Origin of the sequence: Algibacillus agarilyticus, from assembly GCF_003286125.1 — a bacterium.
GTDB classification, from domain to species: Bacteria; Pseudomonadota; Gammaproteobacteria; order Enterobacterales; family Alteromonadaceae; genus Algibacillus; species Algibacillus agarilyticus.
The window spans coordinates 1-230,686 of the sequence record NZ_QMED01000003.1 but is presented as its reverse complement, the minus strand read 5'-3'; the positions used below and the strand labels follow the sequence as shown (position 1 = coordinate 230,686).

Sequence of the window (230,686 nt, the reverse complement as noted above, 5' to 3'; positions counted from 1 at the left end):
ATTAGCTACAATGCGTTGTGATACCTATGACCAATACAATAAAAAGAATGGTAGTTATTATGTAGGTGCAGACTCTGGGCGAATCTCAGATCAAAAAGAGTCATCGTTTACTTTGGATGATCTTAATGATTGGCTTACAGATATTGATAGTGTCATATCTGCAAATATTAATATACAGAACGCCCTAGTACATTCATATGCAAAGCCAATAATGGTTGATGAAAATTTTGAGGCTCACAGTTTGATTTTTGATCTAACAGAGTTTGAGTCTCCGATTAGTATTTTTATAGCAGGGGAACAATATACACTCGATAATTCGTTTTTGTATTTAATTTACAATAACGGTGCTTTGCTTGTTGATGGTGTTGAGGAAAGTAAAATCTTAGTCAACTTTAATCAAGAAGAACCTTTTTTAGAAATTACACCAGAAGCGGAAATACTACATTCACTTGCAGGTGAGGAACAGCAAGACATAACTGACTTTCTCAACGAGCACTTACATAAAGCGCTTTTAGCGAATGGGATTAGTTATGCAAATGATAAATTCTATCAATTAACGCTTCCTCTGGCTGATAGCTTTGAATTAGGTGCTTCTAACCTTGCCAATGTTGTTATCGGGCTAGAGTCTCTTGTTGGCGCAAACTTAGATGAGAAAGGATATCAGAATGGTGCTCATCAGGTTGTTGATGGAGGCTTTAGCCGTGATTCGATTTTCTACTTAGTGGATCAATTAAAAGCTAATGGTTTAGCCAACCCAACAAAAAACGAACTAGGTCCATTTGCTCCCTACATACCGGATGCAGACTTGCTAATTAATACTGATATGGGAACAGAACCTGCTGACTTTATAGTATCGTCAAAAAACAAATTAGCATTCGTTCATGTTAAATGTGGTAGTGCAATCAACCCGCGTTCATCGGCAGGAGCACTTGCTGAAGTAGGGTCTCAAGCCATAAAAAATATCGAAATGCTAATCAGTGGCGATGCTGAACTGAAACCTTCAAATTGGAATAGGCTTTATACGGCTTGGCCTTCTCCAGAAGCAGCACCAAATATCGCTGAAAGAATTAGAATTTTCCAAGGTGTTGCTTTTACGGCTCAAAACGAGCAGGTAAGATTAGAAAAATTAAATGAGCTATGGGCTACAGTTGCAACAAGAAGACGTTCTACGGCTGTAAAAAAAGAAATTTGGATTGTTGCTGCTAATAGCTTTTCTGCCGAACATTTTGAGCTGCAATTAAAGTTAGGTTCAGAGGCAAATGGCGAAACTTTACAGGCTTTTCAATTATTAAATGGTTGGCTAGCTACGGCGCACGATAATGATATTGAGTTGAAAGTTTTTGTTTCACCATAAATGTAGGCGAGAGCTAAGGAATAGATGATGAGAGGTGGTCGAAGATGGAACAGGACATGCGTTGGCCGTATTACAAAACTTAAGATCTATTAGTTTACATCCAAGACTTGATGAGATTTATAAAGCCCCGCCTAATAATGCTAAACTTAAACTACAAGAATCTGAAAAACTATTAATGCTATTAGAAGTATTGGAGGATATTAAAAATAAGCATGAAAAGGTTATTATTTTTGCAACGACTAAAAATGTTCTGGTCAAGTCTAACCGGACACTTTTCTAAAGGAATGTTCATATTCAATTGGCGACTGATCATCATTAGCTGAATGCAATCGCTCAACATTATAATATTTCATGTACTTTGCTACATCTTCTCTCATATGCAAACGGGTTGGTTGGGGTATTTTAAATAGCCAATCATGTTTTAAGCTACCAAAGAACCTCTCTACAACTGCATTATCCCAGCATGCCCCCACATCGCCCATGCTATTCTGCTTATCTAAAATTCTACTTATCTTAAATTTCACTTGTCTTAAATACAGTTGTGCTGTTGATTGAAATTGGCTGTTAACGCCCTCCATTTATACGGGTATAGAGTGGAGGTTATTGTTACTTTAGTTTTTATTGGTATTTAAATATAAAATAAATAATTTAAATGTGTCGTATTGTTGTTTGCTGACATTATATTAAAAGGTAAGCGGGCTTTTTATATATAGTCTTCTCGCTCAGGTTTTATGGTTCATTGTCAGCGCTTACTCGCCCCAATCACATAGTAGAGCATATGCTCATGGGGTCTCGAAGCTTGACGGCTTCCCCTAAAACCCGATCGCTTTGACTATATGTGTAACGAAAGTTGAAATTTGCGTTAAGTCATTTAAGTCATTAATGCCGATTTATTGAGTTTATCGAAAAATAATGCGAGTTTGTCAATAAAGTCCACCTTTCTTTGTTGCAAGGTTGCAAGATTTTTACCAATTAAAATGTAAATAACAATATCAGCGAAGTATAAAGATGATTAATGTCATGAAAACAAAACCGTTATTAGTGATTGGGGCGTTGGCGAGCGTTATCACGTTAACAGCTTGCTCGTTATTACCAGATGGCGGTGATGCCAGCCAACCCAAAGCGGTTATGAATACCAAAGCGCTTATAAATAAAGGTAACGATGTGGTTAGTCCTGAACGGCTAGCAAAAAATGTGGTTAAACCATTACCGGCGCAAGCTAATAAAATGAAGCCGCATATTCTGTGGATATTAACTGATGATCAACGAGCTGATTCTATCGGGGCGGTTAATATGGCATTACGCGGCACTAAAGAAAGCGAGCTTGGCTATGTAGAGTCGCCTAATTTAGATGCACTAGCTGAAGAAGGTGTATTGTTCCCGTTAGCTTACAATCAATCACCTGGTTGCTCTCCGTCACGCTATTCAATGGCAACAGGCCAGTATCCGCATCATAGCGGCCGTTATGGTTTTGAATATTCGCATCGTCAAAGCGAACATGCAAAACCCACCATACCTGAAATATTACGTGAACAAGGTTATCAAACAATGTTGGCGGGTAAATTAGGGTTACGCTTGAAAAATGGTTTAAATATAGCGGGGGTTCCACTCACCTATGACTATGAAGTTGAACGATATGCGTTAGAACGTGCAGGTCTAGGCGATTGGACTAAAAAGACAGAAATGAATTGGCAAACGGGTGAACAAGTCAAAGTGACTGAGTTTTTCCATTACCCAGATGGCAGTAAAGATGCTTTTGTTTATTCTCGTGGGGGGCAGTTTGTAAGCGAGGTTAATCCAGCTGACAAAAAGTTAGATATTATCCGGTCTTATACGCGTTCTTTACCTGTATTGATTTTAGGTGGAGAAAGCCCAATGCCTGAAGATCAAACAACCGACGGTAAAATTTTACAAGCCTTCCAAAATTATTTGGGCAACGCTAACAAAAGCTATACCTCAATGTTGGGTAAGAAAATTCAAGGCCCGGTAGATGATAAACCTGTGATGGTGAGCTTGAGTTTTCATTTTCCCCATACACCCGTGTTACCACCGAAGTCATTTCAAGACCGATTTGAAAAAATACCATACAAACTGCCGGCGTTTAGTCAAGATGAAGTGACTAAATTACCTCAGCAACTTAAAAACCTTTATCACAACACGAAAGCCGATGGCCTTACTGAAGCCGAAAAATTGCGTACTATACAAGACTACTATGCGTTTACCGCTTACGGTGATTCTTTAATTGGTAAAGCGATTAAAGATTTTAAAGCGTACAGCAAGAAAACTAATCGGCCTTACCTTATTGTGGCTACCGTGGGTGATCATGGTTGGCACTTAGGTGAGCAAGGTATTCAGGCTAAGTTTGCGCCATGGAATAAATCGGGTCATGGTGCCATGATCGTTGTGGATTCGTCGGGTGAATACTTCCCTAAAAACACGGTACATACCGACTATGTTGAATACGTTGATATAGCGCCAACTCTTTATGCCGCGGCGGGTGTTGATATTAACAAGGCTAATCAGCATTTAGATGGCTTTAATTTGGCTAATATTATTCGCCAACCTGAATTAAAGCGTGATTACGTGCTAGGTGAAATGAATCAAATTATTGGCGACCGTGTTTATTTGCGCTCAAAGCGTTTTGGCTTTTCAATAAAAATTCGACCAAAACACGGCAAGCCAGGCGAAACCCATAAAGCCGGTGAAAACATTATGTGGGCCGTTAATGCGTCACCTAAGCAAGTTGAAATGGCCTTGTATGATATGACATGCGACCCAAACGAACGCAACAATGTAGCTTATGATCCGGCCTATCAAGATATTGTGAAGGCGCTTCGTACTAAAACACAAAATATCTTTTTGGGTGACAACCGCTTAGAAGTCAATTGGAAAAAACAAAACGTTTTTCATATGAGTGATTTTGCAGCAGGAGCCCATGACCGTAAATTAACAGAACTCGATTTATTGCCAATGCCTACATGCTTAGCGGGTATTTAGCGATCTGAATTGAACGTTTTAATTTATTATTTTATTTAGTGAGGCAGGATTTTTGATTGTGAGTAAATGCTTTTTATTTGTTAGTTTTTACTCATTATTGTAAATAAATTTGTGTGTTTATTGATAAAACTATAGTTTGGTTTATGTTTAATGTTTACAATGGTTGTTAATAACCAACTCTTCTATAAATAAAGCAGCTATAAAAAAGGCGCTTAGTTACACTCCGCTTTGTATAGCTAATGATACTAATTATTAATTTTGTTGAGCCTTCAAATGACCAAAACAGCGATTAAGTCTTTACTATTTTTGGCTGCGAGCTTGCAATTGGGATGCCAAATGCAAGAAAGCAGCACCCCGCATCAGCAAGTCAGCCCGTTAAGTAACAGCGATAAAACCCAAACGTCGACCCAAGATAATAAGGTAACCAATGGGCACAGTGCTGCTTACCATAAAGATGATCACAAGCATGAACAAAACCCCAATCATATTAAAGGTTTGTCGCCACAAGATTCGCTTGCCACAATGGTATTACAAGACGGCTACACAATGGAGCTAGTGGCACACGAGCCTATGGTTGAAGAACCTGTTGTGGCAACTTTTGACGGCAATGGCCGTATGTATGTTGCTGAAATGCTGACCTACATGCAGAACGTAGATGGCAAAGGGCAGATGAAGCCGGTTAGCCGTATTAAACGCCTTGAAGATACTAATAATGATGGGGTAATGGATAAGTACACCATCTTTGCCGATAATTTATTATTACCTCGCATGATATTGCCATTAGAAGATGGCAAAATTCTCGCGCGAGAAACCAACACTTTTGATTTATTGCTACTGGAAGATACTGATGGCGATGGCGTATCAGATAAGCGCACTACCGTATTTAAAGGCGGTAAACGTGGCGGTAATTTAGAGCATCAACCTAGCGGTCTCATCTGGGGACTCGACAACTGGTTATATGTAACTTACACCAATGCCCGTTATCGATTTAAAAATGGCAAAGTGATCCGTCAGAGTATCAATTTTGGCGGTGGACAGTGGGGCCTTGGGCAAGATGAAGCAGGACGATTCTATTACTCAGCCGCGGGGGCGGAAGACCCCGTATTTAGTTTTCAGTACCCCAGTGTATATGGCATGTTCCCGATTGAAGGTGAAACGGCTAATGGTTTTAATGAAGTGTTCCCCATTGAGCAAATACCTGATGTGCAAGGGGGTAAACCCCGTTTGCGTGCCGACAACACACTTACCGTATTTACGGGTATTGCAGGCCAGAGTGTTTATTTAGGTGACAAATTACCCGAACTATATGGGAATTACATTGCGCCTGAACCGGTTGGTAATTTAGTGCGCAGCGCAGAGATAACTCGCGAAGATGGCTATTCGATTATTAGCCATCCTTATCAAGAACAACAAAAAGAATTTATTGCGTCAACTGATACGGCTTTTCGTCCAGTATGGAGCGAAACCGGACCAGACGGCACGCTATATTTGGTTGATATGTACCGGGGTATTATTCAAGAAGGCAATTGGACAAAAGAAGGCTCGTTTTTACGAACCATCATCAAGCAATTTGGTTTAGATAAAATTATTGGCGGTGGCCGTATTTATCGTATTACTAAACCTGGTATAGATTTAGGTGACAAGCCAAATCTATACAATGAAACCCCTGCCCAGTGGGTTAATTATTTATCGCATGCTAACCAATGGTGGCGTATTAATGCGCAAAAATTGATTGTGTTAAGCCAAGATAAATCAGTCATACCAGCCTTGAAAAAAATGGCGATGAGTCATCAAAACCCGCTTGCCCGTTTACATGCACTATGGACATTAGAAGGCCTTGGCATTATTGATATTAAGCTATTACGTGCCAAATTTAACGATCAAGACAGTAACGTTCGTGTGGCGGCTGTACGCATTTCAGAGCAGTTAGTCACTAAAAAAGATAACAGTATTGTTAAGGTTTGGCTGTCATTGTTAGAAAGCGCAGATATTGAGCTAGCGCAACAACTCTATTTATCGGCTACCTATGTCAAGTTACCTAAAGCGGTTAGCGCTAAAATTACGCAGGCGATATTGGAAAAATACCCCACTAAGAAAGGCTTGATAGCGATTGATAAAGAGATTAAGTACCAAGTGAAAGAGCGTGAAGCGCAAGCCGCGCTTGCTAAGGGTAATAAAGCGCTAGCTGAATCAATGACACGCGGTAAACAACATTTTAAATCTTTGTGTTCAACCTGTCATGGTGCTGACGGTCAAGGTGCTCCAGCCGGTAACGGTTTATTAGCACCATCGTTTGTTAAAAACCCACGCGTTAATGGGGATGTCGCAACACTAGGCAGTATAGTCTTGCACGGATTAACGGGCCCGATTAACGGTCAATCCTACTTGGGTGGATTAATGGCGTCTGTTGCTTCAAATGATGACGAGTACCTTGCTGATGTATTGACTTACATTCGTAATGATTTTGGCAATAAAGCGCCTATGGTAAAACCAGAGCAAATTGCCAAACTTCGCTTGTTAAATACCCGTTCTTCGCCTTGGACTATGCCTGAACTGAAAGCGGCTTACGGTGAAAAGCTAACCAATAAAAAGCAATGGAAATTCAGTGCCAGTCACGGTAACGACAAATTTGATGTACTGATCGATGGTAAAACGGATTGGGCTAAATGGAGCAGCGTTGATCTTCAAGAAATTGGCATGTGGCTGCAAGTTGAGCTGCCACAAATCTATCAAGTAAGTTTGGTTGATATGGATTGTAATAAATGGGGATGGCATTGTGCTCGGGCTTTCGATTTACAGTTTTCGCTAGATGGTAAAAACTGGCATACAGTGGATACCAATATTGAAAATAGCGGTAAACGTGTTAGCCAAACATTAGGTGAAAAAGCCAAATATATTAGGTTTGTGTTGAAAAATGGTAGTTCAAAAGTGGCTTGGGCGGTAACTGAAATTGATATTTTCGGTAGCCCAGCTGATTAACCTGAGCTATAGATGACCACTTTTCTCGGGGTATTTTAGCTACATTTTTATCAGAGCTCAGGTTAACTAACCTGAGCTCTATAGTCAAAGCGATCGGGTTTTAGGGGCAGGTTTCTCGTTCCAGACGAAACCGAAGTACTTACATCCATGTAAGCAAAGCCGTCAAAGCTACCGCGTCCTGCTCTCGCCCCTTACCTGCATCCATGCAGGCAAGCTTCGAGACGCCATGAGCATATGCTCTATTATGTGATTGGGGCCGCCTAAATGGATTTAGGTGTTAGAACGACGCAGGAGCCAAAGTCGAGAGTAAGCGCTGACAATGAACCATAAAACCTGAGCGAGAAGACTATATTTAAGGCACGACGAAATCATTGCCCGCATATTTTTTTAATTTTTCTTATATGTAGGATACCATACCCTTATTATCCGAATTTAGGGTTTAAAAAGTGAACGGCAGAAAATTGCATAAAATTGTTGGGTTAATTTTAGTGTTGCCCATGTTAGGTTGGATAATTACTGGGATTATTTTTTTCTTAAAACCTGGTTATCAGGGCGCTTATGAGCAAGTGAGTGTTAAAACCTATCCACTAACCGACGCTTTTTTATTACCTGCATCTGAGCAGTGGCAAGCGGCTAAATTAATTAAAACAATCTTAGGTTATCACTTAATTGTGAATGTCGAAGGTGAATCCATTCATTTAGATCCTACAACATTTGACAAAATGCCCGCACCTAACAAAGTGCAATTTAAAGCGTTATTAATAGATGCGCTAGCTCAGAATAAAACGCGATATGGCAATATCACACAAATTAATTTGGCTTCGTTAGAAGCGGTGACGGATAACAACATTAATGTAACTTTGGATTGGTCAAATTTAAAATTAAGGCAACAAGGAGACGACACTAAGCGCATTAATTTATTTTATAAGATCCACTATTTACAATGGACTCCAAATAAAACCCTGAACCAAATAATGGGGATCACAGGGCTATTATTGTTAATGCTACTCACGTTTTTGGGTATTAAGCTTTACTTAGGTAAAAAGTGTAATAACGCTTAGAAGGGTTAATAAAATTCGCGTAAGCAATTAGCTAATTTAGTCATATCTAATGGCTTCGCTAAATGCGTATTACAACCGGCACTCAATGCACGTGCTTTATCTTCTGGCATAACATCGGCTGTTAATGCAATGATAGGTAAGTTATTTAAACCGGGTATTTTTCTTATTAATGCCGTGGCTTCATAACCATCCATTACTGGCATTTGATAATCCATCAACACTAAATCAAATGTTTGCGCTTGCACGGCTGCTAAGGCTAATTTACCGTTTTCAACTACGACTGCTTTTACCCCCAGATTTTTTAACATTTCTTGAATAACAATTTGATTTATTTCGTTGTCTTCGGCCACCAGTACCTTCATTTCTTCTAAAGAACTGGCATTAATTGAGGGCTTTTCTTCAGGGGCTTCCTTGGTAATATCAAGCTGCAAGTGCACGGTAAACTCTGAACCTTGGCCTAAAATACTGGTTATTTCAATGTCGCCCTTCATTAATACACTCAGTTCTTTTGAAATAGCTAATCCTAACCCCGTGCCACCAAATTTACGCGAAGTAGAAGAATCGGCTTGTGTAAAAGAACTAAATAAAGAATTAATCACGTCTTCAGCAATGCCAATCCCGCTATCTTTAATCACAAATTTTACGATTGCTTGCTGGTGATTAATTGCTGTGTAATCGGCTGTTAGTTGAACTTGTCCTTCACGAGTAAACTTGATCGCATTACCGCACAAATTAATTAATATTTGTTCAATTCGAACGGGATCACCATAAAACCAAACATCTTTGGGAGTATTATCAACCATTGACCAGTTTATTTTTTTTGCTTCGGCGCTATTTTCAAACATCACGTGTATTCGTTTTAGTAAGGCATGTAAGTCAAAGTTAATTTGTTCTAAAACTAATTTCTCGGCTTCAATTTTAGAGATATCTAAAATATCGTTAACAATACCGAGTAAAGTGGCCGAAGATTGTTCTATTTTATGAATATAATCAGCAACTTTATTTATTTCATCTGTTTGTTTAGCTAATTGCGAAAACCCGATCACGGCATTGAGTGGTGTTCTTATTTCATGACTCATGTTAGCTAAGAATCGACTTTTAGCTTTATTGGCCATATTAGATTGTTCAGTGGCTTTACTTAAAGCCGCCGTGCGTTCTTCAACCTTTTGTTTTAACAAGTATTGGCGGCTGTTCATAATGAGTATCAGCAGCATAATAAAGGCGACAATAACTAATTGCGCAATAATTAAGATCTGTGATGATTCGGTTTGATGACGATGTAAAAACTCATTTTTAACTCTTAAATACATAAACCATTGTTGACCAGATAAATTGTACACTTGCAACGAGGTTAAAGGGTCTTTATGAATTGATAGTTCGCTTTGCCCTGTATTACTTGAAAAAACATTTTTGCTATTGGCTTCAGCTATTTCATAATCAAATATCAGTAGTTGCTCTGCGGTGAGCGTCTCTTCAATGAGTTGTTTTGCCAAAAATACACCGACTGAATATCCAATTAAGTGACGATCGATAAACACATTAACTGATTGCAGATCGTTCAAAGCATAGACAGGAGAAAACAATAAATAACCGGCTTCTGGTTGTTCTGACTGTACTAACTGAATAATGGGCGTGGCGAGTGATTTAGCTTGCTCAGCTGCTTTTATTAAAATGTTTTTACGATCTTGCCTTGAATAAACATTAAGGCCAATCGCATTTTCATTACCGACGATAGGGTATATATATTTTACAACAATTAGCGGGTCATTCTCTTTTAAAGGTGTGCCTTTTATTTTTAAAGGTGTTTGGTATATAGCGGATAAATCTTCTTCAAAATCATGAACCTGGCTTTGCTTAATGATTGGATTCCATGAAAATGCTTTAATGGTCGAATTTTGATCTAATATTTGTTGAGTGTAATCAGAAAATATTTTTTTATCTAAATTAGGTGTTGCCTGAATAAAGCTAGCTAAGGCATTGATGTGCGATAAATTGTTAGTGATTTCTCGATATAAACTGTTCTCAATAACCTTCAATTCTCTAGAGGCTAAATTTTTAGCGCTCTGATAATTACTTTGTGAAAAAAATTGGGTAATAAAAACAACAGTCAAAAATAATGTTAAACAACTTGCAATGATAACGATCCGTGTGTGTTTCTCTATTTGTTCCATTTTGATTAAGCAAAGTAAAAAAGGGGTCGCAATTAATATGCCAAGCGAATCGCCAATCCACCACGTTAAAACGTTATTCCAATGGTTTTCAATGCTGTAATTAGGGTTAAATAAACTTAACGCGTAAACACCAATATTAGCTGATATAAGGCTAACAAATATGGCCACAACTAAAACAAAAATACCAGCTTGTGAATCTGAGTTTAATTTTAAAATATTACCTAAATATCGACGTAAAATAATACCGCCAATTAGGGCTTGTAAGCTTGCTCCTAACCCAATCATACCTAATTGTAAGGTCAAATCCGTTGTTAATATGTTTATCGACGTTGAAGGTTGAGAAAAATAATTAAATAAAATTGAGCTTAAAAATATGGCAGGTAAAAAGCGCCAAGTCCAAATGTAGCAGCCGACTAATGCAAACCCTGCAGGTAACCAAATGGGTACGACTTGAGTTTGCCCAGACAATTCAGATAATAATTCACCACTAACAAAGTAACCAATGGCTAAAACACAATAAATAACCCAATTCATTTTGGTGTTTAATGATGTCACAAGAGGAGATTCCATTCTGTTGAGTCAACTTGATAATTTGTTGTTTAGTATAGGTTAATTTTAAGTGGTTACCATGACGCCTTGATTAAAAATATGGCCAATTTAAGAGTAATGGTCATTAAACGTAGAGGTGAGTAGACAAAATAACGAAAAATTACAAATCATTACAACCCACAGAATCCAAATTTGTTAATTTAATCGTAGCGGTTATTCATTGGCTCGCTTCTTTCAGTAGGCCGATGCAGGCTTATTTTTCATTACATAAGGATTTGCTCATGTTTTACCTCTTGAATTTAGATCTAAGGCCCTCATTTTACTCGGTCTTTGTATCTTTAATTATCCGCATCGCGGTATTAGCGAGTGTGTTAACGGCTTGTGGAAGCGGAGGCGAGACTGATCTAAATATACCGCCAAAACAAGATGATACAACAGTCAATTACGTTCCCATAAATACGTTAACGCAACTCAATTTTCGAGATCAACATGCTGAACAAGCGATGCTTAGTGGCACTATGTTATTCAAACGTTCGCCAGCAGTATTAGATCAAAATCAAGCGACTGCTATTTGGTTATATTGGACTGATGAGCAAGGTGATGTATTGGCTGAAGCATGGCAAAAAATACCGGTGCAATTAATTGAAGATATGTATGTGCACTCTGTCGAGATTGCTGAGGTGGTTATCCCTTCTGTAGCCCATGGGCTAAAAGTCTATTTAGCGAATGATAAAGGACGTGCTACAGATGGAATACCTATTCGAATCGATGATTTTGTCGGAAATGTCGCGATGTCAGGCCCTGGTGGAAATGAGCTTGAGTCGTGGTATTACGGTGTTGATAGACCGTCTATTTTTATTAATCGCAGTAATACCGGTCTTTGTTCATTCGATAATGGTTTAGTGCGTGTTATTGATATGGCAAACAATCGAGATGATGATTGGCACACACGAACGAATAACAATTCGCCCAATATCATTAATGACGATTTATATTTACCGTATACATTCACTTGTTCTGCAACGCCAGTTAACACTTTTCAAGAGATTAGTGATGAAGTCGGTATTTGGACTTATTCAACACTCAATGATGCGATGTTTTATGGCACGCAAGTCTATGATATGTTTGTCAAATACCTTGGCGAGCCGCCTTTAAAGACTAAAATTAATTTACGTGTTCATTATGGATCACAATGGCGAGATTATGCATATTGGGATGGTGCTTATGCTAACTTCAGTGATGCGTATCCTTTTCAATATTCGATGCTTTCCCTTGATTCTGTTGCACATGAAGTTGGGCATGGTGTGTTATCGCGTATTTCAAATTTAAACCCACATGTCAACCCATTAAGCCTAGATGCACAAACCTTACATGAAGCTTTTAGCGATATTTCAGGGGTGATGGCTAAGTATGAGTTTACTGGGCATCTAGATTGGGAGCATGGCGGTGAATCACATGGCCAAATAAGGCAGCTCGATAGTATTACAACCGAAACAGGCGCGATCGCAAGTTGGTTAGATTATGCCGATGCGGGTACTAATTATTATCAACGGATCGGCATGATCACTTATCCCTTTTATTTACTCACTCAACAGTGGGGTATCGAAACGGCATATCAAGCTTATATTTTAGCTGCCGAGCAGTGTTGGGAAGCTGACACCACGCTTATTCAAGCCGCAAAATGTATTGAATTGCAGGCTGAAGCGGTTGGCGGTAGTAAAACAGATGTCATTAACGCCTTTAAAGCGGTCAAAATTAAGTTGTTTGATCAAGGCGTGTTAAGTCACTTTTTAGCGCAAAGCTCAGATATCGATTTAACCGTCGTGTTTAGTGATGACAGCCGCGCAACCGATGAAGTGGTTGATTGGCTTTGGGATTTTGGTGATGGGCAAAGTTCAACTCACACTAATCCAACACATCAATACAGCCAATCGGGTGTCTATCGCGTTAAATTGAGCGTAAAAGATACCGTTGGCGATGAAGATTATTTTGAACGTGAGATCATAGTTAACCCATAAATAACGTTTTGCAAAAAACGTCATTGGTTAGAGTGTTCATTGATGATAATATATTGTTAACAATAATAATGTATAAGTATTAAATATGAAGCCTCAATGTAAAATAATATCGATTCCCTTATTTCTTATTAGCGTGTTAGGTTGCCAGCCTAACGCTAATTCAAACGATCCGCAAAACAGTAAGCCAAATAATGCGAATGCAACGGCACCGTTACAAATAGATCGGACAATGATTAATGTTAATCAAGCTGATCCTAATTTGCCTAGTTTTGTGTCATTTAATGATACAACGCCAGCGGGGGCTTATTGGGAAAAAGTGGATGCATTATCCGATGAATTTGATGATTGGAATAGTGCTAAATGGGTTAAAACCAATTGGAATTACGGTAATACGCCCGTTAACATGCTAAATAAGAATTCAGGTGTTGATGACGGTAACTTATGGATTAAAGCCACGTTAAACGCCAAAAGTGAAAAGCAATGGTTTGAAACGTCTCGTGTGCGGTCTAAAGCTAAAATTAAGTTTCCGATGTATACCGAAAGCCGTATTAAAACAGCGCATATTTCAGCTTATAACACTTTTTGGTTAAACAACGGTGATATCAATGATCGAGATGAAATCGACATCATTGAAAACAACTCGAACCCTTCTACTGATTATGCAAACCCAGATTATCCTTGGCAAATGAGCTCACAATACTTTGTGGTTAAAGACGGTGTAACTGAACGTGCTAAAGGTAATTTTGATAACCGACACTTATCTGAAAAGAATACCCTAAAAGGGGTTACGTGGAATGAGGCTTACCACGTTGTTGGCGCATGGTGGCAAGATGAGCATACTGTGCAATTTTATTTAAATGGTGAACCAGCGGGCAAAGTGACAACCACAAACCCCTTTACATTAGCGCAGCATTTAATTTGGGATTTATGGACGCAAGATTCATCTTGGGTAGGCGGCTTGCCTAATAAAACGGATTTGCTTGATGATGCCAGAAACACCATGCGAGTGGATTGGGTAAGAACCTGGCAATTAAAAACCAAATAGGTGTTTTTAATACCTGTGTTTCATCAAGGATACGTAGCTAACACGTGTTCTTGGTGAATTATGATTTAAAGGCTCATTTTTTAATGCATTAGGTTAATTCTTAAACTTGCTTCCGAAATAACAGCCCTTCATTCATATTCGCTATGAGATCATTTAATGCATTGCGTTTAAAATAAGCATCTTGCTAACTGACTCCAATAAGAATCTAAAAAAGTTAACTATTCATTGTTCATTTTAAGTATAATCGCGCGATATTTATCTTGAGATTTATTCTAATGAGTGTTGATTCGATTGGACTATCTGCTGAGCTACTGCAAGCAGTTAAAGCGTGTGGGTATCAAAATTTAACGCCTATACAGCAAAAAGCAATTCCTTTGATCAGAAAAGGGCATGATCTATTAGCAAGTGCGCAAACCGGTACCGGTAAAACAGCCGCGTATTCCTTGCCTTTAATTGATTTAATCAATCAAAACCGCGGCGCTGAAAATACCGTTAAAGCATTGATCTTAACGCCTACTCGTGAATTAGCGCAACAAGTCAAAGCAAATATAGAAAGCTACATTCAGTTTTTACCGTTAACTTGTGGGGTCGTTTTTGGTGGCGGTGCAATGCCATCTCAAACTAAAATGCTACAGCGTGGTGTGGATATACTTGTTGCGACGCCTGGCCGTTTACTCGAACACACCAATTTGCGCAATGTACAGCTTAAAACGGTTAAATATCTGGTATTAGATGAAGCTGACCGTATGTTAGATATGGGTTTTTTATCCGATATTGAACGCTTGTTGCCTATGCTCAACCCGACGTTACAAACCATGATGTTTTCAGCAACGTTTTCAAATAATGTGAAAACGTTGGCTAACCAAATACTTAAAAATCCGATTAGTGCTGATGTGGCGAAGCAAAACACCACATCGGGCAAAGTGAAGCAATCGGTTTATTTGGTTTCTGAAGATCGAAAGCGTGAATTATTGTCAGAGATTATTGGGGTTAATAATTGGCAGCAAGTCTTAGTTTTTGCGGGTACTAAAGAAAGCGCCAATATACTCGCTAAAGAGTTAAAACTAGATGGAATTAAAGCGGCAATTTGCCATGGTGATAAAAGCCAAGGGGCTAGAAACAAAGCATTAAGTGATTTTGTAGAAGGCAAAGTCCGTGTAATGGTGGCCACCGATGTTGCCGCACGGGGTATTGATATTCCTGATTTACCTTATGTTGTTAATTTTCACTTACCCTTTTTAGCCGAAGATTATGTGCATCGGGTAGGGCGCACCGGTCGAGCGGGTAAAAATGGCACGGCGATTTCACTTGTTAGCCCTAAAGATGAAAAATTTTTAAGCAATATTGAAGCGTTAATTGAGCGCAAATTTGAACGCATTGTATTACCGGGTTACGAAATACGTGAATCAAACAGTGATCACAAAAAAGCTGAAATTGTGAATAAAGTGGCTAAAAATCGCTATGAAGCCAATAAATTAAAAAATCGAGCTGTTGAGAAAAAAACGAAGGGAAAAAAGAAACCACAAAACAGTACGGCAAAATATAACAAAGCGATTAAAAAGAAACGCTAGCCCTGTTTATTGAATCAACCAGTTAAAACCCTCACTTATCATTTTAGCCAGCGTGAGCCAGCTAACGATAAGTGAAGGTGAACCACTAAAATGACTTAAATTTAATCTTAATCTTTTGTGGTTTTTTCTTTATTACTCATGACAGATTCGTATCGTTTTTGTTCACGATTAGGTCTGAACGTAAACTTGGTAATATAGTTATACCCTTCGTACCACTGTTTGCCTTTTGGGATCACATACTCATGTGATAAGCCCCATGTGAGTGCAGCCCCCGGATATTGATCACCATCTAAAGAGGTCACGGTGGCAATCGCATCTGGTACATTGGTAATGTATGACATAATTTCAAAATTAATCCCATCTTTCGCAAATTGCATTGTGCCTTGTTCAGGACCGTCTTTACACGAAATCATGGCAATGCCGTCTTGATAATGCCAAATAGCGAGTTCATGTCCACTTTGCGTTATAGGGTTGTATTCCGATTTTATGTAAGGGCCTTCAGGTTGATCGGCAATCGCGACTCCCCAACGGATTTCTCTACCGCCCGCGGTTGTTTTTTCACCAAATCGCTCGCCTTTGTAATAAAGGTAAAATTTGTTGTTATAGTGCAGTAGCGTTGGATCGTGCACTTTGTGGCTATCAAAATCGCCTTGTTGTTTAACCAAAAATCGATTGTCTTCTTCGCCAAGCCAAACACCATTATTAGCCGGTGACAAAATAGGTTTAGCTAGTTTTTTCCATGGGCCATCTGGTGAATCTGCCACAGCCATGCCCACATGGTTTTTGGTCCGGTTTAGATAGGGCGCTTTGATAGTTTGATAAACCAAGTAATACTTATTGTTGTAGGCCAGTACTTCGGGCGTAAAAACAGAGCGATCGTCATATGCACCAGTTTCACCTCGACCTACAGCCATACCTTGTTCTTTCCAATTGTTGCCATCGGGTGATGTTGCATACCAAATTTCAGTTTTATCCCACGGAAACACCTTTTTATCGGGGTCGCCAGTACCAAAACCAAAACTGGGGCCAACCGCTTTTGAATACCAAGTATAATAAAGGCCATCAATAAATAAGACTTTAGAGGGGTCACGTCGAGTAACGCCTGGTTCATAGTTAAAATCACCTGATAGGCTTTGTTTAGAAAACCAACCAAACCAGTCTGCGTTTTTGTGATAGTTACGCTCAAGCGCTCTTTTTGAGGCTGCACTTAATTTTGATGGGTCTTTGATGGCTAAGTAGTCAAAATCAGCTTGGGAGTATTGAGGTACATCCAAATCGTTATTCGATTTATGCGCTTTTTCTCGACTAACAGGGGCTTGTTGATCTGAAATGTTAATTTGGCCATGTTGGCAGCCGGCAATAATACCAAGCAAAACTAAAGGCAAAATAGGGGCAATTAAATTTTGTATTTTCATTTGTTTGTATATAATTTGTTTAAATTACCTGTGAGTCTATCATTTGTTTCCGTCCAACACATTATTATTTAACGATTCTTGTAAATAATACAATTAACATTGAAGGAATGAGTAAAGTCCGTTAGTGTCTGGCTAAATTTAAAGATGATAAGCCAACTCGGTTATGTAACCGCGCATTGCGTGTATACCCATCGCCGATAATCAGCGATGGGTTTTGCTTATTGTCACGATATAGAGATTAAAATGATTAACACTAAAATATATAAGTCTGTTTATAGCTTATCTGAGCAGTTAATGGCGGCAGCAAATAAAGAGGATAGAGTCGCTTTTGATGCATTGTATGCTGAACTAAACGCGGTTTGTGTGGATAATGAAAATTCGGATAAAGATCACCCTGAGCAATGGGAAACGCTAGCTGATTTTACTGAAGAATTAGCTGATGCGATCGTTATTTATAACAAAGCGTTAGTTAAAGCAACCGCTATCAATTCAAAAGATCACATGTCTTCAATTGGTTATTCGATGGCAACGTTGCAAATTGAGTTAGGCCAAACAGAGGCTGCAATACAAAGTTTAGAAGCGGCTAAAATAAGTTCGAACAAAATAGCGGATAAAGAACTAAAAGCAGAAATTCACGATTTATTAACTTCACTGTTAGCTGAATAATTTGCGCTAATACGTGTTTTAATTAAATGTAAAGAGTGATAATTGAGTAGCAAGAAACACCTTAAACCGGTGTTTCTTTTCAACATCAATCTTGCAAAACCCTTTAAGAAAACTTGTTTAACTAACAACTTTAAACTGATTTACATATTGCGAAAGTGTTTCGCTGGTTTGGCTTAATTGCTGACAGGCATCAACGGTTGAGGTGGTATGTTGTTTCATTTCTTCAGTATCATCTTTTATCACATGCACTCGTTCATTTATTTCACCCGCAACAACAGATTGCTCCTCGGCCGCGGTGGCAATTTGAGATGACATGCCATGAATATTGTTTAGCTCTTTGCGTAATGATTCAAAGGCTGCAACACTGCTCACAACCACTTCGACTGCTTTAGACCCTTGCTGTTGTAAATTTTGCATACTGGCTGTTGTCGAGCGAGAGCCCGTTTGTAGCGCTTCGATTTGTTGATGTATTTGGCCGGTTGATTCTTGAGTGCGACTGGCTAAGCTGCGTACTTCGTCGGCGACTACCGCAAATCCACGACCTTGCTCACCGGCTCGTGCAGCTTCAATGGCGGCATTTAATGCGAGCAAGTTAGTCTGTTCTGCAATACTTTGGATCACCGTGAGTATATTGCCAATCACTTCGGTTTCGGTATTGAGCTGGTTTACTTGCTTTTGTGTTGAAGCGAGTTCTGCGACTAGTGCTTCCATAATATCTTTAGTGGCATTAGCATTATTAGCACTCTCTACTGAGCTGTCATGGGCGGTTGATACCGCCGATGCAGCACTTTGTGAAATATTAGCCACCTCTTGGATCGTTGCCGACATTTCATTAACCGCCACCGAGACAGAATCAGTCGATTCAGTTTGACTATTAGCTCTGTTTTGGTTTTCGTTCATTGAATTATTTACGGATAAGGTGAGTGTGTTCATGCTTTTAACTTCAGCTAAAATGCCACGTAAAGCTTCGTTAAAGCTATCTTGTAAAGAATTAAATGCGATCGTTGCCTCTGCTAGTTCATCTTGACCATCAACTGGAATGGGCGCACGTAGATCTTTGTTGTTGGCCACATAGCTCATTTTAACAACCAGTTCTTTTAATGGTGTGATGATTGATCTAATAATTAAATATGAAATGAGTGAAATCGTCAGCACAACAAACACGATTAATAAATAACTCTGATTCACACTTTGTTTTGAATTATCGAGAGCGGCTTCTGTGGTTTGAGTTATTTGTGCTTCGGTAAATTTTATAACTTTACTGAGCGATGCCATATTATCGGTTGCATCATCAAACCATTCGTTGGCGGTGGTGCCGGTGTAAACTTTGCCGCCCATGCTTAACAGTTTTTGACGCATTTTAAACATTTTTTCCTGCAACGGTGTGTCACCATGTTCTTGACTGTAATAACGGCTTATATTGGCTGGGGCAATGGCGCGTAAATGGGTTGTAGCATCTTGCAACTGGCGCCAAGCTGCTTTGTTATTACTGTGCGAGGTATAATCCAAAGCACCTAAACTAAAGGTTCTTAATTTGTTGCTGCGCTCAAATGAATACACAAAATTTATTTGCATAAGTGAGGCATAAGCATTGACCAAGAGGTTTAATTCTTCATTGCTCGTGGATAGTTTTATCACACCATTGATAGCATCAATAGCCCTTGAATTTAAGGTATGGTAACGATTGACAACCCATTCTTTTTTATCATTTTGAAGTTGATAACGATCAACATATGGGCGTGTGTATTCAACATTTCCCAGCGAGTCAACTAAGCGTTTTGCTAAATTAGGTATGTTATCAAGCGATTCGATTTCTGCTTTAGCTAACGTTAAGTAAGTTTGGTAGTCCATAATCGCTTGGTCTACTTTATCACGCTGTTCAGCTAAGGGCTTTTTGTAGCGAGCCCCACCCGAACCGATCTCACCCGTCGAATTTGATAAAAAACCATACGTGTAATCACGCTCGTTTTGAACGGCTTGCAATAGTGAACCCGTACGTTTAACAAATTCCATGGCAACGGATAGCTTTTCTAACTTAGTTGCTTGCGTTTTTGCTTGGTTGAGTTTATCGATGGCGAAGCCACACACGATCAAGGTTGGAAACACCGCAAGTATCAAAATACGGGTACGAATTTTTAGTTTATTTAAAACATTCACGGCTTTTCTCTCTTATTAACGTACTTGTCAGTGCATACCAATTTAGTTGAGCTCAAAGGTTGAGTTGCTTTTTAGCGCAATTGATACCCGGTGAGTTAATTTGATCGTCCGTAGTCGTGTTGCTTCCTGATGACCTACATTTAAATTATTCAATCAACACTAAAATCTATTTATGTAAAGATCATATGTTTGTAATTAAATCATATGACGTTTATATAATCAAACATGTTAAGCAAATTTATAAATATTGTTGATCAAATTGCATCGTCGAGATTAGCGATCACTTTTATCGTATTGGGTTTATTGAATGCTGTACTGGTATTAATAAATGAACGATTGCTACTGATTTGAGTTTGATTATTCATTAAACCGACAGATGAAGAGAGAATGTAAATTTAATTAACAAATTATTTTCATAAAAAGTTTGATTATATAAACATCATATGTTTATATAATTACCATGAGTGAGTTAATATATTATGATTTAAAGCATTCGACAACGATGACCACGAGTTTGTCGATTCAGCTAGTACGGGAATTAGGCCGTCGTATAGTCGCGGGAAGTTATCTTTCAGGTGAACTGTTAGATGACGAAGTTGCTTTAGCTGAGCGATATCACGTGAGCCGAGTCGTTGTTAGAGATGCAGTAAAAATACTGGTCGCTAAAGGGCTATTAGATGTTCGCCGTGGTGTGGGGACGCGTGTTCGCGATCGCCGTGAATGGAAGTTGTTGGATGATGACGTACTTGCATGGCATGTATCGGCTCCGCCTAATACTGCGTTTTTATTACAGGTTATGGAAATTAGGTTGTCATTTGAACCTAAAGTCGCCGCTTGGGCCGCTAAAAGAGCCACAGCAGAAAATATTAAAGAAATTGAAAAATGCTGTGCCGATATGGAAAAAGCACGACTTTGTAGTGCTGAGAATTTTATTGTAGCCGACGCTCTTTTCCATAAAGCGGTGTTGAAAGCGGCACATAATGAATTTTTAACCGCGTTAGAAGGCGTTATTTATTCAGCGTTACTCGTGGGCCACAAAGTGACCCATGATGATCCCTGTTTACGTGAAACAACCGTGCCTTATCATCGTGATATCGCAAAGTCAATTAAACAGGGTGATGCTGACCTAGCAGAAAAAATGACTTTAAGGTTGCTTGAAAATTCAAGTCAACGATTAAAGAAGTTTTGTGAAAGCCAGAATTTAATTGCAACGTAACTACTTAATAAATTTAAATAAATTTGAAAACGGTTAAAGACTGAACTTTACTAAGAATAGCGTAATAAGACCTAGACAATCTAATGTAAAGTAAAGGTTTTTTATCGTTATTTTAAACAGTTAAATTGCGTTGGTTGCAGTACTTGAGACATGTCAGGTGCTGCAGCCCTTTTTACGCAAAGTATGATTAATTGAATAAACAGCGCCAAATAATGTGGCCACTTTTTTACATCTTTAGTTTAATTTAAGGTTTTATAATGGCGAAAATAGATTCAAACGTTACCAAGTTTTCACTAGTAGCCGCTTTTGGTGGTTTAGTTTTTGGTTTGGACCTTTTAAACATATCGGGAGCAATGCGCTTTATTAGTTCTTTATTTGAGCTAGATGATGTGCAACAAGGCAGAATAATTGGTAGTACTTTCTATGGCGTCATTGTGGTTTTATTTTTCGCTGGCACATTATGTGAAAATTTTGGCCGTAAAAAAGTATTAGTCGGTATTGCGTTTGCTTATACGTTGTCTTCGTTGTTATCGGCTTTTGCGGTGAGTTACGAAATGCTATTGGTTGGGCGCTTTATCGGTGGTGCCGCCTTTGCATCCATCATGGTCTCAGCAATGTATATAGGAGAGGTTGCCCCCGCAGAACAACGAGGTAAGTTTGTCTCTGTTAATCAATTAATGATTGCGATTGGTATTTTCTTAACCTCAGTCATCAATTATTTTTTACTAAAATACTTGGCCGACATCAGCTTTTTAGACAATGAAAATGTTTGGCGTTACATGTTAGGTTCTGAATTAATCGCTAACTTTATTTGGATTGCTTTGCTTCTTAACATTCCAGAATCACCACGCTGGTTGTTAAAGAAAGGGCGTGAAGACGAAGCGCGTGAAGTCTTTAAGCAAATTGCGCCTGCCGATCAAGTTGAAACGTTAATGGCTGACGTTAAAGAAAGTTTTCATCAAGAAACAAAGACCGACACTTTCACCCAGTTAAAGAATCTATTTAATAAACGCATGACCCTTGTTCTTTCTATCGCCATTGTATATGCCATTGTACAGGGCGGTACTGGTATGAACGCCATTATGTCTTTTGCCCCTATGGTTTTTGAACAAATTGGTATGAGCACTGAAGATACGTTTATGCAAACGGTATTAGTGGCTGTTGTTAATTTAATCGCCGTTATGATTGCTATATTCACCGTGGAAAGACTGGGTCGACGTTATTTAACGCTTGGCGGTTTAGCCCTTGTTGTTGTTGCTCATGGCTCGGTATGGTTTGGTTTTAAAGACACGACTTATCAACTCGACCGTGCTGCATATGAACGAATTGAAGTTCAGTTAAAAAGTGAAAGCATTAACTTAGCCCCTTTACAAACCTTAGTGGGTAAAACGTTTGCAAATGATGTTGAATTGAAAAAGGCGCTAGCTGAAACCATAAACAAAAAAGATTTACCACTGGTGAGTGGCGCCATTATCAACCAAACGATCCAAGGTATTAAACCGATAGCCGTTTTGTTTGGCATCTTAGCTTTTATTGCGGCATTTAACTTATCTATTGGACCCATTATGTGGGTTATCTTTTCGGAAATATTCCCTAATAACGTAAGAAGTATCGCGTTGCCGTTTGCTGCGTTAGTTCAAACTTTATCATCATGGGGAGTGAGTGAATTATTCCCATGGAGCTTAAGTAATTTTGGTGCTGCAAATGTCTTCTTAATGTACTCAATGATTGGTTTAGGTGGCTTAATTATTATGTTCTTTATTTTACCTGAAACAAAAGGCAAGACGATTGAAGCTATCGAGAAAGATTTAGTTAAAGGTTAGACCAAATTGAATACGGTTCTAAATTTATTATTACATGCGTTTTTTGAAAGAATGAGTTACCAACATGACGACTAAAAATATAGCGACTGATTTATTGATAATTGACTGGGGCACGACAAATTTTAGAGCCTTTGCGATGGATGAGTCGGGTACGGTTATCGATAAAAAAGAACAACCAATGGGGTTGTTGCAAGTAGAAGATGGCAATTTTGCTGCCGCACTTGAATCTGTTTTAACCGGTTGGATACACAATTACCAAACAACGCCTGTTTATATGGCTGGCATGGTTGGTTCACAAATGGGGTGGGTCAATGTTGATTACACCTCAACGCCTGTTGGTGAAGATTCACTAGCGAATAATGTGCATAGTTTTGAACTGCCATGGGGTGCGAAAGCGACCATTATTCCGGGTGTGAGCCACCAGATTGATACTGGTGCTTTTGATGTGATGCGTGGTGAAGAAGTTCAATTATTCGGTTTATCTAAGGTTGTTAAGCAAGACACGTTAGCGGTGATTTTACCGGGCACTCACAGTAAACATGCCACATTTAGTCATGGAAAAATGACGGCTTTTTCTTCATTTATGACCGGTGAGTTATTTTCGGTTATTTCCAAACACACTATCTTAGGTAAAGGTTTACCTGAGCAGCTAGATAGCCCATATGCCTTTTTAAAAGGGGTTAAAGAAGGAAAAATAACAAACAAATTAACGAGCACGCTTTTTGCGACTCGTACACATCGATTATTTAACAATATAGCTGAAACGGCTGTTCTCGATTATTTATCCGGTTTATTAATCGGCAATGAACTGAAAAGTTTAACCCAAGACCATGTTTATTTGGTTGGTGGGACAAGTTTATGTGAGCGCTATAAAGCCGCTTGTGAAGCATTGAATATTTCTTCTACATACTTAAATGGTGATGAATGTTTCCTTGCGGGTATGACTGATTTAATTAAGGTAATTAACAATGACTAAAGAGTTCAATTTAAACGAGCAACTTCCATTAATTGCGATTATTCGAGGTGTATTACCTGACGATGTGATCCGAATTGCTCAACTGTTAATTGACGAAGGCTTTACGATGATTGAAGTACCACTTAATAGCCCTGATGCTTTAGTGAGTATTCGTCGTTTAGTTGAGCATTTTGGCGACAAATTTTATATCGGTGCGGGTACGATTACTACGCCAGAACAAGCAAAAGACGTTATTGCCACCGGTGCTAATTTAGTGGTAACACCTAACATGAATGTTGACGTTATTAAGCTTTCGGTTGAAGCCGGTTGTGCAACCTTTCCAGGGGTGGTTACCCCAACTGAAGCTTTTGCTGCATTAGCCGCCGGCGCAACGGGTTTAAAAATATTCCCCGTTACTGCACTTGGTGTTGACGGGTTCAAAGCATTGATGTCTGTTTTACCTAAAGGCACCAACTGTTTCCCTGTAGGTGGAATTAACGCCAGTGTTGAAAGTATGAAAACGTATACAAAGATAGGCGCTCAAGGTTTTGGATTAGGTTCAGCCCTTTATACGCCCGCTATGTCAGACGCCGATATTTCAGCGGTTGCTAAGCAATTTGTTGAATCATTTAATCTATGTTTACAACAGTCATAACGATTGTTTCTATAAATTAGACATTATCAGAAAGGTAAAAACATGAATAAACCTAACTCACACTCAAAAGCTATTTTAGCTAACTCAGAAAGCCCTCATGTTAAATTGAAAAGCGTAAACTTTGGTGATTGTCAGTGGACTGATGGTTTTTGGGCTGATAAAACTCAGAAAGCAGTCGACACCATGATCCCCTACATGGGTGACGTTTTATGCGGTGATGTAGGTCACGCATTAAATAACTTCAAAATTGCGGCTGGCATGAAAGAAGGTAAGCACCAAGGTATGTACTGGCATGACGGTGACTTCTATAAGTTTATGGAAGCAAAAATCTATGCTTACGGTTTAACTAAAGATGAAAATCTATTAAAAGAGTTAGACGAGTACATCGATATTATCGCTAAAGCGCAAGAGCCAGACGGTTATTTACAAACACAAATTCAATTAAAAGTTGATCCGGCAGCTGAACGTTATGCCAACCGTAAATACCATGAAATGTATAATACGGGTCACTACTTAATTACAGCTTGTGCGCACTACCGTATTACAGGTCAGCGTAACTTATTAGACTTAGCAATCAAGCACGCTGATTTACTTTACACATACTTTTTCCCTGATACTAAGCATTACCAACGTTTTGGTTTTAACCAAACACAAATTATGGGCTTAGTTGAGTTGTACCGTACAATCGGTGATAAAAAGTACCTTGTATTAGCGCAAAAGTTCATTGATCGTCGCGGTACTTACGAAATTGAACACGATTCAACAACTATTGGTTACCCAATTGGTGACATGGTTCAAGAGCGTACGCCATTACGCGAAGAAAAAGATCCAAATGGTCACGCGGTATTAGCATTATATTACTATTCGGGTGCGGCAGATGTTTATGCTGAAACAGGTGAAGAAGCATTAATTAATGCACTTGACGGTTTATGGGAAAGCGTCACTCAGAAGAAAATGTATGTAACAGGTGCCGTTGGTCAAACTCACTATGGTGCATCTAAAAACCGTGACATGATCGAAGAAGGTTTCATCGATGACTACATGATGCCTAACCTAACAGCCTACAACGAAACCTGTGCCAACTTATGTAATGCGATGTTTAGTTTCCGTATGTTAGGGATTCACGGCCAAGCTAAATATGCTGATATTATTGAGCTGGTACTTCATAACTCAGGTTTATCAGGTATTGGTTTAGGGGGTAAAGATTACTTCTATGCTAATCCATTAAGAATGCTTCATGGCACTCGTGACTATGACGCACACGCTGACGTGACTGAAACGCCAGATCGTGAAGGTTATTTAGCTTGTTTCTGTTGTCCTCCAAACTTAGTGCGTACGATCACTAACTTATCGGGTTGGGCATATAGCTTAGCCGAGACAGGTGTATACGTTAACTTATACGGTAGCAACAACTTAAATACTAAACAGTTAGACGGTTCAGCTATTAAGCTTACTCAAGATACAGAGTACCCGTGGAAAGGGTTAGTTAAACTAACCGTAGAAGAAGCGAAATCAAGCGCATTTGATATTGCTTTACGTGTACCTGGTTGGGCTACGGGTGCAACTATTACAATTAACGGTGAAGATGCAGGCGTTGAAGCCACTCCAGCTACTTATGCTATTTTAAATCGTGAATGGAAAGCGGGCGATGTCATCATTATTGATATTCCAATGGAAGCGACTTTAGTTGAAGGCCATCCTCGTATTGAAGAAGCACGTAACCAAGTTGCGGTTAAACGTGGCCCGGTTGTTTACTGTGTTGAATCGCCAGACTTACCAGAAGCGACAAGCGTATTAGACGTTTACATTGAAGGTGAAGGCGAGTTAAAACTAGAACAAGATGACGCTATATTAGGTGGCATTCCAACGATCAATGTTGATGCACGTATTCGTGAATCAAATAAAGATGCAATGTATAGTGCGATCACTAAGCCTGTATGGACAGACTTCTCTGCTAAGTTTGTTCCTTACTTTGCTTGGAGTAACCGTGGGACAGCTGAAATGTCGGTATTTGTACCGGTTGTTTGGAAGTAGTTAACCTGATTTTGCGTTAAAACCACCGGTAATAGGTTGGTCATTTAACGCATTATTCTCTTGGTCTAAGCCCCAAATGGGGTAGGTAAAAGCAGTGCCGTTGTGCTGCTTTTTCATTTAGACGTTAATGGTGCTATTCATTCTGTTTATGAATGAGCCCTGTTTGTGAACAGGTCCTGTGTGTGACAACTGGCATGGACGCTTTTGAATATGTATGTTTTTTACCGACTTTATATGTGTGTCGTTAAACCTATAACTTGTATTCAACGTGCCTTGGCTATTTAATTTAAACAAGGCACCTTTTTAAGCTGATGATTCTGCAAGGTAATTCAGCCGTTAACTTAGCTGTGTACTGAGCTCTGTGGCTAAAAAATCAAACACCCGACGAATTCTTAAGCTTGTGCGTAATTCTTGATGACAAACCAACCAAACGGGTAATTGCATAATCGGCCCCATATGCGAAAATGCTTTGACTAGAAGTGGTTCTTTATGGGCTATTTCTTGTGGAAAAAAGATCAAGCCTTGGCCTTCTTTACACAATGCTAATTGCAATAATTGAAAAGACGTGGTCAGCGCAAAATTCTTTTTCGACAGTTGCCAACCTTGTTTATTCAGTATGTCGGTAACGGCATTACTTTGATCAAAACCTATGATTTGAATCTGGTCGAGTTGAGATAAATCTGTGATAGCCGGTTGTTTGGCTAAATAGTCTTGAGTGCCATAGAGCCAAATCGTTTCTTCACCTATTTTTTTTGCGATTAAATCATTTTGTTTTGGATGAAAATTACGGATCGCAATATCCGCTTCACGGCGTTTTAAATCGCTAGGCTCATTGGTAACCACAACTTCGATGTTAATACCGGGTTCTGTTTGGCGTAATTTAGCGACAATTGGCGGCAGCATATAGGCGGCGGTGAGTTCACTGGCCGATATAACAACGGTGCCTTCAATTTGTTGTGCTTTACCGGTTGCCGCTAACGAAAAATCTAAGGCTGCATCGCCCATTTTTCGTGCGTGTGCTAACAGGGCTAAACCACTGTTTGTTAAGACGAGGCGCTGACCAACTCGTTCAAACAAGGTAAGTTTAAGTTCTTGTTCGAGTGCGTAAACCTGACGACTTAAGGTTGGCTGTGTTAACCCCAGCGCTTTAGCTGCCGCAGATAAGGTACCTTCTTCTGCTGTCACCAAAAAAGCACGAATGTGGTTCCAATCAAAAATAACCGACTTCCAAGTCATACGTATTTGTATACCAATAATGCAAAAAGGCCAGTATATATTTCAATACTGTATAGGTAAAGTAGCAAATAGAGAGACTAAACAAAGGTTAATTCAGTAATGTTAGTAACGACAAGTCGGCACAAAATTTTGGTCGTCGGTGCCAGTGGAGCAACCGGTTTACGGGTGGTTAAGCAATTACTTGAGCTTGACTTACACGTGACTATTATTGTGCGCTGTGTTAATTCATTCCCTAAGTCAATCCTCAATCATCATCGGCTTCGGGCGACTCAATCGACCTTACTTGAGATGAGTGATGCTGAATTACAAAAAATGGTGCAAGGATGTACAGCCGTCATTTCATGTTTAGGGCACAATTTAACGTTTAAAGGCCTATACGGTCACCCTCGTAGGTTAGTTACCCAAGCCGTGTGTCGTTTATGCCAAGCAATTAAAACAGTTAATACTGGCGATCCTGTCAAATTTATTTTAATGAATACAACAGGTAATCAAAATAAACAAGCCGGTGAGCATGTGTCTTTTGCTCAACGATTAGTTGTGGGTGTCATTCGTTATTTAATACCACCTCATGCCGATAATGAAGCCGCTGCCGCTTATTTACAAACTTATCAAGGTACAAAAGATCAAGTACATAACAACATCATTGAATGGGTCGTTGTGCGGCCTGATAGTTTAATTAATGACGAAACAGTATCGGCTTATACACTTTATCCATCGCCGATACGCAGTGCGATTTTTGATGCAGGTAAAACGAGTCGGATCAACGTGGCACACTTTATGACTCAATTAGTGGTATGCGGATCCACTTGGCAATCATGGCGTTTTAAAATGCCGGTTATTTACAATTCGTAAATTAGAGTTTGATTTTTATGCCAGCTGAAGCTGACAAAAAAACATTAATATAGTCTTCTCGCTCAGGTTTTATGGTTCATTGTCAGCGCTTACTCTCGACTTTGGCTCCTGCGTCGTTCTAACACCTAAATCCATTTAGGCGGCCCCAATCACATAGTAGAGCATATGCTCATGGGGTCTCGAAGCTTGACGGCTTCCCCTAAAACCCGATCGCTTTGACTATAGAAGTTAAAAACAAATAAAAGGAAAAGATAATGAAAATGAATTACGTTGTTTTGGGAACTAATGATATGCAAGCGGGGGTCGCCTTTTATGACGCGTTATTTCGCGACACCGAGATCAAAAAATTGCACGGTGAAGGGCGTATGACATTGTGGGGCGACGCTGATTTTATGTTTGCGTTAGCTGAGCCTTTTGATGGTAATTCAGCCTGTGTCGAGAATGGTTCGATGATAGGATTCAATCTGGGTTCAGCCGAAAAAGTAGAACTTATATACCCAAGTCACTTCAAGATGCGAGTTCAGAGCTCCTGAGCGCTTTTAATTCTAGGCGTATTAATGCTGGTATGGCATTCCCTTTCAAGTTAATACAACAACGAAGTAAAAGCGCTCAGGGACTCCGTCCCGGTGGGTTTTAAATTGATTTATGCTGTGTTAAACAGACTTAATTTAACCCGTTAAACTTTCACCTGTTTGCCTTGCCTAAATCAATTTAAATTCCCACTGAATCCAGCATATTGAAGTCACTTGGGTATATGCCTCCATGCATTACGTATTGGTGGTATTGATGAAGGTAAACCGGGCATTCGTTCAGGGCGATTTTCAGCTTATGTTAGAGATTTAGATAAGAACAAGTTATGCTTTTTTGAATAAATTGGCTGCCTTAATAATCTATTAATTAAGATCAGCGTTTGTAACAACGCTGACATCTTTAGCAGGCTACAATGGCGTATCGATTGCCCGACAATATTGCATATGCCATTACCTCGTCATTTAAAAGGTCTCATTACCCGCATTGGGCATTCATTGCCATTTTTTCCGCGTTTTAATCGTGCTAAAACAGCGGTTGTTACGTTAGATGCCACACAACCTATTTTTACCGTATCACCGTATTATTTATCATATTCAATCGATATTTCGGTTTTAGTGGGTGGATTTTGGTGGGAAGGCAGCATGGGCGTGCGTAAAGGGTTAGGCACTTTGCGTGTTCCTCCGCTCGACTTAAATAATAAAAAATTAGACCGATTGGTTGATGCATTAGGGCCTGCTTATATCAGAGTTGGTGGATCTGAAGCGGATAAAATTGTCTATTTTGAACAGCTCGAAGCCGGTAAAAATGAATTAGTATTAACAAAACCGATGTGGGATCAGCTACACGGGTTTATTCAACGCAACAATTTAGCGTTAGTGTTTACATTTAAGTACGGTTTATTTAACCGACAAGCCCATGGCGAATGGGATGGCATCGAAATACAAAAGCTGCTCGAATATTCTAATCAAAAAGGTTACAAAATAGCGGTGTGTGAGTTGGGCAACGAACTTAATGCCTATTGGGCATTTCATGGCGTTACAGCGCAACCCAGCGCAAAAAATTTAGCTATCGATTATTCAACCTTTGCTAAGTTAATTAAAACGTCCCTGCCAGAGGCTAAAATTATGGGGCCGGGTAGTGCATTTTGGCCTAAATTAGGTGAAACCTTAAAACCGCTTTCAAATTTAAGTAAAAAGTTTTTAGCTAACCTCGATTTTGAAATTGATATTGTGAGTTGGCATTATTATCCTTTTCAAAGCCGGCGCTCGCCGATACGAACACGCACGGCGACTTTGCGTAGTTTACTATCACCTAAATCGTATGGTTATTTTACCAAATATGCTGAGCAGTTGCGCAATTGGCGTGATCGTTTTCAGCCACAAGCTGATTTATGGGCTGGCGAAACAGGCTCGGCACAATGTGGTGGCCAACCGCAATTATCCGATCGCTTTGCGTCGTGTTTTTGGTGGGCAGATCAACTTGGACAAGGCGCGGCATTAGGCCAAAAAGTCATGATCCGCCAGAGTTTAATTGGTGGTGATTATGGCATGATTAATCGTTTAACGATTAAACCACGTCCGGATTATTGGGTCAGTTGGTTGTGGGCTCGTTTAATGGGTACTGAGGTTTATGCAGTTTCCTGCTCACATAAACGACTTCGAGTATATTGTCATCAGCATCCAAATAGAAAGCATAAAACGGTGTTATTTATTAATTCATCGCGGTTTAATGTTGATACTCAATTAAACCAATTAGGCGAAATTGGCACAACGGCAAAAATTGTCGATCGCTATGTATTAACCGCGAGCTCGATCACAGCCAATAAAATTTTTATCAATAATAAAAAAGCGAAGTTTAGAAAGGGTAAAGTAAACTTAAGTGATTTTAATCAATTCCATCAAGGCAACTCGCCCTTAGAACCCCACGATAAGATAAAGAACAACATAGACCGTAAAAAATCAGAACAAGCCCAAGGTGTAAACCTATCTATTCTACCTCACAGTATTAGTTTTTATGTCATTAACCATCAATAGATAAAAACCAAGATCAATCAATTGCAGCTAGTATTGCTCGTTATTGAGTCGTTATTTGCAATGTGTGGCGCTTTATCGTAAATAAAGCTTTGCAAAATTGTAAATATTTGCAAAGTTAGTCGCCTAAAATAAAAAAAACGCTATTTTGTATTTGTTTACTTTTATTAAGAGCACTTATATGACAATTCAAGCTGTTATTGCGACCAATCGATTTGGTTATGGCGCTAAGCCAGATGAAATTAATTTGGCGTCGTCCGATCCTAAAACATGGTTATTAAATCAATTGCACAATATTAATTTTAATGATGGTTTAACGCATTCTAATGAAGTTGCTGTTTATTTAGCTAAATATAATCAACAGCAAAAGCAAATGAAAAAAAGTAAATCTGACGATGAAAGAGCGCAGATGATGCAAAGCCCCGACATGGTAGATAAAAAATTAGCTAAACAAGTTTATAGCCATTTGTCCGCTAATATGGTGCTACAAGCTGTTGATAGTAATACCAGTTTTAGTTGGCGATTACTTGATTTCTTCTCTAACCATTTTAGTGTTACCGGCCAAAATCGGGTTATGCAGGCATATGCTGCCACGCTAGAGCGTGAAGCCATCGCGCCTAATTTAGTTAATAAGTTCGAAGATATGTTGCTGACAGTAACCCAGCATCCGGCGATGCTCATTTACTTAAATAATGAAAGATCATTTGGTGCAAATTCTAAAAGAGGCAAGCAAGGTAAAGGGTTAAATGAAAACCTCGCGCGTGAAATTTTAGAACTACACACCCTAGGTGTTAATGGCGGCTATACACAAAAAGATGTCATTGCACTAGCAAATGGTATTACAGGTTGGAGCGTGGCCAACCCATTAAAAGATAAAACCGCTGGCTTTAAATTTGTGAGTAAAGGGCATGAACCCAGAACTCAAACCTTGTTAAATACCGCTTATCCACAACAAGGTTTTAATCAAGGTAAGCAAATGCTGATAGATTTAGCGCGCCACCCTAGCACGGCAAATTTTGTGTGCACAAAATTAGTTAAACACTTTGTCAGTGACAAACCTAAAACAGATTTAGTGAATAAAATGGTTGCGACTTGGATGCGCACTCAAGGCAATTTAAAGCAAGTATTAACCAGCATGTTAACTCATTCTGATGCATGGCATACCGAGTTTGAAAAATTTAAAACCCCACGAGAATTTTTAATCTCTACTTTACGTGCATTGCCTAATCTCAACATGAATGAGAAACAAATCATTAACGCATTAACCGAGTTGGGACAAAAACCACTAAATGCGGGATCTCCTGCCGGCTTTAGTGACGACGAAGCCGATTGGTTAGGGGCGAGTGCAATAATGGCTCGCATTGACATGAGCGCGATGCTCGCCAATCGAGTAAAAAAAACGAACATTAAACACGTTTTAACCATGAGTTTAGGTTCACGTATTAGTGAGCATACACGTTTGATGATCACTCGAGCTGAAAGTGCTAAATCAGCTTTAACTTTATTATTAATGAGCCCTGAGTTCCAACGGAGATAATTATGCAACGTCGTGACTTTATTAAAACACTATCGGCCGGTTTAACCTTATTTTCGGTACCTGCAATGTCAGCTGGCTTAGCTAATTCTTCAACATTAAAAAATAAAAAAGTGATCTGGCTTGTATTGCGTGGAGCCGTTGATACTTTGCATACGCTTGTCCCTAGTTTTGATGAAAATTTAAAAATACTGCGACCTAAATTGGTTGAAGGTTTGCAAGGTAAACTTAACCCACTCGAGAAGGGTTTTAGTCTGCATGGTCGTTTAAGTTTTTGCCATGAGTTGTATTTAAAAAAGCAATTTTTACCGATTGTTGCGGTCGGCTCGGGTTATGGTGCACGTTCACATTTTGATGGGCAAGACTATCTAGAATCCGGTTTAAATCAAATTGATCACGATTCGGGTTGGCTTGGCCGTGCCATTAAATTAAAGCAGCAGCAAGGCGTGGCGATTGCGCGTTCATTACCCATTAGTATGCGTGGCTCAACCGGCGAAACCTGGTATCCCAGCCGATTAAAAGATGCTGATGACGATATATATAGCTCACTAATGAAATTGTATAAAGATGATGCGTTATTGCACAGTCGTTTAAGTGAAGGGTTGGCAACCGAAGAGAAAGTCGGTGGCATGATGGCCGAGCATAAAAAAGGCAAATTTATTGAGTTGGCTCAATCGTGTGCAACGTTAATGAAAGGCAACGAAGGTACACCATGTGCCATGCTGGAAATGGGCGGTTGGGACACTCACAATAATCAATTAAGTCGACTCGATCGTCAGTTTAAAGAGCTTGATAAAGGCTTACAAACCTTACATGACGGTTTAGGTGATGATTGGCAAAATACCTTATTGATTATCGCTTCTGAATTTGGGCGCACTGCGCGTGAAAACGGCACCGGTGGTACTGATCATGGCACGGGCAGCGCGTTAATGTTAGCAGGAGGAGCGGTAGCCGGTGGCAAAGTTTTAGGCCAATGGCCAGGTTTAAAAGACGAAGAATTGTTTGAAAACCGTGATCTAAAACCAACAACTAACACGTTCTCGTGGATCAGCGCCGCGTTAAACCAACACTGGTCAATGCCCGTGAGTGAACTTGCCCAAATCTTTCCTGATCATAAGCCTTATAAAACGCAGCTTATAGTATGACGTAAAGATTAATTGCATATCTTTGTTGATATCAAAGATATGCATATTGTATCCGTTTGTGATGGGCGAGCATTTGTATTTATACCCAAGTCACTTCAAGATGCGAGTTCAGAGCCCCTGAGCGATTTTAATTCTAGGCGTATTAATGCAGGAATGTAGTCCCCTTTCAAGTTAATACAACAACGAAGTAAAAGCGCTTAGGGGCTCCGTCCCGGTGGGTTTTAAATTGATTTATGCTGTGTTAAACAGGCTTAATTTAACCCGTTAAACTTGCACCTTTTTGCCGTGCCTAAATCAATTTAAATTCCCACTGAACCCTGCATCTTGAAGTGACTTGGGTATATAAACCGGCGAAGGTTTTGAAAAGTTTTGATTCAAGCCATTAAACCCCTAGATTTACTACGTGTTAATTGGGTTTAAAAACTGTCATATTGATGAGAATATTAATAGGAGCAATATCATGGCAAAAACAGCATTAAAGGGTAACCCTGTCGATACAAACGCAGACTTACCCGCAGTTGGTACATCTGCACCGGCATTTACGTTAGTGAACGTGGATTTATCTGAAGCGAATTTATCTGAATTTTCAGGTAAGCGAGTGGTATTAAATATTTTCCCGAGTATTGATACGCCAACGTGTGCACAATCTGTACGTACGTTTAATTCTCAAGCAAGCGACATGAACAATACGGTTGTTGCGTGTATTTCTCAAGACTTACCTTTTGCTTTATCTCGTTTTTGTGGCGCTGAAGGATTAGACAATGTGGTATCGTTATCAGCATTTCGTTCAACGTTTGCCAACGATTATGGCGTTGCCATTGTAAACGGCCCATTAACCGGTTTAACCGCACGTGCTGTTATCGTTTTAAATGAGCAAGGTGAGGTCATTCACACTGAGTTAGTGGCTGAAATTGCTGACGAACCTGATTATGCAAGTGCATTAGCGGCATTAAAATAAATTTTTATACGCTAGATATACCCAAGTGACTTGGGTATATTGCATTTATACAAGGCCACTTTTTAGTGGCCTTTTTGTTTTTTAAGCATGATGTTACGGTAAGTGTCGACCCAATATTTATCCTGGTTCGCATGAAGATGATCTAACAACGCTTCATGTGTTTGTTGCGTAACGCTAAGGTGTTCACCTCCAATACCATGAAACAACACGTTCACTAACTTGATGGATGCAGGTTGTTGCTCGATAAATTCAATAATATCGGTGGCCTTTATCCCGTTTGGTACAATCAATGCGGCAAATTTTTTATCTTCTAAGCTTTTAATTGCGATAAACTCATCTTTAATCACATTAATATAATTGCCATCTTGTGCTTGCTGATCAAAACAGGGTGGGGTGAACGTGCGTTGCGTTTGGCCATCGATTGCTTGTAATAATGTATTAGCGACTTTAATTTCATTTAACATGGCTTGCATAGGCTTTTTCTCTAAGGCGTTATGTGCTTTTACCCAATTGCGATTGGGTTTGTCGCTTCTGCATGCATGAAACAATGAATGATTGCCAAGTTCATGACCTTGCGCAGCAATTGTGCGCCATTCGGTTAGTCTTGCTTGAAAAGCGTTAGATAAAGGCACCACGTAAAAAGAGGCTTTAAAATTTCGCTTGTTTAATGCGGGTATGGCATGGTCAAGCTGACTATTTAAAGCATCATCGTACGATAAACTTATCGCAACTTTATGGTTGTGTGGCCAACCTTGTGCTGTTCTTTTTGATTCTGCGCTATTGTCGGCGGCTTTAATGGTAACGCTGTTCAGCAATAAAGCTAAAACGATGGCCAAGATAGAAATTGTTTTTATTGGATTTATGGCTTGGAAAAGTGAGTGGCGAACGACTAATAAATAGGGCATAGGTGTTAATCATCTATTTGCATTAAGCGAGTATAGCGAAGGCGCTACGATAAATTAAGTGACTCGATGTTGAGTGCTCATTTTTATTTCATTTTTTACTGATGTTATCTATTTTTATTCTCTATTTTGATTGTGTATTACGGCGTAGTTCGGGGTTATTCATAGTGGTAGTTAAACGTTAGGCCTATTTTACGCTCGACAGCAAAAGACGTGGCAAAGGCGCGTTTGACAAAAAAGGTGGCCGCATCGGCAAAACGAGCGGCTGATTCTGGCGTTTTATCATTATTTAAATTTTTAACCCACAGCGAGACCGACCAAGTCGGCTGAGCATATTTAATGCTGGTATTAACTTTTGAAATACTGTCGAGTATCGCTAAATTATGCTCTGCGACATAACGTTTACTTTCGTGCTCGAGTGTTAGATTTGCGGATAGTTCACCGGTATCTCCTACCGTATTTTTATAATATAAACCGCTGAAAAAAGTCACATTAGGCACATTAGGAAATGCTTTACCGTGCACACTGCCATTGCCCGTTAAAGCGAGTTGCGCCGAAGTTGATGTTTCTTTAAGCTCTGCTTTGACATAACCTAAAGCGGTTCGCCATTTTAGATATGAGGTGAGGGTCGATTCAAGCTCTATTTCACCGCCATAGTTTTCAGATTTACCTAAATTGTTAATAGCCGTTAATCTTACTTGGCGGTCTTGATTATTCACGTATTGCAAGGTTTCATTAAACTGTAAATCACGCCATTGGTAATAAAATAAACTGGTCGATAAATAGGTCGAAGGTGAAAAAATATTGCCCTTATAACCGACTTCGACGCTATTCAGTTGCTCTTCTTCAAAACGAAAATACTTTGCTAATCTCTTTTTTTCTGTTTCGTCTTTAAACGCGGAACTTTTCACATTAGGATTATATCCGCCGGGTTTTATACCTTTTCCGTAGGTTATGAATAACATTTCATGTTGGGTTAATTGATGGGTAAAACTTAATCTTGGGGTGATATTTTGCCACGTTTGCGATTCTTCCGTGGTGTCGGTTGACGATTGCTCGTTAAAATCGATGGTATCTTGAGCCAATCTGACATCAAAAATAAGGGCATTATCGGCATTAATCGACCAATCAAGACTGCCAAACACCGCGAGGTTTTTGATGCTACTGTCTTCTATTTCACCAATATTAGTGGAGAGTGCATCATTAAATACAAATGATTGACTGTCGTTGCCTTGTTTTTCGAAGCCGTAATAAGCAAAGCCAAATAACGTTCTTACATTGTCATGATAAATATTGGTGTATATTTCCATGCTTTGCTCATGAGAATTATCTATTTGAGTTGTAAAAGCACTATTCAATTCATAAAAATCACTGTCGAACGTAACGGTATTATTCATATCAGTGCGGCTAAATAACGCTTTTATATCGAAATTTTGTTGTGAATAATTTGCCTCTATATGATGGCGAGATAGATTTTTTTCGATACCAAAATCGAAAGCCGGATTGTTGTTAAATCCAACTTGATCGGGTGTGTTAAGTTCACCACAAAAATAACCGCTGCGGGTTGATAAAAAACAATTGTTATATTGACTTGATTGAATATAAGTATCGATAAGTCCATCGTTTATATAGTGCACATCAGCACGATAGTGAATTGATAAATCGTTGTCATGCCATAAAGCTGAGAAACTCGCGGCTTGGGTTTTTTCGGCACCAAACCCACCTCCATTTGTGCCTATTTCATTCGGCGATGAATAGCCTTTTTTATAATAATTAACCGATGTAGCGACGGCTAAATGTTGGTTAATCGGCACGTTTAATCTTGAATAAATATCGTTTAAATCTTCGGAAGCCATTGATTGAGTAAAATCAATAGTTGTGGCGGCTGAATTGGGTTTTTTGGTAACTAGGTTAATGGCGCCTGCAAAGGTAGAACGGCCATATAAAGCCGCTTCTGGACCCCTTAATATTTCAATTTGTTCGATGTCGTGTAGCGGCATGCTCGAAAAAAGTTCCGTCGCCGTTAAACCATTGATTAGAGTGCCTGCTGTTTTTTCATCGACAATGGTTGTTAAGCCTCTGACGACAGGCCGCTCTAGCATACGACCAAAGCTGCGGCGCATCGATACATTAGCAACTTGTGCCGATAGATCATAGATCGAATGAATATTGTTTTGTTTGAGATAATTTTGCGTATACACACTTAAAGAACGAGGTACTTCGATTACATTTTCTTTTATTCTGCGAGTATCGACGGTTATATCGAGCAACTCTGCTAGGCTGAGATTAAATAGGCTGTTTTCTTCATGAGCTAAGACCTGTATTGGCAAACTCAGTAAGGTGAGTGTTGATAATGCATAAAACGCTTTTATTTTTAAACGATAAAAGTGATTTTTCATTAAGTGCATAATTGTCATTAACCCAGAGATTGCGAAATACAGAATAATAATGATGTCATAATAAGTTTAGCAGTTGAACAAAAAATAATGATAGCAATTAGGTATTTAGTTTAGATTAACTAATTAGTACAAACTCATTTTTGAGTATACTTACCTGTTTTCAAGTTGCTTGGGTATACGCGAGTAGCTTGATACAATAGCGCTTGTTTTTTTAAATTCGTTGTTTATAAATATGCTGGATGTTTGTTCTTTTTTACTTAAATCGAGTTCTTATATCGATGGTCAATGGTTTGATAACACAGATAAGCTTGCGGTTGTTAACCCGGCAACCGGTCAACCCTTTCATTATGTGAGTAACATGACCACAGGCGATGCCATAAAAGCGGTTGAATCTGCTCATCGCACTTTTCGAGATTGGTCTCATCAAACGGCGGCCTATCGCGCGAAGGTATTGAAAACGTGGCTTGATTTAATTATTAAGCATAAAGATGCGCTTGCTTATATTATAACGCTTGAACAAGGTAAACCCTTGGCTGAAGCGCGCGCTGAAATTGAATATGGCGCTGCATTTATCGAATGGTTTGCTGAAGAGGCCAAACGAGTATATGGCGATACGATTCCGGCTGCTAGTCAGAGCCAAAAAATTATCGTGACTAAACAGCCCGTTGGGGTTGTGACTGCGATTACGCCTTGGAATTTTCCGCATGCGATGATCACACGAAAAGCAGCCGCCGCGCTAGCCGCGGGTTGCACTTTTGTGGTGAAGCCCGCACACCAAACACCGTTATCGGCACTCGCTTTAGCTGAGTTAGCGGATCAAGCTAATATTCCCGCAGGTGTGTTTAATGTTATTGTTAGTGATAAAAGTATTGAGATCGGCCAAGTATTAACTCAGCATTCTGGTGTCAATAAATTTACGTTTACGGGCTCAACATCGGTGGGCAAACAACTCATTGCGCAATGTGCACAAGGCGTAAAAAAAGTCTCGATGGAGTTAGGTGGAAATGCCCCTTTTATTGTTTTCGCTGATGCTGATATCGATCTGGCCATAAAAGGCTATCTGTTGGCTAAATTTCGTAATGCCGGGCAAACGTGTATTTGTGCTAATCGGTTGTTGTTAGCGGATAGTATTCATGATGAATTTATTGATAAATTACACACAGAAATGGCAAAAATACAATTAGGTGATGGCACTCAAACTACGACTAATATGGGGCCGCTTATTTCGGTGTCGGCGGTTGAAAGGGTCAATGAATTAGTCAATACGTCGATTAAGCTAGGGGCAAAACAGGTGAAATTGAATATTGCTAAGCCAAACCCAACCCCAAACTCTCGATATTACCCACCTACGTTATTAACTCAGGTGAATGAAGATATGCCAGTCGTGCAACAAGAAATATTTGGCCCCGTGGTCGCGGCTTTACGTTTTAAATCAGAAGATGAAGCGATAAAAATGGCGAATAATACAGAATATGGTTTGGCCGCTTATTTTTATACACGAGATATCTCTCGAGTTTGGCGAGTTTCATCAGCGCTTAATTTTGGCATGGTGGGCATTAATGACGCGGCGATTTCTAACCCCGCTGCGCCTTTTGGTGGTATTAATGCCTCAGGTAATGGTCGCGAAGGGTCTAAATACGGTTTAGATGATTACCTTGAAATAAAATATTTAAGTATGGGCGGTTTGATTTAATTTTGGCTTCAAATCTCAAACTTGCTTAAGTCGATAATTCACTCACTAATTCAGCCAAGCTTTCTTCAGCGGTGGTTAAATCAAAGTTCATAAATGCCTCTTGTAATGGTCCTTTGTATTTTGTTTGTAATGTTTGGGGTAAGCAATTAACGAGCGCGTCGACTTCTTCATCTTGAATGAATTCATTGGCTTTGACTTGTTCAATTAAGGTATTGGCTTTATCTAGCAGCTCTTGTGTGCTGGATTCAATAGATTCACTTTGTGTGTTCACCGGTGATATATATTGATCTAATGCAATAAATGTTTCAGTTAGAGCATCTGAAAAATCACTAATAACACGGGGTAGGTTATCATAATGTTTTAGTTTTACGGTGTCTTCATAAGTTTTGGTGGCTAAGTGTAAACGTTGTAAACCTAAATTACCTGATACACCTTTCACGGAATGAAGTAGTTGTTCTAATTCGGTATAGCGCTCTTCTCTTAACAAGCGTTGTTGTTTTGATTCAATATCTTGATAATCATTACTGAATTTTTGCAACATACGCTCTAATAGCGCTTGGTTATTGCCTAACTGTTTTAGGGCAAAATTATAATTTAAGGCCAGACTCATTGGTTGAGATTCTATTTCATCTGGCTGTTCTTCAGTTATCTCGACTTCGGCCTGATGAACTGTCGGTTTTTGCTCATGGACTATTTTATTGTTTGAACCATCAAAAGTAACCGTCCATTTTGCGATTGTATCGAGCATCATATTTTCATCAATAGGCTTACCTATATGTGCATTCATACCGGCAGCAAAACATTGCTCTTTATCTTCGGTTAACACATTTGCGGTCATCGCAATAATGGGGAGATCTTTATATTGCTCTTTTTCGCGTAAATATCGAGTTGTTTCGTAGCCATCCATTTCAGGCATTTGAATATCCATTAAAATAAGGTCGAATGTTTCGTTTTCTATTTTATGAATGGCTTCTTTGCCATTATTCGCGACCGACACCTCAATATGAGCTTGTGTTAACAGCTCTGTTGCGACTTCTTGGTTTATTTCATTGTCTTCGACTAACAGGACTTTAAGCCCGGTTAAATTGTATTCTATTTCAGTTTGATCGTTTTCATGCACAGGTGAGCTGTTATAGTTTTTCCCCATAATTATTTGCGAAACGGATTTAAATAATTGTGTCGGAGATACAGGCTTACTTAACGATTGAACGGCTGCGGGAAGCTTTGCTTCAGGTTCATTTTGGCGTGATTGGGTATTGTTTAATATTAATAACTGGGTTTCTTGAATATTAATTTGTTTACGCAAGCTATCAAGCGTCTCTGGGCCTGATAGTCCATCTGGCATGCTCCAATCGAGTAAAACTACATCCATTTTTTCTTGGCTCACAGCGAGCCAGTTGAGTGCCTCCATACCATCAACAAAGGCGGCAACCTCCATTCCATATGTTTTTAGATGATCTTTTAATGACTGATTGGTTAAATAATTATCATCAATAATGAGTGCTTTTTTACCCACCAAAGAACCATCATTAATGGGGAAATTAGCCTCTTGAGTGGTATTAATATAAAGCGGTAATTCAAATTGAAATGTTGAGCCTTTGCTCTCCACACTTTCAACGGTGATCGCCCCATTCATTAAAGTAACCAGTTGTTTTGAAATGGTTAACCCTAAACCGGTTCCGCCATATTTTCGTGTGGTTGACGCATCACCTTGATTAAATGCTTTAAATAACTTTTGCTGCTGATCGATGGTTAAACCAATACCTGAATCGATCACTGAAAATTTTAATAATACGCGGTCTTCGTTGGTGCCAATAAGTGAAACATGCACCATGACTTGGCCTTTGTGTGTAAATTTTATCGCGTTACCACATAGATTGGTTAGTATTTGCGTGATGCGTAAAGGGTCACCTATTAAATCAGCAGGTACTTTGCTTTGAGTATGTATTATAAATTCTAGCCCTTTTTCATGAGCTTTATGCGCGTATAAGTCTGAAAGGTTTGATAGTAAATTATTTAAGTTAAATTTTTCAGATTCAATTGATAGCTTGCCAGCTTCAATTTTAGAGAAATCTAAAATATCATTGATAATGACTAATAAATTTTCAGATGATTTTTTGACATTGTTAATATAATTATATTGCTTAGTATTTAATGTTGTCTTTAAGCATAATTTGGTTAAACCAATAATCGCATTCATCGGTGTGCGTATTTCATGGCTCATATTCGCTAAAAATGTACTTTTGGCTGTGTTGGCATTTTCAGCTATTTCTTTCGCGGTTTGTAAGCTGTTATTGGCTTCTTCAAATTGTAAGGTTCGCTCAGAAACCCGTTGCTCTAAACCATCGTTTAATTCACGCAATTGGTTTTCTATTTCTTTTCGTGATGAAATATCGGTGTTGGTACCCACAAATCGGATTGGCGTTTTATGTCGATTATATTCTACGACAGAGCCTCGTGAATGAACCCATAAAATGTCGCCATTTTTTTTCACCATTCTAAATTCAACATCAATATTGTCTATGATGCCATTTTTAATCTTTGCCACCTGGCCAAAAACAGAGCGATGATCATCTGGGTGTAACACTCTAGCAAAGGTTGCGGTACTTGATGTTAAATCATTAGGTGAATAATCTAACATGGTGAACCAACGAGGGCTTAAAAACACTTCATCAGAAATTAGATTCCAATCCCAAAGTGCATCATGCGTTGATTGTAAAATTAAACTCAATCGTTCTTCACTGGCTTTTAGTGCTATTTCAGTTCGACGAATATTACTGACATCATTGACGGTACCGATAATGAAATATTCTTCGTTATCGTTCATTTGTTTTTCAAGCATGATCATGACTTGGCGCTTTTTGCCATAAGCCGTTGTTATTGTGAATTCAATTGAAGGAACGGTTAGTTCATCGTTTTTTAATAAGCGTTCTATGTTAGCTTGGAATTTGCCTTGATCAGATTCGGGCATTAAGCAAAATATATTATTTAGGGTTGTATCTTTGTTTTGTGAATAACCTAAAATATTAAATAATTCTTCAGACCACTTCATGGTGAGGGTTTCAATATTCAGTTCAAAGCTGCCTAAATGGGCGAGTTCTTGGGCTCTTGCGAGTAATTTTTGATTATCGATGATTTCTTGTTCACGTAGTTGTAAATTTGATTTCATTTGATTGAAGGCATTCGCTAAACTTCGTAATTCATCTGCACCTGTTTCTTCTACATGACCTTCAAAATGTCCATCGGCCACTTCTTTTATTTGGTGGGTGAAATGCCTGATAGGGCGAGAAATTAATCTACTCAGTACAAATGCAATGCCAAGTGAAAACAAACATACGATCAAAACAATAATAATATTGGTTTTAGTGAGATCAATTAAGGCACTGTTAAAGTCATCATATTCTTGTAAATACATTATTTGCCAATAGGTTTCATCAACAGAAGAAGAAACAGCTGCGTATTTTTTATTGGGCTTATTTAAATTATATAATTCAAGCGAACCTGACAGCATGCCGCTTTCACTCAGTGAATCTGATTTAGTGTTATAGGCGGTATTTACAATTTGGGTTAACCCTGGTTGAAATTCCTTATGGCCGGATGCGATTATTTGATTTTCTTGGGTGACCATGAGCGGAAATGTATTCAAACCGCCAGTACCTGCACTCACTTGCAGTAACCGGGTGAGGGTATTATCAAAAAACTTAAAATGTAATGCGCCAATAATTTTACCGTTATCATTATGTAGCGTTTTAGAAAAAGCCAACTCACCCGAAGACGTGGATAAGTCGGTCATTCTGGGGTCGCTTGAACCCATCAGTTTGATTATATCTCGGCGCTCTATTTGTTTACCTAATTCTTCGGGGGTGCTACTGGCGACAATTAGGCCTTGTTCGTTGATCAAACAGGCCGATTTTAAAAAGTGTGGATTTTGTTTTACATATCTTGCTAGAGCAGTGTTAGCATCAAGTTGAATTAAGGGATAAACGGTTTTACTTAATAATAAGTCGCGTAAAGAAGGATCACTTGCTTGCAATTTAATAATCGACTTTTGATTCTCAAGAAATATATCGATGCGAAGCGCGGTCTCTATAGCTGCCGTTTGCAGGATATTATATTTGGCTTCTGTTAGGGTTTGATTGGTAAACGTAAAATCACGATAAGTCAGTAACATGACTGGCAGTAGAATAACAATTAAGAAACTCACCATAAGGTGAGTGAAAACACTTGATGATTTGAACGAAAGCGCCATATTAAACTACTAATAAATCCATATTTTTTTATATTAGTGCATGTTTTACTTAAAATAAATGTAAAATGCTTAGACATTTGTCGATCTATTCTTTTACCTGAAAGAAATAACGTGAAATCAAGCGTTTTTCAGCATAAGTTGCAGTGACTTCGTTGTTAACTTTAATGTTTGTTATTTCTTCTGCTGTTTAAGCTTGAAATTATCATTATGCACCTCATATTTAAGTGCAAATAAATACAAGGGTAATGTGTTTTGCGTATATATAATCAAAAACTTAAAGCTGATTTATTTAGTCAAGCTCCCGCTTTTTTTGCTCAGTTTGGCCGAGGTATCGAGCGAGAAACCTTAAGGATCACTCATGAGGCAAAATTAAGCCCATTAGCACATCCCACTCTGTTAGGTTCAGCACTCACTAATCCGCATATCACGACCGACTATGCCGAAACGTTGCTTGAATTTATAACCCCCGTTGAAAGTGATGTTGAAAAGAGCATTCAGCAGTTAACCGATATACAAAAATTCACTTACCAACATATTAATAATGAATTGCTATGGCCTATGAGTATGCCTTGTTTTGTGGGGCAAGAATCCGATATAAAAATAGCGCAATACGGTTCATCTAATATTGGAAAAATGAAAAGCGTTTATCGAGAAGGTTTGCGTCATCGATATGGCTCAATGATGCAAGTTATTTCAGGTGTACACTTTAATTTTTCGTTTCCAGATTCATTTTGGCCATTATGGGCCAAACACCAAGATAATATTGCCATTAAAGATCCGGCTTCCGTTGGTTATTTAAGTGTTATTCGTAACCTTAAACGGCATCTTTGGTTATTACCTTATTTGTTTGGTGCTTCACCGGCATTATGCTCTTCATTTTTAAAAGGCCAAGAGCATAAATTACCCTTTGAAAAAATTGGTAAAGGTACACTTTATTTACCCTATGCGACGTCATTAAGGTTAAGTGATTTAGGTTACACCAACAAAGCACAGAGTAATTTAGATATTCGCTATAATTGCTTATTTAACTATATCGAAGGTTTACGCCACGCGATCCATTTGCCATCAAACGATTTTGCGCATATAGGTGTGAAAGAAAATGGCGTTTATAAACAACTTAATACTAATGTTTTACAAATCGAAAACGAATTTTATTCCTCTATTCGACCTAAACGAGTCACTGAATCTGGTGAATCACCAACAGATGCACTTGAGCGAAAAGGTATTCAATATATTGAGGTAAGAGCGCTCGATGTAGACCCTTATTCCTCTGTAGGGATTAACGCAGACCAAATTCGTTTTATCGATTTACTCTTAATATATTGTGCTTTAGGGACAACCGATTATATACAGCCGGCAGAGCAAGCCGTTTATGACGATAATTTTAAGCATGTCATTCTCAGAGGGCGTGAACCAGGTTTAACGCTTATTCGAGATGGTGCCCCGTGTGAGTTAAAAACGTGGGCGACGGATGTGTTAACTGAATTAGCGGAAATTGCGTGTGTAATTGATGCTAAAAATGATAATACAGCGTATCAAGATGCATTAGCAACACAGCAACTGAAAGTTGATGATGCAGCACAAACTCCTTCAGGTAAAATTATTGATTATTTACTTAAAAATAAAATGGATAATGGGGCTTTAGGGATGCAATTAGCTCGAGAATATCAAGTTGAAGCCCAACAAGTGCCTTATCGTCTGTACAGTGATGCTTTTTTTACGCATAATGCAATTGAATCTTGGGATGCGCAAAAAGCAATAGAAGCAGCGGATACCTTGTCTTTTGATGACTTTTTAGCGGATTATTTTTCTCATAATGAATCGGTCGAACCCGCATAACCCCATGCGCCATATTTACTTAATATTAATTTTACTGATGACGGGCTGCGCAACTGCACCGCCTAAAACGCCCGATAATTTATGTGAAATATTTTATGAGCATCGAGATTGGTACGATGATGCGAGCGATGCAAAGGATAAATGGGGCGTACCCATTCATATTCCAATGGCCATGATGTATCAAGAAAGTTCTTTTAGGTCAGATGCCCAACCGCCGATGGAATACTTTTTAGGCTTTATTCCAATTGGGCGTGCTAGTTCAGCTTATGGTTATTCACAAGCTAAAACGCCCACCTGGTCAGATTATATACGTGAATCTGGCAATAGTGGGGCTGATCGTGATGACTTTGATGATGCAATTGACTTTATGGGGTGGTTTATTAATAAAACCCATAAAATAAATGGGGTTTCTAAATGGGACGCTTACAACCAATATTTAAATTATCATGAAGGTTGGGGCGGTTACAAAAAGAAATCGTATAATAAAAAACCGTGGTTAAAAAAAGTTGCGCTCAAAGTTAAAAAGCGTTCAGAAATGTATGGTGTGCAGTTAAAAAAATGCCAAGAAGATTTAGACAGTAGTTGGTTATGGCGCTTATTTTTCGGTTAATTAAAACGCGCCTGTTGTGGCTTAAACTCGCTATAGGTACATTGTTAATTATTGTTTTGCAGGCATGTCAATTAACGGCCCAACAATCTGTTGTTTTGAGCTTAGAAGAGCGAAATTACTTGGCTAGCGTTGCAAAATTAAAAAAACAAAAAGCGGATTTTTCTATTGCTGAGATGAGTCATTTGCGGGTTTTATATAATGAAACCGGACGAGAAATGCAAAATTTCCAACTGCTTTATCAACAAACGCCTTTAGTTTTTCAGGCCTTAAATGCCAAAGACTATACAGGCTGTATTCGTTATGCTGAATCTATTCTCGACATTAACTATACCCATTTAACTGCCCATTTTGGCGCAATGAATTGCTATAATTCGATCCAAAATCAAGATAAAAGCCAATATCATGCCGCGATTTTATCCAATTTAATGGATTCCATAACCGACAAATTAAACGGCCGCACCGTCGATTTAGCTTTTAATGCTTATTCGTTTGATGATATTCAATCGCTTATTCATTTATTAGGCTTAAACATTCGAGGTCGAGACTTAATTAATATTGATGATCAGCACTTTGATAAAATTGCCGTGACGGAAGTAGATACTCAAGAAAATTTTGATTTATATTTTAATGTAACGCCCATTCTAAAATGGGCTGAAATTTACCGTTAATTTTAAATATATGGATTATAGTGCGGCATAACCATTAACTTCTTCATAAATGCGGCACCATCTAATGCCTTCATTATAAAAACGCGCTACCTTTTGATGGGACACTTCTAAACTACTAGCTAACAAATCAAGCTGTTGCCAATTAGCTTTTTCGTATTGCTTAACTAATGCAAGTAATACGGCGTAAGGACCGGTTGACTCTATTAAAGCATCTTTTACATCTTGAGTGACGGGCACATCTTTTAAAATAACATCCATTGGTTTATCTAAAATGGCATCTAAACAACTGAATAACCCGCAAATAAATCCAGTATCTTGCGAATAGCGTAATTCGATACTCATTAATTGACAAAAGCGCGCGCGTAAAATACTAAATTTAGTCAGCTCTCCCGGTTTATCACTACCCATGTGGGCAGTTGCGACTAAACAAATAAAACGACGTAAACTGTCTTCACCTAAATAGGTGATAGCTTGTTTAACCGAGGTGATTTCAACGTTTTTTTGAATTAAGTTTGAATTGACATAACGAAATAATTTATAACAAAGTGAAACATCTCGTTCAAAAAATACTTGTACTTGTTGATACGAAAATTCGTCTTTTAATACCTCTTGATAAATAGATAATATAAATGCGTTGTGGGTCGCGATATCTTCAATATTGAGCGTTTTAGGTTTACAAAAATAATCGCCTTGGAAAAAATCAAAACCGGATAATTGACATTGCCCCCACGAGGCATAATCGTTGATTGGGCAAACCAGTAGTTTCAATTTTTCTTTTTTTAAATTGGGTAATAACGGAATTAATGAATCAAGCGGAGCTAAATTAAGATCAAATTTGATTATCTTAACTAAAGGGTAAATCGCTTCCCACTCATACATAAACACATAATCTTGCACCATCAGCGTGTAGCCTTTATGAAACAAATCTTTACACGTTTCAATCACGTGCGCGTCTGGCACAATGGTTTCACTTAATTCAATAACGATGTCTTCTTTGGGTAGCATTTCAGCATAATGTGACAACAGTTCTTGTTGGTTTAGTAATAAAACACAGGGGCGGTTATCCGTTAAACGTTTGAGCCAGTTATTTAAATAAATACCGGTGGAGGTTACATCGCCAGATGTTTGACCCAAAATACTATCAAAAGCGTTGATTAACCCCTCTTTAAATGAAATTTGATAAGCTTTAACAATATGTTTTTTATTAAATATAGGAATTCTTGAAGCATAAACTTGAGCCATTAATCACTCATCAATTGATTTAAAAAAGCGAGACATAATTATAGTATGAGCCGAAATTAACGTTTTAGGTAAAAAATTATGCGAATTAAAGGGATTCGTGACTTTAAGCGCGAGAAATTGTTGATAACTTGTTGTAGAATTGCCGCCCAAGATTTCCATCATAATTTATAAACCGTCTAGGATAGTATTCGAATGAATTTAGAAGCTATAGTAGCTAGTGCCAAAGAGGCCGTTGAGTCGACTAATGACTTAGCCATATTGGACGAGATTCGAGTTCAGTATTTAGGTAAAAAAGGTGAGTTAACTTTACAAATGCGTGAGCTAGGTAAGTTACCACCGGCAGAAAAACCTAAAGCTGGTCAAGCCATTAATGAAGCCAAACAAGCAGTTCAAGCTTTGCTTAATGACAAAAAACAAGCAATGCAACAAGCTGAATTAAATGCAAAGTTAGCTGAAGAGACAATCGATGTTTCTTTACCTGGCCGTGGTTATGAGTTCGGTGGTATTCACCCTGTGACTCGTACGATCGAACGTATTGAATCATTTTTCTCAGCTTTAGGTTTTCAAGTTAGAACCGGTCCCGAAATTGAAGATGATTGGCATAATTTTGATGCCTTAAATATTCCTGATAATCACCCTGCACGGGCCGATCATGACACGTTTTATTTTAATCCCAAATTGGTGTTGCGTACGCAAACGTCAGGTGTGCAAATTCGCACGATGGAAAACGAAAAACCTCCTTTACGTATTATCTCTCCGGGTCGAGTTTATCGTAATGATTATGATCAAACCCATACACCGATGTTTCATCAGGTTGAAGGTTTAATGGTTGATAAAAATGTCAGCTTTACTGAATTAAAAGGAATTTTGCATGATTTCTTACATAACTTTTTTGAAGAAGACTTACAAATCCGTTTCCGCCCCTCTTTTTTCCCCTTTACAGAGCCTTCAGCTGAAGTCGACGTGATGGGCAAAAACGGTAAGTGGCTAGAAGTGCTCGGTTGTGGCATGGTTCACCCAAATGTACTGCGTGGCGTCGGGATTGATCCTGAAGAATACACCGGCTTTGCTTTTGGTATGGGTGTAGAACGCTTAACGATGTTGCGTTATGGCGTAACTGATTTACGTTCATTCTTCGAGAATGATTTACGTTTCAACAAGCAATTCAAATAAGCAGAGTATTACATAATGAAATTTAGTGAAGCGTGGTTACGCGAATGGGTAAACCCTGCCATATCAAGTGAAGAGTTAGCTGAACAGATCACCATGTCAGGTTTAGAAGTTGATGACGTAGTACCGGTTGCAAAGCCTTTTTCAGGTGTTGTAGTGGGTGAAGTAGTTGAATGTGGTCCGCATCCAGACGCCGATAAATTACAAGTAACTAAAATTAATGTTGGCGATGCTGAATTGTTAGACATTGTTTGTGGTGCTAAAAATTGTCGTTTAGGCCTTAAAGTGGCGGTTGCAAAAGTGGGCGCGGTATTACCTGGCGACTTTAAAATTAAAAAAGCTAAATTACGTGGCGTTCCTTCATTTGGCATGTTGTGTTCAGAAGCTGAATTAGGCATGGCCGATGAAGCACCAGGCATCATGGAATTACCGACTGACGTAGCGGTTGGTACTGACGTAAGAGCTTATTTAAAGCTTGACGATGTTGCGATTGAAGTTGATTTAACGCCTAACCGTTCAGATTGCTTGGGTATTCGTGGTTTAGCGCGTGAAGTCGGCGTATTAAACCGTCTTGATGTTTGTGAACCAACCGTTAACCCGGTAGCCCCCCAATCAGATGAAACCGTTAAGGTTGAATTACAAGATGCCGCTGCATGTCCTCGTTATTTAAGTCGTGTGATCAAAGGTGTTAATATTGCGGCTGCAACCCCATTATGGATGGTTGAAAAGTTACGCCGTAGTGGTATTCGTTCAATTGACCCTGTTGTTGATGTGACTAACTATATTTTGCTGGAGCTAGGTCAGCCAATGCATGCGTTCGATTTAGCTAAAATCGAAGGCGGCATTGTCGTACGAAAAGCTCAAGCCGATGAAAAATTAGTTTTACTTGATGGTAACGAAGCGACATTACAAAACAATACGTTAGTGATTGCCGATCAACAAAAAGCATTAGCGATTGCCGGTATTTTTGGTGGCGCAGAATCAGGCGTGACGAGTGAAACCGTTGATATCGTACTTGAAAGTGCTTTTTTTGCCCCTGACGCCATTAAAGGACGCGCGAGACAATACGGTTTGCATACTGATTCATCGCACCGTTTTGAGCGGGGGGTCGATTATAATTTACAAAACCAAGCCATTGAGCGTGCTACTGCACTTTTGCTTGATATTGTGGGTGGTGAAGTTGGGCCAGTTGTTGAGGCTGTCTCTAAAGATGATATGCCTGTGGCGAATGACGTTATTTTACGTCAAGCACGTTTATCGCGTTTATTAGGTATTGAGTTACCTTTTGCTGACGTCACTGAGATTCTACAACGTTTAGGCCTAACGGTTATCGAAAACGACGACAATTGGCAAGTTACCGTACCCAGTTACCGTTTTGATATAGCCGTTGAAGTTGATTTAATTGAAGAAGTGGCTCGTGTTTATGGTTATAACAATATACCCAATGTGGCCCCAGACGCTAAATTAGTCATGGCTAAACATAACGAATCGGCTATTTCGTTAAGTAAAGTGCGTCAAGTATTAGTCACGCGTGGTTATCAAGAAGCCATCACTTATACGTTTGTCGACCCTAAAATTCAAACGGCCTTATATCCAGAACAAGAATTTTTAACGTTACCTAATCCTATATCCGCTGACATGTCAGCCATGCGATTAGGCACATGGCCTGGTTTATTAAGCTCTGTTGTATATAACCAAAACAGACAACAACCTCGAGTGCGTTTGTTTGAGTCAGGTTTGAAATTTGTACCCAATGCATCGGCTGAAAATGGGGTTGAGCAAATTCCAGTTATCGGTGGTGTTATTACGGGTACGGTAGTGGGTGAACATTGGGCTACAGAAACGCGTGCGGCTGATTTTTACGATATCAAAGCAGATGTTGAAGCAATACTCGCATTAACGTCAGATAACGCGAGTTTTGAGTTTAAAGCTGAAGCGCATAGTGCATTACACCCTGGTCAGTCTGCGGCTATTTATCGTGATGGTAAGCGCATTGGTTTTGTTGGTGCAATACACCCACAATGTAATAAACCATTGGCGTTAAAAGGCAATGCATTCTTATTTGAAATTGAATTGTCACCGTTATTGAATGCTAAAATTCCGGCTATTCAGCCTGTTTCTAAGTTCCCTGCTAACCGACGTGATCTCGCATTTATCGTTAAAAATGATATTCAATCAGGCGAAGTACTTGAATTGATTAAAAAAGTTGGCGGAAATGATTTGGTTGACCTAAACTTGTTTGATATATACCAAGGCCAAGGCGTTGACGATGGGTATAAGAGTATTGCTATCTCTTTAACCATTCAAAATGTTGATAAAACTTTGGAAGAAAACGATATCGCGGTACTTGTTTCAGGTGTAGTTGAGCAAGTCCAAACTAATTTTGATGCTAAGTTGAGAGAGTAACTATGGCTTTGACCAAGGCTGAAATTGCTGAACATTTATTTCTGAAAGTAGGTTTAAATAAAAAAGATTCAAAAGATCTTGTAGAGTCTTTTTTTGAAGAAATACGACAGTCATTGGAAGACGGGGAGCAGGTTAAGCTTTCGGGCTTTGGTAACTTTGATTTACGTGAAAAAGCGCAAAGGCCTGGTCGTAACCCTAAAACGGGTGAAGACATTCCAATTAGCGCTCGTCGGGTTGTGACTTTCAGACCCGGACAAAAATTAAAGATCCGCGTTGAAAACGCAGGCGAAGAATCTTAATTCATCGACTTTAGTTTATGATTAGCTAAGCTCACACAACTTGTGTGAGCTTTTTCACGTCTGCAGTTTAAGCTTTTAGTCTCATTTTTTAGTTTGTAAAACCCAACCAAAACTTAATAAATACCGCGTGCCCGCCGTAATTTTTAGTACTTGATGTGTCGAGATGTCAGGTCTAAATAACTTTATTCTGTTAGTTTGGAATAGGGGATTGTGGCAGATAAATTCACCGCCTATTTTTGCTTTTTTTAATACAATATTTAAGCGGTAGTGTTTACCTTGCGTGACGTTATCGGTGTGTGGCTTGATTTCACTGCCCGTTGGAAAGCGTAATAAATAACAATCAAATTTGATAGGCCAGTAGCCAAAGGCTAGTAATAACTTATCGTAGCCGGATTGTTGCCGACCCGATTGCCATCGAAATAATTGGTTAAGCATGTGTTGTGCTTAATTAAGATTGAGGTTATTTGTTTTTCTTATCAAGCGCTTCTTGATGTTTTCGATTTTCTTCTCGAATCTTTTCCCAATTTTCAGGAAACTTAAATTTTGAGTTATTCTGTAACATTAATATGCCGCCCGCGACAAAACCAAAAGCAACAACGAGCGCAAGAATAAGCATAGTGACGGGTTCCATAACGATACCTTAGATAACTGATTTGATGTTTACCAATAATAATAAACATCGGGTAGGGAGCTGAATAGAGCTTAGCTTAGCACAGGCTTGCTTTTTGCCGAATAAAAAACCGAACTTAATCGGTTTTATCTTGCAATGGTTTTATGTAACTTTGAGGTGTTAGTAATCTGCGCTTGAGCCTCTTACAACACAAGAGGCGCTGTTTTCCCAACCCCAGCCGTCATTATCAGGATCAGCAGATGAGCTACTACAATAAGCGAAGCCGTTGGGCGCATGTGTGCTGGTTGTTGCTACAACGATGCAACTTTGGTTGTTTTCCCAGCCCCAACCATCACCATCAGGGTCTGCACTTGCTGAGCTACAATTTGGGTGGCTATTGCCGTTATTATTGTCGTTATTGTTACCGCCATTTGAACTGCCTGCGGTATATATTGTTGATAGCTGTGATGTAGCGGTAATGCCATTGCTACTATTAAGTAAAATCTCACCCCAAGTCGTTAATGATCCGGCATCCCAATTATTAACAACATCAATTTCGCCATAGCTTGTATCATTGCCATCCCACGACCAACCTAAATAGCCTACTTGATTGTTAACTGCTAACGACATAATCGAGCCTTCATCAACATCAAAGTCTTTGTGGGTTGCTGCAAACTCTCCAATGATTAAGGGTAAACCGTTATTAGAAAATGAACTCATGTAGTTGTTAATTTTGCTGTAGGTATTAAACACTTCATACATATGTACGCTGAATACGACATTTTTATCAGGGTCATGGTTAAACACTTGTTGCGCATTATCACGCATTACAAATTGCCAATCTTGGCCCCAGTTTGGTGCATCAATGATAAACGTATGATCTAAACCCGCATGACGTAATTGGGTGATCGCTGTTTTATGATCGTTGATCCAATCACTCGCGTTAAAGCCATTACCGAAAGGTTCGTTACCGATATTGATAATCACATAATCTTCTTGGCCAATTAATTTATCTTTTATTTCAAGCCAGTAATTGGTTGCAGAGGCTAAAGATGCAGCGCCCGTATCTTCGCTATAGCCTGTTGTGTCGTGAACTTCTAATACCACGACCATTTTATTATCTTTGGCTTTTTGAATAATATTGGCGACATCATTGGCTGATGTTTTACTCCATTTATGACCATTTGAAAGCACGACTCTGACCGTATTCGCACCGGTGCTAGCAATATCAGTTAAAGATTGTGTCAGTTTATCAGGAAACCATGTGTGTGCATGATTAACGCCGCGCATAACAAATTTGTTACCATTTCCGTCGTATATATCTCCGCTAGATACGTAAAAACCTGCAGATGCAGTAGCAGATAAACCAAGTGCTAGTGCGGTTGTAATTGCTTTTGCTAATTTGTTCATCATTATACCCTTTAATTTGTGTTGTTTAGTTTTTTGGCTATCCATTGCCTTATTTTTTATTAATGCTGATTACATTAGGTTAATTTTCATTATACCTAAGTAACCGGTTACATTTTGTTGTGAGTTGGTTGTGATGTCAAAATGTAAATGGCTTGTAACAAAATATAGCAAGCTTATTTTGTTACATTTATCGAGCTAATTCAGGTTAAACCTTTATTTGGCATGGTTAATTTGATGTAACAATTTTTTTGTTATATCAGTATGTATTTATTAAATAATTAGTAATAAGGAAGATGCTAAAAGAGCTTTTGTTGATGGCTTACAGACTTATAAATAAATGGAGTTAAAATGAAAAGTAAGGTTGTATTATTAAGTTCTGTATTAATCTTATTTGGCTGCGGAAGCGACTTTAATCACACATCTCATTTTGGCAACGCTCATGGGGATATTGCGAAAATGGGCAGGGCAGTGAAGGGCTTGAATTAGTCACAGATGGTTGTGAAACCGTTATTAGAGGTTTTGTGCAATTTCACCTCGATAATACTGTTGTTTTGCTTTATACATCTTACTCTATCCCACCTAAGAATGTTTTAGAGGCCCAAATAGAAGCTAAAAAAGCAAAGTTTTATAGGTTTAGTAATGAATCTATTATTTCTGACGAAAACGAAGTTGGGACTTATGAAGTTATTTCTGACAATATGGTCGTTATAACAGGCTCTCTTGTTGAGTGCCCTTTAGAAATATAAATTATGGAAACTGCTGACAATGACCTGTTTCAACGCAAGGGCGTGTTTATCTTTGTGGTATAGATTTTGTTCAATTCCAAAGCGTTTTGATCGCGGCATTGGCTTGAGGGCATAGTGGTTCTACGTCAAAAGCCAATAACAAAGAGCAAAACGTTTTGGATTGAACCCAAAGGGCAGCGCATTTGCACAATTTCTACTACGTTATCGCTCTTTTATGTAGAATTGCTACACTGCAATCGCTCTGCCTTGTATAAATCGTGCAAATACGGCTGCAAAAGCATACACAAAAGATAAACACGCCCTAGAGTATAGAGAAATTGATTGCCATTTAAACAGTGATTTTAGTCATTGGATGAGGGCATATTAGGGGTGTATTAGTAATAAAATTTAACCGAATGGGCATAACTTACTCAGGATACTAGCTCCGAGCATGCTCAGGCGCGCATATCTGCTCGTATATTGAGTGGGTTGTCGATTGAGCTAAATCTTAATCATCTCAACGTTAGTGTGAAAAATAAAAAAAGTTAAACAGACATTTGCTTAACCTTTTTGGGTTTTATTGCCAATGGGTAGGGCAATTAAAATGCCGGTAATTCGTCTAATGTGATGACACCTGGGTGTTGGTAGACATGAATTTTGTGTGCATTAGTATTGTAATGCTCACCAGTCCAAAAATTATTATTATTGGTAATGCCTTCTACGCTATTGCCGTCATTCCAAGTAGTAAAATATAACCAAGGTGCATTGGCGTCAAATAATTTATCTGGATCAGGAATATCACTGTTTTCTGTCATCGCGACCATTTTATCTTCAGTTGCATATCCAGCCGCTTGATAAAAACGGTTTGCTTTTGCACTGTAATCTTTAGCGTTGCCGTAAACATCTTCGCCGATAATATCAACTACATCATCACCAGGATACCAGCTCGAAGCTTGACCGTTCCACACCCAAATAAGGTTATTTAGTTGGTAATCTTTAGTTAGCGTTGTATATAGGTATTTCCATAACGCGATTTGAGCTTCTGCAGCCGAGTGGTTATCACTTCGGTTTCCACCCCACCAGAACCAACCGCCTGAACTTTCATGTAAAGGACGCCAGAGTACGGGCACGCCAGCTGTTTGTAATTTTTGTAATTCACTTGCGATGAGTGCGATATCATCTTTTATAAACTGAAAGTCAGCACTATTAACATCAAGCTGGTTGTTTAACATGGGTATCCTAAAGTCAGTGTCTTTGGTATAAAAAGCATTTGTTTTGTTTGATGGATCACGCCAATGCCAACAAAATGTCACTAATCCTCCTCGTTCCCAATGCGCGATGGCTTCTTCAGTTTGTTGTTTACCCGAACCTGCATCACCGCTATAGTCATAGTTCATATAATCGTATCCCATTAACGCTGGCGCTTTACCTGTATCGTTAATAACACGTTGGTACATGTCAGTATCATCTTTCCAAGTTAAATCTTGCTGGCCCGCTAATGTTTTTTCTTCGTATATTGACGTCAAATATTGAAAAACGTTATTAGTAACGGTGTTCGCATTTTCATTAATGACTTTAGATGCCAAGCTTAAATTACTTAAGTCCACAGGTTGCGGGACTGCTGAGCCATCACTCAAATGATCCACTGCTGAATTTCGAACGACACAGCTTGCAGAACCCGTCCATCCCCAGCCATCATCGTCTGGATCTTGTTCTGCTGATTCACAGAAATCGTAGGTTGAATCGCCAATTGTGATTGCAGATATTTCTTCAATCGAAGTCTCAGGTTCTAGCTCAGGTTCAGGCTCTAGCTCTAGTTCCGACTCAGGGTTTATATCCTGTTCATCAGTAGTGGTAGTATCTTGTTCTACTGTTGCTGTTTTTTCTCCCCCTTCACAAGATATCAATGCAAAAAGCATAAATGATGATAATAGTTTATTTCTCATATTAATTTCCTAAGGTTTATATTTTCATGAAAAACATGTGTTCACTTTTATCGCTATATTCACTCTTGTTGAGCCGTTATTTTTTAATGCAGCCAGTTGCGATTTTTATAAATGAATAAACAAGTGTTTTTTGAGATCAAAAAAGACCGAAGAATAAATTCTTCGGTCTTTGATTTTTATATTGTTTGTTGTTTTGGTTTATTCAAACAATGCTCGGTATTCAGCAGAGTATTGTTTCAAGATGTCACAGACAGGTTCGTGTAAATCAAGGTTGATAGTATCGCCCTCAACATTCAAACCTGGTGCGCCTAAGCTAGTAATTTGATACTCGCTTTCATCAAGCACGCAGTAGAATTGGAAGCCATCATTGTTAGCAGACCAACCACCAGAGTACACCCCATAAGGGCCAGAACCCCATTGACCGCCAGTTAAACCGTTACCCCATTCAAGTCCGGTTAATTGCCAACCTAACATACCGCCAATAGCATCTTTGTTAATCCAAGCCGCTTGGAACCAATCAGAGAATACTTGAGTACGCTTGGCTAAGCCTTCGGCAATGGTTGCATCAACATAGGCGGCACCGTCTGGATTACTATCAGGGCGCTTAACATTGGCAGGCCAGCTAAACTCACCAATGTAAGTGGGTTTACCTAGTTCTCGTCCTAATTGTGCTAATAGTTCAAAGCTGTTTAATGTTTCAGCATCGGTCATATTCCACCAAGTAGGATATAAATGCGCACTCACTGCATCAATATTAACATTTGAATTTAGCGCTTTGAGCGTTTCAAAATCGTCACCGCTGCCATTAAAATCAAATGATGATTCCATACCAATTGACACTAAGTGGTTTGGCGCAATTGATTTAATATGTGCAGATAACTCTTTAACCCAATGAGTAAAGTTTGCTAAGTTGCCACCAATTCGTGGCTCATTAGCTAATTCCCACATCATGATCGTAGGGTCATCTTTATACTTAACCCCGGTAATTTGGTTGGTATGGTTAAATAACTGAGTGATAAAGGCTTTCATATTAGCGATGCCTTCAGCAGTGTATCCGCCATAGTCACCAATCGTACCGAAGTAAGGCCATTCATCCGCTAAGCTCAATATTAAACGCATATCTTTTTCAGCCGCGAGTGCAACATAGTTGTCGAATAGCTCAAAGCTGCGGTCGATAATGGCTTGCTCGCCACTTGTCCGCTCGCTTACATCTTTGTTTAAGATGAAGCTGTTGCCAGACCTCATGTTAATACACACACCATCATGGGTTTTTGTATCGTTGCAGAACATCCAAGTACGAATTGCATTCATACCGAGTTTTTCTGCACGTTTAAACACATCTTCAGCCATTGCTTCTGGCTTATACATGAGGTAGTACTGGTTGGTGCCATTAAAGTACCAAGGACTGCCGTCTAACATAAACTGAGAACCACTGGTTTCAATAAACGATGCTAAGGCTAATTCACCCACGCGCACACCAATGCTTTGCGTTGTGCTCGTTCCTTCTAAGCCTAAACTAATGCGATAGAAGCCATCTTGAGCCACTGAGATCATTAATGGGCTAGCACCTGCATAGGTTTGGGTTGTACTACTGTTGACACTGTAAGTGATAGCGCCATTACCTTGCTTATCAAAATAAACGGCAATATCTTGACCACTTGGTAATTGCTCGCCAGATGTTGGCGATGTAATATTTAAACTACCGAGGTGTTCAACACTCGCAGACAACAAACGTACAAATCCCCAATGTGTATTGGTGTTAGCAACGCGAATACCTGTGGTATGTGTGCCTGCAGGTAACTGAGCGTCAAACGTTACCGTAGTTGGGCCACTGGCCGTAAAATCTTTAACCGTGCCGTCTAAGAATGCTTGGTTAACTCGGCTATCACCATTAACGTTATCTACGTTCAATACAATACGGTACTGACCGGCCGTTTCGACGGTGAAATCCCAACCCGCAGATGAACCCGCTTGGCGGTTTTCAATTTGAATGTAGTCAACATCAATTGTTACAGGTTGTGACGTGACACTTGAATCTACTGCATCATCAATGGTTAACGTTGTGGTTGATAACGGTGGGATCACTGGATCGGTTGGATCAACAGGGTCGGTCGGATCCGTTGGTTCTGTCGGGTCAGTTGGGGCTGTCGGATCAGTAGGGTCCGTTGGATCGATTGGGGTTGAATCTGTTAACCAGTAGTTGTCATCAATCGCGATCACGGTTGCCTTAATACCATCGGCACTGTCAACAATATCGACACCGTGTTGGCTTAAGTCATAGGCTGTGTATGAATTAGACATATCAAGCATGGTTTCGCTTTCACCATTACCACGCCATGACCAAGCAACCCAACCTAGGTTGTTATCATTCGCTTGCTCCATTAAGTAAAAATGATCGTTAGTTTTTCCGCCAGCATAGTGATTTGAACGACCAAACTCACCAATAATCATGGGTAAATCTAACCCTTTAATGTAGTCAATTCGTGTGTCAATTTCTTGTTCAGTTGACCACTCGTAGTAACCATGTACCGAGAAAATGGTATTGCTTTGTGGATCTGCATCAAATATTGCTTGAGCACCAGCGAAATAATAAGGGTTATGACCCCAATCACCTGCGTCGATCACTAATGGTACGTTAATACCGCCTTCACGAAGTTTTTCAACCGCTGTGATATAAGTGTCACGCCAAACCGTCGTATCTTGGCCCCACTCATTCGCAATATTGATCATAATATATTTTTGATACTTAGGATCAGTAACAACATCCCCCCAGGCTTCTAACCATTTAGATACCGCATCTTGCGAGCTAATGTCACCATCATAGATTGCATTGCTGTCACTACCACCCGTGATTTGGTATATACCGCGAGCGTATTCGCCGTGACCTTCCCAATACATTGGCATAGCAATCATTTCGTACTTAATGATTTCATCAAGTGCGTCACGTAATTGCTGTGCAGTTGTGTCTTGACGCAGTTGTAAACGCACTACGTTAGCATCAGTTTGCGCAATATATTGAATAGATGGGAACTTACCAGCAGGGTCGTCACCGTATTGCAGGTTAACACCGCGCATGACAAACTCACTGCCATCGGCTAAGAAGATCTTATCGCCGTCTACATAGATGCTGTCTTGAGCGGTTGCTTGTGGAATGCTATTCGCATCATTTGGATCGCTACCAGCCGCTGTTTCGGCATTATCGCCGTAACCATCGCCGTCACTGTCTAACCAATCGGTTGGGTCAATTGGGAACGCATCAAGTGAATCGGCTACGCCATCACCATCGGTATCAATATCGAATACTGAGCCATCCGAGATATTTTTTGCTTTTACCTTGTTGGTGTAATCTTGCAAAATGTCACAAGTGGCATCCCAACGTAAGTCGTTACAGTAAACAGTAAAGCGATCCCAGTCATTGTATAAACCATCACAGGTTACACTTTGTTGGTTGCTTGCTGCACCATCTGGGTTAAAGCAATAAGCTTGATCATTACCAAAGTCCATTAAGCCGGGTTTAGTATAAAGTGGAGCAGGGTCGCGGGCATCTTCCCAATAGTCCATACCCGACATAACCCATATCATTGCGCCATCTAAGTCTAAATCGTCGGCGATGGTTAACCATTCACTATAAATGCGATCGCGATCAGCCATGCTCACACCGTCACGACCATCCCAATGTTGATACGCAAACATGTTGTCTTCATCAAACTCGATCATGCGGCCGTATTCACCTAAGTAAACCGGTTTGCCACCTAAACGTGCTTTTTCAATACGAGATTGTAAATAGTCTTTTGCATCTTCTTCATTGAGTCCCCACCAATCTGGGTACATGTGTAAAGAATAAGCATCGATTGCCGGATAATCATGATCCATGCTGAAATCGGTACCTTCTTTGTATTCCAGAGGTATCGCCGTTTCTGCTTCGGCTTGTGTTGCGCCTTCAGCAATCATGGCTTGACGTTGTGCTTCTTCCCAAGGGTTAACTTGGTCAAAACCTTCCATACCGGTAGAGACTAATTGCTTTGGTGCAATCGATTTGATGAATTGTGACGTGGTGTCTATCCAATTATGGAAATCTTCACGTTGTTCATCGTTACAGCTTACACAGCGAGGTTCGTTGGCAAGTTCCCACATCATGATCGCAGGATCATCTTTGTATTTAACACCGGTTAAATGGTTAGTTCGATTAAGTAACATGGAGATGTATTCTTGGAAACGCTGTTGCGACCAATCATCGCCATAAAATTGCGCTGCGGCTTCAACTAAATATTCATAGTCTTGTTTGTCGTCGGCACCAATAGGGGCGTTAACAATGTAGTTTTGATAATCTTGCTGATAAAGCGCATCGTTAGTATTGGTTGGTGCTTTGCCTATTTCATCATACCGTTGCTTAATTTCAGCTCGATAACATTGCATATATTCATCGGCATCGTTAGCTACACCATCGCCGTCAACATCAATTGTTGGTGACCAAGCCGCATATTGGCACATGCCACCAAAACCGCCCCAATAGTTGGTTAACGGCAATATTACTTTAATGCCGCGTTCAGCAGCCTGTTGAATAACGAAATCAAGCTGTTTTAAACCCACTTCGTTATAGCGATCCGCTTCTGATACCGTATCAGGGTTATTGGGTTGGAAACAATGACTTTGTGCTTCAGTACCATTGCCAAATTCCGGATCCCAGTAACCGGTATAATCTTCGCGGCTATAGTATTCCCCGTCGCAGAAACCCCAAGTACGGAAAGAACTCATGCCTAAATTTTCCATATCATCAAAAACATCAACCGGCATTGTTGGATGTTTATAAAATGAGAAATAATGATTTGCACCGTTAGTATAAAAATACTGACCGTTTAAGCCAAAATGTCCATCATCGGTAACATAAACAAAATCTTGATGGCGTGGATTTATTGAAGGTGAAGATACAATAATATTGGCGCTTAATTGACTATTATCATTAAGCGTTACTGTTAGGGGATAATCTGCGTTGGCTAAGTTAACTAAATCATTTTGACTCACCGTTAAGGTGTTACCGTTTATGGCAGGACTGATCGAGTTACCATTTAACGTGACATCGTTAATGGTTTTACCTAATAAACTTAAATCAAAATTTACATCTGCAGGCGCTGAGGTATTAAATGATTTTGCATTAGGCGAAATCGACGGCATCTCTACGTCTGGGGTATAAACGTTTACGTTAGCGACAATGCTGCTTGCATTGGTAAAGTTAAGGCTAAACGCTTGTGTACCCGTAGATAAACGACTTAAATAATCACGGCTAAATGTGAGTGCACTTTGCGTTGCCGTGTATTCGCTTGCGGCTAAAGCGCTACCCGATAAACTAACGGATGATAAAACAGCGTCGTCTAAATTCAAGCTATACGCGATATCAGCGGGTTCATCGGTATTAAAGCTTTGAGTGTTAGGTGAAACAGCTGGAGCGGGAATGGCTTCAAGTTGTTCAATATTAACACCACGCGGCCAGATATAACCCCATTGACCACGGGCATCAATGCCAACTAAATTAGCACCCGCTGCCAATTCAAGCGTAAAGCTATGAATGGTATCCGTGGTTGTTTGTGTGCTGGTCACGCTTTCAACGGTATCGTTAACAAAAAAGTTGTTAACCTTGCTACCATGCGGTGATTGATAAACGATATCAATTTTATATTCACCTGCGCTTGGCGCATTAAATGTCCACTGCGCTAAACCTTGTGCAATATCAATATAATTGGATTCTAAAACAGCACCACCAGACAGCACGGCTTGATCAGCGCTTAAATCAAATTCGCCCGTACCCGTATCTGGATTTTCAGTAGTATCAAGAACCGTCACACTCACATTTAACGATTCTGAATTAGCCATATCGAGTTCAAACGTATGGTCACCTTCACCCAAATTTTGTAGGTAAATGGCGTCTAACGTCAGTGTTGAACCGGTAAAGTCATACACAGCCGTTTGGCTATTGAATAATACGTCGCTTAAGGTATCGCCATCTAGATCAACATTAAAGCTAGGCTCTTGCATGTTTGCAATATCAAAGCTGGCATGTGCCGGGCTAACTGATGGATTATAAATTACCGGGCTATCGGTACTAATATCGACACCGGTTAACCAGATATAACCCCATTGACTCCGTGCATCAACACCCACATGATGGGTGCCCGCTGTTAGTGGTAATTCGAAACGATGCGAGCGTGTTTCGTTATGGTTATCGGATGTCACCGATACCACATTGTCATCCACATAAAAATTATTAACTTTGCTACCATTAGGTGATTGATAGTTGATATCGATAATATAATCACCGTCAACTTCAGCTGTAAAAGTCCAGTCGGCTAAACCGTGCGCGAGATTTATATAATCATTTTCGAACATGGCGCCGTTTGATAATACGGCTTGGCTAATTGTTAAACTATTCGATGACGATGGATTTGTTATTGGATTATCAACAGGATCTTCTTCTACAATCTCATCATTTTCAGAGTCAGTCACAACAATAACTAAATCATCTTTACTACCGTCGCTAAAATAGACTTCAAATGTGTGCGTACCGTTTGCGAGCGTTTGCAAAAACTCGTTGTTTATTGTTAGTACGCCATTACTATTTGAATAATTATCGACATCTTTTAAATACCAAAATCCCGTGCCAGGATCAGGTTCCACATTAACCGATATATTTTCTGCTGTGTTTGAATTGTACTCAACTGTGTTAGGTGAAACTTCACCTGCTAGTGATTGACTACAATTTAGCAAACTCAGGGCCATTACCGCAGTGGTAATTTTGCTGGTTTTTGTTTTAAACATGTTTACCTCGAATTAGAATTATTTTGTAAAGTTGGAGGCGATCAAAGTTAATTTTTCGATCTGGAAAGAAAGTAACCGGTTACATTAATGTTGTCAAAATGTAAATTTAGTGAAACACGGCACTAAATAAGGGCAAATGTTACATTCTTCTCACGTTTTCTGTTTATTCTTGCGGTATTAGGGTTGTATTAAAGGGGATTAAGCGGTGTTACAGACTTGATACAATTAAAGTAACACGGTTATAAATGACATAATAAAATATAAAAAATTTATAAACCGGTTACATATATTTAAAATATGCTAACAATAAAAGTTAAAAATCGTAATACCAGTCTGTTTGATTTTTAGGACATGAATATCTTTTTTATAAAAACGTTTTTGACATCAAACGATAAATTTTGAACGTAGGTAGAAAGAAAGTAAGTAAAAAAGCCAAGCGACTATTAAATAAGCGTTACTATTTTAACGTAACTATTTTAGAGTAACTTGGCCTATATCGTATACATCTGCACGTATTGAGTTGATATATTTTTTAGCTTATTTTAACTCGGCCAATATTTTGTCTAACCCGATTTTTGATTGCGCGACTGATTCTAATGGGGTCAACCCTTCAGGGTAGGTTTCTTGTTCAATAACAAACCATTTAGTGCCACCGACCGCTATGTTGACCTTGCTTAAATCTAACCAGTTGATCATGTCTTGACCAATAATAGCTGAGTAATTTTTCGGGTTTTCTTTAGGTAACACCACTTTATAATGTGTGGTAACGGTTCGTCCTGGGTAACGTTTAACAAAATCAATGGGGTCTTTACCGGCGAAGGTCGTCCAACCCACATCTTGTTGCAAAATAACGTTTTCTTTGGTGTTTTTTGCTAGGTGGTCCCAATAGGTCGCGCCGTTAAAATCATTAAATTCTTTATCATGATTATGATAACCAATTTGCATACCGTGTGGTGCCAGTTTGTCGGCTAAGCGGTTTAATTCATTAATCACTTCATCTATTTTAGTTGGGTGCCATGCACGTTCTTCCCAGGGGTCGATTAAAATACTAACGCCCAACGTTTGATAAAATTTGATCGTGTTAGCAAAGTTTTCATCGTTTAATTGGTTAAAATCAATATGCGCACTGCTTGCGACTAGCCCTAATGAATCTAAAAATTGTTTTAATCCTTCGGCATCGTTTTTAAAAGGGCCAAATTCGCCTGCAAATTCAACCGCATCAAAACCCATGGCTGAAATTTGCGTTAATGTGCCTGTAAAATCGGCTTTAACGGCATCTTTAACCGACCAAAGTTGTACACTTATTTTAGGCATGTTTTGTTCCTTACTTTGCTGATTGGCACGACTGGTGTTTGCATTTTTTGTTAGTGAGCACCCTGCGATCATGATGCACAAAGACAAAATGACAATGTAGGGTTGATAGTTAAATTTCATGAGTGTGTCCTCTATATGTTCTATATTTTGTGTGTATTAAATACGTTTTTGTTTTAATTCATTAACCGCATAATCAACGGCTCTTACCGTGAGCGCCATAAATGTAAGTGAAGGGTTAACCACGGCAGACGAACAAAAACTTGCGCCATCAGTGACAAATAAATTGGGTATATCGTGACTTTGATTAAAACCATTTAAAACCGAATCTTTTGGATCACGTCCCATTCTTGCGGTACCGACTTCATGTATCGCAATACCAGGGTGGCGGTGATCATAACTGGTATAAGAATGAACATTTTTTAACCCAGCTTTTTCTAGCATTTGATGCGCTGTTTTAGCGGCATCATCCATCATGAATTTTTCGTTATCCGACCAAGTACAATTAATGTGTAATTGCGGAATGCCCCATTTGTCTTTCTTAGTACTGTGCAAAGCGACTTCATTTTCAAAACGCGGTAACATTTCCCCTTGCGCAGATAAACCAAAATACCATCTTCCTGCTTGAGTCATTTTTTGTTTAAAGTCTGCCCCTATACCATCTTGTGAACTCATGCCTTGCCAGTTTTCTCGGTGCGCCCAAGCCGATAATGCATAACCTCGTTTGTACTCTTTTTTATAACGGCTAGGTTCGTATTGAAAGTTTGGAATGTAAGGCGAGGTAGGACGACGCCCCGAATAATATTCATTTTCAAAACCTTCAACAAAACCTTTCGCACCCGCATTATAATTATGGTCCATCAAATAATGACCTAATGTGCCGGAACTATTAGCTAAACCATTAGGGAATTTTTTTGATTTTGAATTGAGTAAAATTTGAGTTGAACCTAAAGTCGAAGCACATAAAAAAACGACTTTAGCAAAATATTCACGTGTCGTTAAATCATCATTATCAATAACCCTTACACCTTTTACACGATTGGTTTTTTCATCATAAATTAAGCTCTCAACAACGCTATTAGGTGCGATATGCAAATTTCCGGTTTTAGCCGCGGCGGGTAATGTAGAGCTTTGTGTTGAAAAATAAGCGCCAAATGAACAACCTTTTTGACATTCATTTCGGGCTTGGCATTGCACCCGACCTTGCGATATATGCAGCTCACTTGGTTTTGTAAGATGAGCCGCTCTACCCATGATCATCGGACGATCAGGGTGTAATTGGGCAAATCGTTCTTGCATTAATTTTTCTGGGCCGGTCCATTCAAAAGGGGGTAAAAAGTCGCTATTGGGTAGTTGAGATAAATTATCTGCATGGCCACTAATACCCGCATGTTTTTCAACATGGCTATACCATGGCGCAAGGTCGTTATAACGAATAGGCCAATCATTACCCACGCCATCGGCTTTATTCGCGTTAAAATCAAATTCACTAAAGCGATAAGATTGTCGGTGCCAAAGTAATGATTTACCGCCCAGTTGATTGGCTCTGATCCAACTAAACCCCGTGTTTTTGTGAGTCGAGTAGGGAAGATCGCGGTCATTGCCAAAAAAGTGTTTAGTGGCATCGTTAAATGCATAACACAACTTTTGTGTTTTAAACTGTTCTTCAATTAACAAGTTATCCACTTTAGTGCGGTTAGCAAATTGCCAAGGGCCTTTGCCTTCTCCAATATAATCTTTACGGTGCTCAACAATGCGCCCACGCTCAATCATGAGTGTTTTAAAGCCACGTTCACAAAACTCTTTGGCCGCCCAGCCACCACTAATACCCGAGCCGACAACAATGGCATCAAACTGTTCATTCGTTTGTTTTATATATAAATCATCTTTCATGTTGTTAACCTAATAATAAGAGTGAGAGCCCCAAGCTTTATCGGTAGGGGAGTGCTTAATTGAGCCTTTAAAGCCCCCAGGTACAGCCTGATAATTAAGCGCTTGGGTCGCGCCTACTTGTGTTGTGAAATAACCAAAAACCATTAACTGTTTAAGTGATTTGAATGTGTCTCTATCCGTTTGCTTAAAAGGTAATTTCGCTTGTTCAAGATTATTCAATATTTTGATTTGTTGTTCAGGTGTTAGCAAAACAAACGGTTTTTGGGTTGATTGTTTTGTTTGTAGATCAATCAAAGACAATAAATCGTCGAGGTTTTTTCTTTGCTCTGTTGTATAACACGCTTGCATTTGATGAACGATAAAACCATGCACATCGAGCTCGGCCGCACTTGGTGTATCGGTTTTAGGTAATACAACATCGCAAATCGTCCGCAACAATAATTTTTGATCTTGGTTTAAATAAGCACCGGCTATTTTTTCACTATGCTCAACGGCTTGATAAGCCATGGCATGGTTAAAGCCGCTGCCATCTAATAATTGGCAAGCGACTCCTGTGCCTAATACTGCACTTAATTGATACATGAATTGTCGCCGGCTGACTTTTAATTCAGCCGTTGCACTCTCATTTTTTAAACTCATGAATATGCTTCCCATATTTAAGAAAAATGACTTAGTTATAAAAATAGTTGAAAATACTGAAAGCGCTTACAAGTAACCGGTTTCTTTTGTTTTTATTAATTATAAAATTAATTTTCATAAAGCCAGAATAACCTCGACATGTTTTTTATTTGTTAATAAATTAACACTTTAGTTAATAAAAAGGCTAATTGAAATTCGGTTTATGCTGCAATAAATTCGGCGTTGCTATTTTATTTGATTGTTAAATAGAAACAGAATAGCCGCATATAATGCCATAATTTAAATGGTAGACGCGTTCAATTTTAACTACGTTTGGCTGTTTTATTTAAATATGGCTTTAGTTAAAATAGGCCCTAAGCAAAAAAATTAATTGAAACACAAAATGAGCTTGAATTGGGCCTAAATTTAGGTAACCGTGAGCTTTATAAAACATAACGCGTTTATATACTGCTTAACAACTTTAGGAGCACACTAAAAGCCAATGGATATTTATTCAAAAATTAAAGATTGTGATGAAAGCGAACTTTTTGACCTTGTTATGTCAGATGACAATCTTCATGTTGATGGTTCGTTTGGACTCATTGAATACTTAAAACCGAATTACCCAGAACTTGAAAATCTGTATCAACTTGATGATGAAGGTGAGAAGTTACTGAGAATAGCGGAGGTGATCGTTGGTCATAAACTACTTTTTGTGACTCAGTCGAATGGTTCTGACACGCTTGCCTTCAAAGTGGTAAGCGATACAAGTTATGATCAGTGCATTAAACAATTTGGTATGCCCTTTGCCGAAAATTATGTACCTGTTTATATACCCAAGTCACTTTAAGATACAGGGTTCAGTGGGAATTTAAATTGATTTAGGCACGGCAAACAGGTGCAAGTTTAACGGGTTAAATTAAGCCTGTTTAACACAGCATAAATCAATTTAAAACCCACCGGGACGGAGCCCCTGAGCGCTTTTACTTCGTTGTTGTATTAACTTGAAAGGGGACTACATTCCTGCATTAATACGCCTAGAATTAAAATCGCTCAGGGACTCTGAACTCGTATCTTAAAGTGACTTGGGTATACCTTCCTAATTTGTGGAACTCGGCAGGTGACAAAATTGAAAGCGCGAGCCAGAAATATGCGACTCAGCTGCTATCGGAAAAACCAAGCAAAAAATGGTGGCCGTTTTGGCAAAGGTAATAGGGTAATAGGGTAATAAGGTCATTACGCTGAGTTCAGTTTAATTGATGTGTAAAAGCACAAAGCAGCACAAAAAACGCCATATCATTTGAACGATATGGCGCAGTATCCATTCATAATTTTAAATTAATTACCGCAAACTAATGCTTTTCAATTAAAAGCCTTGGGCGGTAGGCCGGTTCAGCCTCTAATGAATGCATATAGTTTTTGCTACTACTTTCACTGGTTTTAATAAAAGCATTTAAATTTTCCGCATTTTGCAACGTCTCTTTTAATAACTCGGTGACGTCTAGATAGACTTTTTTCAAAGTATCAGTATCTTCTACAAACGTGTCTGAATAATAATTATCTCCACTCAGCACGCCAGACGCGTCAACCCAGTCACCAATTAGATTTGTCCAAGGTGTGCGAGTGACATAATCGCGGTAATTACGTGTTGCGCCATCATGCGTATGGTCTCCTTGGATCCAATCGCCTACCGTTTTGTAAACCCGTAAATTAATATCGCCATATTGCTCAGCACTGTGCAAAACAATATGTGCTGATTTAATGTCTTCGCTGTTCATGTCATCTATGGGGTCAAATGCTAATAACACGTTTGAAGTTTGAGTAAACTTGAGTGTTGATAATTGTCCACGAGATTGATAAGTCCAGGTAGGCAGATAAGTATCTTGTGTTGCTTCAACAGACGAGAAATTTTCGGATAAACTGCCGACTAACCAAGTATTTATGGCGACGCCGCCATCAGCATCGCGTAACTTTGATTCAATTGTTAATGTATCTAAATTATCAAATGAACGAAGTAAATTATATTCGTTTTGATTTTCAGCGACTAATTGTCCATTGATATACCAATCAACTTCGATATATGAATTTTCAGGGTCGATCCCTTCAGCTAAAAACGTGATACTTTCACCCAATGGAAGATCGATATCCTGCTTACTGGGCGAAAAATAGGTGATTTCAGGTGGTCTATTCGCTTCAGAACCTGAAGCTGGCTTACCGAGTTGAAAGTTCACCGGCCCGATATACGTTTTTGCAATAACAACATTATCGATGTAAGCGGTAATATCTTGATTAGCTGTTTTTTTACCACCGTGATAAATATTCATCCAGACTCTTTCTATTTTGATGTTTTCAAAGCCTTCGTTTCGAAAACGAAATGTTTTATCTTGATAGACTAAGGCACCATCAACCCATGTTTCGATTACGCCATCGTTCTCTCCCGGGGTGTTCATTTTTATGTGTTGTTCAATCGCATACCATTGATTTTTTTCGAGGGGTTCACTTTGCAATATAATGCTTTCGCCATAACTACCGGGCTGATCAGCGTGATAAACATAATTTCCAATTGGGTATTGTCCTTCATACGGGTTATTGCCTTGAATTTGCAAACCAAAATGGCCACGTGCCGACCAGCCATTTGTGCCATCAGAACGCCGGCCTCCCCAACCGCCTTCATAGGGCGTATTACCATAAGTACCGCCTATACCGGGTAATTTACCTGTGTCATTAGGTAACCAATTATCGCCAAATCGCACATAATAACGCAGGTAAAGTTCTTCTAGTTCAGGGCCAAAATCCGAAAGTTTATAATTAAGATTTAATCCGTAAAATTCGCCTTGTTTAACGGTTGCAACTAAAGCTGAGCCAATTAAAGGTTCAAAATTATTGGCTTCGGAGCTCGTTGTTACTTGAGCGTTACCCGAGTAATTCCATTTATTATGCCAATTAGCTGATTCAAACGATTCAACCAATAAAACAGAATCATCATACTTCATTTCAAAATCGTTGGGGTATTGGCCCGATAAACTTGCATCAGGCACTGATTGAGTTTCAATATTCACGGCAAATAGTTCTAGATTAGAATGACCGTATTGATTTTCGGTGGTGGTTAAAACCAAAGACGCATTTAATACACTCGTACCCGTTGGAATAGCCGATAAATCAAACTGCATAAGCACTCGACTTATCGATCCATACACCCGCATTGATTCAATCACACCACCACATTGATACGTATTGGTGCGAATAACGGTATCGGCAACCGGAACTAATTGATATTGACCCAAACTTGTATCCACTATTAATAAGGGATGGCTATTGGCATCACTGGCTTCTTTACTCACAAAATCGGTTTTACTTGAAGGTGAAGAGGGCGCTCTAAGCATTAAACCTTGATTTGGTAGCTTGCCCGATACCCATTCATCAACTAATTGGGTACTATCAAGCACGATCTGTTGAACTGAGTCGGTGTCTTCTACATAAGTTGATGAATAAGGCACATCACCTTGTGCATTCCCCTTTGCATCTCGCCAATCGCCCGCATAGTTAACCCAACGTAAACCGGCTCCCGCATTATAAAAATCACGGTTAGCGCCATGATTAACATAAGGTGATTGGGTAAATTGGCAAGCGCCTTCGGCCCATGTTGTGTAGGTTGATGTTGCTTGGGCATAGGTGTTGGAAAATAAGCAACTCAACCCTAAAGCGAGAGTGCTTAAGGTTGATCTGGATAGGTTTACTTTGTTAATTGTTGGGTTATGGTTAGCCAAAAAAGACGGCTTATTTTGGTGATACAACATTAGATGCCTCCAAGCAAATAAAATAAGGGGAGGACTTGAGTGGCCAGCAAGACAAATCATTCATCTAACTTGGAAGCTAAGCAATCGTAGGGCATTACCCGTTAGACCTTAAGCTTTGCGTCATTAGCTTTCGCTAATTTTGCCCTTTTCAAGTCATTCAAACTAAAATGAGGTTAGTAAAGAAATCACATCAGCGCAAAAATATATAAATTAAAATCGAAGCCAAGTCTCACTTTTTAACGCTTATTAGTGCATATGACTGCATATTAACGGTAATTAAGGCTATTACTTCGTTTTTTTCGCTTGTTCGATAAAATCGTGTAAATAGTTTATATCGTGCTCATTTTTCCGAATACCAACAAATATTTGTTTTTGGATACCTTGCTCACCAAACCTAAGGCTTTTAATCGGCATTGACTGTGCGTATTGATCAACCAGCCAGCCGGGCAGAGCACACACACCGCGGCCTGCAGCCACCATTTGTAACATAATTTCAGTTGTTTCAATATTTTTATGTTGTTTAACCGAGCATTTAGCCGGATTTAAAAATTGACTAAAAATATCGAGCCGCATGGGTTCAACCGGGTAGCTATATAATACTTCTGAGCTTAATTGTTGCGGCAATACAAAATCTTGCTTGGCCAATTTATGGTTAGCCGACACCACTAATCGGTGTTCGTAATCAAATACCGGAATATAGTCTATTTTGGGTTTAAACAACGGGTCTGGCGTGATCAGTACATCAATTTCATAACTAAGCAACGCGCCAAGTGCGCCAAATTGAAACTCTTGTCTTACGTCTATATCAATATCTGACCATTGCTCTAAATAGGGTTGTATTACCCTGAGCAACCATTGATAACAAGGATGACACTCCATACCAATTCGTAATGATCCTACTTCGCCTTTGGCAATTTGTTGCAGTAGTAGCTCGGTGTGATGAAATTGCGGTAAAATTCTATTCGCGAGTGTTTGGATCCGGTCTCCGGCTGCGGTGAGGCGTAAATTGCGGCCATCTTTTTTCCAAATGGGCGTTGCGAGCTGGCCTTCTAATTTTTTGATACTATGGCTTAAAGCCGACTGAGACAAATGCAATGAATCAGCTGCTTTGGTTAGTGTTCCCTGTTCTTTTATTGCCGTTAAAATTTCGAGATGGATCCTTTCCAACATGAGTTAACTCCAGTCTTTTTCTTAATGATGAATATTATTCATTAATCAATGAATTTATATCACTTTTACTCATCAAACAAATGTATTTACAATCTATGGTTTTGTCGCTAATTAAAATAGAAACCTTTAATGAATCTTATTGAATTTATCACTCAAAATATAACGACCTTTTTTGCGTTGGTTACCACAGGCATATTTGCTGGCCTGTTGGCTGGCTTATTAGGTGTGGGCGGCGGTATTGTTGTCGTGCCCGTGCTCTTTTTCTTGTTTCAGGGCTTTGGTGTATCAGCCGAATCGGCCATGTTAGTGGCAACGGCAACGTCACTTGCCACTATCGTTCCTACCTCCCTGAGTTCTATTCGTTCACATCATCAAAAAGGAAATGTGGATTTTGACCTGCTCAAACGCTGGACTCTATTTATTTTACTGGGGGTCTTGGCCGGTAGTTGGCTGGTTACCCGTGTAAATGGTTCTTTTCTTTCGCTTTTATTTGGTTTAATTGCCTGTCTGTCGGCACTCAATATGTTATTCCGAACCGGAAAGTCGGCTTTGTATTCACAATTACCTAATACCACTGGGCAAACGGTTATGGGCTGTAGCATTGGTTTTTTTAGTTCTATGGTTGGCATTGGCGGTGGTACGCTTTCTGTGCCATTGCTCACCTTATATAATTACCCTGCACATAAAGCAGTGGGTACAGCGGCAGCCATCGGCTTGGTTATTTCATTACCGGGTGCATTAACCATGTTGGTTTTAGGCACTGCACCTGTCGATGCCCCCGTAGGGACAATCGGCTTGGTTAATGTAATGGCTTTAGCTTGTATTGTACCTTTAACCGTTTTATTTGCGCCTGTTGGTGCATCACTGGCGGCTAAATTAGATGCAGCAAAACTCAAAAAAATATTTGCTTTTGTTTTGCTGTTTACTGGACTTCGCATGTTGGGGCAATTTTTTCTTTAGCCAGTTCTTTTCTAACGATATCGGCACCTGCACTTAAGGCATTGAGCTTTCCTTTTGCTACGTCTCTTGGTAAAGGTGCCATACCACAGTTAGTACAAGGATAGAGTTTGTCTGCATCAACGTATTTAAGCGCCGCTCTTAAGGTATTAGCCACTTCTTCTGCTGATTCAATGTTATTGCGGGTTACATCGATCGCCCCGACCATGACTTTTTTGCCGCGGATCAGCTCAAGTAATTCAATCGGTACATGTGAGTTGTGACATTCGAGCGAAATAATATCGATGCTCGATTGCTGCAATTTCGGAAATATATCCTCGTATTGTCGCCATTCTGAGCCTAATGTTTTTTTCCAATCTGTGTTGGCTTTAATGCCATAACCGTAACAAATATGCACTGCTGTTTCACATTTAAGTCCTTCAACTGCACGTTCTAAACACGCTATGCCCCAAGCATTAACGTCATCAAAAAATACGTTAAATGCGGGTTCGTCAAATTGGATAATATCAACACCTGCGGCTTCTAATGCTTTCGCTTCTTGATTAAGAATGTTAGCAAATTCCCAAGCGAGTTTTTCACGGCTATTGTAGTGTGCATCAAAAAGCGTATCGACCATCGTCATCGGGCCGGGCAATGCCCATTTTATTGGCTGATTAGTTTGTTGGCGTAAACGCTTAGCATCTTCAGCAAAAACAGATTTAGCCAGCGAAACATCAGCCACAACAGTCGGTACGCTAGCATCATAACGATCACGAATTTTAACTGTTTGTTTATGTTCAAAATCAACACCCGACAGATGTTCAATAAATGTAGTGACGAAATGCTGACGGGTTTGTTCGCCATCACTCACAATATCGATACCGGCGAGTTGTTGGTCTTGCAACGACAAACTTAAGGCATCTTGTTTTCCATCAACTAATTCATCACCTTGTAATTTCCAGGGTGACCAGAGGGTTTCAGATTGGGCTAACCACGAAGGCTTAGGCAAGCTGCCGGCTGTTGAGGTGGGCAGTAATCTTTTTTGAGTAGCTTTTTTCATCGTAAATGTTGTCCCTGTTATTTGAGTTAAAGCGCGTAATTAGTCGACCAATGTTCAAGCAAGCTTTGATAAGGTTTTATAAAATGCGCTTCAGCAAATTTACCTTGTTTAACGGATAATCGACTGCGCTCTTCTCGGTCGTAAACTATTTGTGTTAACGAATGATCTTGATTGTGTAAATTGGGTTGATAGATGTTTCCGGCTACCGCATTGGCATTGTAAATTTCGGGTCGATAAATTTTTTGAAATGTCTCCATTGTGCTAATCGTACTAATTAACTCAAGGTTACTGTAATCGTTAAGTAAATCGCCAAAAAAATAAAAAGCCAAAGGCGCGACACTTTTGGGTGGCATAAAATAACGCACATTTAAGCCCATTTTTTTAAAATATTGCTCAGTTAACGATGATTCATTGGCTTGATATTCAAACCCTAACAGAGGGTGTTGATTGTCTGTGCGACGATAAATTTTGTTGTCTGAAACACTTAAACAAATCACGGGACGTTTTTTGAAGTGCTTTTGGTAAGTTGTTGAATTGATGAAATGTTTAAAAAGTTTGCCATGTAACTCGCCAAAATTTTCAGGCGTACTAAATTGCTTTTTCCCTCGGTTATGATCGCCCAATAACACACTAAAATCATAATCGCGTACATACGATGAAAAATTATTGCCAACAATGCCTTCAATACGCTCATTAATTTTGTGATCAAAAATATTGGTTTTTAAAACCTCAATAGACGGAAACGCTTGACCACTACCTTCGATATCAATATCAACTGAAACAATCTCAAGTTCAACGGTATAACGATCACATTTAGGGTTATCCCAATAAGCCAATGCGTTAAAGCTATTATTAATCATGGTTAATGCATTACGTAAATTTTGTTGGCGGCGATCGCCGCGTGCTAAATTGGCAAAGTTGGTGGTAATACGTGTATTGTCAGAAGGATGATAATTTTCATCGAGACAAACGCTTTTAATGGTAAAGCTAAAATTTTTATTCATGATGCCTGCACTCTGTTTTGTTATTGTTGCTAAGTAACCTGTCGTGTTGGGTAATTTATACGTGGTTAATTACATGAATAAAAATGGTTATATTTCATTGATTCATGAAATTAATTCATGTTTTTTGTGATTAAAGCCCAAACTATCTACTTCGTCTGTCATTGAATGTGTCAAGTTGTAGATACTGATTACTGATTACTGATTACTGATTACTGATGAAGGATTGTTAAGTTGGTGCGATTATGTTTTGTCTGGAATTTTAGTAGAAGTCACGAAGGTGAATAAACTTTTAGATTTTAAATTTTTATATAAAAATGTATTGGTTCCAACTATAAATTTGGGAGTTGATAGAGGTTATCTTAACAAAGATGAGGCTAAAGTTTTAAACATGGGTATTTCAAAACAAAAGTTTAAAGCTAATGAGTTAGATGATGCATTTGATGGGTTAACAAGTAGGCAAAAAACGCATTTAATACCAAAAATGAAGGATTCGGGTTTTAGAAAAAGAACAATTCATCCCATCTATAGTCAAAGCGATCGGGTTTTAGGGGCAGCCGTCAAGCTTCGAGACCCCATGAGCATATGCTCTACTATGTGATTGGGGCGAGTAAGCGCTGACAATAAACCATAAAACCTGAGCGAGAAGACTATATTAATACGTAGTGTATAAGTTGTTTAAGCGGATTACTTAATGAGCTCTGTGATTAAGGGCTCATTTTTATGCTATAAATGTTCATTAAAATTATACTTGTGACGATATTTTGGACATAGAATGAATAAACGGGAACAGGATAAAAATCAATATCGTAAATATTTGTTATTTATCATCTTGGTTATTTTGACCGTGAGTTTACTTCGTTTTTTACTTAATCCGAATCCCCCCTCGCAAAAATCGATAAATGAAAACAACGATACGGTTACTCTTCAGCATCAACAAACTCGACACACGCGTGACCAGCTGCTAACAGGTCAAAAACAAAAAGAGGATAAAGAAAACGATTCTGATTCGATTGAGCTGTTTAAAGGTATATACATTAAAAAAACGCACGATTGTGATCGACCTATAGAACCCAAATCAGTCGAACATTTACGTGATGCCGTTATTGCGCTTAATAGCGGTCACATTCCCGAAGTTTATATATTTGAAATTACTAACAAGTTGACGCTAAATATAATTTCTCCCCAACTATCAAGAGATAAATGGCAGCCCTTAGTCGAGCGATTAGAACTCGGCATCGCGATATACCGAAATAGGTTTGATTTAACCCTCAATAGGCATTATGACTTCAATATGGTCGTGGTTTCAAAAGTTGATGAGTACAAAGCGTTTTTGGATAGCTTAAATATCCATTTACCCAATTCTAGCGGGGTATACATACACGATACCAATACCTACGTTGTTTCGTATACCGAAAATGAGGTTGATGAATTAATCAATGTTGCTGTTCATGAGTCAACGCATAGGCTTAATCATGTGTTAATTGGAAAGATGACCCGGTACCTAAATGAAGGTTTAGCTAAAGCATTTCAACATATTAAAAGGGTTAAAATAACGCTTGATGAGCAAGGAGGAAAGACTTTACATTGGGAATGGGATGGTTATTCTAAAGATACACAAATAATGTCTATTGGATCCTTATTTAACTCAGAAAGTGGTTGGGATCTTGAAAGTCCTACTATCCACCAACTGTATTATTCTGCCTTCAAATTCGTACAATATTTTTTTTCGCCTGCATTGTCGCCGACCCTAAAAAAACAATTACAATCAGAGGCTCATAACAAATGTGACATTATAGATAACCATGAAGAAATATTTCAAACTGCATCTGATGAGCACGATCCTATTTTTGAAAACTGGGCTCAGTTGTAGTTGTTTATACGTTATTTAAACGCTATTTAAACATAAGATCCCCACTGTGTTTATTAAACGACAGTGGGTAATGTGTTAAAGTTTTAACTTACGTTTTTGTCATCTAAACCGTTAAATATTGGTTTAACGGTAAATCTCGATAGCGTTGCCCTGTAGCCGCAAAAATGGCATTACAAATACTCGGCGCAACAGGCGGCACACCGGGTTCACCCACACCGCTAGGAACATTCTCGGTAGGGTTTAATAAATGCACGGTAATGTTGGGGGCTTGTGGCATGCGAGTTACCGGGTAATCATGAAAATTTGATTGCACAACTTGGCCTGCTTTAATATCAATTTTGCCCATGAGCGCAATAGATAAGCCAAATATCATCGCGCCTTCCATTTGTGCTTTAATGCGATCAGGGTTAATGGCTAAGCCACAATCGACTACACAATGGATCTCATCAACCGAAAGCTTATTATTAACCACCGATACTTTACTGGCTACCGCAATATAACTGACAAAACTACGATGCACCGCAATTCCCCAGCCTTGATTATTTGGCAGTGTTTGATCAATGGGTGTTTGCTTAATTAAGTGTTGCAACACTTCACGATAACGTTTAGTCGAGTAGGGGTGACGTTCTAGTTTTTCTGAATAATTAGTAAAACTAAAGCCAAATTCCTCTTTATGATTAACATTACGATCAGCCCCTAACGCTTTTAGCATGACTTCGGCAGTGGGTTTATTTATTTTGTGCGCAATTTCATCTAAAAAGCAGTTCAAGGCAAAGGCATGCTGAATATTACAAACCGAGCGCATCCAACCGATCCTAACGGGCGCTTTTGCTTCTGCTTTTTCCATTAATACATGGTCAAAATCATAAGCTAAATCGCCAAAGCCTAGGCTAAGCTCAAAATCTTGGGGTGTGTGTTTGTCGTTATTAAACGTAGAGGCGATAGTTGGATACACGGTTTGTTGATGCCACGTTGTGATATTGCCTTTATCATCAATACCGGCTTTGATATTTTCTAATGCGCCTGCATGATAATAACCTTGTTGAATATCATCTTCTCGGCTCCAAACAACTTTAACCGGCTGTTGTGTCTTGTGCGCTAAAAATACGGCTTCGTTACTAAAATCGGGTTTTGATTTTCGGCCAAACGCGCCACCCAGTAACGTGGGTTCAACCACAAACATATCCGCAGGTAAATTCATCATAGCGGCGGCGCTGTTCATGGTTGATTGCGGATCTTGAACACAAGCCCATATTTCGCATATACCATCGTGAAACCACGCTGTTGCCATAGGCGGTTCCATAGGCGCATGGACTAAATACGGGGTTTTATAACGGGCCTCTACCAGCGTTTTAGCTGATAAAAATCCGTTTTTCACGTCGCCTTTTTTCGCCACAAATATCGGTTTTTGGTTTAAATTATTTTTATAAGTTTCGAATTCTTGATCTGAATTTATATGCTGTTTTTCACCGAGGTCCCACTGTATTTCTAGCAATTTTCGGCCTTGCATCGCTGCCCACGTATTGGTGGCTAATACGGCTACACCGGCTAACGGAAAAAACGAGACAACATCGCGTGTGGCGGGCATTTCGATAACCTTAACCACTCCGGGCACGGCTAACGCTTTTTCGGCATTAAACGAACTGACTTTGCCATGTAAAACCGGGCACCGTTCAATCGATGCAATCAACATATTCGGCAGCGTTTTATCAACGCCATAATTGGCTTTGCCCATCGTCATTTCTTTGAGATCAACAATGGGAACGGGCTTGCCAATTAATCGATATTGCTCTGGGGCTTTAAATTTTAGTGACTTTATGTCGGGTACAACTTGCTTGCTGGCGAGTTCAGCGAGGTCGCCGTAAGCTAATTTTGCTTGTGTATTTTTGTTGATAATGTAGTTTTCTTTAGCGTATACCGCTTCAATAGGCACTTGCCAATATTGGGCGGCGGCTTGCTCGAGCATCATGCGGGCAGACGCCCCCATTTCTCTTAATTTTTCAAAAAATAGCCGAATACTGGTAGAGCCATCGGTATTTTGGTTGCCATAGGCTTTGTTACCTAAGCCTTGTATCACTTTCACTTTTTGCCAATCGGCTTCGAGTTCTTCAGCGACAATTTGCGGTATACCGGTTTTTGAACCTTGACCCATTTCAACCCGGTGACTGACAATTTCAACCGTACCATCGGCTTGGATCGCCACAAATAAATTTAAGCGGTCAGATTTTGCTAACCCACTATTAATGGCATTTTGCGCTATTTTTGATTGCGCTTGTTCGGTTGTGTTACACCCTAATATTAAGCCACTGCCCATAATACCCGAGTAAGTTAAAAATTCGCGACGTGATAATTTAACCATATCCATGCTGTTATGCTCCTTTTATCAACGCAACCGTTGCATCTTTTATTGCTTGTTTAATGCGAGGGTAAGTGCCACAACGACAAATATTTCCAGCCATGTGATTATCTATTTCTTCATCGGTTGGTGTGGTGTTTTTTTCTGCTGAACGTTCGATTAGTGGTAAGGCATTCATTATTTGACCTGATTGACAGTAGCCACATTGCGGTACGTTATTTTCTTGCCAAGCGATTTGAATAACATGATCACCTTTGTCACTAACGCCTTCGATGGTTTTTATTTTGCTATTTTTAGCTAAGGCAACCGGTGTTATGCACGATCGTATCGGTTGACCATTTATATGAACCGTACAAGCACCGCACAAACCTTTACCACAACCAAATTTGGTGCCGGTATACTGCATTAAGTCACGTATTGCCCATAACAAGGGCATTTCGTCTGGTGCATCGATTTGGTGGTCTTGGTTATTTACATTGAGTGTAATCATTGTTTGAACTCTATTTTTTATTAGTTTGGCTATTTTTTATAATGCCAGTTGCTTTTAAAGTGTACAACATGTTTAAATGTTAACAATATATTAAATGTGTTTGTATAAAAAATGATTTTATTTTCTACTTACTTTTCAAAATGTTACAAATTAGCATTACTCAGCGTTCAAAGGTATCGCTGTTTTTTGTTAATCATTTTCTTTAATTTTGTGCTTAGTTCGGTGGGTTTTTCAGCCACACAAGATGTAAAAAGGCTAACTTGGGCGCATGTATACGAAACAAGTGAGCCTTTGCACATTTGGGCTGAATGGGCCGCTAAAGAAATAAATACACGCACTAACGGACGATATTACATTGATGTTTTTCCAACATCGATCATGGGTAAAGAAGCCGAGCTTAATCAAAGTTTAAGCCTTGGCACGGTCGATATTATTTATACCGGAACGAGCTTTGCTGGCCAAACTTACCCGCCTATGGCGTTATCAGAATTACCCTATGTGTTTCGAGATTATGAACATTGGCAAAAATTTACGGCTAGCCAATTGTTTGTTGAAATGATCGCAGGGTATAAAAAAGCGACTTTAGGTAATCAAATCGTCGGCAATAATTATTATGGTCAGCGTCATGTTACGTCTAGCAAGCCGATACAGACGCCGGCCGATATGCAAAATTTAAAATTGCGTGTACCCAATGCCTCTATCTATAAAATGTTTCCATTAGCGGTGGGCGCAAACCCAAGCCCAATTGCATTTTCAGAGGTGTATCTGGCTTTACAGCAAGGTGTAGTTGATGCACAAGAAAACCCATTACCCACGATCAAAGCAAAGAAATTTTATGAAGTTCAACCCTACATCAGTTTAACTGGGCATTTGCAAGGTTCAATTTTAAGTGTCCTGAGTGATCGCCTTTGGCATTCACTATCTGCACAAGATAAAAAACTATTTGCTGATGTTTTTAAAGAAGCTGCAATGGGCGTCTCTGCCGATACACGCAAATCAGAGCAAGCGCTCGCAAAGTGGTTTGAAGCACAAGGCGTAACCGTTTTAAAAGTAGACCGCCAATTGTTTAGACAACAAGTATTACCCAGCCATGAATCAATGAAACACACATTAGGAGTTGAGTTTTATGAACGATTACAAAACATTAAATGATCCTGAATCTCAGCAAGTTAGTGACTTTCATCACGAAGATGATGAGGTATTTAGTTACGCTAATTACCGAATTGAAGATTGGATCGCGCTTATTTTATTTTGGGCATTGGCCTTAACCGTATTTTCACAATTTGTCAGCCGCTATGTTTTTTCAGCACCGCTCGGCTGGACAGAAGAGGTGGCTCGTTATCAGTTAGTTTGTTTAGGCTTTATTGGTGGTTGCATGGGTATTAGAAACAACAGCCATATTTTTGTGTCGTTGTTTCATCAATGGATGCCTGAGCGTTTATCCGTCGTTATTTATAAAGTAATAGGGTGTTTTAATGTTGTGTTTATTGCCATGTTAGCTTATTCCGCATGGCAAATAATACCGCTGTTACACATTCATAAAATGGCCTCTATCTCGTTGCCAATCAGCGTTTTATACGGTGTTGTTTTTGCTAGTTTATTAATTATGTTGCTCAGAAGTAGTCAATTTTTAATTCAGCTTTTCAACCCATCTCATACAACAAATAATACACAAGCCCCCACAAGCTGTGACTAAGGTTAATTAGGTACAAAATATGGTTATTGCGACACTTTTTATTTCACTCATTATTATGATTATATTGGGCTTTCCGGTTGCTTTTGCATTAGCGGGGGCTTCTTTATTAGCTATTTTAGTTGATGGCCAAGTGCCAGAATTAGTTATTTTGCACCGAATGGTAGGCGGAATTGATAGTTTTCCGTTGCTGTCGATCCCCTTCTTTGTATTAGCCGGTGCCTTAATGAACTCGTCGGGTATAACAAGCAGAATATTCGATTTTGCCAATGCGATGGTTGGATGGATGCGGGGTGGCTTAGGTCATGTTAATGTGAGTGCTTCTATTATGTTTGCGGGTATGTCTGGGGCTGCGGTAGCCGATGCAGGCGGGCTAGGGGCTATCGAAGTTAAAGCAATGCGTAATAAGGGTTACGATGCGGGCTTTTCGGTTGGCTTGACTGCTGCGTCTTCTACTATTGGTCCTATTATTCCACCGAGTTTACCCATGATTATTTATGGTGTCATGGCTGGCGCCTCTATCGGACAATTATTTGCCGCAGGTTTTATACCGGGGTTGTTGATGGCAATTGCCTTAATGGTGATGGTGGCTTATTACGCAAAAAAACGTAATTACCCTAAAGATGCAGGCTTTTGCATGACGCGGTTAAATACAACATTTCAATCAGCCTTTTTATCACTAATGACACCTGTGATCATTATTGGTGGGATTTTATTTGGCATTTTTACGGCCACTGAAGCCGCTATTGCTGCAACCGCTTATGCTTTGTTTTTGGGTGCTGTGGTTTATCGCACATTGAATTGGCAAAAATTGGTAAAAGTCAGCATGGATACAATTGAAACCACAAGCATCATATTGCTTATTATTGCCGGTGCTTCAATATTTTCATGGGTTTTAACAAGCCAGCGCGTCACCGAAGATTTTACCACGTGGATGCTAACCATCACCGAGAGCAAAACGGCCATACTTTTGTTAATGACATTAATCTTATTTGTTGTTGGCTGCTTTATGGAAACAATTGCCGCAATTACCATATTAACACCGGTGTTATTACCGATCGCGGTTAGCCTTAACATCGACCCCGTGCATTTTGGGGTGGTTATGATCCTTAATTTAATGATTGGCTTATTAACACCGCCGGTCGGTATGGTGCTTTATGTGTTATCTAGGGTATCGAAAGTGCCATTTGAAGAATGTGCTAAGGCAACCATTCCCTTCTTGATCCCCTTGGTGGTTGTGTTATTGCTTGTCACGTTTATACCAGAACTATCAATGTGGTTACCAACGCTATTGTATCGATAGTATCGGTAACTACTTTAAGCAACCTTACATGCACAGCGATAAAAACTGACTTAATCTATCATTAAGTCAGTTTTTATTATTCAAGGCTAATTTTAACCGTATACTATTTTGGTGTTGCATTCCAAACACGACCCGATGCAGTACCATCGGCAGGTGGATTAAACACTTCTACCGCCATGACCTGATAAGTGGGATCATCACTTGCATCAAAATTGTTCATATTAGGTAAAACCCAACCTGAATCTGCCCAGGCTTTAACGTGATCTGCAAACACAATTTCAAGCTCAACCCCTAGCGGTTGCTGTTGGCTAGGTTTACTCCAATATTGGTAAAAAGTAGACGTGTTGTTGATTGACGGTTTTTCTTCTCTGATGGTTCGGTAGGTTGAATATTCAACGCCATTACTGACAAACTTTTTGCCAAACACCCCATTTTGGCTAGGCTCGTAAGCATCTGACCATCGTTGTAAAATATAATACTCGACCAGATGAGAAGGATCTGTTTTGGCCATGTTTTTATCGTAACCCCAACCGTATACCGTAATAAAATTAGCGCCACTGTCACTATCAAACCGATAGCCAATCACTCTATTTTCATCACCATAATGCCAGCCTGGGCCGCCCACATAATTATAACCGCCGCCTTGCCAATCAACATTAAAGGTGCCATTTGTTTGCATGTTTAAAGAGGCTGAACCTCCATCTTTCCAATGTGTGAAAAAATACTCACCAATGTGCCCCGTGGCATGGTTCTGTGTCAGGGTGGTTGTATTGGTAAATTTTTGTGTGTATGCCTTAAATTTTTTAATCGTCAAAGCTGGTGTTTGCTCAACCTTTACCGTGGTTGGTTGTGTCGTTTTTTCTGCGGTAGAACAACCAACAACACTCAAAAAAGTTAGTAAGCCGATGGTGTTTTTTAAAAAATGAGTCTGGCACATATAATTTTTCAAAACGTTTACCTCTCTGGTTATATAAAGATGGCGATATAAAGCTTCGGGTATACATCTTCCAATATTGTTAGTGAGAGATGTAATGTTATTGTCAATAAGACTATTATATTGCCACGTGAGTTTGTTTTGGTCAATTGCTGTTGTTAATTATTGGGTAGTTTGAATAACCCGAAACGGTTTTACGTTACTTAGGCCGTTACACCCGTAAAGATGTATTTCAAGAAAAACGACTGCAAAGTATAATCGATGAAGAGGTGAGCTTTCGTTATCGAGCCGATAAAATAGGGGTTATGCTGCCGATTGGGTTAATGAAGTCTGACGGTTTGCAGGTTGCTTTAGTGCCACTGGTACTCACTCACTGACGAAAATGCATGAGTTTGATATTGGTAATCTGAGAACTGCGGATTTGAATCAAGACGTAGCTAAACCGACTCGGCTTGATAACCGTAATAGGGTCTATAAAGATGAAAACGTGATGTACACAGCACAGAAAAAAGACGAAAATAACATAATAAATACGAATGACTCGCTATTAATTACGGGTTTAATATTGAAGCCAGCTTCCTTTAAAAAGCAATTTCCTATAGCATTAAGCATACCAATTTAAAGTTGGGCGAAGGCATCAGCTTCGTTCAACAAGGCATTATGCGATCACACACTACGTGACGCATGAATGCTAAACGTTAGGTGTATTTTGTTAAAGGGTTTGGTTTTATTGTTTGATTCTCGTTTTGTGCTTCAATCACGCATTCTTCAACGTAAATCACTTTAGTATTTATCGCACGTATATTTTTGTTTCGCGGTGTTGCGTGAAATTGAACAGTGCATTTAATTTGTCGTTTAGCACAATAATTTCTCAGTTTTCAAACAAAAAGTTGTGCAAGGCTTTGCCAATTGCTTTATGTTGGTTTGGTGAGTTTAGGTGGCATAGATTCTAATCAGTTCATCCACCTAACAAAAAATTAAACTAGGACAAAATACAGTTGGCTGTTTTTCGTACCTCAAACATTTTAGCCAACTGTTTTTTGCCTGTTAATATGGGCGTTAGCATTAATTTATAATCTTTATAGTAAGGATACAAAAAATGAAATATTTACTTATAGCTCTTTTGTCAGTATTTACTTTTCCTACCCTAGCAGAAGGTGTTGCTGAGTGGGAATTAAGTTTTGGTTTAGGTGTTGAGCAATATCGAGAAACTTATATTGATTCAGCAAGCCTTCGTGGTGATGAACGAATAGTTGTTACCGAAAAAACATTTGATACACGTCCGAGTGCATGGTTAACCATGAATTGGAACCTTTGGGGGATTGGAACTAATACTAAGACTGATTCAGATGGTAATGATATATCTGATACTAAGTTTGGTTTTTTTGCAGGTGTAAAATTAATAGATGGAAATTCGTCTGCCTTTTCTTCTTTTGCATTGGGTCCGCAAGTTTCATTCTTAACTCAAAGTAAAAAAACAATCAGCGTTGGTCTCGGGTGGGTAACTCATGGTACGAGAACTTATGCGAATGGAATTAATCCAGGGGTACCTTTACCTGAGCAATATGATGATATTGTTTACGAAGAAGGCACTGAAAATAGTTACATGCTTATGATGTCTGTAGGCTTTTAATGCTAACAAGCCATTCAAGCGGGAAAATTTACAATTGGCTTTTCTCGCTTCGCTCGTAATTTTAGCCAACTATAAATTCCCCCTTAATGGGGCGTTGAGGCTGTATAAATACTATAAGATCATCGAGGACAGCCTTTCTAAGGAAAGATAAATTTAACTGATTTTGGCTAAATTGTGTTTGATAAATGAGTGAGTTGATCGCGTTATTTATTAGGATTTATCGATGGCTGTCCTGCATGAGATGTGAGATGTGAGATGTGTTGAGGCGTTATATTTTTTTAATGATCGTCGTAATGTCCACCAATGGCGAAAATATAAATATATTCATCATCAAATTTATATACCAATCGATCTTTCTGGGAAATTCGCTTAGACCAAAGCCCAGATAGGTTGTGTTTCAAAGGCTCTGGCTTTCCTAGACCTGTACTAGGATCAGCACGTAGCATTTCCTTTAGTATTTTGCACAAAGCTTTATGTAGTTTTTTATCTTTTTCTCTTAATTGCTCATAGATGAGCCAAGTTTTACCTTCAAAGATTAGTGATCTCATCTAATTGCTCTTGTGTTGGTTTATAACCTTTGTTTGTCGTGTGCGTTTTCATAGAGTCTGCAATTTGTTGCATCAAGCTATTACTTTGTAATATATGTAATGTTTCTTGCTCTCGCTCCCAATCATCAGCACTCATCACAACAAAGTCGTCACCAGCACGCCTTGTAACCTTTAATGGTTCATGCTCGCTAACAGTTTGTTCAATATACGATTTTAAGTTATCTCTAAACTGGTTTACGCTAATGCTATTCATAGTTAATTCGCTTTTGTGTACGGTAATGTCGTACATTGTAGTATAAAAAATATAACAAGCCAATTCAAAGGTCAAAAACAGCTGGCTTTTGCTCCTCCGTCCTCCATCGCTAATTTTAGCCAACCATTTTATGGCCGCTTAGCAAAGCGTTGAGGGTGTAGAATTACTCAAAATGATAATTTTTGTGGTTATTTGTATGTGCCACACCCCAACAACTCATCGGGAAAGCTCATCGAGGACAGTCTTTCTAAGGATCGGTCTTTCTAAGGATCGTTCTAAGGATCGTTAATCATGTTTGAACCCCTCTATTTATTTCCCGATACTTTAAGGTGTTGGGGAGGTGGAGTCCAAACATTGCTCTCGCGCCTTATCTGCATCCATGCAGGCAAGCTTCGAGACCCCATGAGCATATGCTCTACTATGTGATTGGGGCCGCCTAAATGGATTTAGGTGTTAGAACGACGCAGGAGCCAAAGTCGAGAGTAAGCGCTGACAATGAACCATAAAACCTGAGCGAGAAGACTATAGACCCGCGTTCGGTAAACGATTAAAAATAATTGTATCAACTTGAGCTATCGTGAATTGATTATTTTCTTAAATAATCAATCGGCTTTAATGTTGTCACCACAAACTGAAATTGTCGATTTTGTTTAAAGTAGCGTCAATTTCAGTTTGTGTCTTTTTATTTTTGACCTTTTATTTATGTCTTTTTAGGTGTCTATTTCATTTTTATAATGTTTTTAAATACTCAATTAACGCCCATGCATTTTGCTTATCTTGACTCCAATCTAATTTAAACGTTTTGCCGTTAAGTGTGATGTCTTTGTCGTGGCCCTGATTACTAATCGAGGGGGATGACGCGGTATCAAACAGGTAACCTTCGGTTTTATCCCAATCGGTTTGTTGCCACTTAAAGCCTATGTATTTTTGATCGTATTCTAATCGACTTTTTACAAACACCGTTGGGCGCGCTTCAGGTACTAATAAATGGTACAAGGTGGGTACAGAACCATTGTGTAAATACGGCGCTTGAGCCCAAATGCCAGGCAAGGGCAGTGCGTTGTAACCTTGATGCTGCCAAGGTGGAAGCATCGCTTGTATGCTTTGTCCTTTTAACGATACACCGCGGTAAGTGGCACAAGGCTGAACTTGTTGACCAGAAAGCGTTACGGTGGTGGTGGGTGAGCAATCGTTATCGCTAGTAAAACCTGATTGAGCCGCAACGGTTATCAGTGTGCCTGCTACATTGGCTCGGCCCATATCGGTGCCTAACTCTTGGTATACACGGCCATTATTGGGTTGGTGACAATCAGCACAATTTTCTGCAAATAGGGCTTGGCCTTTTTTTGCTAATTTAATATCAACATCGAATGGGTAAATCGGTGGCGGTAAAAAACGCAATAATTTTTCAGCGTGTGCAGAAACGCTCACATCAATATTATCAAAGCCTAATGTGACTTGGGCGGCAATATTTTTATAAATGGGTAAAGGGATATGACCTGTCCATTGTCCGCCACCGTCGATCAAGCGAGTACCGTCTTCATTCCAACGTGGATCATGCGAATCTTGATCCCACACAACCATAATATCGGTTATGCCATGCGCACCGGGTAACGCCAAGGGTGCAAACAACGATGTTAAGGGTTTATCTTTAAAGCTTTGATAAGCACTGGCGGCATTAAAACCTATTGCATCTTCCATTCCGGCAAAACCGGCCGCAATGCGCTCGCTAATATTAGGGTAAAATTTATTCGCAATGGTCAACCAACCATCGTAAACCCGCTCTTGGTGATTTATAAAATCGATGATGGTTTGTTCCGCGTTTTGTTTAAATAACGCGATTTGTTTGGCTTCGTATGTTGCCGTGAATTGACGATTTTTATATTGGTAGTTGTTATAAAAATAAGTTGGGTTTGTTTTTTCTACTTCATTTAGTGCGTTTAAAAAAGCCTTAATCACGCGCTCATTTTTTTTATTTCGGTCGGTTTCGTTGGCATAGATTTTATTAAGGGTTTGGACAATACGTTGACGATAACCCACTACGTTAAATTCTTGATTAACCCCGCCATCTAAATATTGATATTCGCCATTTTCTAAACGTAAACGCCCGATGTGGCAGCCACCGCAGGTAAAAGAGGCAAAATCAATACTCGCATTTAAATCTTGACGCACTAACCCCGTAAAACCAATACCACGAGGGAAAGGGTAGCCGACTAAACGTTCATCATTGAATAGCCCCATAACGGATAAAAAATTGTCTTCGTTGCCCCAAAATTCGGGAGCCACTTTGGGTAATAGTTTCAATACAATTAACGGTATACCGTGTGTTTGACTCACTGGAAAATTGGCAAAGTGATCAAAATTTTCTTGGTGTTGTAATAAATGCGCTGCAATGTCTGATTCTCTTTTTGCTGTTGCTTTAGCCCAATCATCTGGAACCGCTTTTACAAAAGCGGGCCCCTCGGGCGCTTTAAGTTGACTTGCAAACAAACCACTGACTTTGGCATAAACGATAAATAATATAATGGGGATTGCGATAGCAACGCCTTTTAAAATGTGTTTTAACATGATGGATCCTAGAACGAGTCATGTTGCCGCCCTTTATTTATATTTTAGGGGGGTGACAACGTTATGTTGATGAGTTTATACCTGTCGATAACGGCATTTTGGAGGCCGCTATCGACTTTTTCTATTCGACATTTTCATTCGAATTTTTATTAGTCGCGTTATTGATTGGCAGAATAAGCGAGTTCATATGATTCAGGGAATGGCCCTTTTTTGTAGTCCATCGGGGCTGTGGCTTCTAAGTTATCTAACTTAAGCACTTGGCGTACCATTTCAGGGATCATCACCATGCCAATGTATTTTCCTAAACAATCATGCGAAGCAAAACCATAATTAAAGTGGTGGTACCAATTGCGTTCAGCATTAAAGTTATCGGGGTCGTCATAGGCGTAAGGGTCAAACATGGCAGACTGCGTTAGCGTTAATACATTAGTGCCTGCTTTTATCGTCGTTTCGTGTGCGGTGCCTTTAGCAACCGTATAATCTTGTGATGCTTGCCGAAACATATACGGACTGATCGGCACAAATCGCAACGCTTCCCAAACCATGCCATCAATTTTAGCAGTGTCAGTGTCGCGAGATGCCGCTTTAGCTTGCGTTAATAATTCGGGGCGTTGAATCAAATATTCGATAACTTGCGATACCGCTTGCGAGGTGGTTTCAACGGCACCAATAAGCAAGCCACCGGCATTTACGCCGATACGGGTTAGCGGAAAATCAACATGATCAGAAAATGAACTGCGCAACATTCGCTTTACGATGTCATCTTTTAGCATGAATGGTTCTTTTTTAAACAAGGTGCGTAAAAGGTTAATGCCGGTAATGGCTTGACCCAATATACGATCTTTGATTTTAACGGTGAGTAATTTACGTACCATTAATACTTTCATGTAATCAACAAGCTCTGTTGAGCATTCTGCATGGTTTTTAATGATATCGTCGTAAAGTGCTTTCGAGTTTAAATCAAAAGGCTGATTATGAAAGGTATTATATTGATTCCAATAAGACCACTTAAGCAGCTTTTTGCGGTCGATACCGTCTAAACCAAAGTAGTCTTGCACTAAAATAGCGGGCACCATTCGTGTGTAGTTATTCACAATTTCGATATGCCCGCCAGCATCGGCTAAAATTTTTGCGCTGGCCTTTGCGATTAACTCACGCACACCGGGCAAATCATCGCGGTTGAGCATGCCTTGCATCAATGATTTTTCACGGTAATGCAGCGCGTCATCGTCGTGTGCCATTAAATAACCCGGATCCGTATGGGTTACGCCCATTTTAGGCTTATACAAATCAACCGTAAAAATTTTAGGCATTTGTAAGGTGTCGCGTATATCGGTAAATAATGCAATTAATGTGCATTCGGGCGTAACTAAAATAGGCCGTTCTTCTCTAAGCTGTTTGAAAAAAGGTAATGGTTCGGTTTTCATCCACTTTTGCACTAAAGGGTATTTTTCTTCTGTGGGAGCTGCATCATAAAGTGCTAAATACTGAGTTGTCATGGTTAAGCTCCTAAAGTGTTTTAATAAATTCGATGAGATCTAAACGTTCGTCACGGGTGAGGGCGCGTGGTTTAGAGCCGTCGTTTTGTGGTGTGATACCGGCTGCATATTCATGTCCCGCATTCGTATCGCCTAAGCGAGATGTTAAAAACGGCGTGCCGTTATAACCTTGAGCTTTAAAACCGACTTTAATTGGATCAAATTCTCGACTTCCTACAACAAATGAATCTGGGCGGTATTCGCCTGTTTCAGGATCACCCGGTCGCTTTTGGGGTAAAAGTAAATCATATAAGCTTGGCACTGAACCATTATGTAAATATGGGGCTGTTGCCCAAATACCGTTTAACGCCCGGCCTTTATAAGCTAATAATGAGTTGTAGGGGGCAGAGGTGGTATCTGCGCGGTAGTTACCATTTTTGATGGTACTTGGCATGTCGTTTTGGAAAAAAGATGCGCCAATAACATATAACCGATCTAACCAACGACGAATAAAGGGTTTATCGGCATCGGGTGTGGCGATCACGCCTTTAGTTGCCGAGGTTAAAATTTGCACAACAGGGGCATCTTCTTTTATAAACACATCACCCACGCCTGAAATATTTTGAGTTGTATGTGTAAAGTTGCCTGATTTTCCGGTGGCGTTAACGCCATTGAGTGCAGCTGCGGGGTCTGTTTTTATAATATTGATGTCGGTCATATTAGCGATGATAACGCGATCAAAATTACTCGGGTCTACGATCTCATGACAAGATTGACAATATTGCGCATAAATAAGCTCGCCACGTTCGGCTTTGTCTCTATCAATTTTACCGAGTATCGCTTCAGGCCATTTAGGTGATTGTAACTTTTTAAGGTGAGACTCTAAACGATGTAAGTTAGTTAAATCGATTGATGAGGTAAAATCGACTATTTCGTTTTTCTTTTCTTGATCGGTTAATTTGGCCGCTAAATCAAAACCGCTTGGTTTGTGCGATGTCCAATCTAAAATACCAAATACACCGATGACTTCACCAGTATTCCGACCGAGTGGGCCCACGCCCGCATTGTTTGCTAAGCCATTCCACTGCACATAATCTGATTGACCAACATCCCATAAAAACGGGTAACTAACCGGGGCGTTTGGCTCATTAAATATAGAATCACGTACACGCAGCAAATCGCGTTGATTTAAACCGGGCATGCCTGGGGCTTTAGAGGCTAATCGCTCTAATATGGTGGCAAATTGTTTATCAACAATAATATTCTCGTTAACCCCCGCGAGTACATTCGAAATTTGAGCATGCGTTAATACTCGGCGTCCACCCGGTGCAGTGACCAGCGCCATGGCAGTGGCGAGTTGTTTTTTATTGATCATGTGTTGCAATACACGGTTATAAATACGGCCAAACGCATCTAATCGAGCATAACCATACTTTACGTGACTGTGGTTTACCGTGTTATATAAACTCACGGTTTTAGCGGCGGCGAGTAAACTTTCAATGACTTGGTCTTCGGTATCGTAATTGTTGTTGAGTTTGATTACGTTATCGATAAAACGCTGTTTTTTAGCATTATTGTTTAATGTCGCTTGTAAAGATTTTTCGAGTTCTGTTAAAAAACCAACCATATCAGCCATCGCTGGGCCGCCGTCTATCCGGATGGCCTTACCTTGATAATTAACTTGGCTAGTATGGCAAGCCGCGCAGGTATAACCCACATAATCATGTCCTTTATAAGTGTCTTTTACAAAGCCAACCGGTAAAGCATCAGGGTTAAAAAAGGTTTTCTTTTGCGGTAAATAGCGAAATTTGTCCATGTTGGTATTAGAGCGCAATAATTCAGTTGAATTTGCATCTTCTAAAACAATGAACAAGTCGTAGGGTAATAAAGCCGAGCCTTGCGTGGTGTTATAAAACCATAAGCTTTCAGCCGGAGACCAACCTTGGTCTAGGTATACAGGGGTTGCGTAATTTTCACCAAATGCCCCATTTTTTATGGCGATAGCACCACGATCTTTATCGTCATCCCAATTTTGGTAAACCTTGCCGATAATCAGCGCAATAATCATTGAGCCTATAATTAAACCGAGAACGAGCCATTTGTATTTAAAAAGGTTGAACAAAGCACCCAGTAACTTTTGAAATAAAGTCGCCATCATGATTTCCTTTTGTATATTATTATTTGTATAAGTTATTGTTTATGCGCTTTAAAAACACCGTTTGTTGTGTTTTAAATTGCGAACGCGTTGCTAAATTTGCGTGTTGAATTTTTAACGTTTATTAATTGGGGATTAAAATACGCTGTTTAACGCAAAAAAACCACTGCATAAATGTGTTAATTTTTTGACGGGTTAATTATTAATAACAAAAACGCAGACATCGGATGACTAGAACAGAAAGTGGATTAAATTTGTACACTCGTTGACGCAGAGATTATTGTCTGGCCAGGTAACGTTTTGGTATCAAATTAAATAATTCGGTGCGTTAGATAGGCTTATATATAATAAAAAAACCCCAGCTAGCGAGCTGAGGTTTTGGTTAGGTTGCGTGTTTTAAACGGTGATAATATAAAAACTACAGTTTAACTTGTACACCTAATGTAACACGGCGTTCATTGTAAAAACGTTTTTCAATCATGTCTTCCCATTGGTAATACTGATCTTGGCTTTCTTCTGTCAAGTTAGTACCTTGCAATGAAAGGGTTACATTTTCGGTTACATCATAATTAACTGAAGCATCAATGTAGTTTGTCGGTGCTTGATATTTAGCTAAATCATATGCGCCAATTGTGCGAATGCCTCGGAATTTTTCACTACGATAATTATGAGCAATACGCGCTTGAATACCGTCTTTTTCGTACCATAATGCAAAGTTTGATTGAAACTCTGAATTATCACTAAGTGGTGTATCTTCGCCATAATAATCAACTTGACCACTGGTGCTTGGTGAGTAAGTCATATTAGTTGCAATACCAAAACCATCTAACCCGATAACGTCGAGCTCCGTTTGCAAGCCTAATTCAAAGCCTTTAATCGAGCCGCCTTCACCATTGCCAATAGATTTTATTGGCGTTAAGCCAGAGGCTCTAAAATCACTAATTGATGCATCATAGCCCCTTACCACACCATCACTATCGGCAATTGATTCCATCGTTGTTGATGAAGTGGTGAAGCTTTCAATATCCATGTAGAACAACCCTACATTAAGCAAACCTGTATCACTGAAATACCATTCGTACGACACATCAATATTAGTTGAGCGCCATGGTTTTAATTCAGGGTTACCTTTTTTAGTGCCTTCTACGGCACAAAATACATCTGCATTATTTGCATCTTTTACATCACATGCCAAGATGCGGGTAACCGATAAACCGCCTGCTAAGTTGTCTGAATCATGCGTAGTTAGGGTTTTATTCGCCGCAAAGCGTAATTTTTGCTCATCACTGAGTTCAAATGCAATGTTTAACGCCGGTAATAAATCATTGTAGCTATTATTAACAAGTTGTGTGCTTTCTGCTGGTGGTTGCAAGCCTAAATTGCCGGGTATTTGATAATCAACCCCATTAAATTCAACCGTTGTGCCAATTTCTTCTGGGGTGCTAGGTACAACTGAAAGCACATTACTTTGCAAAATATCAAAATCGGTTTTGATATAACGTAAGCCAACGTTACCGGTAAAAGGCAAGCCTATTTCACCTTCAAAGTTTGCTTGGAAGTATAGAGTCGAGGTTTTTTCTTCTAACTCATATGAGTTAGCACCGTCTTGCAGTAATACATGTGGGCCATATACATCATTATGCCAAGCAATCGGATCTTGCATTGCTTTGGGATTAACAAAATACAAACTACCTAAACCACTTGAACCTTGAAAATCATCAATTTGTGTAATGTTGTTACTGTTTTGCTCAGCTAATTCAACAAATGATAATGGTTTGACATACGACTCACCCGTTAATGGGGCTGTTGTATTCGGATCTTGCCAGCGTGCTAAAAATGCATCGCCGTATTGATTTGTACGAGCTAGGCCGCCCATCCAGCTATTCTGTGTGACTTTGCGGTTACCTAAACGTGCACCAAAATCAACCGATGTGATCATGTCGTGATCAAGGGCATAATTCATGTCTAATCGCAGCACATCTAATTCACCATGTTGTGATTTACCAGATAGATTAGTTGAAGTTGCTGCATAACGATTAATATTAGAACCGAAAACTTCAGTGGTTCCATCAACCGTCATGGTGGGTAAAGACCAAGCTAAATTATCACTGGTATATTTTATACCGAGTGGAATTTGTGTGTGCCCATCTTCGGTAATGGTTGTGCCATCAGGGGTGAATGGGTCTTGACCGGCATAACCCCAAGGGTTCGACCAACTAATAAATTCGCCTCCCACACCTTTATAACTGGCGCCAGCTTGCGAGCCATCATTAATATATGAATCGGCAACACTAATATCTTGCGTGTTATTGGCTTCGCCATGAACCCAACGAATTTTAGCGGTAAAATTGTCGCCATTATCATAAGCAAGTTCTAAATTAGTATTAAGCGCTTCTTTTTCAATTGCATGTGTTTCACTGTGAACCATGTTACGGCGAGATTGCAACGTACCTTCGCTAAATGAATAATAACCGCCCGCGACCGGTTGGTATTCAGTTCGTTCAACGCCGTCTTCACCGACAACAGGCACCTTTTGAATGTGCTCATGTTCTGTTATTCCGCCTTCAGCAGGGGTAAACCAACCCGCGTTTTTCCATGAGTTACTGGCAATAAAGCTGGCAACATACTTATATTCATCTAAGTTAGTGTAAAACACATCAGCTGTTAATTGTAATTGCTCGCTTATTTGGAACTGTAATGAGCCATTAATACCCGTACGTTCACGTTCAATAAATTGATTAGCAGATTGATGCCCTTGAAAAGCATAAATGATGTCATTGGCATCATTGTCACCGGTTACATCAAGATTAGGTTGCACAAATGCACCTTCTTCAGAGGCGTTAAACCCCCAGTCATCACCTGTTGAACCGGTCATGTAATCTGCTAAATTTACATTTGCATGTGATACGTTTAACGTAGCTCCAAATCGATTATCGTTGTTGTAACCAATAAAAGCCGACATCGATTTATCGGTTTCTGAACCCATTGAACCTTTTGTGCCTTCAACTTTACCTAATAGGGTTAGACCTTCATCTAGCTTAAATGGACGCTGGGTTATAAGGTCAATTGTGCCCGATAAGCCCGCAACTAAATTGGTTGCTTGGGCTGATTTAGCTACATCGATGCCCGACACCATTGTTGATGGAATATCAGCAAAATTAGGCTGCACTGTGGTGATAGAGCCTGCTGATAGCATTTGCTCACCGTTTAAGGTTTGACCAACTTGTGAAACACCACGAATATTAACATTAGCGCCTTCACCACCAGAACGACTGATTTGAATACCGGTAATACGTTGTAATGAATCGGCGATAGTCGCATCGGGTAATTTACCAATATCGGTTGCGGTAATTGAATCGACTACGTTACCCGCGAAGCGTTTGTTGTTCATTGATGCAACCATTGACCCGCGAATACCGCGAACTTGAATCACTTCTACGTCATCTTCTTGTGCTAGTTCCGCTTCTGCAGAATAGGCCATGTAGCTTGGTGCGGTAAGACAAGTTAAAATACTAGCTGCTAATAAGTTTTTATTAAATTTTTTGTGTTGAAAAGCCATGATGCTTCCTCTTTCTTAAAATGTGGCTGGCGATAGAGCAGGGCGGCCCTGCTCGGAAATATCGCCTAAATGCGTTTAATAAATAGGTTTAATAAATGAGTTATTCAGTAAAAGTGACGCTATCGATGTAGAACTTAGCATCTGTTGAACTGGTATCGAAACCTTCAAACTGAACTCCCCAGCCCGCTAACAATGAATATTCAGACACATCAATTGATAATTGAATTCCATCTGCTGTTATTGCTTGCGCGCCTGCATCTACCCAAGTTTGACTTTCGCCATGTTTAATAAATAATTTAGCGGTTACGCCATCACCCGCACCCGTTGTGTTAACGGTTAAGTTTAATTGGCTTACACCGGCAATCGATAAGTTCGGGTAAGTTTGTATGGTTGTACTCGGGGTTTCACCTAATGTTTCAACACTTAAATCTTTGGTTAATACCAATGAGTTTGTATTGTTGCTGCCCCAAGCTTGTGTTGTGGTTAAGCCGGTTGTTGGTGCCCAGTTTAGTTGACCTTCCCAAGCGCCAGTTTGCTCAAAACCGTATGTTACTTTATCGTCTAAACGCACATTATCCATATAGAATTTAGCGTTAGATGATGTGGTATCAAAACCTTCGTATTGCACCCCAAAACCAGCAAGTAAGTCATAGCCTGATACATCTAATTCAAGTTCTGTGCCGCCATCTGTTAATGCGACTGCACCGGCATCAACCCAAGTTTGTTCTGCGCTGTGTTTTATCCATAATTTACCGGTTACTGCAGCGCCGGCATCCATTGAATTAACGTTTAGTTTAAGGCTTGAAACTGAGCTGATATCAATGCCGTTTTCAGGGTAGTTTTGAATAACGGTGCTGGGTGTATCACCCCAATCATTTTTAGCTGATAAATCTTTAGTTAAGGCGAGTGATTTAGCGCCTTGTGCCATCCAGCTATCCGTAATACCTAAGCCGCTGGTATTAGCCCAATTTAATTGGCCTATAAAGTTAGAAGGGGTTTCATCAAAGTCGGCAAACACGGTATCGTCAACCATCACACTATCTATATAAAATTTAGCGGCGGCAGATGTTTGCTCAAAACCTTCAAACTGCACACCAAAACCGGCAATTAAATCATAATCAGATACGTCGATTGAAAGCATCGTGCCGCCGTCGGTTAAGGCTATTGCTCCGGCATCTGCCCAAGTTTGTGCTTCACCATGTTTGATCCATAACTTACCGGTAATATTATCGCCAGCATTCAGGCTGTGGGCTTTAAGTGAAAACAAGGTGGCATCTTTTACATCAATGCCATTAGCTGGGTATGATTGAATAACCGTGCTCGGGAATTCTGGCCAATCAGTTATTGCGGCTAAATCCATCGTTGAACGTAATGATTGTGAACCTGAACCCGCCCAATCAGTTGATGCATTTAAGCTGGTTAATGCTTGGTTGCCCCAATTAATCTGCGCAACATAACTGGCAGCATGATCGAAGTTTTCATAAACACCAGGCCCTTGTGCAGCATTAGGTGCACCCGGTAAATCACTTAAGTTTATAACACTATCGAATGCATAATTTGCATCAATCGTTGCGGCATCCATTGAACCCGGGCCATATGAATCTGATGTGTTCCATGTAATATAAAAAGCCCACCAAGCGTTAGCGGCATGCATGGCTTCTACATCTGGAATGGAACCGGTTTCAGTGAGAGCGACCATTTTTTGACCATTATGACGATCGCGTAGAGTCGAGAATTGGCCCGAAAAGGCATTTTTATCATTGGTGCCATCGTAACCGTCATAGCCAACAATATCGACATAGTCGTCACCTGGATACCAGCTAGCGTCTAAATCACCAGCATAAGTATATACCCATATCAGGTTATCTAAACCATGATGTTGAGTCATGCGATCGTACATTAACACCCATAAATCTTTAAGGGCTTGTGAGCCTGCTGCACCCCACCAGAACCATTTACCTTGTGCTTCGTGTAATGGGCGCCATAAAACAGGAATATCAGCATCTTCTAATTTTTGTAATTCAGCGGCCGCAATATCAATATCGGCAATTAAAGCTGCATATTCAGCACTATTTGTATCGGCAAGCACGGCGGCTAAATCAAAGTCAGTTGCACCTGTGTAGAAGCCTTTATACCAAGCTTCTTCGCCTGTGCCATTTTTTAATTGAGCGGGTGCATTCCAGTGCCATAAGGCCGAGAGCATCACATTTTTTTCATTATGATGTTTGATCATGTCTTCGGTTAATGTGCCTGGGTTAGCCCCATTTTCAACGCGTGTTGCTGAATATTCCATTAAATCAAATGCAACGATAGCGGGAGCATCATCACCTGTCGCGCTGGTTACTTTATTAAATTCAACCAAGTCATTTGTGCTGCCATCATTGGTCGGAAATTCAGTTTGGCCCGACAACGTTGAGTTACCATAATATGAAGCCAGTAATTCAAATACTTTTTTAGTTGCCGTGGTTGCATTATCATTAGTTAATTGTGTGGGTACCGGAGAAGGCACGGGCGGTTTAACATCTGGAATAGTATAAATATTATCAATGCGGTAATAATTCCACGCCCCGCCAATTTCAATAATGTTATCACCTGCTTTTAACTCAACGGTGGCTACTTTTATGTCATTCCAGCTACCGGTTGCTTCAAATTGCAAAATAGTGGGTACGCCATTCACCACCACTTTTGCTTCTTTACCGCCGTAGTCAGCAGGTATTGCATATCTAACAAATAATGAATAAAAACCGGCGTTTTCACTTGTTTTATTAATGGTATATATAACCGATTTTTCGCCTTCGATATCGGCAGTATGGTATTTACCACTGGCACCTGCGATGTATTTTTCATGGCCTTCAGTAATAATTTCTAGCGTAGAAACCACGTCAGCATCGGTTTCAACTTCATAAGTTTCTATGCTGTCTGGATCAAAAACTTTTACGTTTATTTCATCGACGATAGGTGCGTTGTTACTATCCATGGCGGCAGTACCATCGGCATTAAGTGCATGAACAACAAACGTTAATAATTGTGAGCCCACGACGTCTGGTGCAACAAAACTTATTTGTGATTGTGTCGGGTCGACGATCGTCACGTCAGGACCGGCTGTTTGTTCCCACATCATCGTTTGGCCTGCAACCGTACCTACTAAGCGACTTTTTAATACAATGTCACTGCCGGGTGCAAATTCAGCATCTTGACCGGCCACTACGCTTAACGGATGTGAATCTGGCGTGTATTGTACGTTGTCATTGTTTGTTGTTGTTTCACTTAAGCAGCCTGTTAAGCTAGCTATAATAGCGGCACTAAGTAGGGTGCGTGTTGGTACGTTGTTCATGTTTGTTAACCTCTTCATTGAACACCTCGTTGAGTATGGTCCTTGAACCTTATTTTTCAAATGTGATGGTAAAGTGTGTAATATTAGTAACCGGTTACATTTTATGTTTGTTGTTACGTAACCGGTTACATTTATATTATGTTGTGTAATGTAATAAATCAACAACAAATTCACAAAAAAACAACATTTTGCTAGCTGTAAACATAAAAAAGTAAAAAAATAAATTGTAACTGATTGTTTTTAAGTTAATTTATGGGGTTTGTTTTAAGTTGTTTGATTACGCGATTTAATGAAAAGTCATACGGCGTTTCTGATTTATTCGATACTGAAAAACGTGAAAAATTAATCATGTTCCAATTTGGGCGCTCAGTTAACACTGTGTAATGTTCAATATTAGCAGATGTAACAAGCGTAACACCGTAGGGTAATCGATCATAAGCACTCGAGTATTGTTGCTTATGTAGGTCATGAATTTTAACTAAAGCCCAAGCTACTTGCATAAAGTGACCACCAACGGTCGCGGTTAAATCACTTGTTTTAATCGCTTTTAACGCTTTAGGTGTTAAATCAATACCACCAACGTGGGCGTTGTTGATATTTCGATGCACTATTTTACTGGCGGCAAGTGCAAGTTCGTCTGATGCCGTCCAAATTACATTTGTATCGGGATAACGCCGTAATAACGTTGGTAATTGTTGGGTAACAGAATTAGGTTGCCATAATGTGTGAACAATTTGCTGTAAACGTGCATTAGATTGCTCATGTAAGGCTAATTTTAAACCTAATTCACGTTGATGTGCGATTGCGCTGCGATCACCGCTAAAGGCAACAATATTTTTCACCGTAGAGTCGGTATGCTTATCGAGCATTGTGTTTGTCGGAGGGAGGTTCAATTTTTCATTAAGATGATTGGGTGTTAACAAGGCTTTAGCTAACAAATAACCGGCACGAATATCATCAAAGTAGACTTCAGTTTTCCACATTTTAAATTGTTGTTGTGGTAAACCAAGTGAAGCCAGTTGTTTTTTTTCAAAAGATCGTTCTAGTGTAACAAAAGGTAAGCCTTGTTGTTCTAAACGTTGGAACTGTTGTTTAGTTTTGCCTTTGTAGGGTAAAAAAACCAGATAATCATGTTTTAGTGGTTTGCTCGAAAGTTGCTCAACTAAGGCTAGGTTTGAAAAACGATCGCCTCCGCCGTAGTAAACCGTTAGCTCAATATTTAAATCGGTGGCTGCCGCAAGTGCAATCTCGGTGGCTAGATCCCAAAAAGGCCGGCCTTGTATATCCGGGTTAATAAAAGCCACTTTTATTTTTTCAGTGGTGGTATTGGCCATTGATGAAGTTGCAATAAATAGGCTTATAAGGCAACTTAAAGCGATGTTAATCGTAATAAACGCTGAGCGTAAATTAAACATTTACCGACCTGATATATAAAGCTCAAGCGCACGACGTAATGATTGAAATGCCATCTGCTCGAATTGAATGTTTTCAATTTCAATCCATTGATATTGGGCTATTTCTGATTCTTGTTTAGTTATTTCGGGTTTATGAGATAAGGCGCAACTAAAAGTGGTATCCAAGGTTTGATATTGAATATCGGCATACAAATATTGGTTTGGCCATGCACTTTCGTAACACCAATCACTAGCCGGTATTTCAATATTTAATTCTTCTTTTAATTCACGTGTTAACGCTTGTTCGAGCGATTCGTTGGCATCTACAAAGCCGCCAGGTAAATCGAGCAAGCCAGCCCCTGGATCTTTAGCCCGAGTCGTGAGTAATATTTGATTTTCAAAGGTAATGATACCGGCGACGGCCGCAGCAATATTGTGGAAATAATTGAAGTGACAATGACGACAGATAAATTGCCTTTGCTGAATAAAATCAATGGTCTGTTTGCTACATTTTGGGCAAAATTTAAACATTAATTGGTGCCTGATTTTAAGCTCTACGTTAATAGAGCTTGTTTAGCTTTAGGTTAATATTTAAATATTAGCCTATTAGTCGTTGAGTGCATGTATAAAGTCTAAAACTTCTTGGGTTTTGGTTTTCATTAGGGGGGTATCGGCACGTGATTCGATATTAATGCGTAACAGGGGTTCGGTATTCGACATTCTGACATTAAAGCGCCAATTATCGAAGGTCATACCCAAGCCATCAGTGCGATCATATTCACTCACCTGATCGGCGTAATGTTTTTCAAGTTCAGTTAGTATGAGGTTAGCATCACCCACTCGTAAATTGATTTCGCCACTGCAAGGAAACAAAGCCTGACGCTCACTAACTAATGACGATATTGGCTTGCCGGTAACGCCCATTAATTCACATATGAGCAACCAAGGTATATTGCCATTATCGCAATAGGCAAATTCTTTAAAATAATGATGGGCACTCATTTCACCGCCATATATAGCATTCTCTGCACGCATTTTTTCTTTAATAAAAGCATGGCCGGTTTTGCTTTTAACCGGAACACCACCTGCTTGCTCAACGATATCAATTGTATTCCAATATAAGCGAGGGTCATAAACTATTTTACCCCCTGGGTTATGCTGTAATAAGGTTTTGGCCAATAGGCCAACTAAATAATAGCCTTCGATGAATTCGCCTTTCTCATCAAAAAAGAAACACCGGTCAAAATCGCCATCCCATGCTATTCCCATATCAGCTTTATGTTCAATGATTGCTTGTTGTGTGGTTAATCGATTTTCTTCTAATAGCGGGTTAGGCACGCCATTAGGGAAGTTGCCATCTGGCTCGTGCTGTATTTTGATAAATTCAAAGGGGAGGTGAGGCTCAAGCAAATCAATAATTTTTCCTGCACCCCCATTGCCCGCATTGACCACTATTTTTAATTTTGGCAATGTTGCTACGTTAATGTAGCTCAGTAAATGCTCAATATATTGCGGACTTGTGTCTATGTAAGTAGGACAACCTACTAAGTTATTCGGCGTAAAATTATTGCCTTCTGCTAGTGCTTTTATTTCAAGTAAGCCAGTATCGCCTGAAATGGGTAGCGCGCCTTTGCCAACAAACTTCATGCCATTATAATTTTTGGGGTTGTGGCTAGCCGTTACGACAATGCCACCGTCGACTTTTTCGTTAAAGGCCGCAAAATAGATCTCTTCTGTACCACATTGGCCAATATGCATAACATCGGCGCCGGCATCCATAATACCCTTAGCAAGTGAATCACATAAACTATGGCTCGTTAATCTTATGTCGTAGCCAACTGCAACAATATTGGCTTGTTGTTGTTTTACATAAGCAAAGCCAATTTTATAAGCTGTATCTTCATTTAATTCTTGCGGTACTTTGCCGCGAACATCGTATGATTTAAAGCAAGTTAGTGCGTTCATATCAACTCTCTTTTATTATTAACTAAGTGAAAACCCCACGAGCATCATTTTGTAAAACAGGCTGTAAAAACAACCTGTTTATGTGGTGTAGAGGAGGTATTATATTTTGAAACAAGCGAATTATAGGTTTAGTTAGGCAACGATAAATCACTGGGTTTTTTATTGGTGCCTTGTTTTATCAGATAAAAACGGCGCAAATTGTTTAACGTCATCCAGGTTGTCATGGCTGTATTTTGGGTTACTTCAAACTTTAAGGTAACTGCACCTTGTGGTAGCGGTATTTGCGCTAACTTTTGCAAGGCGTGCTCGTTTAGCGTCGTGGTATAAGGTTTATTGGCTACGCTAATTTTAACCTCAAACCCAGAACCGTAGTGATCTTGCTTATTAAGCCATAAATCATAAATACCCGCTTCGTTAATCTGTAAATCATAGGTGGCTGAATCACCGGCTTGTTTAAAACCACCTAGCAAGTGTGCTTGGCTTTTAACGTTACCTTGTGTGCTGGCTGGGCCAAAAGCATTAAAAGCACTGATGTCGCCTGAAATTTGATACATCGGGGTTTTAAAACTGTCAGCATCATTAAACACATCTTGATATGCCGTTTGCATTTTAGTGAGCATTATAGCGGCAAGTGTCGGCTTAGCTAAAAATAAGTTTTTGGTTTCTTGTGGATCGGTTTTCATATCAAATAAGACATATTGCTCGGTCGCATCAGGGTAGTGTGATTCATCTTTAACGGGGTTGAGTATTAATTTATAACGATCATCACGCAATGCCAACATTTGTGAATTGTAATCTAGTGCATTTTTAGCAACATCATCAAAAGGGGTCCATTGATTGAATAATGCTTTGTGTGAAATTACATCATGACTACCTATTAAAACCGGTTTTTGGCGTGCATAAGTGGTATCACCTTCTAACGCACGTTTAAATGATTCACCATCTATTGGTTTATGGTTTTTATTCAACTGAATATTCGTCACCTCTAAAAGGTAAGGCATAATATCGGTGACAAACGTAAAGGGCGCGATCGTACGAGGTTGATAATGATCACCGTAGCGAATAAACAAAGGTGATTTAACCCCATTTTGCCAGTTTCGTCCTTTCATGCCATGCCAGTTATTTGGGTTACGTTGCTCCCATTCATGTTGATGCATTGCGCCATAGTTGCTAGAACCGAACCAGGGGCCATTGTCGCTCATAAATATAATGATGGTATTGTCAGCTAAACCTTGTTGGTCAATATGGTTTATTAAACGGCCAATATGATGATCCATTTCTTCTATCATGCCATATAGGTTAGCTATAGCGTCTCGTTGCCCTTTAGCTTTATATTTATCAACATATTTTTTAGGCGCAACCCAAGGTTCATGTGGTGCTAAATAACTTAAATAGGCGAAAAAAGGTTTGTTATTTTTTTGTCTATCGATAAAGTCAATAGCGTAATCGGTAACCACACTTGATACCCAATCATCGTGCTCGACTTTTTGTTGATTAATATAACCATAAGAATTTTCATGCACATAGAGTTGAGCGTAGTAACTTTCGTCAAAGCCTCTATCTTGCGGTAGATAACCAGCGGTTTTACCGATATGCCATTTACCCCAAGTACCGGTTGCATAGCCGTTTTCTTGTAATACATTTGAGATTAACGTTTCATCTAAGCTTAAGTAATCACGCCCACCATGAACACCCGAAACACCGGTTTTATAATAATGCCGACCGGTGAGTAAAGCGGCTCGTGTGGTTGCACACACGGGTGAAACATTGTAATCAGAAAACTGCACTGAACGCTTGGCTAAAGCATCTAGATTAGGTGTTTCGATCACGGGGTTGCCATGTATTGATAAGTCGTCAAACCCCAAGTCATCTGCTGTTATAAGGATTATATTAGGCTGTGTAATTTGTTGAGCATTGGCATTAAATACAAACAACAAAATTAATGGACCTATTAAAGAGATAATGAGTAACTTGAGTTGTAGAAAATTTTTCATATTACACCTTAATTGCGCGGATGACGGGGTCATCATTAAATGAAAATAAAAAAAAGGTGATGCACGGGGGAACTTGGGTTAATAGCTGGAGTTTTAGTCTTCTCGCTCAGGTTTTATGGTTCATTGTCAGCGCTTACTCGCCCAGTCACATAGTAGAGCATATGCTCATGGGGTCTCGAAGCTTGACGGCTTCCCCTAAAACCCGATCGCTTTGACTATATTAACCCTACATCACCTTTGGTACTTATCAACGGCGACTTTTGCAATACGTAATGGCTTCATTAGCCGCAACCACTAAATGGTAAAGTGTGCTTGCGGGTGATTCTGCAACAATTACGTTATTGTTTTCGTCAAGTTGATCACAATAAGTACCTAAAACGTCACCGGTTAAATAGTATTTAAACAAAAGCTCAATGGCGTCTTGAGCTTTTTGCTCGTATAGCGCTTTGATATAAGGGTCTGATTCGGCATTTGCTTGTGCGACACTAGCCTTGAGGAGTTCGGTTATAGGCCAGCAACGTTTTGTTGCTTTGATTATTTGACCTTTTTCATTGCATTCGTCAAATAATAAACCGGTTACATCTGAGCCGTAAGCAATCGCATTTTTATATAAAATGTCAGTGTATTGGGTTACTGGGCTGCCCGTTAGTTGCTGGTATTCATGTAACAACCAGACCCACTCAAGCATATGACCCGCCTCAATTATTTTACCGTGCGTACCAAATTGCGGTGACCAATCGGCATTAAAATATTCAAGTAATACGCCTTTGTCTTCATCAAAAAAGTGGGTTTGAAACAAGGTGAATACTTCACCCGCCCGGGCTAACCATTTAGCGTTTTTAGTGGCAGAGTAGAGAGCCATAAACGTTTCGAATAGATGCATGTGCGGGTTTTGCCTACGTAGATTAGAATTAAAGTCGCCTTCAAACCAACCGCCTTTTATTCCTTTAATATGCGTATCGATATGCTCCATCATCGCGTCGGCCGCCGTTAATGCCGATTGGTCGTTGAATGCGCGATAGCGCCATGCACAAGCTAACAAATAAAAAGCCAAATCGTAAGTATCTTGTTTACTATCAATGATTTGGCAATTAGCATTTAATAAATGTGCAAATTGGCCTTTATCATTTTTAGCATGAGTGTTGATAAACGTTTGTAAGCTATCAACAACTCTTTCTCCATTATCAAACCAACCTTTTTCGTTCGCCATGGCATAAACAAACATTTGGCGATAATTTACCCTAACACGACGATCGCATTGTGTATCGGGTTGCCCTTGGCTGTTTAGCTTTTCAAATGAACCACCGGTTTTAGTATCTAGTCCATTTGATGCCCATAACGGCAAAGCGTGTTCACTTAGCCATGAAACAAAATGTGTTGCGGCGTCGTTTAAATTTTTAAATTCTGGCATTTGGGCCTCTTGTGTGTGCATTCATGCTGAATCAATCGTTGTTTAAACCTAAATTGAGCATGCGATGTTTTTTATATGTTACAAATGTAACCGGTTACTTTTTGTTTTGCAATTATAATTCATCATTTTTTTATTAAAGGTTAAAAATTGTCTTATCAGAGACTTATTGGGAGTAAGTGAGAGTAAGGACTTAGCAAACTTAAGTTTACGCTTGTATAGTCAAAGCGATCGGGTTTTAGGGGCAGGTTTCTCGTTCCAGACGAAACCTAAGTACTTACTTCCATGTAAGCAAAGCAGTCAAGCTTCGAGCCCCCATGAGCATATGCTCTACTATGTGATTGGGGCGAGTAAGCGCTGACAATGAACCATAAAACCTGAGCGAAAAGACTATATTCAAGTGATTTGAATACAAGCGTAGCAGGACGGTAATTAGCTAAATTTCACTTAATAATCAGTATGTCATAAAAACTTAGGCTTTGTTTGCCGTGCTACCACGCACGATAAACTCAAAAGGTAAAATGTACTCTTGTTGCGCTAATGTTTTACCTTCTAATAAACGATGCAACAAATTCATTGCCGTTTTTCCTAATTCGGTTGCCGGTTGCGAAATAGTCGTTAGCGTTGGTTCGTTGTATTTAGAAAACTCAATATCATCAAAGCCGGTGACAGAAATATCGTTTGGCACGTCTAAACCAACTGACTTAAAACCTTTAATGGCACCGATCGCCATTTCATCATTAAACGCGACAATCGCGGTTGGTTTTTGATCCATATGAATAAACTGGGTTGCCGAATTTAAACCTGACCATAAACTGAAATCACCTTCTGTGACTAAAGTGTCGTCAAAAGGAATGCCCGCATTTTCTAACGCTTGTTTATAGCCTTTTAATCGAACAATTGAATGAGGGTTATCGGCTAGGCCTGTTATTACTCCGATACGCGTATGGCCTAACGATATTAAATGCTCAACAACTTGCTGTTGTGCCGCGGCATTATCGATTCGCACTGAAGGATAGGGGGTGCCTACGCATCCACACGCACTAACAACAGGGAAGTCAGCGTGACTGAATATTTGTCCGTCTGCTGGTCGGTGAGGGCGTAATTGTATAACGCCATCTGCTTGTCGTGTCTCAATGAGCTTTAAATATTCTTTTTCGCGATCAATGGAGTCACGGCTGTCGCCTAAGAGCACATTAAAGCCTTTTTGCCGAGCGACATCTTCAATACCTTTCACCACAGTTGAAAAAAATGGGTTTGCTAACTCAGGTACTAAAACTAAAATGGCATAGCTTTTATGAAATCTAAAATTACGGGCCAGCATATTGGGTTTATAGCCAACAAGTGCAATGGCATCGTTGACTTTTTTAAGGCTGTTTTTTGATACTTTGTCTGGGTGACTCAGCGCTCTTGAAACGGTAGCAATGGATACGCCTGCTACTTTAGCGACTTCGCGAATATTTGACATTTTTATTTCCTTAGGCGGTATAAGTATGAATTATAGCGGCAATATGTGTAACCAGTTTCATGGCGTTAACAAGTTAAAAATGCAATAAAAAGCATATAAAGTCAAATATTTAGTGTAACAGTTTCATTGTTAACATTGTGTTCAAATTTATACCCAAGTCACTTGGGAATAGTTCTGGCTTTAATCAATTTTATATCTCATATCAGCGCTATTTTTTATTAATTTAACATTACTAGGCTTATTTTGGGCGCTTAATGCTCATGGCTAACGTAATATGTTAATCTGTGAAATGACCTTTAAAATTTGTAAGTTATTATTTAATAGGGTTTTTCTGTATTTCGTTTCGGCATTAGCAATATTTATCTTATTAATAAATGAATTATTTCTAGATCTTTATTGCGTAACCGGTTACATTTTACTGCAGTTGAACTATAGTTGTTAAACCGTTATCTCAAATATAACGACAAATACTGATAGAGGGGTTGTATGCCAGCATTAAATGAGCGACCAGGTTTAAAAGAAAAAATAGGCTATGGATTTGGTGATTTTGCCTCATCTATGTTTTGGAAGTTATTTTCAGTTTACCTGATGATCTTTTACACCGATGTGTTTGGTATTTCAGCGGCGGCTGTTGGAACGATGTTTTTATTAGTTAGAATTTGGGATGCAGCTAATGATCCAATTATGGGCATTATCTCTGACCGAATTAATACCAAATGGGGTAAATTTAGGCCTTTTATCTTATTTGGCGCGATCCCCTTTTCTGTTATCGGGGTGCTGACCTTTACGACACCTGAATGGTTAGGTGATTATAAATTAGCTTATGCTTACGTGACTTACACATTAATGATGATGGTCTATACCGTTGTTAATGTTCCGTATGCTTCGTTACTCGGTGTGATGTCGTCACATAGTGATGATCGCACTACGTTAGCGTCTTACCGTATGGTATTTGCGTTTGCAGGCGGTATATTATCGTTAGCCTTTATTGAGCCGTTAACGGATTTTTTCAGCACATTAAACTCAACAACCCCTGATATGCAAGCCGGTTGGATGTATACCGTTATGTTATTTGGTGTTATTGCTTCTATTTTATTTTACTTTACCTTTGCATGGACTAAAGAGCGAGTACAGCCCCCTGCACAACAGCAAAACTCGTTAAAAGACGACCTTAAAAATTTAGCTAAAAATAAGTATTGGTTCATTTTATTGGGGGCGGCTTTAGCTACATTAATATTTAATAGTATGCGTGATGGTGCCGCGGTTTATTACTTTAAATATTATTTTTCGATTGATTCAATTGTTATTTTTGGCATGAGTTTTAGTTTGATTGCGACTTATTTAGTGATTGGCCAGGTGGCTAATATAGCTGGGGTGATGTTAGCTAAGCCGGTATCTTCAAAAATGGGTAAACGCCAAACCTTTATGTATGCCATGTTTGGCGCGGCATTTTTTAGTGCGTGTTTGTTTCATATGACGGAATCCCAAGTGTGGTTAATTTTGTTATTACAAGTCGTGATTAATATGTGTGCCGGTATTATATTTCCGTTACTTTGGGCTATGTACGCCGACACCGCTGACTATTCTGAATATAAAACCGGTCGTCGTTCAACGGGGCTTATTTTTTCATCTGCTTCGTTTTCACAAAAAATGGGTTGGACATTAGGCGGGGCCATGACAGGTTGGACACTTGCTATTTACGGTTATGAAGCGAATGCAGAGCAAACTGAAACGGCCAAAGAGGGGATCCGTATGATGATGAGTTATTTACCCGCCATTGGCGCCTTAATTTCTGGCTTATTTATTATGTTTTATAAATTAACGGATGATGTGATGGCCGATGTAAATAAACATTTAGCCGATAAACGTGCAGATGAAAAATCGCTTTTTGAACCGACTGAAAATGTATTGGTAACAGAAGCCGATGAACACAACAAACTTAAGTCAAATTTTAAACCTATCGATGCGCAATAAACGATAGAGATTGTATACACAGATTTAGCTATTTAGTCGAATTTGTGATGTAACCGGTTAATATTTATAAATGTTGTTTTAATTAAACAATAAGCAAGAGGAAAATTTTATGAACACTTTTCAACAACGAGTAGCAGCAACCACAGCATATCAAGATTCAATTTTAACTAAATGTAATAAGCCACAAGCCCAAGGTAATGGCATTTACGATCGTTTTGAAAACCCGATCATCACACCGGCTCATGTGCCTTTAACGTGGCGTTATGATTTTAATGAAAATACCAATCCTGAGTTTATGGAGCGAATTGGTGTTAATGCCACTTTAAATTCAGGTGCTATTAAATTTAATGATAAATATGTCATTGTAGTGCGAGTAGAGGGTAACGATAGAAAGTCTTACTTTGCTGTTGCACAAAGTGATAATGGGGTTGATAACTTTACTTTTTGGGACCGTCCGGTAACGATGCCTGAGACGGACCGCCCTGATACTAATGTTTATGATATGCGCTTAACACGTCATGAAGATGGTTATATTTATGGTTTATTTTGTACCGAACGTAAAGATTTAGAATTACTTGAAAATACCTCTGCAGCTGAAGCGCAGTGTGGTATTGCACGAACTAAAGATTTAGTGTCGTGGGAGCGTTTACCTGATTTAATCACCTATTCAGGTCAACAACGAAATGTGGTTCTACACCCAGAATTTGTTGAGGGACAATATGCTTTATATACTCGCCCACAAGATGGTTTTATTTCGGTTGGTGGCGGTGGCGGCATTGGTTGGGGTTTATCTAAAACCATGGAAAATGCCGAAGTTAAATCTGAAGTGATCGTTGATTCAAAGGTGTATCACACAATCAAAGAAGTTAAAAACGGCCAAGGACCCGCACCCATCAAAACGGCAAAAGGTTGGTTACATTTAGCGCATGGTGTGCGTAATACCGCCGCGGGTTTGCGATATGTTTTATATATCTTTATGACTGAGCTTGAAAGACCTTGGGTTGTTACACATGCGCCGGGTGGTCATTTTATTGCACCAGAAGGTGCCGAACGTGTAGGGGATGTATCAAACGTTGTATTCAGCAATGGTTGGATAGCCGATGATAACGGTGACGTATTTATTTATTATGCATCATCAGATACTCGAATGCATGTCGCAACTTCGACTGTTGATAAATTAATCGATTATGTCATTAATACCCCAGAAGATGGTTTACGCTCAGCGACCTCGGTGCAAGCAATTAATCAATTAATTGACCAGAATAATTCAGTTCGATAATTGATATAAATAGGAGGAGGGCGTATGAGCACAATAAATAAACAAGCAATAAGCAAACTTAAACGTGAGTTTAACCAAGAGTTACAATCGATAACCAATTGGTGGTGCACAAATGGACCGGATGTTGAGAATGGCGGGTTTATTGGCGAAATTTCATCTAATGGCCAACGTATATATGATGCCCCTAAAAGCATTATTTTAAATACCCGTATTTTATGGTTTTTTAGTGAAGTGGCTTTGTTTAATGCTTGCGAGCAATCACGTGCGATGGCTGATCGTGCATACGATTATTTATTGACCCATTTTGATGATACAGACCAAGGTGGTGTTATTTGGTCTGTTGATTGTTATGGTGATTTACTTGACGGTAAAAAACAAACGTATGCCCAGTCATTCGCTATTTACGCCCTTTCATCTTATTTTGCTTTAACGGGTAAACAAGCCGCGATCGATAAAGCGTTAACCTATTTTGATTTATTAGAATTACATACACATGATAATGATCGGGGCGGTTACCTCGAAGCATTTTCTCAAGATTGGCAAGAAATTGAAGATATGCGCCTGAGTGAAAAAGACGCCAATTTACCTAAAACAATGAACACCCATCTACATGTTTTAGAAGCCTATACCAATTTACAAAAATATTATCCGACAACTAAGGTCAATAACGCGTTAAGTCGTTTGATTGATTATTTTCAAGGTTCAATTGTTGATCATTCAAATTATCATTTACGTTTATTTATGTGCCGTAATTGGGGTGACCATTCACAAGCCTATTCATATGGGCATGATATTGAATGTAGTTGGTTATTACATAAATCATTAAAAGCGTTAAAAGATCCAAAAATGACCGTGAAGGTTTTACCAACGGTGATCAAACTTGCCCACGTGTGTTTGGCCGAAGGTATTGGCGACAAAGGCCAAGTGTTGGATGAAATTGATATTAAAACCGGGAAGCAACATACCGAAAGTTGCTGGTGGATCCAAGCCGAAGCCTTGGTTGGTTTTTTGAATGCATATACCTTAACTGGCGAAGACGAATACTTTAGTGCGATCGATAAAATTTGGTCATTCACACAGCAATATCATATTGATAAAGAGCAGGGTGAGTGGCATTGGTTAGCAACATGTGACCAAGATAAAAATGATGATATTTATAAAGCTGGATTTTGGAAAGGTCCTTACCATAATGGGCGTGCATTAATGGAAGCCCTTAAATTGTTAGAGGAAATTGACGTATGAGTCATATAAAAAAGATTATATTGGGTTTATCAACGGCGTTAAGTTTGACTGTCGCGGGCTGTGGAGAGAATCAATCGTCAGAAAACCAGACTTCTAATAGTCATCAAAACACGGTTTCAGTTAGCGAGCCTGCGGTAGCCCAAGACGAAAGCCGTTTAGGCAATCGTGCTGATACATTCACTCATTTTATCACCCGTGATGGGCACCAATTGAAAGACGGTGAACAAATCTTTCGCTTTGCGGGTATTCATGCACCTGAATTACATCGCATAGAAAACGATGCCAAAGGCAGTTGCAAAGCCGATGCGCGTGGTTGGGGCCAATATTTTCAGTGGCCGACGGCCGATGAGCAAGAAAATTGGATCAAAGCGCTTGTTCGCACCGGGCATAAAGCCATGCGAGTTTATGTTTTATCTATCGAACATGAAAGCGATATAGCTTGTGAACGTGAAACGCATATTTTAAAACCACTCACACCCGATGGCATGCCACGTTTTAATGAAGCCGCGATGGTGGTTTATGATCGCATGATTGCGCTATCAAATGAGCATGGTTTACGTTTAATTTTACCTTTTATTGACCATTGGCATTGGTGGGGCGGTCGTGAGCAGCTTGCCGGATTTTATGGCGAAACAAAAGATGATTTTTATGATGTGAATAGCAAAACGTATCAAGCTTATTTACACATTATAAAAACGGTGCTTAATCGTAAAAACACGTTTACGGGGCGTTTATATAAAGATGAAAAAGCGATAATGGCATGGGAAACCGGTAACGAGCTTAAAGAAACAACAGAAGCCTTTTTAGCTAAAACAGCTGCTTATATCAAATCGATTGATCCGCAGCACTTAGTCATCGATGGTACTTACACCAAAATTAATCAATATGCGTTAGATGACGATAATGTCGATATTATATCAAACCATTATTATTCTAATGTGGGTAACAACAACCCTGAACAAGTTTTAAAAGATTTAAAAACCATAAACGGTAAAAAGCCCTACATGGTTGGTGAGTTTGGATTACTCTCTGCCGCTGAACTAAACGATATTATGCAAGCGGCTGTACATGCTGAGTATAACGGCGCAAAAGCAGTTGGGGCCTTTATTTGGGGCTTTAGAGGCCATCGCCATGATGGTGGTTTTTATTGGCACAAAGAGTGGACTGGTCATTACAGCTATCATTTACCGGGCTTTAAAGAGGGCGATGCTAATGAAGAGTTACCTATTATTAATGTAACGCGTTTAGCTCAAGCGCAAATGGCCGGTTTTGATAAAATTCAGCCATTACCGATACCAGAGGCGCCTTTGTTGCGCGATATTAAGGATGCAACAAAGATAAATTGGTTAGGCGCGCCAACAGGGCAATCGTATAAAGTTGAACGAGCAACAGCCAGTACGGGGCCGTGGCAAGTGATTGCCCAAGGGGTTTCTGATGGTAAAAATGAATATGATCCAAGCGTTGATAGTGTATTTACTGATGCTGAAAATTTAGTGACCGGCACGACCTATTATTATCGTGTGACTGCGTTTAATGAAACCGGTCACTCGGTACCCTCTAACATACAATCTTTTGTGGCTAAATAACCCATTATTGTCTTTTTTATCAATGTAAGTGCAGACGCTTTAGCGCTGACACTTATATTGATAAATCATTTTAACTGACAGTAATTCAGTAACTTATAAATAAAAAATTTAAATTTCAGGTTATAAATAATTTATATTCTCATTTTTCAGCTGGAAACTGAAACCGGTTTAATTTATTGATGTAAAAGTCTTTTTATAAAAAAAAATGGCTCTATTTTAGCTTGAAGTTTTGTACTTGGTTAGAAGTTGACTAGGCTTCAATAAACTATTGTTAGTAATAGATGAGGCATCTCTTATATGTTCGCAATTGGCAAAAAACTATTCATATTTTTAATTTTTTTTACTGGAATGCATTTACAGGTTGCTATTGCCGCTATTAAAGGTGACTTAGTTGTTTATACTAATCGAGGCGACTTGATTGATAATGGCTCATTTAAAAAATGGATCGCGGCCTTTAAAAATAAATACCCAACCTTTGGCGATATTAAATTAAAACGGTCTGATAATTTTGAAGTTGAATCGGTCAAATTATTTGCCGCGCGCCAATACGGTGATGTCACGTTAATCCCCGAAAATTTACCTAAAGATGTTTACCCTAATTATTTTGAGCCCCTTAATAATTTAGGCTTATCTAAACATTTATATTTTGCCGACGCCTGGGCTTATCAAGGCAAAGAGTATGCTTATAGTCAAGGTGTTTCGGTTGAAGGCTTAGTGTATAACAAAGCGGTTTTTAAAAAATTAGGCTTAGATGTTCCACAAACATTAACTGAATTATATAAAGCCGCAGCCGTGTTAAAACAAAATGGGGTGACCCCGTTAAGTTTGAATATTGGCTCAGCTTGGCCGTTACAGCAATGGGATAAAGCCCCTGTTTTAATAGCGGGCAATGCGAATTACTATAATGAAATGCTTAAAAACGAAGCGCCCTATGTTAAAAATGGCGCGTTTGCTCAATCATTGAATATCCCTTTTACCTTTTATCAAAAAGGGTGGAGTGAAGACAATATTATTGATGATAATTGGGAAAACTCAAAAGCTCAATTTGTTAAAGGCAAAGCGGCGATGTATTTTTTAGGCAGTTGGGTTATCCCACAATTAATAGATAAAGGCTTAGCGAGTAAAGATGTGGGCTTTGCGCCTTTTCCTTTTACTAATAATACAAAAACCGTTGGCTTAGTGAATAAGGATTGGGGCTTAGGTGTGAGCCGTTATAGCAAAAATAAAATCGCAGCCAAAGCTTGGCTTAAATTTTTATTAACGGAATCTGATTTTGCCGATATGTCGGGTTTTATACCAACAGATAAACGTAAAAAGCCTAATTTACGCCAAATGCGTGAGTTTCAATCGTACCAACCTGAGATGATACAAGCTAAAAGTCCGTCGTTTCAATTCATTCGGTTAACCAATATGGCCGGTATTGACTTTATGCGTGGCGGTTATATTCGCAATATTATTTTAAGTAGTGATTTTGATATGGCCATAAATTACTGGGATCGCCGCTGGGCGCTGGCGTTAAAGAATGGTGATGATCAATGAATTTATCAATCGTAAGACAAGTTATTATTGGGTTTACTTTACTGACATTATTGATGGTGGCGATCGCGATTGTTGGCTTAAAAGGTCAACGTGAATTAGCGGCTAGCCTAGCGCTGACCTCTGATAAATTAGCGCCTATATTGCGTCAGTCTGCGGTATTTACGTCATCTGCACAAAATGCGGTGAGGTCAGTTGCGACCCACGCCACGTTAAATCGAACTGCGTTACTCAATGAGCAAGAACAAAACTTTGACCGTGCGGCTGATGATTATCGTTCGAGCATTAATAAAATCATGCCATTGTTAGCTATTTTTCCGCGTTCAAAAGCAACACTTGAGCAAATTGATTTATTGTTTATTGATGTACTTAAACTCGCCGGCGAGCATTTAACTACGCATCGCCAACAGGTTACCGCTCGGCAACAACAACAGGAAGAGTTAAACCGATTTAAAAATAGTTGGCAATATTTTGAACCCTATATTAATGATATAGAATTTGGTTTATCAGATAACGAGCGTAAAGCCGCTTGGGTGCTTAAAGCATTAAACCAAGATGCGATCGATGTGGCTGGGTATTTAACCCAAATTAACACGATTCAGCTCAAAGATATGCCCAGTTTTTTAGCCAATCTAACTTATCATCAACAAAATTTTATAATTAAACTGAATATTATTGCGGCTAAATATCCATCGTTGGCCGCAAAGTTTGAACGATATAAAACACTGCTACAATTTCATGTAAATGATAATCAAGGTATCGCAGGTCTGCATAACAAAATATTAAAATTGAATGAACAGGGGTTAACATTACGAGAGCAATTTAATCGTAAATTGGCTACCGCTATGTTGCAACTTGAATCCCTAAATACTGAAATAGCTAAACAAGCTGAACAACTTAATATTCAAGCTAAAGAAGACAGTCAAGATTCGCTTTATTCAATTATGATTGCCTTGGCTGTTGCTTTGGCTGCCGCGTTGAAGATATCGTGGTTGATTATCGCGCGTATTCGTTCACAAACTAAACGCTTTATTGAAGAAATACGTGTTGTGGCAGCCGGTGATTTCACATCAGATGGTTTTACTAAATTAAAACATCAGGGCGGGGAATTTGGTGTTATTGCGGAAGCGTTAGATGGTTTAGTGGACCATTTATCACTGATGATAAAAAAAGTGACAGAATACAGTAATCAACTCGCCGAAATGTCGACGAAAAATCAAGCCACCTTAAATTCAACTCGGTCGCGCATTAACGAGCAAACAATGCAAACCGAAAATCTTGCCACCGCTATTACCGAGATGGATTCATCAATCAATGAAGTGTCTAACAATGCGGCTAATACGGCTAATGTGGTTGACCAGGTTTATACTGAAGCACAAAGTAATAGCGTGTCGATACGAGAAAATATCGATGATATTAACCGATTACGTGATTCTTTAGATGATGCAGGTGTTCACATGCAAACTCTATTACAAAATGCCGGTGCTATTGATGCTGTTGTAACGGTGATTAAAAGTATTGCTGAACAAACTAATTTATTAGCCCTTAATGCAGCGATTGAAGCGGCACGAGCCGGCGATCACGGACGAGGTTTTGCCGTTGTGTCGGATGAGGTAAGAGCGCTTGCCAGTAAAACACAAGAATCGACCGTTGAAATTACCGCGATGGTTGAAAGCTTACAAAAAGGCAGTAATCAAGCACACCGCGTTATGAAAGAAAATCAAGAAAAAGCGACCCTTTGCGCACAAAAGTCGAATAAAACATCGGCGTCTCTTGATGCGATGTTAACGGGCTTAGATAAAATAAATGATATGTCGATGGTTATTGCAACAGCAGTTGAAGAGCAAAGCTCGGTTGCGCAAGAATTATCAAGAAATGTGAATGGGATCGCTGAATTAGCAGAACATGTGTTAAGTGATTCGGCTGAGCTTTCTAAAGCCAGTGAATTAACCAGTCATTTAGCCGTTGAGCAAAGAAAACTAACCGCTAAGTTTACGGTTAAATAATGTTATAAAATACAAATAAAAAAGCTTAAACCTTTCGGTTTAAGCTTTTTTTTATCGCTTATTTTAACAGCGTAACTAAATCACGTTATTTAGGTTAATAATGTGATATTTAATTAGTTTATGCGATTAATAAATGAAGCAACGGTGTTTATTTCCATGCGGTTAGTTTCACCTTTAGGTGAACCTTGAGCACTTTTAGCAATAACGACTAAACTATCGTTGTTTAAAACACTGCTTTCTAATAGTGGAGCAATCGATGTTTTGATTACATCTTTACGCTCTTGCACATCAATTAAATAAGCATCTACGCCATAGCTTAAAGATAATAAACGCAATGATTCAGGCTTGTAACAAGCCGCATAAATAGGTGAAGAAGGGCGATGTGACGCAATTTGACGAACAGTTGAGCCTGTTGCCGTTGGCACAACAATCGCGTCAACGTCTAAATCACGTGCTGATTTAGCCACTTGCTTACAAATATATTCTTGTAAGTGATACTTATCGTTTTTGCTGTCAAGGTTAATACCATTTGCTGTTTTTTCTTCAACGTGTTTAGCAATGTTAGCCATTGTTTCAACGGCTTCGAATGGGTAATCACCATAAGCTGATTCACCTGAAAGCATTAACGCATCAGTACCATCTAATACCGCATTCGCAACGTCTGAAATTTCAGCACGTGTTGCACGTGGGTTTTGGATCATACTTTCAAGCATTTGCGTTGCGGTAATAACCGGTACTTGTGCTTTAATACATTTTTGAATCATGTCTTTTTGGACTAACGGCACTTCGTAGCCAGGTATCTCGATACCTAAATCACCACGTGCAACCATAACACCGTAAACGACTTCTAAAATCTCATCTAGGTTTTCGACACCTTCGCGGTTTTCGATTTTAGCGATAATTTTAATTGGCGAGTTTTTAGCATCTAAAATGTCTTGAACATCTAAAACATCTTGTTTGTTACGGACGAATGAATGTGCAATGAAGTCAACACCGGCATCAATAGCCATTTCGATGAACGTTTTATCGCGGTCAGTAACTGAAGGTAAGTTGATTTCAACACCCGGAACGTTAACGCTTTTCTTCTTCTTAATTTTACCGTTGTTTAATGCGGTTGTATAAAGCGCTTCTTCGTCTTTACTATCAACAACGAGCTCTAATAAACCATCGTCGATTAAGATACGCGCGCCAACTGGCACATCTTTAACAAAACCTAAATAGTTAACTTGTACGGCGTCTTTAGTGGTGGGTACTTCTAAGCCGTCAGCTCGAAACGTTACTTTGTCACCCGTTTTGATGCTTAGGTCTTCTTCAATTTTAAGGTTTGTACGCATTTCAGGGCCTTTTGTATCAACAAGAACCGCTAACTTTTCGCTTACCGCGCGTACATTTTTAATTACTTTGCGTGTATCTTCAGGTGTTTGATGAGCTGTGTTTAAACGAATAACGTTTACGCCACGTTTGAATAATTCACCAATAAACGCTACGTCGCCTTTAAGGTCTGATACCGTAGCTACAATTTTAGTTTTTTTTGTCATATTTCCATTCACAAATTAGAGAGGGATAAATCTTGCGCGTATTGTAATTAATTTTTGTATACATTGCTGCATTAAACATGAATTAGATTGTGCTTATATTTGAATATTTGGCTATTGCATATTTTAGGCTTATGTAATCGTGTATCATTATGATGTTAAAAGGATAATAATATCAAGTGGTTAGATATTTCGTGTGAATGATTTAATGTTTTGTTTTATACTTTTGATGTAACTTAAGGTGAATGGTCGTTATTGATAAAAACTATATTAAATTAACGATATGTACTTTATAAGTTGCTTGGGTGGTTGATATGCCAACAACACCTTACTATTTTTGATCTGGTTCTGCTCTGGTTGAAGTATGGTTTGGATGAAAAAAACCAAGTGGCATAACCATGATTAATGCACTTGGCTTTTTATTGTTTCATCAGCTGTTCAATGATGAAATCAGGCGATTAAAATAAACAATAGCTTACTGCTGTAAACCGTTAGTTTTTTAGAATTTTGCCGTTACCCCAACTTGAAAACGTCGACCTGAATATTCTATCAAGGTAACGCGTTCACGGATATCAGCGTATTCAATGATATTTTCGTTGGTTAAGTTAATGGCTTCAGCGCGTAGAGTCATGTTTTCAGATAAATCGTATGACGTACTGAAATCAAACTGACCATAGGCTTCAACATGTTGAGGTAAACCATTACTGCCGATCACAGGGCCAGAACGGTATTTCAAATAATCGTCACGCCAATTATAAGCTAAACGTGCTTGAAAACCTTCTTTGTCGTAAAACGCAATTAAGTTGTATGCCGTTTCTGAGAACCCTTCTAAACCACTACCTGCAGAAAGCACATTTTCACGCGCAAGCTCATCTGTTTGTGCCTCTTTGTCTTCTGATGTTGTGTAAGTATAGTTAGCTTGCACACCAAAACCGTCTAACCAGCCCGGTAAATAGTCAAAGTAATATAGAGCGGCTAACTCAATACCCGACACTTCACCCCCATTGCGGTTAGATTGCTCTTCAGAATATTCAAAAAACTCGCCAAGAGGTTGGGTTTGAATGGTATAGCCTGTGCCTTTTTTAACGGTTTTTTGTGAAATAAAGGTGCTGATATCTTTATAGAATAAACCGGCTGAATAGGTATTACCATTGTCAGCATAATATTCTAACGCTAAATCTAATTGGGTTGCTTCGTATGGGTCTAAATCTGGGTTACCACTTTTGGTATTATATTGATCGGCACGAATACGCTGTGGGTACGTACTGTTGACGCCGGTATCTTCTAACGCCGGGCGGGTAATAACTTTAGCCGCAGCAAATTTTACGAAATAGCCATTTTCAAAATCAGCACTTACATTTAAACTTGGCAATACATGACTATAATCTTTTTTAAACGTAGCCGCTTCAGCATCGGTGTAATCAATCTCAACGATCACCCCTTCATTTCCTTCATAAACATCGGTAATAGTATCGCGGAATTGACGATGACCGGTTGAACTGGTTTCGGTTTTCACGTAACGCAGGCCAAAATTACCGGTTAATCGTGCAAAATCGAGCTCAGCTTCAAAGTTGGCTTGACCATATAATGCCATTGTTTTTTCAGTATTGGCTACAGATTCGGCAGGGCGAAGTGATTCATCAGTCCAGTTTGGTTCGCTTCTAATGTCGCCAATCGCTTGTTTGTAGGCAGAAAAATCGTTAAGCAATACAAAGTTTCTGGGGAAGTTACCTGATTCATCCGCTAAGAAATCTTCGTTGTTAACTGAGAATAAGTTGTCATCTAGATCAAAGCGTTGACCACACGTGTTATACGGATATTGTGTGTTTCTAATATCATATTGCTCTTGCTCAGTTGTGCCAACAGGGGCTTGCCATAAATCGGTATTAAAACAGCCTTGCTTAATTTTATAAACAGCTTGTGATTTTTCACGATCGGTATAAGCAAAACCTAAATCAAGGGTTGTGATGTTATTGCTATCTAACTCATAAGTCGCATCAAATTTAGCTTCAAGCACTTCATCTTTTAAACGTTTATGCTGAATATCATTCCAATGTGTTCTGATCGCGGCTGGGTTGGCATATTCGATTGTTGAATCAATCGTCATAATATCGCCACGGTTCTCAAAATGAATATAATCTTGTTCTGTAACGCCTTTTATTTGCCCATCAATATAAGAGTCGCGATCATTTTTGTCTAAACTATTGTCATAGTTAGGGTTAACCGCATGTGCGACTAGCGTGTTTGCACGTGGTGTTGCTTCTGATTTTGAATAAGCGAAGTCAGCACTAAATTTCCATTTATCTTGGTAAATTAGGCTGTTCCAGCCAACGGCTAAGGTGTCTGAATCTTGCCCTCGTTCTTGCATTAATGAGTCAATTGGTTTTTGGTAACGTGTGCCTTGCATTACCGTCATGTTGTCAGAAACAATTAAATTGTTCCAACCGGCACCTTGAAAAGGTACTTGAATACCACTACTGCCAGCTTGACGGCTTAAATCGGTATAAAGCAAATCTAACGTGTGAACAATATCATCGGTTTGTTGCCATTGAAAAGTCGCATTGGCACTGGTTCTTTGGCGCTCTTCAGTATCAAGTGTATACGTGGCTCGACCCGGATACCAAACGGTGCCACTGGCTACATTATTACCTTTTATATCTTTTACATCACCATTGACCCATGCTGTATTTCCTGCATCAAAAGAGCCCCAATGTGTGGTGCCGGCTGCATCTATTCGGTTTGTCGAATCTTGTTGTGCAAAGCCGACGACTACACCGAGTGAATCATCTAAAAAGGTATTACTGACGACGGCCGATATTTTATGACCTGCTTCTTCAGCTAAATCATTATAAGTTGCTTGTACTGAGCCTACCGCATGAAAACCTGAACTCTTTAAAGGACGAGCCGTATTAACATTTATATAAGCACCTAAACTGCCTTCAGCAATATTAGCCCGAGACGCTTTAATAACATCGGCGCCGGCAATAAGCTCAGAAGGGATTGATTGAAAATCAAACTCACGACCGCGCTCCGTGGTAGCGATCGTACGGTTATTAACTTTTACCGCATTAAACTTTGGCCCCATACCGCGTACCGAAACTGATGCGCCTTCACCGTTGTTTCTTGAAATCATCACGCCTGAAATACGTTGTAAAGATTCCGCTACATTTTGATCGGGGAACTTACCGATATCTTCAGCCACGATACTGTCTTGAATTGACGGTGCATTTTTTTTGATATCCATCGATTCGGTCAAACTACTACGAATACCACGTACTTCTATTATTTCATCAGTTTCGGCTGCAATGGCGTAACTTGAAAGGAGTGCGGTTGTGATGGCCGCACTAAGTGGCAATAAACTAAATTTATTGGTTGGTTTCATTTCTTTTTATTCCTTAAGAATTATTGTTTTGTGTGTGGTTTGTTACCACAAAATAAACGTTACCATATTTCTATAAACATAATAACTAATTAAAGGTGATATGTTTGTTTTTTGTTACGATAAATTAAAAAATTAAATTACCCTTAACGGATTTTGGTTAAATTATTCGCTTATCGCTATATTTTTAATGAATTGAAAACCTTAAAAGTGAGTGGATATGTAAAAGGGGGATTAAGTAAAATGAGATGAAAATATGTGGATGAGTAAGAGGGTTTAATTTAAGTTTAAAGTGGCCGATTTTTATCGACAATCACTGCTTTTTTACACGGGGGATTCTGTTTTCTACAGAGCGATCATACAAAATGTGAGCAATTTTAGACAGATTTTTAAAATCCCAAAAAAAGAAAAGGATAGTAATGCTTAAGAAATATTGACTGGCTATTTGCTTAAATATTTAAGGTATCAATATTTAAGGTATAAATATTTAAGCAAATACTATCCCTAATATGCTTGGCTTAGTGGATCAAAATAACGATATCATGCGATCAGAACCCTATTCGATGTATAGTCTTCTCGCTCAGGTTTTATGGTTCATTGTCAGCGCTTACTCGCCCCAATCACATAGTAAAGCATATGCTCATGGCGTCTCGAAGCTTGACGGCTTCCCCTAAAACCCGATCGCTTTGACTATACTTAAAATTAATTTTTAAAGGGCAATAAAATTTGATTAATTTTTATTTATAGTCTCATCATCTTGAAAAATATCTTCTATATTTAAAGCAAATAATCGCGCTGCTTTAAAGGCGAGTGGTAAACTTGGATCATATTTGTTTTTTTCTATGGCGTTAATTGTTTGCCGAGATACATCCAAGTACATCGCTAAGTCAGCTTGGGTCCAATCTCGTTCAGCTCTCAATATTTTTAACCTGTTTTTCATGAGGCTTTGCGCATCCCAATAAAATTACCGACCGCACTGCTAACCGCCATTCCAACCGTTAATAATGATATATGAAACATGCTTACCTCTATTACATTGGCCATATTGAGCAGTAGCATTAACAAAAGGGCTATCCAGGTTAAGCCAAGTGTAAAAGCCATTGATTGAAATTGGATTTTCTGCTGAAGTTCATCAAGCCCTTTGAGCCATAAAAGGTGTGCTTTTAAGGCTCCTACAGCAAAGCTTAAATGTAAAATGATAGATATAACCAGCACCGTTGTATTGTTAGGCCACCATAATGCAACGGCTAACCCCGCTATGATAAGTGACAAACCCCATAAAAAAGACCAAATTAATACTGATTTTGAATTACTTGTATTTCGCTGTGTGTAATTTTCAATTTTTATCGTATCCATGGTAAAGCTCTCTTTGCATTTAGTAAATATAGCTTTACTTTATAGTTGGGTTTTGTCAAGTTTGTTTTACATTATATGTGTTTATTTGTTGTTAAGTCATTATCACCGGCTTGATGTTGGGGAGTTATTGAAAAGTGATTTCCTATAGCATGAGATCGGTTTAATATAGACAGGAAAAACGAATTGTCATCAATACAAATAGCAAGATATATTGTTAGTTTCAGTTGGATATATCACGGGTTGTTTCCCAAAATAATTCAAATATCACCGTTAGAAAAATTAATGACTGCTAGTCTGGTTTTAATGATGATGTCTCGTATTTTATAATTAAATTCGCTGGCGTAAGTGAAATTATATTTGGCTTGGTTTTATTTGTGTTTTATAAAAAAAGCTCATTGTAATAGTCAATATTTTAGGGTTGTTCGGCCTGTTATCTTTTGTTGGATTGTTACAGCCTCAGTTACTGATTGAAGCGTTTAACCCCGTTACCACTAATATACCTATAATCGGTTTAAGTTTTATTTTATTAAATGCGTTAAAGACTGAGCGCGAACGTTAACAACAAGTGGCTCAATTCATCAATAGCGATGCAAATTAGGTATATACCTTTAAGTGGCACATTGATGCGATAATGGCATGCTTAACTATTCAAATATTAAGGACAAGAATAAAAATGAAAATTAAATTGTTGTGTAGTAGTTTTCTCTTTTTTAGCTCGGTCGTTTTTGCCGATATGCAGACGGAGATTAATCATTTATTAAGTTATGTAGGCTCTACAGACTGTCGGTATGAACGAAATGGTGATATGCATACGGGAATTGAAGCCGTTGCTCATATTAAAAAGAAGTATGATTATTATTTAGATGATATTGAGTCAACGGAAGATTTTATTAAGTATTCGGCTACAAAAAGTAAAATGTCGGGACAGTATTATTTGATCCATTGCCCGGATAAAAGCCCTATCAAAAGTAGAGATTGGTTAAAAGCTGAATTAACAAGTTACCGTAAAAAGACAAATTAGTCGTTTTTGCATCTTTATCGATATGTTCCTTTTTTGTTTTTATATTAATCCCTACTGACAACACGCTGTCAGTAAGGGGCATTTATTATGGCCGCGTTGAAAAGTTTGGGTCTTAGCTCCACTTATCGACCGTATTTTAAATCAAACAAAATTAAGGAATAATAATGACAACTACGACAATTGAACTCGTTACTTATCAATTAAAACCTGAGTGTAGTCAATCTGATCTTGAACCTATTAATACCGATGTTAATGCTTTTTTAAAGGTTCAACCTGGTTTTTTGTATCGCTCGATGAGTGAAGATGAAACGGGGTTGATGTACGATATTGTTTATTGGCAAGATATGCAAAGTGCTAAAAATGCGGCTGATGCCTTTACTTCATCAAAAGCGTGTGAAGCATTAATGAATGTAACCAATATGGAATCAGTCACTATGCGTCATATGTCAGCTATTGCTGAAGTTATGTCTTGTGAAGCTTAGTATAGGCTCTGGGCTTGGTTAAATTTGGGTATATTCTCTAGTCGGGGTTTTCGTTTTTTCAAGGCTAAATCCCCCTAGAGAGCAATTTGTTAGCCAAAGTTCAGTTTATACCAATCCGTAATAATAAGTGCCCACTCAGCGAGCGTTTAAATGCGCTTAAATGAAAGATTAGTGGTGCTCTTTTGAGTTCGAGCAACACAGAGTAAGCGGATTTAAAACTCGCCTGAAAGGAATGCCCCAGCGGCTTTTGGCCTGCGTTATCGGTATTTGAAAGGGAACAACCATTCCTGTACACCGACGCCTTGTTCAAAAACCGCTGGATGCATTCTGAGAGAGCACTTATTTATATTAATTGGTATTAGTTTATATCGGTGAAGAGTACGTATGTACTCTTTTTGTGTTTTAGGTATGTAAAAAAGGGTATAACGGTACAAGGTTAACCGATGAGAAAAGCAGAACGATTATTTCAAATTTTAACTTATCTTCGTAGTAAGCGAACCGTGGTAACCGCTATACAGTTAGCTGAATTGCTTGAAGTGTCTGAACGAACCATTTACCGCGATATTCAAGCGTTATCGTTATCTGGGATCCCCATCGAATCGGAAACAGGGGTTGGCTATCGTTTACAACCGCATTTTACTATACCGCCCATTATGTTTGATGAACCTGAAATTGAAGCGTTGCTTTTGGGGGCTAAAATGGTCGAAAGCTGGGGAAATAAACAAATGGCTTCGGCTGTTACTTCTGCTTTAGCTAAAATACATGCCGTATTGCCCGAGAAATTACACCGGCAATCCGTACAACAGCCTGAGTGGTTGATTGTGCCTAAATTTGATGAAGACGATTCTAAAACCTATAATCAGCAAGTTTCGGCTGCTATTAAAGTACAACAAGTTATAAACCTTAATTATACTGATGAAAAAGGTAATGAAACAGAACGCGTGATTTGGCCTTTAGGCTTAATATATTGGGGTAAAACATGGACCCTTCTGGCATGGTGTACCAAACGACAAGATTATCGTTTATTTAGGCTTGATCGCATTCAACGATTAACCCACACTGATCAGCAATTTAAAACGCAAGATAATTTAAGCTTGCAGCATTACCTCGCATTACAAAAAGAACAATATGGCGTTTCTATTTAGCGCTACATTATATACCTAAGCTGTTATACTCATCGCGGTTAATCGTTGGCCATTTTGGGGTTAAATATAGTCTTCTCGCTCAGGTTTTATGGTTCATTGTTAGCGCTTACTCTCGACTTTGGCTCCAGCGTCGTTCTAACACCTAAATCCATTTAGGCGGCCCCAATCACATAGTAGAGCATATGCTCATGGCGTCTCGAAGCTTGCCTGCATGGATGCAGGTAAGGGGCGAGAGCAGGACGCGGTAGCTTTGACGGCTTTGCTGACATGGATGTAAGAACTTAGGTTTCGTCTGGAACTAGAAACCTGCCCCTAAAACCCGATCGCTTTGACTATAACTCGATAACCGCGTTTAAAAAACAACTTCTAGTAAAACGACTTTAATTTCGTTTGTTCTTGTTTTTAGCTTTTACCCTGTATCTTGAAGTTAATTTAGAATAAATGAACATCATTAGTAAATTAGGTGTTTTAATCGAACTTTTGTATGATGAGCTAATTCAATCTGCTTAGTCTATTTTATGTCTGCTTCGTTAAAATATTTAAATGCTTACCCCGCTTCATTGCAAGCTCAAATTCAGCACCTTATTGATGATAATAAACTAGCTGATTTTCTACGTAAAAAATACCCTGAACCGCATACTTATACCAAAGACAGTGATTTACATCGCTACGTGTTAGCAATTAAAAATCAATATTTAAAAAAATCGAGTAACTTAAGCAAGATTATTTACGATAAAAAAATTCATGTTGTTAATAATGCGTTGGGTTTGCATACCTATGTGTCGCGGGTGCAGGGTAGTAAATTAAAGAGTAAAAATGAATTGCGTGTGAGCAGCGTGTTTCAAGAATCACCAGAACCATTTTTAAATATGATTGTTGTACATGAATTAGCGCATCTGAAAGAGAAAGAGCACAATAAAGCGTTTTATCGTTTATGCGAATACATGTTACCTAATTATCATCAATTAGAGTTTGATATGCGAGTGTATCTCACGCAATTAGAGCTGGGAGGGCGAATATATTAATTCAACATTGTTTGTGTTTTTAGATTTGCTTGATCTGTTATTTGAATACTTTTTTGCTGGGAGCGAGCAAAGGTTTCTTGAATGATCACCGCATCGTTTGATGCACGGTGACGTTGTAAAGCGAGTTCACTTGTTACGTTTTGTTTTATCGGGTGCCATATATCCATTTGTTGTTCGTTTAAGATATTTTCAAGTGCACTAAAAGTAAAAGTCGGTCTTAAATTCGCGGCATAAAACAATCGGTTTAACCATATTTGATCAACCACCCAGCCATCACTATAGATAACTTGCCCCGCTAGCAGGGTATTAAGGGTTTCGGCGACATCTTTTACATGTCGACCATATTCTTTGAGCATATTTTTAGATATTCCATGCACACTTTCCGCTGATTCATCCCAGTGCTGCCAATCAGCACAAGGTGAAATTAAACTACAATATTTATCGCCATTACTTAAAATCAAGCCTATTTCAATTGGATAGCTATCTGCACCAAAACCTGATGCTTCGATATCGATAATACTGGGTCTGCAATTAACAGGGCGTCGCCGTTTTATTGTTGAGGTTTGATTGTTAAGCGCGTGATCGTTAAGCATGACTAAACTCCATTTTATTTTAATTATTTCACTATAGTTGCTATCTCATAAATAAGTAGTTGATAAAGTGATATTAATTAATAAATGTTGTCTTGGGTTATCAAAAACGCTGCTGCTGTTTATGGGTGAAATTGTTCTGTTCAAACTTAAAGTTTATATGTATCCATTTTGCAAATTTAGGTATCATAACTTTATAATTATTTATTCAGTTTGGAGTGTTCATGTTAGGTACCGCTTGTTCGACTTCTGCAACGAAAGTGATGATGCTAGGTTGTGGAGAATTAGGCAAAGAAGTCGTTATTGAATTACAGCGTTTAGGTGTTGAAGTTATTGGTGTTGATCGATATGCCAACGCGCCTGCTATGCAAGTGGCTCATCGCGCGTACGTTGTAAACATGCTAGATGGGGCAGCTTTAAGAGCGTTAATTGAAACCGAAAAACCCGATTTAATTGTTCCTGAAATTGAAGCAATTGCAACCGACATGCTCGCCGAACTCGAAACCGAAGGTTTTAATATCATTCCGAGTGCTAAAGCAACCCAACTAACAATGAACCGTGAAGGTATACGTCGTCTTGCTGCCGAAACATTAGCCATACCCACATCACCTTATATTTTTGCGGCGACCTATGATGCGTTTTGTGATGCCATCACTGAAATTGGCCTGCCTTGTGTCGTTAAACCGATAATGAGTTCATCGGGTAAAGGGCAATCGCTGGTTAAAACGTCTGAAGATATTGAACAAGCCTGGCAGTATGCACAAGAGGGGGGCCGAGCAGGGCAAGGTAAAGTGATTGTCGAAGGCTTTGTTGATTTTGATTATGAGATCACGCTGTTAACGATACAAGCGTCTGATGGTATTCATTATTGTCAGCCTATTGGTCATCGTCAAGAAGATGGCGATTATCGAGAATCATGGCAACCTGCTGCCATGTCGGTACAAGCAATAGCGCAAGCTCAACTTGTTGCTAAAAAAGTTGTGAATGCTTTAGGCGGCTATGGTTTATTTGGCGTTGAACTTTTTGTTAAAGGCGATGAGGTCATTTTTAGTGAAGTTTCGCCACGTCCGCATGATACGGGGTTGGTTACCTTGATATCTCAAGATTTATCTGAATTTGCATTACATGCTAGGGCTATTTTGGGTTTACCCATATATTCAATTGAACAGTACGGGCCGAGTGCTTCAGCCGTTATATTACGTGAAGGTGAATCAAATAATATTCGCTATACTGGATTAGATAACGCATTAGCGCAACCACAGACGCAAATAAGACTGTTTGGTAAACCTGAAATTAAGGGGCGTCGTCGTTTAGGTGTGGTGTTAAAACGCAGTGATGCAATTGAACTGGCTATTGAGCAAGCGGTAAAAACAGCAGCTAAAATTGATGTGCATTTTTAATGTAATTGAGCTTAACTTAACATTAACACTGAATAGTTAAATAAAGCTTTTAAAACACGTCATTTGACGTGTTTTTTATTTTGTCATTAAATGAGTTTAAGCTTAAGGTTACGGTTACTAGGGCGTGTTTACCTTTGTCGTATAGATTTTGTTCAATTCCAACGCGTTTTGATCGCGGCATTGGCTTGATGGCATAGTGGTTCTACGTCAAAAGCCAATAACAAAGCGCAAAACGTTTTGGATTGAACCCAAAGGGCAGCGCATTTGCACGATTTCTACTATGTTGCCCCACATGGATGTGGGGTAAGGTGACTTTGCAGGAGCATAAAGTCTTTGCCCCACATGGATGTGGGGTAAGGTGACTTTGCAGGAGCATAAAGTCTTTATCGCTCTTTTATGTAGAATAAACACACCGCAATCGCTCTGCCTTTTATAAATCGTGCAAATACGGCTGCAAAAGCATACACAAAAGATAAACACGCCCTAATTGAGTTAAAAGCCTTTTTTATGAATCTATCTTGGGTTTAAGTCGGTCTATATAGTATAAGTGACTTTACTGTTGCATCACTGTGCTGCGGTATTTTTATGTCACTTGGGGCAGATGAATCATTCTTATTTTGTTTAACAAGGAACTTGTATGGCATTTTTTTCACTCGGCATGAAATTAGCAAATCGATATTCATTTTCAGCGAAGTTCAGTTTAATCGCGATTTTGTTTGCTGTTACCTTAATTTATGCTGGTAGTCATATATATCAGTCTACTTCGCATCGTATCCAAGATTTAAAAATTGAGCAGCATGGTATTGAAGCCATTAATGCGTTAAAAGCCTTATTATATAACGAGCGGGAACTCAATCGGTCGACTTGGCAATCATTCACTGCTTTTTTAACAACTCATGATTTAGTTATTTCGTCGACAGCAACTTCTAATGTGCAAGCCTTTGTAAATAAAGCAACCCCTGAATCCGTATTTGAAGCACTTTTTAGGGTTAATCGTGAGGTTTTAGCCATATCAGGCTTAAAATCAGATGCGGATAAAGAGTCTAATTTTTTAATTGAAATTGCTTTTATCGAACACCCTAAGTTGCAACATCTCGTTAATGTATTAAATAAGCAGGCCAAAGAGACCGTAGCGCAAGGGCGGTTTACCCCGCAAAGTTATTTACTACTGACTGATATACAAAACCAAGTCATGCGGTTAATTGATGAAGTTGAACAAAACATTGATATTGTTAAAAGTGCAAATAATCAAATCGCTTCTCGTTTGAGGCTACCTACCGAGACGATTAAAAAATACACTGAGTTTGTTAAAAGCGATATTCTTGATCCCGATACGATCAATGTATCGAGTCAAAACTTACAAAATCGAATTGATGACGCGGATAAAGCGTTACAAACGATATTAGCGTTAGCTCAAGAACGGATTATCAATAAGATTGAGGTGCGCTTGACGGCCCAACAAAATACGCAATATTTTGCAGTCATATTGTTTATCTTTTTAGGTGTTTTTGCTTTTTATTCGTTAGCGAGTATTGCTTATTCAATTCGTAAAAATGTCGATCAAGTCAGTGCTTATAGCCTATTAGTGGCAGAAGGGAATTTGAGTGTCACGTTAGATATTCAATCTAAAGATTCTCTAGGTGAAATAGGCACTCACCTTAACGAAATAGCAGAACAGCTAAATCAGAAAATTTTACGCATTAACTCAGCTAACCAACATATTCAAAGTGCATCGGATGCGGTAGAAAAAAGCGTGCAAGCTTCATTAACGGATGTTGAAAATCAGCAAGAACAAACCGCTTTAGTGGCTTCTGCGACTCAACAAATGGCCTCGACCGTGGCAGAAGTGGCGAATAATGCAGAAACGGCGTCGCATGCGACAAGCCAAGCCGGTGACGCTGCGCATAAAGGGCGTGATTTTGTATTTGAAACTATTAATAAAATAGATTCGCTAGCGAAAGATGTAAGCAATGCCAGTGATACGATAAATCATTTACAGTCTGAGGTATTGAAAATTTCTTCGGTACTGGAAGTTATAACCAGTATTGCCGATCAAACTAATTTACTGGCATTAAACGCCGCTATTGAAGCGGCTAGAGCGGGTGAACATGGTCGAGGTTTTTCGGTTGTGGCCGAAGAAGTGAGATCGTTAGCTCAGAAAACACAATCATCGACAGAAGAAATTAACACCATGATTAAAGCATTGCAGCAAGGTGCGACCGATTCTGTTAATGTCATGGATCAAAGCCAAAAAGGTGCACAAGAAGCGGTTGATATGATTGTGCAAGCCGGTGAGATGTTGGATCACATTCAAAAGTCGATTGAACAAATTAATGAACAAAATGCTCAAGTGGCCACCGCCACTGAAGAGCAAAGTATGGTTGCAAAAGATATTAACCAGAGTTCACTCAATTTAAAAACCGCAACCGATCAAATAACGCACTGCATACAAATGATTGTTGAGGTTAATAAAGGCTTAGTTAATGATGCGGGTGAATTAGATGCATTAGTGGGCGAGTTTAAACTTAAATCTTGATGAATAATGCGTTTTTGATGGTAGTCGACCCTATAACAAAAGCTGTGTTACTATTTACCTCATGTTTATAATAACCGATATTTAAGGCTTTAAGTGGCTGTAAAAACCGTTGATTATCGCTCAAAAAATGCCCCCGAATTGTTTACGCAATCTTTGCACGAAACTGGCTTTGGCGTATTGATAAATCATCCTATTCCGCAAGCACATGTCGCTGCCATTTATCAGCATTGGCAGGCTTTTTTTAATAGTGAGCATAAACACGATTTTGAATACGATCGCAGCAACTATGATGGCTACTTTTCACTCGCACAAGCTGAATCAGCTAAAGGTCAAACGGTTGCCGATATTAAAGAGTATTACCATGTTTACCCTTGGGGGCGTATACCGACTGCTTTAAAAAATGAAATACTGGCGTATTACGATCTGGCTTCGTCATTAGCGGCAGAATTACTTTCTTGGGTTGAAAGGTACACGCCTGATCATATCAAACGTGCTTATTCAGAACCTTTACCGAGTATGATAGCTGATACGCCTAATACCTTGTTACGTGTTTTACATTATCCCCCCTTACAACCGAATGATTTTGCTAATGTAAAAGCTGGAGCTGTTAGAGCCGCCGCTCATGAAGACATTAACTTATTAACTATTTTACCCGCAGCAACTGAACCCGGTTTACAAGTTAAAGATAAACAAGGCCAGTGGTGCGATGTGCCTAATGATTTTGGTAGTTTGGTCATTAATATTGGTGATATGTTACAAGAAGCTTCACAAGGTTATTATCCTTCGACAAGTCATCGTGTTGTTAATCCGGTTGAACTTGCTAATAAATCACGTGTGTCGCTACCCTTATTTTTACATCCGCGCAGCGAGGTGGTGTTATCCGATCGTTATACACAAGCGTCTTATTTAGCTGAGCGCTTGGCCGAGTTGGCCAATAAAAAATGAATAAATTTGTTAAACAGGTTTTGTTGGCGCTTTTAATTGTCGCGGTGATTTTTTTTGCAGCATGGCTCGTTAGATTATTAATGAATGAAGGCGCTTTTTTATTTAAAAGTTCGACAGGTAGTCAATCGCCTTTAACCAGTCCGTTTACTTGGATTTTTGTTGTGTTGGGTGTGGTTTGGGGCGTATCAGCTAAGTTATACAAAAGAGGAGCGGAAAAACGTTTTGAACGCTCTTTAAAGGCAAGCCTTAAAAAACGTTCAAAAGATTAAAACTCGAACGCTTGAGCAGATTGTTGAAATGCGGCAATGCTTTCTATCGTCGATACGTTAGCGTTGTCTTGGTTGAGTGGAGCAGAACTAATAACTAACCTGGTTTGTTGTGAGTGATTAACGAGTTGGTTAACCATAAAGTCATACAGTGTCGAAAATTCAATATTCAAGATGCTTTTCGCTATTTGCTGTTTTTTTATAAACGTTTCATCTTTTAAGCCTATTGCTAACCAAAAGCGTTGTGCCGTTACGCGCATACTTGTGTCTTTATCTAACAACTGTTGAGCTAACCCTTGCTTAATATGATCAAAAAGCTCAGCTCCCATTTCTGTCAGTTGCTCGGGTAACTCAACAAAAAAGGCATCTATAGCCTGCAAGATATCTTGCGGCTCTGTGGTACTGGATTGCACATAAGTTATTAAACCCGGTAATTGATTGATTGGCATATAACTTGTGCCCAGCATATAACCGATTTGTTGCTCTGTACGTAACGAATGAAAAAAGGCCTGTGAGATAATTTGATTCGCTAAGGTAAATAACGCGGTTGATTCTAGGCTATCATCGGTTGCTTGGTAATACGTAATAAGACAGTGTTCACTTTTAACGGGTGCGACTAAATGCTGTTGCTCGTGCTGATTTAAAATATAAACTTGGCGGGCAATCTCATCTGTGGCTTGAGCTTGAGCTATAAATGTTTTAAGTGTTGCGGCGATGTTGTCAGCACATTGCAATGAAAAGTCACCATAAGCGAGTGCTTCAATACAAACTTTACTAAATAGCGTTTCACTGAAATGCTGAAATTCAGTTAATGAGACAGATTCTAATGAGTCTGCCATATCAATAACCGAGTACTGATTATTTTGCAACAAGTTATTAAGCTGGTTAAATAACATGGATATAGGTTTACCCTTGTTACTATTACGCCAACTTTGTTGTAACTGGTGTTTAACTTCATCAAAGCGTGCCTGACACAGCGTAAAGTGATTAAGCGAATCTAATATATTGTTAAGGAGTATTAATTGTTTATCTGAAAAACCGGATATGTGCAGAGTTAAACCGGTTTGGTGAGGATAAATATGATAACTGACACCCGCCGTTGCGGCTGCATAAAATTGGGTTTCTATTTTATCTAAAAACAATTCAATAAATAAACGTGTGTACGCATTTTTAGAAAGGCTACCTTGACTATTCTCTAAATCAAATGATACATAAATATGCCCTTTAGGCATCGTATATAAAGTATCTTGCTTGTACCAAAATTTAAGCCCATGTTCATGGATAAAATGTTCTGGATGAGCTGACGATTGTGCCTCTGCTATAAAAGGCGTCACTCTATCGGCGACATAAGGGTTAGCTTGCGGTAATGTGAATTGATATTGTTTTAATGCGCCTAAGCTTATTGGTTGCCATTTTATGTATTGTTGCTTTGAGAAGGGGGTAATTGTATAAGGCGTGTTATACCAAGGGCTAACCGTGCAATTTGGCTCAAGCGATTCATGTGATAATTGTACCAACCGCATATTTTGTGGGGTTAATAAGTCGAAATGTGCGGTTAACCAGTCTTTATCTAGCCCGGTCATTAAATAATCACTGATCAATAAATCTTGAGTGGGTATTGTGTGCATTTTTAAAGCGAGGTGGCTCACAATATCAAGTAATTTAGCTTGCTCTTGATATTCAAATGCAAGTTTAGCGAGTCGTTGTTTCTCGCTATAGATGAATTCGCAAATGGGCTGATGTTTTAAATATTGGATATAGGCAAATGCGGCCTTAACGAGTGTGTCTAAATTAGATTTGCCAGACTCTGTTAATTGTAAACTGATATTGAAATCTTTGAAATTTGAACCGTCAATGCCCCCGCCGGCCGATAAACCATTAATATAGCCTTTTTCACGTAAGCAATTAAATAAACTACCTTCATCTTCTCGTCCGAGCATATAACTTAAATAAGCAATACTTTTATCATGATAACGATCATCCATTGCGCCAAAGGCAAAAGAGAGCATGATTTGATTGGTTTCTCGACGAGTTTGGACTTGGATATGTTGACCTAAATGCGATGCTAAATAGAGCGGCTCGGTGAGTGGGGTTTTAGATTGGGTTGTTGGTTTTATCGCTGCAAAATAGTGTGTTGCCAGTGTGTGTAATTGAGGCAATGAATGTGGCCCCGCTAACACAAGGGTCATATTACCGGCAGTATAGTGTGTTTTAAAAAAATGCTGTAAACGCTGTTTTAAAGACAAGTTAGGTTTATCGACGAGCGTTGATAAATTACCCACTGAAAACTGACTAAATGGGTGCCGAGGGTTACACGTTTCTTTATGAACCTCATATAAACGGCGTAATTCGTCTTTACGTTTTAATTCAAATTCTGACTCGATAGCGTGACGTTCTTTATCGATGTAATGTTGTGAGAAAAGAGGGCAAATAAAAAGCTGACTAAAATACGCGAGCGCTGTTTCAAAAGCGTTAGCATCGATATCAAGGTAAAAATTGGTATGCTGACTAGATGTCCAAGCGTTATTATGACCGCTGTGCTGATTAATGAGTTTTTGATATTCATCGGCTTCTGGGTAAGACTCTGTACCTAAAAATAACATGTGCTCCATAAAATGCGCTAAGCCTGCACAATCTTTCGGATCATCAAAATGTCCAGCATTCACTACAAGTGAAGCCGCACCTTTACTACTTTGAACATCATGTATCAGTAAAATACGTAAGCCATTTTTTAACGTTAACGATTGATACTCTCTATGGTCGTTTGGGCTTTTGATCATTTTGTTGTTATCTCTTTTTTCGTTAAGCGCACTGTTGACCCCAAGTTATTTTGTATACCCAAATGACTTAACCCATTTATCGACTAGTGAAAAATTTTTGCCTAAATCATTTAACATCTGGTTTATACCAGAACGAATATTTATCAGTTTAGTTTAAGTTACAGCATAATTCTCTATTTGACGTATTTTGTTAGTATCGGCAAATGTTATAAAAACTTTTAAATAATGACCAGAAATTAACATAAAAAAAACATAATTTAATTTGTTATTGTGACTATGTGAGGGGTTTTGAAAGTTAGGAATCTAGCGGTATATCATATAGGTTTTAAGTATCACATTTAGATTTTAAAGCGTTTTTTTTACTATGATTTTAAATGTGTATGATTTAACTTAAATACCTCAATAGTATTCTATACTCATAATTAATATTATGAGAATTCTAACATTTTAGGTTAAACAATATGCAGCTTGTTATTGTTCGACACGGCGAAGCCGGGCCTTATAAACTCGATGATGAAACACGTGAGTTAACACCTAATGGTGTAGATGAAGTATCAACTGTTTCTAAATGGTTGTTGGAACAACATTTTGGACATTTTGACGTTGCACTGGTGAGCCCGTTTATCCGAGCACAACAAACGTGGGCGACTATGTTGAACGCAAAAGTAGGTGCAAATGTTGTGCACTCTCTGAGTGAATTAACGCCTGATGCGGCTCCCGATATTGCGGAGGCTATTATTCGCGCTTATGCCGATGGTGCTAAAACGGTGGTTGTGGTGTCTCATTTGCCTTTAGTGAGTTTTTTAGTTGAATGCTTCACAACAGATTACGGGCCTATTTTTTCTACTGGCGGTTGCTCGGTGATTGAATTAGCCGATTGGGACAGTAAAGGCGATGTCATTGCTTTTACGTCGCCTGCTCAAATTTATCATGCGGCACAAGCATCATAAAGCGTTTTCAGTGTTAATTTGGTTAGCGACGAAAGGTTTTAATTGTAGCGGTTTCGTCGCATTTGGCCGGTTTAAAAAAATGCTTCTTCTTCGCCTAAATCTACAAGCGCTAAAATAGCCCCTTTACCCCCAAATTCTAAAGGTGCTTGATGAAATGCTGCTATTTTAGGGTGCTGTACTAGCCAATGAGGTATTTTATTTTTTAACACCCCGCTGCCAATTCCGTGCACTATACATATGCACCGGCAATGTTCTTTTTGGGCCACATGAATGAGTTCAGCGAGTTCTAATTTTGCATTTTCACGTGTCATGCCATGCATATCTGCAATCAAGTTGGGTTGAAAATCACCTCGCCGTAAACGCTTTGCCAAGTCGTTGGCAAAACCTGCTTGTACGTATTTTAACGCACTGTCGGAATCAATCGCAGGTTCAAAGGTATCGGAAAAATAAAAAGTTGCTTCGCGAGTAGCGTGCTTTTCTATATCTAATGCTATTTTCTGCTTGTTCCTAACGGTTTCTGGTTGTATCTTGTCTTGCTTAATTTGACGCATTCCACCCATCTCTTGGCGGAATAGATCCATATCGCTGTCGTCATTCGTATATTTAGAACTCATAGTCGTTGTGATCGTATTTTACTGGGCTGAAAATTAACATTCGTTAATTTAATAAGCCGACTATTATATCGGAATCACTCACTATTATCTGCAATTAAAGCTGAATACCAAATGTTAAATCAAAACCAGTGTCAAGAAGCTGTCAGTGAACTATCAACTTTATTTGATATGGTTCGTTGGCTTGTATCGCGTTTTAATGAAAATGATGTGTTTTTCGGTCACGGAACCGATAACGCATGGGACGAAGCCTTCTCGCTTGTTTGCTTTGCCGTAAATTTACCTGTTGACGGTGGCAAAGATTTATATCCCGCACGCTTAACACAATCTGAACGCCAAACCATTGTTGATATGGCCTTGAGTCGTATTAATGATAAAACACCGCTTGCTTACCTAACTAAACAAGCTTGGTATTGTGGTTTGTCTTTTTATGTCGATGAGCGTGTATTGGTGCCTCGCTCGCCACTCGCTGAATTAATTGAAAAACAATTTTCACCTTGGGTCGACACGACTAAGGTACATCGAGCTCTCGACTTATGTACCGGTTCGGGTTGTATTGCTATCGCCATGGCTTATGCGTTACCTCATGCAGAAGTTGATGCCGTGGATATATCCATTGACGCTTTAAATGTAGCTGAAATCAATATTGATAACCATAATATGTATGAGCAAGTTATTCCTATTCAGTCGGATGTATTTGATGGTTTACAAGGTCAAAAATATGATCTTATTGTGAGTAATCCGCCGTATGTTGATCAAGAAGATATGGATAGTTTACCCGATGAGTTTGGTCGTGAACCTGAACTTGGGTTAGCCGCAGGATTAGATGGTTTAGATATTGTTCGCAGAATGTTAGTGCAGGCGTCTGATCATTTACATGACGGTGGCGTTTTAATTGTTGAAGTGGGTAACTCACAAGTTCATATGCCGATTGCTTATCCTGATGTTCCTTTTACGTGGTTAAGTTTTGAAAATGGCGGTGATGGCGTTTTCTTAATCACAAAAGAAGAATTGATCCAATATAAAGATGCGATTGCACAGGCCTATTTACCTCAGTAATTGAGGTGTTTTTGAGCATTTAAATTTAAACACACAACGCTGTTTTGATAGTTATTTATCTTAACAGATTGAATTATGACCTTAATTATAGCCAGGCTTGAGATCTGGTGATTAAAGGTAATTATATAAATAGACAGGGGTAGAGTAACGTGTCAGGTAATACAATTGGCAAAATTTTTACAGTAACTACATTTGGCGAAAGCCATGGCCGCGCGTTAGGGTGTATCGTTGATGGCTGTCCTCCTGGTGTTGAAATCACCGAAGAAGAAATTCAAATAGAGTTAGATCGTCGTAAACCGGGCACGTCTCGTTACACAACGCAACGACGTGAACCTGATCAAGTTAAAATTTTATCGGGTGTGTTTGAAGGTCAAACGACGGGCACGACGATTGGTATGGTTATTGAAAATACGGATCAGCGTTCAAAAGATTATTCAAAAATTAAAGATACCTTTAGACCTGGTCATGCGGATTATACTTACCATCATAAATATGGCATTCGTGATTATCGGGGTGGCGGACGCTCAAGTGCACGTGAAACGGCCATGCGTGTTGCGGCCGGTGCAATAGCTAAAAAATTCTTGATGCAAAAATATGGCATCGAAATAAAAGGTTACTTGTCGCAATTAGGTCCTATTAAGGCTGAAACCGTTGATTTTTCACAAGTGAGTGAAAACCCATTTTTCTTTCCTGATGCTAGCAAATTAGAAGCGCTTGATACGTACATGCGCGATTTAATAAAAGCCGGTGATTCAATTGGCGCTAAAGTCACCGTCGTGGCGACTCAAGTTCCTGTTGGTTTAGGTGAGCCTGTATTTGATCGACTCGATGCTGAAATTGCCTATGCATTAATGAGTATTAATGCCGTTAAAGGGGTTGAGGTTGGCGCTGGCTTTGAATCGGTAACACAAAAAGGCTCTGAACACCGTGACATTATGACACCACAAGGCTTTTTATCTAATAACGCGGGTGGTGTGTTAGGCGGTATTTCAAGTGGCCAAGATATTATCGCGAGTATCGCGATGAAACCGACTTCAAGTATAACGGTACCGGGTGAAACAATTGATATTAATGGTGAGTCAACAGAAGTTATCACTAAAGGGCGACATGATCCGTGTGTGGGGATCCGTGCCGTTCCCATTGCTGAAAGCATGTTGGCGATTGTATTAATGGATCATGTGTTACGACATCGCGCTCAAAATGCCGATGTGAGTGTGAGCACGCCAGATATTAGCAAAGTTTAAAAACAAGCTAACACTAAGTAACCTGAGCTTTGACTGTAGCTTGCTTGCTAGGGCGTGTTTATCTTTTGTGTATGCTTTTGCAGCCGTATTTTCACGATTTATACAAGGCAGAGCGATTGCGGTGTAGTCATTCTACATAAAAGAGCGATAAAGACTTTATGCTCCTGCAAAGTCACCTTACCCCACATCCATGTGGGGCAACATAGTAGAAATAGTGCAAATGCGCTGCCCTTTGGGTTCAATCCAAAACGCTTTGCTCTTTGTTATTGGCTTTTGACGTAGAACCACTATGCCATCAAGCCAATGCCGCGATCAAAACGCTTTGGAATTGAACAAAATCGATACGACAAAGATAAACACGCCCTAGCGCTCAGGTTAAGTCAGCTTTTGCTCTTTGTTATTAAAGTAAAGCCAATTTAAAAGCCGATTAAATGCTTAATTAACGTTAAGCATCGCTAATCGGCTTTTTTGTTAGAGAAAATATGAATTCATTATTTGGCCGTTTATCACAAACCTATTTTTCATACTTTGCTATTTTAGGTGTTGTGGCTCATTATTTTGGTTTATACCTAAATCAATTGGGTTTGGCTCCGATTGTCGTTGGTGCGCTTTTAGCGATGATGACACTAGGTCGGATCATTGGACCGTTTTTATGGGCCAGTATCGCTGATAAACAACAAAACAAACGTAAAATAATTCAAATGGGCGCACTTTGTGCCCTGATATTTTATTTACCCTTAATGTTTAGTCATCATATTGCCGTCTTGATTATCAGTTTGTTTGGTTTTACGTTATTTTGGACCGCCATTTTACCGCAATTAGAATCAATCACGCATGCTGCTTATAAAGGTAGGGCTAATTTATACAGTCGAACTCGGGTTTGGGGCAGTATCAGTTTTACTATTTTGGTCGTGCTTTCTGGTTCTTCCTTCGAGTTAATTGGGGTTCCACGATCGGTTGAATGGATCACATCCCTTTTATTAACTTTGCTCTTTTTAAGCACTTTGCGTTTACCACCAGAACGAGTCAGTAAAGCGGCAACGCTTGCCGTTCAAACTAAAATATTACCGCGTTTACGTGAAAAACCCATCTTATTATTTTTACTATCTTGTTTTTTATTACAGCTAAGTTTTGCTGCGTATTATGGTTTTTTCTCGATATATTTAATCGAACGAGGCTTTACTGGCTTTGAGATTGGCTTTTTAATTGCGGTGGGAGTTATTTGCGAAATTGTTTTATTTATTAAAGCCGGTCACTTAATTACGCAATACGCTTTGCGGTTTATTTTTGTAATATGCTATGTGTTGACCGCGTTTAGATGGCTTATTATTGGCCAATTTTCTGATTCCTTCATGCTATTGGTTATGGCGCAATCTATACATGCTTTGAGTTATGGTTTACATCATATTGCCGCTCAAAAATTTATTCGCCAAACGTTTAATGCTAATCAGCAAAGCCGTGGCCAAGCCCTTTATATGGCGTTAACTTATGGCGCTGGCGGTGCAATCGGTAGCCTAATTGTTGGCGCAATGTGGAACAATTACGCCGAGATTACATTTATATTAGCTGCGATTTTAAGTGTGTTTGCTGCTTTCTTAAGCTACTTTATAGAGCCGAATAAAACGGATGAACCTTGTTATTAAGAAAATAGCATTAAATGGACAATAAAAATGGCTAAAAATAGTAAACCAAAACAAATCCGAGATTTAAAAGGCTTTGGCCCGCGCAGTGAAGAAATATTTGCTGAAATAGGCATTTATTCAGTGGATGATTTCATGGCAATTGATCCATTTCAATTATATAAGCGACTTAAAGCAGAAGTAAAAGGGACGGGATTAAACTCTATTTATGCCATTATAGGAGCTCGAGAAAACAAACATTGGCAAGAAATTGCTCGAACACAAAAAGCTGATATTTTGTATAAACTTGATGACATGGGATTAGCACCAAAATAAACGATTATGAATAATTGGAAATTAACACCTTACAGTCGTGTGCTGAAATACTATATTGAGAGTTACTGGTTTATGCAAAAGTCTAAACTCTATTTATGGGATTAGCACCAAAATAAACGATTATGAATAATTGGAAATTAACACCTCACAATAGTGTGCTTAAGCACTTTATAGAGTGTTACTGGTTTATACAAAAGTCGGTCGCCGATAACATTCATACTCATCCAAAGTTAAACCCTGATCCACACCCACATTTAATTCTTTGTGAATCTAAACAGGCTTACGATTATTCAACTGAAGCAATGAATTTGAGCGGTCGAGCTTGTCATCTTATTTTGCCACATACTAAAACCTTCGTGATTGATCACACGAACCCCTTTAGCCTATTAGGGATAAAATTTAAACCCCATGCATTATACGTGTTAAGAACGCTATTTGGTTTTACCTTGGTACCTGGTGCTAATAATGTGTTACCAATTGATACTGCAGTGCTTTTATCATTAACAAATAACGCGTTAAAACACATACTGGCTTTAGCGATAATAGAACCCGCGCAAGTATGTGAAACAATGGATGAGGTATTGCTCAATTTTTTACAAAAAGATCCGGACGACTTTAAGGACAAGCATTGGCATTTAGTTGACGCTGTTTTATCAATTATGTCTGAGTCACTTGAAAGTCACTCACAAACGGTTTTTTTGCTTAATGATGTACATAAACAATTAAATTGTTCACAGCGAACGATTGAACGTAGTTTTTTACGTGTAACAGGTTTAACCCTTAAGCAATATCAATCAATGCAACGCTTAGAGAAAATACTCAATTACTTGTATTTATGTGATGAAAAACAGATTAATTGGGCTAATATCGCAAGTGAATTTGACTTCAGTGATCAGCCCCATTTAATCCGCTATTTAAAACAAAATTTAGGAATGACGCCAGGCGAATATACTTTAAAACGCGATTTAACCATTGATGTTTACGGCAATTTTGCTTGAATTTAATTTTGTCGTTTTTATACAATCATCAGATTCTCGATACCGCTAAACTAAATTATATAAAATTTATCATTTAAAATTTAGGACGACTTTATGGATTATATAATTAGACCCTACAAATTGAGCGATCTGGCTGATCTAATGGTAACTTGGGAACAAGCTAATCAATTAGCGCATCCGTTTTTAGATCAACAATATATTGATCAAGTTAAGCAAGATATTCCCGCTATATATTTGCCCAATGCTGACACTTGGGTTGCTGAAGTGAACAATACCGTTATTGGTTTTATTGCTTTAATCGGTGCGCAAGTTGGCGCTTTATTTGTATTACCTGAACATCATGGCAAAAAAGTCGGTAAAGCCTTGATGGATAAAGCTCAATTTCTGCACGGAGATTTAACCGTTGAAGTATTTAAAGATAATAGCATTGGTAATCATTTTTACAATCGATATGGTTTTACGTTAAGTGAAGAGCAGCTTCATAACCCCACAGGTGAAAAAGTGCTGTTGTTGGCGTATAGCGGAAAATAAGCCGTATTAAATTTTTCAAGTCAGTCTACGGTTGTTCTCGCCGCTGGTGATCCCAATCAGAGAAGCTTTGCGGTAGATAAATATAATCTTCATCGATAATTGCTTGATAGTCATTGTCGGTGAGGGTTGTGCAAACGTCTTCGCTTTCTTTTTTGAGCAGCTTTTGCAGAATATTAACGGGTTGAGTGTTACCCGTTTCTACCATTCTATATTGGTAAAAATAGGATGTTAATAAAAAGGCACTATTGTACAAACTTCTTCTTTCAGCATCTGAAATATTCCATAATTGATTAGCGGTTAATAAATCACCTATTTCTTTAGCGGGTTGGTGTATCGTGTCGAGTTGTAAATTAAATGAATAGGATTTTTCTGTTAGCATAATTTTTTCGAAATATTCAGCTAAGCCTTCATTCAGCCATCGAGCAATAAAACCGGCAAAAAACAAATTCAGTGTATGAACTGATTCATGCAAGGCCGTTTTCATGACTTGATTATCATTTTTGTATTCAACAAAAGCCATATTAGTGGCTGACCAAAATAAACCTTGGCTATATTTACCGTCGATCGATAAGGTTTCTAAGGTATCAGCATACTGTTCTCGACTCGGTATTATAATTAAGTTTATTTCTTGCTTTTCCAACAAATAAAAGCCAAATACATCTTGATAAATAGTCATTATTTTAGATATTTTTTGTTTATAGTCAGACCAAAACCCAGTGGGCATAGCAGGGGATAACACTTTAATTGTTAAATATTTATTGAGGGTAAATTGTTTTTTATAAAATCGCGCTTGAGGATCATTTTGGAGCAAAAAGAGGACATCATTTACCCGAGTTAATGCATCTTCATCGATAGGGATTTGGCATTCATTATGCGCTTGTTGTAACGTCATTTTAGTTGGGTCGTTAGTGACTCGCACTACAGGTGGATTAATTTGTTTGATTGGGGCTGGTTGATATTCGATATTATTCAGAAGGGGTTCACAACAGGGTATTTTAGTTAAAGTTTCGTTTGATGCTTTAACTTGTGTGTTACTTTCAACTTCTACTTTATTGACGTTTTGATCAGACGCTAGACCCGCATAAAAAGTATGTGTCGCAAAAATGAGTGTTAAAATAAAAACGAGCTTAACCATTCTATTTTGATATGTTTGTTTTTTGTCCGACATTTTATGACCTGATCATGCGGTGCATTAATTGCTATTCGGTTATTAAAGGTTGGTTTTTTTCTGCTGTCGCCTCACTGTTGTCGACTGTGGTGCTTTGTCGATCAAGTGTGCCAATATCGAGTACCGGTGAAGCATCAATATGCTGAGCATCCATCATTTTAGCGATACGTTGCAATGACGAAATAATCATTGTTTGTTCCCATTCTTGTAGGTCACTAAACTGGCGAGCAAAATGATCTTGTAAAGGGATCGGAGCCCCTTTTAATACGCCAAGCGCGGATTCGGTTAAACAAGCATGTACTTTGCGTTTATCTTCTTGTGATCTGACACGGTAAACAAAGCCGCGTTTTTCAAGTCTGTCGATTATTGTCGTGACAGTGGCTTGACTGAGACTCATTTCATTCGCTATTTCACCAATCGTTACATCACCTTTAGTTTTAATGGTTTGTAATAACAATATTTGAGGTGCGGTTAAACCTGTTGTTTTAGCTAAATGCTTTGAGTGTAAATCGGTGGCTCTAATCACGCGTCTTAGTGCAATTAATACTTGTTCAATGCTATTCAAAGTCGACTCTCTTGTTACGATTAAACTACATTATAAGCTGATTGTTTAGAAGACTAAAGAATTAATATTAACTAATGTTTGACTAATAATGATGATGCTGTTGAAAGTAATACATTTTCTCATTTTTTCAGTCTGTTTTATAAGCGGTTTCTAAATTGATACAGCCCTTGTTACACTTGAATCCCGTATGTTAAATATTTATTAATCAACGCCTGTTAAGGGGTGGGCGTGTGTCTGGCGGTTGATCTGAAATATATTTAGTGTACTATATATAGTGTTCGAAGTAATTTTTATGCGTTTAATTGAATTTTTATTCATTTTTGGTGTTTTAACTACCTTAAAAGCGCGTTTGATTTTCTTAGTGAACTAATTAATTTAAACTGCAATGGAGCTATATTTGCTTTCGTCTCAACCTATTAAATTTAGAAAGCCGGTACTGACAGACGGCATGTCTGTGTACCAGTTAATACAATCTTGTCCGCCGCTTGATACGAATTCAAGTTATTGTAATTTTCTCCAGTGTGGACATTTCTCAAGCACATCAGTTGCTGCCGAACGAGATGGTGAGTTAGTGGGGTTCATTTCTGGTTACATTGTGCCAGAAAGACCAGACACCCTGTTTATTTGGCAAGTTGCCGTTGATAAACAAGCTCGTGGTTTAGGGTTAGCATCTAAAATGCTAACACAACTATTAAATCGTGATATCTGTAACAACATACACTTTTTAGAAACCACAATCACTGAAGATAATCTCCCGTCTTGGAATTTGTTTAAACGTTTAGCCAAACACATTGACGCAGAACTCCAATCTGCTGTTTGGCTTGATAAGCAAATTCATTTTAACGACCAACATGATTCTGAATCATTGGTTCGCCTCGGCCCATTTAACCTTGAAGTAACAAGAGACTTATAATGAAAATTTTTGATAAAATCGAATCTGAAGTACAAAGCTATGCCCGTTCTTTTCCATGTGTTTTTAATCGCGCTAAAGGCGAGTTTATGTGGGACGAGGAAGGTAAACAATATTTAGACTTTTTAGCCGGTGCGGGTACCTTAAATTACGGCCATAATAATCCACTCTTTAAAGAAGCATTAATTCAATATATTACTGAAGATGGCATTACGCATGGTTTAGATATGCACACTAAAGCTAAAAAAGAGTTCTTAGAAGCATTTAACGACCATATTCTTAAGCCAAGAGGCATGGAATATATGGTGCAATTTACCGGGCCAACCGGGACAAATGCCGTAGAAGCAGCAATGAAAATTGCCCGAAATGTAACGGGTCAACAAAACATTGTGACGTTCACTAATGGCTTTCATGGCGTTAGTTTAGGTGCATTAGCCGCTACCGGTAATTCGCATCACCGTGATGCTGCGGGCGTTAGTTTAACCGGTACACACCGTATGCCTTATGATGGATATCTAGGGGATAACATTGATACAACGGAATATTTAGATAAAGTATTGTCTGATTCAAGCAGTGGTATCAATTCGCCGGCTGCTGTTATTGTAGAGACGGTACAAGGCGAGGGCGGGATCAATGCAGCCAGTATCGAATGGCTTAAGAACTTACAAACGGTTTGCCGCAAGCATAAAATTTTATTAATCGTGGATGATATCCAAGCGGGTTGTGGTCGTACTGGTGATTATTTCAGTTTTGAAGAAGCCGGTATTGAGCCTGATATTATTACGTTGTCAAAATCATTGGGCGGTTACGGTTTACCTTTTGCGGTTGTATTAATGAAACCTGAACTTGATACTTGGAAACCAGGTGAACATAACGGTACATTCCGTGGTAATAACTTAGCGTTTGTCACCGCAAAAGAAGCGATTGAACATTACTGGACCAATGACGAATTCTCAAAAGAAATCAAACGTAAAGGTCAATATATTTCTGACCGCTTAAATAGCATTGTTAATGAATACGGCGAAGGTAATTTTACGGCAAAAGGGCGCGGTATGTTCCAAGGCATCAACTGTGTTAATGGTGATATAGCGGGCCAAATTACACGTACTGCTTTCAAAAAAGGTTTACTGATTGAAACCAGTGGTGCCGATGATCATGTTGTTAAGTTTTTATGCCCATTAGTGATTAGTGATGAAAACTTAAAGAAAGGCATCGATATTGTTGAAGACGTTATTAAAGAAGTGTGTGCCAAAGAGTCTATTCCTGAAGAAGATGTTTATTTTGAAGCAAGCTAATTAGCTGAAAATAGTGATCTCTAAGATTTAATTAATTTTAATAGGATAGAAAAATGATTGTACGCAATTTAGCTGAAGCGAATGAAACCAGTCGTAAAATAACGTCACCTGATGGTAATTGGCAAAGCACACGTTTATTGTTAAAAGAAGATCAAATGGGCTTCTCTTTTCATATTACGACAATATTCAAAGGCGCTGATTTTCAAATGCATTATCAGAATCATCTTGAATCTGTTTATTGCATGTCAGGTGAGGGTGAAGTTGAAACATTAGCTGATGGGGTTAAGCACCCAATTAAACCCGGTACGATTTATATTTTAGATAAACATGATAAACATGTTTTACGCGCTTTTAGTGAAATGACGATGGCTTGTGTATTTAATCCACCGGTCATAGGCAACGAAACTCATAATGCTGAAGGCGCTTATGAATTAGTCGCTGACAGCGTTACAACAGAATAAATTAATCCCTCTCTTTTAAGGGAGGGGATTTTTAAAGTATTACAAAATAAAGGTTATTCATGCATACGGTTGAAAAAATCGGCGGCACATCAATGAGCGATTATGTGTCGGTTCGAGATAACATAATCCTCAATAAAGAAAATATTTATCAACGCATATTTGTTGTTTCTGCTTATGGTGGAGTCACAGATGAGTTATTAGAAAATAAAAAAAATGGCACTCCGGGTATATATGGCCAGTTTGCTAGCAGTATTGAAGATGACGCTTGGCTAGAAAAGTTTGAAACGTTACACGCTGAGTTAAAAGCAAAAAATGAAACATTATTTAGCCGTGGACTCTTACGGGCTAAAGCTAATTCGTTTTTAGCTGAACGGTTAGATGATGCTAAACAGTGTTTACGTGATTTACAAAGTTTATGTCAGCACGGGCATTTTGCCCTTGATGTACATCTTGCTACGGTAAGAGAAATGCTTGCCAGTATCGGTGAAGCGCATAGTGCTTGGAATACCGCAGAGCTATTAAAACGTGATGGTGTTAATGCGTGTTTTGTTGATTTAACAGGTTGGCGTGCAACTAATCATATGTCTTTGGATGAGCGTATTCAGCAAAGCTTTGAGCATATCGATTTAAATACCCAGTTACCGATTGTTACGGGCTATGCGCATAGCGATGCGGGATTAATGTCTTCTTTTGATCGTGGTTATAGTGAAATGACGTTTAGTCGTTTAGCTGTTTTAACAAAGGCTAAAGAAGCGATAATACATAAAGAATTTCATTTAAGCAGTGCCGATCCACGTTTAGTGGGTGAATCAAATGCGGTACCTATAGGGCGAACTAATTATGATGTGGCGGATCAATTAGCTAACTTAGGTATGGAAGCTATCCACCCTAAAGCCGCCAAAGGGTTACGTCAAAACAACATACCGTTACGTGTTAAAAATACGTTTGAACCTGAACATACCGGCACATTGATCACATGTGATTACATCAGTGATTCACCTTGTGTTGAAATTATTGCGGGTTGCAAAGGTATTTATGCACTTGAGTTATTTGATCAAGACATGGCAGGCAACTTACCCGATTATGATCGTGAATTGGTTGCGATAATTAAACGATTTAAAGCGCATATTGTATCGAAAGATATAAACGCAAATACCATTACTCACTTTTTGTCGACTAATTTAAAAACGATTAAGCGTATTTGCAATTTGATAAAAGAAAAATACCCAGAGTCAGAAGTTAATCAACAAAAAGTTGCCATTGTGTCGGCGATTGGCAGTGATATGCAAATTCCGGGTATTTTAGCGCGAACGGTTAAAGCGGTTGCGGATAGTAATATTAGTGTGTTGGCTGTGCATCAATCAATGCGCCAAGTTGATATGCAATTAATTGTTAATGAAGCAGATTATGACAATACGGTCAAAAGCTTACATGCTGCTTTAGTTGAGCCGCATGATCATGGAAGAGCGATATGCCTCGCGTCTTAAAAATTGTTGTATTACTGAGTGGTTTGTTTTCTTGTTTTTTTATCGTTCACGCAGCTGATTTATCGGCTGCGGATAAAGCGGAACTCATAGAACAGGTCGCTCAACAGCAAAATAATCACGTTAAGTTAACTGATAAAAACCTTCAAGATAATATAGATGAATTAGACAAAGCATTATATTCGCCATTTATTGAACGGTTTGTATTAGACGAACTTAAGCAGCAACGCATTGATTTAGCCAATACAAAACACGAATTGATGCAACAAATATTAGATCGCGAGCATCAATCTGTTGATCGCGGTGTTGCTTATGCGACAGATACTATTACTTATTTCTTTTATTTAATTGCGGCTGCAACGTCTGTGCTAGTGGTTGTGGGTTGGTCTTCAATTCGCGATATTAAAGAAAGAGTGCATACTCAGGCCGATGAAGAAATATCTAAACTCATTGATGAATATGAAAACCGTTTAGCCAAGATGGAAACGCTATTAAATCAAAAAGTTAAGCACATCGAAGAAAACCGTGAAGAAATTGAGTTAACCCAAGAGATCCAATCGCTTTGGTTGCGTGCTCAGCAAGAAATATCGCCCAGTACAAAAATATCAATTTATGATGATTTGTTGAAGTTACGTCCTCAGGACTGTGAAGCCTTAACCTATAAAGCAGATGCTGTTTTAGAGTTAAGTGAGCCACAATGGGCCGTTAATTTATGTCATCAAGCTTTAAAATTAGACCCTCAAAATAGTCATGCATTTTATCAATTAGCTTGTGCCTATACGGCCATGGAAAACTTTGAGGATGCACTGCGCTTTTTAGCTGAAGCCCTTAATCGACGAGAGAGTTACTTCGAAGAAGTTCGCGAAGATCCTGCGTTGCAGCCTTTAGTTAATCATTCTTCTTTTGCTGAATTGACTAAACGAATGGGTAAACATTTTTAACGGTTGTTAGCCTATTTGAAAGTTCCAGTCATGTCTCAATATGGCTGGAACTTTTAACGTTTACTTAGTGAACCCTAACCCTAATCTTAATTACCTGTTAAGTCCCCCCTTGTTAAATATTTATCTCGGTCTTTTATACTAAATTTTAATTATGCTAACCACGTTGGTTAAAAATAAACAAGATTAGGTTATGGCGTTTTTAGTGGGTCTACGTCGTTAACGCTAATCATGCTTTGCTTATCACTGGATAAATTGTATTTTTAATATCTGTTGGTATATATGGGTTACATAATGTAACTATAGTCAAAGCGATCGGGTTTTAGGGGCAGGTTTCTAGTTCCAGACGAAACCTAAGTACTTATACCAGTCCGTAATAATAAGTGCCCACTCAGCGAGCGTTTAAATGCGCTTAATCAAGACGCTTGAATGAAAGAATAGTGGTGCTCTTTTGAGTTCGAGCAACACAGAGTAAGCGCATTTAAAACTCGCCTGAAAGGAATGCCCCAGCGGCTTTTGACCCGCGTTATCGGTATTTGAAAGGGAACAACCATTGCTGTACACCGACGCTTTGTTCAAAAACTGTGATTGGGGCGAGAAAGCGCTGACAATGAACCATAAAACCTGAGCGAGAAGACTATATAGTGCGATCGTTTAAGATGCAGAGACTTTATTTTAATGAAGTTAATTTACTCTGAACTGAAATATGAACTGAGGTGTAAATCTTTATTTTTAGCTAGCATGAGAAGGGGGTGTGGTCATCGTAAATGAGTCAGCTTTAACAAAAAACGTTTACGACCAATAGTATTGATAGCAAACGTTTTGTTTTAAATGACGATACTACGCTTTATATTTTACGTGTGCTCGGTAACCATAAATAGCGATAGCAATAAAGCAAATTAACGGCAATACAAAAGACGTTTGAACACTTGGTATGGTGCCGATAATTGAATCGCCATCAATTAAAGCGCCTTGCATAGGTGGCATTAATGCCCCACCAACAATGGCCATAACCAACCCAGCAGACGCTAAACTGGCATCGTCTCCTGTCTCTTTTAAAGCAATACCATAAATGGTCGGGAACATCAGCGACATACAAGCCGATACGCCGATTAAACAATACAATCCTAAGATGCCACCGATAAATATCACGCCTAAGGTGAGTATAAAACCGCCTGCCGCCAATAACATGAGTAATTGACCTGGACGGACAAAACCGAGTAAGAAAGTACAAATAAAACGACTTGCTAAAAATAGACTCATGGCAATCATGTTGTAACTTTGTGCTTCACTGGCTGATAAACCAACAGAAGTCATCCCGTAGTGAATAATAAAAGTCCAACACATAATTTGTGCACCAACATAAAATGCTTGTGCTATTACGCCTTCACGATAACGGCCATTTGCAAACAACCGTTTAAAAGTTGCTTTTAATTCGTTAACGGTTAATGGGTTATTATTAGAAATAGTTTGCGGTAATTTAGTAAACAAGAAACCTAAAAATACAACCGCTACAATAGCGGCAATCGCAATGTAAGGCCCTCGAACCGTTATTAAATCAGCGGCTTGCATGGCTTGATGTGCAGCTGGTTCGTTCACCGAAAAATCTTGAAGGGCTTGAACTAATTTACCGTCAACTTCTGAGGGCAATAAATTGGCATAGTCCGGGTTAGCTGCTTTTTCGGCTTGTCTAAACTCTTCTACCTGTAGTTTATTTAAAATAAAAGTAGAGGCAATAAACATCCCGGTTAATGAGCCAATAGGATTAAAAGCTTGTGCTAAATTTAAGCGTTGGGTTGAGGTATCAGGGTGTCCCATTGACAGTACATATGGGTTTGCTGTTGTTTCAAGCAATGCTAAGCCACAGGTTAAAATCCATAAGGCCGCTAAGAAAAAGTAAAACTCCATATAGATACTGGCGGGTATAAAAAGGGTTGCACCTAAAGCATATAAGCTTAAACCTAATAAAATACCGGCTTTATATGAAAATTTACGAATAAAAATGGCCGCAGGAATAGCCATGATGCCGTAGCCTAAGTAAAAGGCAAATTGGACTAAACTACTTTGTGCATTTGATATTAAGAATATATCTTTAAATGCTTTGACTAATGGATTGGTTATATCGTTGGCAAATCCCCATAAAGGGAATAAAGAGGCAACGAGAATAAAAGGTACTAAATAACGTTTTTCAATAATAGGCGGCTTGGTTGTTACAACGTTGTCGTTCATTGATTCAACTGCCTCTGTCGTGGTTGAGTTCATTTATTCATTTCCGATGAAATCTTATCTGTTTACATATGAAAACACATTTTCACATACATTTAAATATAAAATGTGAAAATCATGTAAAAACCTTGGTGTATACGAAAGTTAAGACCCATTTTGTATTAACGGTTACCTTTATAAAATACCTGAAGGTGGTTTAGCGAGTTTAATTTTAAAACCGATTGCATGTTTAACCGGCCTTGTTGTCGGTAATGTGATCTTTAGTCCGTGTTTGGTTTGTCGCCATTCGATGTTTTTCTCATAGCCCATTAAACTCACCGATTGAATATTGTCATTAATTATGCGCATTTCATTTCCCAACGCTTTTAACGTTAATTGCTTGGTTTCTGTTGGCCAATCCAGCATGAAGGCATAAATATGATTGCCTTTTTGTGTGTACCGTACGTCTTGAGCGGTATAACCTTTATCGTGCAAATTACCGTGTAAAACCATTTTTGCATTAGTTGGGCCTTGACCAAATACGGCAAACGGTCGTGTATTATAAATACCTTCGCCGTTTATTTTTAGCCAGTCACCTAATTGCATTAATACATCGACTTGATCGTCTGAGATATCGCCATTTACATCGGGGGCGACATTAAGCAATAAGCTGCCATTTTTACTGACAACATCGAGTAGGTCGCCAATCAATTTTTTAGCGGGCATCGTGACCCAATCGTTGTTATATGACCAACGCCACCCACCTAAAGACATATCCGTTTGCCATGGCATTTCTCTTATACGATCTAATTTACCTGATTCAACATCCAATACGGCGGCGCCATCGGGTATGGGTTTATAACTAATGTTTTTATAGTTCAGTACGACACCTTGGTTATTGCTAGCCGCTTGATTATAATATTCAGCAATTAAGGTTTTTCTATGCGTTTCGTATTCAGGGTTACTAAAACCTAAATCAAACCACAATAAATCGGGTTGATATTGCGTCATCATATCTTTAGTGCGCTTATACCAATTTTGAATGTGTTCGGGGCTATGTTTATCCGTTATTTTATGCGGTTTACCATAGAAATCTTCATAGGCCGGATCAACGGTATCAGTGCCTTCTTTATAACCCCACCAATACCAACCGTAGGCGTAGTGTGATGACATACCCACTTTCATGTCGCGTTTACGTGCTTCAGCAAATAATTCGCCGACAATATCTTTTTTGGGCCCCATGTTAACCGCATTCCATTGAGTTTGAGTCGAGTTATACATGGCAAAACCATCACAGTGTTCAGCCACCGGGACTATGTATTTTGCGCCGGCTCTTTCAAACAAATCGAGCCATTTTTTGGCATTAAAATTTTGCCCCGTGAATTTTGGGATAAAATCCTTGTAGCCAAATTTTTCAGTGCCACCATAATTTTCTATATGGTGTTTGTAAACTTTATTTTCTCTATTGGGATTTGGGTTACCTTTTATATCAACGACTTCTTCACGATACATGTGATAACCATAAAAAGGTCCTAAATATTTGGGTACAACATAAGGTCCCCAATGAATAAAAATACCCAATTTAGCATCTTGAAACCATGTGGGAGTCGTGTATTTTTTCAGAGAAGACCAATTGGCTTGAAAGGGCGCTGATGGGGCAATTGAAGCTGGCTTTAAATCATGGTTGTTTTTGTTATAAGCATTATTAAACGCGGGGGTAATATGAGCACAACCAAGGGTTAAAATACTTGAAATGGCTATTGTTAAAACAGTTTTAATGGATTGCATAATTAACCTAATAAAAAAGCAGAGCCTTTAGCTCTGCATGATATACCCAAGTAACATATACCCAAGTAACAAGGGGGAGCTAAATGTGTCTATGCTAAAATTTGCTTAATCACTTTGCCGTGTACATCGGTTAATCGAAACCGTCTTCCTTGGTATTTATAAGTTAACCTTTCGTGATCAACTCCCATTAAATGCATTAATGTGGCTTGAAAGTCGTGCACATGCACCGGATCTTTTACAATATTGTAGCCAAATTCATCTGTTTCGCCATGAGTTATTCCGGCTTTAACACCACCGCCGGCCATCCACATGGTGAAACAACCGGGGTGATGATCACGTCCATAGTTGGTTGCCGTTAGCTTTCCTTGGGAGTAATTCGTTCGGCCAAATTCTCCCCCCCATATGACGAGTGTGTCATCAAGTAAGCCACGTTGTTTTAAATCGGTAACTAAAGCGGCTGATGCTTGATCGGTGTTTTTACATTGAGCTTTGATGCCCCCTGGTAAATTGTCGTGCTGATCCCAGCCTTGATGATAAAGTTGAGTAAATTTTACATTTCGTTCTGCTAGTCTTCTGGCAAGCAAACAATTTGCGGCATAGGTTCCAGGCTTACGTGAATCAGGGCCATATAGCTCGAATACCCATTCTGGTTCATCTGAAAAATCAGTAACATCAGGTACTGAAGCTTGCATGCGTTCTGCCATTTCATATTGGGCGATACGTGATTGTATTTCTGCATCATGCCACTTAGCATATTGCTCATCATGCAAGCTTTTAAGATGACGCATCATTTTACTGCGCATTTTCATATCGACACCTGGCGGGTTATTAAGGTATAAAACCGGATCTTTACCCCCTCTAAATTGCACGCCTTGATGAATCGATGGCAAGAAACCATTTCCCCATAACCTCGAATATAATGGCTGGCCGCCCGCATTGGTTGAAACCATAACAATAAAAGGGGGTAAATTATGATTGTCGGTGCCTAAACCATAATTTAACCACGCGCCGATACTGGGCCGGCCAGCTATCGGAAACCCTGTTTGCAAAAACGTGATAGCGGGATCGTGGTTAATTTGATCGGTATACATCGACTTAACAAAACATAAATCATCAACTATTTCAGCGGTATGGGGTAATATTTCACTCACCCATGCACCTGAATCACCGTGCTGATTAAAGCCATAAATAGATCCTGCTAAGGGTAATGATGATTGCTGTGCACTCATGCCTGTTAATACTTGCTCGCCTCTGACTTCTGCTGGCAACTCTTGGCCGTGCATTTTATTAAGCAAAGGCTTGTAATCAAACGTTTCTAACTGTGAGGGCCCACCACTTTGAAATAAATAAATAACTCTTTTGGCTTTGGCGGGTAAATGCGGTTGACCCATATGTCCGTTTAATTCAACATTCATATTAGGGGTTAGCGCTTGGCTTAAGTCTTTAGCCATACTGATATTAGGGATACCAGATAAAGACGCAGCTCCTATACCAGCCCCTAATGTCGTGCGAGATAAAAATTGTCTGCGGTTTAATGTTTTTTCAAATAAATCGGTCATCATTTTATCCTATTAGCGCTTTATCACGGCTGAATCGTGATTCATCAGCATATTAGTCACCGTGCCTAATGCGGCTAACGTGATTTTATTGTGTTCATCTAAAGGTATTGCACTCATTGGACTTTCACCTACATTTAAAAATTCATCGGCTTGTTTAGGCGTTTGAGTAAATGCAGACAGTGCATCGTTATACATTTGTTTTAATACGGCTTGTTCTTTGTCATTTGGCGATTGACTGGTTAATAATTTAAATATTTGAACCAGTTGAGCCTCTGTTGACGATCGCGTTTGCATTACGTTATTGGCTAATACGCGGCTAGCTTCTACGATCTGCGGGTCATTAAGTAACGTTAATGCTTGCAGTGGTGTGTTGGTGTTTTGACGTTCGCCAATACTGTAGCTACGCATGGGGGCATCAAAGTTTGTCATATTTGGCGGCGGTACACTTCTCTTGTAGATGGTATACAGACTACGGCGATATAATTCGCTCCCTGAACCCTGTACGTAATCCATGTTATTCATTCGCCAAATACCTTCTGGTTGGTATGGATGTACACTGGGGCCTCCTACTTTTGTTATTAATAAACCACTTGCGGCTAGGGCGTTGTCTCTTAACATTTCGGCTGTGAGTCGATTGCTAGGGCCGCGAGAAAATAAAATATTTTCAGGGTCGGCAGCATATTGTTCAGCGGTAACTTTAGAGGATTGTTGATAAGACGCAGAGTTGACGATTAAACGTATCAAGGCTTTATGATCCCAGCCAGAATCAATAAATTCACGCGCTAACCAATCTAATAAAGCTGGGTGTGTAGGGCGTTTACCTTGATTACCAAAGTCTTCTGGTGTCCGGACAATGCCCGCCCCAAAAAACATTTGCCAATAGCGATTTACAATAACACGTGCGACAAGCGGGTTGTTGTCATGGGTTAGCCAGGTTGCTAATCCAATTCGATTTTTGGGCCATGATTTGTCATAAGGTAAAATGGTTTCAGGCACGCCGGGCTCAACAGGGGCTCCTTTACTGGCGTAGCTTCCGCGTAATAAAACATAAGCTTGGCGAGGCGTAGCCGTTTCTTGCATTATCATCACTTCAGGTAAAGTCTCTTCTAACGCATTGAGTACTTTTCTGGCTGACGTTTGTTCTGCTAATTTCTTGCGGTACGTTTTATTGTATCGGTTGTTATAAAAAGACAATAATTGCGCTTCATTGCTGACTGTTTTTTGCGCCATTGCCGAGAGCTCAACGGCAGTTAATGCGCGGTTGTAGACTTTTAATTCATCTACGGCTGCATTGGCAACACCACGACTACGCCATCGTGCACCGACTTTAAGGCCTATTTCTTTTAAGACGCCTGCTCGAGTGTGTTTAATATCTTTATATAAATTATCGCGTTCTATATTCATTTCAACCGGTTGGCCATTTATGTAAAAAAGTATGCCTTGAGCTTTAGATGAGCCATCATAAGAAAGTGCAATATTAAGCCATTCTTCACGTGTCGCGGGGTGGACCGATCTGAGTGATATTGCGTTATAAGGATAAATATGGGCGAAACGCACATGCCAATGGTCATCTTCAATACCTACGTCAAAGCCTTTGAAATTGTATAAAATACCGGCTTTGTTGTAATGAAATAACACGCCTTCTTTAAGGTCGCTTGGTAACCATGCATCAATCGTAATACTAAAAGGTTGTGCTCGAGTAAAGTCATTTAATGATGGAAAATAAAGCGGATCATCGCCATTTAATTTGATCGCATCTCGGCCTGCAATTTGAATGTACTGCATTGCAGGGCCTTCTTTTTTCTTTATATTTGACCCAAATATAACTTTACCTGACTCTTTTGTATTAAGGCTGTTTTTAATGAGGCTGTTGTTGTCGTTTTTCGACAATGGAAAATGGGCCACTATTGCATCAGTTGCTTGTAAGTCGCGTGCACGTTTATTACGTAACCACTGTTTAAATTCCGGATTATCCGCTTGGGATAAACTTTTAAGCGCTTGTTCTTTCGTTTTCACTACTTGAGTTAAGTCCGCTAACTGAATTTTTTGATCATCGTTTGGTAAAACGAGCGTCGGTACGGGCATGTCATTCGGGTCGTATGATATTTGCCCTGAATCATCAACACTGTTAAAAAAAGCGTTGGTGGCATAATATTCTTTAGCCGAAATAGGATCGTACTTGTGGTCGTGACACTGTGCACAGTGCATGGTTAACCCCAGCAACCCCGTTCCTATTGTTTGTACACGATCTTTTACATATTCCACTCTGAATTCTTCATTTACGATCCCGCCTTCGCCATTTTGCGCATGTATACGGTTAAATGCAGTCGCCAATTTTTGCTCTGTTGTGGCATTAGGTAATAAATCACCGGCAATTTGCCAAGTAATAAACTCGTCAAACGGTCTGTTTTGGTTAAAGCTGTTAATCACCCAATCTCGATAAGGCGACATATCTCGATAAAAATCGGTGCTATAACCGTGTGTATCAGCGTAACGTGCTACATCTAGCCACTCTTGTGCCATGCGTTCGCCAAAAGCCGGTTTAGCAATGAGCGTTTCTATTAAATGAGTGTATGCCTCTGGCGAGGTATCAGCATTAAAGGCTTCAACTTCTGCCAAGGTTGGCGGCAAGCCTGTTAAATCAAAGCTTACGCGGCGGAGTAAGGTGGTTTTATCTGCGGGTTGATTAGGCTGCCTGTGGCTATCTTCAATGGGTTTTAAAATATAATAATCTATTTCATTATTAGGCCATTTCTTGGTTTTTACGCTGGGTAAACGCTGTTTTTCCGGTTTTATGTATGCCCAGTGTTTTTTGTATTCAGCGCCTTGTTCAACCCATTTTTTAATAATGGCTTTTTCACGAGATGTTAACGTTAAGTTTGATTTTGGCGGTGGCATGATAAGATTTGGATCATCAGATAAAATACGGTCAATTACTTCTGATAATTCGGGTTTGCCAGCTACGATGGCATGTTTTCCCATATCGGTGACATGTTGAGTTGCATTATCAAATGTATCTAAACTCAGTCCGCCTCGAGCGTTTTCTTTATCGGGTCCATGACATAAAAAGCAGGTGTCGGATAAAATAGGCTTTACATCAAAATTAAAATCGACCACTTCGGGTAAAGGTTTAGCAAATTTTTCTGTCTTGTTTTGTGTGTCTAAACAAGCGGTTAATCCAATAGGTAAAATAAGGGCGAAGCTGATTATTTTGCGGTTAATCGATTTAAATTTTTGGCGTGCTTTAAATAACGTCATTTTACTCTTCACCTTATACGCGCACTAATTTGATAGGGTAAGCTTTGTTTGCATTCCACTGACCAACATATAGATTTTCATCGTCGTCAACACAAACCGCATGGCAATGATTAAATACATCAAAGGCGCTTTGCATAGGTTGTAATTTGCCGTCAATATATTCTGGTTTTGTGCCACCTGGATTCGATACAACGGTGTTGTTTTTATCTAAAATAGTGATGAAACCAGAATTAGCCGCTTGTTTACCGTTTATATGCGACCAACAAACCGGTGCGTAAAAGTGGTCACCTTTAAATATAGGGCCACCCACATAGGCGCCTGGTAAATCAATATTACTTAAAAATTGGCCATCAAGGCTAAAGCGCTTTAAGCTTCTCTCGGCACGGGAACTAACAATAAGGTGTGGATTGGTTTTGTCTCGTAAATCAACGCCAACGCCATGTGTATTACTCAGGTTTAAGTTTTTATCTTGATTATTCCAGCCGCCCCAATGTCGAATATATTGACCATTATGGTTATATTGGATAATGAAATCCGAACCATATCCATCGGTAACGTATAAATCGCCATTAGGCGCGATAGCAATATCAGTGGGTTGAAACTTTTGGTTAGGCGCATAAATGCCTATCGTCTGCGGATGACCAATGGTATAAACTAATTTACCGTCAATAGTCAGTTTAGAAATAAAACCGTTTTGTCGATACCACTTTCCTTTCCATGCATCACTCTTACGATTACGGTCAAGTACCCAGCCACAGTCGACGATATAAATGAAATCTTCTCCGTTTTCATTGACTACTTTCACTGAGTGCGCACCAGGGTGTTGTGCTCCCCAAGCATCGATAAGTTTTCCATCTTTGTTGTAGATAATAAAATTATTCACATCGCTATCGGTGACTAAAATAATTCGACCTTGAGAATCGATGGCTAAACCATGCGTATTTTCTACCGGTACTTGATTCGGGTCCAGATTGCCCCAGTTGTAATTTACTTTGTATTTAAAATCACCATGGCCCACTATTTGACCATGGGCATGACGGCCTGCTTTTGGTGATGGTTTTTTATTCGGTTCATGAGCTAACGTTTTATTAGCTGTACTTGCCATTAAAAGTCCAGTACTGACATAGGCAGAATGCTTTAAAAAGTCACGTTTGCTGTTATTAATTGTCGTCATAATTAGTCTTCATCGTTTATATTTTTGTTTAAGTTGTTCGCCGTTGTTGCCATTTTTTCAGGTTGTAAAGCGATCACGGTCAGGTGTTCGTTTAACTGGTTTATAGCCGCTTGACTTAAATTGGTTTCGCCTAAAAAGATTTGGGTTAACTGGGAGAGTTTTAAAATGTCGGGGGTAATAGCATCTGAAACCCCAGTTTTATATAAGTTTAAGTAGCGTAATGTGTTTAGCTTACTTAAATGTGTAATGTCTTCATCGGTAACTGATGATTGATCTAAACGCAGTTTTAACAAATTTGGTAATGTACTGAGTGCTTTATACTGAGCGGACGATAAGGCGTGCCCGGCAAAATTGAGCCATACAATATGCGCTTTAGCCTGCATTAAGCTTTGTAAGCCTGCCGCTGAAAGGGGGGCTGATGCAGTTGAATAATCGAGGTCGATGTAATTATTTTTTTCAGCAATTTGTTTAACAACAAAACCATGTTGCATAAGATCTTGAACGATATTGTTATCAATAGGTTGTATATTGAGGAGCGGCCAAGCGTTGGCACTGGCTTGTAGGCCTAATGTTATCGCAACATTCTTCTTTTCGTCTGGTGTTAAATTAAATGTACTGAGCTGCCCTTGTGTAGGGGCATTTGCTTGTATCCACCACTGTAAAGTCGAGATTTGATATTCGTTTAAAGGCTGTTTTCCGCCCGCAGGCATGTACTTTTTATTATGTGGATCGAGTGTTATGCGTTTAAAGAGTTCAGATTTTTCTAAATCCCCTGCAACAATGGCTGGCCCTGATTTACCTCCTGTAAATATCGCGTTAATTGAGGTTAAATCAAGTTTACCTTTACTCTTTTCTGGATTATGACAAGTCGTGCAACGCTTGTTTAAGATAGGCTGAATAACATCTAAATAGACATCTGCCTGACTCAATTGTGTTATTTTTGGACGTTCCTTTGCGTGAGGGGGCATTCCGATCAATGTTCGAAGTGAATTTGGCGCATGTTCAAATAAAAAAGTAGAGCCATGTGTCATATTGGCACCGTAGTGGCCAGTAGAGAACAATACTACTAATTGCAGACTGCATAAGCTTGTTGCCAAGCGCTTAGATTTAAATTGCGGTTTATTAAAAAACCACCAGCAAAAAAGAGAGCATGCGACAACTGAAAATCCCCATAGTTTGTGTATAAAAATAGCTTTTTCATCATACCCTCCACTTAACGAAAGCATATAGCCGAGTGTGGCCGCGCCGACTGCGGACATAAAACCCCAAAGCCAAATTGTGTTTAATGTCGCAGGGCGGGGTTTAGTATATAAAACTCGATGTGCTTCAAGCACAGCAGCCATTAATAAAATACCAATGGGTAAATGTAAAACTAATACATGAAACCGGCCAAAAAATTGAATTAAATCCATGAGTTCTTATTTATAAATACAATGTATTTTAAATGTTAAACTCAGGTTTCATTTATAACAATTAGTTTATTTGATTTGAATTTGTATAAAATTGATATTATTAAGCTTGGCTTTAATAATGTACTTTATAATGGATATATTAACAATTAACGAAAATGTTAGATGATAGCGGTTTATAGCAAACTATTTTTAATTTTAGTTTTAGTTATCACAAAGGTGTCAATTTAAGTAACTTGTATATATTTGAGTTATTATATAATGCTGTATGTCAATATAATGATAAAGGTTTGTTTATGATATTACCTGAAAAATTTGAAACAGGATCTGGCGGGTTCGTTTGGCAAAATATTTTGACTGATTCTATTTTATCGAGTCTGCGCCTGCATGTTTATTATGCATATTTTATGCAAACAAATGCTCAATGGTCGGGTAGCCAATTTGTTAATCATTACAATCGACTTTATTTCGTAACGGAAGGAGAAGCCGTCTTATGCTTTAAAGATCATGAATTAATCATGAAGCCGGGCTATTTGTATTTGATCCCGCCTTATAGCCTTAATTCTCATTATTGTGATAAAAAATTAAATTTTTATTGGATCCATTTTCATGCGTTAATTGAAGGTGATTTAGATCTATTTTCATTATTTGGTCAACCTCAAGCTTTAAAAGTGGATGATTTTTCACTGACTTGTGATGCCTTTGATAATATTGTCAAATCGGCAAATACTGAGACTTCTTTGATTAATTCGCCTACCGCTTTATTAGAGCGTAATATGAACTTAACCCATTTATTATTACCTTTTATTGATAAAATGATGTCAAATAATCAGGAAGCGCAACATTCAGGTTATTTACGATTTTTACCTATTTTGAAGTACATACAAAATCATTTACACGAGAATATTTTAATAAAGTCTCTGGCCGCTGAGCTCGATTTATCAATAGAGCATTTTTCTCGGTTATTTAAACAAGAACTCAATATTTCACCCAAGCGTTATATATTACAAAAGCGGATGGCATTGGCTAAACAATTATTATTATTAGATTCAATACCCGTTAGTGATGTGGCACAACGCACTGGGTTTGCAGATGTTTATCATTTTTCAAAAATTTTTAAGCAAGAAGTAGGGGTCGCCCCCAGTTACTACCGTAATCAATTTAAACGCTAAAATGATTAACCTTGTTGATCGTCGGACTATTATCCCCAGGTCACTTGGGCATAACTTTATTTAGCGATAACTAACCAGGCTTTGGCATAATCAGGTAAGTGTTTATTTGCCTGATGATAATCGGACCATCCTTGATAACTATCAACTAATAAATCGAGTTGGAATAAATTGTTATCGAAAGCGCCTCCTTGATCTGCTAACACACCCAAACGTGTTTCTTCTTGGTTATTAGTTTGATAACTAACCATGAATAGCTTACCTAGACCTAACTGTTTTACGTTACCTGCGAACGTAACATGAGGTTTTATTGCTATTTTATCGTGCAAATTTTCGCCGTAACCCATAATGCTAGGCACCTCTGAAAAATACCAATATCGTGCTTGTTCGCTTTTGCCTAAGCTATAATCATAAGCAATACCATTATTGCGGTGCACATTAAAATATCGTGTTTTACCGTCTACATTGAGAACTCCAGTGCCTTGTAATAAAACATCGTGTAGTGCTTCAGGGGTTATCCAAACGATGGGTTTGGCGACTTTTTGCTTATGCAAAATACCCGTCATGACTTGTTGGCGTGTATACTTAAATCGGTTTAATTTTTCTTTCTGAGTTTCGGCTTGCTGAAGACTTAATTGTTTTTCATCAAAGGGAATAGAGTAGAGCGCTTGCGAATAATGGTCGGTTTGAATGCGGCTACCGTCTAATAATTTAGTGTAGTATTTAGTTAAAAATATTTTATCCGGTGGGATATTATTTAATAATCTATTTTTAATTTTATTTGTGCTTTTTACTGTAATTGCATTAGCCGTTAGTTTATCTGGGTACCAACGATAGAATGTGAAGTTGGCTTTAATAAATTCTGGGTTGTGCAATCGGCTTTGTCTTTTTGCTCTTACATCTTCTCGATAAACCTGACAAATAAACTGTAAGGTTTTTGTGACTTGTTTTAGTGTAATTTCATGACTAAAGACACTGCCCGCATGTACTGCAAAATGGTCTGTTTTATTCTTCTGTAAATATTGTGCGGTATGACTCGCAACTTGACATAATTCACTACCTTTAAAGCCACTAAGGTATTTTATATCAGGTGCTTCTTTTTTAAAATATTGCGCAGAGCCTGTAAAACAAATAGAAAGACCACACAAAATAGCAAAACTGCGCTTTAATAAATTCATTGAGTTAATTTTATTTGATAATCCACTTAGGTCTTTATTTTAACGTTAAGTCGATCAATAAAGCTAAGTTATTTGAATTAAAAAATGATTGATGTTGTTAGATAAAATTAAGCCATTAATCAATTAGGCGACTAAGCGAGTTGGTTTTGAAAATGCATTTTCAGTTTTTATTAAAATACTCAGTGTGTTGCCTTGGATTGATGATTGCTGAATGGTTTGATGATCAAGGTTGGTTAAATGCTTCACCCAAGTCACCACGGTTGAACATTTATTATGACTTAATGCATTGCTGGCGGATTTTATGGCTTGTGCGTCTGATTTAGAATGCACAATTAACATACGGTCTAAATTAATTCCCGCCTTAATTAATTGAGCTTTAGCAGGAAGCGGATCAGGGGCAATCAAACAAAGCCATTTACCTGTTGTTTGCAAATGAGCTAAAGATTGCCAAAATCTTAATTCAAATTCAGCACTTTTATTATTAGTTGCAAAATATTGTTGGTTATTATTCGGGTGCATTGCAATATAAGTATTCATGATTAAATTCCACATAAGTCATAACGCTTGTTGGTATATACAGTATACTGTGTTTTTATACAGTTCAAGTGTTTGGTGGAAAAAAAATCACCAGATGGAGTAATTTTAAACGTTCATATAATTGTTCAGATAGGCTTTCATATTTAAGTTGATATATAACTTATTGTTAAATAAGGGTTTTAAGTTTATATTGACTGATTAGCAATTATCAAAAATAATTTCTTGTTTTTCGGCTGCCATTTTATTCGCCACGAATATTTCTTGAGTCGTTAGTAAGCGCTGTAGATTATCAAGCGCTGGTTTTGCCTCTTTGCATTGCCATAGTGAGGCGAGCTTTAACCAAACGTAACCATAGAAGGGACTTTGTGGTAAGCCTTGCCCTTTGCTATACATTAAACCTAAATATAACATGGCTTTATTATGCCCATTTAACGCTGATTTTCTAAAACACTTTGCTGCGAGTAAGTATTCATTGTTTTTTGCAAATTGTACGCCGTCTAAAAATTGTTTAATTTCGTTTTCTTGATGTTCCATGTTTGTATTATTTACAGGTTTAAAGTCGTCTAACGTCGCGAGTAATAAACCAATACTGGTGTTGAGAGTATCGAGTGTTTCAGTGATCGGACTTAGCTGATGTGCGATAGCGTTTATATTGGGACTTTCATCTTCATCCATTATGAATTCATAATCATCAGGTATTTCAATTTCGTCACCTGTTTTGACTTGTTCAATATTGTCTAAGTCTTCAATGGCTAAATCGATTTCATCTTCTTCATCCAGTTCGAATGCGGGTAAGTCCTTTAAGTCATCTAAAGTGGTTAGTTCATTTTCTAAATCTAAAGTCGGTTCTATCTCTGTGTCATGGGATTTGATAGATGTCATCTTGTGTAAACCCTTTTGTCTTAAATAAGGTACTTTATGTAATATGTTTCTATACCCAAGTCACTTGGGGATATAACTTATGTATGTTATCTGTTAATTAAGATAAAGCTTTAATTTTCATTAGTTTGTGCAGATCAAACAACATTATAAATTTAAGAATAGGATATTTTCACCCAAAAACCTATTCACCAAAAGCGGATGATTGATTTCGTCTGCTTATCTTAGGTTTTAATTTGCTAAAGCCTTTATATTTAAGTGATGGATTTATTTAATCCACTTGATCTTTTTTAATAGATGTTGTTTAATTCGCGCGCTTTTTGTTATGCGTTTATTTGATTCAACCATAAACGTTAACTGAAGCGCCGGAAGAGGTGCAGCATTTAGGTAGTAAACAGGAGAGGGCATAGCCTTGTAGATTGTTTATGAGGGAAATGCCTGCCGAGAAGGTAATTATCGTTATGCGTAATTATTCTTCGGTTGTTGGAGCTGAATCTTCGCAACTGTCACCGTGAACGGGTGGAGCGCTTTCGGGATTAGTCGAAGTTATTTATCTTTTCATAGCTATCTTTTCTACTAAACCCTGCGTTCTCTTGATTTTATTATCCTATTGGAATTTCAAGTGAATAAACTAACTGTTGCCAAATTTGGCGGAACCAGTGTTGCTGATTTCTCTGCAATGTCTCGATGCGCAGATATTATCTGTCATGATCAATCAATACGTGTTGTTGCTGTTTCAGCGCAATCTGGTATTACAAATATTCTAGTACGTTTAACGCAAGCTGATGTGTCAGACGCTGAGCGTTTAGATTTATTTAAACAAATTCGTGATAAAGAACAAGCGATATTATCGGATTTAAATAACCCTGAATCGATTCAAGTTGCGCTTGAGCATTTACTCGTTTCGTTAGAAAAAACGGCAAACGAAGCGGATATTGCAACCTCAGAGCGCCTTAAAGATCGTTTACTTTCTTTTGGTGAGCAGATGTCATCATTAATGTTTGCTGAAGTGTTAAGGCAGCGTGATGTACATGCCGTTAATTTTGATATTCGTCAAATAATGAAAACGGATAGTGCATTTGGTCACGCAGAGCCGAATATCGAATTAATAAAACAACAAGCACAAACGAGTATGATGCCTGAACTTGCCGGTTCAGTTGTGGTTACGCAAGGTTTTATAGGTTCTAATGATCAAGGTGAAACAACGACTTTGGGCCGTGGTGGCAGCGATTATAGTGCCGCGTTAATCGCTGAAGCTTTAGAAGCCGATGTTTTACAAATATGGACTGATGTTATTGGTATTTTTACAACGGATCCAAGATTGACCCAAGCTGCTCGTCCTATCCCTGAGATCAGTTTTGATGAAGCCGCTGAAATGGCGACATTTGGCGCTAAAATTTTACACCCTGCCACTTTAATTCCTGCAATGCGTCGCGACATACGCGTGTTTGTTGGTTCGAGCCGAGCACCAAACGAAGGCGGAACATGGGTGGTTAATAAAGCCAAAACTAAACCGGCTTATCGAGCGATTGCTTTACGTAAAGATCAAATTCTTTTAACGGTTAAAAGTCCGCAAATGTTGCATGCTACTGGCTTTTTAGCAAAAGTGTTTGGTATTTTAGCTGAGCATAAAATTAGTGTTGATCTGGTGACCACGTCTGAAATATCGATTGCCGTTACACTTGATAACCCAAGTAACACAACAACCAAAGCCATAAGTGATGCCGCTCTGACGGCATTGAAAGCGTTTTGTGATGTAAAAGTAGAAGACAATTTATCATTAGTTGCCGTTATCGGTAATCATTTAGAGTCTAGTTTACGCGAGAATCAATTATGGAAAGCGTTAGAGAAAGTTAATGTAAGAATGATTTGCCAAGGTGCAAGCCCACATAATTTATGTTTCTTGACACCAACAGCCGCAGCGCCTTCAGTCGTTGAACAACTACACAATGCTTTATTTGATTAATTTATATCTAAGTATTTGGGTATAAATTGAGAGCTAAAAGCGTATATACTTTTAGCTCTCAATGTTAGATGCCTTGGTTTTTTAGCAAGGCTTTTTGAAGCTTATTTATCGGGGTTATTTATCCGGGTTATCAATTAACGATTGTTTATTACTGTTTATGGCAATCGTTCTTGGTTTTAACGCTTCGGGTACTTCACGTTCTAAATTGATATGGAGCAAGCCATGTTCTAAATCGGCTCCAATCACCTTAACATGATCACCTAATTGGAATTTACGTTCAAAGCCTCGCTCTGAAATTCCTTTATATAAATATTGGCGCTCTTCTTGTGATTCGGGTTTAGAGCCAATAACAAGTAATGTGTTATTTTCGACTTTAATTTCGAGCTCTTCTTCAGCAAATCCCGCTATAGCCATCGAAACTTTATAATGATTCTCGTCAATAAGTTCAATGTTATAAGGAGGGTAGCCGGCGGACTTTTCACTTCGTGAAGCATTATCTAGTAATGAAGCTAAGTGATCAAAGCCAATGAATGAACGGTATAATGGAGTAAAATCTACGTTTCGCATAATCATATCCTCGTAAGCAATATGTAAAAAAAGAATGAATGCTTTCTGACATCAGACAAGCAGTTTAAAGACCTTGCTATCAAGCGCCTTCAATAAATAGATAGGGATAAGCTTGATTAATTTCAAGGGTTATTTTTGAAAAAAATTAAAAATTGTATTTGTGCACGAGTTTTTACTTGTAATTTATAAACGCTAAATTAGCGCATTTTATAATAGAAATTGACCTATACTGGCGATATACTGGATCAAATGATTTTTTGTATTTGAAACTCGGACACGGGAAAATAAAAATATTATGTGTTCGTTAAACACTTATGTATAAAAGGTAGAAACAATAATGGAAGATAAAGCGGCAAAAAAATATTCAGCGCCGGCGCTAGAAAAAGGTTTAGATATTCTTGAATTATTATCTAAAGATTCAGTTCCGTTGAGTACTTCAACTATTGCAGAGAAATTAGGCCGTTCTAACGCTGAAATTTATCGTATGATTTTAGTTTTAGAACAACGGGGTTTTATTGAGAAAGTTGAAGGACAGGATGGTTATCATGTTACGCGTAAATTATTACAGCTTGGTACTGAACATGAGCCAATTAAAGATATTTTAGAATACTCAATGCCAATTATGCGCACATTGGCTGAAAAAACGACGATGTCTTGTCATATCGCTGTTGAATCACAAGAGCAAATTGTTGTTATAGCGCGTGTAGAAACTCCAAGTAATATTTCTTATTCTGTGCGTGTCGGTTATCGCAAACCCATAGTGCACACCGCCTCTGGACGTATTCTTTTTGCCCATCAGCAACCAGATAAAAAAGAATCAATGATTAAGATGTTACAAAAGCATCATAGTGAGCAAGAGATTAATACGTTTTTAAGTGATTGTAAAAAAGTGGCTAAACAAGGCTATTTGCGTTCACCCAGTGCATTTGTTACAGGGGTCACTGATTTATCATTCCCTATTATCGATACAGATCAAGCAGTAGCAACGCTAACGATCCCGTATATTCAGCGTTTACCAGAAGAAATTAGTGTTGATGACGTATTAGCAGAATTAAAAACTGCCGCTGAAGAAATTTCAAAAGCATTAACTTATGGTGTCGTTAGAAAGTTATAGTGCTTTTTGCTTTTTATCGTTTTGTATAAAAGGATTAGTTTTGTGACTAATCCTTTTTTTATATGATAAATGCAGTAATGGAAAAAACTCAATTATGGTGATAAAGATATTTTATTAACCGAAATTCAATCAGGTTCCTACTTGAGTGAAGATGATATTGTTCGATTTGAAGATATTTATGGTCGAGTTTAAAGTGAAATTATATAAGCTTGGTTTTTTATTGCAAAATATTAGCTTTAAACCAATTCCAGATACCGAGTGAGTAACCCTCAAACAAATTGATCCCCAATGCTGATTTGATCAAATAAAGTACAAATAGACCTAGTAATGTGGATAGGGTAATGACGCCCGTTATCAAGCAGGCATTGATAATACGTGCAACGCGTTTTTCTTTATCTGTTAAGTCTCTTCTGTTGCGTCCAGCTAAAATAACATAATAATAGCGCCATTTATAAAACTTAACGGTACCGCGTAAATCGAGCGCATGCCGGCCCCATTCTCTTGCGCCGATTGCATTGCGGATATGAGCTAATTGTTCTTCATCAAAACGATCCGCTACTTCGTTAGGCATTCGTTCAAGCAAACGCTTGATCACCGGATCGTCTTTAACATATTGATGAATAATTTGTTTTTCTTCCATCTGAATTCCTTATCAACGGTTAATAACAAATTTTTGATTAAATGAGATAATCTATTTTAACGTTGGGGTTCATAACTACCGAGCAGGACTAAGTAATTGGTCATTCTTTGGTTAAATATATCACCTAGTGCTTGTTTAAAGCTATCGTCACTCACATTCGCGATCGCATCAATATAAAACATTTCTTCATTAGGTTTACCGTTTATTGGTCTTGATTCTAATTTACATAAATCAATTCCGTGTTCACTAAACGCTAATAAAGGCTTAACTAAAGCCCCCGGTTGCTGATTTACTGACATGATAAGCGAGGTTTTAGCAATAGATTGTTGTGGTACTAAAAGTTGTTCTTTTGAGATAACAATAAAACGGGTCTGGTTTGCTTCTTTTTGATTCGCAACGGTGTTAATTATTGTTTTTAAACCATAGTATTCAGCACCCTGTTCACTGCCAATAACGGCAACGGATGGGTCATTTAAATCGGCTGTTTTTTTCATGGCGGCTGACGTGCTACTCATCGCTTCAATATGCACATCTTCACTAAGCGTACTTAAAAATTCACTGCATTGGGCAATCGGTTGAAAATGTGCGTACAGCGTTTTTATTTGGTCTAGATTAATTTTGTCAGTGGCTAATATGCTGTGTTTGACTTCGATATATTGTTCACCAACAATATGTATTTCTTCGGCATATTTTTGTAATAAGTCGTATACTTCGGTGATACTACCTGATGAGGTGTTTTCTAGTGGTAATAAAGCATAATCAGCCGAACCTTGCTTAACCGCTTCAAATATGTTTTCAAATCCATTCAAGCCGAGTTCTTCAATGCCTTTATCAAAGCCTAATTGACGTTTGAAATAAGCATTAGCAGCAATATGGCTATACGAACCTTCACCACCTAAAAAAGCAACTTTGACTTTATTTTTATGTAGTTCAGGTTTGGAATTTTCAGCAATATACTTAAGTTGTAAGTCAACAGAATCTTCTACAATTGCGCGGTAAACTTGATTGATATAGTTTTCGTCAAGATTTAACGGTTGGCCTTTAGCAACTAAATTTTCCATTAATATTTGCTCGCGAGTTACATCACGAACAGGGCGCATGTCTTGTATTTTACTTTTAGCGACTTCTACACTGATTTCACGTCGTCTTGAAAGTAGGCGGAGTAAATCTTCATCTAATTGCGTTATTTCAATGCGTAACGCATTTAAATCGATTTTTTCATTGTTTGACATTTCAGATCCTAAGTTACAAGGCATGCTTATTTATTATTACTTTTGTTTTTAAAACATGAACCGTAGCATGATTTAATTAATGACAGGCATATTAAAAAATGGTGCTAGGGTGTCAAGTTTTACTGTGTTTTAAGGCATACTATTTATTTATACGGTATGCAATATACCGTGATATTGCATTTAAGGTAAAACAAGCCAATTAGTGGCTAGGGTTGGTTCAACGATATTTAATTTTACCTGATTTGTTTGTTCTGCATTTAGGGTTAAATTGACACTAAATAATTCATCTCTTCTGAATACATGCAGTTTAATTGTTTGATTAATATTTTGCTTTAGCTGTGAATTAAAATCATTGGGGCTAACTACCTTTAGATGATTCAACGCAAGTATTTCATCATTAGCGGATAAACCGGCTAACTGTGCAATAGAATCAGCTGCAACCGTTTGAATTATTAATTTGTCTGTTGTTTTCTTGAAGCTTAACCCCGTATTAATTACGCTTTTTTCAGTGTCTGGCGCTAAGGTTAAATTCACACCGAATTTACTCAAGTATTTATCAATGGGTAACTCGTTGGTACCTTCTACCCAGTCTTGAAATAACGATTCGATATTTAAACCGGTGATCACTTTTACTTTATCAATAATACTTAAATCGGTTGTACCTTGTTTGCCTTGATTAAAATCGTGCCAGTAGTCTTGCATGATCGTTTGCAAGCAGAATTGATTATTGGTATTCGCTTTAATATGCAAATCTAAGCAGAGTGCGATAAAAGCACCTTTGGTGTAATAACTAACGATTGCGTTGGTTGCATTTTCGTCTTGTTTATAAAATTTAGTCCAAGCATCAAAACTGGATTCTGCGGCAGACTGTATAAACCGACCTTGATTATTGAATAGACGCTGTAAAGCTTTCGCGAGGGTGGTTAAATATTGCTCTGCAGTGATTAATTTTGTAGCGTTTAACGAGAAATCATCAACATAAGAGGTTATTCCTTCATAAAACCATAACTGTTTAGTATAGGTTTCATTTGCTAAGTCCGGTGTAACAAAGGCAGCGGGCTTAATGCGTTTTACATTCCAAGTATGAAAATATTCATGGCTACATAAACTAAGAAAACCTTGGTATTTTTCAGAGAAAATTCCTTTGTCATCGGTTTTATGCGGTAATGAATCACGGCTACATAAAAGCGCGGTTGAGTTTAAGTGTTCAAGACCACCAAAGCCATCGCCAACAATATTTATTAAAAAATAATATTCTTCGATAGGATAGGGAGCAGAAAAATAGTCTAAATGATGTTGGCAAAGCGGCGTTAAGTCTTGAGCTATGCGTGCCATATCGGCATCGTGTTTACCTGAAATAACAATATGATGAGGAATATTTTTTACATAGAACGTTTCTGTGGTAAAAGCCGCCATCTCAAATGGGTAATCAATGAGCTCAAGATAATTGGGGGCTTTAAAAGTGCCAAAATCAAATGTATCGCCGGTTATACGGTTTAAACCTGTTGCTAATTGCCAGTCTGGGCAGGCTGTTGGTTTTATTATTTCGACTTGATGTTCACTTTCTGCAAATTCTTCAACTTTTATAAAACTACTTGTACCATTAAAAAAACCACGGAATTGATCCAGATAAGCCGTTCTAACCGAAGTATCAAAAGCATAAAAAGTATAAACCGCTTTATAACCTTGTTTATTGTTATGAACGAGCCACGTTTGCTTATCTATTTTTTCAAAGTTGATAGGCTGTTCTGCTAAATTGACAAAGCGAATAGAAACGATGTTTTTACAAAAATCTCGAACCATATAACTACCGGGGATCCAACTTGGTAATGACAGTTGGCTTTGAACCGATGCTGAGTTTTTTACGGTTAACGTTACATGGAATAAATGCGTATGCGGATCGGGAATAGTGACTTGATAATGAGGCATAAGATAAATTTATGATAATTGGCTGATTTATTTTAAACTAATCATACAGCTTTATCGTAATTTATTAAGAGGTGAGATGAAAACATTAGCTGATTTATTTAACCAATACAGTGTAAGCCATCAAAACCCGCTGAATAAGAAAATTCATATGTATGCTGTACCTGCCATATATATTTCATTTTTGGGTTTAATTAATAGCGTTGCGTTACCTTGGTCAATTGGGGGTCATCAATTAACGTTATTGTATCCAATCCTTTGTCTATTTTTGACTTGGTATTTTTACTACTCATTTATAATTGGCATTTATATGGGGGTCATAAGTTTTATTGGATTACTTGGCTTACATTTTTATACGGTGCTTCTTGGGCTTCCTGATGTTAATGCTGATGTACATCTTTGCGCAGGCGTATTTATGATTGCTTGGGTCGCTCAATTTTATGGACACAAGGTAGAGGGTCGTAAACCTTCATTTCTTGAAGATATTTTCTTTTTACTAGTGGGACCTGCTTGGGTAAGTGTTCCCGTGTTGAGTAAGCTTGGTATTAAAGTAAAGATGTAATAGGCGTTAAATAAATAAGGCAAACCCAATAGGTTTGCCTTATATGACTTTACTTATTTAGTATTTTTACTGATATAAGAACTCAAATAATTGTTGAGTACTTATATAAACACTAAATTTTTCTAGAATGACGCAGTCTTAGGTGCACGTGGGAATGGGATAACATCACGTACGTTTTGCATGCCAGTAACATAAGCCACCAAACGTTCAAAGCCTAAACCAAAACCACCGTGTGGTACCGTACCGTAACGACGTAAATCACGATACCAACTATAATCAGCAGGGTCTAAATCCATTTCTTTCATGCGCGCATCCAATACATCTAAGCGTTCTTCGCGTTGACTACCACCAATGATCTCACCAATGCCTGGCGCCAGTACATCCATCGCAGCAACTGTTTTACCATCTTCATTTAAGCGCATATAGAAGGCTTTAATGTCTTTCGGGTAATTTTGTAAAATGATTGGTGCACCTACATGCTCTTCAGCTAAATAACGCTCATGCTCAGATGATAAATCGACGCCCCATTCAACTGGGAACTCGAATTTTTTACCTGACTTTAGCAATATTTCAATGGCATCGGTGTAATCCATTCGTACAAATTCAGAGCTGACTAAGTTTTGTAAACGTTCAACCACACCTTTTTGTACACGTAGGTCGAAGAATGATAAATCATCCATGCGCTCTTCTAGTACCGCATTAAAGACATATTTAAGCATATCTTCTGATAATTGAGCTACATCGGCTAAATCAGCAAAAGCGATTTCAGGCTCGACCATCCAAAATTCAGCTAGATGACGTGATGTATTTGAATTCTCGGCTCGGAATGTAGGGCCAAATGTATAAATTTTAGAAAGTGCGCTACAGTATGTTTCGCCATTCAATTGACCTGAAACGGTTAAAAATGCTTCTTTACCAAAAAAGTCTTCATTGTAATCAACTTCACCGTCTTCAGTTCGTGGTAAATTATTCATGTCTAATGTGGATACACGAAACATTTCACCAGCACCTTCAGTATCAGATGCCGTTATAATCGGTGTTGCTACCCATACATAGCCGCGCTCGTGAAAAAAGCGGTGAATAGCTTGTGATAAACAATTACGGACACGTGCAACAGCTCCAAACATGTTAGTACGCGGGCGAAGGTGTGCGTGCTCTCGCATATATTCAATGCTATGACGTTTAGCCGCCATCGGATACGTATCCGGGTCTTCAACCCAACCTAATACTTCTACTGTATCCGCTTGGATTTCGAAGCTTTGACCTTTACCTTGCGATTCGACTAATTTACCGGTAACAACCACTGAACACGCAACGGTTAATTTAGTTATTTCATTATAATTATTAAGCGAATTATCAATAACTGATTGAATAGCATCAAAGCAAGAACCATCGTTAACATTTAAGAAAGCAAAATTGGGATTTGAACGAACAGTGCGTACCCAACCTTTAATGGTGATCGTTTCGCCAACTGGATATTTACCAGCTAATAAATCGCTAATTGCGCAATAAGTCATGAAGTTTTGCTCCAAACGGTCGATATATAATAAAATCAATAAAAAAGAAGCGCGTATGTTACAGGCTAATCCGACAGACTCAAGTGTTATCAGCCATTATCAGCAAAAATTGAGGTTGAAAAATAGAAATATGACTGACCGTCGTCAAGGTCCTGATTTTCGACTCAAGTTTATGAATATTTTGATGTTAGTGTCTTGGGTAGTTTTATTAACATCGTTAATCACTTTTGAATTTGCCAGACCTGAATTTATCCCGGGTTATGCAAAATATAAAGAGATGGAGTTAATGTTTCGCACGGAATGGGATTTGTATTTATCAAATATACTTTTTCTTGAATTAATGATTTGTTGTTTTGTCAGTTTGACAGCCATTGGCATCAATCAAACACGCTTAAAAAGGGCTACTGATCACCGTCGATTTAATCAAATATTGGCTTTTATTGTGAGTATTACGGCCTGTGTTTATATTTGGCTTGAAGTTTTAGTATAACTAAAATAGGAATGAAGCATTTAAATAAATTAATCATGCCTATTTTTATAATTAACGCTTATTTATAAATAAGCGTTAATGGCCTCACACAAGGTTTTTATTTGTTGGTTTGTAATAATATAAGGCGGCATTAAATAAACAAGTTTGCCAAAAGGTCGGATCCAAACGCCTTTAGCCACAAAAAAAGCCTGAATTTCTGCTGCATTAACTGCCTCATGCAATTCAACGACCCCAATAGCCCCTAAAATGCGCACATCTTTTACTTTTTCATGACGACTTAATGGTAATAATTGCTGGCTCAATTGTTCGCTAATACGGTTTATATTGGCTTGCCAATCATCGTTTAATAATAAATCAATAGAAGCATTAGCGGCTGCACAGGCAAGTGGATTGCCCATATATGTTGGGCCATGCATAAAGACGCCCGCTGCTCCATCACAAATACCATTCGCTATTTTTTGTGTGGTTAAGGTCGCGGCTAAGGTTAAATTACCCCCGGTTAACGTTTTGCCTAAACACATTATATCAGGCGCAATATCTGCCCATTCACAAGCGAATAATTTACCGGTTCGACCAAAGCCTGTCGCTATTTCATCGGCAATGAGTAATACATTATATTGATCACACAATATTCTGGCTTGTTTTAAATAATTAGGGTGATAAAAGTTCATCCCACCTGTACCTTGCACGATAGGCTCTAAAATTAAAGCGGCAATGGTTTGATGATTCTGTTTTAAAGTGAACTCTAAATGATTGATCGCCTCGTGATGCCATTCATCATTTATACTGGGAGCCGGTTTTGTTACAAATAACTGTTGTTGCATGGCATCTTGAAATAAAGAATGCATACCAGTAATTGGATCACAAACTGACATCGCCGCAAAGGTATCACCGTGATAGCCATTACGAGGTGATACAATTTTAACTTTCTGGTTTAAGCCTTGGCTGTGCCAATATTGCACAGCCATTTTCATGGCTACTTCTACGGCAACAGAACCAGAATCAGATAAAAACACTTTATCTAATGAAATCGGTGTTATGTTTACTAACTTTTTGCATAACTCGATTGCGGGCTCATGAGTTAATCCACCAAACATGATGTGACTCATTTTATCTATTTGATCTTTCATTGCTTGGTTGATCACTGGGTGGTTATAACCATGCATTGCAGCCCACCATGAAGACATACCATCAACTAAAACTTGGCCATTATCGAGAAGTATTTCGCAGCCTTTAGCACTGGATACCCCATAAACGGGTAATGGGTTAGTTAACGATGTGTAAGGGTGCCAAATATGTTCGCGATCAAATTGATAGTCAATATTGCTCATTATATAACCTGTAGTAAACTTAAAGCTGTATTTTAGTTGACAGTGTACGAGTTAACTTTAAACTGTCCAGAAAATTCACTTCTACATTATATCGAGTAACAAGGGTTAACAACTATGGCAACGGCAATTAGACATGATTGGTCTTTAGAAGAAGTAAATGCGTTATTTGCTTTACCTTTTAATGATTTACTATTTAAAGCACAGTGTGTTCACCGTGAAAACTTCAATCCAAATGAAGTTCAAGTTTCAACCTTGTTATCGATCAAAACCGGTGCTTGCCCTGAAGACTGTAAATATTGTCCACAAAGTGCGCGTTATGACACCGATCTTGAAAAAGAAAAATTAATGGAAGTTGACGCTGTACTTGAGAAAGCTCAAATGGCGAAGAAAAACGGTTCATCTCGTTTTTGTATGGGTGCAGCTTGGCGTAACCCTAAAGATCGTGACATGCCGTATATTTTAAAAATGGTTGAAGGCGTTAAAGAATTAGGCCTTGAATCTTGTATGACTCTTGGTATGTTAACGCGTGAACAAGCTTATGTTTTAAAAGAAGCGGGTCTCGATTATTACAATCACAACCTTGATACATCACCTGAATTTTATGGCGAAATTATCACGACACGAACTTATGAAGATCGTATGCAAACATTACAAAATGTGCGTGATTCAGGCATGAAAGTGTGTTCGGGTGGTATTTTAGGGATGGGTGAATCATCTAATGACCGCTCTGGATTATTGATTCAACTGGCTAATTTAGAAGAGCATCCAGATAGCGTGCCTATTAATATGTTAGTTAAAGTGGATGGTACCCCTTTATCTGAGCTTGAAGAGTTTGACCATTTTGAGTTTGTCAGAAATATTGCGGTAGCGCGAATTATGATGCCTAAATCATACGTACGTTTATCAGCCGGTCGAACTGAAATGAATGAGCAGATGCAAGCAATGTGTTTTATGGCAGGTGCTAATTCTATTTTTTACGGTGAAAAATTGTTAACCACTGAGAACCCAGAAGAAAATACGGATTTAGCGTTATTTGCTAAATTAGGTATTAATTCAGAACATCAAGTCGGCTACTCAGATGAAATAACCGAAGCTGCGCTAATGGAAGCGGTTGCAGAAAGTAAAGAACCTGCTTTATTTTACGAAGCTTCGTAAAATACTCATTTTATAAAAAGCTAGCTCCAAAGAGCTAGCTTTATTTTTATGTATACTTCAAATTTTAGTCACCGATTATCGAGTGAACTGCAGAATCGTAAAACCCGATCACTCTATCGCCAGCGCTATAGCTCGATCCCGAATGGTCGAACCATCACGATCGAAGGCAAAACGTATCTTAATTTTTCTGGCAATGATTATTTAGGTTTAAGCCGCCACCCAGATGTACAAGATGCTTATAGTCATGGGGTCGATTCATTAGGTTGTGGCAGTACCGGATCGGCTTTAATTAATGGTTACCACCCTATTCATGATACGCTCGAAAATAAATTAGCGGAGTGGTTAGGCTTCGAAAGCACACTGCTATTTTCTACCGGGTTTTCTGCTAACAGTTCATTACTAAAAACATTGTTTGGCAAAGATGATTTGATTGTACAAGATAAGTTAAACCATGCTTCGTTAATTGATGGTGGTTTAATGTCTGATGCACGGAGTATTCGTTTTAATCATAACGACATGTCACACCTTCAATTACGCTTAAATAATTCAGCTCGCAATAAAATAATCGTGAGTGAAGGTGTATTTAGCATGGACGGTGATCAAGCACATATTCAACAAATTAATCAAATCGCTGAGCAAGAAAACGCATTGTTTATGCTTGATGATGCGCACGGTATCGGGGTTTTTGGCAAAGAAGGACAGGGCACTTGGCAAGCAAGCCAATGCAAGCCTGATATATTAATGGCGACCTTTGGTAAAGCATTTGGTTTGTCTGGCGCGTTTATCGCGGCAAAACGCGAAGTGATTGACTATCTTGTACAGTTTTCTCGCAGCTATGTTTATAGTACTGCGATGAGCCCAGCACAGGCAAATGCGATCAGTAAAACCATCGATATTATAAAAAAAGCTGATTGGCGTCGTGATAAATTGCAACAAAGTATTGCACAATTTCGTAACGCATTTAAAGATACCAATATACAGTTACTTGATTCAGATTCAGCGATCCAACCTATTATTGTAGGCAGTGCAGATCATGCACTTGCCTATGCAAAAAAATTACGAGAAAACGGTATTTGGTTAACGGCTATTCGACCGCCAACGGTAGCTGAAAATAGCAGTCGTTTGCGAATAACGCTGACGACAGAACATACCGCAGAAGATATAACATTTTTAACCAGCTTGATTAAAAAGGTCTTTAATGACACCTAGTTTACTTCTTCAAGAAAAAAAACAAATTGCTGATTCTTTTAGTCATGCCGCCGAGCAATATGATCAGGTCGCACGGTTGCAAAAAAAAGTCGCCCAGCAGGTTTGTTCTGAATTTGGGACGGTTTCAACTGACCATCAAATCTTAGATCTTGGCTGTGGTACAGCTGATATTTATAGTTACTTTGCTACAAAGCCAAACTATACCGGGCTAGATATATCGTCTGGCATGTTAGCTAAGGCAGAAAATAAATTTGGATCGCATATTTCTCTTGTTAAAGGTGATGCTGAATTATTACCTTTTGCCAATGCGCAGTTTGATCATATCGTGTCTAGCTTAGCGTTGCAGTGGTGCGATTTATCAAAAGTACTAGCCGAAGCTTATCGCGTATTAAAACCTGGCGGTCAGCTGGTTTTTAGTACGCTATTAGATGGAACATTAGAAGAGCTGAATAGTGCTTGGCGTAAAGTTGATGTTAATCGACATATAAATCAATTTATGACATCGACTGAACTAATGGAATACCTAGACATTAATTTGTGGCATAACGTTAGTGTTCAAAACGACACAATAGCACTTGATTATCCAAATGTGTTAAGTGTAATGCGTGAATTAAAAGGCATTGGGGCTAATCATGTTATTGGTCGCGATAAAGCAGCATCGCTTACCAAGCAAAAATTAAAAGCGCTCGAATTACATTACCCCGCTAAGCATGATCTTAAATATGTGACATGGCAAGTCGCTTATATAACGCTAACAAAATAATTAGGTATATACTTAAAGTAAGTGAATAATTTGTACTTGATAGATTAAGTTGACTACAAATTATAAAGACCATTTTAATTCGCATTTCACGCTCTCTTCAGGCTAAAAATGCTGAATTACGCTATTCTACCCTTCCTAAATATAACTGAAGAACGACCACACGTGATTTAGGGAAATTTTGGACAAACCTGATGCGAAAAATATTTATAACCGGAACTGATACGGATGTTGGTAAAACATTGGTCACCGCGAGTTTATTAAAACTCTATAAGAGCACGCCATTAAAAGTCGCGGGATTTAAACCGATTGCGGCGGGTTGTGAACCCACAGAAAATGGACTTCGAAACGATGATGCATTACAGCTTCAAGCCAATAGTTGCCAATTTTTTCCATACTCATTAATTAACCCAATCGCATTTGAACCACCCATCGCGCCTCACATTGCGGCTAAAGCGATTAATCAATCAATTAGTTTCTCATGCTTAGATCAAGCACTTGAGCAATGGAGTGCTGCATCAATTGATACCCTTTTGGTTGAAGGCGCGGGTGGTTGGTTTTTGCCCATTGATGAGCAAGGCAATACACTAGCGCAATGGGTAAAGAATCATAAAATGGATGTGATATTAGTGGTCGGCCTTAAGTTAGGCTGTTTAAATCATGCCTTAATGACTGAGTGTTTAATAAAAAATGCAGGTTTAAATATCGTGGGTTGGGTTGCTAATATGGGAACAAGCCCCATGTCTTATGTAGATGATAATTTAGCTCACTTAAAGGCACAAATCGACGCACCATTACTGGGCGTTATACCCACTTTAACGAGCAAAGAAAGCGCATCAGCATATTTAAATATTGAAAAAATCAGCTAAAATAAGCTGTAGTCGTGTAAGAATGTTGTCATTATTAACTGGCAATATTCTTGCAAGATAGATTTATCATTATCCCCCAAATAGCTTATGGACAAATAAATAAATGGATTTTTACATCAAAACTTAAAAAATTTAACACTAAATGACCACTGCATTCGTATGTTGTGGTTCTACCTGTTGTGAATTCCCCTATCTTTAATCAATAATTAGCGACATCTGATGTTGATTGCGGCAAGTGAATGAAGGCAGCGTAGAAATAGATAAACACATTAAAAAATAATTTACGCAATTTTTAAACACAATAATCCGCGCTGTTCTTTTTAAGTTCACCTGCGAGAACAATAAAAATAAGGAATCAACCTATGGCGTTGCATGAAAGAGCAGGTCAACCGACTCAAGCTCAAGACTTAACTAATATTTCACGTTTAGTGAGCGAGTATTATTTAAACACCCCTGATGCATCAGATCCGACTCAATTAGTGAGCTTTGGCACTTCAGGTCATCGAGGCTGCTCGTTTAATTATACGTTTAATGACACGCATATAGCCGCTATTTGCCAAGCATTAGCAGAATATCGTTCACAGCAAGGTTATTCGGGTCCTATGTATGTGGGGATCGATACACATGCGCTATCAGAATGTGCGTTTGCTACGGCTGTTGAAGTCTTTGTTGCTAACGGTGTTGATGTAGTGATTCAAGCGGGCCGTGGTTACACCCCAACGCCGGTCATTTCACATGCTATTTTAGGCTATAACAAAGGGCGTACGTCGGGCTTTGCTGATGGTGTCGTTATTACACCTTCACATAATCCACCTCAAGATGGTGGTTTTAAATACAATCCGCCAAACGGTGGGCCGGCTGATTCAGATGTAACTAACTTAATACAAGCGCGTGCGAATCAACTTATCGTTGAAAAATTATCGAGTGTTAAGCGTACTCCATTTGATCGCGCGATCAAGAGCGTGACTGAACACGATTATATCAAACCTTATGTTGATGATTTAGACCAAGTTTTAAACTTAAAAGCGATTGCTGATTCAGGCTTATCGATTGGTGTTGACCCGTTAGGCGGTTCAGGCATTGCTTATTGGGATGTAATCGCTGAAACCTACGGTTTAAATATTAAAAAGGTTAATAACTTTATCGATCCAACTTTTTCTTTTATGCATTTAGATAAAGATGGAAAAATTCGCATGGATTGCTCTTCACCTTATGCGATGTCAGGTTTAATAAGCTTAAAAGAACAGTTTGATATTGCCGTGGGTAATGATCCAGATTATGACCGTCACGGTATTGTTACTCGCAGTGCTGGCTTAATGAATCCTAATCATTATTTATCAGTTGCTATAAATTATTTATTCCAACACCGTGAAGGGTGGGATAAGTCATTAGCGATAGGTAAAACGCTAGTATCTAGTTCAATGATCGACCGAGTTGCGAAATCATTAGGTCGTGAATTAAAAGAAGTCCCGGTAGGCTTTAAATGGTTCGTTGATGGCTTACATCAGGGTACTTGTGGTTTTGGCGGTGAAGAAAGCGCGGGTGCTTCTTTCTTACGTAAAGATGGTACGGCATGGTCAACCGATAAAGACGGTATTATTTTAGCGCTACTAGCGGCAGAAATAACAGCCGTAACAGGTAAAGATCCAGCGCAACATTACCAAGCTTTAACGCAAGAATACGGTGCTCCAGTTTATAAACGGTCTGATGCTGTGGCTTCTTTAGCTCAAAAAGAAGTCCTTAAAAACTTAACGGCTGATGATGTTGAAGCTAACACATTGGCGGGTGAACCGATTATATCCAAATTAACACATGCACCTGGTAACGGTGCTGCAATAGGTGGATTGAAAGTAATCACTGAAAATGGTTGGTTTGCTGCGCGTCCATCTGGAACCGAAGATATCTACAAAATTTATTGTGAAAGCTTTTTAGGTGACGAACATATTCAAACGATCGCGACCGAAGCTCAAGAAATAGTAAACCAAACTTTTAAAAAGGCTGGTTTATAAGAAAATAAGCGGCTTGCTTGCAAGCCGCCTTAAACCCAGCCGCTTAGCTCGAAGTACCAGTGTGTTATGGTGTAGCTAGTGGCATAAATTAATGAAGGTTATTTATGACGACGACAACAACTAAAACTCGCCGTACAGCTAAAGCGACTGCTAAAAAAACAGTCACTAAAAAATCAACAGCTGCAAAAACGACTAAAAAAACGGTTGAAGCAATTAAAACAATATCGAATGCAACCTTTGTTGATCCAAATGAACGATTTGATATATCGACAGAAGAATTAAAAGACTCCATTGTAAAACATCTACATGTCACGCAAGGTACTGATCAAAATAAAGCGAATGAAAAAGCATGGTTTAATGCAACGGCAGCTGCCGTTAATGAAATAATTTTTGAACGAGTAACCAAAACACAAAAAACACACTTTAATAAAGATACACGCGCGGTGCATTATTTATCGCTTGAATTTTTAATGGGCCGTTTACTTAAAAATAACATGTGTAATATTGGCTTAATGGAAACCGCGGCGGCGGCGCTCACTGAACTTGGTCAAGATTTTCATGCGGTTGCGGAAGAAGAACCTGATTTAGCCCTCGGTAATGGTGGCTTAGGTCGTTTAGCGGCTTGTTTTATTGATTCCTTAGCGACTTTACAATACCCAGCCATTGGTTATGGTATTCATTATGAACATGGTTTATTTAACCAAACATTTCAAGATGGTCGCCAATTTGAGCGACCCGATAGTTGGCGCGAATACGGCAACCCGTGGGAAATTTGCCGCCCAGAATCTGTACAAGAAATCCCAGTTTATGGTTATGTAGAAACAAAATACACTGACGAGGGTAAGGTTCAAAAAGAATGGCATCCAGGTCGAATTATAAAAGGGGTTCCTTGGGATATTCCGGTTGTGGGTTACGGTGCGACCACGGTTAACGTTTTGCGTTTGTGGGAAAGCCGTGCATCTGATTTTTTCAATTGGGATGTATTTAATGCCGGTGGTTATTTAGATTCTCAAGTTGAAAATGTTCAAGCCGAAACGATTTCAAAAGTTTTATACCCAAATGATGAAACAGACCAAGGTAAAGAGTTACGTTTAATTCAACAATACTTTTTCTGCGCTTGCTCGATTAAAGATATTGTGCGTCGATATAAACGTGCGCACGGTGAAGATTGGAGTCAATTTGTAGAGCAAGTCGTTGTGCAATTAAATGACACGCACCCTGTTGTTGCGATACCTGAGTTAATGCGCATTTTAATTGACAGAGCGGGTATGGAATGGGATCAAGCATGGGATATCTGCCAAGGCGTCTTTGCTTATACTAATCATACTTTATTACCTGAAGCGCTAGAAAAATGGTCTGTGCGTTTATTTGAAAAGGTTTTACCACGCCATTTAGAAATTATTTATGAAATTAATAGCCGCTTCCTTAACGGTATATGTGATCAGTTCTTCCCTGGTGATGATGCGATAAAATCAAAATTATCTATTATCCAAGAAGGCAATGAAAAAATGGTTCGCATGGGTAATTTAGCGGTTATCGGTAGCTTTAAAGTTAATGGGGTTGCACAAGTACATTCTGCTCTTGTTAAGTCTGATTTATTCCCTGAGTTTAATGAAATTTGGCAGGATAAATTCACTAACGTAACAAATGGTGTTACGCCTCGACGTTGGTTGAAGTCTTGTAATCCACGTTTGTCTAATTTAATCAGTGAATATGCAGATAAAGATTGGCCAGTAAACCAAGATAAAATTAGAGCTATTGAATCGCTCGCTGATAACGCTAAATTCCAAAAACGCTACATGGATATTAAACATGAAAATAAAGTTGATTTAGCCGAGGTTATTAAGGACTTAACCGGTGTTGAAGTTGACCCGACAGCACTATTTGATATTCAAATTAAGCGTTTACATGAATATAAACGTCAACAACTTAATTTAATTCATATCATGGCCTTGTATCGTCGTTTGTTACAAAACCCTGATTACCCAATGCCAAAACGCGTATTTATATTTGGTGCCAAAGCAGCGCCTGGTTATTATCTTGCTAAAGAAATCATTTATGCAATTAATAAAGTGGCTGATCGCATCAATAATGATTCTCGCATTAAAGATAAGTTGAAAGTTGTTTTCTTACCTAACTATCGAGTTTCACTCGCAGAAAAAATGATCCCAGCCGCTGATGTGTCTGAACAAATTTCTACTGCGGGTAAAGAGGCGTCTGGCACGGGTAACATGAAGCTAGCACTTAATGGTGCTATTACGGTTGGCACATTAGATGGCGCAAATATCGAAATTGCTGAAGAAGCAGGCGAAGATAATGTGGTTATCTTTGGTTTAACGGTAGATGAAGTTAAAAAAGCTAAAGCGGATGGTTATAACCCTTGGGATTATTATTACGGAAATGAAGAGCTAAAAGCCGTATTAGATTGGTTTGACACTGATTACTTCACGCCAGGTAAACCAGGTGAGTTAGCTGCAGTTAAACGCAGTTTACTTGATGATGGTGATGCCTACTTATGTTTGGCTGATTATGAATCTTATTCAGAAGCGCACAAAAAAGTTGATGTTTTATTTAATGACAAAAAGACATGGGCACGCATGGCTATTATGAACACAGCTCGAATGGCTAAGTTTAATTCAGATCGTTCAATACAAGATTACGTTGATAACATTTGGAAACTCGAAGCTTTCTCTGTTGTTGAATAAAATTTGAATGCATTAAATTTTAGGTGACAAATTTAAAGCCGTATTATTTCTTTAATACGGCTTTCTTGTTGGTCTCAAACGTTATTTCTTCAAACCTTCAAACCTTCAAACCTTCAAACCTTCAAACCTTCAAACCTTCAACTCAAGCTCTGTATTAATTAATGCCAATTCATATAAATAAGTGATCTCTTAGAATGCATCCAGCGGTTTTTGAACAAGGCGTCGGTGTACAGGAATGGTTGTTCCCTTTCAAATACCGATAACGCAGGTCAAAAGCCGCTGGGGCATTCCTTTCAGGCGAGTTTTAAATGCGCTTACTCTGTGTTGTTCGAACTCAAAAGAGCACCACGATTGATTCATTTAAGCGCCTTGATTAAGAGCATTAAAATGCTCGCTGAGTGGGCTCTTATTATTACGGATTGGTATAAGCTCGTTACCTAGGCTTAATTTAATATGACTTGGTTAATATGGCTTCTAGCGTCGTTCTTACTTTCTCTGCAATAATCGGTTGAGCTTTAGCATTAGGGTGTAAACCATCGGCTTGCATGAGTGCGGGGTCTAATACAACTGACTCAATAAACAATGGCACAACGGGTACTGCATATTCTTTGGCTACATCATAAAATAATTGACTGAAGCGTTTACTGTATCGATTACCGTAATTAGGCGGAACTTGCATAGCAAATAAAATAGGTTTTATGTTATTTTCTTTAGCAATGCGAATAAGCTGTATTAAATTTTGCTTAATTAAATTAAGCGAAAAACCGCGAAGCCCATCGTTTGCACCTAACTCGATTATTAGCCACTGGGGCTCATGCCTTTTAATTAGGGTGGGGAGACGAGCTAAACCGGCATCGGTTGTTTCACCACTAATACTTGCGTTAATTAAACTCAGCGGTTGTTGTGCTTCTAACCAATATTGATTTATTTGATGTACCCATGATTCTTGTGTAGATAAACCGTATCCTGCACTTAAACTGTCACCTAACACCAGTATTTGCGTTTTGGTCGAGTTTGCCTGTACATAAAAAGTAAAAGTAAGTATTAAAACTAAGAAACCATTTTTGAGACTAAACATGCTAAAGAATAAACCTATTTTAAATGTAGAAACACTGACTAAGACTGTAAGAACTAATGAGCAAGAACTCAAGCTACTTTGTCCCACAACCTTTGCAATTTATCCGAAAGAAACCGTTGCAATAATTGGTGCTTCAGGATCAGGTAAATCTACCTTATTAGGCTTGTTAGCAGGGTTAGATAGTCCGTCATCGGGTGAAATTTGGCTAAATAATCATGCTCTTCACAAAATGAACGAAGACCAACGCGCTCAAGTTAGAGCAAATGATGTTGGTTTTGTTTATCAATCATTTATGTTAATTGACAGTTTAACGGCGATAGAAAACATTATGTTACCACTTGAATTAGCGGCGCATAAAGAGGCTAAAAATTTGGCTGATAATTGGATAGACCTTGTGGGACTCTCACACCGACCTGATCATTTTCCCAATCAACTCTCCGGTGGTGAACAGCAGCGTGTTGCGATCGCACGTGCGTTTGCTTGTCAGCCTAAATTACTGTTTGCCGATGAGCCAACCGGTAATCTAGATGAAACGAATAGCCAATTAATTGAAGATTTATTATTTCAATTGAATGAAGAAAATGACACAACATTAGTGATAGTGACACATGATAATCAATTAGCTGAAAAGTGTGATCGCATTTTTAAAATGCAAGCTGGCGTAATAACGGAAACAACAGCTGAAGTTAAAACCAAGAACTAAATGATCGTTATGTTATAGAGAATAACCTCACGGTAAACACTCTGCCTAGTATAAATGGGTAAATACGGCTAAAAAAACGCTGTAGTTACTCAAATAGCCAATAAAAATACAGTTAAGGTACAAATAAAAAAATATGTTATTTAACTTATCTTATCGATTACTTAAACACGAGCTTAAAAGAAATGAATTAACCATTATGTTAATCGCTATTATTTTAGCGGTTGCATCTGTTTATTCCCTTTCAAGCTTTAGTCAAAAAATGCAGGATGCAATTAATGTCAAAAGTAGTGAGTTTTTAGCGGCAGATGGTGTTTTATCGAGTGGTAAACCGATAAATGAGCGTTTAATGCCGCCAACCGAATTAGGTTTGCAAACGGCCGATCAAATTCGTTTTTCATCAATGGTGTTTTTTAACGATGAAATGATGCTAGCAACCGTTAAAGCCGTTGATAATGCATATCCTCTAAAAGGGACTATTTTTACCCAGTTGGACCCCTTTGGCCATAATGTTAAAACTAATGTAAAACTCAGCCCTGGTGAAGTGTGGTTATCGGCAAAATTTTTTCAAACATTATCGGTTGCATTAGGTGATTCTGTTGAAATCGGTGATGCAATATTTAAAGTAACGGCGATACTGGGATCTACCCCTGATCAAGGTTTTAGTCCCTTTACAACCGGGGCGCAAGTTTTAATTCATATTGATGACGTACCGAGCACTCAGGTTATTCAGCCTGGCTCTCGTATTCATTATCGATCGTCATTTACGGGCTCGCCTGAAAAAATGACTCAATATGAGGAATGGCTTTTACCACAATTGAGTGATGATTTACACCGTTGGAAAACCATCAATGATGAAAGCACACCAGTTGGAAACTCAATTAAAAAAGCCAGTCGTTATTTTTTGATTGCCAGCTTAATTAGTGTTTTACTCGCTGCTGCAGCGGTAGGGGTCGCCGCGACACAATACGCAGAACGTCATTTTGATATGGTCGCTATTTTTAAAACGATTGGTGCAACTAAAAAGCAAATCATTGAAGTTTTCACATTACATTTGTCTTTATTGATTTTAGTCGGGGTAAGTGTCGGGCTTGGCGTTGGATATATTATTGAATGGGGAGTCTTTGAATTTATTAAAGCCAAATTGCCGGTTGAATTACAAATACAGACAATAAGTTATAAAGCTTTGTATCTAGCGGCTTTTACGGGGATTACATGTGCAGGGGCTTTTTCGATTGTCCCAATGCTGAAGTTGTTTAATGCTTCTCCGTTACGTGTTATTCGACGCGATATGTTGTCGGTATCCTCTTATACTATTTTGGCTTATATCGTGTCTGTTCTCAGCATCTTTATGTTGATGTATTTATTTAGTCAAAGTTTGATGATTTCAAGTATTTTGTTTGTCGGCAGTTTGGCCGCAGTGGCCTTATTACTGGCCATGGCACGGTTTGGTATTTGGCTATCGAGAAAAGCCAGTAAAGATCGCCATTCTGCTTTAAAGTTAGCAATTGCACGTTTATATGTTAATGCGCGCTCTAGTAGTTTGCAGTTAATTAGCTTGACGATCGCGGTGCAATTGTTTTTGTTGGTGCTGGTACTTCGTGGTGATTTAATCGGTCAATGGCAAAACCAATTAAAAGAGGGAACGCCGAATTATTTTATTGTCAATGTGCCGCATCATCAAAAAACGGTTTTTGAAACATCATTTTCTGAAAACAATATTGAAGTCACCGATTTGTATCCTATCATTCGGGGCCGCTTGATTGCCGTTAATAACGAAGTTTTATTTGATGAAGTAAGCAAGGAGAAACCGAAAAAAGCGGATGAGAACCGACGAGAAAGCATTGGACGTGAATTAAACTTAACAACACATCAGCAAATACCTTATATGAATACCCTTGTTGAAGGTGAATGGTGGACTAAATCTACAACTGACTCTCAGGTTTCAATAGAAGAAAAACTCGCTAAACGTATGAAAATTAAGTTAGGTGATGAATTGAAATTCATGATCACCGGCAGCGAAATAAATGTGAAAGTCACCAGTATTCGTAAGGTAAAATGGGAAAGTATGACGCCTAACTTTTTCATGATATTTAGTGATGACGTTTTAGCTGATTTTAACGCTTCATATATTGCTAGTTTTCATTTACCTACTGATAGAGCCGCGGATTTAAATCAACTGATGATGCAATTCCCAACGAGTAGTTTGATAGACATCAACCAGATCTTGGCACAAATGAAACAAATTGCAGGGCAAGCCTCAATGGCTATTGAATTTATATTTGTGTTAGTGTTAATCGCGGGTGTGTTAGTAATACAAGCTCAAATACAGGCCAGTATGGCAACACGTAAACAAGAAGTCATGGTGTTACGAATACTGGGGGCCTCCAGTCATTTCATTAGTCGCAGTATTGCATTTGAGTTTATGTTTTTAGGTGCACTAGCGGGCTTGTTAGCTGCGATCACAATGGAAATTATTTTGGCAGGCGTACAAATTTTAGTTTTCAAAATGCAATGGTCACCGCATTTTGAATTTATTATATTAAGCCCAATTGCCTGTGCATTAATATTGGGTATTTTTGGTCAATTAGCCTGTAGTCGCGTTCTGTTAAGAAGCGTTAAAACACAAGCGAGTACTTTGTAGCACAGACTGAAACGCCGTATCATTCCGAAGCCCGAAGTCAATTTTCGGAATGATACAAAATTATTTCTTTTTATGGTTGCCAGGAGAATAACCGTAGTAGTTTTTAAACGCGCGTTCAAATGCACTGCGGTAACTATATCCAAGTAACTCACTCACTTCTTCAATACTCATTTCTTGGTCTAAAAATTTAGATGCGGCTTTTAACCGCTGATCTTTAATATATTGACCAATAGATTCGTTGTAAGCTAATTTAAATTGTCTTTGTAATGTTGATACGCTGGTATTTAGCATTTCAGATAGCTGCTGAGCATTCGTGACCATATTGGCGTAATCGTCTATAAAGCTTTTCGCATTCTGCGCTAAATTGTGCTGACGAGATAATTGAACTTTAGCGTTTTTAATGCCATGAGTTTCAATTATTTCAATAATTTCAGAGACTAAACCAAATAAATTTGCACTCACTGCCAGTATGTTAGGACGATTATTTTGTGAAACTAATTTCATTAAGTCATCAAATTTCGCGCGCAATGTGAGAGGGGTATCAAGTTGCATAAACAGGTATTTTTCACGGAGTAATTGCTTTTTTAACTCATTGAAAGGCGCTTTACCACGGTTTGTTAATTGGCAAAGGTTGGTCAAGCCTTCATCATTCATGATGATGATCATATTTTTCAGCAAGCCTTCGTCATAACTGATCAGCTCAGATGTACCTTTGCTCAAGCCACTAATAGACAGTTTAGTGCGTAGATTACGGTTTTTATAACTTAAATTATAAGCGTTACAAAGATGGGCGTATTGAATTAAATAATAATTTTCATCTGCAAATTTTTCGGTGATCACGGCTGGTAATTTTTCATGACATACATAAACAGCGGCACCAGGCACTAATTTTAGTGAGCGATCTAAGCTGTGCAAATAATGATCTATTTTATCTGCATTAAACGGCACATCAAATTTAGGTTGACGTTCGAGGCATTGCTCTAAATCAGGTGCTGAACTGACGAAGCGCGACAAGTTATAATTGACAACTTGTTTACCTCTAATTTTTTGGGCTATCATTTCTCTATTTTTCATATTCTCTTGCTGCTTAGACTTGCAAGTACTACAAATAAGTTTAATAAATCAACTCAATGTAAACCAAACGCAACCATATTTCATCTATATCATTTTAGTTCAGTTTATAACGAAGGGTGTAAAATTTTTTATATCGATAATCGCGATGCAGAATAACTTAAAATTAAGGAAAAAATAAGGTTAATGTTGCAATTCTGCTGCACATTCTTGAATTTTTTCAATTGTTCTTAACAATTCGTTGATTGTTGATACTTGAGAGTCAATTGGCGCGTTACGTTTTAATTGACTTTCAATGTCATTGGCAAGACGTTGTAATTTTGGCGTACCTGTATAACTGGCAGTGCCATGTAGTTGATGTATAGAAATGAGCAACTGTGTTTTATCCTGATTAAATAAACTTGATTGAATCGCGGTTATCGCTTCAGGCAGTTCTTTTAATAGAATATCAAATAGTTCATAGGCGAGATCTTCTCGGTTATTGGCCCGTTCTAATGCAAGTTTCCAATCGAGAATATCATCATAATGTGGGATCAATACGGGCGTAGACTGTAATTCAGTTTGCTGTTGAATCATTTTAAATATCAGTGTATTGAGTTCAATTTCATCGATAGGTTTTGTGACATAAGCGGTAAAGCCTTGTTGCATGATACGTTGTTTTTCACTGGTGGATGCATGAGCGGTTACGGCTGCAATCGGTGTTGTTGTATTCAGACTATTTTCTAAGATAGCTTGGCAAGCGGTAATCCCGTCCATTATTGGCATTTGAATATCCATTAAAATCCCTTTGTATTTTTTTACTTTAGCCTTATCTAGTGCTTCTTGACCATTTTCTGCAGTATCAACTTGATAACCTTGCTCTGTTAGTAATATGAGTAAGAGTTTTAAGTTTAATGGATTATCATCAACGATCAGCAGTTCATGACTATTGGTGTCTGCAACCACTGAAGACGTATTTGTCTGCTGATGGGTGTTTTCAGGCTCATTAATAAGTTGAGCTTGTTTTTTATCGCAAGATTTAGCGAGTTGTTCAGCCAACTTTCTGACATTAAGTGGGTAAGTTACGGTTGTAAAACAATATTGGCTCGCTAAAGATTCTAACAACTTTATATCATCATAATAAGCGGCTAAAAATAAGTGTTTTGTTAATTTTTGCGCTAAAACAAGCATTTCAGTGTATTGACTCAACGATGTAAATTGACTGTTATAGGCAAACAAACAAATATCAAATAGGTGAGTATCAGAATTTAATTGTCTTAATTCGGCCAAATCATTAACAATGGTTACGTCAATTTTCCAATGTGTTAATAATTTAAAGAGTGTTTCTTTGGTATGCGGAAAAGGCTCGTAAATTAATACACTTTGCTGATTTAATGTTTGTATTGGTAAAGGTTCGGTTAAGGGCAGGGTGTTGATTTCATTTTTAAATCGTAAAGTGAAAGTTGAACCTTGGTTTACTTGGCTTTCAATACTAATACTGCCATTCATCTCTTTGGCTAAACGTTGAGAAATTACCAAGCCTAAACCTGTACCACCGTAACGTCGCGTAATGCTGGTATCAGCTTGACCAAAAGGTTCAAATATATTTTTTGTTTTTTCTTTGCTAATACCAATGCCGGTATCTTTAATGCTGACAATTATCTCTGCATTATTACCTGTTGCATTTAATAAGCTTAAATCAACACAAACAGAGCCTTGCTCGGTAAATTTGAGTGCGTTACCGATTAAATTAGTTAATATTTGTTTAACCCGCAGTTCATCACCCACTAAGTGGTCTGGGGTGGAATCATCAATATAAATTGAAAAATTTAAATTTTTATCACTGGCTGTTGGGGCTAATAAGGCCATGACTTCTTCAATACAATCTCTAATTGAATAGGGGACTTTTTCTAAAGTCATTCGGCCGGCTTCTAATTTAGAAAAATCGAGAATATCATTAATAATACTGAGTAAATTATTCGCCGAACTTTCGATCGTTTTTAAGTAATCGGTTTGGTGCTCTGTTAAGCCTGTTTTTAATAATTGACGAGTAAAGCCTAATACACCATTAAGTGGTGTTCGTAGTTCATGGCTCATATTCGCTAAAAATTCTGATTTGACTCGATTCGCTTCTAAAGCTCGCCTTTTTGCGATATCAAGTTCAACATTTTGTATTTCGATTTGTTCGATGCTTTGTCTTAAGTCACTGGTTGCTTGGTCAATATTATTATCTAATTCATTCTGGCTTTCAGATAACAAATTTGCTAAATCGACAAGTCCTACTCTTAGTTCATCAAACTCAGTTAATGGAAGCGGTTCTTTATGTTCAATCGGGTTATTGTGCTTAATTTGCTCTATGCTTTTTAATAAGGTGATTAGAGGGTCGTTAAACAATCGCACCAGAAATAATCCAATGCCAAAACTGATAATAATGGGGAGGGTAAGAATTAAAAAAGCGGTTAAATATATCTTATATTTATGGTTACTTGATTCGGCAGAGGTTAATTGCAACGCAATATAGGGTATTTTGTTAAGTCTTTTATCATCATCAAATGTCGCTTCATTAATTAGCGGTGTGCGTAATATTAAATAGTCTAATTCTTTTTCGATTAAGGTGACTTCGAAGCTATTTTGCCCAGGATCGACCCTAAGCATAGCAAAGTCGGGATGATAATTGCTGGTCGTGAGCAAACGGTTGTCGGCAGAAAAAACCGCAATACTTTTTACATATGGGCTGAACTTGCGTTGTGCATGATCAATTAATGATTTCAATCCTGCTTTATTTTCATTTTGGATAAAGACTGCAGAAGCGATAGCTAAGGGTTCCACGATATTTTTACCGTAGGTTGTCGATTTTTTTTCAAGTTCCACTAAAGCGCTCGCCGTTAAGTAAATAGCGATAAGGCCTGAAATAATGAAAGTAGGGGTTACCGTTAATAGTAAGACCCAATATTTTAAGCTTTTGTTATGCATTCTTATTCACGTATCTAGCGGGTAAGCTATCCTTTTTGAATGCTCGTCCCTTTTTGCCCACGAAAGATGTGTAAAAGTGATAATATACACAGAGTATCAGGGCGATGTAACCCTATTTAGTTGTTAATTTAAGCAAATGAAAGCTTAATGTTAATTTATTGATTAATTTATCGATAGTTTATTAAAAAATGGTTCAATTATATAAAAGTAAGCAAAAAACACCGCGCCAGCCTATTTATCTTGTCGTCGATATTGATAATTTAAATCAAAGTGGTGCGGGTGTTGGCCGATATAAAGGTAAAGTTATTTTTGTTAAAGGCGCATTACCTGCTGAACAAGTTAAAGTGCGTATAATTAGTGATAAAAAAAACATAATAGAAGCTGAAGTTGTTAAAATAATTAAAGCGTCACCCGTGCGGGTTACTCCGCAATGTGAGTATTATGAACAATGTGGTGGATGTCATTTACAACACCTAGATGCTAAAGCGCAATTAACATACAAACAAGAAATGGTACAAAGCTTGTTTGTGAAAGCCGGCTGGCCAAAAGCGCAAAGTTGGTTACCGCCTATTAGTGATTCAGCGTTTCATTATCGAAAGCGAGCCCGATTGGCCTGTTTTTATGATCATAAATCAGGTCAAATTACCGTCGGTTTACGGGCCGAAAATAGTAAAAAAATTATTAGTATTGAACATTGCCAAGTATTATCAAAGCCATTGAGTAAACTTTTAATTGAACTAAAGCCACTGTTAAACAGTCTAAATGGCAAAAAATACCTAGGGCATATTGATTTAAATCAGATGAGCTCAGTGCCATCAATAAAGGTATATACAACTAAATTACTCGATAATGAAGATGTAAAACAGTTATCTGATTTTGCAAAAAAGCATAAAGTAGTCGTTGTTACACAAGCAAAAGAGACGGCAGAAATTTTTGTTGATGGCGCAAAAGAGTTAACATACGCTGTTGATAACGTTATTATTAATTATTCCCTTGATGATTTTACGCAGGTCAATACTGATATTAATCACAAGATGGTGACACAAGCGATAGCTTGGTTAAATATCAATAAAGACGACCAAGTTTTAGATTTGTATTGTGGTTTAGGGAATTTTTCATTACCCATTGCTTTGCAAGCAAAAAATGTTGTTGGTATTGAAGGCATCGACACAATGGTGATGAAAGCGCAACATAATGCACAACGCAACGCTATTAAAAATTGTGAATTTATACAGGCTAATTTAGATGAGCCATGCGATAGTCATTTTAAACACAAGCAAAAAATCATTTTAGATCCTGCAAGGGCAGGTGCCGAATCTGTTTGCCAAATGGCAGGTAACTGGCAAGCTAGTCATGTTTTATATATCTCTTGCAACCCTAATTCATTAGCTAGAGATGGTAAACATTTACTAGATGCGGGTTTCAAGGTCGAAAAAATATGCTTATTAGATATGTTTCCCCAGACGTCACATGTCGAAACGATGGCTTTATTTACTAAATATTAAGCATTCATTGTGAACCTATAAAATTAATCAAGAGCTAATATGGTTACCGTTAGAAAGTCTCATACAAAAGATGCAAAAAAAATTAATATTGATGATTGGCTAACGAGTTTGGCCTTATCTGATGATTCAAGAACCCGAACCATCAGACGCGTGATTTTATATTGTGAAGACATCGCATGCGAGCCTCGTTTATTAGAACAAGCTCGAGAAATGGCCGAAATACTGGCTACATTGAACATGGATGCGGATACTTTTATGGCCGCGATGTTATTACCTTTTTGGAATAAAAAAAGGGTATCACCAGCGGCGTTGGAGTCTGAATTTGGTCTTGATGTTTTAAAATTGATTTTAGCCGTTGATAAAATGGCCGCAATTCGCTATTTGCAAACCAATGTTGTTAGTCATGTAAATACCGAGCAGCTAGATAATGTTAGACGTATGTTATTGGCGATGGTTGAAGATGTGCGGGCAATCGTTATTAAATTAGCGGCCTGTATTATTGAATTACGCTCAGTCAAAAATGCGGATGAAGAAACCCGGGTTTTAACGGCTAAAGAAGCTAGTAATATATATGCCCCATTGGCGAATCGTTTGGGCATTGGCCAATTAAAATGGGAAATTGAAGACTACGGTTTTCGATATTTGCATCCTGTAACGTATAAACGCATTGCTAAAATGTTGCATGAAAAAAGAACTGATCGTGAAGAGTATATCGACGAGTTTGTTGCAACGTTACAAAATAAGCTGAATAGCCTTAATATTGAAGGTGAAGTGATTGGCAGGCCAAAACACATTTACAGTATTTGGAAAAAAATGCAGAAAAAAGATCTGCCTTTTGAACGTGTTTATGATGTGAGGGCGGTGCGTGTTTTAGTTAATACATTACCTGAATGTTACGCCGCCTTAGGTGTTGTTCATACAACTTGGAGTGCGATCCATAAAGAGTTTGATGATTACATTGCCACGCCAAAATCGAATGGCTATCAATCTATTCATACGGTAGTTGTTGGACCAGAAGGTAAGCCTGTCGAAATACAAATACGTACCCACCAAATGCATCAAGATGCAGAACTAGGCGTTGCCGCTCATTGGCGTTACAAAGAGGGCTCAGCAACCGGTAAGCAAGATAGTTATCAAGAAAAAATAAACTGGTTACGTAAGTTACTGCAATGGCAAGAAGATGTGTCAGGTGATGATAACTTAGTTGATGAATTACGAAGTCAAGTTTTTGAAGATCGGGTTTATGTCTTTACGCCCAAAGGGCAAGTTATTGATTTACCTCAAGGTTCTACGCCTCTTGATTTTGCTTATTACATTCATAGTAACGTTGGCCATTGTTGTATTGGAGCAAAAGTGTTTGGCAAAATTGTGCCTTTTACTTACACCTTGAATAGTGGTGATCAAATTGAGATATTAACCAGTAAAGACGCAAACCCAAGTCGAGATTGGTTAAATCCTAATTTAGGTTATATCAAATCAAGTCGTGCTCGCAGTAAAGTTCATCATTGGTTTAAGCTACAAGATAAAGATAAAAACTATGCCGCGGGTATCGAAATTCTCGAACTTGAACTGGCACGTTCTGATCTATCTATTGATGATATTCAACCGGCCATTGACCGATTTAATGTTAATTCGGTTGAAGATTTAGCAGCGGCCATTGGTGGTGGCGATATTCGAGCCAGTCAAGTTGTCAATACGATAGAAAGTAAGAAAAAGCGTGATAAAAATGATATAGATCCACGTACATTTAACCGTAGCTCACATTCAAATGTCACAGATAAAGCTGACAGTGCCATTGTGGTTCAAGGTGTCGGTAATTTAATGAGTTACTTAGCCAAATGTTGTCAGCCATTACCGGGTGACTATATTTGTGGTTATATTACCCAAGGTAATGGTATATCAGTACATCGTGAAGATTGTGACCAGTTAGAATCTATGTTATCTCAACATCCTGAAAGGCAAGTTGATGTCGCATGGGGTAATACGGTACAAGCGGGATATCGAGTGTCTATTCTTGTGATTGCCAATGATCGTAACGGATTATTACGTGATGTGACAACGCTAATGGTCAATGAAAAAATTTCTGTTCATGCAATCAACAGCAGTACCAATGATAAAAATAATGAAGCGAAAATAACATTAGATATTGATGTGAATGATTTAGATAAATTAGGTCGAATTTTAAATCGACTAGAGCAAGTCGAAGACGTTGTTAACGCTAAAAGACTCCATTAATCTAATATCAAGCAAAACAGCTTTTATATGTTAGGTTGGTGCCTAACATATAAAATGACCTTTTTATCTTAAGTATTTCTTATTTTAAGTCCTGATGTGATCCGGATTGCAATCAATATACTTTTGCTTACGACACTCAACCTCAAGCGTAAAATACAATGAATAAAACAACCGTTGCTCCTTTAATCGATATTATGAAAAAGTTAAGAGATCCTGAAAAAGGTTGCCCTTGGGATTTAAAGCAGACGTACGCCACTATTGTCCCATATACCTTAGAAGAGGCTTACGAAGTGGCAGATGCAATTGAACAAGCTGATTTTGAAGAATTAAAAGGTGAACTTGGCGATTTGTTATTCCAAGTCATATTTTATTGTCAGTTAGCGGTAGAGGATGGTTTGTTTGATTTTTCTGATGTCGTTGATACCGTTTGTGAAAAATTAACTCGTCGTCATCCACATGTTTTTGGTGAACAATCGTTCACCGAGGAACAAGTTAAAGCCAATTGGGAAGCAGAAAAACAAAAAGAAAGAATGGTTAAAAATGATAATGAATTTACCAGTATTCTGAGTAATATCCCCAAGAGTCAACCTGCGCTAACGCGTGCGAATAAAATTCAAAAACGTTGTGCATCCGTCGGTTTTGATTGGCCCGATGTGCAAGGCGCATTAGATAAGGTAGATGAAGAGGTTGCTGAATTAAAAGCAGAACTACATGCAAGCACAATTGATACCGATAAAGTGACTGATGAAATGGGTGATTTAATGTTCGCGATGGTCAATTTAAGCCGTAAACTCAAACTTGATCCTGAAGCCACTTTACGTCAAGCCAGTGCAAAATTTACTCGCCGCTTTAATGCCATTGAGCAACTCGCTCATCAAGAAAATACGCATTTAGAAAACCTAGAATTGTCTGAAATGGAAGCGTTATGGCGCGAAGTAAAGAAGGCTGAAAAGATCAATTAAATAACCAAATTAAATAAATCATGCGCAGGCAAGCTCGCATTATGTTAACGATGCGTTGTTAAAATGTATCGTTTCATTCTCATGGTAGTATTATGTGTTTTTCATACTCTTCACATTCACGAAAGTTATAACAATTGAATTGTTTGCGTAGTTAGCTTCTGTTAGACTATTGCCCCGTCTTTAAGCCCTTTTATCCCTTTGCTGATATGCGACATTTAGTCGTTTGGGCTACTCATATTTTTATTCTTTAGCTTAGGTTTTTTAATGACGACTCGATATATATTCGTTACTGGCGGTGTAGTTTCTTCTCTTGGTAAAGGCATTGCTGCTGCTTCACTTGCTGCTATTTTAGAAGCTCGTGGTTTAAACGTTACCATAATGAAGTTGGATCCGTATATTAACGTCGATCCTGGCACTATGAGCCCAATACAACACGGCGAAGTGTTTGTAACAGAAGATGGTGCAGAAACCGATCTCGATTTAGGTCATTATGAACGATACATTCGTACAAAAATGACGAAAGGTAATAACTTTACGCAAGGTCGCGTATACGAAGATGTATTACGCAGAGAGCGACGTGGTGATTATTTAGGTGCCACTATTCAAGTTATTCCTCATATCACTAATGACATTAAACGCCGAATTGTTGAATGTGGTGAGGGTCATGATATTGCATTAGTCGAGATTGGTGGCACAGTTGGTGATATTGAATCACAACCGTTCTTAGAGTCTATTCGTCAGCTTGGCGCAGAATTAGGGCGCGAGCATGTGATGTATATGCATTTAACGTTAGTGCCTTACTTAAAAGCGGCTGGCGAAGTTAAAACCAAACCGACTCAACACTCGGTTAAAGATTTACGCTCTATTGGTATTCAACCTGATGTATTAATTTGTCGTTCAGATCGTTCTTTACCTAATAACGAACGTCAAAAAATAGCGCTTTTCACCAATGTTGAAGAAAAAGCCGTTATTTCAATGCCTGATGTTAATACGATATACCGTATTCCTGCTTTATTAAAATCTCAAGGTTTAGACAGTTTAATCATTCGTCGTTTTCATATTGATTGCCCAGAAGCTGATTTGTCTGATTGGGAGCAAGTATTATACGAAGAGTCTAATCCAAACGGTGAAGTTAACATTGGTATGGTCGGTAAATATGTTGAGTTACCGGATGCTTATAAATCGGTTAACGAAGCCTTAAAACATGCCGGTTTGAAAAATCGCGTTACCGTTAATATACACTACATAGATTCACAAGATCTTGAAGCTAAAGGTGTCGATAAACTCGCTGATTTAGATGCTATTTTAGTGCCGGGTGGTTTTGGTGAACGAGGAACAACCGGGAAAATGTTAGCGGCTCAATATGCCCGTGAAAACAAAGTGCCTTATTTAGGTATTTGTTTAGGAATGCAATTAGCATTGATCGAATTTGCTCGCAATGTGGCTAAATTAGACGATGCAAATAGTACAGAATTTGATGCTAAATCGCCGTTCCCTGTTGTTGGTTTAATAACAGAATGGCAAAACAGTGATGGTGAAGTAGAAGAGCGCACAAAAGATTCAGATTTAGGTGGCACAATGCGTTTAGGCGCACAGCTTTGTCACTTAGCTGAAGGTTCAAAAGCAGCAGAAGCTTATCGTGCTACAGAAATTCATGAGCGTCACCGTCATCGTTATGAAGTAAATAACAATTATCGTGAACAACTAGAGGCCGCTGGTTTAGTATTCTCTGGTTTGTCAGCTGACAAAAAATTAGTTGAAGTGATTGAATTACCTGATCACCCTTGGTTTATTGCAGCTCAGTTCCACCCCGAATTTACGTCAACGCCGCGTGATGGACATCCTTTATTTGAAGGTTTCATTGCTGCAGCGCATAAAACACAGAAACAATAATACGTGCGCGCATGATAGCGCGCTTTTCCATATACATACCGAGGAATTAGGTTTATGTCATCTATCGTTAAAATTATCGGTCGTGAAATTATCGACTCACGTGGTAACCCAACTGTTGAAGCAGATGTTTATTTAGAAAGCGGCGCAATGGGCCGTGCAGCAGCACCATCTGGTGCCTCTACTGGTTCTCGCGAAGCATTAGAATTAAGAGATGGTGATAAATCACGTTTCTTAGGCAAAGGCGTAGAAAAAGCAATTGCTAACGTAAATGGTCCAATTCAAGAATCATTATTAGGTAAAGATGCATTAGAGCAACGTGCAATCGATAAAATCATGATCGATTTAGACGGTACTGATTTCAAATCTAACTTAGGTGCAAATGCTGTTTTAGCTGTATCATTAGCCGTAGCTAAAGCTGCTGCTATTGAGAAAGGCGTCGCTTTATATGAGCACATTGCTGATATCAATGGCACTTCAGGTCAATTCACATTACCTTTACCTATGATGAACATCATCAATGGTGGTGAGCATGCTGACAACAACGTTGATATTCAAGAATTCATGATTCAACCTGTTGGCGCGAAAACGTTCAAACAAGCTATCCAAATGGGTGCTGAAGTTTTCCATAACTTGAAAAAAGTATTAAGCGCACGCGGTTATAACACAGCTGTTGGTGATGAAGGTGGTTTCGCTCCGGATCTAAAATCAAATGCAGAAGCGTTAGAAGTGATTGCAGAAGCAATTGCTAAAGCGGGTTATGTTATTGATAAAGACATCACTTTAGCATTAGATTGTGCTGCATCTGAATTCTATGAGAAAGACGCTGGCATTTATAACTTAAAAGGTGAAGGTAAAACTTACACTTCAAATGAGTTCTCTGATTTCTTAGCGACTTTATGTGAAGAATACCCAATTGTTTCAATTGAAGATGGCTTAGACGAGTCAGATTGGGATGGTTTCAAATACCAAACTGAAATTTTAGGTGACAAGATCCAAATCGTTGGTGATGATTTATTCGTAACTAACACTAAAATTTTGAAAGAAGGTATTGATAAAGGTATTGCTAACTCTATCTTAATTAAATTTAACCAAATCGGTTCTTTAACTGAAACATTAGAAGCTATCCAAATGGCTAAAGATGCGGGTTATACTGCTGTTATTTCGCACCGTTCAGGTGAAACTGAAGATGCAACAATTGCTGATTTAGCAGTTGGTACTTCTGCGGGTCAAATTAAAACGGGTTCTATGAGCCGTTCTGACCGTGTTGCTAAGTACAATCAATTACTTCGCATTGAAGAAGCTTTAGGTGAAAAAGCTATCTTTAATGGTCGTTCAGAAGTTAAAGGTCAGTAATTTTTAATGCCTTTTAAAACTAGCCATGAAAATGGCTAGTTTTTTCGCTACACTCAGACATAATACAATGTAATGATTGGTTCTTTTTTTGAGTATTATGGTGTCGCAGCAAAAAGATTTTTCTCAAGACAGTGAACGGCTTCTCGTTTATTCACAACTTTGTAATGTATTTTACGAACGTGAACTTAAATTTCTCCTCGAATCAGAATTAAATGTTGAATTACTCACTAAGCGTTTGTCCAGCTTATCTTTTTATATAAAGCGTGCGGCAGAATTATTAATATCGTTAAGTTCCCCTTTACAATTAGATAGTCAGAATGGCACGTGGTCAGCACCACAAAAACGCATGATCCCTTCTTTAAAAATTGCTGAAAAGCATAATGACAGCTGGTTTAGCCGATATGCTGTGATGGGACTTATTATACCGATAGAAAAAACGGTTAAAGACATAACCTGTATCCGCTTAGACTGTATTGATGAAATTAATCATGAATTAAAACAATTTCATGTTAACGAACATGGTTGGTTTTATTTTAATGGTTTACCCGTTAAAACGGCACCCACTTATACCCGCATCCGAGCTTGTAAAGCACTTAAAGATATCATGATCGCCGCCTGTTGTGGTCATCAATGGATAGCAACGGATAAAACCTATCATCGCACCTTAACCTTAAGAGAATTGTTATTAACTTCTGTGATTAATTGGTCTAACTTGCATAAGCCACTCGCCATCAATCGTTAAAATAGCTATAGTGTCTTCATTTATTATATCTGATTTTAATTCATGCCTGTTTTTCGAATAATCCTAATTATTTTACTTTGCTTGTTACAATATCGTTTATGGTTTGGTGAAAACTCCATTTCTGAATATTTTAAATTACAAAGTAAAGTTGAAGGTATTAAAATAGAAAATGACAATTTATTACAGCGTAATAAATTGATTACGGCCGATATAGCTGATCTTAAATTAGGTAAAGAAGCGATCGAAGAGCGTGCACGAAATGAATTAGGTTTAATTTCCCCTGGTGAAATTTTTTATCGTGTCATACCTAAACATCAATAATCTGTAAAATTTTGTCTTTATGAATAATCCCTCTATTAAAATCACAGCTGTTATTCCGGCTGCAGGTATCGGTAAGCGTATGCAAGCCGACAAACCTAAGCAATACCTCGTTATAAATAATAAAACTATTTTAGAGCATACAGTCGCTAAGCTGTTGCAAGTGCCTGAAGTTACAAACATCATTTTGTCTGTCGCGTCTGATGACCCTTACATTAGACACGTCAGTGAAAATTGGCCTGCTAACGTTAAAATAGTGCAAGGTGGCGCAGAGCGTGTTGACTCTGTTTTGGCCGCTTTACAAAATGTTGAACCAGACAGTTGGGTTATGGTACATGATGCCGCTCGGCCTTGTGTACCGCTTAACGATATCAATAAATTAATTGCTCACTGTTTAAAATTGAATGAAGGTGGCATTTTAGCAATGCCAGTTCGCGATACGATGAAAAGAAGTGATGAGCAAGCGATTGTGCAACAAACGGTGACCAGAGCTAATTTATGGCATGCGCATACACCACAAATGTTTAAAAACGATATGCTTGTATCCGCTATACAATCGGCGCAATTAAATCACGTTGATATCACGGATGAAGCCTCCGCTATCGAGTCTGTTGGTGGTATTGTTCACTTAATTGAAAGCCAAGCTTGTAATATTAAAATAACACAGCCAGATGACCTGACATTAGCTGAATACTTTTTAACAAGAGAAGCAGTATGAATTTAAGAATAGGGCACGGTTTTGACGTGCATAAATTTGGCGGTGAAGGCCCAATTGTATTAGGCGGTATTAAAATACCGTACGATAAAGGGTTTGTCGCTCATTCTGATGGCGATGTGGCAATACATGCATTGTGTGACGCTATATTAGGTGCGTTAGCCATGGGCGATATTGGTCAACATTTTCCTGACACAGATGCCGATTATGAGAATATCGACTCGCGTATCTTATTGCGCCATGTTTGGTCATTAGTTTCAGCCAAAGGTTATAAATTAGGTAATGCGGATGTGACTATTATTGCGCAAGCACCCCTAATGGCCCCGCATATTGAATCCATGCGTGCCATATTAGCCAGTGATTTAACGGCCGATAAAGATCAAGTTAATGTGAAAGCGACAACGACTGAAAAGTTAGGTTTTACCGGACGTAAAGAAGGGATCGCAGTTGAAGCGGTCGTGCTACTAGAGAAAAGTGAATGTTAGATTTACCCTATTTATACGGCGCACCGACAATAGAAGGTGTGATCCGCAGCTGTAATGACGATTTTTATGTTGAAGAAATTTTGGGCTTTCAACCTTCGGGTCAAGGTGAACACTTATGGGTTTATATTGAAAAAAAGGGTGAGAATACTCAATTTGTTGCCAATCAATTAGCTAAAATTTTAGGCGTTCAACCGCGAGAAGTGGCCACATCAGGGATGAAAGACAGGCATGCCTGCACTCGCCAATGGCTTTCTCTACCTTACCCGATAAAAAAGCCAATCCCCAAAAATATAAAAATTGATAATACTCAGATTTTATTGGTAACACGACACGACCGAAAATTAAAAACCGGTACTCATAAAGCTAATCGATTTATCTTAAAAATTAAAACGCCACAATTGACAAGTGAACAAGTCAATCAATTAGATGAACGAATTAACCAAATTAAAACAATGGGGGTCCCTAATTACTTTGGTGAGCAGCGTTTCGGTCGTCATGGTGCCAATATACAAAAAGCATTAGATTTGTTTGCGGGTAAATTTAAAGTCAAAGATAAAAAGAAACGTGGCATTTATTTATCTTCTGCTCGTTCATTTTTATTTAATCAGATGATCAAAAAACGGATTGATGCTGAATTGTTTAAGCCGTGTGTCGGTGATGTATTTATTTTATCCGGTTCTAACTCAATTTTTGTTGAACCTGCGTTAACGGATGAACTTTTAAAGCGCTATTCAACTCACGATATACAAATAAGTGCTGCACTGTGGGGGGAGGGTGACTTAAAGAGCTTTGATAAAATCGCTGATATAGAGCAAGCGGTAGCTAATGAGCATGAAGCATTAGCACAAGGTTTGTGCAGCGTACGCATGAAGCAAGAAAGGCGCAGTATTAATTTACACTTACCCGATATTTCATATCAATATAGTAAGCAAACAATCGAGTTGCAGTTTGATTTACCTACTGGCTGTTTTGCCACTGCGGTGTTGCGTGAAATCATAAATTATACCGATGGTAGTAAACATGAACATATTGCTGAGTAATGATGACGGCGTGCATGCACTCGGAATGAGTACGCTTTACGACACATTAAAAAACGAACATGCTTTAACCGTAATAGCACCTGATCGTAACTGCAGTGGAGCGAGTAACAGTTTAACCTTGGTTAATCCGTTGCGGGTTCAATCACTGCAGAATGGTTTTTACTCGGTCAACGGTACACCCACTGACTGTGTTCATGTGGGGATTAATCAAGTTATGCAACCTGAGCCCGAATTGGTAATTGCAGGCATTAATCATGGTCCCAATTTAGGCGATGACGTGGTGTATTCGGGTACTGTCGCCGCTGCAATGGAAGGTCGACATATGGGGCATACGGCTATTGCGGTGTCACTAGTGGGTACAACACATTTTAAAACGGCGGCACTGGTCATTAAAAATCTGATAAATCAATTACCTAACCTACAGTTAAGCGCTAAACAAATTTTGAATATAAACGTGCCTGATATTCCATTTGACCAATTAAAAGGGTATAAAATTACCCGTTGTGGCTCAAGACACAGAGCAACAAGTATGACAAAATCTCAAGACCCATATGGACGTGATATATACTGGTATGGCCCTCAAGGCCCAGAACAAGAAGAAGATGATACAACGGATTTTGCTGCGGTAAAATCAGGGTATGTTTCGGTAACCCCGTTGTCCGTTGATATGACAGCTTACACTAGCCTTCCATTACTGAATGATTGGGCTTTAACAATCACTAAATAAAAATATATAAAATATGAATACTAGAAACGGGCAACAGTTAAGTGCCTTATTACAACAAGAAGGTATTAAAGACCCTGTGGTTCTGCAGGCTGTTGCCAATACCCCCAGACAACTATTTGTTGAAGCCGCTTTAGGGCATAAAGCTTATGAGAACACCGCTTTACCTATTGGTAAAGGGCAAACGATTTCACAACCCGTTGTTGTTGCGCGTATGACTGAAATTTTACGAGAGCATAATATAACGGGTAGCGTGCTAGAAATTGGCACGGGATCAGGCTACCAAACCGCGATCCTAGCAAAAATATATGAGCATGTTTATTCTGTTGAACGTATTAAATCGTTACAATTTCAAGCGAGAAGAAAATTACAGCAAATTGATTTGCATAATGTGTCTATGAAGCATGGTGATGGTTGGAAAGGGTGGGCTTCGAAAGCACCGTTCACCGCGATAATTGTTACCGCCGCCGCTGCCTCAGTGCCAGAAAAGCTATTAGCGCAATTAACAGATGGCGGTGTTCTGGTGATCCCCGTTGGAACCGACTCTCAAGTATTACAAGTTATCAAACGTCAAGGTGATAAATTTACCGTTGATAACGTGGCTAATGTTAAGTTCGTCCCTTTAGTGCCGGGCGATATAGAATAATGGATTATTTATGAAACAGCGAAATATTAAAGACTATGCATTATTAACCACAAAAGGTTTAGCGATGGGCGCTGCCGATGTTGTACCTGGGGTTTCAGGTGGCACCGTTGCGTTTGTAACGGGTATTTATGATGAATTATTAGGTTCATTAAAAAAGCTTGGCCCGAGCATTATCCCAATGCTTTTTAAGCAAGGTATCAAAGCAACCTGGCAACATATCAATGGCAATTTTTTACTAGCGGTATTTGGTGGCATACTATTAAGCCTTAAAACATTTGCTTCGCTTATCTCATTTGCATTAGCGCACCATCCCATCCTCGTCTGGGCTTTTTTCTCCGGCTTGATCATTGCGTCCATTCGTTTGTTATTTAACCAACAACCTAAATGGCAGATTAAACAATATTTAAGCATGTTGTTGGGGATTATCATTGTTTACTTTATTTCAGTATCTACACCCGCACAATTACCCTCAGACGGCTGGTTTTTATTCTTAGGTGGCTTTATTGCAATATGTGCCATGATTTTACCCGGGATCTCAGGTAGCTTTATATTATTACTGATGGGACTTTATCCTGTCTTTTTAGACGCAATTAAATCCATCGATATTATTGCATTAGCTAGTTTTGGTGGCGGCTGTATATGTGGTTTGCTGGTGTTTTCTCGCTTTTTATCTTGGCTTTTAGCTAAGTATGAGCAAACAACGATTGCCGTATTAATTGGTTTTTTGATTGGTTCTTTAAATGTCACTTGGCCATGGAAGCAAACAGTGTCAACTTATATCAACCGGCATGGCGATGAGCTACCTTTAATTAGAGCTAACGTTAACCCTAATGATTTTGAAATGCTCACCCAAGTGAACCCCCAACTTACTTTAGCTGTTATTGTTTGTTTATCGGGTATTGCATTAGTTATTGGTTTAGAATTTTTAGCAACAAAATTCAAACAAAATTAATTACAAGCTATAATGCCGAATTCAGAGAATATTATAACTTTTAAAATAGTAATAGTGCTTTTGTTAAGCAGTATTCTGTTGTCTTGTGCACAACGCTCTGAACCCGCACCTGTGACAAGCGTATACCGAGGTACGTCAATACATGACTTCAAAGCGAACACCCTAAAACAGCAGAAATACAGAGTCAAAAAAGGTGAAACCCTTTATTCTATTGCCTTTAGAGCCGGTACGGATTTTAGAGAACTCGCCAAACTTAATAACATAAACCCGCCTTATACTTTATTTCCTGACCAAGTTATTCTGTTATCTAAAACACCGGTTAGTATTAATAAAACAAAAAAGCATAAAAAAACGCCTCAAATACCTAAAAGATCTAATAAAAAGTCGACTGTAACGGTTGCTAAGCCGTTAAGACAAGAGTATGTTGTAAATACTGAAATTGTTAATAAAAAGTTAACACCTTCACGAGATAATAATAAAAATATAATATGGCAATGGCCAACTAGTGGTAAAATTTTAACTCGATTCTCAACTGCAGAATTCGGTAATAAAGGTTTAGATATTAGTGGCAAAAAAGGAAACCCAATATACGCTGCCGCAAATGGTAAAGTCGTATATGCAGGTAACGCTTTGAGAGGTTACGGTAATCTTATAATTATTAAACATAATGAAGATTATTTGAGTGCATATGCCCACAATAACCGTTTGTTAATTAAAGAGCAGCAATGGGTAAAAGCAGGGCAGCAAATTGCTGAAATGGGAAAGAGCGATAGCGATAAGGTTAAGTTACATTTTGAGGTGCGGTACAAAGGTAACACTGTGGACCCACTCAAATATTTACCTAGAAAGCGGTAACTTTAGGTAAAGCTTTAAATGCGCCAGGTGAAAATAATGTCACCATTGAATTGCTTAAACCATAGTGCTTTAGAGTGTAACGATAAATGGAATACGTTTTTAAACCAACCATGGTTTAAAAACGAATAATTATTTGTTGAGTTGGAGAAACATATGAGTCGTACACAAAATACTGAAACAGACAACACACCAATTGTTGATATGGAAATCGATGATGTTATCGAGTTGGAAGAAAAAGCCCCTAAATCAACTAAAAAATCATCTAAAGAAGAAACCTTAACCCAAGAAGAATTTACAAAAACACTTGATGCCACTCAGCTTTATTTAGGTGAAATTGGTTTCTCGCCTTTATTATCGGCAGAAGAAGAAGTCTTTTTTGCACGTAAAGCCCTTAAAGGGTGTGATGCAAGCCGCAAGCGTATGATTGAAAGTAATTTACGTTTAGTGGTAAAAATAGCCCGCCGTTATAATAACCGTGGATTAGCTTTGCTTGATCTAATTGAAGAAGGCAACCTTGGCCTAATTCGAGCGGTAGAAAAATTTGATCCTGAACGTGGCTTTCGTTTTTCTACTTATGCAACTTGGTGGATCCGACAAACGATTGAACGCGCAATCATGAATCAAACCCGCACCATTCGTTTACCAATCCATGTTGTTAAAGAATTAAATGTGTATTTACGCGCTTCACGTGAATTAGCTCAAAAATTAGATCATGAGCCAACGGCAGAAGAAATAGCTGAAATGTTAGACAAGAGTCCGTCTGATGTAAGTAAAATGCTACGCTTAAATGAAAAAATTACATCAGTTGATACACCCATAGGTGGTGACTCAGAAAAAGCGTTACTTGACATTATCGCTGATGAAAATAGCTCAGGTCCTGAAAACAACTTACAAGATGATGATATCAAACACAGCATTGTCCATTGGTTAGAAGAGTTAAACCCTAAGCAACGTGAGGTACTTGCTCGTCGTTTTGGTTTACTGGGCTATGAAGCCTCTACACTAGAAGATGTAGGTAAAGAAATAGGTTTAACACGTGAACGAGTTCGCCAAATTCAAGTTGAAGCATTAAAACGTTTACGTGATGTATTAACACACGAAGGTTTATCGATAGAATCGTTGTTTGAAATAGAACAATAATCGATTTTAACCATCTAACAAAAAGGTGAGTAATATAAATTACTCACCTTTTTTCGTTTTATTAACCTAAAATTTTTAAACCACCACGCCTTCATGTATAATCCGCCACCATTTTCTAAGCTTTTTTGAGACTCTCATGGTTAAATTCATCGTAAAATTTCATTCTGAAATTGCAGTAAAAAGTAATTCTGTTCGTAAACGTTTTATTAAAATTCTAGAAAGTAATATAAAGAATGTTTTACGCCGAGTTGACGAAAGTGCAAAAGTTCAACGTAATTGGGATTTTTTGCAAGTCAGAGTTTCAGAAACACATTTAGATGCGTGTATTGATATATTAGCCAGTACGCCGGGTATTGCTCAATTTAATCAAGTATTGGAATCTGACTATACGGATTTTGATGATATTTGTGATCAAGTGCTTCCTACCTATCAACCACTTATTGTCAATAAAACATTCCGAGTTAATGTAAAACGTCGTGGTAAACACGAATTTTCATCTTTAGATCTTGAGCGATACCTTGGTGGTGCGCTTAATCAATCGGTTGAGTCAGCCAAAGTTAAATTAAAAAATGCTGATGTTACGGTCAACCTTGAAATTAATGATGATAAATTATTAATTATTGCGCGTAAGTTTAAAGGCTTAGGTGGTTTTCCTATTGCGACACAAGAAGATACACTTTCACTTATCTCGGGTGGTTTTGACTCTGGTGTGTCTAGTTATTACATGATCAGAAAAGGCTCACGTACTCATTATTTATTTTTTAATTTAGGTGGCCGTGAACATGAGATTGGTGTTAAGCAAGTTGCCTATTATATATGGGATAAATTTGGTGCCTCACATAGAGTTAAGTTTATTGCTGTTGATTTTCAACCCATTGTTGCTGAAATTTTAGAAAACACCAGTTCAGGTTTAATGGGTGTTGTGTTAAAACGAATGATGTTACGTGCGGCTGAACAAGTGGCTAATAAGTTTAATATCAAAGCGTTAGTAACCGGTGAAAGTTTAGGTCAAGTTTCAAGCCAAACCGTAACCAATTTAAATGTTATTGATCGGTCGATTGAGACGTTGGTGATCAGACCGCTCATACATTTAGATAAACAAGATATCATTGACACGGCTCGTGTTATTGGTACTGAAGATTTTGCTAAAACCATGCCTGAATTCTGTGGTGTTATTTCGCAAAAACCCAATGTTGCAGCACCTTTAGCAAAAGTTGAAGCCACCGAAAACAACTTTAATATGGCTTTAATCGATCAAGTTGTTAGTGATTGTGTTGTTTATGACATTAAAGATTTAAAAGAAGAAGCAGACGCTGAAGTAGGGCAAGTAGAGGCTGTCAGCGAATTAAACACACAATCTGTCATTATTGATATTCGATCACCTGATGAAGAAGACAGTGAACCGTTAGAGATTGATGATGCTGACATCACTCACATTCCATTTTATAAATTAGCCACTAAATTTGCAGAATTTGCTAAAACCAAACCACCTGAAAGTGAATTTTTACTCTATTGTAAAAAAGGTGTAATGAGTAAACTGCAAGCTCTCTTATTACATGAAGCAGGATACAAAAATGTCAGCGTGTTTTATTTAAAGTAGATATTCAACGGTAAAAGAATATTAACGATTTAAATATTGCTGATTAACTTAATCTAATATAGCTAGCCTGATCCATCTTAGGCTAGCTATGCTAATAATAACGATAAATAATGATTAAACCTGAACTAAAAAAGTTAAATTTATTAAACCCCATTCATTTTCTTTCGTTAGGTTTTGGCAGTGGACTTGCACCTTTTGCCCCCGGTACTTTTGGCACGCTAGCGGCTATCCCTGTAGTTATTCTTGCGAGTTTGTTAGGCGATATAGGTTACAGCATATTAACCGTATTTTTTGCTGTGATAGGCTGTTATTTTTGTGGCTACACGGCTAAAGCATTAAATACACATGATCACCCTGCCATTGTTTGGGACGAAGTGGTGGGGTTAATGATTACATTTTGGTATATACCGTTGACTTGGCAAAATATCATTATTGGTTTTGTGTTGTTTCGTTTTTTTGATATTTTAAAGCCTTGGCCAATAAAGTGGGTCGACCAAAAGGTACACGGTGGGTTTGGTATTATGCTGGATGATATATTAGCTGGTTTTATGTCGTTGCTGTGTTTGTATGGTGTGAACCTATTAATGACAAGTTAATAGGTAACGATTAAACTTTAAATTACCTTGCTGACTATAGATTGGCTATCATTCATCAGTTTAATAATCTTGTGTCATATTTAGCTGAGTAAAGCCAGTCAAAACTTATTAGATGTATTAATTTTGTGCAATCTAATCCATCAATCACTTATTTGTTTTTAACAAGCCAGAATCAAATTTTTGTTTTGTTTACTTTGATTCTGGCTACGTCCATCAAATAATATAATTTGTCTTAACTGATATTCTACTTGTATTTGCACTATTCTTTAGGTGCTACAGGTGGCGTGTATTTTCTCACTTGCATCATAATTCCCATCAAAGGGTGATCAAAATAATGTATTTCACCGCTGCGAATACGTCTATTTTGCTTAAATGGATAGGCGTATAAGTAAGAATCAGGTAAGGCCGCTTTGCGGGCATTCACATCTTCGTTATAGCCAACTTCAATAGGTAAATTAAGTTGGTTATTTTTCTCGTGATGTTGATTAACTTCCTCTTGCAAAGCCAATTGTAATGGATGTTTACCGACTTTTCTCACATTGAATTCGGTTTCTATGTAGAGGTAATGGCGCAAGTATATTTTAAATAAACCATCGAATTCCCATACTTGCTCTGGCATTGAATCTGAAAGTTGTTTTGCTTGCCACTTTTCTACTTTATCTTGCCATTGCGCTTTTTCTACTTGCCATTCGCCTTGATCTATTTTGCCTAACAAATTTTGAATATTACTCACGACGCTGTGATGTTCTAAGCTTAAATTTTCATCTGGGCTTAATTCGGTATTTAATGGTGCATCATTTAACGTGGCTACTTGAGTTGTTAATTGATTTTCAGCTGATCCATCGACTACGGGTTCACCTGAATATTGATATTCACGTGAATAGTTTTTGCCGGTAAATATGCGCCAAGGTTTTTCTCTTCTTTCTGATTTAACGGGTTGACGCCAGCCGAAGTGTAATAATGGTTTTATATCATTCCGCCACATTAACTTTTGAACTTCTTTACGGAAGTGTAACGAGGCATCACTGATTAAATAAGGCTGTCTGTTATATACATTTTCGATTGCCGATAATCTTAAAGGGATATCAGACCAATAAATTTTGTTTTGTATCTCGTTTAAGATTTTACCTTCTGTAAATATTGATGATGGAAAGGTTTGTTTGCAATGATTTAATACGCCACCTGTTTGCCAAGCCGCTTTATTTAATAACGATACGGTTTGAAATAAATTTTTGCTTTCATTTACTGTTTCTGCATTTGTTAATTCTGTCGTTATTACACTTTCTTGGCCCGTGTTATCTAATGCAATAGACGAGTTCAGTTCATTATTTGGCTGAGTTATTATTTTAGTTTGGTTAGCCGTGTTTACATCAGGATTCTCTTGACGACTTTCATTAGTCCTCTCATCTGTGGTTATGAATGAGGCATCATCACCAAATACCCCAGGTTTATTGCCTTGTTCAATCATAGAAGTGAGTTGAGCGTCTAACTCATAGGTATCATCTATTAATATGTCAGGTGCCGTAAAATATTGAAAAGGGGTTGCTTGCGCTTTGTCTTTGGCAACTAATGCGTCGCATTGGGGAAGCAAAGCTAACGCTTCTGCACCCGATTGCGGAAAACGAGATGAAATTAAATCCCTTGCTTTATTAACATCAATAATATTTGCCGTATCTGGAAATTTTTCACTCAGTTGTTCAGTGTCGTTATCATGAGAAAAAATAACTAATTCAACTTCAAACCAGCGTTCATTGGCATTAACACGCAACGTATAGCAGGCGACGATAATGGTTAAAAAATATAAAAAACGTGATGAATTCACTGTTAGGTCCATTTATTTAAGCTGATTTAGTCAGCAAGATCATTTATCAATTTTTCGATAAATTCAATTCTATCTTCGGCGTTATGTGTATCAATCGTAAATTTAACTTTGTCTGGTCCACCAAAGCCGAACACGGTGGGCGCCGATTGAATTAAACCGATTATTTTTTCGGGGTTAACTTTTGTGTCAGCTAAAAATTCTAATAATCCACCTTTAGGGCCCGCATCTAATTTTTTAATCCCGATCCCTTGCGCAATTATTTTCAATTTGGTGAGTTTTAATAAATTTTTAGCTGAACTTGGTAATAAACCAAAACGATCAATTAACTCAATGTGAACATCGTCAACATCCCGTTCGATTGAGCAGCTGGCAATTTTTTTGTATAACGATAAACGTAAACTGACATCATGAATATAATCTTCTGGCAATAATGCCGGTATACGTAAGTCGACTTCAGTTTGTTGTCGCAATACATCATCTAGTAAAGGCTCTTTGCCTTGTTTTAATGATTCAACGGCTTTATCAAGCATTTCCATATAAAGCGTAAAACCGATTGACGCTATTTGCCCGCTTTGCCCATCACCGAGTAACTCACCCGCGCCCCGTATTTCTAAATCGTGTGTTGCTAAGGCAAACCCAGCGCCTAAATCTTCTAAGGTCGAAATGGCATCTAAACGTTTCTTGGCATCTTTACTTAACCGTTTAGGGTGTGGAGTAAGAAGGTATGCATAAGCTTGATGATGAGAACGGCCAACACGCCCCCGTAATTGGTGGAGTTGTGCTAAACCGAAGTTATCCGCTCTATCAATTATAATGGTGTTAGCACTGGGTATATCTATACCGGTTTCGATGATCGTACTACAAACTAAAACATTATAACGTTGATGATAAAATTCAGACATGACACGTTCTAAATCGCGTTCACGCATTTGACCATGCGCTACAATAATCCGAGCATCCGGTAAAAGTTCTTGTAGGTCCGCTGCGGTTCTTTCTATGGTTTCTACCGCATTATGTAAAAAGTACACTTGGCCACCGCGCATAATTTCTCGGGTAATGGCTTCTTTAACAGTGGCTTCATCATATTGCCTAACAAACGTTTTAACGGACAAGCGTTTTGCTGGTGGTGTGGCAATTATCGATAAATCACGCATACCACTCATCGACATATTTAATGTGCGGGGAATTGGGGTTGCGGTGAGCGTTAAAATATCGATATTGGCGCGGTGCTTTTTAATAACTTCTTTTTGGCGTACACCAAATCGGTGTTCTTCATCAACAATTAATAAGCCTAAATCGGCGTATTTAACATCGGGTTGCAATAATTTGTGTGTACCAATGATAATGTCGACTTTGCCTTCTTCGAGTGCCGTCAGCACTTCTTTTTGTTCTTTGGCGGTATTAAAACGAGACAAAACTTCAACACGTATAGGCCAGTTTGCAAATCGGTCTTTAAAATTTTCGTAATGCTGTTGGGCTAACAATGTTGTGGGCACTAATACGGCAACTTGCTTTGCTTCGTTTACGGCCACAAAAGTGGCTCGCATCGCGACTTCAGTTTTACCAAAACCCACATCACCACACACCAAACGGTCCATTGCTTGTGGCGAAACCATGTCATTCACAACATGGTTAATTGCATTTTGTTGATCTTCTGTTTCTTCAAATGGAAAACCCGCACAAAATTGTTTATAAGCTTCATCATCTAAGCGAAATTTAAAGCCTGATTTGGTTGCGCGATTAGCATATACATCCAGTAACTCTGCTGCGACATCACGAATTTTTTCAGCGGCTTTACGTCGGGCTTTCTGCCATGCATCACTGCTTAACTTATGCATGGGGGCATTATCAACATCGGCACCCGAGTAACGCGATATTAAATGTAAGCTTGCCACGGGCACATACAATTTAGAATCTGCGTATTCAATCGTTAAAAATTCAGTCGGCATTCCGCCTGTATCAAGTGTTTGTAAGCCGATATAACGACCGACACCATGATCAACATGCACAACGGGTTGGCCGGTTGATAATTCAGCCAAATTTTTAACAATACTTTCGCTGGTCGTTATTTGGCTTTTATTACGTCGTCTGCGTTTTTGACTAACCGGGTTACCTAATAGCTCGGTTTCACAAATAAATGAGATTGTACGCCTTTCAACTTTAGCCACAAAACTGTGTTCAAAAGCGGTAACACAAATCGCTAATTTTTCAGGTGCGGCTAAATAGGCTTGAATATTCTCATAGACTTTAGGTTTCAGCTTGGCTTTAACGAGCATTTCTAAAACGGTTTCGCGCCGACCTTGGGTTTCACATAAAAACACCACATTGGGTGTTTTATTGATGTAGTCGAGTAAATTTTTATACGGTGTTTTTGATTGTGCATCAATGGCTATATCGTTAATAACGTTGGTATGGTAATTAAACCGCCCGCTTTTATTATCATCGACAGGGTCAACATTGTATTCGATACGAGGAAATAGTTTGAGTTTGGCAAAAAACGTATTTGCAGATAAAAATAATTGATTTGGTTTTAATAACGGGCGATTTTTGTCAAAACGTCTATTTTCATATCGAGTGGCTACATCGTCTAAAAAATGTTCTATTTTTGCCATGATTTGGCAAGAATATGCAATGTGAGTATCAGTCGGAATATAATCAAATAACGTGACACATTGTTCAAAGAATAGCGGTAAATAATACTCTATCCCTGCAGGCATAATATTTTTGCTTACTTGGTAATAGATTGATTCTTTGTTGGTATTGGCTTCAAATTCATCTCTAAATTGCTTACGAAATAATTCAATTGCGGGGGCATCCGTTGGAAATTCGTGAGCGGGTAACAAATTAATCGCGTCAATCTTATCGTCAGAGCGTTGAGTTTCCGTGTCAAAACAGCGAATTGAATCGAGCTCTTCATCAAAAAAATCTAACCGGTAAGGTTGCATACTGCCCATTGGAAACAAATCAAGAATAGAGCCTCTAACACTGAATTCACCGTGCTCCATGACTTGATCGACTAATCGATACCCCGCGAGCGACAAACGATCACGCATCGCCTGAATATCAATCCGTTGGCCTTGTTTGAGCATTAATGAATATTGATGAAAAAAGGTGGGGGGCGTTTGATAGCCTAAAGCCGTACTCGCAGAAACAACGTATATACCAGGCTGACTTGTTTGTAATTGATTAAGCGTGGCTAATCTTTGTGAAATAATATCTTGATGTGGTGAAAACGTATCATAGGGTAAGGTCTCCCAATCAGGAAAATAATAAACTGGTGTATGGTATTGGCTTGCATAAGCCGTTAATTCATCCGTTAAGCGCAAAGCCGATGGGGTATCTTGCGTGATCACCACAAAAGGAGAGTCGTTAGTTTGAGCAGCGTGGGTTAACGCTAAAGATAAACTACTGCCTTGCAAGTTTCCCCAGCTGATACTGTCGATGTTTTTGCTGTTTAATTTAGGAAGAGCAGGAGAGGTTATAGTTACTTGCGCCATGCTGTATTTTATCTATTATTTTTAATTAACGCTATTCTAAAGAAGGTGTCTGGTTTTTTAAACCCAAAGTCGTAATTAATATCAACTAAAGCTTAATATTCAGCTATTTATCGCTTACCAATTTAAGTGAAGTGAAAGTTAATTCAATTTTCTAAGGTCTTTATGATTAATCGCTACAAAAGGTTTATTTGCTTATGTTTAATAGACTCTTTTAAAATCGTCGTTTTATTTACTTTACGCAACATTTATTGTTCAGGTGAGTTAACCACCCCTAATTTTGAGAACAAAACATAATGAGTTTAATCAAAAAATATTATTTACCACTACATCAATTATTAGATAAATCGAAAGCATTAGATGGGTTAGCCCCTTTGTTAGTTAGACTGTATTTAGCGCCTGTCATGTTACAAGCGGGTTATAATAAATACGTGGGATTTGGTGGCGTTGTCGAGTGGTTTGCTTATCTAGGCATGCCATTGCCAACTTTAATGGCATTTTTAGCCATGTCGACAGAATTAATAGGCGGGATTTTACTCATAATAGGTTTAGCGACTCGTTGGATTTCTATTCCGTTAATGATCACCATGTTAGTTGCCGCTTTTAGTGTTCATATTCAGAACGGATGGCTGGCTATTGCTGATAGCAGCAGCTGGCTAGCTAATGATCAAGTTTTGGCATCACAAGAAAAATTAGCGATGGCAAAAAGTATTTTACAAGAATACGGTAATTATGAATGGCTAACGAGCAGTGGGTCATTCACTATTTTAAATAATGGCGTTGAATTTGCAATCACGTATTTTGTTATGTTTTTCTGTTTGTTTTTTTATGGTGGCGGCCGTTACGTAAGTGTTGATTATTACTTGGCTAAAAAATATTTAACCTAAACTTGGGATAACAAATAAGCTAATGCATCGTTTGTAAAACAAACGATGTTTTAGTTTAATACGAGTTACCCAGCTAAAATTATCATTACATTATACGTCGGCCTTAATCTACCAAACGGTGATAATGATCAACGCGCTAAAACACCAATGAAAAAAAGGCATGACAAGGTACTTAAATGGTCAACGTTTATAGAAAACGGGGACCTTTAGATCATTTATTGCAGTTTTTAAGCTAAAAATTTGGCATTAACAATTTTAGTCACCCTAAAGGGCCAGTTACACCCAAGGTCATTCGCAATACTCCGTTCTGGTGTATTCATTAAATTACATATATTGGCTTTGCCTTAAAGCCGTAAGCTCTCGTTTGAGTGGAGCCTAAATCAAAAAATTATATTCAGAACATATAAATGACGACTATTAAATTTAAATAACATTAATTGATCTATTTTTACAATACGCTTGTGCATTTTTAGGCATAGGGCGGAACTTCATCATCATTTATTATGGTGACTAGATGTGGGGGAATAGACAAGAAATTCAAATGTTATTCTAATCTAGGATCTCGTTGATTATACCTACAGTCGGGTTAATTTTAATAAAAATTATTATCCGCTTTCACAAAAATCATAATAGCAATATTAAAACTTTGAGGGAGTGTCTTAATTATTTAAACTTAGCCCCTTATATATATTGTTTGTTTTTAAGGTTAGTTATATTTATATGGAATATAAAATGGGCAACAAAGACGTCTTTATTTTAGGTGTTGGCATGACACCAGTGGGTAAACGCAAAGAAATGTGTGTGGGGGAAATGGGCTCTGAATCTATCGGTATTGCACTTGAAAGCATCGGGCTTGAATCGAAGAAAATTAGTGCCTTATATGCAGGCAACATGATGGCAGGCCAATTGTGCCAGCAACAACTGGTAGCGACTAAAATTGCGAACTTTGCAGGATTAAGTGGAGTGGAAGCTTTTACCGCTGAAGGTGCTTGTGCTTCAGGGGCTGCGGCTGCACGCATTGGGTATATGTCTGTTGCAAGCGGTTGCCATGATGTTGTAGCTGTTTGCGGCGTTGAAAAAATGACACATGCAGATAGAGAGTCAACAACTAAAGCATTAGCTACTGCTTCTCATAGAGAAACTGAAGGGAGCCAGGGCTCTACATTTTTAAGCTTGAATGCTGATTTAATGCAAAATTATATGTCTACTTATAATGTTGATGCCGACCGTTTTTCAGGTTTTTCAGTTAATGCACATAAAAATGCGTTAACAAACCCTAATGCAATGTTGCGTAAGCCTGTTTGCAAAGCCGATTATACGATATCTCGTATGTTAATAGCGCCATTGCGCTTATTAGATGCGCCTCCTATTTGTGATGGTGCGGCAACTATCTTATTAGGTAACGCTGATATGGCGCGTTATTGCCAGTTACAAGGTCATCATGTTGTTAAAATATTAGCGTCGACTGTGGCGTGTGATGAATTAGCGCTCTCGAATCGAAGGTCTCCGGTGCAATTAGCCTCTGCAGAATTATCATTTAAACGAGCATATAAAATATCAGGTATCTCTTTCAAAGATGTTGATATTTTTGAACCACATGACGCTTATACGGTGATGACCGCATTAAGTATAGAAGCGGCTGGCTTTGCAGAAAAAGGAGAGGGAACTGACTATGCACAAAGCAACCAAATTAGTTTACAAGGTCAACTTCCTATTTGTACTTTTGGCGGACTTAAAGCGCGTGGTCACCCTGTTGGTGCCACGGGAATTTATCAACTCGCAGAATGCTTTTTACAATTAACAGATAACGCTGGGTGCAACCAAGTCAGAAATGCTGGTATTGCATTAGCACAGAACTTTTCAGGGGCTGCATCAGTGGCTTTCACACATGTATTAGAGTCATGTTAATACGACGGTATTTATGGGGTGTTAAAAAATGCACAACAGCCCTTTCAATAATGAGTATTCAAGCGAGCTTAAACCTTGTTCATACTAAGAAAATGTTACTTAAAAGCTAAAACAATTTACATAAATAATGATTATAGATGGAGTTAAATATGAAAACACTAATTATTGGTGGAAATGGAAAAATAGGCAAAAGATTGGTTCAACGCTGTGTCGATGCAGGCTTAGATATCAGAGTTATGGTAAGAGATCTTGGCCAAATTGAGCAGTTTGTTTCGTTAGGCGTTGAAGCGGTATTTGGTGATTTAGAAGGCAATATCTCAGATGCGATCAGTGGTTGCGAACAGGTTGTTTTTAGTGCAGGTTCGGGCGCTAAATCGAGTCCACATAAAACATTATTAGTGGATTTATGGGGTTCAATTCGTGTGATAGAAGAGAGTGAAAAACAAGGAATTAAGCATTTCATTATGGTGAGTTCATTAAAGGCAGATGCCCCATTACGTGGACCTGAAAGAATTCGACATTATTTAGTTGCCCGTAATTTAGCGGATGAGAAATTATGTACATCAACATTAAATTACACATTATTGCGTCCTGGTCGTTTATTAGATACTGAAGCCACGGGGTTAGTGACGGGTAAGTTTGATTGGGGTGATAGTAATAATGCACAGAGTTGTATCGCGAGAGAAGACGTGGTTGAACTTATTTTACAGTGCTTATCAAATCCGGATTTACCTGCTCAAAGACGCACTATTGATGTCATTAACGGTGATTATCCAATAAGAGAATTTTTGCAAGATCAATATTCAACAGAGATGATTGCATGAACAAAAGTATAGCGTTTATTAATGATCGGTCAGCGTGGCAACCTGCTGATTTACAAGCTGATAGCAGTTGGCGATATTATTTAACTGATGTTGATATAAGTGAAATTGATTTTGCGTTAATTCAATTTTCACAAAGCGGTGTCACGTTAAATCAAATTACGATGGAAAACTTTGTTTTACCGCAGTTAAGTCAAAAATTAATAGCGATACGCAGTGCAATAGAAAATGATTTAGGCTTGGTCGTTATTAAAGGGCTGCCCGTTGATAATTACACAAAAGAGCAATTAAAAATACTTTTCTTAGGCATCGGTTGTTATTTGGGACACCCTTTACCCCAAAGTCTTGAAGGTGAGTTATTACAAGAGGTGTATAACAAAGGCGAAAACCTTTATGCACAGGCAGGGCGAGGCACTAATACAAGTGATCAACTTCCTTGGCATACCGACAGAAGCGATATCGTCTCGTTATTATGCATTAATAAATCTGCGACAGGGGGCGAAAGCAAACTGGCAAGTTTAACGAATGTGTACAATAAAATAAAAAAAGAACGCCCTGATTTAGCTGAAGTATTATGTACGGATTTTTATCATGGCCGTGCACCTTTTGAAGCAGATGGATTGTCGGCTTATTATCAATTACCTGTTTTTACCAGTCATAACGATAAATTTGCAAGTCGATATTTACGTCGCTTTATAGAGCTAAGCCAAGATATAGAAGGCGTGCCCAGTTTAACCGCAATTCAAATTGAAGCATTAGATTATCTTGATATGCGTTTAAACCAAGATGATGTTTGTTTTAATTTATCTTTTGATAAAGGCGATATTCAATTTATCAATAATTTTACAATTTGTCATTCAAGAAATACCTATACCGATACCACTGAATATTCACGTTTATTGATGCGTTTATGGCTAGCGGCTTATGAAGGTAGAAATCTAGCCCCTGAATTTGAACCGTTATATGGAACGACACAGGGTGGCGTGGTACGTGGCGGCATCCTTTTATAAATTAATTAAGAGTATTATTAACATGTTAAAAAATGAAAGTATTGATAAACAGAAAGTATTAGCTGAGCAATTAATCGCAAAACAAGTCAAAGTTCCTGAAGGCTATGTGGTTGTTAGTTGTTTATTATTGAGTCATGACAGTATTCCGGTATTTGTTTTTCGCTATCAGCAATCACATCAAGAGCAAAGTGTATTAGGTGGGGAACATTTTAGTGTAAGTGTCGATTTAGACGCGACTAAAATCATGGGTTTTATTCATATCGAGAAACAGCACTGTGGTTCAGGTTTACCGTCTGAAGATCAAGCGAAAGCAATTGCTGCTGAATTTTTACCCACTATCGCACCCGATTTAGTCGGTAAATATGAAATTAAATGGGTGATGGCACAACTTGAAAAACCAAACAAAATTCCACACGAATCGCCTTTCCCATTTGTTGATTTACATGGTGAAGCGCACTTAGTCACTGGTATGCGCGTTAAATTATTTTTTGAACAACTCGGTACATGGGGTTGGGTTATTGTGGGTCGTGATAATAACGTTATTTCTTTCGAACGAGAAGTTAATTGGAATACGATCATGAATCGTCGTTCAACTCCGGGCTGGTTACATGATAGCTTCATTCAAGAATTAGCCAGTGATATAAAACAATTAGGCTAAATGTATTTACCTATACCCAAGTCGCTTCAAAATGCGAGTTCAGCATCTTGCAGTCACTTGGGTATGTAACTCATTATTAAGGAAAAACATGTCAGGAACATGGATATATGTAGAGTTGGTTGCTAACAATATAAATAAGTTACAATTGACAAAACAAGAATTAGCTAAGTTACAGCGTGCTACAGAACAAGAAGAAGGGTGTATTCAATTTGCTGTTTGTCAGGTTAATGGAGAAAGTAATATATTTACACTATGGGAGCATTGGGTGGACGAAGACGCCTTTCGTAAACACATGCAAGCTTCACACACACAAAATTATTTTGCCTTAAAGTTAACGCGTGTCAGATTATCTCATCGACTCAAACCTTTATTAGATAAAAGCCTTATTTGTGAGGTTTAATATGCCTTTAGACGCATTATTATTGGCTAAAGGTATTATTTTATTTGGGCTTGGCACTTGGCTGTTATTGGCGGCTATTAATAATTTTGTTGATCCAAGGACAAATTTAACATTACTAAAAAAAATGATGACGATGGCCGCAATCAAACATGACAATGACTTAGGGGTCGGTTTACTTCACCGAGCGGTAAAAAATACCGCTTTCGTCATTTGGTTTTTAAAATTATTAGCTACGATACAATTAGTCGTAGCTATTTTATTACTCGCCTCAGCCTTCATTTTAATTGGGTTGTTATTGGGAATTGAATCTTTTTCGTTTGAGCAAAGTATGAGTTTACCCACCTTTGCAATGACTTGTTTTATGTCGTTGTGGTTATTTTTTATGGTGGGTGGTTTATGGTTTGGTTATTGGATAAAAATGGGAATGGTACAGATTGTACATTTAATATTGCTAGTACTCTCATTGCTGATCCTTATTTTACTTAATTTACCGAGTCATACATAAGGGTAAACCCCGTTAAATTTAGATTGATACAGGACGTGAAAAAAATGATTACATATAAACAAGGCTATATAGCTTTAATTACACTCACATTAGTGATTACACTCACAATGTCGATAATGCATTTCGTCGACTATGCTTTTATGGAAACATGGCTCGTTTTGGCTTTTATCATGTGTGTGCCTTTTCAAGTTGCCAGTGGTATTTTATTAGAAACGAATAAACCCCGTTTGCTCGCTAGACTTAGCCTACCCAGTAAAGGTTTACTGATTATTTTATGCTGTGCCGTTAGTGCTATTTTGGTCAGTATAGTTACATATTACACTGTAGGTGGCGGTATCGAGTTACCTAAACCTCCGGTTATTAATTACGCTATTGCAGTTGTCGTGGCAACGTTTTGGTATGCGATAGTTTGGCAGTGTTGGCCGATAGCTAAATTTACCAATAAACCGGAATGGCTTGCTTTATCCGTTGTGTTTGTCGGCTTATTTTTAGGGTATTTAATATTCAATTTTTCTTTTAGCTTTGAATTTATGCAATCAAGTCCGTTATATGAAGAGACGCTTGACCCCAAAGGTTGGTTTAAATCATGGAATGTGGTGGCTTTTTTAGTCACGACCGTCGCCGTTATTTTCACCTTTGTTTTATTTGATTTTTGGCCTATTAGCCAAATAAAATTAGGCAATAAAGCGTTCGTTGGCAACCTGATTAAATCCTTATCAATTATTGCAATTGCAGGGTCTATCTATCTCTTATTTGTTAATTATTGGGATTTCGATCCTGTTATCTACCTGGTTAATGGTCCGATATCATATATATTTGGTATGTTTGTACCGCTAAATTTATTTTCGGGGCAATTATTCAGCCATATTAAGCAGCCTACAAGAGGCATATACTTGGTTATAGTAAGTGCCATTGCGGGGTTTCTACTTAATCTATTATATTTTTGGTTTGCACAACAGATGTTACCCGAAGCATTAATAGGTGGACTTTATCAGCAAGAGTTATGGGTTGCTAATGCAATGCTGGCATTTAGTTTTCCGTTATTAGTTGCAATCACGGCTCACCTTCAATTTTGGCCTTTGTGCTTGATTAATTTCAAAACGAAAAATAACAGCCCAACGACACAAAAAGTGATGTCTAATTAGGTTAAATTTTTCAGACTCAAGCATTTGATAATTGAATTGCATAAAACCATTTAACAAATGCTTGAACTTTTGGACAGTTACGTGATTCTTGATGGTATAGCATCCAAAGTTCAGTCGCGTATTTAGCATCCAAACGTTGGGTTATTTCAAGATCATCAAAACTTGTTGCTACAAAACAAGGTAACATTGCTGAACCTAAGCCAGCACGTGCAGCCGCGACTAAACTGACAATTGAAGACGCTTTAAGATGAAAATTAGCTTCAGGGTATAGTTCGTTCATCCATTGTACAGGGAGCAGAGAGGTGTCAGTAAAACCTATCCATTGCTGACTCACGTCATGTAATTTAGATTGATAAATAGCCCAAGGTAACGGAGTTACTTTACGGCCAACTAAATGTTCTGGTGGTGATGTTGTAGAGCGTAATGCGATATCAAATTCATGGTGTGTGATATTTTGAAACCCATTTGATGTGGTGAAGTTAATTTTAATATCAGGGAATTGCGTGTAAAAGCTTTCTAAGTGCGGACAAATCATATAATCCATGATGGCTTCTGTGGTGGTGATCTGCAGAAGACCACTCGGTGATTGCTGAACAAAATCAATCTCACGTTTCCATTGGTATATCAGTGTTTCAATTTTTTCAGCTGTTTCAATTAACTTTTTACCATTATCAGTGGGAGTGTAACCAGAAGATGACTTATGAAACAGTTGAACTCCGGCTTCTTCTTCAAGTCTTTTTAAACTTCTAATAACTGTAGCATGCGTCACATTTAAAACTTCGGATGCTTTTGAAGCCGAGCCTTTACGATAGGTATAAAGTGCATGGCGTAATAAGCTCCAATTTAAGTTGAACATTTTTTCACAATTCCTTGATATTTAATGGCTATACCTGAGATCAAGCCTTTTGGTTAGTATAAGGCAAGTAATATCAAATTAAACCCCTATTTAATAATGTTAAATAAAAGACCCTTAAATTTAAATAAAAGGAAAATATACCATGGGAAAAATTTATGTCGTGGGTGAACGATTCGCTCGGTTTATTGAAAATGAGAACGTTATTTCTATAAATCAATTAGAAAAAAACGTGTTTAATAACTTACCTCCTAAAGTGGATTCTGTTTATGTTTTAGGCCAAGGTGTGTCAGCTGAACGGGTAAACGCTTTACTAAAATCAGTTGAACAAAACGAAGATTACCGTTCAAAAATGCGTTTTCCGGATTTAGACAAATCATGCAAAAATTTAGTTCATAAAGAAAATTTAGCAAATTCAATGATCTCTAAACCTATAAAATTAACGAATAATCATTATGAAGCCAACGTTTATATTGATGATCAGTGTGATGAGATGCGTGATCATATTACCGGTCAACATATACCTGGAATGGCTATCATCGAATCATGCCGTCAAATGTTTCTTGCGGTTACTGAGTTACATTATTTAAAGGGCTATAAGCAAAACGGTTATTTTGTCATTAATAAAAATACAGCTGAATATTTTAAATTCATCTTCCCTTTAGATATAAAAATCGATTACACCGTTGATAGTGTTGAAGAAAACAGGCCTGGCTCATTTAAATTTACGGTATCAATGAGAGTCAAGCAAAATGAACAAATTTGTGCAGAACTTTGTTATGAATTTTCTACCTATGAAGCTGATTTTTTAAAGGGGAAAGAATCACAATCAGCCTTAGAAGCTATCAATATGGCAAGCATAAAAATATGATCACAGTAAACTCTAACCCCTTATTTAGTGATGTTATTAATAAAGCGGCTTTTTTTGATGTTGATGATACGTTGATCAATATTAAAACCATGTTTAGTTTTTTGAATTATTTGAAGACACATGATCCTTGGGCTCAAACCGTTTCATTTAATCATTTTGATAACCAGCTATCTGAATTAATGACAAATGGCACCAGGCGAGAAGATGTCAATCGCTTCTATTATAAAATGCTAAAGGGAATGCCTGTCGCAGACCTTGAAATGAAAGCAAGTGAATGGTTTAAATTTATTCTTTTAAATCATCGTGTATTAAATGAACAAGTTGTTTCTCATTTAAATTCACATCAAAACCTAAATCATGATGTGGTCTTTGTATCTGGCTCTTGTTTGCCGCTATTAAAGCCGCTTGGTGATTTATTAGGTGTTCATGAATTTATTTGCGCTCCACTTGAAATTATAAATGGAATATATAACGGTGAATTAAAGAGTTCCCCAACCATTGGAGAAGGCAAGGCAAAAGGTCTGAAAAAATACGCCGCCGCCCATGAACTTAACTTAAACAATTGCTTTGCTTATGGTGATGATATTTCGGATATACCCATGCTAAATAGTGTCGGTGAACCCCGATTAATCAATCCTAATAACGCTATGTTGGCGTCTTATCAATCAAAAAATAGTTTATCTGACAACTGTGTAATTAGATTTTAATGAGTATTCAAATGAAAAAATTAGTAATGATATTTATCACGTTTATGCCTTTTTTTGCTTCTTCGCAAATGTTGTGGAGCGATGCTAGTTTATCGGTATTGTATGGCGAAAATTATTTATTAGGCCATAAATACAGAAACGTGATCACATTAGAACATGCGGGTGGGCATAATTGGGGTGATCATTTTTTCTTTATTGATCGTTTCGATCGGGCGATTGAAACCCCCGCAATTTATACCGAAGTTATGCCGAGACTTAGTGGTAACTATTTGTTTGATGATGCCTTTTCGGTAGGGGTGATAAAAGATGTATTGGTTGCAGGGCGCATTGAATATGCTGAAGTCACTAGCGAGACTAATTATTTATTAGGTTTGGGTGCTGATTTACAAATACCCGGTTTTACTTATTTTAAAGTGAATGCGTTAATGCGAAAAAATGAATTTTACGCTGATAACGAATTACTCATGATGGTATGGGCCTTACCATTTGAACTGTTTGGACAGAAATTTGTTTATGATGGATTTTATGATTGGAACAGTGGCACAGAAGGCTTTGCAAGTTCTTTTAATCTTAATTCACAATTGAAATGGCAAGTCAATCCAGCGTCAGATAACCCTATATATATTGGCATTGAATATTCATATTGGAACAATAAGTTTGGCGTGCAAAGCAGCACTGAATTCAATACAAATGAACGTAATGTTAATGCATTACTGAAATTTCATTTTTAGTTAGTTCGGCAATGGTTACCCAAATTTTAATAACAACAAACAGGAATTAACATGAAATTTAACCTTTATTTAAGCCTTATTTTATTGTTTTACTCTGCAACGTCGGTGGCAACATATAAATCGTTATATGAAACGGGTTTTGATCGATTAGACCACGTGCATCAATTAGAACCCAAGAATAAAATTTTTTCACATTTAAAGCGTAAGCAACGCGGTGTGTTTGCGCAATATTTACCACAATATCCATTATGGTCAGATGGCTCTATTAAAAAGCGTTGGGTTTATATACCTAAGCGAGCTCAAATAGACACTCGTGATCCCGATAATTGGGTTTTTCCAACTGGGACTAAATTTTGGAAAGAGTTTGCTTTTGAAGAAAACGGCAGTCTGAGAAAAATTGAAACACGATTGATGGAAAAAACAGCGGATGATGGCTGGATAATGTTAACGTTTGTTTGGAATGAAGCACAAACGAATGCCGTTTTAGCACCCGAAGCAGGGATTAAAAATCATTATGAACTTGCAAATGGTAAATTCTACGATATACCCAGCCAGCATGATTGTGAATATTGCCATAGTAAAGCGGGTATTGATAATGGACCACAAAAAACGCCGGTGTTAGGTTTTTCAGCTCTACAGTTATCAGATGATCGTGATCCTAACGCAATACATGGTGAGCCATTAACTAAAGGCATGATGACCTTACTCGCTTTACAGAAAAGAAAGATTGTAAGCCATAAAATGGATTATTTACCCGCTATTGCTGAATCTGAATATGCACCGTTACAACGTTCAGTATTTGGGTATCTGCATGGTAACTGTGGGCATTGTCATAACGAAAGTGGTTTAGCTGAATTTACGAATACTTTAAATTTTAATCATAAAGCGACTGCTCGTTTTATTCAGCAAAATGGCACTTATAAAACAGCGATTGCAAAACCAATTACAGCGTACTTACAACCTGCAGGTTCTCCAACACTTGTTATCAACCCAGGTAATGCGGCCGACAGTGCGTTAATTTATCGAATGACAGAGGAGTTTGAGCAATATACTTTTCTCGTACCTGAGTGGCACCATAGTGCAGGATTTTCATTAACTCTAGGCGTAAAAATGCCCTTTGTTGGCACTAATATCATTGATCAAACCGCTATTGATGTAATAACGGAATACATCAATAACTTATAGCGGTCGAATTTTAAATTAAAACGACTGACATCAATATTGACTTTTGTTTCACTTAAATATGACTAAGGAATAAAAATGAAAAATATATTATTTATAGAATCATCCCCAAGAAAAGAACGTTCAATTACAACCGATGTATGCCAAAAATTGATTAAATCACTGCAATTAGATGAACCCTACACGGTTGATAAGATTGATTTATGGCAAGAATCGTTACCGCATATGAATGGCGTTAATTTAGCCGCTAAATATGCCATTTTTGAAGGTAAAGCTTTAACGGTTGAACAGCAAACTCACTGGGATAACCTAAACCAACATATTACAAGATTCGCAAAAGCTGATTTGGTTATTATTGCGGCCCCGACTTGGAATTGGGGCATTCCATATGTATTGAAGCATTATATTGATGTGATAACTCAACCCGGTTTAACATTTAGTTGGGCACCAGAAACAGGTTATACGTCATTATTATCACCTAAAAACGCGGTACTCGTAACCAGTAGTGGAGGGGATTACACACAAGGATCTGGGAATGAAGATGAAGATTTTGTAATAAAATACTTACACTTATGGTTATCAAGTTGTATGAGCTGTGATGTTGAGATGATAAATATGACGTTAAGCGCGGCAGGTGAAGAAGCGGTCAAAACGGCTTATATCAAAGCAGAGCAAAAGATAGCTGAAATTAGTCAACAGTATTCGCCAGCAATAGTTTAATCATTTAATGGTCAATCTGGAGGCCAATAAGGAGTATTTTTATGCAGGCATCATTTATGGTCGTTGCTAATTGGAAGATGAATGGTTGCCGCGATAGGGTTACAAATTTGTCGCACGAGTTAATCACTCGTTGCGGCTTTCTCAATCAACCTAAAATTGTACTATGCCCGCCTTATATCTATTTAGAAAGAGTGCAGGAAACATTAGCCTCTTCAAAGATATCATTAGGTGCGCAAGATCTTAGTTGTGAAAATAATGGTGCTTTCACCGGCAATATATCCGGAGAAATGTTGGTTGATGTTGGTGTTCAATATGTGATTATCGGGCATTCAGAACGTCGTTTAAACAACGCTGAAACTAATGATATCATTTTGAAAAAGTTGAGTATCGCCCAATTTCAGGGGATGACATCTATTTTTTGTATAGGTGAAAATATAGTAGAGAAACAGCTTGGCAATACTTTTAAAGCAATTGATCACCAACTAAAGCCGGTTATTACGTTAATCAAAAATGATCCGAGCATTAAATGTATTGTTGCCTATGAACCGGTATGGTCAATAGGCACTGGGTGTTCTGCTAGTGTGCAAGATGTTGAACGAGTAAATAAATATATAAAGCAAATTTTCAATGATCTTAACTACCCCATAAAAATTATATATGGAGGCAGTGTTAACGAAATGAATATAGAACAATTTGTTGCTATTAAATCACTTGACGGTGTGATCGTAGGAAATGCATCACTATCAGCAGATAAATTGATAAACATATGCATGCGGGTAGAAAAACAGACAATGAATACATTAGCTGATATTGTCTAAACCCTGTTGGCGTTAATATCCGATCACCTTAGCGGGTAAAAACGCGGTAGTAAACTTTAAAAATTAAAGTATAGTCTTCTCGCTCAGGTTTTATGGTTCATTGTCAGCGCTTACTCTCGACTTTGGCTCCTGCGTCGTTCTAACACCTAAATCCATTTCATATGTAGGATCTTAAGAAAAAAAGAGGTGTCTTCATGTTCAATTTGTGATCTTATTGGTTCGCCAAAACTAATAAAAGACAAACAAACATGAAGACAATGAACCTTACGACTTTGACAGATAAAATCCAATCAATTTTTGCTCCCAAGACACTTTTTTCAATTGCCAGAAGCGTGAAATTGGTTGAGCGCAGTCGCCAATTTAACC

Annotated in this window: 173 protein-coding genes, 4 pseudogenes and 2 riboswitches (1 of these 179 cut by a window edge); of the genes and pseudogenes, 110 read left to right on the top strand and 67 right to left on the bottom strand. The window is 38.5% G+C overall.

Annotated features, from left to right (window positions below; all coding sequences use genetic code 11):
- Positions 1-1,354, top strand: partial view of a DEAD/DEAH box helicase gene (locus DPX34_RS04345; protein ID WP_111977190.1) — the 3' portion only. 1,694 nt of this gene lie to the left of the window's left edge; the window shows 1,354 of its 3,048 coding nt (coding positions 1,695-3,048); its start codon lies off the left edge, out of view; its stop codon occupies positions 1,352-1,354.
- Positions 1,355-1,388: 34 nt separating this feature from the next.
- The gene (locus DPX34_RS04340) at positions 1,389-1,634 is read left to right on the top strand and encodes a hypothetical protein (protein ID WP_111977189.1); all 246 of its coding nucleotides are present in this window, start codon (positions 1,389-1,391) and stop codon (positions 1,632-1,634) included.
- On the opposite strand, the pseudogene DPX34_RS04335 reads toward DPX34_RS04340, so the two are convergent.
- A pseudogene (locus tag DPX34_RS04335) lies at positions 1,615-1,839 on the bottom strand (integrase core domain-containing protein); the annotation flags it as partial. The gene DPX34_RS04340 and the pseudogene DPX34_RS04335 sit on opposite strands and share 20 nt — an antisense overlap.
- Positions 1,840-2,374: 535 nt before the next feature.
- Here DPX34_RS04335 and DPX34_RS04330 point away from each other — a divergent pair.
- The 3 genes from DPX34_RS04330 to DPX34_RS04320 all read left to right on the top strand — a co-directional run bounded on the left by DPX34_RS04330 (position 2,375) and on the right by DPX34_RS04320 (position 8,391).
- The gene (locus DPX34_RS04330; protein ID WP_232824649.1) at positions 2,375-4,351 is read left to right on the top strand and encodes a sulfatase-like hydrolase/transferase; all 1,977 of its coding nucleotides are present in this window, start codon (positions 2,375-2,377) and stop codon (positions 4,349-4,351) included.
- A 336-nt stretch (positions 4,352-4,687) separates the two neighbouring features.
- Positions 4,688-7,330 (top strand): DUF7133 domain-containing protein, encoded by a 2,643-nt coding sequence (locus DPX34_RS04325; protein WP_232824648.1) that lies wholly within the window; start codon positions 4,688-4,690, stop codon positions 7,328-7,330.
- Positions 7,331-7,776: 446 nt separating this feature from the next.
- Positions 7,777-8,391, top strand: a complete 615-nt coding sequence (locus DPX34_RS04320; RefSeq protein ID WP_111977187.1) for a PepSY domain-containing protein — start codon at positions 7,777-7,779, stop codon at positions 8,389-8,391.
- Positions 8,392-8,396: 5 nt separating this feature from the next.
- Here DPX34_RS04320 and DPX34_RS04315 read toward each other — a convergent pair whose 3' ends face one another.
- A complete protein-coding gene (locus DPX34_RS04315; RefSeq protein WP_232824647.1) occupies positions 8,397-11,117 on the bottom strand; it encodes a CHASE domain-containing protein in 2,721 nt (906 codons plus the stop codon).
- A gap of 275 nt (positions 11,118-11,392) precedes the next feature.
- Here DPX34_RS04315 and DPX34_RS04310 point away from each other — a divergent pair, with 275 nt between their 5' ends.
- The 3 genes from DPX34_RS04310 to DPX34_RS04300 all read left to right on the top strand — a co-directional run bounded on the left by DPX34_RS04310 (position 11,393) and on the right by DPX34_RS04300 (position 15,745).
- Complete coding sequence (locus DPX34_RS04310) at positions 11,393-13,129, top strand: PKD domain-containing protein (RefSeq protein WP_198673618.1); 1,737 nt, start codon at positions 11,393-11,395, stop codon at positions 13,127-13,129.
- 85 nt (positions 13,130-13,214) lie between these two features.
- Positions 13,215-14,174, top strand: coding sequence for a LamG domain-containing protein (locus DPX34_RS04305; protein ID WP_232824646.1), 960 nt, complete (start codon positions 13,215-13,217; stop codon positions 14,172-14,174).
- Positions 14,175-14,449: 275 nt separating this feature from the next.
- Positions 14,450-15,745, top strand: coding sequence for a DEAD/DEAH box helicase (locus DPX34_RS04300; protein ID WP_111977184.1), 1,296 nt, complete (start codon positions 14,450-14,452; stop codon positions 15,743-15,745).
- Between the two features lie 107 nt (positions 15,746-15,852).
- Here the strand turns inward: DPX34_RS04300 and DPX34_RS04295 are convergent, their stop codons facing one another.
- Positions 15,853-17,160: a glycoside hydrolase family 117 protein gene (locus tag DPX34_RS04295; protein WP_111977183.1), complete on the bottom strand. Its 1,308-nt coding sequence runs from the start codon at positions 17,158-17,160 to the stop codon at positions 15,853-15,855.
- A gap of 243 nt (positions 17,161-17,403) precedes the next feature.
- Here DPX34_RS04295 and DPX34_RS04290 point away from each other — a divergent pair, with 243 nt between their 5' ends.
- Positions 17,404-17,826 carry a tetratricopeptide repeat protein gene (locus DPX34_RS04290; RefSeq protein WP_111977182.1) on the top strand — a complete coding sequence of 141 codons (423 nt, stop codon included), beginning with the start codon at positions 17,404-17,406 and terminating at the stop codon, positions 17,824-17,826.
- 117 nt (positions 17,827-17,943) lie between these two features.
- Here the strand turns inward: DPX34_RS04290 and DPX34_RS04285 are convergent, their stop codons facing one another.
- Complete coding sequence (locus DPX34_RS04285) at positions 17,944-19,983, bottom strand: methyl-accepting chemotaxis protein (protein WP_111977181.1); 2,040 nt, start codon at positions 19,981-19,983, stop codon at positions 17,944-17,946.
- Positions 19,984-20,443: 460 nt separating this feature from the next.
- On the opposite strand from DPX34_RS04285, the gene DPX34_RS04280 reads away from it, so the two are divergent.
- The 5 genes from DPX34_RS04280 (at position 20,444) to DPX34_RS04260 (ending at position 26,666) form a co-directional block, all read left to right on the top strand.
- Entirely contained in the window at positions 20,444-21,199 is a 756-nt protein-coding gene (locus tag DPX34_RS04280; protein WP_111977180.1) for a FadR/GntR family transcriptional regulator, read from the top strand.
- Positions 21,200-21,456: 257 nt separating this feature from the next.
- On the top strand, positions 21,457-23,022 hold the full coding sequence (locus DPX34_RS04275; protein WP_111977179.1) for an MFS transporter: 1,566 nt from the start codon (positions 21,457-21,459) through the stop codon (positions 23,020-23,022).
- A 64-nt stretch (positions 23,023-23,086) separates the two neighbouring features.
- Positions 23,087-23,998 (top strand): 2-dehydro-3-deoxygalactonokinase, encoded by a 912-nt coding sequence (locus DPX34_RS04270; protein ID WP_111977178.1) that lies wholly within the window; start codon positions 23,087-23,089, stop codon positions 23,996-23,998.
- Positions 23,991-24,632 carry a 2-dehydro-3-deoxy-6-phosphogalactonate aldolase gene (locus tag DPX34_RS04265; protein WP_111977177.1) on the top strand — a complete coding sequence of 214 codons (642 nt, stop codon included), beginning with the start codon at positions 23,991-23,993 and terminating at the stop codon, positions 24,630-24,632. The genes DPX34_RS04270 and DPX34_RS04265 overlap by 8 nt, the downstream gene beginning before the upstream one ends.
- 42 nt (positions 24,633-24,674) lie before the next feature.
- On the top strand, positions 24,675-26,666 hold the full coding sequence (locus DPX34_RS04260) for a glycoside hydrolase family 127 protein (RefSeq protein WP_111977176.1): 1,992 nt from the start codon (positions 24,675-24,677) through the stop codon (positions 26,664-26,666).
- Between the two features lie 336 nt (positions 26,667-27,002).
- Here the strand turns inward: DPX34_RS04260 and DPX34_RS04255 are convergent, their stop codons facing one another.
- Positions 27,003-27,902: a LysR family transcriptional regulator gene (locus tag DPX34_RS04255; protein WP_111977175.1), complete on the bottom strand. Its 900-nt coding sequence runs from the start codon at positions 27,900-27,902 to the stop codon at positions 27,003-27,005.
- Between the two features lie 99 nt (positions 27,903-28,001).
- Between DPX34_RS04255 and DPX34_RS04250 the strand changes: the two genes are divergently transcribed.
- The 7 genes from DPX34_RS04250 (at position 28,002) to tpx (ending at position 34,952) form a co-directional block, all read left to right on the top strand.
- Positions 28,002-28,754 carry an NAD(P)-dependent oxidoreductase gene (locus DPX34_RS04250; RefSeq protein ID WP_111977174.1) on the top strand — a complete coding sequence of 251 codons (753 nt, stop codon included), beginning with the start codon at positions 28,002-28,004 and terminating at the stop codon, positions 28,752-28,754.
- A gap of 254 nt (positions 28,755-29,008) precedes the next feature.
- Positions 29,009-29,287 (top strand): VOC family protein, encoded by a 279-nt coding sequence (locus DPX34_RS04245; protein ID WP_111977173.1) that lies wholly within the window; start codon positions 29,009-29,011, stop codon positions 29,285-29,287.
- Between the two features lie 213 nt (positions 29,288-29,500).
- Positions 29,501-29,626 (top strand): VOC family protein, encoded by a 126-nt coding sequence (locus tag DPX34_RS22245; protein WP_269815506.1) that lies wholly within the window; start codon positions 29,501-29,503, stop codon positions 29,624-29,626.
- A 102-nt stretch (positions 29,627-29,728) separates the two neighbouring features.
- Positions 29,729-31,318: a glycosyl hydrolase family 79 N-terminal domain-containing protein gene (locus DPX34_RS04235; protein WP_111977172.1), complete on the top strand. Its 1,590-nt coding sequence runs from the start codon at positions 29,729-29,731 to the stop codon at positions 31,316-31,318.
- Between the two features lie 178 nt (positions 31,319-31,496).
- Positions 31,497-32,852, top strand: coding sequence for a DUF1800 domain-containing protein (locus DPX34_RS04230; protein WP_111977171.1), 1,356 nt, complete (start codon positions 31,497-31,499; stop codon positions 32,850-32,852).
- A 2-nt stretch (positions 32,853-32,854) separates the two neighbouring features.
- Positions 32,855-33,994, top strand: a complete 1,140-nt coding sequence (locus DPX34_RS04225; protein ID WP_111977170.1) for a DUF1501 domain-containing protein — start codon at positions 32,855-32,857, stop codon at positions 33,992-33,994.
- A 460-nt stretch (positions 33,995-34,454) separates the two neighbouring features.
- A complete protein-coding gene (gene tpx, locus DPX34_RS04220; RefSeq protein ID WP_111977169.1) occupies positions 34,455-34,952 on the top strand; it encodes a thiol peroxidase in 498 nt (165 codons plus the stop codon).
- A 62-nt stretch (positions 34,953-35,014) separates the two neighbouring features.
- Here tpx and DPX34_RS04215 read toward each other — a convergent pair whose 3' ends face one another.
- Together DPX34_RS04215 and DPX34_RS04210 are read right to left on the bottom strand one after the other, a co-directional pair.
- Positions 35,015-35,857 carry a polysaccharide deacetylase family protein gene (locus tag DPX34_RS04215; protein ID WP_111977168.1) on the bottom strand — a complete coding sequence of 281 codons (843 nt, stop codon included), beginning with the start codon at positions 35,855-35,857 and terminating at the stop codon, positions 35,015-35,017.
- Positions 35,858-36,012: 155 nt separating this feature from the next.
- Positions 36,013-38,262: a TonB-dependent receptor gene (locus DPX34_RS04210; protein ID WP_157964615.1), complete on the bottom strand. Its 2,250-nt coding sequence runs from the start codon at positions 38,260-38,262 to the stop codon at positions 36,013-36,015.
- Positions 38,263-38,485: 223 nt separating this feature from the next.
- On the opposite strand from DPX34_RS04210, the gene DPX34_RS04205 reads away from it, so the two are divergent.
- On the top strand, positions 38,486-39,946 hold the full coding sequence (locus DPX34_RS04205) for an NAD-dependent succinate-semialdehyde dehydrogenase (protein WP_111977166.1): 1,461 nt from the start codon (positions 38,486-38,488) through the stop codon (positions 39,944-39,946).
- A gap of 25 nt (positions 39,947-39,971) precedes the next feature.
- On the opposite strand, the gene DPX34_RS04200 is transcribed toward DPX34_RS04205, so the two are convergent.
- Positions 39,972-44,195 (bottom strand): response regulator, encoded by a 4,224-nt coding sequence (locus DPX34_RS04200; RefSeq protein ID WP_111977165.1) that lies wholly within the window; start codon positions 44,193-44,195, stop codon positions 39,972-39,974.
- A 252-nt stretch (positions 44,196-44,447) separates the two neighbouring features.
- Here DPX34_RS04200 and gshA point away from each other — a divergent pair, with 252 nt between their 5' ends.
- Genes gshA through DPX34_RS04185 form a run of 3 tightly spaced genes read left to right on the top strand, consistent with a single transcriptional unit; the run spans position 44,448 to position 47,312 of the window.
- On the top strand, positions 44,448-46,034 hold the full coding sequence (gshA, locus tag DPX34_RS04195; RefSeq protein ID WP_232824645.1) for a glutamate--cysteine ligase: 1,587 nt from the start codon (positions 44,448-44,450) through the stop codon (positions 46,032-46,034).
- The gene (locus DPX34_RS04190) at positions 46,012-46,644 is read left to right on the top strand and encodes a transglycosylase SLT domain-containing protein (RefSeq protein ID WP_232824644.1); all 633 of its coding nucleotides are present in this window, start codon (positions 46,012-46,014) and stop codon (positions 46,642-46,644) included. Before gshA ends, DPX34_RS04190 begins: the two co-directional genes overlap by 23 nt.
- Entirely contained in the window at positions 46,623-47,312 is a 690-nt protein-coding gene (locus DPX34_RS04185) for a hypothetical protein (RefSeq protein ID WP_111977164.1), read from the top strand. The genes DPX34_RS04190 and DPX34_RS04185 overlap by 22 nt, the downstream gene beginning before the upstream one ends.
- Before the next feature lie 15 nt (positions 47,313-47,327).
- Here DPX34_RS04185 and DPX34_RS04180 read toward each other — a convergent pair whose 3' ends face one another.
- Positions 47,328-48,554, bottom strand: coding sequence for an EAL and HDOD domain-containing protein (locus tag DPX34_RS04180; protein WP_111977163.1), 1,227 nt, complete (start codon positions 48,552-48,554; stop codon positions 47,328-47,330).
- A 192-nt stretch (positions 48,555-48,746) separates the two neighbouring features.
- On the opposite strand from DPX34_RS04180, the gene pheS reads away from it, so the two are divergent.
- From pheS to ihfA, 3 genes are read left to right on the top strand one after another with little or no spacing between them, the layout of a single operon-like run.
- Positions 48,747-49,727, top strand: a complete 981-nt coding sequence (gene pheS, locus DPX34_RS04175; RefSeq protein WP_111977162.1) for a phenylalanine--tRNA ligase subunit alpha — start codon at positions 48,747-48,749, stop codon at positions 49,725-49,727.
- A 15-nt stretch (positions 49,728-49,742) separates the two neighbouring features.
- Positions 49,743-52,130 carry a phenylalanine--tRNA ligase subunit beta gene (gene pheT / locus DPX34_RS04170; protein ID WP_111977161.1) on the top strand — a complete coding sequence of 796 codons (2,388 nt, stop codon included), beginning with the start codon at positions 49,743-49,745 and terminating at the stop codon, positions 52,128-52,130.
- 2 nt (positions 52,131-52,132) lie between these two features.
- Positions 52,133-52,429, top strand: a complete 297-nt coding sequence (ihfA, locus tag DPX34_RS04165) for an integration host factor subunit alpha (protein WP_111977160.1) — start codon at positions 52,133-52,135, stop codon at positions 52,427-52,429.
- A gap of 81 nt (positions 52,430-52,510) precedes the next feature.
- Here the strand turns inward: ihfA and DPX34_RS04160 are convergent, their stop codons facing one another.
- From DPX34_RS04160 to DPX34_RS04150, 3 genes are all read right to left on the bottom strand, one after another.
- Positions 52,511-52,864, bottom strand: coding sequence for a 2OG-Fe(II) oxygenase (locus DPX34_RS04160; protein ID WP_111977159.1), 354 nt, complete (start codon positions 52,862-52,864; stop codon positions 52,511-52,513).
- Between the two features lie 25 nt (positions 52,865-52,889).
- Positions 52,890-53,060, bottom strand: coding sequence for a DUF2897 family protein (locus DPX34_RS04155; RefSeq protein ID WP_111977158.1), 171 nt, complete (start codon positions 53,058-53,060; stop codon positions 52,890-52,892).
- A 159-nt stretch (positions 53,061-53,219) separates the two neighbouring features.
- A complete protein-coding gene (locus tag DPX34_RS04150) occupies positions 53,220-54,452 on the bottom strand; it encodes a cellulase family glycosylhydrolase (protein WP_232824643.1) in 1,233 nt (410 codons plus the stop codon).
- 518 nt (positions 54,453-54,970) lie between these two features.
- Here DPX34_RS04150 and DPX34_RS04145 point away from each other — a divergent pair.
- The gene (locus DPX34_RS04145; RefSeq protein WP_111977157.1) at positions 54,971-55,195 is read left to right on the top strand and encodes a hypothetical protein; all 225 of its coding nucleotides are present in this window, start codon (positions 54,971-54,973) and stop codon (positions 55,193-55,195) included.
- Between the two features lie 578 nt (positions 55,196-55,773).
- Here the strand turns inward: DPX34_RS04145 and DPX34_RS04140 are convergent.
- From DPX34_RS04140 to DPX34_RS04120, 5 genes are all read right to left on the bottom strand, one after another.
- The gene (locus DPX34_RS04140; protein ID WP_111977156.1) at positions 55,774-57,120 is read right to left on the bottom strand and encodes a glycosyl hydrolase; all 1,347 of its coding nucleotides are present in this window, start codon (positions 57,118-57,120) and stop codon (positions 55,774-55,776) included.
- Between the two features lie 198 nt (positions 57,121-57,318).
- The gene (locus DPX34_RS04135) at positions 57,319-63,930 is read right to left on the bottom strand and encodes a cellulase family glycosylhydrolase (protein WP_111977155.1); all 6,612 of its coding nucleotides are present in this window, start codon (positions 63,928-63,930) and stop codon (positions 57,319-57,321) included.
- A gap of 537 nt (positions 63,931-64,467) precedes the next feature.
- On the bottom strand, positions 64,468-65,364 hold the full coding sequence (locus DPX34_RS04130) for a sugar phosphate isomerase/epimerase family protein (RefSeq protein WP_111977154.1): 897 nt from the start codon (positions 65,362-65,364) through the stop codon (positions 64,468-64,470).
- Between the two features lie 36 nt (positions 65,365-65,400).
- Positions 65,401-67,134: a GMC oxidoreductase gene (locus DPX34_RS04125; protein ID WP_111977153.1), complete on the bottom strand. Its 1,734-nt coding sequence runs from the start codon at positions 67,132-67,134 to the stop codon at positions 65,401-65,403.
- Positions 67,135-67,143: 9 nt separating this feature from the next.
- The gene (locus tag DPX34_RS04120) at positions 67,144-67,773 is read right to left on the bottom strand and encodes a gluconate 2-dehydrogenase subunit 3 family protein (protein WP_157964614.1); all 630 of its coding nucleotides are present in this window, start codon (positions 67,771-67,773) and stop codon (positions 67,144-67,146) included.
- A gap of 481 nt (positions 67,774-68,254) precedes the next feature.
- On the opposite strand from DPX34_RS04120, the gene DPX34_RS04115 reads away from it, so the two are divergent.
- A complete protein-coding gene (locus tag DPX34_RS04115; protein WP_111977151.1) occupies positions 68,255-68,602 on the top strand; it encodes a hypothetical protein in 348 nt (115 codons plus the stop codon).
- A 502-nt stretch (positions 68,603-69,104) separates the two neighbouring features.
- On the opposite strand, the gene DPX34_RS04110 is transcribed toward DPX34_RS04115, so the two are convergent.
- Together DPX34_RS04110 and DPX34_RS04105 are read right to left on the bottom strand one after the other, a co-directional pair.
- The gene (locus DPX34_RS04110; RefSeq protein WP_157964613.1) at positions 69,105-71,549 is read right to left on the bottom strand and encodes a disaggregatase related repeat-containing protein; all 2,445 of its coding nucleotides are present in this window, start codon (positions 71,547-71,549) and stop codon (positions 69,105-69,107) included.
- Positions 71,550-71,617: 68 nt separating this feature from the next.
- Positions 71,618-71,703: riboswitch (cyclic di-GMP riboswitch) on the bottom strand.
- Between the two features lie 131 nt (positions 71,704-71,834).
- A complete protein-coding gene (locus tag DPX34_RS04105; protein WP_111977149.1) occupies positions 71,835-72,719 on the bottom strand; it encodes a LysR family transcriptional regulator in 885 nt (294 codons plus the stop codon).
- Between the two features lie 129 nt (positions 72,720-72,848).
- On the opposite strand from DPX34_RS04105, the gene DPX34_RS04100 reads away from it, so the two are divergent.
- Positions 72,849-73,679, top strand: coding sequence for a sulfite exporter TauE/SafE family protein (locus DPX34_RS04100; protein ID WP_111977148.1), 831 nt, complete (start codon positions 72,849-72,851; stop codon positions 73,677-73,679).
- On the opposite strand, the gene DPX34_RS04095 is transcribed toward DPX34_RS04100, so the two are convergent.
- Together DPX34_RS04095 and DPX34_RS04090 are read right to left on the bottom strand one after the other, a co-directional pair.
- Entirely contained in the window at positions 73,642-74,715 is a 1,074-nt protein-coding gene (locus DPX34_RS04095; protein WP_111977147.1) for a methionine synthase, read from the bottom strand. The genes DPX34_RS04100 and DPX34_RS04095 overlap by 38 nt on opposite strands.
- Positions 74,716-74,741: 26 nt before the next feature.
- On the bottom strand, positions 74,742-75,719 hold the full coding sequence (locus tag DPX34_RS04090) for a DUF1852 domain-containing protein (RefSeq protein ID WP_111977146.1): 978 nt from the start codon (positions 75,717-75,719) through the stop codon (positions 74,742-74,744).
- A gap of 247 nt (positions 75,720-75,966) precedes the next feature.
- On the opposite strand from DPX34_RS04090, the gene DPX34_RS04085 reads away from it, so the two are divergent.
- The gene (locus tag DPX34_RS04085) at positions 75,967-76,317 is read left to right on the top strand and encodes a hypothetical protein (protein WP_111977145.1); all 351 of its coding nucleotides are present in this window, start codon (positions 75,967-75,969) and stop codon (positions 76,315-76,317) included.
- A 174-nt stretch (positions 76,318-76,491) separates the two neighbouring features.
- The gene (locus tag DPX34_RS04080) at positions 76,492-77,589 is read left to right on the top strand and encodes a hypothetical protein (protein WP_111977144.1); all 1,098 of its coding nucleotides are present in this window, start codon (positions 76,492-76,494) and stop codon (positions 77,587-77,589) included.
- A 103-nt stretch (positions 77,590-77,692) separates the two neighbouring features.
- Here DPX34_RS04080 and DPX34_RS04075 read toward each other — a convergent pair whose 3' ends face one another.
- Together DPX34_RS04075 and DPX34_RS04070 are read right to left on the bottom strand one after the other, a co-directional pair.
- Entirely contained in the window at positions 77,693-79,954 is a 2,262-nt protein-coding gene (locus tag DPX34_RS04075; protein ID WP_111977143.1) for a xanthine dehydrogenase family protein molybdopterin-binding subunit, read from the bottom strand.
- Between the two features lie 4 nt (positions 79,955-79,958).
- Entirely contained in the window at positions 79,959-80,435 is a 477-nt protein-coding gene (locus tag DPX34_RS04070) for a (2Fe-2S)-binding protein (protein WP_111977142.1), read from the bottom strand.
- A gap of 186 nt (positions 80,436-80,621) precedes the next feature.
- Here DPX34_RS04070 and DPX34_RS04065 point away from each other — a divergent pair, with 186 nt between their 5' ends.
- From DPX34_RS04065 to DPX34_RS04055, 3 genes are read left to right on the top strand one after another with little or no spacing between them, the layout of a single operon-like run.
- Positions 80,622-81,587 carry a sialic acid TRAP transporter substrate-binding protein SiaP gene (locus DPX34_RS04065; protein ID WP_232824642.1) on the top strand — a complete coding sequence of 322 codons (966 nt, stop codon included), beginning with the start codon at positions 80,622-80,624 and terminating at the stop codon, positions 81,585-81,587.
- Positions 81,562-82,131, top strand: a complete 570-nt coding sequence (locus tag DPX34_RS04060; RefSeq protein ID WP_111977140.1) for a TRAP transporter small permease — start codon at positions 81,562-81,564, stop codon at positions 82,129-82,131. The genes DPX34_RS04065 and DPX34_RS04060 overlap by 26 nt, the downstream gene beginning before the upstream one ends.
- Positions 82,132-82,150: 19 nt before the next feature.
- Positions 82,151-83,431 (top strand): TRAP transporter large permease, encoded by a 1,281-nt coding sequence (locus tag DPX34_RS04055; protein ID WP_111977139.1) that lies wholly within the window; start codon positions 82,151-82,153, stop codon positions 83,429-83,431.
- Between the two features lie 103 nt (positions 83,432-83,534).
- On the opposite strand, the gene DPX34_RS04050 is transcribed toward DPX34_RS04055, so the two are convergent.
- On the bottom strand, positions 83,535-84,380 hold the full coding sequence (locus DPX34_RS04050) for a glycoside hydrolase family 11 protein (protein ID WP_232824641.1): 846 nt from the start codon (positions 84,378-84,380) through the stop codon (positions 83,535-83,537).
- Between the two features lie 182 nt (positions 84,381-84,562).
- On the opposite strand from DPX34_RS04050, the pseudogene DPX34_RS22385 reads away from it, so the two are divergent.
- Positions 84,563-84,742, top strand: a pseudogene (locus DPX34_RS22385) (transposase); the annotation flags it as partial.
- A 722-nt stretch (positions 84,743-85,464) separates the two neighbouring features.
- Positions 85,465-85,998: a hypothetical protein gene (locus DPX34_RS04035; RefSeq protein ID WP_111977135.1), complete on the top strand. Its 534-nt coding sequence runs from the start codon at positions 85,465-85,467 to the stop codon at positions 85,996-85,998.
- Between the two features lie 278 nt (positions 85,999-86,276).
- Here the strand turns inward: DPX34_RS04035 and DPX34_RS04030 are convergent, their stop codons facing one another.
- The 13 genes from DPX34_RS04030 to DPX34_RS03970 form a co-directional block, all read right to left on the bottom strand.
- Positions 86,277-86,546 (bottom strand): Txe/YoeB family addiction module toxin, encoded by a 270-nt coding sequence (locus tag DPX34_RS04030; RefSeq protein ID WP_111977134.1) that lies wholly within the window; start codon positions 86,544-86,546, stop codon positions 86,277-86,279.
- Complete coding sequence (locus DPX34_RS04025) at positions 86,527-86,799, bottom strand: type II toxin-antitoxin system Phd/YefM family antitoxin (RefSeq protein WP_111977133.1); 273 nt, start codon at positions 86,797-86,799, stop codon at positions 86,527-86,529. The genes DPX34_RS04030 and DPX34_RS04025 overlap by 20 nt, the downstream gene beginning before the upstream one ends.
- 729 nt (positions 86,800-87,528) lie before the next feature.
- A complete protein-coding gene (locus tag DPX34_RS04020; protein WP_198673625.1) occupies positions 87,529-89,367 on the bottom strand; it encodes a c-type cytochrome in 1,839 nt (612 codons plus the stop codon).
- Between the two features lie 158 nt (positions 89,368-89,525).
- Positions 89,526-90,866, bottom strand: coding sequence for a cytochrome P450 (locus tag DPX34_RS04015; RefSeq protein WP_111977132.1), 1,341 nt, complete (start codon positions 90,864-90,866; stop codon positions 89,526-89,528).
- Between the two features lie 10 nt (positions 90,867-90,876).
- Positions 90,877-93,000 (bottom strand): di-heme-cytochrome C peroxidase, encoded by a 2,124-nt coding sequence (locus DPX34_RS04010; protein WP_111977131.1) that lies wholly within the window; start codon positions 92,998-93,000, stop codon positions 90,877-90,879.
- Between the two features lie 418 nt (positions 93,001-93,418).
- Positions 93,419-96,559 carry a TonB-dependent receptor gene (locus DPX34_RS04005; protein ID WP_111977130.1) on the bottom strand — a complete coding sequence of 1,047 codons (3,141 nt, stop codon included), beginning with the start codon at positions 96,557-96,559 and terminating at the stop codon, positions 93,419-93,421.
- A gap of 100 nt (positions 96,560-96,659) precedes the next feature.
- A complete protein-coding gene (locus DPX34_RS04000; RefSeq protein WP_198673617.1) occupies positions 96,660-99,893 on the bottom strand; it encodes a glycosyl hydrolase in 3,234 nt (1,077 codons plus the stop codon).
- 245 nt (positions 99,894-100,138) lie between these two features.
- A complete protein-coding gene (locus DPX34_RS03995; RefSeq protein WP_111977128.1) occupies positions 100,139-101,308 on the bottom strand; it encodes an ABC transporter substrate-binding protein in 1,170 nt (389 codons plus the stop codon).
- Positions 101,309-101,818, bottom strand: a complete 510-nt coding sequence (locus DPX34_RS03990; protein ID WP_111977127.1) for an NUDIX hydrolase — start codon at positions 101,816-101,818, stop codon at positions 101,309-101,311.
- A 75-nt stretch (positions 101,819-101,893) separates the two neighbouring features.
- On the bottom strand, positions 101,894-103,252 hold the full coding sequence (locus tag DPX34_RS03985; RefSeq protein ID WP_111977126.1) for a phosphohexomutase domain-containing protein: 1,359 nt from the start codon (positions 103,250-103,252) through the stop codon (positions 101,894-101,896).
- A 128-nt stretch (positions 103,253-103,380) separates the two neighbouring features.
- Entirely contained in the window at positions 103,381-105,246 is a 1,866-nt protein-coding gene (locus DPX34_RS03980) for a sulfatase-like hydrolase/transferase (protein WP_111977125.1), read from the bottom strand.
- Positions 105,247-105,493: 247 nt separating this feature from the next.
- A complete protein-coding gene (locus tag DPX34_RS03975; protein ID WP_157964612.1) occupies positions 105,494-106,657 on the bottom strand; it encodes an AGE family epimerase/isomerase in 1,164 nt (387 codons plus the stop codon).
- Positions 106,658-107,126: 469 nt separating this feature from the next.
- Entirely contained in the window at positions 107,127-108,122 is a 996-nt protein-coding gene (locus DPX34_RS03970) for a LacI family DNA-binding transcriptional regulator (RefSeq protein WP_111977123.1), read from the bottom strand.
- A gap of 486 nt (positions 108,123-108,608) precedes the next feature.
- Between DPX34_RS03970 and DPX34_RS03965 the strand changes: the two genes are divergently transcribed.
- From DPX34_RS03965 to DPX34_RS03940, 6 genes are all read left to right on the top strand, one after another.
- Positions 108,609-110,096: an MFS transporter gene (locus DPX34_RS03965; RefSeq protein WP_111977122.1), complete on the top strand. Its 1,488-nt coding sequence runs from the start codon at positions 108,609-108,611 to the stop codon at positions 110,094-110,096.
- Positions 110,097-110,205: 109 nt separating this feature from the next.
- Positions 110,206-111,375, top strand: coding sequence for a glycoside hydrolase family 130 protein (locus tag DPX34_RS03960; protein WP_111977121.1), 1,170 nt, complete (start codon positions 110,206-110,208; stop codon positions 111,373-111,375).
- A gap of 24 nt (positions 111,376-111,399) precedes the next feature.
- Complete coding sequence (locus tag DPX34_RS03955; protein ID WP_111977120.1) at positions 111,400-112,617, top strand: AGE family epimerase/isomerase; 1,218 nt, start codon at positions 111,400-111,402, stop codon at positions 112,615-112,617.
- Positions 112,614-114,203, top strand: a complete 1,590-nt coding sequence (locus tag DPX34_RS03950; protein ID WP_111977119.1) for a glycoside hydrolase 5 family protein — start codon at positions 112,614-112,616, stop codon at positions 114,201-114,203. The genes DPX34_RS03955 and DPX34_RS03950 overlap by 4 nt, the downstream gene beginning before the upstream one ends.
- A gap of 297 nt (positions 114,204-114,500) precedes the next feature.
- Entirely contained in the window at positions 114,501-115,742 is a 1,242-nt protein-coding gene (locus DPX34_RS03945) for an ABC transporter substrate-binding protein (protein ID WP_111977118.1), read from the top strand.
- Positions 115,739-117,745 carry a methyl-accepting chemotaxis protein gene (locus DPX34_RS03940; RefSeq protein WP_111977117.1) on the top strand — a complete coding sequence of 669 codons (2,007 nt, stop codon included), beginning with the start codon at positions 115,739-115,741 and terminating at the stop codon, positions 117,743-117,745. Before DPX34_RS03945 ends, DPX34_RS03940 begins: the two co-directional genes overlap by 4 nt.
- A 113-nt stretch (positions 117,746-117,858) precedes the next feature.
- On the opposite strand, the gene pyk is transcribed toward DPX34_RS03940, so the two are convergent.
- The 4 genes from pyk to DPX34_RS03920 all read right to left on the bottom strand — a co-directional run bounded on the left by pyk (position 117,859) and on the right by DPX34_RS03920 (position 124,015).
- Complete coding sequence (gene pyk / locus DPX34_RS03935) at positions 117,859-119,283, bottom strand: pyruvate kinase (protein WP_111977116.1); 1,425 nt, start codon at positions 119,281-119,283, stop codon at positions 117,859-117,861.
- 496 nt (positions 119,284-119,779) lie between these two features.
- Positions 119,780-122,662: a TonB-dependent receptor gene (locus tag DPX34_RS03930; protein ID WP_111977115.1), complete on the bottom strand. Its 2,883-nt coding sequence runs from the start codon at positions 122,660-122,662 to the stop codon at positions 119,780-119,782.
- A gap of 727 nt (positions 122,663-123,389) precedes the next feature.
- Positions 123,390-123,599 carry a helix-turn-helix transcriptional regulator gene (locus tag DPX34_RS03925; RefSeq protein ID WP_111977114.1) on the bottom strand — a complete coding sequence of 70 codons (210 nt, stop codon included), beginning with the start codon at positions 123,597-123,599 and terminating at the stop codon, positions 123,390-123,392.
- Positions 123,596-124,015, bottom strand: a complete 420-nt coding sequence (locus DPX34_RS03920) for a hypothetical protein (protein WP_111977113.1) — start codon at positions 124,013-124,015, stop codon at positions 123,596-123,598. Before DPX34_RS03920 ends, DPX34_RS03925 begins: the two co-directional genes overlap by 4 nt.
- A gap of 165 nt (positions 124,016-124,180) precedes the next feature.
- On the opposite strand from DPX34_RS03920, the pseudogene DPX34_RS03915 reads away from it, so the two are divergent.
- The 5 genes and pseudogenes from DPX34_RS03915 to DPX34_RS03895 all read left to right on the top strand — a co-directional run bounded on the left by DPX34_RS03915 (position 124,181) and on the right by DPX34_RS03895 (position 127,688).
- Positions 124,181-124,574, top strand: a pseudogene (locus DPX34_RS03915) (DoxX-like family protein).
- A 114-nt stretch (positions 124,575-124,688) separates the two neighbouring features.
- Positions 124,689-125,036 carry a DUF5329 family protein gene (locus DPX34_RS03910; protein WP_111977112.1) on the top strand — a complete coding sequence of 116 codons (348 nt, stop codon included), beginning with the start codon at positions 124,689-124,691 and terminating at the stop codon, positions 125,034-125,036.
- Between the two features lie 164 nt (positions 125,037-125,200).
- Positions 125,201-125,518, top strand: a complete 318-nt coding sequence (locus DPX34_RS03905; protein WP_111977111.1) for a hypothetical protein — start codon at positions 125,201-125,203, stop codon at positions 125,516-125,518.
- A gap of 443 nt (positions 125,519-125,961) precedes the next feature.
- Positions 125,962-126,663, top strand: coding sequence for a helix-turn-helix transcriptional regulator (locus DPX34_RS03900; protein ID WP_111977110.1), 702 nt, complete (start codon positions 125,962-125,964; stop codon positions 126,661-126,663).
- A gap of 518 nt (positions 126,664-127,181) precedes the next feature.
- Positions 127,182-127,688, top strand: a complete 507-nt coding sequence (locus DPX34_RS03895) for a M48 family metallopeptidase (RefSeq protein WP_111977109.1) — start codon at positions 127,182-127,184, stop codon at positions 127,686-127,688.
- Here the strand turns inward: DPX34_RS03895 and DPX34_RS03890 are convergent.
- Positions 127,685-128,281 (bottom strand): 3'-5' exonuclease, encoded by a 597-nt coding sequence (locus DPX34_RS03890; RefSeq protein ID WP_111977108.1) that lies wholly within the window; start codon positions 128,279-128,281, stop codon positions 127,685-127,687. The two genes, DPX34_RS03895 and DPX34_RS03890, sit on opposite strands and share 4 nt — an antisense overlap.
- Before the next feature lie 221 nt (positions 128,282-128,502).
- Here DPX34_RS03890 and purT point away from each other — a divergent pair, with 221 nt between their 5' ends.
- The 4 genes from purT to DPX34_RS03870 all read left to right on the top strand — a co-directional run bounded on the left by purT (position 128,503) and on the right by DPX34_RS03870 (position 133,428).
- A complete protein-coding gene (purT, locus tag DPX34_RS03885; protein ID WP_111977107.1) occupies positions 128,503-129,678 on the top strand; it encodes a formate-dependent phosphoribosylglycinamide formyltransferase in 1,176 nt (391 codons plus the stop codon).
- Between the two features lie 637 nt (positions 129,679-130,315).
- The gene (locus DPX34_RS03880; RefSeq protein WP_111977106.1) at positions 130,316-132,214 is read left to right on the top strand and encodes a methyl-accepting chemotaxis protein; all 1,899 of its coding nucleotides are present in this window, start codon (positions 130,316-130,318) and stop codon (positions 132,212-132,214) included.
- Between the two features lie 93 nt (positions 132,215-132,307).
- Positions 132,308-133,159 (top strand): 2OG-Fe(II) oxygenase family protein, encoded by an 852-nt coding sequence (locus tag DPX34_RS03875; protein ID WP_111977105.1) that lies wholly within the window; start codon positions 132,308-132,310, stop codon positions 133,157-133,159.
- Positions 133,156-133,428: a hypothetical protein gene (locus DPX34_RS03870; protein WP_111977104.1), complete on the top strand. Its 273-nt coding sequence runs from the start codon at positions 133,156-133,158 to the stop codon at positions 133,426-133,428. The genes DPX34_RS03875 and DPX34_RS03870 overlap by 4 nt, the downstream gene beginning before the upstream one ends.
- On the opposite strand, the gene DPX34_RS03865 is transcribed toward DPX34_RS03870, so the two are convergent.
- Positions 133,425-136,205 carry an insulinase family protein gene (locus DPX34_RS03865; RefSeq protein ID WP_111977103.1) on the bottom strand — a complete coding sequence of 927 codons (2,781 nt, stop codon included), beginning with the start codon at positions 136,203-136,205 and terminating at the stop codon, positions 133,425-133,427. The two genes, DPX34_RS03870 and DPX34_RS03865, sit on opposite strands and share 4 nt — an antisense overlap.
- Positions 136,206-136,666: 461 nt before the next feature.
- Here DPX34_RS03865 and sixA point away from each other — a divergent pair, with 461 nt between their 5' ends.
- A complete protein-coding gene (gene sixA / locus DPX34_RS03860) occupies positions 136,667-137,155 on the top strand; it encodes a phosphohistidine phosphatase SixA (protein WP_111977102.1) in 489 nt (162 codons plus the stop codon).
- A gap of 71 nt (positions 137,156-137,226) precedes the next feature.
- On the opposite strand, the gene smrB is transcribed toward sixA, so the two are convergent.
- On the bottom strand, positions 137,227-137,769 hold the full coding sequence (smrB, locus tag DPX34_RS03855; RefSeq protein ID WP_111977101.1) for an endonuclease SmrB: 543 nt from the start codon (positions 137,767-137,769) through the stop codon (positions 137,227-137,229).
- 111 nt (positions 137,770-137,880) lie between these two features.
- Here smrB and prmB point away from each other — a divergent pair, with 111 nt between their 5' ends.
- From prmB to DPX34_RS03825, 6 genes are all read left to right on the top strand, one after another.
- The gene (gene prmB / locus DPX34_RS03850; protein ID WP_111977100.1) at positions 137,881-138,825 is read left to right on the top strand and encodes a 50S ribosomal protein L3 N(5)-glutamine methyltransferase; all 945 of its coding nucleotides are present in this window, start codon (positions 137,881-137,883) and stop codon (positions 138,823-138,825) included.
- Positions 138,826-138,974: 149 nt separating this feature from the next.
- Positions 138,975-140,069, top strand: coding sequence for a chorismate synthase (gene aroC, locus DPX34_RS03845; RefSeq protein WP_111977099.1), 1,095 nt, complete (start codon positions 138,975-138,977; stop codon positions 140,067-140,069).
- 482 nt (positions 140,070-140,551) lie between these two features.
- Positions 140,552-141,712, top strand: a complete 1,161-nt coding sequence (locus tag DPX34_RS03840; RefSeq protein WP_111977098.1) for an MFS transporter — start codon at positions 140,552-140,554, stop codon at positions 141,710-141,712.
- Between the two features lie 27 nt (positions 141,713-141,739).
- The gene (locus DPX34_RS03835; protein WP_111977097.1) at positions 141,740-142,024 is read left to right on the top strand and encodes a TfoX/Sxy family DNA transformation protein; all 285 of its coding nucleotides are present in this window, start codon (positions 141,740-141,742) and stop codon (positions 142,022-142,024) included.
- A gap of 122 nt (positions 142,025-142,146) precedes the next feature.
- On the top strand, positions 142,147-143,022 hold the full coding sequence (locus tag DPX34_RS03830; protein ID WP_111977096.1) for a helix-turn-helix domain-containing protein: 876 nt from the start codon (positions 142,147-142,149) through the stop codon (positions 143,020-143,022).
- A gap of 93 nt (positions 143,023-143,115) precedes the next feature.
- Positions 143,116-143,553: a GNAT family N-acetyltransferase gene (locus tag DPX34_RS03825; RefSeq protein ID WP_111977095.1), complete on the top strand. Its 438-nt coding sequence runs from the start codon at positions 143,116-143,118 to the stop codon at positions 143,551-143,553.
- Positions 143,554-143,578: 25 nt separating this feature from the next.
- On the opposite strand, the gene DPX34_RS03820 is transcribed toward DPX34_RS03825, so the two are convergent.
- Both DPX34_RS03820 and DPX34_RS03815 read right to left on the bottom strand, forming a co-directional pair.
- Complete coding sequence (locus DPX34_RS03820; RefSeq protein WP_111977094.1) at positions 143,579-144,721, bottom strand: hypothetical protein; 1,143 nt, start codon at positions 144,719-144,721, stop codon at positions 143,579-143,581.
- A gap of 31 nt (positions 144,722-144,752) precedes the next feature.
- Positions 144,753-145,286, bottom strand: coding sequence for a MarR family winged helix-turn-helix transcriptional regulator (locus tag DPX34_RS03815; protein ID WP_111977093.1), 534 nt, complete (start codon positions 145,284-145,286; stop codon positions 144,753-144,755).
- A 397-nt stretch (positions 145,287-145,683) separates the two neighbouring features.
- Here DPX34_RS03815 and ectA point away from each other — a divergent pair, with 397 nt between their 5' ends.
- The 5 genes from ectA to DPX34_RS03790 are packed head-to-tail and all read left to right on the top strand — an operon-like array spanning position 145,684 to position 150,377.
- Positions 145,684-146,199 carry a diaminobutyrate acetyltransferase gene (gene ectA, locus DPX34_RS03810; protein WP_232824640.1) on the top strand — a complete coding sequence of 172 codons (516 nt, stop codon included), beginning with the start codon at positions 145,684-145,686 and terminating at the stop codon, positions 146,197-146,199.
- Positions 146,199-147,491: a diaminobutyrate--2-oxoglutarate transaminase gene (gene ectB / locus DPX34_RS03805; RefSeq protein ID WP_111977091.1), complete on the top strand. Its 1,293-nt coding sequence runs from the start codon at positions 146,199-146,201 to the stop codon at positions 147,489-147,491. The genes ectA and ectB overlap by 1 nt, the downstream gene beginning before the upstream one ends.
- 53 nt (positions 147,492-147,544) lie before the next feature.
- Positions 147,545-147,952, top strand: a complete 408-nt coding sequence (locus DPX34_RS03800; protein ID WP_111977090.1) for an ectoine synthase — start codon at positions 147,545-147,547, stop codon at positions 147,950-147,952.
- Between the two features lie 59 nt (positions 147,953-148,011).
- Entirely contained in the window at positions 148,012-149,439 is a 1,428-nt protein-coding gene (locus DPX34_RS03795) for an aspartate kinase (protein WP_111977089.1), read from the top strand.
- Positions 149,424-150,377 (top strand): TPR end-of-group domain-containing protein, encoded by a 954-nt coding sequence (locus DPX34_RS03790; protein ID WP_111977088.1) that lies wholly within the window; start codon positions 149,424-149,426, stop codon positions 150,375-150,377. The genes DPX34_RS03795 and DPX34_RS03790 overlap by 16 nt, the downstream gene beginning before the upstream one ends.
- A gap of 837 nt (positions 150,378-151,214) precedes the next feature.
- On the opposite strand, the gene fucP is transcribed toward DPX34_RS03790, so the two are convergent.
- The 6 genes from fucP to DPX34_RS03760 all read right to left on the bottom strand — a co-directional run bounded on the left by fucP (position 151,215) and on the right by DPX34_RS03760 (position 161,770).
- Positions 151,215-152,603 carry an L-fucose:H+ symporter permease gene (gene fucP, locus DPX34_RS03785; protein WP_111977242.1) on the bottom strand — a complete coding sequence of 463 codons (1,389 nt, stop codon included), beginning with the start codon at positions 152,601-152,603 and terminating at the stop codon, positions 151,215-151,217.
- 171 nt (positions 152,604-152,774) lie between these two features.
- On the bottom strand, positions 152,775-154,367 hold the full coding sequence (locus tag DPX34_RS03780; protein ID WP_111977087.1) for an alpha-L-fucosidase: 1,593 nt from the start codon (positions 154,365-154,367) through the stop codon (positions 152,775-152,777).
- Positions 154,368-154,456: 89 nt separating this feature from the next.
- Positions 154,457-155,926 carry a DUF1501 domain-containing protein gene (locus tag DPX34_RS03775; protein WP_111977086.1) on the bottom strand — a complete coding sequence of 490 codons (1,470 nt, stop codon included), beginning with the start codon at positions 155,924-155,926 and terminating at the stop codon, positions 154,457-154,459.
- A 12-nt stretch (positions 155,927-155,938) separates the two neighbouring features.
- On the bottom strand, positions 155,939-159,184 hold the full coding sequence (locus DPX34_RS03770; protein ID WP_111977085.1) for a DUF1553 domain-containing protein: 3,246 nt from the start codon (positions 159,182-159,184) through the stop codon (positions 155,939-155,941).
- A gap of 13 nt (positions 159,185-159,197) precedes the next feature.
- A complete protein-coding gene (locus tag DPX34_RS03765) occupies positions 159,198-160,289 on the bottom strand; it encodes an NHL repeat-containing protein (RefSeq protein ID WP_438938509.1) in 1,092 nt (363 codons plus the stop codon).
- A 71-nt stretch (positions 160,290-160,360) separates the two neighbouring features.
- A complete protein-coding gene (locus tag DPX34_RS03760; protein WP_111977083.1) occupies positions 160,361-161,770 on the bottom strand; it encodes a c-type cytochrome domain-containing protein in 1,410 nt (469 codons plus the stop codon).
- A 293-nt stretch (positions 161,771-162,063) separates the two neighbouring features.
- Between DPX34_RS03760 and DPX34_RS03755 the strand changes: the two genes are divergently transcribed.
- Entirely contained in the window at positions 162,064-162,939 is an 876-nt protein-coding gene (locus tag DPX34_RS03755; protein WP_111977241.1) for a helix-turn-helix domain-containing protein, read from the top strand.
- A 56-nt stretch (positions 162,940-162,995) separates the two neighbouring features.
- Here DPX34_RS03755 and DPX34_RS03750 read toward each other — a convergent pair whose 3' ends face one another.
- The 3 genes from DPX34_RS03750 to DPX34_RS03740 form a co-directional block, all read right to left on the bottom strand.
- Positions 162,996-164,114 carry an MltA domain-containing protein gene (locus DPX34_RS03750; protein ID WP_111977082.1) on the bottom strand — a complete coding sequence of 373 codons (1,119 nt, stop codon included), beginning with the start codon at positions 164,112-164,114 and terminating at the stop codon, positions 162,996-162,998.
- Between the two features lie 123 nt (positions 164,115-164,237).
- Positions 164,238-164,651 carry a SulA-like leucine-rich domain-containing protein gene (locus tag DPX34_RS03745; protein WP_111977081.1) on the bottom strand — a complete coding sequence of 138 codons (414 nt, stop codon included), beginning with the start codon at positions 164,649-164,651 and terminating at the stop codon, positions 164,238-164,240.
- A 198-nt stretch (positions 164,652-164,849) separates the two neighbouring features.
- On the bottom strand, positions 164,850-165,533 hold the full coding sequence (locus tag DPX34_RS03740; RefSeq protein ID WP_111977080.1) for a tetratricopeptide repeat protein: 684 nt from the start codon (positions 165,531-165,533) through the stop codon (positions 164,850-164,852).
- 358 nt (positions 165,534-165,891) lie between these two features.
- Positions 165,892-166,068: riboswitch (Lysine riboswitch) on the top strand.
- Positions 166,069-166,152: 84 nt separating this feature from the next.
- Here DPX34_RS03740 and lysC point away from each other — a divergent pair.
- The gene (lysC, locus tag DPX34_RS03735) at positions 166,153-167,496 is read left to right on the top strand and encodes a lysine-sensitive aspartokinase 3 (RefSeq protein WP_111977079.1); all 1,344 of its coding nucleotides are present in this window, start codon (positions 166,153-166,155) and stop codon (positions 167,494-167,496) included.
- A 114-nt stretch (positions 167,497-167,610) separates the two neighbouring features.
- Here the strand turns inward: lysC and DPX34_RS03730 are convergent, their stop codons facing one another.
- Entirely contained in the window at positions 167,611-168,063 is a 453-nt protein-coding gene (locus DPX34_RS03730) for an Hsp20 family protein (RefSeq protein ID WP_111977078.1), read from the bottom strand.
- A gap of 337 nt (positions 168,064-168,400) precedes the next feature.
- On the opposite strand from DPX34_RS03730, the gene DPX34_RS03725 reads away from it, so the two are divergent.
- Both DPX34_RS03725 and DPX34_RS03720 read left to right on the top strand, forming a co-directional pair.
- A complete protein-coding gene (locus tag DPX34_RS03725) occupies positions 168,401-169,177 on the top strand; it encodes an IclR family transcriptional regulator (RefSeq protein WP_111977077.1) in 777 nt (258 codons plus the stop codon).
- Between the two features lie 102 nt (positions 169,178-169,279).
- Positions 169,280-169,369: pseudogene (locus tag DPX34_RS03720) on the top strand (mannose-1-phosphate guanyltransferase); the annotation flags it as partial.
- A 25-nt stretch (positions 169,370-169,394) separates the two neighbouring features.
- On the opposite strand, the gene DPX34_RS03715 reads toward DPX34_RS03720, so the two are convergent.
- The 3 genes from DPX34_RS03715 to DPX34_RS03705 form a co-directional block, all read right to left on the bottom strand.
- The gene (locus tag DPX34_RS03715) at positions 169,395-169,817 is read right to left on the bottom strand and encodes a 3-phosphoshikimate 1-carboxyvinyltransferase (RefSeq protein WP_111977076.1); all 423 of its coding nucleotides are present in this window, start codon (positions 169,815-169,817) and stop codon (positions 169,395-169,397) included.
- Positions 169,818-169,873: 56 nt separating this feature from the next.
- Positions 169,874-171,049 (bottom strand): chorismate mutase, encoded by a 1,176-nt coding sequence (locus DPX34_RS03710; RefSeq protein ID WP_198673615.1) that lies wholly within the window; start codon positions 171,047-171,049, stop codon positions 169,874-169,876.
- A gap of 180 nt (positions 171,050-171,229) precedes the next feature.
- Positions 171,230-172,978 carry a M61 family metallopeptidase gene (locus DPX34_RS03705; protein ID WP_111977074.1) on the bottom strand — a complete coding sequence of 583 codons (1,749 nt, stop codon included), beginning with the start codon at positions 172,976-172,978 and terminating at the stop codon, positions 171,230-171,232.
- A gap of 76 nt (positions 172,979-173,054) precedes the next feature.
- Here DPX34_RS03705 and DPX34_RS03700 point away from each other — a divergent pair, with 76 nt between their 5' ends.
- Positions 173,055-173,537, top strand: coding sequence for an Mpo1 family 2-hydroxy fatty acid dioxygenase (locus DPX34_RS03700; RefSeq protein ID WP_111977073.1), 483 nt, complete (start codon positions 173,055-173,057; stop codon positions 173,535-173,537).
- 122 nt (positions 173,538-173,659) lie between these two features.
- Here the strand turns inward: DPX34_RS03700 and asnS are convergent, their stop codons facing one another.
- Complete coding sequence (asnS, locus tag DPX34_RS03695) at positions 173,660-175,054, bottom strand: asparagine--tRNA ligase (protein WP_111977072.1); 1,395 nt, start codon at positions 175,052-175,054, stop codon at positions 173,660-173,662.
- Positions 175,055-175,109: 55 nt separating this feature from the next.
- Here asnS and DPX34_RS03690 point away from each other — a divergent pair, with 55 nt between their 5' ends.
- A complete protein-coding gene (locus tag DPX34_RS03690) occupies positions 175,110-175,544 on the top strand; it encodes a hypothetical protein (RefSeq protein ID WP_111977071.1) in 435 nt (144 codons plus the stop codon).
- Between the two features lie 62 nt (positions 175,545-175,606).
- Here DPX34_RS03690 and bioA read toward each other — a convergent pair whose 3' ends face one another.
- Positions 175,607-176,875, bottom strand: a complete 1,269-nt coding sequence (gene bioA / locus DPX34_RS03685; protein WP_111977070.1) for an adenosylmethionine--8-amino-7-oxononanoate transaminase — start codon at positions 176,873-176,875, stop codon at positions 175,607-175,609.
- Positions 176,876-176,989: 114 nt separating this feature from the next.
- Here bioA and bioB point away from each other — a divergent pair, with 114 nt between their 5' ends.
- From bioB to DPX34_RS03655, 6 genes are all read left to right on the top strand, one after another.
- On the top strand, positions 176,990-178,030 hold the full coding sequence (bioB, locus tag DPX34_RS03680; RefSeq protein WP_111977069.1) for a biotin synthase BioB: 1,041 nt from the start codon (positions 176,990-176,992) through the stop codon (positions 178,028-178,030).
- 48 nt (positions 178,031-178,078) lie between these two features.
- A complete protein-coding gene (gene bioF / locus DPX34_RS03675) occupies positions 178,079-179,239 on the top strand; it encodes an 8-amino-7-oxononanoate synthase (RefSeq protein WP_111977068.1) in 1,161 nt (386 codons plus the stop codon).
- A complete protein-coding gene (bioC, locus tag DPX34_RS03670; RefSeq protein WP_111977067.1) occupies positions 179,229-180,002 on the top strand; it encodes a malonyl-ACP O-methyltransferase BioC in 774 nt (257 codons plus the stop codon). The genes bioF and bioC overlap by 11 nt, the downstream gene beginning before the upstream one ends.
- Before the next feature lie 191 nt (positions 180,003-180,193).
- On the top strand, positions 180,194-180,868 hold the full coding sequence (gene bioD, locus DPX34_RS03665; protein WP_111977066.1) for a dethiobiotin synthase: 675 nt from the start codon (positions 180,194-180,196) through the stop codon (positions 180,866-180,868).
- Positions 180,869-181,230: 362 nt separating this feature from the next.
- Entirely contained in the window at positions 181,231-182,877 is a 1,647-nt protein-coding gene (pgm, locus tag DPX34_RS03660) for a phosphoglucomutase (alpha-D-glucose-1,6-bisphosphate-dependent) (RefSeq protein WP_111977065.1), read from the top strand.
- A 104-nt stretch (positions 182,878-182,981) separates the two neighbouring features.
- The gene (locus DPX34_RS03655; protein ID WP_111977064.1) at positions 182,982-185,582 is read left to right on the top strand and encodes a glycogen/starch/alpha-glucan phosphorylase; all 2,601 of its coding nucleotides are present in this window, start codon (positions 182,982-182,984) and stop codon (positions 185,580-185,582) included.
- Positions 185,583-186,030: 448 nt separating this feature from the next.
- Here DPX34_RS03655 and DPX34_RS03650 read toward each other — a convergent pair whose 3' ends face one another.
- Positions 186,031-186,660 (bottom strand): arylesterase, encoded by a 630-nt coding sequence (locus tag DPX34_RS03650; protein ID WP_111977063.1) that lies wholly within the window; start codon positions 186,658-186,660, stop codon positions 186,031-186,033.
- A 16-nt stretch (positions 186,661-186,676) separates the two neighbouring features.
- Here DPX34_RS03650 and DPX34_RS03645 point away from each other — a divergent pair, with 16 nt between their 5' ends.
- The gene (locus tag DPX34_RS03645) at positions 186,677-187,363 is read left to right on the top strand and encodes an ABC transporter ATP-binding protein (RefSeq protein ID WP_438938508.1); all 687 of its coding nucleotides are present in this window, start codon (positions 186,677-186,679) and stop codon (positions 187,361-187,363) included.
- Positions 187,364-187,496: 133 nt separating this feature from the next.
- Entirely contained in the window at positions 187,497-190,004 is a 2,508-nt protein-coding gene (locus DPX34_RS03640) for an ABC transporter permease (protein WP_111977061.1), read from the top strand.
- 60 nt (positions 190,005-190,064) lie between these two features.
- Here the strand turns inward: DPX34_RS03640 and DPX34_RS03635 are convergent, their stop codons facing one another.
- Both DPX34_RS03635 and barA read right to left on the bottom strand, forming a co-directional pair.
- Positions 190,065-191,078, bottom strand: a complete 1,014-nt coding sequence (locus DPX34_RS03635) for a helix-turn-helix domain-containing protein (protein ID WP_111977060.1) — start codon at positions 191,076-191,078, stop codon at positions 190,065-190,067.
- Between the two features lie 180 nt (positions 191,079-191,258).
- Positions 191,259-194,027 carry a two-component sensor histidine kinase BarA gene (gene barA, locus DPX34_RS03630; protein ID WP_111977059.1) on the bottom strand — a complete coding sequence of 923 codons (2,769 nt, stop codon included), beginning with the start codon at positions 194,025-194,027 and terminating at the stop codon, positions 191,259-191,261.
- A gap of 188 nt (positions 194,028-194,215) precedes the next feature.
- Between barA and rlmD the strand changes: the two genes are divergently transcribed.
- The 17 genes from rlmD to DPX34_RS03545 all read left to right on the top strand — a co-directional run bounded on the left by rlmD (position 194,216) and on the right by DPX34_RS03545 (position 211,788).
- Positions 194,216-195,532: a 23S rRNA (uracil(1939)-C(5))-methyltransferase RlmD gene (gene rlmD, locus DPX34_RS03625; RefSeq protein WP_111977058.1), complete on the top strand. Its 1,317-nt coding sequence runs from the start codon at positions 194,216-194,218 to the stop codon at positions 195,530-195,532.
- A 39-nt stretch (positions 195,533-195,571) separates the two neighbouring features.
- Complete coding sequence (gene relA / locus DPX34_RS03620) at positions 195,572-197,767, top strand: GTP diphosphokinase (RefSeq protein ID WP_111977057.1); 2,196 nt, start codon at positions 195,572-195,574, stop codon at positions 197,765-197,767.
- 158 nt (positions 197,768-197,925) lie between these two features.
- Complete coding sequence (gene mazG, locus DPX34_RS03615; RefSeq protein ID WP_111977056.1) at positions 197,926-198,729, top strand: nucleoside triphosphate pyrophosphohydrolase; 804 nt, start codon at positions 197,926-197,928, stop codon at positions 198,727-198,729.
- Between the two features lie 264 nt (positions 198,730-198,993).
- On the top strand, positions 198,994-200,622 hold the full coding sequence (gene pyrG, locus DPX34_RS03610) for a CTP synthase (protein WP_111977055.1): 1,629 nt from the start codon (positions 198,994-198,996) through the stop codon (positions 200,620-200,622).
- Between the two features lie 54 nt (positions 200,623-200,676).
- Entirely contained in the window at positions 200,677-201,975 is a 1,299-nt protein-coding gene (gene eno, locus DPX34_RS03605) for a phosphopyruvate hydratase (RefSeq protein ID WP_111977054.1), read from the top strand.
- 97 nt (positions 201,976-202,072) lie between these two features.
- A complete protein-coding gene (locus tag DPX34_RS03600; protein ID WP_111977053.1) occupies positions 202,073-202,717 on the top strand; it encodes a hypothetical protein in 645 nt (214 codons plus the stop codon).
- 42 nt (positions 202,718-202,759) lie between these two features.
- Complete coding sequence (gene ftsB / locus DPX34_RS03595; protein WP_111977052.1) at positions 202,760-203,038, top strand: cell division protein FtsB; 279 nt, start codon at positions 202,760-202,762, stop codon at positions 203,036-203,038.
- A 19-nt stretch (positions 203,039-203,057) separates the two neighbouring features.
- On the top strand, positions 203,058-203,753 hold the full coding sequence (gene ispD, locus DPX34_RS03590) for a 2-C-methyl-D-erythritol 4-phosphate cytidylyltransferase (RefSeq protein ID WP_111977051.1): 696 nt from the start codon (positions 203,058-203,060) through the stop codon (positions 203,751-203,753).
- Complete coding sequence (gene ispF / locus DPX34_RS03585) at positions 203,750-204,235, top strand: 2-C-methyl-D-erythritol 2,4-cyclodiphosphate synthase (protein WP_111977050.1); 486 nt, start codon at positions 203,750-203,752, stop codon at positions 204,233-204,235. The genes ispD and ispF overlap by 4 nt, the downstream gene beginning before the upstream one ends.
- Positions 204,229-205,275 (top strand): tRNA pseudouridine(13) synthase TruD, encoded by a 1,047-nt coding sequence (gene truD / locus DPX34_RS03580; RefSeq protein WP_111977049.1) that lies wholly within the window; start codon positions 204,229-204,231, stop codon positions 205,273-205,275. The genes ispF and truD overlap by 7 nt, the downstream gene beginning before the upstream one ends.
- Positions 205,256-206,002 carry a 5'/3'-nucleotidase SurE gene (surE, locus tag DPX34_RS03575; RefSeq protein ID WP_111977048.1) on the top strand — a complete coding sequence of 249 codons (747 nt, stop codon included), beginning with the start codon at positions 205,256-205,258 and terminating at the stop codon, positions 206,000-206,002. Before truD ends, surE begins: the two co-directional genes overlap by 20 nt.
- 13 nt (positions 206,003-206,015) lie before the next feature.
- Complete coding sequence (locus DPX34_RS03570; RefSeq protein ID WP_111977047.1) at positions 206,016-206,645, top strand: protein-L-isoaspartate(D-aspartate) O-methyltransferase; 630 nt, start codon at positions 206,016-206,018, stop codon at positions 206,643-206,645.
- 10 nt (positions 206,646-206,655) lie between these two features.
- Complete coding sequence (locus DPX34_RS03565) at positions 206,656-207,597, top strand: DUF368 domain-containing protein (protein WP_111977046.1); 942 nt, start codon at positions 206,656-206,658, stop codon at positions 207,595-207,597.
- Positions 207,598-207,675: 78 nt separating this feature from the next.
- Positions 207,676-208,452 (top strand): peptidoglycan DD-metalloendopeptidase family protein, encoded by a 777-nt coding sequence (locus tag DPX34_RS03560; RefSeq protein ID WP_232824639.1) that lies wholly within the window; start codon positions 207,676-207,678, stop codon positions 208,450-208,452.
- 153 nt (positions 208,453-208,605) lie between these two features.
- Positions 208,606-209,592, top strand: coding sequence for an RNA polymerase sigma factor RpoS (rpoS, locus tag DPX34_RS03555; RefSeq protein ID WP_111977044.1), 987 nt, complete (start codon positions 208,606-208,608; stop codon positions 209,590-209,592).
- Between the two features lie 136 nt (positions 209,593-209,728).
- Positions 209,729-211,192 carry a tRNA uracil 4-sulfurtransferase ThiI gene (thiI, locus tag DPX34_RS03550; RefSeq protein ID WP_111977043.1) on the top strand — a complete coding sequence of 488 codons (1,464 nt, stop codon included), beginning with the start codon at positions 209,729-209,731 and terminating at the stop codon, positions 211,190-211,192.
- A gap of 110 nt (positions 211,193-211,302) precedes the next feature.
- On the top strand, positions 211,303-211,788 hold the full coding sequence (locus DPX34_RS03545; protein WP_111977042.1) for a phosphatidylglycerophosphatase A family protein: 486 nt from the start codon (positions 211,303-211,305) through the stop codon (positions 211,786-211,788).
- Positions 211,789-212,047: 259 nt separating this feature from the next.
- Here DPX34_RS03545 and DPX34_RS03540 read toward each other — a convergent pair whose 3' ends face one another.
- Both DPX34_RS03540 and mfd read right to left on the bottom strand, forming a co-directional pair.
- Entirely contained in the window at positions 212,048-213,610 is a 1,563-nt protein-coding gene (locus tag DPX34_RS03540; protein WP_157964611.1) for a CsiV family protein, read from the bottom strand.
- Positions 213,611-213,636: 26 nt separating this feature from the next.
- A complete protein-coding gene (gene mfd / locus DPX34_RS03535) occupies positions 213,637-217,107 on the bottom strand; it encodes a transcription-repair coupling factor (protein ID WP_111977040.1) in 3,471 nt (1,156 codons plus the stop codon).
- 293 nt (positions 217,108-217,400) lie between these two features.
- Between mfd and DPX34_RS03530 the strand changes: the two genes are divergently transcribed.
- The 8 genes from DPX34_RS03530 (at position 217,401) to DPX34_RS03495 (ending at position 224,438) form a co-directional block, all read left to right on the top strand.
- Positions 217,401-217,991 carry an HvfX family Cu-binding RiPP maturation protein gene (locus tag DPX34_RS03530; RefSeq protein WP_111977039.1) on the top strand — a complete coding sequence of 197 codons (591 nt, stop codon included), beginning with the start codon at positions 217,401-217,403 and terminating at the stop codon, positions 217,989-217,991.
- A gap of 732 nt (positions 217,992-218,723) precedes the next feature.
- Positions 218,724-219,899: a thiolase C-terminal domain-containing protein gene (locus tag DPX34_RS03525; RefSeq protein WP_198673614.1), complete on the top strand. Its 1,176-nt coding sequence runs from the start codon at positions 218,724-218,726 to the stop codon at positions 219,897-219,899.
- A gap of 149 nt (positions 219,900-220,048) precedes the next feature.
- Entirely contained in the window at positions 220,049-220,723 is a 675-nt protein-coding gene (locus tag DPX34_RS03520; RefSeq protein WP_157964610.1) for an SDR family oxidoreductase, read from the top strand.
- Positions 220,720-221,730, top strand: a complete 1,011-nt coding sequence (locus DPX34_RS03515) for a TauD/TfdA family dioxygenase (RefSeq protein ID WP_111977036.1) — start codon at positions 220,720-220,722, stop codon at positions 221,728-221,730. Before DPX34_RS03520 ends, DPX34_RS03515 begins: the two co-directional genes overlap by 4 nt.
- A gap of 22 nt (positions 221,731-221,752) precedes the next feature.
- Positions 221,753-222,388 (top strand): hypothetical protein, encoded by a 636-nt coding sequence (locus DPX34_RS03510; RefSeq protein ID WP_111977035.1) that lies wholly within the window; start codon positions 221,753-221,755, stop codon positions 222,386-222,388.
- A gap of 88 nt (positions 222,389-222,476) precedes the next feature.
- Positions 222,477-222,788, top strand: a complete 312-nt coding sequence (locus tag DPX34_RS03505; protein WP_157964609.1) for a putative quinol monooxygenase — start codon at positions 222,477-222,479, stop codon at positions 222,786-222,788.
- 1 nt (position 222,789) lies between these two features.
- Entirely contained in the window at positions 222,790-223,293 is a 504-nt protein-coding gene (locus DPX34_RS03500) for a DUF2165 family protein (RefSeq protein WP_111977033.1), read from the top strand.
- Positions 223,294-223,337: 44 nt separating this feature from the next.
- Positions 223,338-224,438: a hypothetical protein gene (locus DPX34_RS03495; protein ID WP_111977032.1), complete on the top strand. Its 1,101-nt coding sequence runs from the start codon at positions 223,338-223,340 to the stop codon at positions 224,436-224,438.
- 16 nt (positions 224,439-224,454) lie between these two features.
- On the opposite strand, the gene DPX34_RS03490 is transcribed toward DPX34_RS03495, so the two are convergent.
- Complete coding sequence (locus tag DPX34_RS03490) at positions 224,455-225,294, bottom strand: LysR family transcriptional regulator (protein ID WP_111977031.1); 840 nt, start codon at positions 225,292-225,294, stop codon at positions 224,455-224,457.
- Positions 225,295-225,436: 142 nt separating this feature from the next.
- Here DPX34_RS03490 and DPX34_RS03485 point away from each other — a divergent pair, with 142 nt between their 5' ends.
- From DPX34_RS03485 to tpiA, 6 genes are all read left to right on the top strand, one after another.
- On the top strand, positions 225,437-226,162 hold the full coding sequence (locus DPX34_RS03485; RefSeq protein ID WP_111977030.1) for an AfsA-related hotdog domain-containing protein: 726 nt from the start codon (positions 225,437-225,439) through the stop codon (positions 226,160-226,162).
- Complete coding sequence (locus DPX34_RS03480; protein WP_111977029.1) at positions 226,159-226,869, top strand: HAD family hydrolase; 711 nt, start codon at positions 226,159-226,161, stop codon at positions 226,867-226,869. Before DPX34_RS03485 ends, DPX34_RS03480 begins: the two co-directional genes overlap by 4 nt.
- A gap of 11 nt (positions 226,870-226,880) precedes the next feature.
- Positions 226,881-227,600 carry an outer membrane protein OmpK gene (locus tag DPX34_RS03475; RefSeq protein ID WP_157964608.1) on the top strand — a complete coding sequence of 240 codons (720 nt, stop codon included), beginning with the start codon at positions 226,881-226,883 and terminating at the stop codon, positions 227,598-227,600.
- A 51-nt stretch (positions 227,601-227,651) separates the two neighbouring features.
- Positions 227,652-228,785: a hypothetical protein gene (locus tag DPX34_RS03470; protein WP_111977027.1), complete on the top strand. Its 1,134-nt coding sequence runs from the start codon at positions 227,652-227,654 to the stop codon at positions 228,783-228,785.
- A gap of 75 nt (positions 228,786-228,860) precedes the next feature.
- The gene (locus DPX34_RS03465) at positions 228,861-229,502 is read left to right on the top strand and encodes an FMN-dependent NADH-azoreductase (RefSeq protein WP_111977026.1); all 642 of its coding nucleotides are present in this window, start codon (positions 228,861-228,863) and stop codon (positions 229,500-229,502) included.
- Between the two features lie 41 nt (positions 229,503-229,543).
- On the top strand, positions 229,544-230,320 hold the full coding sequence (gene tpiA, locus DPX34_RS03460) for a triose-phosphate isomerase (RefSeq protein ID WP_111977025.1): 777 nt from the start codon (positions 229,544-229,546) through the stop codon (positions 230,318-230,320).
- Positions 230,321-230,686: the final 366 nt, after the last annotated feature.

Bases quoted from the DNA above. Each gene is read 5' to 3' on its own strand.
- DPX34_RS04015 (WP_111977132.1), bottom strand. From the start codon at position 90,866: ATGACAACTCAGTATTTAGCACTTTATGATGCAGCTCCCACAGAAGAA.
- DPX34_RS03565 (WP_111977046.1), top strand. From the start codon at position 206,656: ATGAAACAGCGAAATATTAAAGACTATGCATTATTAACCACAAAAGGT.
- pgm (WP_111977065.1), top strand. From the start codon at position 181,231: ATGGCGTTGCATGAAAGAGCAGGTCAACCGACTCAAGCTCAAGACTTA.
- DPX34_RS03820 (WP_111977094.1), bottom strand. From the start codon at position 144,721: ATGTCGGACAAAAAACAAACATATCAAAATAGAATGGTTAAGCTCGTT.
- DPX34_RS04095 (WP_111977147.1), bottom strand. From the start codon at position 74,715: ATGAAAAAAGCTACTCAAAAAAGATTACTGCCCACCTCAACAGCCGGC.
- fucP (WP_111977242.1), bottom strand. From the start codon at position 152,603: ATGAACGACAACGTTGTAACAACCAAGCCGCCTATTATTGAAAAACGT.
- DPX34_RS03800 (WP_111977090.1), top strand. From the start codon at position 147,545: ATGATTGTACGCAATTTAGCTGAAGCGAATGAAACCAGTCGTAAAATA.
- DPX34_RS03750 (WP_111977082.1), bottom strand. From the start codon at position 164,114: ATGAATTTATTAAAGCGCAGTTTTGCTATTTTGTGTGGTCTTTCTATT.
- DPX34_RS04325 (WP_232824648.1), top strand. From the start codon at position 4,688: ATGCAAGAAAGCAGCACCCCGCATCAGCAAGTCAGCCCGTTAAGTAAC.
- DPX34_RS04130 (WP_111977154.1), bottom strand. From the start codon at position 65,364: ATGAAATTTAACTATCAACCCTACATTGTCATTTTGTCTTTGTGCATC.
- barA (WP_111977059.1), bottom strand. From the start codon at position 194,027: ATGCATAACAAAAGCTTAAAATATTGGGTCTTACTATTAACGGTAACC.
- DPX34_RS03770 (WP_111977085.1), bottom strand. From the start codon at position 159,184: ATGACGTTATTTAAAGCACGCCAAAAATTTAAATCGATTAACCGCAAA.
- DPX34_RS04155 (WP_111977158.1), bottom strand. From the start codon at position 53,060: ATGGAACCCGTCACTATGCTTATTCTTGCGCTCGTTGTTGCTTTTGGT.
- DPX34_RS03945 (WP_111977118.1), top strand. From the start codon at position 114,501: ATGTTCGCAATTGGCAAAAAACTATTCATATTTTTAATTTTTTTTACT.
- DPX34_RS03960 (WP_111977121.1), top strand. From the start codon at position 110,206: ATGAACACTTTTCAACAACGAGTAGCAGCAACCACAGCATATCAAGAT.
- DPX34_RS04250 (WP_111977174.1), top strand. From the start codon at position 28,002: ATGTTAGTAACGACAAGTCGGCACAAAATTTTGGTCGTCGGTGCCAGT.
- DPX34_RS04090 (WP_111977146.1), bottom strand. From the start codon at position 75,719: ATGAATAAAAATTTTAGCTTTACCATTAAAAGCGTTTGTCTCGATGAA.
- DPX34_RS03995 (WP_111977128.1), bottom strand. From the start codon at position 101,308: ATGTTTAATTTACGCTCAGCGTTTATTACGATTAACATCGCTTTAAGT.
- DPX34_RS04055 (WP_111977139.1), top strand. From the start codon at position 82,151: ATGGTTATTGCGACACTTTTTATTTCACTCATTATTATGATTATATTG.
- DPX34_RS04255 (WP_111977175.1), bottom strand. From the start codon at position 27,902: ATGACTTGGAAGTCGGTTATTTTTGATTGGAACCACATTCGTGCTTTT.
- DPX34_RS03705 (WP_111977074.1), bottom strand. From the start codon at position 172,978: ATGCCTCATTATCAAGTCACTATTCCCGATCCGCATACGCATTTATTC.
- DPX34_RS03890 (WP_111977108.1), bottom strand. From the start codon at position 128,281: ATGCTTAACGATCACGCGCTTAACAATCAAACCTCAACAATAAAACGG.
- DPX34_RS03930 (WP_111977115.1), bottom strand. From the start codon at position 122,662: ATGAAACCAACCAATAAATTTAGTTTATTGCCACTTAGTGCGGCCATC.
- DPX34_RS04180 (WP_111977163.1), bottom strand. From the start codon at position 48,554: ATGGCTCAAGTTTATGCTTCAAGAATTCCTATATTTAATAAAAAACAT.
- DPX34_RS03545 (WP_111977042.1), top strand. From the start codon at position 211,303: ATGATTAAACCTGAACTAAAAAAGTTAAATTTATTAAACCCCATTCAT.
- DPX34_RS04290 (WP_111977182.1), top strand. From the start codon at position 17,404: ATGATTAACACTAAAATATATAAGTCTGTTTATAGCTTATCTGAGCAG.
- mazG (WP_111977056.1), top strand. From the start codon at position 197,926: ATGAATAAAACAACCGTTGCTCCTTTAATCGATATTATGAAAAAGTTA.
- DPX34_RS03780 (WP_111977087.1), bottom strand. From the start codon at position 154,367: ATGCAATCCATTAAAACTGTTTTAACAATAGCCATTTCAAGTATTTTA.
- DPX34_RS04330 (WP_232824649.1), top strand. From the start codon at position 2,375: ATGAAAACAAAACCGTTATTAGTGATTGGGGCGTTGGCGAGCGTTATC.
- DPX34_RS03485 (WP_111977030.1), top strand. From the start codon at position 225,437: ATGGGAAAAATTTATGTCGTGGGTGAACGATTCGCTCGGTTTATTGAA.
- DPX34_RS03700 (WP_111977073.1), top strand. From the start codon at position 173,055: ATGAAAACATTAGCTGATTTATTTAACCAATACAGTGTAAGCCATCAA.
- DPX34_RS03795 (WP_111977089.1), top strand. From the start codon at position 148,012: ATGCATACGGTTGAAAAAATCGGCGGCACATCAATGAGCGATTATGTG.
- rpoS (WP_111977044.1), top strand. From the start codon at position 208,606: ATGAGTCGTACACAAAATACTGAAACAGACAACACACCAATTGTTGAT.
- DPX34_RS04020 (WP_198673625.1), bottom strand. From the start codon at position 89,367: ATGTTAAAACACATTTTAAAAGGCGTTGCTATCGCAATCCCCATTATA.
- DPX34_RS03980 (WP_111977125.1), bottom strand. From the start codon at position 105,246: ATGAAAAATTTTCTACAACTCAAGTTACTCATTATCTCTTTAATAGGT.
- DPX34_RS03480 (WP_111977029.1), top strand. From the start codon at position 226,159: ATGATCACAGTAAACTCTAACCCCTTATTTAGTGATGTTATTAATAAA.
- relA (WP_111977057.1), top strand. From the start codon at position 195,572: ATGGTTACCGTTAGAAAGTCTCATACAAAAGATGCAAAAAAAATTAAT.
- bioC (WP_111977067.1), top strand. From the start codon at position 179,229: ATGACACCTAGTTTACTTCTTCAAGAAAAAAAACAAATTGCTGATTCT.
- DPX34_RS04295 (WP_111977183.1), bottom strand. From the start codon at position 17,160: ATGAAAATACAAAATTTAATTGCCCCTATTTTGCCTTTAGTTTTGCTT.
- pyrG (WP_111977055.1), top strand. From the start codon at position 198,994: ATGACGACTCGATATATATTCGTTACTGGCGGTGTAGTTTCTTCTCTT.
- rlmD (WP_111977058.1), top strand. From the start codon at position 194,216: ATGGTTCAATTATATAAAAGTAAGCAAAAAACACCGCGCCAGCCTATT.
- DPX34_RS03835 (WP_111977097.1), top strand. From the start codon at position 141,740: ATGGCTAAAAATAGTAAACCAAAACAAATCCGAGATTTAAAAGGCTTT.
- DPX34_RS03475 (WP_157964608.1), top strand. From the start codon at position 226,881: ATGAAAAAATTAGTAATGATATTTATCACGTTTATGCCTTTTTTTGCT.
- DPX34_RS03925 (WP_111977114.1), bottom strand. From the start codon at position 123,599: ATGAAAAACAGGTTAAAAATATTGAGAGCTGAACGAGATTGGACCCAA.
- ispF (WP_111977050.1), top strand. From the start codon at position 203,750: ATGAATTTAAGAATAGGGCACGGTTTTGACGTGCATAAATTTGGCGGT.
- ihfA (WP_111977160.1), top strand. From the start codon at position 52,133: ATGGCTTTGACCAAGGCTGAAATTGCTGAACATTTATTTCTGAAAGTA.
- purT (WP_111977107.1), top strand. From the start codon at position 128,503: ATGTTAGGTACCGCTTGTTCGACTTCTGCAACGAAAGTGATGATGCTA.
- DPX34_RS03825 (WP_111977095.1), top strand. From the start codon at position 143,116: ATGGATTATATAATTAGACCCTACAAATTGAGCGATCTGGCTGATCTA.
- DPX34_RS03515 (WP_111977036.1), top strand. From the start codon at position 220,720: ATGAACAAAAGTATAGCGTTTATTAATGATCGGTCAGCGTGGCAACCT.
- prmB (WP_111977100.1), top strand. From the start codon at position 137,881: ATGTTAAATCAAAACCAGTGTCAAGAAGCTGTCAGTGAACTATCAACT.
- DPX34_RS03985 (WP_111977126.1), bottom strand. From the start codon at position 103,252: ATGAACGCACTAACTTGCTTTAAATCATACGATGTTCGCGGCAAAGTA.
- DPX34_RS03900 (WP_111977110.1), top strand. From the start codon at position 125,962: ATGAGAAAAGCAGAACGATTATTTCAAATTTTAACTTATCTTCGTAGT.
- DPX34_RS03495 (WP_111977032.1), top strand. From the start codon at position 223,338: ATGATTACATATAAACAAGGCTATATAGCTTTAATTACACTCACATTA.
- DPX34_RS03500 (WP_111977033.1), top strand. From the start codon at position 222,790: ATGCCTTTAGACGCATTATTATTGGCTAAAGGTATTATTTTATTTGGG.
- DPX34_RS03655 (WP_111977064.1), top strand. From the start codon at position 182,982: ATGACGACGACAACAACTAAAACTCGCCGTACAGCTAAAGCGACTGCT.
- DPX34_RS04280 (WP_111977180.1), top strand. From the start codon at position 20,444: ATGAGTGAGTTAATATATTATGATTTAAAGCATTCGACAACGATGACC.
- DPX34_RS03570 (WP_111977047.1), top strand. From the start codon at position 206,016: ATGAATACTAGAAACGGGCAACAGTTAAGTGCCTTATTACAACAAGAA.
- DPX34_RS03465 (WP_111977026.1), top strand. From the start codon at position 228,861: ATGAAAAATATATTATTTATAGAATCATCCCCAAGAAAAGAACGTTCA.
- bioB (WP_111977069.1), top strand. From the start codon at position 176,990: ATGGCAACGGCAATTAGACATGATTGGTCTTTAGAAGAAGTAAATGCG.
- DPX34_RS03790 (WP_111977088.1), top strand. From the start codon at position 149,424: ATGCCTCGCGTCTTAAAAATTGTTGTATTACTGAGTGGTTTGTTTTCT.
- DPX34_RS03870 (WP_111977104.1), top strand. From the start codon at position 133,156: ATGAATAAATTTGTTAAACAGGTTTTGTTGGCGCTTTTAATTGTCGCG.
- DPX34_RS04300 (WP_111977184.1), top strand. From the start codon at position 14,450: ATGAGTGTTGATTCGATTGGACTATCTGCTGAGCTACTGCAAGCAGTT.
- DPX34_RS04000 (WP_198673617.1), bottom strand. From the start codon at position 99,893: ATGAACAACGTACCAACACGCACCCTACTTAGTGCCGCTATTATAGCT.
- DPX34_RS03840 (WP_111977098.1), top strand. From the start codon at position 140,552: ATGAATTCATTATTTGGCCGTTTATCACAAACCTATTTTTCATACTTT.
- DPX34_RS04215 (WP_111977168.1), bottom strand. From the start codon at position 35,857: ATGCCCTATTTATTAGTCGTTCGCCACTCACTTTTCCAAGCCATAAAT.
- DPX34_RS04230 (WP_111977171.1), top strand. From the start codon at position 31,497: ATGACAATTCAAGCTGTTATTGCGACCAATCGATTTGGTTATGGCGCT.
- asnS (WP_111977072.1), bottom strand. From the start codon at position 175,054: ATGACTTATTGCGCAATTAGCGATTTATTAGCTGGTAAATATCCAGTT.
- DPX34_RS03470 (WP_111977027.1), top strand. From the start codon at position 227,652: ATGAAATTTAACCTTTATTTAAGCCTTATTTTATTGTTTTACTCTGCA.
- DPX34_RS03765 (WP_438938509.1), bottom strand. From the start codon at position 160,289: ATGGCAAGTACAGCTAATAAAACGTTAGCTCATGAACCGAATAAAAAA.
- DPX34_RS03950 (WP_111977119.1), top strand. From the start codon at position 112,614: ATGAGTCATATAAAAAAGATTATATTGGGTTTATCAACGGCGTTAAGT.
- DPX34_RS03740 (WP_111977080.1), bottom strand. From the start codon at position 165,533: ATGACATCTATCAAATCCCATGACACAGAGATAGAACCGACTTTAGAT.
- DPX34_RS03650 (WP_111977063.1), bottom strand. From the start codon at position 186,660: ATGTTTAGTCTCAAAAATGGTTTCTTAGTTTTAATACTTACTTTTACT.
- DPX34_RS03520 (WP_157964610.1), top strand. From the start codon at position 220,049: ATGAAAACACTAATTATTGGTGGAAATGGAAAAATAGGCAAAAGATTG.
- DPX34_RS03600 (WP_111977053.1), top strand. From the start codon at position 202,073: ATGGTGTCGCAGCAAAAAGATTTTTCTCAAGACAGTGAACGGCTTCTC.
- DPX34_RS04125 (WP_111977153.1), bottom strand. From the start codon at position 67,134: ATGAAAGATGATTTATATATAAAACAAACGAATGAACAGTTTGATGCC.
- DPX34_RS04210 (WP_157964615.1), bottom strand. From the start codon at position 38,262: ATGCACTTAATGAAAAATCACTTTTATCGTTTAAAAATAAAAGCGTTT.
- DPX34_RS04010 (WP_111977131.1), bottom strand. From the start codon at position 93,000: ATGGCGACTTTATTTCAAAAGTTACTGGGTGCTTTGTTCAACCTTTTT.
- DPX34_RS03990 (WP_111977127.1), bottom strand. From the start codon at position 101,818: ATGTTTAAATTTTGCCCAAAATGTAGCAAACAGACCATTGATTTTATT.
- DPX34_RS03905 (WP_111977111.1), top strand. From the start codon at position 125,201: ATGACAACTACGACAATTGAACTCGTTACTTATCAATTAAAACCTGAG.
- DPX34_RS03880 (WP_111977106.1), top strand. From the start codon at position 130,316: ATGGCATTTTTTTCACTCGGCATGAAATTAGCAAATCGATATTCATTT.
- DPX34_RS03775 (WP_111977086.1), bottom strand. From the start codon at position 155,926: ATGACCGATTTATTTGAAAAAACATTAAACCGCAGACAATTTTTATCT.
- DPX34_RS03865 (WP_111977103.1), bottom strand. From the start codon at position 136,205: ATGATCAAAAGCCCAAACGACCATAGAGAGTATCAATCGTTAACGTTA.
- bioD (WP_111977066.1), top strand. From the start codon at position 180,194: ATGCGAAAAATATTTATAACCGGAACTGATACGGATGTTGGTAAAACA.
- tpiA (WP_111977025.1), top strand. From the start codon at position 229,544: ATGCAGGCATCATTTATGGTCGTTGCTAATTGGAAGATGAATGGTTGC.
- DPX34_RS04105 (WP_111977149.1), bottom strand. From the start codon at position 72,719: ATGTTGGAAAGGATCCATCTCGAAATTTTAACGGCAATAAAAGAACAG.
- DPX34_RS04135 (WP_111977155.1), bottom strand. From the start codon at position 63,930: ATGTTTAAAACAAAAACCAGCAAAATTACCACTGCGGTAATGGCCCTG.
- DPX34_RS03725 (WP_111977077.1), top strand. From the start codon at position 168,401: ATGGAAGATAAAGCGGCAAAAAAATATTCAGCGCCGGCGCTAGAAAAA.
- pheT (WP_111977161.1), top strand. From the start codon at position 49,743: ATGAAATTTAGTGAAGCGTGGTTACGCGAATGGGTAAACCCTGCCATA.
- DPX34_RS04275 (WP_111977179.1), top strand. From the start codon at position 21,457: ATGGCGAAAATAGATTCAAACGTTACCAAGTTTTCACTAGTAGCCGCT.
- DPX34_RS04225 (WP_111977170.1), top strand. From the start codon at position 32,855: ATGCAACGTCGTGACTTTATTAAAACACTATCGGCCGGTTTAACCTTA.
- DPX34_RS04245 (WP_111977173.1), top strand. From the start codon at position 29,009: ATGAAAATGAATTACGTTGTTTTGGGAACTAATGATATGCAAGCGGGG.
- sixA (WP_111977102.1), top strand. From the start codon at position 136,667: ATGCAGCTTGTTATTGTTCGACACGGCGAAGCCGGGCCTTATAAACTC.
- DPX34_RS04265 (WP_111977177.1), top strand. From the start codon at position 23,991: ATGACTAAAGAGTTCAATTTAAACGAGCAACTTCCATTAATTGCGATT.
- DPX34_RS04200 (WP_111977165.1), bottom strand. From the start codon at position 44,195: ATGGCGCTTTCGTTCAAATCATCAAGTGTTTTCACTCACCTTATGGTG.
- DPX34_RS04305 (WP_232824646.1), top strand. From the start codon at position 13,215: ATGAAGCCTCAATGTAAAATAATATCGATTCCCTTATTTCTTATTAGC.
- DPX34_RS03490 (WP_111977031.1), bottom strand. From the start codon at position 225,294: ATGTTCAACTTAAATTGGAGCTTATTACGCCATGCACTTTATACCTAT.
- DPX34_RS03955 (WP_111977120.1), top strand. From the start codon at position 111,400: ATGAGCACAATAAATAAACAAGCAATAAGCAAACTTAAACGTGAGTTT.
- DPX34_RS04030 (WP_111977134.1), bottom strand. From the start codon at position 86,546: ATGAGATCACTAATCTTTGAAGGTAAAACTTGGCTCATCTATGAGCAA.
- DPX34_RS03910 (WP_111977112.1), top strand. From the start codon at position 124,689: ATGAAAATTAAATTGTTGTGTAGTAGTTTTCTCTTTTTTAGCTCGGTC.
- DPX34_RS03965 (WP_111977122.1), top strand. From the start codon at position 108,609: ATGCCAGCATTAAATGAGCGACCAGGTTTAAAAGAAAAAATAGGCTAT.
- DPX34_RS04190 (WP_232824644.1), top strand. From the start codon at position 46,012: ATGAATCGGTCGAACCCGCATAACCCCATGCGCCATATTTACTTAATA.
- smrB (WP_111977101.1), bottom strand. From the start codon at position 137,769: ATGAGTTCTAAATATACGAATGACGACAGCGATATGGATCTATTCCGC.
- DPX34_RS03730 (WP_111977078.1), bottom strand. From the start codon at position 168,063: ATGCGAAACGTAGATTTTACTCCATTATACCGTTCATTCATTGGCTTT.
- thiI (WP_111977043.1), top strand. From the start codon at position 209,729: ATGGTTAAATTCATCGTAAAATTTCATTCTGAAATTGCAGTAAAAAGT.
- DPX34_RS03710 (WP_198673615.1), bottom strand. From the start codon at position 171,049: ATGTCAAACAATGAAAAAATCGATTTAAATGCGTTACGCATTGAAATA.
- tpx (WP_111977169.1), top strand. From the start codon at position 34,455: ATGGCAAAAACAGCATTAAAGGGTAACCCTGTCGATACAAACGCAGAC.
- DPX34_RS03975 (WP_157964612.1), bottom strand. From the start codon at position 106,657: ATGCCAGAATTTAAAAATTTAAACGACGCCGCAACACATTTTGTTTCA.
- DPX34_RS04070 (WP_111977142.1), bottom strand. From the start codon at position 80,435: ATGATTACACTCAATGTAAATAACCAAGACCACCAAATCGATGCACCA.
- DPX34_RS03640 (WP_111977061.1), top strand. From the start codon at position 187,497: ATGTTATTTAACTTATCTTATCGATTACTTAAACACGAGCTTAAAAGA.
- surE (WP_111977048.1), top strand. From the start codon at position 205,256: ATGAACATATTGCTGAGTAATGATGACGGCGTGCATGCACTCGGAATG.
- ectB (WP_111977091.1), top strand. From the start codon at position 146,199: ATGAAAATTTTTGATAAAATCGAATCTGAAGTACAAAGCTATGCCCGT.
- DPX34_RS03895 (WP_111977109.1), top strand. From the start codon at position 127,182: ATGTCTGCTTCGTTAAAATATTTAAATGCTTACCCCGCTTCATTGCAA.
- DPX34_RS03635 (WP_111977060.1), bottom strand. From the start codon at position 191,078: ATGAAAAATAGAGAAATGATAGCCCAAAAAATTAGAGGTAAACAAGTT.
- DPX34_RS04080 (WP_111977144.1), top strand. From the start codon at position 76,492: ATGAATAAACGGGAACAGGATAAAAATCAATATCGTAAATATTTGTTA.
- DPX34_RS03970 (WP_111977123.1), bottom strand. From the start codon at position 108,122: ATGTCAAATATTCGCGAAGTCGCTAAAGTAGCAGGCGTATCCATTGCT.
- DPX34_RS04120 (WP_157964614.1), bottom strand. From the start codon at position 67,773: ATGAGTTTAAAAAATGAGAGTGCAACGGCTGAATTAAAAGTCAGCCGG.
- ispD (WP_111977051.1), top strand. From the start codon at position 203,058: ATGAATAATCCCTCTATTAAAATCACAGCTGTTATTCCGGCTGCAGGT.
- DPX34_RS04260 (WP_111977176.1), top strand. From the start codon at position 24,675: ATGAATAAACCTAACTCACACTCAAAAGCTATTTTAGCTAACTCAGAA.
- DPX34_RS04310 (WP_198673618.1), top strand. From the start codon at position 11,393: ATGTTTTACCTCTTGAATTTAGATCTAAGGCCCTCATTTTACTCGGTC.
- DPX34_RS03510 (WP_111977035.1), top strand. From the start codon at position 221,753: ATGTTAAAAAATGAAAGTATTGATAAACAGAAAGTATTAGCTGAGCAA.
- DPX34_RS03530 (WP_111977039.1), top strand. From the start codon at position 217,401: ATGAGTTTAATCAAAAAATATTATTTACCACTACATCAATTATTAGAT.
- truD (WP_111977049.1), top strand. From the start codon at position 204,229: ATGTTAGATTTACCCTATTTATACGGCGCACCGACAATAGAAGGTGTG.
- DPX34_RS04160 (WP_111977159.1), bottom strand. From the start codon at position 52,864: ATGCTTAACCAATTATTTCGATGGCAATCGGGTCGGCAACAATCCGGC.
- DPX34_RS04100 (WP_111977148.1), top strand. From the start codon at position 72,849: ATGAATCTTATTGAATTTATCACTCAAAATATAACGACCTTTTTTGCG.
- DPX34_RS04110 (WP_157964613.1), bottom strand. From the start codon at position 71,549: ATGTTGTATCACCAAAATAAGCCGTCTTTTTTGGCTAACCATAACCCA.
- DPX34_RS04115 (WP_111977151.1), top strand. From the start codon at position 68,255: ATGGATATTTATTCAAAAATTAAAGATTGTGATGAAAGCGAACTTTTT.
- DPX34_RS03920 (WP_111977113.1), bottom strand. From the start codon at position 124,015: ATGGATACGATAAAAATTGAAAATTACACACAGCGAAATACAAGTAAT.
- eno (WP_111977054.1), top strand. From the start codon at position 200,677: ATGTCATCTATCGTTAAAATTATCGGTCGTGAAATTATCGACTCACGT.
- DPX34_RS03745 (WP_111977081.1), bottom strand. From the start codon at position 164,651: ATGAATACTTATATTGCAATGCACCCGAATAATAACCAACAATATTTT.
- DPX34_RS04005 (WP_111977130.1), bottom strand. From the start codon at position 96,559: ATGGCTTTTCAACACAAAAAATTTAATAAAAACTTATTAGCAGCTAGT.
- DPX34_RS04140 (WP_111977156.1), bottom strand. From the start codon at position 57,120: ATGAGAAATAAACTATTATCATCATTTATGCTTTTTGCATTGATATCT.
- bioF (WP_111977068.1), top strand. From the start codon at position 178,079: ATGTATACTTCAAATTTTAGTCACCGATTATCGAGTGAACTGCAGAAT.
- ftsB (WP_111977052.1), top strand. From the start codon at position 202,760: ATGCCTGTTTTTCGAATAATCCTAATTATTTTACTTTGCTTGTTACAA.
- DPX34_RS04185 (WP_111977164.1), top strand. From the start codon at position 46,623: ATGGCGCTTATTTTTCGGTTAATTAAAACGCGCCTGTTGTGGCTTAAA.
- DPX34_RS03760 (WP_111977083.1), bottom strand. From the start codon at position 161,770: ATGGATTTAATTCAATTTTTTGGCCGGTTTCATGTATTAGTTTTACAT.
- DPX34_RS03715 (WP_111977076.1), bottom strand. From the start codon at position 169,817: ATGGAAGAAAAACAAATTATTCATCAATATGTTAAAGACGATCCGGTG.
- DPX34_RS04060 (WP_111977140.1), top strand. From the start codon at position 81,562: ATGAACGATTACAAAACATTAAATGATCCTGAATCTCAGCAAGTTAGT.
- DPX34_RS04075 (WP_111977143.1), bottom strand. From the start codon at position 79,954: ATGGATATGGTTAAATTATCACGTCGCGAATTTTTAACTTACTCGGGT.
- DPX34_RS03940 (WP_111977117.1), top strand. From the start codon at position 115,739: ATGAATTTATCAATCGTAAGACAAGTTATTATTGGGTTTACTTTACTG.
- DPX34_RS04035 (WP_111977135.1), top strand. From the start codon at position 85,465: ATGAAATATTTACTTATAGCTCTTTTGTCAGTATTTACTTTTCCTACC.
- DPX34_RS03690 (WP_111977071.1), top strand. From the start codon at position 175,110: ATGTTACAGGCTAATCCGACAGACTCAAGTGTTATCAGCCATTATCAG.
- DPX34_RS03525 (WP_198673614.1), top strand. From the start codon at position 218,724: ATGGGCAACAAAGACGTCTTTATTTTAGGTGTTGGCATGACACCAGTG.
- DPX34_RS04205 (WP_111977166.1), top strand. From the start codon at position 38,486: ATGCTGGATGTTTGTTCTTTTTTACTTAAATCGAGTTCTTATATCGAT.
- bioA (WP_111977070.1), bottom strand. From the start codon at position 176,875: ATGAGCAATATTGACTATCAATTTGATCGCGAACATATTTGGCACCCT.
- mfd (WP_111977040.1), bottom strand. From the start codon at position 217,107: ATGGCGCAAGTAACTATAACCTCTCCTGCTCTTCCTAAATTAAACAGC.
- DPX34_RS04025 (WP_111977133.1), bottom strand. From the start codon at position 86,799: ATGAATAGCATTAGCGTAAACCAGTTTAGAGATAACTTAAAATCGTAT.
- DPX34_RS04150 (WP_232824643.1), bottom strand. From the start codon at position 54,452: ATGATGAACAAATTAGCAAAAGCAATTACAACCGCACTAGCACTTGGT.
- DPX34_RS04270 (WP_111977178.1), top strand. From the start codon at position 23,087: ATGACGACTAAAAATATAGCGACTGATTTATTGATAATTGACTGGGGC.
- DPX34_RS03505 (WP_157964609.1), top strand. From the start codon at position 222,477: ATGTCAGGAACATGGATATATGTAGAGTTGGTTGCTAACAATATAAAT.
- pheS (WP_111977162.1), top strand. From the start codon at position 48,747: ATGAATTTAGAAGCTATAGTAGCTAGTGCCAAAGAGGCCGTTGAGTCG.
- pyk (WP_111977116.1), bottom strand. From the start codon at position 119,283: ATGACAAAAAAAACTAAAATTGTAGCTACGGTATCAGACCTTAAAGGC.
- DPX34_RS04235 (WP_111977172.1), top strand. From the start codon at position 29,729: ATGCCATTACCTCGTCATTTAAAAGGTCTCATTACCCGCATTGGGCAT.
- DPX34_RS03755 (WP_111977241.1), top strand. From the start codon at position 162,064: ATGATATTACCTGAAAAATTTGAAACAGGATCTGGCGGGTTCGTTTGG.
- DPX34_RS03830 (WP_111977096.1), top strand. From the start codon at position 142,147: ATGAATAATTGGAAATTAACACCTCACAATAGTGTGCTTAAGCACTTT.